At 68.9% G+C, this 165,503-nt stretch carries 103 protein-coding genes and 3 pseudogenes (1 of these 106 cut by a window edge); 55 read left to right on the top strand and 51 right to left on the bottom strand.

Annotation, left to right across the window (positions count from 1 at the left end; translation table 11 throughout):
* From CAP_RS07315 to CAP_RS07350, 8 genes are all read left to right on the top strand, one after another.
* Nucleotides 1-3,444, top strand: partial view of a tetratricopeptide repeat protein gene (locus CAP_RS07315; RefSeq protein ID WP_044237730.1) — the 3' portion only. The gene continues 366 nt to the left of window position 1, outside the view; 3,444 of the gene's 3,810 nt are visible here — the last part of the coding sequence; its start codon lies beyond the left edge, outside the window; it ends in the stop codon at nt 3,442-3,444.
* Nucleotides 3,445-3,448: 4 nt separating this feature from the next.
* Nucleotides 3,449-4,894, top strand: a complete 1,446-nt coding sequence (locus CAP_RS07320) for a tetratricopeptide repeat protein (protein WP_044237732.1) — start codon at nt 3,449-3,451, stop codon at nt 4,892-4,894.
* A gap of 99 nt (nt 4,895-4,993) precedes the next feature.
* Entirely contained in the window at nt 4,994-5,254 is a 261-nt protein-coding gene (locus CAP_RS07325; RefSeq protein ID WP_044237734.1) for a hypothetical protein, read from the top strand.
* A gap of 1,138 nt (nt 5,255-6,392) precedes the next feature.
* Nucleotides 6,393-7,310, top strand: a complete 918-nt coding sequence (locus CAP_RS07330) for a tetratricopeptide repeat protein (protein ID WP_231511193.1) — start codon at nt 6,393-6,395, stop codon at nt 7,308-7,310.
* A 219-nt stretch (nt 7,311-7,529) separates the two neighbouring features.
* Complete coding sequence (locus tag CAP_RS07335) at nt 7,530-18,827, top strand: tetratricopeptide repeat protein (RefSeq protein WP_197041054.1); 11,298 nt, start codon at nt 7,530-7,532, stop codon at nt 18,825-18,827.
* A 205-nt stretch (nt 18,828-19,032) separates the two neighbouring features.
* Nucleotides 19,033-20,844 carry a serine/threonine protein kinase gene (locus tag CAP_RS07340; protein ID WP_081864653.1) on the top strand — a complete coding sequence of 604 codons (1,812 nt, stop codon included), beginning with the start codon at nt 19,033-19,035 and terminating at the stop codon, nt 20,842-20,844.
* Nucleotides 20,841-21,863, top strand: a complete 1,023-nt coding sequence (locus tag CAP_RS07345) for a PEGA domain-containing protein (RefSeq protein ID WP_044237737.1) — start codon at nt 20,841-20,843, stop codon at nt 21,861-21,863. The genes CAP_RS07340 and CAP_RS07345 overlap by 4 nt, the downstream gene beginning before the upstream one ends.
* 89 nt (nt 21,864-21,952) lie before the next feature.
* Nucleotides 21,953-23,407, top strand: coding sequence for a BMP family ABC transporter substrate-binding protein (locus CAP_RS07350; RefSeq protein ID WP_197041055.1), 1,455 nt, complete (start codon nt 21,953-21,955; stop codon nt 23,405-23,407).
* A 76-nt stretch (nt 23,408-23,483) separates the two neighbouring features.
* On the opposite strand, the gene CAP_RS07355 is transcribed toward CAP_RS07350, so the two are convergent.
* Nucleotides 23,484-27,461: a serine/threonine-protein kinase gene (locus tag CAP_RS07355; protein ID WP_044237742.1), complete on the bottom strand. Its 3,978-nt coding sequence runs from the start codon at nt 27,459-27,461 to the stop codon at nt 23,484-23,486.
* Between the two features lie 183 nt (nt 27,462-27,644).
* Between CAP_RS07355 and CAP_RS07360 the strand changes: the two genes are divergently transcribed.
* The gene (locus CAP_RS07360) at nt 27,645-29,186 is read left to right on the top strand and encodes a hypothetical protein (protein ID WP_044237744.1); all 1,542 of its coding nucleotides are present in this window, start codon (nt 27,645-27,647) and stop codon (nt 29,184-29,186) included.
* 24 nt (nt 29,187-29,210) lie between these two features.
* Here the strand turns inward: CAP_RS07360 and CAP_RS47695 are convergent, their stop codons facing one another.
* The 9 genes from CAP_RS47695 to CAP_RS07400 all read right to left on the bottom strand — a co-directional run bounded on the left by CAP_RS47695 (nt 29,211) and on the right by CAP_RS07400 (nt 39,407).
* Nucleotides 29,211-29,594: a hypothetical protein gene (locus CAP_RS47695; RefSeq protein ID WP_052374400.1), complete on the bottom strand. Its 384-nt coding sequence runs from the start codon at nt 29,592-29,594 to the stop codon at nt 29,211-29,213.
* 150 nt (nt 29,595-29,744) lie between these two features.
* Entirely contained in the window at nt 29,745-30,011 is a 267-nt protein-coding gene (locus tag CAP_RS47700) for an HNH endonuclease family protein (protein WP_052374401.1), read from the bottom strand.
* On the bottom strand, nt 30,008-31,585 hold the full coding sequence (locus tag CAP_RS07370) for an ATP-binding protein (protein ID WP_231511194.1): 1,578 nt from the start codon (nt 31,583-31,585) through the stop codon (nt 30,008-30,010). Before CAP_RS07370 ends, CAP_RS47700 begins: the two co-directional genes overlap by 4 nt.
* 40 nt (nt 31,586-31,625) lie before the next feature.
* Nucleotides 31,626-34,271 (bottom strand): TIM-barrel domain-containing protein, encoded by a 2,646-nt coding sequence (locus CAP_RS07375; protein ID WP_197041056.1) that lies wholly within the window; start codon nt 34,269-34,271, stop codon nt 31,626-31,628.
* A gap of 94 nt (nt 34,272-34,365) precedes the next feature.
* On the bottom strand, nt 34,366-35,346 hold the full coding sequence (locus CAP_RS07380) for a hypothetical protein (protein WP_052374405.1): 981 nt from the start codon (nt 35,344-35,346) through the stop codon (nt 34,366-34,368).
* Nucleotides 35,347-35,411: 65 nt separating this feature from the next.
* Entirely contained in the window at nt 35,412-36,413 is a 1,002-nt protein-coding gene (locus CAP_RS07385) for a hypothetical protein (protein WP_044237749.1), read from the bottom strand.
* A 206-nt stretch (nt 36,414-36,619) separates the two neighbouring features.
* Nucleotides 36,620-37,606 (bottom strand): hypothetical protein, encoded by a 987-nt coding sequence (locus CAP_RS07390; protein WP_044237751.1) that lies wholly within the window; start codon nt 37,604-37,606, stop codon nt 36,620-36,622.
* A 431-nt stretch (nt 37,607-38,037) separates the two neighbouring features.
* On the bottom strand, nt 38,038-38,244 hold the full coding sequence (locus CAP_RS07395) for a hypothetical protein (protein ID WP_044237753.1): 207 nt from the start codon (nt 38,242-38,244) through the stop codon (nt 38,038-38,040).
* Nucleotides 38,245-38,285: 41 nt separating this feature from the next.
* Nucleotides 38,286-39,407 (bottom strand): AAA family ATPase, encoded by a 1,122-nt coding sequence (locus CAP_RS07400; RefSeq protein ID WP_044237756.1) that lies wholly within the window; start codon nt 39,405-39,407, stop codon nt 38,286-38,288.
* Nucleotides 39,408-39,591: 184 nt separating this feature from the next.
* Here CAP_RS07400 and CAP_RS07405 point away from each other — a divergent pair, with 184 nt between their 5' ends.
* The 4 genes from CAP_RS07405 (at nt 39,592) to CAP_RS54875 (ending at nt 43,952) form a co-directional block, all read left to right on the top strand.
* Nucleotides 39,592-40,815, top strand: coding sequence for an acetyltransferase domain-containing protein (locus CAP_RS07405; protein ID WP_081864655.1), 1,224 nt, complete (start codon nt 39,592-39,594; stop codon nt 40,813-40,815).
* A gap of 141 nt (nt 40,816-40,956) precedes the next feature.
* Nucleotides 40,957-41,868, top strand: coding sequence for a hypothetical protein (locus CAP_RS07410; protein ID WP_044237758.1), 912 nt, complete (start codon nt 40,957-40,959; stop codon nt 41,866-41,868).
* Between the two features lie 188 nt (nt 41,869-42,056).
* A complete protein-coding gene (locus tag CAP_RS07415; RefSeq protein ID WP_044237761.1) occupies nt 42,057-42,410 on the top strand; it encodes a YciI family protein in 354 nt (117 codons plus the stop codon).
* A gap of 153 nt (nt 42,411-42,563) precedes the next feature.
* Nucleotides 42,564-43,952, top strand: a complete 1,389-nt coding sequence (locus CAP_RS54875) for an RNA polymerase sigma factor (RefSeq protein WP_044237968.1) — start codon at nt 42,564-42,566, stop codon at nt 43,950-43,952.
* A gap of 36 nt (nt 43,953-43,988) precedes the next feature.
* On the opposite strand, the gene CAP_RS07425 is transcribed toward CAP_RS54875, so the two are convergent.
* Both CAP_RS07425 and CAP_RS43935 read right to left on the bottom strand, forming a co-directional pair.
* Nucleotides 43,989-45,407, bottom strand: a complete 1,419-nt coding sequence (locus CAP_RS07425; protein ID WP_044237763.1) for a flavin monoamine oxidase family protein — start codon at nt 45,405-45,407, stop codon at nt 43,989-43,991.
* Between the two features lie 70 nt (nt 45,408-45,477).
* Nucleotides 45,478-46,308, bottom strand: a complete 831-nt coding sequence (locus CAP_RS43935; RefSeq protein ID WP_052374410.1) for a phosphate/phosphite/phosphonate ABC transporter substrate-binding protein — start codon at nt 46,306-46,308, stop codon at nt 45,478-45,480.
* Nucleotides 46,309-47,070: 762 nt separating this feature from the next.
* Here CAP_RS43935 and CAP_RS07435 point away from each other — a divergent pair.
* The 3 genes from CAP_RS07435 to CAP_RS07445 are packed head-to-tail and all read left to right on the top strand — an operon-like array spanning nt 47,071 to nt 52,942.
* Nucleotides 47,071-48,351 (top strand): TolC family protein, encoded by a 1,281-nt coding sequence (locus CAP_RS07435; RefSeq protein ID WP_269324147.1) that lies wholly within the window; start codon nt 47,071-47,073, stop codon nt 48,349-48,351.
* The gene (locus CAP_RS07440; protein ID WP_052374412.1) at nt 48,348-49,670 is read left to right on the top strand and encodes an efflux RND transporter periplasmic adaptor subunit; all 1,323 of its coding nucleotides are present in this window, start codon (nt 48,348-48,350) and stop codon (nt 49,668-49,670) included. Before CAP_RS07435 ends, CAP_RS07440 begins: the two co-directional genes overlap by 4 nt.
* A 20-nt stretch (nt 49,671-49,690) precedes the next feature.
* Nucleotides 49,691-52,942 carry an efflux RND transporter permease subunit gene (locus CAP_RS07445; protein WP_156040583.1) on the top strand — a complete coding sequence of 1,084 codons (3,252 nt, stop codon included), beginning with the start codon at nt 49,691-49,693 and terminating at the stop codon, nt 52,940-52,942.
* Here the strand turns inward: CAP_RS07445 and CAP_RS07450 are convergent, their stop codons facing one another.
* A complete protein-coding gene (locus tag CAP_RS07450; protein ID WP_044237768.1) occupies nt 52,943-55,390 on the bottom strand; it encodes an AAA-type ATPase lid domain-containing protein in 2,448 nt (815 codons plus the stop codon). It abuts the gene before it with no gap.
* Nucleotides 55,391-55,575: 185 nt separating this feature from the next.
* On the opposite strand from CAP_RS07450, the gene CAP_RS07455 reads away from it, so the two are divergent.
* The gene (locus CAP_RS07455) at nt 55,576-55,905 is read left to right on the top strand and encodes an SPW repeat domain-containing protein (RefSeq protein ID WP_044237770.1); all 330 of its coding nucleotides are present in this window, start codon (nt 55,576-55,578) and stop codon (nt 55,903-55,905) included.
* 84 nt (nt 55,906-55,989) lie between these two features.
* On the opposite strand, the gene CAP_RS49985 is transcribed toward CAP_RS07455, so the two are convergent.
* Both CAP_RS49985 and CAP_RS07465 read right to left on the bottom strand, forming a co-directional pair.
* Nucleotides 55,990-56,289, bottom strand: coding sequence for a hypothetical protein (locus CAP_RS49985; RefSeq protein WP_156040571.1), 300 nt, complete (start codon nt 56,287-56,289; stop codon nt 55,990-55,992).
* 62 nt (nt 56,290-56,351) lie between these two features.
* Nucleotides 56,352-57,707: a hypothetical protein gene (locus CAP_RS07465; RefSeq protein ID WP_044237775.1), complete on the bottom strand. Its 1,356-nt coding sequence runs from the start codon at nt 57,705-57,707 to the stop codon at nt 56,352-56,354.
* A 369-nt stretch (nt 57,708-58,076) separates the two neighbouring features.
* On the opposite strand from CAP_RS07465, the gene CAP_RS07470 reads away from it, so the two are divergent.
* Genes CAP_RS07470 through CAP_RS43940 form a run of 3 tightly spaced genes read left to right on the top strand, consistent with a single transcriptional unit; the run spans nt 58,077 to nt 61,653 of the window.
* Nucleotides 58,077-59,741, top strand: coding sequence for a DUF1592 domain-containing protein (locus tag CAP_RS07470; RefSeq protein ID WP_081864659.1), 1,665 nt, complete (start codon nt 58,077-58,079; stop codon nt 59,739-59,741).
* Nucleotides 59,738-61,084, top strand: coding sequence for a DUF1552 domain-containing protein (locus tag CAP_RS07475; RefSeq protein ID WP_044237777.1), 1,347 nt, complete (start codon nt 59,738-59,740; stop codon nt 61,082-61,084). Before CAP_RS07470 ends, CAP_RS07475 begins: the two co-directional genes overlap by 4 nt.
* A gap of 35 nt (nt 61,085-61,119) precedes the next feature.
* A complete protein-coding gene (locus CAP_RS43940) occupies nt 61,120-61,653 on the top strand; it encodes a FixH family protein (RefSeq protein WP_081864660.1) in 534 nt (177 codons plus the stop codon).
* Between the two features lie 9 nt (nt 61,654-61,662).
* Here CAP_RS43940 and CAP_RS07485 read toward each other — a convergent pair whose 3' ends face one another.
* The gene (locus CAP_RS07485; protein ID WP_044237781.1) at nt 61,663-62,991 is read right to left on the bottom strand and encodes a multiheme c-type cytochrome; all 1,329 of its coding nucleotides are present in this window, start codon (nt 62,989-62,991) and stop codon (nt 61,663-61,665) included.
* Nucleotides 62,992-63,822: 831 nt separating this feature from the next.
* Here CAP_RS07485 and CAP_RS43945 point away from each other — a divergent pair.
* The 7 genes from CAP_RS43945 (at nt 63,823) to CAP_RS43950 (ending at nt 74,432) form a co-directional block, all read left to right on the top strand.
* Nucleotides 63,823-64,419, top strand: a complete 597-nt coding sequence (locus CAP_RS43945; RefSeq protein ID WP_052374423.1) for a globin family protein — start codon at nt 63,823-63,825, stop codon at nt 64,417-64,419.
* 7 nt (nt 64,420-64,426) lie between these two features.
* Nucleotides 64,427-65,176, top strand: coding sequence for a hypothetical protein (locus CAP_RS07495; protein ID WP_044237784.1), 750 nt, complete (start codon nt 64,427-64,429; stop codon nt 65,174-65,176).
* Between the two features lie 210 nt (nt 65,177-65,386).
* Nucleotides 65,387-67,225 carry a L,D-transpeptidase family protein gene (locus tag CAP_RS07500; RefSeq protein ID WP_370865969.1) on the top strand — a complete coding sequence of 613 codons (1,839 nt, stop codon included), beginning with the start codon at nt 65,387-65,389 and terminating at the stop codon, nt 67,223-67,225.
* 25 nt (nt 67,226-67,250) lie between these two features.
* Nucleotides 67,251-67,976 carry a protein-L-isoaspartate(D-aspartate) O-methyltransferase gene (locus CAP_RS07505; protein WP_044237787.1) on the top strand — a complete coding sequence of 242 codons (726 nt, stop codon included), beginning with the start codon at nt 67,251-67,253 and terminating at the stop codon, nt 67,974-67,976.
* Between the two features lie 126 nt (nt 67,977-68,102).
* Nucleotides 68,103-68,894, top strand: coding sequence for a class I SAM-dependent methyltransferase (locus tag CAP_RS07510; protein WP_156040572.1), 792 nt, complete (start codon nt 68,103-68,105; stop codon nt 68,892-68,894).
* An 87-nt stretch (nt 68,895-68,981) separates the two neighbouring features.
* On the top strand, nt 68,982-72,956 hold the full coding sequence (locus CAP_RS07515; protein WP_063748654.1) for a serine/threonine-protein kinase: 3,975 nt from the start codon (nt 68,982-68,984) through the stop codon (nt 72,954-72,956).
* 111 nt (nt 72,957-73,067) lie between these two features.
* Nucleotides 73,068-74,432, top strand: coding sequence for a CapA family protein (locus tag CAP_RS43950; RefSeq protein ID WP_231511195.1), 1,365 nt, complete (start codon nt 73,068-73,070; stop codon nt 74,430-74,432).
* A 39-nt stretch (nt 74,433-74,471) separates the two neighbouring features.
* Here the strand turns inward: CAP_RS43950 and CAP_RS07525 are convergent, their stop codons facing one another.
* Nucleotides 74,472-76,010: an ATP-binding protein gene (locus CAP_RS07525; RefSeq protein WP_044237793.1), complete on the bottom strand. Its 1,539-nt coding sequence runs from the start codon at nt 76,008-76,010 to the stop codon at nt 74,472-74,474.
* 173 nt (nt 76,011-76,183) lie between these two features.
* Here CAP_RS07525 and CAP_RS07530 point away from each other — a divergent pair, with 173 nt between their 5' ends.
* The 3 genes from CAP_RS07530 to CAP_RS07540 all read left to right on the top strand — a co-directional run bounded on the left by CAP_RS07530 (nt 76,184) and on the right by CAP_RS07540 (nt 80,393).
* Nucleotides 76,184-77,050, top strand: coding sequence for a hypothetical protein (locus CAP_RS07530; RefSeq protein ID WP_044237796.1), 867 nt, complete (start codon nt 76,184-76,186; stop codon nt 77,048-77,050).
* A gap of 115 nt (nt 77,051-77,165) precedes the next feature.
* Nucleotides 77,166-78,779, top strand: coding sequence for an SDR family NAD(P)-dependent oxidoreductase (locus CAP_RS07535; RefSeq protein ID WP_044237992.1), 1,614 nt, complete (start codon nt 77,166-77,168; stop codon nt 78,777-78,779).
* A 75-nt stretch (nt 78,780-78,854) separates the two neighbouring features.
* Nucleotides 78,855-80,393 (top strand): S28 family serine protease, encoded by a 1,539-nt coding sequence (locus tag CAP_RS07540; protein WP_052374430.1) that lies wholly within the window; start codon nt 78,855-78,857, stop codon nt 80,391-80,393.
* Nucleotide 80,394: 1 nt separating this feature from the next.
* Here CAP_RS07540 and CAP_RS07545 read toward each other — a convergent pair whose 3' ends face one another.
* Nucleotides 80,395-81,684, bottom strand: coding sequence for a serine hydrolase domain-containing protein (locus CAP_RS07545; protein WP_052374433.1), 1,290 nt, complete (start codon nt 81,682-81,684; stop codon nt 80,395-80,397).
* A gap of 232 nt (nt 81,685-81,916) precedes the next feature.
* On the bottom strand, nt 81,917-82,555 hold the full coding sequence (locus tag CAP_RS07550) for a hypothetical protein (protein ID WP_231511196.1): 639 nt from the start codon (nt 82,553-82,555) through the stop codon (nt 81,917-81,919).
* A gap of 386 nt (nt 82,556-82,941) precedes the next feature.
* On the opposite strand from CAP_RS07550, the gene CAP_RS07555 reads away from it, so the two are divergent.
* Both CAP_RS07555 and CAP_RS07560 read left to right on the top strand, forming a co-directional pair.
* Nucleotides 82,942-85,704, top strand: a complete 2,763-nt coding sequence (locus CAP_RS07555; RefSeq protein WP_044237800.1) for a YncE family protein — start codon at nt 82,942-82,944, stop codon at nt 85,702-85,704.
* A gap of 187 nt (nt 85,705-85,891) precedes the next feature.
* The gene (locus tag CAP_RS07560; RefSeq protein WP_052374436.1) at nt 85,892-90,577 is read left to right on the top strand and encodes an AAA family ATPase; all 4,686 of its coding nucleotides are present in this window, start codon (nt 85,892-85,894) and stop codon (nt 90,575-90,577) included.
* Nucleotides 90,578-90,657: 80 nt separating this feature from the next.
* Here the strand turns inward: CAP_RS07560 and CAP_RS52040 are convergent, their stop codons facing one another.
* Entirely contained in the window at nt 90,658-92,274 is a 1,617-nt protein-coding gene (locus tag CAP_RS52040; protein WP_044237803.1) for a right-handed parallel beta-helix repeat-containing protein, read from the bottom strand.
* Between the two features lie 119 nt (nt 92,275-92,393).
* Between CAP_RS52040 and ypfJ the strand changes: the two genes are divergently transcribed.
* The gene (ypfJ, locus tag CAP_RS07570) at nt 92,394-93,275 is read left to right on the top strand and encodes a KPN_02809 family neutral zinc metallopeptidase (RefSeq protein ID WP_044237805.1); all 882 of its coding nucleotides are present in this window, start codon (nt 92,394-92,396) and stop codon (nt 93,273-93,275) included.
* A gap of 76 nt (nt 93,276-93,351) precedes the next feature.
* On the opposite strand, the gene speE is transcribed toward ypfJ, so the two are convergent.
* The 6 genes from speE to CAP_RS07600 form a co-directional block, all read right to left on the bottom strand.
* Entirely contained in the window at nt 93,352-94,713 is a 1,362-nt protein-coding gene (gene speE, locus CAP_RS07575) for a polyamine aminopropyltransferase (RefSeq protein WP_044237807.1), read from the bottom strand.
* A gap of 71 nt (nt 94,714-94,784) precedes the next feature.
* Nucleotides 94,785-95,483, bottom strand: a complete 699-nt coding sequence (locus CAP_RS07580; protein WP_044237809.1) for a response regulator transcription factor — start codon at nt 95,481-95,483, stop codon at nt 94,785-94,787.
* Between the two features lie 188 nt (nt 95,484-95,671).
* The gene (locus tag CAP_RS52045) at nt 95,672-96,166 is read right to left on the bottom strand and encodes a chitin-binding domain-containing protein (RefSeq protein WP_197041057.1); all 495 of its coding nucleotides are present in this window, start codon (nt 96,164-96,166) and stop codon (nt 95,672-95,674) included.
* Between the two features lie 377 nt (nt 96,167-96,543).
* Nucleotides 96,544-97,386 (bottom strand): hypothetical protein, encoded by an 843-nt coding sequence (locus CAP_RS07590; protein ID WP_044237813.1) that lies wholly within the window; start codon nt 97,384-97,386, stop codon nt 96,544-96,546.
* The gene (locus CAP_RS07595; protein WP_052374439.1) at nt 97,383-98,318 is read right to left on the bottom strand and encodes a hypothetical protein; all 936 of its coding nucleotides are present in this window, start codon (nt 98,316-98,318) and stop codon (nt 97,383-97,385) included. The genes CAP_RS07590 and CAP_RS07595 overlap by 4 nt, the downstream gene beginning before the upstream one ends.
* The gene (locus CAP_RS07600) at nt 98,315-98,905 is read right to left on the bottom strand and encodes a hypothetical protein (RefSeq protein WP_044237816.1); all 591 of its coding nucleotides are present in this window, start codon (nt 98,903-98,905) and stop codon (nt 98,315-98,317) included. The genes CAP_RS07595 and CAP_RS07600 overlap by 4 nt, the downstream gene beginning before the upstream one ends.
* A 580-nt stretch (nt 98,906-99,485) precedes the next feature.
* Here CAP_RS07600 and CAP_RS07605 point away from each other — a divergent pair.
* Both CAP_RS07605 and CAP_RS07610 read left to right on the top strand, forming a co-directional pair.
* Nucleotides 99,486-99,896, top strand: coding sequence for a hypothetical protein (locus tag CAP_RS07605; protein WP_044237819.1), 411 nt, complete (start codon nt 99,486-99,488; stop codon nt 99,894-99,896).
* Nucleotides 99,897-99,905: 9 nt separating this feature from the next.
* Nucleotides 99,906-101,168, top strand: a complete 1,263-nt coding sequence (locus tag CAP_RS07610; protein WP_044237820.1) for an outer membrane protein assembly factor BamB family protein — start codon at nt 99,906-99,908, stop codon at nt 101,166-101,168.
* 240 nt (nt 101,169-101,408) lie between these two features.
* Here the strand turns inward: CAP_RS07610 and CAP_RS07615 are convergent, their stop codons facing one another.
* Entirely contained in the window at nt 101,409-101,852 is a 444-nt protein-coding gene (locus CAP_RS07615) for a hypothetical protein (protein WP_156040574.1), read from the bottom strand.
* A gap of 880 nt (nt 101,853-102,732) precedes the next feature.
* Here CAP_RS07615 and CAP_RS07620 point away from each other — a divergent pair.
* Nucleotides 102,733-103,713, top strand: a complete 981-nt coding sequence (locus CAP_RS07620) for an IS1 family transposase (RefSeq protein ID WP_044237826.1) — start codon at nt 102,733-102,735, stop codon at nt 103,711-103,713.
* Nucleotides 103,714-103,957: 244 nt separating this feature from the next.
* On the opposite strand, the gene CAP_RS47715 is transcribed toward CAP_RS07620, so the two are convergent.
* From CAP_RS47715 to CAP_RS07635, 4 genes are all read right to left on the bottom strand, one after another.
* Nucleotides 103,958-105,715 carry an ImmA/IrrE family metallo-endopeptidase gene (locus tag CAP_RS47715; protein WP_197041058.1) on the bottom strand — a complete coding sequence of 586 codons (1,758 nt, stop codon included), beginning with the start codon at nt 105,713-105,715 and terminating at the stop codon, nt 103,958-103,960.
* 1,279 nt (nt 105,716-106,994) lie between these two features.
* Complete coding sequence (locus CAP_RS07625) at nt 106,995-107,579, bottom strand: RNA polymerase sigma factor (RefSeq protein ID WP_052374443.1); 585 nt, start codon at nt 107,577-107,579, stop codon at nt 106,995-106,997.
* Nucleotides 107,576-107,923 (bottom strand): hypothetical protein, encoded by a 348-nt coding sequence (locus CAP_RS07630; protein WP_044237828.1) that lies wholly within the window; start codon nt 107,921-107,923, stop codon nt 107,576-107,578. The genes CAP_RS07625 and CAP_RS07630 overlap by 4 nt, the downstream gene beginning before the upstream one ends.
* Before the next feature lie 1,121 nt (nt 107,924-109,044).
* Complete coding sequence (locus CAP_RS07635) at nt 109,045-109,689, bottom strand: Uma2 family endonuclease (protein ID WP_081864666.1); 645 nt, start codon at nt 109,687-109,689, stop codon at nt 109,045-109,047.
* Between the two features lie 754 nt (nt 109,690-110,443).
* On the opposite strand from CAP_RS07635, the pseudogene CAP_RS55655 reads away from it, so the two are divergent.
* Nucleotides 110,444-110,881 (top strand): annotated as a pseudogene (locus CAP_RS55655) (CRISPR-associated endonuclease Cas3''); the annotation flags it as partial.
* A gap of 596 nt (nt 110,882-111,477) precedes the next feature.
* Here the strand turns inward: CAP_RS55655 and CAP_RS55660 are convergent.
* Nucleotides 111,478-111,597 (bottom strand): annotated as a pseudogene (locus CAP_RS55660) (LysR family transcriptional regulator); the annotation flags it as partial.
* Between the two features lie 107 nt (nt 111,598-111,704).
* Here CAP_RS55660 and drmD point away from each other — a divergent pair.
* From drmD to CAP_RS07695, 11 genes are all read left to right on the top strand, one after another.
* Entirely contained in the window at nt 111,705-114,992 is a 3,288-nt protein-coding gene (gene drmD, locus CAP_RS07645) for a DISARM system SNF2-like helicase DrmD (RefSeq protein WP_044237830.1), read from the top strand.
* Nucleotides 114,993-114,995: 3 nt separating this feature from the next.
* Nucleotides 114,996-118,862, top strand: coding sequence for an Eco57I restriction-modification methylase domain-containing protein (locus CAP_RS07650; protein WP_052374448.1), 3,867 nt, complete (start codon nt 114,996-114,998; stop codon nt 118,860-118,862).
* 254 nt (nt 118,863-119,116) lie between these two features.
* On the top strand, nt 119,117-119,692 hold the full coding sequence (locus CAP_RS07655; protein ID WP_231511198.1) for a TetR/AcrR family transcriptional regulator: 576 nt from the start codon (nt 119,117-119,119) through the stop codon (nt 119,690-119,692).
* 338 nt (nt 119,693-120,030) lie between these two features.
* Complete coding sequence (locus CAP_RS07660; RefSeq protein ID WP_197041059.1) at nt 120,031-121,206, top strand: acyl-CoA dehydrogenase family protein; 1,176 nt, start codon at nt 120,031-120,033, stop codon at nt 121,204-121,206.
* A 139-nt stretch (nt 121,207-121,345) separates the two neighbouring features.
* Nucleotides 121,346-123,379 carry a rubber dioxygenase RoxA gene (gene roxA, locus CAP_RS07665; protein WP_044237835.1) on the top strand — a complete coding sequence of 678 codons (2,034 nt, stop codon included), beginning with the start codon at nt 121,346-121,348 and terminating at the stop codon, nt 123,377-123,379.
* A 63-nt stretch (nt 123,380-123,442) separates the two neighbouring features.
* Nucleotides 123,443-124,681: an acyl-CoA dehydrogenase family protein gene (locus CAP_RS07670; protein WP_044237837.1), complete on the top strand. Its 1,239-nt coding sequence runs from the start codon at nt 123,443-123,445 to the stop codon at nt 124,679-124,681.
* Nucleotides 124,682-124,694: 13 nt separating this feature from the next.
* Nucleotides 124,695-125,879 (top strand): acyl-CoA dehydrogenase family protein, encoded by a 1,185-nt coding sequence (locus tag CAP_RS07675; RefSeq protein WP_044237839.1) that lies wholly within the window; start codon nt 124,695-124,697, stop codon nt 125,877-125,879.
* Between the two features lie 22 nt (nt 125,880-125,901).
* Nucleotides 125,902-126,999: an NAD(P)-dependent alcohol dehydrogenase gene (locus CAP_RS07680; RefSeq protein WP_044237841.1), complete on the top strand. Its 1,098-nt coding sequence runs from the start codon at nt 125,902-125,904 to the stop codon at nt 126,997-126,999.
* A gap of 20 nt (nt 127,000-127,019) precedes the next feature.
* Nucleotides 127,020-128,597: a long-chain-fatty-acid--CoA ligase gene (locus CAP_RS07685; RefSeq protein WP_044237843.1), complete on the top strand. Its 1,578-nt coding sequence runs from the start codon at nt 127,020-127,022 to the stop codon at nt 128,595-128,597.
* A gap of 35 nt (nt 128,598-128,632) precedes the next feature.
* Nucleotides 128,633-129,880, top strand: a complete 1,248-nt coding sequence (locus tag CAP_RS07690; protein WP_197041060.1) for a lipid-transfer protein — start codon at nt 128,633-128,635, stop codon at nt 129,878-129,880.
* A gap of 7 nt (nt 129,881-129,887) precedes the next feature.
* Nucleotides 129,888-130,337, top strand: a complete 450-nt coding sequence (locus tag CAP_RS07695; protein WP_044237845.1) for a DUF4334 domain-containing protein — start codon at nt 129,888-129,890, stop codon at nt 130,335-130,337.
* A gap of 48 nt (nt 130,338-130,385) precedes the next feature.
* On the opposite strand, the gene CAP_RS07700 is transcribed toward CAP_RS07695, so the two are convergent.
* Both CAP_RS07700 and CAP_RS07705 read right to left on the bottom strand, forming a co-directional pair.
* Nucleotides 130,386-130,877, bottom strand: coding sequence for a CHAP domain-containing protein (locus CAP_RS07700; RefSeq protein ID WP_052374450.1), 492 nt, complete (start codon nt 130,875-130,877; stop codon nt 130,386-130,388).
* A gap of 581 nt (nt 130,878-131,458) precedes the next feature.
* Complete coding sequence (locus CAP_RS07705) at nt 131,459-131,965, bottom strand: hypothetical protein (RefSeq protein ID WP_044237847.1); 507 nt, start codon at nt 131,963-131,965, stop codon at nt 131,459-131,461.
* Between the two features lie 201 nt (nt 131,966-132,166).
* Here CAP_RS07705 and CAP_RS07710 point away from each other — a divergent pair, with 201 nt between their 5' ends.
* From CAP_RS07710 to CAP_RS07720, 3 genes are all read left to right on the top strand, one after another.
* Complete coding sequence (locus CAP_RS07710) at nt 132,167-134,434, top strand: PilZ domain-containing protein (RefSeq protein WP_044237849.1); 2,268 nt, start codon at nt 132,167-132,169, stop codon at nt 134,432-134,434.
* Between the two features lie 146 nt (nt 134,435-134,580).
* Complete coding sequence (locus CAP_RS07715) at nt 134,581-135,630, top strand: glycosyltransferase family 2 protein (protein WP_044237851.1); 1,050 nt, start codon at nt 134,581-134,583, stop codon at nt 135,628-135,630.
* A gap of 10 nt (nt 135,631-135,640) precedes the next feature.
* The gene (locus tag CAP_RS07720) at nt 135,641-136,240 is read left to right on the top strand and encodes an alpha-ketoglutarate-dependent dioxygenase AlkB family protein (protein ID WP_052374452.1); all 600 of its coding nucleotides are present in this window, start codon (nt 135,641-135,643) and stop codon (nt 136,238-136,240) included.
* 51 nt (nt 136,241-136,291) lie between these two features.
* On the opposite strand, the gene CAP_RS07725 is transcribed toward CAP_RS07720, so the two are convergent.
* The 5 genes from CAP_RS07725 to CAP_RS43965 all read right to left on the bottom strand — a co-directional run bounded on the left by CAP_RS07725 (nt 136,292) and on the right by CAP_RS43965 (nt 146,463).
* On the bottom strand, nt 136,292-137,905 hold the full coding sequence (locus CAP_RS07725; RefSeq protein ID WP_044237853.1) for a hypothetical protein: 1,614 nt from the start codon (nt 137,903-137,905) through the stop codon (nt 136,292-136,294).
* A complete protein-coding gene (locus tag CAP_RS07730; RefSeq protein ID WP_044237855.1) occupies nt 137,905-138,879 on the bottom strand; it encodes a peptidase associated/transthyretin-like domain-containing protein in 975 nt (324 codons plus the stop codon). Before CAP_RS07730 ends, CAP_RS07725 begins: the two co-directional genes overlap by 1 nt.
* Nucleotides 138,880-138,994: 115 nt before the next feature.
* A complete protein-coding gene (locus CAP_RS43960) occupies nt 138,995-140,572 on the bottom strand; it encodes a serine/threonine-protein kinase (protein WP_052374454.1) in 1,578 nt (525 codons plus the stop codon).
* Between the two features lie 66 nt (nt 140,573-140,638).
* Nucleotides 140,639-141,919: a patatin-like phospholipase family protein gene (locus CAP_RS07740; protein WP_044237858.1), complete on the bottom strand. Its 1,281-nt coding sequence runs from the start codon at nt 141,917-141,919 to the stop codon at nt 140,639-140,641.
* Nucleotides 141,916-146,463, bottom strand: coding sequence for a serine/threonine-protein kinase (locus CAP_RS43965; RefSeq protein ID WP_052374457.1), 4,548 nt, complete (start codon nt 146,461-146,463; stop codon nt 141,916-141,918). Before CAP_RS43965 ends, CAP_RS07740 begins: the two co-directional genes overlap by 4 nt.
* Before the next feature lie 577 nt (nt 146,464-147,040).
* Between CAP_RS43965 and ftsH the strand changes: the two genes are divergently transcribed.
* The gene (gene ftsH, locus CAP_RS07750; protein WP_370865970.1) at nt 147,041-148,804 is read left to right on the top strand and encodes an ATP-dependent zinc metalloprotease FtsH; all 1,764 of its coding nucleotides are present in this window, start codon (nt 147,041-147,043) and stop codon (nt 148,802-148,804) included.
* A gap of 60 nt (nt 148,805-148,864) precedes the next feature.
* Here the strand turns inward: ftsH and CAP_RS52050 are convergent, their stop codons facing one another.
* The 5 genes from CAP_RS52050 to CAP_RS50005 form a co-directional block, all read right to left on the bottom strand.
* A complete protein-coding gene (locus CAP_RS52050; RefSeq protein ID WP_044237860.1) occupies nt 148,865-149,815 on the bottom strand; it encodes a hypothetical protein in 951 nt (316 codons plus the stop codon).
* Entirely contained in the window at nt 149,815-150,621 is an 807-nt protein-coding gene (locus tag CAP_RS07760) for a hypothetical protein (protein ID WP_197041061.1), read from the bottom strand. Before CAP_RS07760 ends, CAP_RS52050 begins: the two co-directional genes overlap by 1 nt.
* An 8-nt stretch (nt 150,622-150,629) precedes the next feature.
* The gene (locus CAP_RS07765) at nt 150,630-152,288 is read right to left on the bottom strand and encodes an amidase (RefSeq protein ID WP_231511199.1); all 1,659 of its coding nucleotides are present in this window, start codon (nt 152,286-152,288) and stop codon (nt 150,630-150,632) included.
* A gap of 126 nt (nt 152,289-152,414) precedes the next feature.
* Nucleotides 152,415-153,455: a flavin monoamine oxidase family protein gene (locus CAP_RS07770; RefSeq protein ID WP_044237868.1), complete on the bottom strand. Its 1,041-nt coding sequence runs from the start codon at nt 153,453-153,455 to the stop codon at nt 152,415-152,417.
* A 102-nt stretch (nt 153,456-153,557) separates the two neighbouring features.
* Entirely contained in the window at nt 153,558-153,881 is a 324-nt protein-coding gene (locus CAP_RS50005) for a hypothetical protein (RefSeq protein ID WP_044237869.1), read from the bottom strand.
* A 732-nt stretch (nt 153,882-154,613) separates the two neighbouring features.
* Between CAP_RS50005 and CAP_RS07780 the strand changes: the two genes are divergently transcribed.
* Complete coding sequence (locus tag CAP_RS07780; protein ID WP_044237871.1) at nt 154,614-155,711, top strand: isopenicillin N synthase family dioxygenase; 1,098 nt, start codon at nt 154,614-154,616, stop codon at nt 155,709-155,711.
* A gap of 16 nt (nt 155,712-155,727) precedes the next feature.
* Here the strand turns inward: CAP_RS07780 and CAP_RS07785 are convergent, their stop codons facing one another.
* The 3 genes from CAP_RS07785 to CAP_RS07795 all read right to left on the bottom strand — a co-directional run bounded on the left by CAP_RS07785 (nt 155,728) and on the right by CAP_RS07795 (nt 158,217).
* Nucleotides 155,728-156,345, bottom strand: a complete 618-nt coding sequence (locus CAP_RS07785) for an RraA family protein (RefSeq protein ID WP_044238030.1) — start codon at nt 156,343-156,345, stop codon at nt 155,728-155,730.
* A gap of 41 nt (nt 156,346-156,386) precedes the next feature.
* Complete coding sequence (locus CAP_RS07790; RefSeq protein ID WP_052374459.1) at nt 156,387-157,373, bottom strand: hypothetical protein; 987 nt, start codon at nt 157,371-157,373, stop codon at nt 156,387-156,389.
* Nucleotides 157,374-157,497: 124 nt separating this feature from the next.
* A complete protein-coding gene (locus tag CAP_RS07795; RefSeq protein ID WP_044237873.1) occupies nt 157,498-158,217 on the bottom strand; it encodes a histidine phosphatase family protein in 720 nt (239 codons plus the stop codon).
* 194 nt (nt 158,218-158,411) lie between these two features.
* Between CAP_RS07795 and CAP_RS50010 the strand changes: the two genes are divergently transcribed.
* Nucleotides 158,412-158,549: a hypothetical protein gene (locus CAP_RS50010; RefSeq protein WP_156040576.1), complete on the top strand. Its 138-nt coding sequence runs from the start codon at nt 158,412-158,414 to the stop codon at nt 158,547-158,549.
* A 374-nt stretch (nt 158,550-158,923) separates the two neighbouring features.
* Nucleotides 158,924-159,631, top strand: a complete 708-nt coding sequence (locus tag CAP_RS07800) for a pirin family protein (RefSeq protein ID WP_044237875.1) — start codon at nt 158,924-158,926, stop codon at nt 159,629-159,631.
* 70 nt (nt 159,632-159,701) lie between these two features.
* Here the strand turns inward: CAP_RS07800 and CAP_RS07805 are convergent, their stop codons facing one another.
* From CAP_RS07805 to CAP_RS54880, 4 genes and pseudogenes are all read right to left on the bottom strand, one after another.
* Entirely contained in the window at nt 159,702-160,832 is a 1,131-nt protein-coding gene (locus CAP_RS07805) for a hypothetical protein (RefSeq protein WP_044237878.1), read from the bottom strand.
* 133 nt (nt 160,833-160,965) lie between these two features.
* Nucleotides 160,966-161,793 carry an SDR family oxidoreductase gene (locus tag CAP_RS07810; protein WP_044237880.1) on the bottom strand — a complete coding sequence of 276 codons (828 nt, stop codon included), beginning with the start codon at nt 161,791-161,793 and terminating at the stop codon, nt 160,966-160,968.
* A 224-nt stretch (nt 161,794-162,017) separates the two neighbouring features.
* Nucleotides 162,018-163,466 carry a hypothetical protein gene (locus CAP_RS07815; RefSeq protein ID WP_156040577.1) on the bottom strand — a complete coding sequence of 483 codons (1,449 nt, stop codon included), beginning with the start codon at nt 163,464-163,466 and terminating at the stop codon, nt 162,018-162,020.
* A gap of 791 nt (nt 163,467-164,257) precedes the next feature.
* Nucleotides 164,258-165,503 (bottom strand): annotated as a pseudogene (locus CAP_RS54880) (hypothetical protein); the annotation flags it as partial.

Genomic DNA, 165,503 nt, shown 5'->3' on the forward strand with positions numbered 1-165,503 from the left:
TTCGGATCCACGCCGAAGAACGCGGCAGACCGGCCCAAGCTCATGCGCCGCCTGGCTGAGGGCTACGTCGAGCTGGAATCGGCAGCGTTCCGCGACAAGACCGAGAACGCCATCAAGGCCGACGAGGCGAAGCGGAAGAACCCCAAGGGCGCCGCTGCGTTCAAGAACGAGTCGGCGAAGGCCGACAAGATCCTGGTCGCTGCCCGGCAGGCGGCCATCAAGTACTACACCCTGTTGAAGTCGCAGTACCCGAAGTGGTGCCAGGCGACGAACGCCGCCGATCCTGCCAAGAGCACGGGTTGTACGGACGAGGTCCTCTACTACCTCGCCTACGAGTATGAGCAGGCCCAGCAGCTCGATCAGGCGCGCAAGGTTTACTTCGAGCTGATCCAGAACTGGCCGCAGTCGAAGTACATCCCGAACGCCTACCTCGCCTTCGGTGAGTTGTTCTTCAACGAAGCCCAGGGCGATCCGTCGAAATGGGCACTTGCGGAGAAGTCATACCTCGAGGTGACGAAGTACCCGGCCCCCGACAACAAGGTCTGGGGATATGCCCATTACAAGCTGGGCTACGTCTACTGGAACCAGGGTGACTTCCCGCGCTCGATCAGCGAGTTCAAGAAGACCATCGAATACGGTCAGCAATACGCTCAGCTACCGAACGCGGCCCAGCTCGCGATCGCGGCGCGCCGTGACATCATCCCTGTCTACGCGCTTGCGGGCGATCCGAAGCGCTCCCACGACTTCTTCCGCCCGCTCAGCGGAGACAGCGGCACCAGCTCCGACAAGACCTTCAAGATGATGGACGACCTGGGCCAGAACTACCTGGACACGGGTCATTATCGCGAGGGCATCGATCTCTATCAGGACCTGATGAAGCGCGACCGGGGGCCCAAGTACTGCGTGTACCAGGGGCACATCACGGAAGCGACGCTCGCCATGAAGTCCGGCAACAAGGACAACATCATGTCCGAGCTGAATCGTCAGCTTGAGGTCTATCAGCAGTTCGAGAAGGAAGGCCACCCTGCCGACAACAAGCTGAAGTGCGCCAACATCACCGCAGGGGTCATCACCGAGACCGCCATGGCCTGGCATCTCGAGGCTGTGGGCTCCGGCGGGGTGCGCGGGACGGGTGACAAGAAGACGATGCAGCTGGCGGCTCAGCTGTACGACAAGGTCGTCACCAACTTCAAGCAGGACCAGTTTGCACGATTCGAGTTCCCGCGAATCATCAAGGAAGACTGGCCGAACATCTTCAAGATCAAGTACGCAATGGCCGATCTGCTCTACTTCCAGAAGGACTGGGAGAAGTGCGGACCCGCGTTCGACTCCGTGGTGGCCGAGGATCCCAACGGGACCCAGGCAGCGGAAGCCGCCTATGCGTCGGTGCTCTGCTACCAGAACATCTACACCGAGAAGCACAAGGACGGCTCGGACCGCAAGGGCGGCGGCAATCTCCCCACCTCGGCGAACGGCAAGACCGACAAGAAGGCCGCCGACAAGGCGAAGTACCAGAAGAAGGAGTTCACCGATTCGCAGAAGGGGATGATTACCGCCTTCAATCGGTACATCTGCTACATCAAGCCCCCCGAGACCGACAAGGAGGCTCAGGAGCAGTATGTGGAGGTCAAGTACGCGCGTGGCCGCACGTACTTCGAATCCCAGCACTGGGAGGAAGCCGCGCTTGCCTTCCGCGACGTGGCTATCAACCACTCCGACAAGGACGTCGGCATCTATGCGGCGCAGCTCTATCTCGAATCTCTGAACGTCTTGGGTCAGAACTCCGACCCGCCCCGCCCATCCTGCTACGAGGACATGGCGAAGGACGTCCCGACCTTCATCGAGAAGTACTGCACTGGCGGCAAGGAGAAGAACAATGCCGAGCAGTGCGGCATCCTGACACGCATCCAGCGTGACATCGAGCGTCTTGGTGCGGAGCAGCTCGTCGCGAAGGGTGACAAGACCGGCGGCGTGGAGGCCCTGAAGGACTACGAGAAGGCTGCCACGGCCTACATGGACCTGTGGAAGAAATACAGCGAGAAGGCCTGCGAGGCGAAGGAGCCTTCCTGCGAGCGCGCCGAGGAGGTGCTCTACAACGCAGCCAGGTCCTTCCAGGCAGCGCGCCTCATCGCGAAGTCCATCGCTGCGCGTCGGATCCTCATCGATCCGAAGTACAACCTGAACAACACCGAGCTCGCCAAGAAGGCCATCTACGAGATCGGCGGTAACTACCAGGCAATCGCCGTCTACGACGAGGCGGCCAACTGGTACGAGCGCTTCGCGCGTGAAAACCCCAAGATGGACAAGGCCGCGGAGGCCCTTCAGGACTCCGTCGTTCTCCGCCTGGGTCTCGGTCAGGAATCCGAGGCGATCAAGGACGCGGAGCTCTTCAACAGGAACTACGGAAGCGCGAAGCCCGCGCAGGCTGCGCAGATCGCCTTCGCGATTGGTGCGCACTACATCGACAAGGAAGACTGGGACAACGCGCGGAAGCGCTTGCAGTCCGCAATGTCCCAGATCGACCGCAATGCCACCTTCGACGTGCAGGTTCAAGCGCACGCGATGCTGGGACGGGTCTACATCCAGATCAAGAACCCGTCGGGGGCCCAGACCGAGTACAACAAGGTCCGCGGTTACTGGAAGAGCCCCGACGACGCGCGGAAGAAGCTCGATACGATCGGTGGCGATGAGATGGAGCGGGCCCGCCGCCTGGGCAAGGTGCTGGGCGCAGTCGGTGAATCCTACTTCTTCTTCGCCGAGCAGAAGCGCAAGGACGTCGAGAAGCTCAAGTTCCCCGAGTACAAGGGCTCCGGCACCAAGGAAGACGTGAACAAGCACGTCAACACGAAGGTCCTGGAGTGGGTCAAGAAGAAGCGCGCCGCCATCGAGGAGACGGAGAAGGAGTACCTCAAGGTAGTCAATCTCCAGCCCGAGCCTCCTCCGGTGTGGGTTATCGCTTCCGGTTCGCGTGTGGGTCAGATGTGGAGCAAGTTCGTCGCCGAGTTCCGCGCTGCGCCCATTCCCAAGGAGTGGAAGCAGAGCGGTCCGATCCCGGGCCTCGCTGATCTCACCTGGGACGAGCTGCGGTTGACCTATTACAACAGCCTGGACGAGGCGAGCGAGCCGCAGAAGCAGATGGCGAAGGCAGCCTACAAGACCTGCCTCAACTACTCGGTCAAGTATCAGTACTTCGACGAGTATTCGCGAACCTGCGAGGTGTGGCTCTCGAAGACCTACCCGTCCGAGTTCCACCTCATCGACGAGTTCAGGGGCTCGCCCTCTCGGATGAGTTCGGGTCTGAGTGAGCGTTCGGCGCCTCTGAATCTGGATGGCACGCCCTACCGCGAGGTCGCGGCGAGCGCTCCGGAGGACGCGGCCAAGGACAAGGCTGCGCCCGCGTCCAAGGAGACGACGGACAGCGCTCCGGCGTCAGGAAAGAAGTGAGGGGATGAACATGAGAAAGCTCGTAGCGTTCGCAGCCATCCTCGCTGGTTCCCTTGCCGTCGGTTGCGGCGGAAGCAGTGCTGTCACCAATCCTGCAAAGGATGCGTCAGGCAAGGGAATCACCGATAGCAAGGGGAATACTGTCTCCGTCGAGGCCGCAAACAAGTTCAAGTCTGGCCTGCAGGCGATTGCGCAGCACGACAAGGCCAATGACTGGACGGAGGCGACCTGTCAGTCGACGGCTGACATCTTCCTGACCGCAGCCAAGGAGCAGGGAGACAAGACCTTCTCGGAGGCCCTCTACAACGTGGGCCTCGCCTACCAGCGCTGCAAGAAGGACGCGGATGCCAAGAAGGCCTTCGAAGAGGTCCTTCAGAAGGATCCGAAGTTCCACCCGGCGCGCGTGCAGGTGGCGCTGTACAACTTCGCGGCTTCTGGCGAGAAGGACATCGACCGAGCCATTTCGGAGATGAGGCAGGCGGCTGTCGTCGACGCGCAGTACAAGAACGTGGAGGCGCTGGTTCATCTGGCGCTCCTCTACATGCGGCGTGGCAACAGCGTCGCCGACAACGACGGTCCGAACGATTTCCAGCGGGCGAAGCGCTACATTCAGAGCGCCCTCGCGGTGGATGACGCGTTCATGCCGGCCTTCAATCAGCTGGCGATCTACTACCTGGAGACGGCGAAGCAGAAGGCAGGTCGTTCAGCCGGTAAGCGCACTGCCTCACTCTCGGGCGCGAAGGAGAAGAAGGTCGAGACTCAGGCGCTCGAACTCGCTCACCTCGTGTGCTCCCAGGCCATTCGAAAGAACCCGAAGTATGCACCGATCTTCAACACCTTCGGCATGATCTACGTCGAGCTCGGGAACCTGAACAATGCAGTGAACTCGTTCAACGCTGCACGCAATCTGGACCCGTCGTTCTTCGAAGCTCAGATGAACTACGCCGCCGTGAACATGCAGTTCCGCGGCTTCAAGCAGGCCGAGGATGCCTATCGAGGTGCGCTGAAGATCAGGCCCAACGATTACGACGCCCACCTGGGCCTGGCACTCTCACTGCGTGGCCAGATCGACGACAGCAACTTCGACAAGATGGTCTCTGCCGCCGGGTCGGAGCTGGAAGCGGCAAAGAAGATCGCTCCCGAGCGCGCCGAGACCTACTACAATGAAGCGATTTTGACCCAGGAGTACAAGGCCAAGGCAGGAGGTAAGGAGGCTGAGCCTTTCCTTCTCCAGGCAAAGACGCTCTTCGGTCAGTTCGTGCAGAAGGCGGGCAGTGCTGCGGAGTTCAGCGATGCGGCCAAGCGTGCCAAGGAACGCATCGAGGAGATCGATCAGATCATCGCGTTCAACCGTCAGACGGCCGAGGAGCAGAAGAAAGCCGAGGCTGAAGCCAAGCAGCTTGCCGCCGAGCAGGAAGCGGCTGCGGCAGCGACCGGCGAACCGCAGTAGTCTCTGCTTCAGAGTCGTCGGGTGGGACGAAGTCGCGTGACATCTCGACGTAGTGGCGTAGTTTCTCAGTGAGAGTCTGATTTCTGTAGGAGAGCCTCCATGATCACCTTGCCCCGCCTGATCGGTTCATTGGTTGCAGTAGGCCTGATGGTCACGGTAACGGCTGAGGCTTACGCGCAGACCCCGCCGAAGAAGGATGAAGGATACGGATACGAGTTCTCGGACGATCCTCTCAGCGCAGGAGGATTCGGGCCGAACGACGCCACCATCCGCGTTCGACCGGGGCCGGTTCGGACCACCCTGATCCGTCCCCGAATCTCCTTCATCCCCGAGATGCTCAAGTCCGTCGAGAACCTCTGATCTCGACGTGACCCATTCCTCGTCCCAGTCCGGACGAGGTCTGTAGGCGAAACAGAAGCAGTCCGTTCGCCAGGGCTCGTCATCTTAAGGCGTGCCCTGGCGAGTCTTCGCGCCGGCAGGCGAGAGCCATTGGCGCATTACCTTCCCCACCGATACTTTCACTGCGAGCGCAGGCCTGGACCCGTCCGAGGGCCTTCCCGTTGGTCTGGGTGGCCTCCGGGGTCGTGTCATTCCTTCTGCTGCTCAGCAGGCGTTCTTCTCAGCTCCGTCAGCCCTCGGTGCATTCCTGCTCCGACGGAGCGTGCGCGCCGTCGCCCAGAGTGCGGTGAGAGCCGCGAACCTCGCCCGCGACGCGTCGAATTCACCGACCGGGTGCTCTTCCACCTCTCAATGACCTGAATGAGAAGTGTTCACGCAATGGCTCGGCACATGCGGATCATTCACGGATCCATTGTCATGCTGAAAGAGGGAGTGGGGAGTCGCAAGTCATAGCGATGGATGATCTCCCCAGGAGGTCGAAGCCGTCGGGCTTGCTGCTGCATGCTATGGCTGCGGCCCCCTCCTTCGGCGGTTCACCTGGCTGGTCCCGCGTCCGCATCGTCCTCGTCCGGTCTCTGCCCCGCAGCCCTTCATCGTTGCTGGAGATCTCTCAACCTCTCGGATCTGGGCAACTGCGGTGGGAACGCGCGCTTGCTGATGATGGCGAGAGACCCCCAGAGCGAGCCTCCCCGAGGGCGGCTCGGTTCGGTTGGATCTGACCCTAGACTTCTGCGCATGGCTCCGCCTATCCTCGCTGCCCCGTATAAGTTCTTCGACCCGTGCCTTCACTGCTTCGAGGGCCTCTTGCGACGAGGACACATGTGAGAGGAAAGCGTCACGGCACCCCCCAGACTGCGCTCAGAAGGTCGACGAAAGGTGCGTGCCGGGACCTGTCCATCGATCAGAGGCCTCCAAGCCATGAGGCAAGAGCATCATGAAGGCTCTTGCCCTTGGTAAGAAGATTCACATGGGGCGAAATTTCACGGTATGTGCGAACGCGCATCCTCGTGGCCTACCTGAGACCACGCTGCGAGAGAATATCGGCGGACGCCAGAGAGGCGCGGCGACCGCCCTTGCGAGTCTGAGAAGGAGAGAGTTGATGAAGCTGCGAGCAGTCATGATGGCCGGGCTGATGACAGCAGTGGGCCTGGGAGCGACCGGGTGCAGCCGGCACAGGCAAGAGGCAGTGATTCTTGCGAACCAAGCCGACAAGGAGGTCTCGATCAACCCCGAAGGCGCGGCGAACAAGTATGACCAGGCCACCAAGCTCGATCCGAGCAACCATCGCATCTTCTACAAGCTGGCCATGGCTTACAAGAAGCGCGAGGAATGGGACAAGACCGCCTCCACATTGAGTCGCGCCACGCAGCTCGCTCCCAAATTCGCGAACTACTGGTTCGAAAGAGGCTGGGCCCTGGAGCAGCAGGCGAAGAAGAAGACGATCTCCTACGACGAGGCCAAGGAGCCTTATCAGAAGTGCATCGAGAACGACCCGAACTTCGCGGATTGCTATTCACAGCTCGGGAATGCCCACCTGTGGACGGATGACGAGCAGAAGGCGCTCGAGAACTTCACGAAGGCAATCGAGCACAACCCCTCGGAGATTCGGTACTACTCACAGCTCGCCGATCTCTACATCCGGCTTGGTTATCTGCAGGAGGCCGAGCAGGTGCTCAAGGAAGCCAAGGCGATGGCGAAGCAAGGTGACAAGTACCTCTTCGGGATTCACAACCTCCTCGCGCAGGTCCTGCAAGAGAGGAACGATCTCGCGGGAATGGTGGCCGAGCTCGAGTCTGCGAAGGCGGTAGCGCCTGCCGAGGGACCCGAGTCCGTACTCATTCTGTGGAGCCTTGGGAGCACGTACGCAAAGCTGGAGCCGCCTCGCAAGCAGGAGGCCATCCAGATGCTGAAGGGCTTCTCTAACCGAGCTTGCAAAGGCTCCAAGGCAGCCATCTACAAGACCGAGTGCGATACGTCGAATTCGCTCCTCGCGAAGCTCGGCGGTCAGGGTAGTTGAGATTCAGGCTGGTTGTAACAGAGCTTGTAAACCGCGTTGGTGGATCGGGGCCGAGGTCGATATTCAATGGATCTTGAGCAGCGTCTAGTTCATCTCGAGTCGATTCATGACTGGCACGGGCTCGTTGAAGAGCTCGAGAAGGGGATCGCATCCGAAACGGATGCGACCAAGAAGGCGTCATTTCATCTGCAACTCGGGCAGGTGCTCGAAGGGAAGTTCTTGCAGTCCGTCAAGGCACTCAAGCACTTCCAAGACGCTTACAAGATGAATCCAGCACTGATTGGCGCCCTGGCACATGCGCGCGCCATCTACTGGGACCTCGGCAAGGTCAACATGGTCCAGAAGCTCCTCGAACTGGAGCTCAGGAACGCTGCCGAAGGTGAGCCCTCTTCGCTGCTGCTGATCGAGCTCGGCGATGTCCTCTGTGATGCCGGTGATGTCGAGCGCGCAACGTCGAGCTACGCAAAGGCGCTCGCAGCGACCGGTGGAGCCAGTGAGCGCGCTCGTGCCCGCCTGGAGGACATGCAGGTCGACGAGTCTTCCTGGTCCGAGCGCGTGGATACGCTCGTCGTGATGGCAGAGGAAGCTGCAACGCCGGAGGAGAAGCGAGAGCTGTACCTCCGCGCGGCACGCCTGGCGAAGCGGTTCGACAAGTCGCGGCTCGAGAGCCTGCTCGCCAGCGCCTATGGCGCAGATCCAGCCGACAAACAGGTCGCCTCCATGTTCGAGGGGATGCTGACGGAAGAAGAGCGCTATCAGAGCTTGCTCGATTTCCAGAGGAAGATCCTCGACAACAAGAGCGGTCCAGCGCGCGCCGGCGCTGCCTTCAAGTTCGGTGTCCGCTGGGCTACCCGGCACCAGAACGTGGAGGCGGGAGCGAAGCTCCTCGCAGAATCGCTCACCCACGACCCCCAGAATGAAGCAGCATTCGCCTACCTGCGAGAGGTCTGGGGCACCAAGGAAGGCAACTGGGAACGGGTGCTGCGCCTGGCGGAGGAGACGCAGGGCGAGAAGAGCGCTTCCCCCTTCGTCGTCGCGCAAGCTGGTGCGGTCGCGTGGCGCCAGCTCGGCAACCTCATTCGCGCCCGCAAGTGGTTCGAGCAGCTCGCTGAGCTCACCCCGGACCATCCGACGCTGAAGGCCTTCGAGGCGCAGATCGGGGAAAAGATCACTGGCACTTCCGCGACGCCTGCGCCCCAGGAGCCGTCCCAGGCAGCTCCGGCGCCGGTCGCCGAGGTCGCCGCGCCCACGCCCGCGCCCATCTCGGCAGCAGCTCCCGAGCCGCCCTCGGCAGCGGCTCCCGAGCCCCCCTCGGCAGCGGCTCCCGAGCCCCCCTCGGCAGCGGCTCCCGAGCCCCCCTCGGCGCCGGCTCTGCGCGCTGAACCAGAGGAGGCGCCGAGCGCGGCGGTCGTCAGTGCGCCGAGCAGTCCTTCACCAGACGCTCCGCCCAGCGCGAGCGAAAGCATTGCCGAGGACCCGGGCGATACCGCTGCCGCGACTGCTGCGAAGCTGGACGAGCTTCGCTCGAAAGCTCAGAAGCAAGAGCAGGCGAAGCGATACAATGAGTACGTCAAGACGCTCATTGAGATCGCCGAGACCGCAGACGATCGTGACGAGAAGATCAGCAGCTACGAGAAAGCCGCTGAGCTGTACACGACGAAGTTCTCGAACGCCGCTGAAGCCGTCAAGTGCTACGAGGCCATCCTGGCCATTGATGGCGAGCACGCGCAAGCCCTCGAGTTCCTCCGGCAGAGCTACGAGAAGCGGCGCGACTGGGAGAAGCTCATCGGGTTGATGCGCCGGGAAGCCGCTCAACTCCCCGAGGGGCTGGACCGTGCATCCAAGTATCTCGAAATCGCCAAGCTGGCCACGGAGCGGGTCAAGAAGCCCGAGGTCTGCATTGAGCTCTGGGACGAGGTCATCCAGAACGACCCCGAGAACACCGAGGCGCTCAACGCCCTCGCCGTCCTGCATGAGCGGGCCAAGGACTGGGAGGCGCTGGCGCGGACCTTGCGGCAGCAGGTCGACATCACCTTCGACAGCGCAGCGAAGCAGCAGCTCCTGGGCAAGCTCGGGGCTCTGTACGGAGAGCGCCTGAACAACGACGAAGCGGCCGTGGAGGCTTGGAGGCAGCTCATTGCCCTCAACCCTCAGGATCGCAAGGCCCAGGAGGCTCTCAAGAAGCTCTACCTCAAGCTGGGTCGCTGGGACGACATCGAGGTCTTCTACGCCGAGAGCGGGAAGTGGGACGAGTTCATTCGCGTCCTCGAAGCTCAGGAAGCGAAAGAGACCGACGACCGCGCCAAGATCGGGATGCTCATCAAGATCGCTGAGCTCTACCTGGTCCAGAAGCAGAAGCCCGACCGCGCTGCGCGTGCTTACGAGAAGGTCCTCTCGATCGAACCGACGCACCTCGGCGCAGCCGAAGCGCTCATCCCCATTTACAGCCAAGCGAACAACCCGAAGGGCCTCGCGAGCGCGATTGAAGTCAAGCTGCTGCACGATCAGGACGACGCTACCCGGCTTGCCCTGTATCGCGAAGTCGCAGCGCTCTACGAGCAGAAGCTCAAGGAGCCTCAGCGCGCATTCGAGCGATACCTGTCGTCGTTCAAGATCGCTCCTGACGATGCGCGGTCAATCGAGGACGTGGAGCGCGCGTCTCGCATCACGACCGGGTGGGACGAGCTGATCTCTGCCTATTCTGCCGTCGTCGCCGATGCAGAAGCGGATGGGAACACCTCGCTGAGCATCGATTTGCGGCTTCGACTCGGCCGCGTCCTCCTGGAGGAGGTGAAGCGCGTCGATGATGCGCTCGCGCAGTTCAGGGCCGTCTACGATGTCGACAGCGAGAACGCCGCAGCGATCGCGGCTCTGGAACGTCTCTACCGGGAGACGAACCGGTTCCAGGAACTCCTCGGCATCTACCAGAGGCGGCTCGAGCTCAGCGACGACATGCTGGATCGCAAGCAGATCCTCTATGGCATCGCCGAGCTTTATGTGGGCGAGCTGAAGGATCCTGCCCAGGCCATCGCCACCTATCGCCAGGTGATTGACGATGAGCCCATGGACGCGCAATCGCTCGCTGCGCTCGATAAGCTCTACGGTGAGCAACAGCAGTGGGAGGATTACGTCGAGGTCCTGCGAAAGCGCATCGAGCTGGAGCAGTCGGAAGCTGCCCTCGTCGATCTCAAGCTTCGGCTCGGGACCACCCTCGAGAAGCACCTCGGTGATCCCTCCGGGGCTCTCGAGAACTACCGGGAGATCCTGTTCCTCGATCCGGCCAACGACGCGGCACGCCTGGCGCTGGAAGCCCTCCTCGAGAACGAGAACCTGAGGGCTGAGGCTGCAGCCATCCTCCAGGACATCTACGAGAGCAGGAGCGACTGGGAACGCCTGATTCAGGCACTCGAGATCCTCGCCGTGGCGGAAGCAGATTCCTCGGCGCGCGTCTCTCTGTTGCGGAAGGTCGCCCAGACTGCGGCAGAGAACCTCGGGGACCTGAACCGAGCCTTCGACGCCCAGGCCCGTGCTCTGCGTGACGATCCCTCGCACGCGGACACGCGCGCGGAGCTGGAGGACCTCGCAGGCCGCGCGAATGCGTGGGATCGCCTCGACGGAATCTTCGGTGACATCGCGGAGTCGCTGAGTGATGCGCGCCTGAGCCGCGAGTACTGGATGCGCCTGGCCAGCATTCACGAGCGGCTCGGCAAGGTGGACGACGCCGCGAATGGCTACCTCAGGGTGCTGTCCATCGATCCGGCTGACGCCGAGGCGCTCGCTGCAATGGACGCGCTCTATCGTCGCACGGAACGGTGGAACGACCTGATTGGAGTCTACCGACGCCGCATCGAACTGGCGCAGGAGGCGACCGAGCGAGAGTCCCTCTACGCGCAGATGGCGGAAGTCTATGACCACAGGCTCGGTCAGCCGGAGGAAGCCATCTCCGCCTACCGAGAGGTCCTGACACAGGATCCGGCCAGCCTGTCTGCGCTCACCGCCCTCGACAGCCTCTTCCAGAGGCAAGAGATGTGGGAAGAGCTCGCCGACAACCTGGAAGCTCAGCTCAATCTTTCGACAGATGACGCGCAGCAGATCAGCCTCATGCTCCGGCTTGCGGCGCTGCGTGAATCGAAGATGAACATGGTCGATTCGGCCATCGACATCTACAGCCAGGTACTCGATCGGCAGCCGTCGAATGCCGACGCCCTCGCCGAACTCGAAAGGCTGGCGAAGCTGCCAGCGCACGAGCTGGCGATCTCCGAGGTTCTCGAGCCTCTCTACCGCCAGTCGGGCGACTACATGAAGCTCATTGGCGTGCACGAGATCCAGGTGCGCCGGAGCGACGATGTCACCCGGCGAGTGGACCTCCTGCACCAGATTGCCACCCTCTACGAAGAGGCGGGTGGTGACCTCAACTCCGCGTTCGACACCTACGCGAGGGCGCTCAAGGAGGATTCCGGTTCCGAGTCCACCCAGCGCTCCATCGACAGGCTCGCGCGCGCCACGGGTCGCTTCGCGGATCTGGCGGCGGTCTACGAGACGCTCGCAGCGTCCGAGGCCGAAGCGGATCTGGCCAGCGCACTCTACACGATGAGCGCTCAGGTCTATGAGCAAGACCTGGGCGACATGGACAGCGCCATCCGGCATTACCGGCGCGTCCTGGAGATCGACCCGTCGAACCTCCACGCTGCGGAGTCGCTGGAGAGGATCTTCCGGAGCGCCGAACGTTATCGCGAGCTCTCGGAGACCCTCCAGCTGAAGGCGGAGATCCTCGACGACATCAACGAGAAGAAGGCCGCGTTCTTCGCTGCAGCGTCCATCGAGGAGGATGTCCTCGAGCGCCATGAGGCAGCGATTGCCGTCTACGGCAAGGTGCTCCAGCTCGACAGCGAAGACCTGCGCGCCGTCGACGCATTGATCAAGCTCTACCTGGGGCTCAGCCGCTGGCCGGATCTGCTCGCCGTCTATCAGAGCAAGGCCGACCTGGTCGTGGATTCGGAAGACAAGAAGCGAATCTACTACCAGATTGGCGCAGTCTACGAGCGCGAGCTCAACGACGTCCAGAATGCCATCGATACATACCAGCGCGTCCTGGAGATCGATCCTGACGACATGCAGGCCCTCGGTCGCCTGGACGTGCTCTATCAGATGTCGCGCAACTGGCCCGAGCTGCTGAGCGTGCTGCAGCACGAGGCCGAGATCGCGACCGATCCTGCCGAGAGCATCAGCTATCAGTATCGAATCGCCGAGCTGTACGAGAAGCACCTCGACGACGTCAGCAGGGCGATCGATCTGTATCGCGACCTCCTGCAGCAGATGCCTGATCATGAGCCAGCGCTCAAAGCACTGGAAGTGATCAAGGACGGAACGAAGGAGCCGCTGGGCGCCGCCCTCGTCCTCGAACCGATCTACGACGCCTCTGGCGAGTGGCAAAAGCTGATCAGCGTCCTGGAGGTCCAGGTTCGTGCCGCCGAGGACCCCTATGCAAAGGTGGACCTGCTCCACCGCATCGGGCGCCTCGCGGAGGAGATGCTCAGCGACCACGTCACCGCGTTCGAGACCTATGCGCGCGCAGTGGCCGTCGACGTATCCAATGAAGAGTCCCTCTCGAATCTGGAGAGACTCGCGATGATCGTGAACCGCTGGCAGGACGTTGCCGCGCTTTACGATGCAGAGCTGAACAGGCTCGCGGACGACTCTGCGAGGTTCGTCGAGCTGGGCATCCGGCTGGCTCAGATCTTCGAGACCCAGCTGGACGACGTCGACAATGCCGTCGCGCGCTACCGCCGCGTTCTGGAGGTAGAGCCCGAGAACAAGACGGCGGTGTCGGCACTCGATCGCCTCTTCACGACCACGGAGCGGTGGCGTGATCTGGTGGAGATCCTGGTGCGCGAGGCCGAGCTGGGCGACTCGCCAGAAGAAATCCTCGAGTACAAGTACCGCCTCGGCGTGGTTCACCAGACCCGGCTCAACGATCTGGGGGAAGCGATCGCCGCTTACCGTGAGGTGCTCCTCGCCGCGCCGGAGCACACTCCCACGCTGGAAGCGCTCGAGGGGCTCTTCGCCTCGGGCATCAAGCAGATGGAGATCGGCGAGATCCTCGAGCCGCTCTATCAGTCGGCAGGCGAATGGGAAAAGCTCGCCAGCGTGTACGAAGCGGAGCTTGCTCATCAGAAAGAGCAGAGCGACCGCTTGGCCATGTACTATCGCCAGGCCGAGCTGCACGAGGAGCGGCTCCTCTCCATGGATGGCGCTCTCGGCGTCTACGTACGCGCCTTGAAGGAGTACCCGAAGGACGAAAAGACCCTCGAGGAAGTGGAGAGGCTGGCAGGCTCGGTCGACGGTGGCTGGGAGCTGGCGGCCAATGCATACGCCGACGTGCTCGGGGTGCATACCGCTGACAAGGAAGTGCAGACCAGTATTGGTAAGCGCTTGGCGAGAGTCTTCGAGCACGAGCTGGGCGACGTCGCGAAGGCAGAAGAGACGTACCGCTACGTGCTCGGTGTGGAGCCGCTGGAGGCGGAGGCCCTCGCCAACCTCGATCGCATCTACACCACCATGGAGCAGTACCCCGAGCTCGCGAGCGTTCTCGAGCAGCGGGTCCGGGCGACGCAGGACGAGCCGGAGCTGGTCGAGCTCTATCTGCGGCTCGGTCAGACCTATGAAGAGCGGCTGGTTCAGAACGACGAGGCCATCCGTGCCTTCCGTCAGGTCTTCGATGAGCTGGACAAGACCAATGACCAGGCCATCCAGGCCCTCGAGCGTATCTACTCCAGCACCGGGGCTTGGACGAACCTGAGGGTCGTGCTCCAGCGTGAGCTGGAGAATGCCCTCGGAGACACGGAACAGGCCGACATCCTCGCCAAGACCGCGCATCTCCTCGCAGACCGGTTGAACGACATCGCCGGCGCCGTGGAGACCTGGAAGCGTGTGCTCGAGCTTCGTGGAGAGGACCCCGAGGCGCTCGGCGCCCTGGCCAATCTGTACGAACGCATGGGTCAATGGGCCGAGCTCTGTGACGTGCTCGAGCGCCATTACGACAATGCCATCGATGACGAGACCAGGGTCGCGGTCCTGCTCAGGCGCGCCAAGCTGTTCACCGAGCAGCTCGGCCGCGATGATTCGGCGCTCGAGGACTACAGCCGGGTCCTCGACATCGACTACAGCAACCTCGAGGCGCTGTACGCGATCGCCGCCATCTGGCGCAAGCGAGGCGATGCCAACGAGATCGTGGGAGCGCTGCACCAGACGGTGGATCGCGCCCGCGACGCCCTGCCCGCGGAGAACCTGGTAGCCCTCTTCCGCGAGCTCGGCACCCTCTATCAGCACACCCTCCAGCAGCCCTACGATGCGATCGACGCCTGGAGGAAGCTGCTCGAAGTCGACCCCCGCGACTTCGAGGCGATGGCGGCGCTCGAGAACCTCCTCAGAGCGGAAGAGCGCTGGGAGGAGGTCATCGAGGTCAAGATGGGTCGCGCAGCCGCCTACGAGGCGCCTGCCGATCGGGTCCGCGAGTACCTCGAGATCGCCTCGCTCTGGGAGCACCAGGTCGGAGAGAAGGACAAGGGAGCGCTCGCCTACGAGAAGATCCTCGAGATCGAGCCTACCCACGATCAGGCGTACTTCGCGCTGGAGGGCCTGCATGCGGCCGCCGGCAGAGCGGAGCCTTTGATCGAGCTGTATCTCGCGCGGCTCGAAACGCGCGACGAGATCCCCGAGAAGACGGACATCCTCCGCAAGGTCGCGCGCGTCTTCGAGGAGCAGCTCGATGACAAGCCTCAGGCGTTCGATGCGCTGCTGACTGGCTTCGAGATGGATTTCGAGGACATGGACACGGTCCGTTACCTCGAGAGAATGGCTGCCGCGACGAATCGCTGGCCCGAGCTCGTGCAGACCGTCAACGGCTGGCTCCAGCAGCAGCAGGACGCGCGCCAGATCATCACCCTCTGCCTGCGACTCGCGAAATGGTACGCGGAGGACCTGGGCCACCCCGAGTATGCCCAGCCGTACTACCAGAAGGTCCTTGAGAAGGACCCGAACAACGTCGCCGTCCTGCGGCTGATGGCCAACTTCTTCAAGAAGACCGGCCAGTGGCAGACGCAAGGGCAGACGCTCACGAGCGCGTTGAACGTCGCCGTGCTCGACACCGATCGCAAAGAGATCCTGACGGAGCTCGGCGAGGTTCTTGAGAAGCAGATGAACGACGTCGATCAGGGGATGGGCTTCTACAAGCGCGCCCTCGACGTCGATTCACTGCACCTCCCTGCGCTCGAAGCCCTCGAGCGCATCTACACGGATCGGGATCAGCCGACGGATCTCGTCGACATCCTGCTCCGCAAGGCGAAGTCGCTCACGGATCCTCAGGCCGTCGCGGCGGTCAAGCTCCGCACCGGAGGCCTCTACGAGACCACGCTCGGCCAGACGGATCGTGCGGGCGCCGTTTACCGAGAGGTGCTCGACATCGATGGCAGCAACCTCCTCGCGATGCGCGGTCTGGAGCGCGTCTATGGCGCGCTCCAGCAGTGGCCCGAGCTGGTGCGCGTGCTCGAGATGCAGCTCGATGTCGTCGCGACGGAGCGCGAGCGCATCGAGGTCCTGATGAAGATCGCCAGGATCCAGGAGGAGCAGTTCCTCAAGCCCGACCTCGCGGCAGCGCGGCTCGAGCAGGTCGTGGAGATCGATCCGAACAACGAGATCGCGCTCGAGTCACTGGAGCGCTGCTACCGCCGCCTCCGTCAGTGGCTCGATCTCGTCAACACCTACGATCGTCACATCCAGGCCACCCTCGATCGGGCGAAGAAGATCGAGCTCTGGGGTCATACGGCGAAGGTCTATGCCGAGGAGGTTCAGGACCTCGATCGGGCGATCGATGCCTACCTGAACATCGTCGACCTGGATGAGGCGAACATCCCTGCGCTCGAGGCGCTCGCGAAGCTCTACGAGAAGCAGAACGAAGCCTCGAAGGCCATCGACTACATGTCGCGCGTGGCCGACCTGACTCCGGACGGCAAGCAGCGCGTCGAGATGTACTACCGCATCGGTAAGCAGCTCGATGGGCTCGGAGACCGGGTGCAGGCGCAGGAGCGGTTCGAGATGGCCCTCGATCTCGATCCTCGCCACCTTCCGACGCTCGCCTCCCTGCGGGCGATCGCGAACGACTCGGCGGACTGGGATCGCGCGACGCGGTATCTCGAGCAGGAGCAGATGTACACCGAGGCGCCGCGCGCCCGGGCCAAGCTGCTCGTCGAGCTCGGCAAGCTGCGCGAGGAGATGCTCAACGAGCACGACCTCGCGGTGCAGGCCTACGAGATGGCGCTGCAGTCGGACGCCGACAACGAGGAGGCGGCGATGCCCCTCTTCAAGGAGTACATCGCCACCGAGCGCTGGGCGCAGGCGGAGCCCCTCGGAGAGATGCTGGTCCGGAAGTCCGGAAAGCGGGACCGGACCGAGCAACTGGATCTCCAGAAGGCCTTCGGTTCGGTGCTCGAAAAGAGCGGCAAGAACGAGCAGGCGCTCAAGGCTTACCAGGCAGCGCACACGCTCAACGTGACGGACATGGAGGCCATCCGCGGCCTCGCGGACGTCACGTTCAAGCTGCAAGACTGGCCCACGGCGCTGACGAACTACCAGAAGGTGCTCGCCGCGACGGAGGAGTCGGAGACCGAGACGCGGACGACCATCTACTACAAGCTGGGCGCCATCAAGCAGGCCCAGGGCCAGGCCAAGCAGGCGATCAACAACTTCGAGAAGGCGCTCGGCATCGATCCTTCTCACGTGCCCACGCTTCAGGCGATGGTCGCGGTCTACGAGAGCCTCAAGGACTGGAAGCAGGTCGCCCATTACAACCGTCAGCTCCTCGACGGCATCATGGATGGCGCAGAGCGCTTCAAGATGCTCAACGAGATCGCCGACGTCTGGATCGACAAGGAGAACAACATCCCGAAGGGCGTCGAGGCCCTGGAGGAAGCCCTCGATCTGGAGCCGCAGAACCACGTGCTGCTGCACAAGCTGTTGCAGCAGTACCAGAAGACGGGTCAGTGGCTGCAGATGGTCGAGACCTTGCAAAGGATCGCCGACATCGAGCCGCAGCCGGACAGGCGCAGTCGGTACCTGTTCACGATGGCGCAGATCTATCGCGACAAGCTCGAAGACCAGATGCGCGCCGTCGAGCTGTTCAACGAAGCGCTGGATCTGAACCCCGGCTTCCTCGAGGCCTTCGAGCGGATCAACAAGATCCTCACCTCGATGAAGGAGTGGAAGCAGCTCGAGCGCGCCTACCGCAAGATGCTCCACCGCGTGGCGGGCAAGGGGAACACGGACCTCGAGTTCAACCTCTGGCACGCCCTCGGTCTCATCTACCGCGATCGCCTCAACGATCGCACGGCATCGGGTGAAGCCTTCAAGATGGCCTCTCGGCTGAAGCCGGAGGACATGACGGAGCACCTGATCCTCGCGGAGATCTACGAGCAGTCGGAGCAGCTCGACGCAGCCATCGCCGAGTACCAGGCCATGGTGAAGCTGGATCCGATGCGCGTGGATCCCTACAAGCGCCTCTACCGGCTCTACGCGGACAGCAAGCAGTACGATCCTGCCTGGTGCATCGCGGGAGCGCTGGCCTTCCTGCGCAAGGCCGATCCGGAGGAGCAGCAGTACTACGAGGATTACCGACCCCAGGGCCTGATCCAGGCGAAGAGCCGGCTCGACAACGAGCAGTGGATCCGGAACCTCTTCCACGAGGAAGAGAACCTCTACGTCGGCAAGATCTTCGAGATGCTGGCCGGAGCGGCGCTGCAAGCGAAGATCAAGACGCTCGAAGCGCAGAAGCAGCTCCCTGTCCTCGACGCGCGGTTCCGTCAGGATCCGGCGACGTCGACGGTCACCTTCGCGCGCACCTTCGGCTGGGCAGCGAACGTCCTCGGTCTACCCGCTCCGCTGCTCTATGTACGGAGCGACGTCCCGGGGGCCCTGGTCGCCGTTCCGAACCCGCAACCGGCGTCCGTGGCTGGGCAGACGGTCCTCACCGGCTTCTCGCCCCAGGAGCTCACCTTCATCTGCGGCAAGCACCTGGCGATGTACCGCGGGGAGCACTACATCAAGACGCTCTTCCCGACGGTCACCGAGCTGACGGTGCTCCTGTTCGCCGGCATGAAGCTGGTCGCTCCGGAGACCCCCGTGCCTCCGGACATCGAGAAGCAGATCATCGCCACGGCGCAGCAGGTCCGGCAGTTCATGCAGCCCATGCAGCTCGAAGGATTGCGCATGGTGGTGAAGAAGTTCCTCGCGGAAGGCGCGAAGGCGAACATCAAGCGCTGGGTCCAGTGCGTGGACATCACGGCCGCTCGTGCAGGTCTCCTGCTCTGCGCGGACATGGAGATCGCGCGGAAGATCCTCGCTGCGGAGCCGCAGCAGCCGGGAGACCTTCCGCCTCAGGACAAGCTGAAGGAGCTGCTCGTGTTTGCCACGAGCGAGCAGTACTTCGCCCTGCGCCACACGCTGGGCATCTCCATCGGCGAGTGATCCCTCCTGGCGGAGGTCGTCCAACCGGGCGCCTCCGCTGCGCTTCCCCCAGAAACCCACAGATCCCTCGGGGCGCCCGCGCGGTGCCGCGGCAGCAACCCCGAGGCTCATGCCCCCGCGCCGTGATGGCCGTCCCCTCGGGTCTCGTGCGCCTTGACGATGCGCGAGAGGTCATCGACGATCGCTCCCGGAGGCGCTTCCCTCCTTGATCGTCCGCCTACCTGCATCTGCTGCTGCTGCATTCGGCAAGTATCGCCTGCTCGCCAAGCTGGGTCAGGGCGGCATGGCCGACGTCTACCTGGCGACCCTCCAGGCATCCCTGGGGTTCGAGAAGCTCGTGGTCATCAAGCGTCTGAAGGCAGCGGTCGCTGCCGACCCCGACGGCGTGACCATGTTCCTCGACGAGGCACGCATCGCCGCACGCCTGAACCATCCCAACCTCGTCCAGACCTACGAACTCGGGAGCACCGACGAAGAGCCCTACCTCACCATGGAGTATCTCGAAGGCCAGCCGCTGGATCGCATCGTCCAGCGGCTCGGCTACGAGCAACACCTGCCGCTGTACCTTGCCATCCTCTCGGATGCCCTCGCCGGGCTTCATCACGCGCACGAGCTGTGCGATTTCGACGGCCGACCCCTGGAGGTCGTGCACCGTGACGTCAGCCCTCACAACATCCTCGTGACCTACGAAGGACAGGTGAAGGTGGTCGACTTCGGCATCGCCAAGTGGCAGACGCGCACCGCGGAGGCCACCAGCACCGGCGTGGTCAAAGGCAAGGTCTCCTACATGGCCCCGGAGCAAGCCTTGTGCGCGCCCGTCGACCGCCGTGCCGACCTCTTCGCAGCGGGCGTCATCCTCTCGGAGTTCGGAGCCTGTGGCCGGTTCTGGGGCCCCCTCTCCGACATGCAGATCCTCCAGCGCATGGCTGTCGGTGACCTGCCCCGCCTGCGAGAGCGCCGCCCTGACGTGCCGGAGCCGCTCATCGCGATCTCCGAGCGCGCCCTCGCGCTCGATCCTGCGCAGCGGCAAGCAACCGCCGCGGAGATGCGCGACGCCATCGAGGCACTGCTCGGCAGCCTCGGACGAAGGCCCACCCCAGCCGAGATGGGCCAGCTCATCTCCGACGCCTTCGCCGACCGTCGCGCGGAAGCCCGCGCCCTCATCGGTGAGCAACTCGGACGCGCGAGGGAACGCGAAGCGGACACCGCGGAAGCCCTGCCGATGCTCGATGACCGCGCAGGTCCCGCCTCGGGGCGCGCCCGTTCGGCTTCCCAGCGCCGCGAACCCCCTCAGACGTCTCTGATCTCCGTCAGCCCAGCTCCAGCTCCCGATCCCGACCCCCCCTCGGCCGACACCTCTGCGGCCACGTCTCCTGTCGCCAGCTCGGCAGCCCCGACGGCCGTTGCGAGCGCCCCCGCCCGCGCGTTCTGGTTCGGCCGCGGTGGTGCCGCAGCGGCCGTATTGCTCGGCGGCATCGCCGTGGGCGCCGTCCTCGCGGGCGCGATGCAATCCCTGCGCTCCTCCTCCTCGTCCCTCGCGGCTCCCGGCAGCAATCCCTCGGTCGCAGTCCCCGGGCACACGTCTGACCTCTCACCGGCTCTCGTCGAGCTGCGCATCGACGTCACCCCCGCCAGCGCCAGCATCCTTCTCGACGGCGTTCCCGTGCCGGCCAACCCCTTCGTCGCCCGCTTCCCCCGTGACCGCACCGGCCATCGCATTCAGGCCACGGCCGAAGGCCATGCACCCGCGGCTCAGCTCGTGGTCTTCGACCGTGACATCGCCGTCTCTCTGACCCTGCATCCCGCGACCAGCCCTGGCGCCGCGTCCTCCTCCGCGCCCCTTCCCACCACCCCAGCCTCCTCCTCGACGCGCGATCCACGCCCACCTCTGCCCCCGAACCAGCCCTCCTCGCACACGCCCTCCGGCGTGTCTCCCGCGCCGTCCTCCTCTCAGCCCCAGGCGGGACCCAAGGTCGACGCCACCGACCCCTGGTCCACCTCGCAGAAACCCCGATGACCTCCGCGAGACGACCAGCCGTCCTGCTGGCAGCCACCGCGCTCGCGTTGCTCCCCGCGCGCGCCGCTGCCCAGCCCACCCCTGCGCCGACGCGCGCGACATCCCCGTCCACCAGCGAACCCGCCACCGTGGACTCCCCGCTGGACCAGGCCCGCATGCAGTTCCGCAAAGGCCTCGACCTCACCACCGCCGGCCGCTTCGACGACGCCCTCACCGCCTTCCAGCGCGCCTACGATCTCAGCCCCACGTACCGCATCCTCTACAACATCGGCCAGGTCAGCCGTCACGTCGGCGACCCTGCCCGGAGCCTCCGCGCCTTCGAGCGCTACCTCCAGGAGGGCGGCTCCGACATCGACCCTGCCCGCCACGCCGAGGTCACCACCGAGATCGCCTCCCTCCGCGCCCAGGTCGCCTCGGCGCGCATCCACGCCCCTCCCGGTGCATCCCTGTCCCTCGATGGCCTCCCTGCCGGCACGGCCCCCCTCCGCGACCCTCTCTACCTCAACCCCGGCGCGCACCGCCTCCGCGCCGAGCAGCCGGGCCACGTCCCCACCGAGCGTTCCATGGACGCGACCGCAGGCCAGTCCCTCGATCTCACCCTGACCCTCCCCCTGGCGCCTTCCCGTCCCGTACCCCCGACCTCTCCTCCGCGGCCCACCGGCCCCCCCGAGCGTCGCGCTTCCCTCTGGATCGGCTGGCTCACCACGGGCGCCCTCGCCACCGCCGCCACGGTCACGGGCGTCCTCGCCGCGGTGACGGCCGCCCGGTTCGAGGATGCCTCCTACGCCGGCCCCAACCGCCTCCCGCCTCCCGACTCCGAGGTGAGCGCGCTCGGTGCGCGCGTCGACGCCCTGTCCATCACCACCGACATCCTCCTCGCGGCCACCGCGGCCAGCTTCGGGGTCACCCTCGCCCTGCACCTCACCAGCCCCTCTCCCGACGCCAGCCGCCCGCCCCGCGCTGCCCGCCTCTCCCTCGGTGCTGGCCCTGCTGGCGCATGGCTCACGGGCGCCTTCTGACCGTCGCTCCCGTGCGCAGGCCCAGGGCTTCTCCCGTGTCCCCTCCGAACATGACGCCACCCCCCCACTCCCCGACGGCATGCCCCCCCGTGCCTCGTCCGACGGCGCCCTCATTGCGCCCTCCGCCGACCTCCCCTCGCCCGACACCCGAGCGCGCGCCGAAGGCCTCTCTCTCTCGCTGGCGCGCCCCGCTTCTCCTCCTCGCCGCTGCCCTCGCCCTTGGCCCCACGACGGCCTGTCATCTCCTCCTCGACGGCGACCCGGCCGCTGGCATTGGCGCCCCTTGCGAAGAGGACACCGACTGCCAGGCCTCTCGCTGCATCGACGAAGTCTGCGCCTCTCCCTGCACCACCTCCGACGACTGCCCCGCGCCGGCCACCTGCACCTCCGCCGCCCTCTGCCAGCTCCCGCTCCGCGTCGGCTTCGTGCACGCTGGCGAGCCAGCCTCCGAGCAGTGGACCCAGGCCCACGAAACCGGCCGAGAGGACGCGCTCCTCGACCTCCCGTACCTCGTCACCGAAGCGGCTTACGGCAAGCTCCTCGCTGCCGATGCGGCGAGCGCCATCGACGACCTCATCGCCCGCGGCTTCCACCTCATCGTCGCCACCTCGCCGACCCTCCGCGACGTCGCCGCCCTCAAGGCGCTCGAGCACCCCGAGACGAAGTTCCTCACCTGCGACGCCGCGCCGCCCACCACCGGGAACCACGTCGCCTACCACGGCCGCATGTACCAGGCGGCTTACCTGGCCGGCTACGCCGCCGCCCGTCGCTCCACCACGCACCGCCTCGGCATGCTCGGCTCGCTCCCCACCCCCGCCGTCGTCCGCTACATCAACGCCTTCACCACCGGCGCGCGGCGCGCCTCCCCGGATACCACCGTCGAGATCCGCTGGCTCGGCTTCTGGCACGACACCTTGCCCCCCGATCCCCAGGGCAGGACCCAGGAGCGCGTCCTCACCGAAGCCCTCCTCGCCAGCGGGTGCGACGTCATCGCCCACCAGACGGACAACGGCATCCCCGTGACCACCGTCGCCAATGCCGGCACCACTGCCAAGGCCATCGGCAACAACACCGAGGACGCCTGCCCTCCAGACGCCCCTTCTTGCCTCGGCACCACCTTCTGGCGCTGGGGCCCCCTCTACACCCGCCTCCTCGACGGCGTGCACCGCTCCCGCTGGCCCTCTGCCTCCCTCGTCGAGCCCGGCATGCTCCTCAACCCCCAGAGCAGCACCGTCAACTTCGCCCTCGGCCCCGCCTTCGACGCTGGCGAACTCGCCCTGGAGATCAGCGCCCTCCTGGAGGAGCTCTCTGCCGAGAACGGCGAAGCCACCCCCTTCATCGGCCCACTCTGCTCCACGGGCCAGCGCGACCCCGGCAAGGACGGCACCCCCGACTGTCTCGCCGCGGGCGAAGCTCCCTCCGCCGGGGAGCTTCAGACCATGTGCTGGTTCGTGGAAGGCCTCGTCGAGAGGGAAGACCCCGACGACCCTTCCTCTCCCGACCGCCCCGCGCTCGTCCCTTCGCGGGGCGACTGCGGCCCCTGACGACCGCCTCTCTCAATCATCCCGCACGGATCCCGCACGCACCCTGCGCGAGGTCCACCCCCGCAGCCCCCGCGGCTCACCCCTCGCGCGCCACCATCGCCTCGATCTCGGCCGGCATGCACCCGTAGGTCTCCGCCGACATCAGCAGCGCTGCGTTCTGCGGCAAACTGAGCAGGAACGACCGCGCATACGGCGTCCCCTCCAGCCCCTTCAACCGCCGCCGCAGCGGTTGCATCGCCCGTTCCACGGCCTCTCGTGCCCCCTGCAGATCCCCGAGGTCCACGCAGGCATCGTGGAGCGCCAGGTAGATCGGTGCCTCGTTCAGCAAGCTCGGCGCCCCCGCGTCCACCAGGCTCGCCGCCTCGCGCGCCAGCTCTGCCGACAGCTCCGCCTTCCCGAACCGCCGCTCCGCCTCTGCCCAGAACCCCAGCGCCACCGGGAGCACGTCCCGGTTGTCGGTCGACCGGTATGCCTCCGTCGTCAGCTTCAGCAGCGACCGCGCCCGCGAAAGCCCCGTGTCGTCGCCCCGGAGCAGCTCCACCCCGCGGTAGAACAGGATCCCGAGCGTCGTTCGATCCCGCACCACCCACATCCCCCCGGCCGCCTCGTCGGCCGTGGCCCGCGGCTCCGCGAGCAGCACGTCGAGCGACGCCTCGGGCCCGAACGTCGACGTCCAGCAGAGCAGGATCATCTGCCCCGTCCGCACCGCCCCCGCGCTCCCGATGGCCTGCGCCCGCGCGATCCCGCTCTCCACCTCCTGCAGCGCCTCGCGCCGGGCCCCCATCGTGGTCAGCGCGAACCCCACGTTCATGGTCAGCACGGCCTCGCGCTCCTGCAGCCCTGCCGCCCGCGCCGCCCGCGCCGCGTTCCTCCGCGCCTCCAGCGCTGCCGCCACCTCGCCCCGCGTCTGGTGCACCACGGCCCGCGTCTGCCAGGCGTCCACCGCGGCCCACTCCAGCTCCCGCTGCTCGGACAGCTCCAGCAAGCGCGCCGCCTCCTGCTCCGCGAGCTGGAGCTGCCCCGCGAAGGCCCGGCTGTGCGCCAGCGACGCCGTGCACTGCGCCTCCTCGTCGAGCAGCCCGAGCGCCCGCGACCTGTCCCGCACCGAGGTGAGCCGCGCCTCCAGGTCTCCTCCGACGCCGCACGCCTGGTCGTAGCGCGCCCGCGCCCCCAGCGTGAGCAGCTCGCTCGCCTCGTCGTACACGTTCTCGCTCATCGCGCGGATGCCCGCCTCACGCTCGCTCGACCGCGCGTCGAGCCGGCTGTGCGCCTGCTCCAGCAGCACCGCGCGCCCGAAGGCCGACACCTTGTCGGTCGCGAACACGTACGCCCGCTCCGCCATCATCGCCGCGTCCCGGAGCGCGTTCGTGGTCAGCGCCCGCCGCGCCGCCGACTCCCAGTGCACCGACGCCTCCTCGTGCTCCCCGCCGAGGTCCAGGTGCTGCGCCACCGTCGCGCTGTCCTCGCCCATCGCGAACAGCCAGCGCGCCGCCCGCGCGTGCAGCTCTCGCCGCAGCTCGTCCCCGAGCGACGCGTACGCCACGTCCCGCACGAGCGCGTGCTTGAACAGGTACTCCCGCGTCCCCGGGAACCGCGAGCTGCCCTGCTCCACCAGCAGCTCCGCCGACACCGAGCGCCGCAGCCCCGCCTCGGGCTCCCGCACCCCCACCGCGTTCAGCCCCCGGTCCCAGACCGAGAGCCCGAACACGCTCATCCGGATCACCGCCTCCCGCGTCGTGTCGTCGAGCGCGTCGAGGCTCACCTGGATCGCCGCCTCGATCGTCGGCGCCGTCGCCGCGTCCTTCCCGACCGCGATGACCCGCGCCAGCTCCTCCGCGAAGAGCGGCGATCCCGCCGCCTGCTGCGCGATCTTGTCGAGCAGCGCCTCGTCCTGCGGCGAGAGCGGCTCTCTCCCGATCGCGGCCATCGCCGACGCTGGCGACTGGCTCGACCGCGACGCCGCCCCGATCACCGCCCGCGCGATCTCCCGCATGGCCCGCTTCGCCATCGGCCGCAGCTCGACCCGCACGTGGTCCCGCCCCACGAACCGCTGCCCCTCTTCCCGCCAGAACGCCGGCCGCACCATCAGCATCAGGAACAGCGGGAGCCCTGCGGCCCGCCCGAGCAGGTGGTCGAGCCACGCCACGCTCTCCGGATCGGCCCACTGCGCGTCCTCGACGAGCAGCACGCACGGCCTCTCCGCCTCCACCAGCGTCAGCTCGGTCATCGACAGGTAGAGCGCCTCGCGCGCCCCCCGCACGTCCACCTCCTCGGGGAAAGGCTGGTTCGCGAGCAGGAGCGACAGCACCCCCTGATCGTCGTTGCGCAGCTTGCGCTTCCGCACCGCCGCCTCCACCGCCTCGACCGACGCCCCCTTCGGCAGCCCCATCAGCGCGCGCAGCAGATCGGCGGCCACCCCGAGCACCTGCGCCCTGCCGAACGCCTCGCACCGGAGCTGCACCACCCGCGGCCGCTCCTGCCGCTCCACCACCCGCATCACCAGCTCGCGCGCGAGCCGGCTCTTGCCGATCCCCGGCGGCCCCGACACGCTCACCACCACCGGCGTCCGGTCCTCCACGCACCGCTCGAAGGACGACAACGTGGTGATGATCTCCGCCTCGCGCCCCACGAAAGGCGTCTGCCCCTCCCGCGGCCGCGAGCTGTGCCCCACCACCACCATCGCCCCGCGCGGCATGGGCTGCAGCGCCTCCGGCAGCCGCGACGCGCCCCCGAGCTGCGGCACCCGCGGCTCGAACAGGAAGTGCCCTCGCGCCAGCTCCACCGTCGTCGCGTCGGCCACCGTGCGCCCCTCCGCCGCGCCGCGCGCGAGCGCCACGGCCCGGTCCACCACCTCGCCCGCCGACCGCGTCCGCTCCACCCGCATCCGCCCCGACGCCACCCCCACGCGCCCCCCGCGCGCCGCCAGCGCCAGCGCCAGATCCAGCGCCTGTGCCGCCTCCTGCCCGTATGCCTTGCGCACCCCGAGGTGGGCCACCACCGAGTCCACCCCGAGCGGCAGCGCGTCGGCGCCCACCACCCGCAGCGCCTCGATCTCCGCCTGACGCGCTTCTCCCTTCGCCACGTGCAGCGCCACAATGGTGGTGACGAGCCGCGTCCCCACCACCGTCCCCGGCGGGTCCGTGGTGTGCGCGGGCGCCAGGCTCCTCAGGTTCGGATCCCTGCCGATCTCCTCGAGCCTCCGCATCACCTCCCGCGCCGACGCCGGCCGCATCTCCCGGTCTGCCAGGAGCAGCGCGTAGATCAGCTCGTCGAGCTCCGCCGGCACGTCGAGGAGCAGCTCCGACAGCCGCGGCGCAGGCGTCGTCGCCAGCCGCACCAGGGTCGCGATCGACGTCGGCCCCATGTGCGGCGGCCTCCCCGCGATCAGCTCGAACAGCGTCGCCCCGAGCGAGTACAGATCGCTGCGCACGTCAACCGTCGCGTCCCCCCGCGCCTGCTCCGGGGCCATGTACGCCGGCGTCCCCACCACGCCGTTGTCGGAGGTGCGCAGCACGTCGGTCGACCCCACCGCCACCCCGAAGTCCACGAGCTTCGCCCGCGGTGGCTCTCCCGGGGCCCCGTTCAGCACGATGATGTTCGACGGCTTGATGTCCCGGTGGACGACCCCCGCCTCGTGCGCCGCTGCCAGCGCGCCGGCCACCTGCCACCCTACCTTGAGGGCTTCCTGCAGGCTCATGTGGCCTTCCCGCAGCCGCGCCTGCAGGTCCTCCCCGTCCAGCCACTCCATGGCCACGAACGCTGCCCCCTCCTCCAGCGCCCGCCCCTCTGGATCCCGTGCGCTCACCTCCAGCGCCCCGAACGCCACCACCCGCACGATGCTCGGGTGGTCCAGCTCCGACAGGAGCTGCCCCTCGCGCGACAGCCTGAGCTGCTCCCCCTCGTCCACCCCGGTCGCGTTGATGACCTTGAACGCCACGCACCGCTGCGTGATCTCGTCGAACGCCCGGTACACGGTCCCCACGCTGCCGCGCCCGACCTCGCGCTCCAGCCGGAACCTGCCTGCGACGAGCTTCCCGGCGTCCTCCATCGACATCACGGTGCTGCGCAGAACTTCGACCGAACCAGGCCCATCGGTGCCGAGAGAGTACGCCGGTTCCCGCGCCTCACGCCAGGATTTGCCGCTCTCAGAAAGAGCAGGTCACGACCCCGGACCCTGTACTAGGATGCCGCTGCCCGGGCCTGCTCACGCCCCCCGGCTCGACGACCTGCCCTCCTGATGCTCGACCGCGTCGCAGTCCACCAGACCCGGCTCCGCACCCCCGGCCTCGGCCTCGACGCCAAGGGCGTCGCCCTCGGCGCCAAGGGTCTCGTGCTCCTGCCGTCCCTCGACCGGCTCGTCGCCTTCCTCGCCCTCTACACCCGCCAGAGCTCCCTCTCCGACATCCTCCGCTCGCTCGTCGTGGAGGTCGTCCGATCCAAGCTCGGCGCCCGCGAGGTCGCCTTCACCTGCGCCGCCGAGAGCAGCGACCGCCTCGACCGCGTCGCCGAGGTCGCGCGCCTCGCCGGCGGCTACACCTTCACCGGCACCAGCCGCCACTACGTCCAGTACCGCGACGCGGGCGCCCCCTTCGGCTACGACATCCCCCAGATCGTCCCTGGCGACGCCGCCCTCGCCCTCTACCACACGACCTTCTCCCAGACCTACGAGGTCGAGCGCAAAGTCGACCTCCGCGCGCTCCTCCTGCGCCTCCAGCCCCACCTCGATCCCACCGCCGGCCGCGAGCCTGGACCGCGCTGGATCCTCGCCGAGTACGGCCTCGGCCCGGCCCTCATCCACTACTTCGTCCGCAGCGCCGTCGACGCCGAGGTCGGCCTCGTCGAGTGGCCCCCCCAGTCGAGCTTCGACGACGCCCCCGTCCGCCGCTACCTCTTCCGCCTCAACACCGTCCCCGAGCGCATGGTGCCGCTCCTCTCCAGCACCCCCGGCCTTGGCTACTTCGTCCCCGCCGCGCCTGGCGCCGCCGTCGAGATGGGCCACCGCCACCCTGTCAACCTCCGCGCCTGCCCTGTCTTCAGCGACGCCGGCCTCGTCCTCTTCCGCGGCCGCGCCGAGCCCCTCGACATCGCGCGCCTCCCTGCCTTCGGCGACGTCGCCGCCTTCGCCCGCGTCGAGCTGCGCAAGGACGACGCCCGCCTCGCCCCCTCCAGCGCCGACGCCGTGCAGCCCGACGCCGTCTCCCTCGCGCTCCGCCTCCTCCCCAGCACCGAGCCCTGGCGCGCCATCACCGCCTCCTGGATCCGCACCGAGCACATGCCCTTGCTCCGGCGCATCGCCTACGCCCTCGGCCCCGACACCCTGCGCAAGGTCCGCGTCGCCTTCACCGCCGAGGGCGCCTTCCTCCGCAACCCTACCGGCATCGAAGACATCCCTGTCGGCGAGTTCTTCCGCGAGATCCACCCCGGCCTGTACATCCCTGCCGGCTACGACGCCGTCCCTGCCGTCGCCCCTGCCGTCCTCCACCGCGCCCTCGGCTCCCCCTCGGGCCAGGTCCTCTTCATCGCCCGCACCGGCCGCGCCGTCGGCGTCCCCCAGGAAGCCTTCGTCTCCCTCGAAAACGCCCTCCTCGAAGCCCAGGCGTGGACCCCCATCGCTGCCCACTCCACCGGCCTCACCACCGCCCTCGCCACCGACCTCCCCGAGGTCGTCCTCACCTCCGTCGGCATCCGCCCCCTCCGCGACCTCGCCGGCGACCCCGACCCCCCCGCCTTGCCCTCCCCGAACGCCGACGCCGACGACCCGGGCCGCCTCACCCGCTGAGCCGCGCCGCCGGGGTTCTTCGGGTCACCAGGAGAGCGCCTCTGGAGCGCGCTCGAACAGCGCACGTAGCTCGGCAATCTGGCCCTGCTGCCGCTGCATCTCGTGCCACACCGTGCGCTGGTTCATCCTCTGGAAGGCATCAACAAGCTGCTGGAGGTGATCGGTTGCAGCTCGTTTATCACGGGCTTCAAGGTACTCCGTCAGATGCGCACGGTAGCTTCTGTAAGCAGATTCTCGTGCGTTCAGGAGGGTATCGCGATGGTTCAGCTTGAGCACCTCGATGGTATAGGCGGCCCGCGCGAACGCGAGGCAGTTTCGTTGTGCTCTTGGGTGGAACCAGAACGGCCAGACCAGATCGAGCTGCAGAAACCGCAGCGGGTCCTCACGGCGAGGATCGATCAGCAGCATCCGCCCTGCTTCCGGTGGCACGACAGCCGCTCGGCGGCCGCGGGTCACATCCACGAACTGCCGTCTCGTTGCGGAGAGCACTCCGAATTGATCTTTCTTCGCCCCGTTGCACCGACCGCACGCGAACAGATAGTTTTCCCAGACGAAAGTCTACTCTGGGTAGAGGCTCTTCGGCCGCACATGTTCGATCTCGTCCGCGGCTGAGTCCTCGCAGTACATGCACCGACTATTTCCGGCGCACATGTTCCGAAGAACCTCACGGACAGGCGCGAAGCGATCGTGGTCCCGGTTTTTCCATGCCGTCTTCGCCTTCGTGACCCGCTGCTCGTAAACCGTGATCTCATCGAGGGCGGCCTGCTTCGTTTTGAGCATATCTGCCACCTGGCGCGGCAGGTCACTCTCGCCAATGCGGATCACGACGCCTCGTGGGCGGCCGGGAAGATCCCGCGCAGACGTGTCTGCTCGGCAAGCTCCTCGCCGTTGAGCCCCTCCTCGATCTCCTTCCGGTTCAGGTTTGCAAGCCGGCGCAGCAGGTCGAAAGCCTTCTCAGACCGGCCGATGCTGCCCATGGCTTCCGTGTCGTAGGCCTCGACCAGATCGCCGTACAGCAACCGATCCAGCTCCACGCCTCGGACCATCCGGCCTTCTTCATCCGTTCCGGGCTGTGGTAGCCGGAAGATGGATCCCTTCTCCGCTGCTTGGCAGACGAGGACGCTGTGGGTGGTGACGATGAACTGGATCCAGGGAAAGTGCTCGCGGAGCCAGAACCCGATGCGTCGCTGCCAGCTCGGGTGCAGGTGAGCGTCGACCTCGTCGATGAGCACAAGTCCAGGGCACACGATGGTCTCGGCCTTGGCATCAAAGACCTTACCTGCCCCGAAGTGGGACGCGAGCTGGCGGATCAACTCCAAGGTCAAGCTGAGGACGGAACGGTAACCATCACTCAGCTCGCTAATGGGGATCTCTGCACCGCTTGCATCGACAAACGACACTCCGTCCTCAGTGATCTTCGAGAGCTGGACATCATTGGGGAGGAAGCCCTCCTGGTTGACGAACGTGATCAGCTGGTCGAGGAGTTTAGCGATGTCAGGCTGTTTTTGAGACTTACGTTGAAGCTCTTTCAGCCAGACGAGGCTCTCCGTCATCGACACCCGCTCATCGAAGAGAGAGCTGTGGCGAGCGACAAGCGGGTAGGCGTTATACGAACGCTCAAACTCTGGATCTCCTCCAGTGAATCGCCGGAAAGGCCCGAAGCCGGCACTGAAAACGCCGCTGAGCATTCGACTCCGTCCTGTGGATCTGGAAGGCAGGTTGCCCGAGAGAACCAAAGAGGACTCCTCTTCGCTCCAATCTTCTTCCGCCGCCTCCGTTGGAAGTAGACCGTTTTTACGCGGTAGAGCGACTGCTACCGAAACACGAAGCGCCATCCGGTCCGCTTCCCAGCGCATCCAGCTTTTCATGTCAATCCGGAGAGCAGAACGTTCGTCCGGTATTAGGAGGAGCAGCGCGATACAGCGTAGGAACGAACTCTTGCCGGCGCCGTTGTCGCCGAGGATCACATGCCATCCTGGACCTCTGGTTGCGGTCCAGCGGAGGGAGACAATGGAGCGGAGATTCTCGATTTCGACCTCAGAAAGATATCCAAGCACCGACTTCGGCGGCGACGAGGACATGTCATCGGGTGAAGGCGGAAGCAAAGCCTTGATCTCGTCCTCGTCAGGGATCGTGGCGTCAGCTCTGACCGTCAAGACTACGATCATGTTGACGTCCCAAGGCTGGCTGAGGAGCACGCGGTGTCGCCCGACCTTGCCCTGATACACCGGCGTACCAGGATGAGGCACACGGTGTAGTTCTCTCCGCCTCGGACTGCGCGAGAACGCGTCGAGCCATTCGCGGACCTTGGACGCTTCCGCCGGTGCAAGCTCTGCGAGTTCCTTGCTCGCGCCCTCAGTGAACAAAACCGGACATCGCGCCTCTTCGTTCTCTGTCACGCCCACTCCTTTACCCCATGTGCCCGCCGCCGCATCTCGCTCACATCCCCTCGATCTCCACCACGCTCTCCGCCGCCACCTTCACCACCACCGTCCCCCCCATCCGGTCCACGTAGGTCCACCCCTCCGCCACCCCCTCCAGCGCTGCCTCGTTGGCCACCTCGTCCAGCGCCACCCCCTCCCGCGTCACCGCGCCTGGCGCTGCGCCCACCGCCACCACCTCCAGCACCGCGCCTTCCTTCAGCTCTGCCCCTGGCTTCCACGCCACCGACATCCCTCCCTCGCCCCGCGCCCGCCCGATCTCCCCTCCATCGAACAGCGTGAACGTCTCCAGCCTCCGCTCCTCCTCCGTCGCGTCCTTCGCCACCGCCCCGACCCGCGCGTACAGCAAGCCCGCCGTCGTCGCGTAGCTGTCCACCCGCGCCGGATCGCTGGTCGGCGCCAGCGTATCGATCGTCGGCCGCAGCATCGGCACCATCCCCCCCTCGCGCAGGAACAGCGGCAGCACCCCGAGCGGCGCGTCCACCGTGATCCTCTTCCCGCCCTCGTGCACCGCGCCGTCCCACCACCCGATCCAGCGCCCTGCGGGCAGCAGCACCTCCCGCTCCCGGGCGCCCCGCGTCACCACCGGCGCCACGAGCAGCGCGTCGCCGAGCAGGTACGTATCGCTCGGGTGCTCCCCCAGCTCCGGGTGCGCCAGACCCAGCGCCCGCTGGATGGGGCGCCCGTCCTCCGCGAGCCGCGTCGCATACGACCACAGGTACGGGAACAGCCGCAGGTGCAGCCGCGTGTACTCCCGGTACCAGCCGAGCATCTCCGCGTCGAAGCCCGTCTCGGCGCTGAACTCCCAGGCCACGTTGTTCGTGCTCGTCCCCACCTGCATCACCGTCGACAGCGCCGTCTGCTCGAACCAGCGCGTGAACGTCTCCTTGTCGGGCGGCGAGTGCCGGTAGCCACCCGTGTCGGCCCCGTAGAACGGGAACCCCGACGGACCGAGCGACAGCCCCGCCACCACCGACGCCGGCAGCCCTCCCACCGCCCCGTCGCCGTCCTCCCCGATCGGCTCCCCGTGCAGGCTGAACGTCGCGTCCAGATCGCCGGGCCAGAGGATCGGCCCGTTCACCTGATCCCCGTACATCCCCGACCGGCACAGCAGAAACCCCCCGTCCTCCGGCAGCGTCTCCGCGTACGCCTGGTGGTAGAGCCGCTGGTACAGGTTCTTCATCGTCCGCTCGTCGCTCCCGTCGGCGAACTCCCACCGGTTCCGCGCCGTGTTCAGCCCCGGCACGATGTCCTCCGCGTAGTCGAGCTTGAACCCCTCGATCCCCATCTCCGTGTAGCGCCGGATCAGCGCCTGCCACCACGCCATCGCCTCCGGCTTCGACAGGTCGATGGGCCGCCCCCAGTCGTTCAGCCAGATCCCCACCACCTCCGGCCAGAACCCGCCTGCCTCCGCCTCCGCCTGCAGCGCCGCCGTGGCCGGGCTCTCCTCGTCCAGGTAGGGCACGTGCCACAGCGCCATCCGCATCCCCAGCGCGTGCGCGTGCGCGATCATCGCCTCCGGGTCCGGGAACCGCGCCGCCTCGAAGTCGAACGTCCCCTCCGCCGTCGCGTAGGGCCTGTCGATCCAGTACCCCGTCGTCGCCAGATCCAGGTCCCGGATCGTCTCCAGGTCGGACACCACCTGCGCCTGATCGTCGTGCTCATCCCGCCAGATCCACGGCCCGAGCGCCCACCGCGCCGGCAGCTTCGGGTACCCAGTCACCTCGTAGTAGTGGCGCGTCACATCGAGCGGGTGTGCCTCGCCGAACAGATGAAACGTCAGCCCTTCGCCCGAGAACATCCCCGTCCCGAAGGCCGCCTCCACCACCTCGTCCGCCTCCGTCGCCACCGCGAACGCGCCGGGCAGCGCCGACTCCACGAACAGCCCCCACCCCCGCGTCCCGATCAGCAGCGGCACCGGCACGTGCGCCTCGTTGTAGCTGCTCTCCAGATCCGCCTGCAGCTCGAGCTGCATCGCCCGAACCTTGCCCCGGTGGCTCACCGCGTCGAAGTACTCCCCGAGCCCGTAGAACCCCTCGGTCGCGTCGGCGTGCGCCCGCAGCCGGTAGTACGCCACCTGCGGCCCGCCCTGCGGCTGCGCCTCTCCCGCGAGCGACCACCGCGCCTTCACCGCCCCCGCATGCGACGCCTCCACCACCAGCGTGGCCTCGATCCCCTCGCCGTACGAGAGCCCCAGCGTGAGCGACCCCTCCTCCTCGCCCTTCACCGCCATCGCCTGCACCTGCCGCCAGGTGATCTCCTGCGGCGTGTAGAGCGCGTTGGGCACGTAGATCCGGTACGGATCGTAGTTCGTCTCGTCGTCGACGGTGGCCATGGTCCCCAGCTCCAGCCCGTCGGCCTCGAACCGGAGCAGCGTGGCGTCCCCCCGCGAGAGCGTCACCGTGCGCCCCCCCGTCTCCACCCGCACCGTGATCTCCCCCGACCGGAGCTCCGCCGTCTCCCCGAGCGGCGCCACCTTCTCCTCGCCCGCGCAGCCCGCGAGCCCTGCGAGCCCCGCGAGCCCCGCGAGCCCTGCGAGCCCCGTGAGCGCCGCACCTCCAGCGCCCACAGCAACCGCGACCCGCAGCGACGCAGCCAAGAACCCCCCCCGGCGGATGCCCCTCACCCAGCAGCCATGGCGCATCCCGCGACGATACCCGCCCCCGCGCCTGCTCAGGAACCGCTTCTTCCGGGGACGCTTGCTCCTGTTCCGGGCGCGCTCGCCCGTGCCTGAGGACTCAGGGCGCGCAGCAGAAGGTCGACGGGAGCGCGGGCGTGATCTTGCCCGTCGGCTGGCCCCCGCCGGGCTCGCAGGTGCCTTCCGTCTCGACCTCCCACGTCACCGCGATTCCCCCGAGCGCGTCGGGGGCCACGTTCTCGGCGCAGGCGACCTCCGTGAGGCTGGCCGAAGCATTCGCGAGCTCGTCGGTGCATGCCTCGTCGGAGAAGGCGGTCAACCGCGCATCGCACACCCCACCCTCGGGAGGCCCGCACGTGCACGCCGTGCAGCCCAGCTCCCCGTCCACGTCGCCGAAGAACACCCGCCGCTCCGGGTAGCCCGCGGGGCATACCGGCTCGTCACGATCCTTGAAGACGCAGTGCCGGAAGCCCTCGGCTTCTGGCGCGCACTGCTGGCCTCCATCTTCGCAAGCCACCGCCTCCCCCACGCGGGTGCACGCGCGCGCGAAGAACGCCCATGCGAACGGGCCGGAGGCGGGCACCGGGCCCACCTGGGGCGTGCACGCGCCGACGCTCGTGCTCGTCGTGACCAGCGAGCCCGTCGCACCAGGGATGGACGTTGCCGGCGCGCACGCGCCATTCCAGCCCTGCGGCAGCGCGAGCGCGTGATCGTCCGGGCCCGGCTCTTCTCCCGTGCACGCCGCGTCCTCGCGCACCACCACGGTGCTCGGCACCTGACACGCTGCCCCCGTGCACAGGCAGGGAGGGCACCCACCCGTGTGCCTGAAGCCGTCGTGACCTTCGTACACCATCGCCGGCGCCTGCTCCGGGCACGCTGGCGCCACCGCGTCTGCGGTCCCCGTCCACAGCAGCACGGGCCCTTGCCAGCCGAGGGCAGGCACCGGCACGCACGTCCCACCGTTGCACCCCTCGCAGGGACGCTCGCAGGTCAAGCAGGGATCACTGCACGTGTAGAGATCGATGCGTCCAGTGCTGCACGAGACCACGAACAGCGCTGCGAGGAGCGCGCCGGAGCCCATGATTCGCCACGTTCTGGAGGACGGGGAGAGCATCGACGGGGGGCAGCTTACCAGATCTCGTCGCCCTACCTGGCTGGCGCACAGCAGAAGGTCATGGGATCGCGCCCCGAAAGCTCCCCCGTGGGTTGACCTCCCGTGGCCGTACAGATGCCTGGCTCGTTGTTCTTCCACGTCCCCCGCAGGCTGGTGAAGTCCACCCAGCTCGGCCCGGACCAGCCGAGGCAAGGCTCGTGATCCAGGCCGGTTGTCATCAGCATTCCCTGGTCCGCGCACTCCGGCTCCGAGTGCCAGTAGATGCGCGCCCGACAGTTCGCGCCGAGCGGCTCCCCGCAGGCGCAAGGCGCGCATCCGAGTGCGCCCTCGGTTCCCGTGAAGAACGCGCGCCGCTCCGGGTAGGCCGCTGGACACTCGGGAGCCTCCGCTTCCGGGCGCGACACGCACTTCTCGAACCCCTCCGGTACGGGCATCCCTCTCCCGGGGCGCCCCGAGGTCCCGGGTGCCGCAGGCGCATGGCAGGCCCGCGCCTGCATCTCCCAGGCGTGCTCCGCGACCACCGCCTCCGGGCCCGCGATGGGCGCGCAGGGGGTCGCCACGGTGCGCGAGAAGTGGATCGACATGTACGTCCCCGCCTCGATCGGCGGGTGCGTCACGCACGTCCCGTCCCAGTCCTCTGGCACCGGGAAGGAGAAGATCTCCGGATCGGGCACCTCGTACACGTTGCACATGTTCTCGTTGTAGACCTCGACCCGAGGCATCTCGCACGCTGACGGGCCGCACGCGCACGAGGGACAGCTCTGCCTCGTGGAGAGCCCACTGAAGCCCTCGAAGAACACCTGCGGTGCCTCCACCGGGCATGCTGGCGCCTCTTCCGCGCTGCTACCCCACCAGAGGAGCACAGGTGGTTCCCAGCCGAGCGCGAGGTCGTCGTCGTCGCACGCGCCGTTCGCGCACGGATCACAGGCCTCGTCGCAGCAGGGGCCCTCGCACGCGTCGGTGTGCCCTTCCCCCTGAGAGCAGCCTGCCGTGACGAGGAGCCCCGCGAACGTGAGCAGGAGCTTGATGGTCATCACAGGTGCAGATCGTTTTCAGTGATTCACCGATCAAGTCAAGGCACTGGAGGGTGTGTATGCACCGATGTTCTGCTGCATTGGTGCCATCTCGGATTTGTTCTCGGATTTGTTCTCCGTGAGGAAAAGAGCGTGACGGGTTCACAATGCAAAATGGCCCAGCCCTCACCTGGGCAAGGCTGTCCATCCTCTCAGCCCTCACGGACCTACCCTGGCCGTGCACAGCAGAAGGTCATGGCTTCGCGCTCGGACAGCGCGCCCACCGCCTGGCCCCCGGTGGCCGTGCAGGTACCCGGCTCGTTGACCTGCCATGTTGCTCTCAAGCTCCCGAGCGTGATGGGGCTCGGCCCGGACCAGCCCGTGCACTGTGGGTGCTCCAGGGTTGTCAGCATGCCTGGCGCATCGCCCGCGCAGCCCTGCGCGATGTGCACCCTCACGAGGGCCTGGCACTTCGCGCCGAGCGGCTCACCGCAGGCGCAGGGCGTGCAGCCGAGCGCGCCCTCGACCCCCCCGGAGAACGCATGCCGCTCCGGATACGCCTCCGGGCACGCTGGAGCATCCTCTTCCGGGCGCCAGACGCACGCCGCGAACCCTTCGGCCACCGGCCCTCCGTGGCGGGCGTCTCCCGGCGCATGACAGGCGCGCCCGCGGGTCTCCCAGGAGTGCTCCGCGATCATCGGCTCTGGACCGGTGATCGCAGCGCATGGCGTGGCAACGGTACGCGAGAAGTGAACGGACATGTACGTGCCCGCCGCGATGACCGGATCGGCCGTCGCGCACGTCCCGTCCCAGTGCTCCGGTAGCGGAAAGGGGATGATCTCCGGATCGGGCACCTCGTACACGTTGCACATGTTCTCGTTGTACGCCTCGACCCGAGGCATCTCGCACGCCGACGGGCCGCACGCGCACGACGGACAGCTCTGCCTCGTGGAGAGCCCGCTGAAGCCCTCGAAGAACACCTGCGGTGCCTCCACCGGGCATGCTGGCGCCTCCTCCGCGCTGCTGCCCCACCAGAGGAGCACAGGTGGTTCCCAGCCGAGCGCGAGGTCGTCGTCGCACGCGCCGTTCGCGCACGGATCACAGGCCTCGTCGCAGCAGGGCCCCTCGCACGCGTCGGTGTGCCCTTCCCCCTGGGAACAGCCTGCCGTGACGAGGAGCCCCGCAGACGTGAGCAGGAGCTTGATGGTCCTCACAGATGCAGATCGTTCTCAGTGATTCACCGATCAAGTCAAGGCACTGGAGGGAGCGTATGGGTTAAGGGCTTACTGCATTGGTGCCATCTCAGATCTGTTCTCGAATTCAACGGATGAAGAGGAATCGACCGAGATGAGCGGATCCGCCCCCAGGTCCCCCCAGAGCTACACGCGACGCTTCGGGGGGAATCCGGGGGAGGTATGTCTCGCGCCACCAGGAAAGCGCATCTCAGGGACGGCGGGGGCGCCTCAGCAAGCTGGCCCTGGCGGAGGAGGGCAAGGGCGAGGTCGTGCTGGCCTTGCGTCTGCGCGGGGTCGCGGGCGAGCAGTCGTCGGGAGAGGTCCAACGTTCTCGTCAACGAGGGACCGGGTGCGGTCGAGGCCGCCTCGGCCAAGGCAGAGGCGATTGCGGGTGACAAAATCCATGGTCTTCAGGGGGAGAGGCGGCGCATCTCCAGCCGCGCGTCGTGCAGAGAGGGGATATGCACCCCTTCATCAGCACGCGGCTTCTCGAACCAGCTCCTGGCAGCCTCGCTCGGGGTGATGGCCCCCGCGCGTTGCTTGTAGGAGGCTGTCTCGTCCACGTCACCGGATCCGCTGAACCAGGCGAACCACGTCTCGATGCTCCAGGTGGGCACACAGAGCGCAATTCGCTCGTCGTCCTCGCGTGGGTGCTGCGTCAGGTCTGCCCCTCATCCCATCCGCGGGCGATCGCTTCGGAAGCCTTCAACCCAGCGTCGAGATCGATCTGCAGCGGCCTCACTCGGGCCACGTCTCCGCTGGGCCGCTCGAACTTGAAGGCGTCTCCGGGCGCGAGGTAGTCGATCACCTCGGGGTGATGCGAAATGATGAGGAGCTGGCTCCGGGTCTCCTCGACGACCTCCGAGAGCTTGCCGAGCCAGGGCTGAACCTCACGGAGCGAGATGAAGTTGTCGGGCTCGTCGAAACACAGAACGCTTGCCCGGCGTGCCGCGAGGCGGAGGATGGCATAGAGGGCGAAGATCTCGCGCTGACCGCTGGAGAGCTCATCGAAGGACAGGTTGTAGGATTTGCCCTGCTGACCCTGACCTGAGGCGAAGGTCGCGACGAGCTCCTTGGCAGAGCCGGCGGTGGGTACGAACCTGAAGGACTGGAGGTCCTCGAAGATCTCACGCATGTCCTGGTTGAGCGTGCCGATGGCTTCGGGATCTTCGGACGAGGCGTTGCGATACCAGTAGGCCAGGTTGCTGCCGTCGCGCTCCAGCCAGTGAGCCTCCTTCTTGCTGACGGCGGTCATACGTGCCGGGTTCAGACGGAACACCCAGAAGCTGGCGATGATGTTCTTGAACCGCATGAGCCGCTGGTTCTCAGGCCGCTCATCGAGAATGCCCAGGAAGGAGCGCCTGGGATCCGCAGGGAAGCTCGTGCCGAGCTTGCCCTGGTCATTGTAGAGATGGACCTGGCGCGCCTCGTACTTGAACAGTGTCGTCCCGTTGAAGTCGACATGCTCGCGCTGAATCGACGCCGTGCTGATCTTTCTGTTCTGCTCCACCTCCAGCACGTACCTGTACATCCCCTCGTCGATCTCGACGTCGATCTCGAAGCGCTGGGTGTCGCGTGAATCCCACCTCGTCAGGCTGGCAGCAGGGATCCTTTCCTCGACGGCCTCACCGAACACCACGATGTCCTGAACCGCTTCGAGCACCTGGAAGACGCAGCTCTTGCCTGAGCCGTTGCCGCCGACCAGCAGGTTGACGCTCCGGGGGTGGAACTCGAAGTTGACGAGACACTTGTAGTTGTCGGCGTAGATGCGCTTCAGCATGGGAGGGCCCAGGAGGATGTGGCCACGACCTTAGAAGAGTGGAAGCGCCGTGGCCATCCCTCAGGTTCGGGGGCCGAAGCTGCATGGAAGGCGCGCTGAGCCGGCAGGGGCGGGTGCAAAAGGCCAGCTCGTCGTGCAGCGGCGGCATGACACTCCGGTGGATGCGCCTGTAGCGTGGCGCTCCATGGGTGCTGCCTCCCCTGTGTCCTCGTCACCGCTGCCCGAGGGGTCTCCGCCCCAGGTGTCGGTCGTGCCTCCGTCGGCCAGCGTCGCCGCCCGCGTCGCCAGCATGTCGCGCCTTGTCCCCCTCGACTGGATGCGCGGCCTGGTGATGGTGCTGATGACCGTCGACCACGCCTCGGGCGCCTTCAACGCGGGAAAGATCTCCTCGGACTCGGTGGCGTCCTGGAAGGTGGGGGCGGCGCTCCCGCTCGACCAGTTCCTCACCCGCTGGGTGACCCACCTCTGCGCCCCGACCTTCATCTTCCTCGCGGGCGCGGTGCTCGCGCTCAGCGTCGAGCGCCGGCTCGCGAAGGGAGAGGCCCCGGGGAAGGTCGACCGCTTCATCGTCTCTCGCGGCCTCTTCATCGCCCTCCTCGACGTGGTGTGGATGTCGTGGATCTTCGCCCGGCCCGGCGTGGTCCTCTTCCAGGTGCTCTACGCCATCGGCGCGGGCCTGGTGTGCATGGCCGCGCTGCGCAGGCTGACCACGCCGTGGCTCGTGGGCCTCTCGGCGGCGCTGATGCTGGGCGGCGAGGCGCTGGCCGGCCTCTCGCTGCTGCTGGGCGGTGGGCAGCCGACGTTGCCGGGAGCGCTGCTGATCACCGGAGGGAGGTTCCCGCCCCTGGTCATCGCCTACGCGCTGCTGCCGTGGCTGTCGGTGATGATGCTGGGGTGGGCGTTCGGCCGGGTGCTGGGCAAGAAGGAAGAGGCGGGGAGGGGAGTACGGCCGGCGCGGTTGCTCGCGGTAGCCGGCACCCTGGCGCTCGCGGGGTTCGCGGTGGTGCGGGGGCTGAACGGCTACGGCAACATGCGGCTCCTGCGCGACGATGGCTCGCTCGCGCACTGGCTCCATGTGAGCAAGTACCCGCCGAGCCTCTCGTACCTCCTCCTGGAGCTCGGGGTGATGGCGCTCGCGCTCTCGGGCTTCTTCGTGCTGGCGCGGCGCGTGGGCGAGCCGCGGTGGATGCGGCCGCTCGCGGTGCTGGGGCAGACGGCGCTCTTCTTCTACGTGCTCCACGTGCATGCGCTGCACCTCGCGGCGTGGGCGCTGGGGATGTCGCGCAAGGCGGGGCTCGGGGCGACGTACCTGTCGACCTTGCTGTTCGTGGTGGCGGTGTACCCGGCGTGCGTCGCCTACGGCCGGTACAAAGCGGCCCATCCGGAGGGATGGACGCGCTACCTGTGAAGCGGCGCCAGCCTCTCTCCGGCCTCCGATGCGCTTCGCAGCTTCGTCCCTGGTCCTCGGCGCTGTACTCTGCAAGAAAGAGGGTAGCGACCAAAGGGAGCGTAGGGGCCGCGAGGCCCCTGATTGAGGGTACGCAGTACCATGGCCAGTCTGGCGTATGTGTCCGAGAGGTTCGAGGAGCTGACGGCCGGGGTGCTGGCGCCGCTGGTGCTGGGGGGAACGATCCGGCCGGTGAGGCCGCTCGGGGTGGAGCTGGGGCTCAGCGTGGGGGCTGGGCGGACCATCGTGGACTCGGATCTTCGCTCGCAGGTGGACGTGGCGCGGGTGCGGATTGCCCGGCTCATCGCCCCGGTGGACACCCTGCCAGAGCTCTCCTCGTATGACTGGGCGCTGTGTGCGGCGCTGAACGACCTCTTCCAGGTCACCAACCATGAGCTGGGGGGCATGCTCACCCGCGGACGTTACCGCCGGCTCCTCGGCAGCGTGGTCGCGCTGTGCGAGCGGATTCCCCCGCCGCGCACGGTGGAGGCGGCGCTCTCGCGGCATGCCACGTTTGCGCGGGTCCTGGAGTGCGTGCGGACCGACACCACGGTCTCGTGGTGGACGGGGCGGGCGAGCTTCCGGGGGCAACCGCCGCCGTCGCGGCTCATGGCGTGGCCGCAGGTACGGAACGTCCATCTCGACGCGCGTCGGGTCACGCTCACGGACATGCTGGGTGGGGTGCAGGGCGTCAGCGAGGGGGAGTACCTGGATGCGGTGCGGCTCTGGCTCACGCGCACTCCGTTGACTGACCTCGCCACGATGGGGCGACGGAGCCCTGGGTTTGCGTGGTCGGCCCCGACGGTGAGCGTGATCGGCACGGCGCCTGGGCGCGCGCTCGCGTACCGGCTCCTGGCGCGGTACGGCAGGGAGCAGGCCTTGGAGGTGATGACGCGGGCGACGGCGGAGGTGCCGGCGCACTGCGAGGAGGCGCGGACCCTGTGCGAGGCGTTCTTGCGCGAAGTGACCGAGGGGCTCGGCCCGAAGAGCGAGGTGGTGCAGGCGGCGCGGTGAGGCGGCGCGGGCACCGCGGCGCAGTGACGGATGGTAACCGAGGCACGGATACCGCAAGGGTCGTCAAGGACACAGGTCTCGCCGGCAGCAGAAAAAAAGGATCGAGGGTGTGTCGATCCGGGGTCTTCTCGTTTGTCGTGAAGGGGACGGCGCCAGTGGGGCGCTGGGAACCAGGAGACGATGCACCGATGCAGTACATGATCCTCATCTATGACGACGAGTCCGTGTGGGCGAGCATGCCGGAGGCGCAGTCGCAGCAGCTCTTCGGGGAGTACAGGGCGTACACGGAGGAGATGACGAAGGCAGGCGTGCTTCGCGGAGGGGACGCGTTGAAGCCGGTCTCCACGGCGACCACGGTGCGCGTCCGGGAGGGAAAAACGCTGACGACCGATGGACCGTTCGCCGAGACGAAGGAGCAGCTCGGCGGCTACTACATCGTCGAGGTTCCCGACCTGGAGGCGGCGCTGAAGTGGGCGGCGAAGTGCCCGAGCGCGGCGATCGGATCCATCGAGGTGCGGCCGGTGATGGACTTCTCGGGCTGAGCGAGGGCGCAGCGGGATCGTCGCGCTGTGGCGCGGCGGTCCCGTGAACGACGCAGGGGTCTGGGTCGTCGCGCCGTGGCGCGGCAGCCCGGGCCTCTCGCGTGGTAGGGTCGCGGGCGATGCGCGCCGGGGGGCGTGCGCTCCGTGGGTGACGTGCGACCCAAAGCAACGATCGAGCGGGTGTTCCGGCAGGAGGGGGGGCGGGTCCTCGCGAGCCTGATCCGGCGGTGCGGGGGGGACTTCGACCTCGCGCAGGACGCGCTGCAGGATGCGTTCGCGCAGGCGCTCGCGGTGTGGCCCACGGAGGGCGTGCCGGAGCGCCCAGCCGCCTGGCTCACCACCACGGCGCAGAACCGGCTGCACAACCTGGTGCGGCGGGAGGGGGCCGGGCCGCTCGTCGCCCAGGAGCTGCCGGAGGTGGCGGCGCCGGAGGCGCAAGGCATCGAGGAGCTTCTCGATGCGCTGCACCTGCCCGACGATCGGCTGCGGTTGATCTTCACGTGCTGCCACCCGGCGCTGTCGCGGGAGGCGCAGGTGACGCTCGCGCTGCGGACGCTGTCGGGGCTGTCGACGGGGGAGATCGCGCGGGCGTTTCTGGAGAGCGAAGCGACGACGGCGCAGCGGCTCGTGCGTGCGAAGCGCAAGATCCGGGAGGCGCGGATCCCGTACGCGGTGCCTGCACCGGAGGCGCTGCCAGGGAGGATCGAGGGGGTCCTCGCGGTGGTGTACCTGGTGTTCAACGAGGGGTACGTGGCGACGTCCGGGGAGGGGCTGGTGCGCGGGGATCTCGCGGCGGAGGCGGTGTCGCTCGGGCGGCTCCTCGTGGAGCTGCTCCCGGAGGAGCCAGAGGTGCTGGGGCTCGCGGCGTTGATGCTCCTGCACGACGGGCGGCGCGAGGCGCGGACAGGGCCGGACGGGGGGCTGGTGACGCTGGAGGAGCAGGATCGGAAGCGGTGGGATCGGGCGGCCATCGCGGAGGGGCTCGCGCTCCTCGATCGGGCGATGGAGCTGCGGAGGGGCGCTGCGCGGGCAGCATCGGCGGGACAGGCTGTGTCGGCGGGGCAGGCAGCGTCGGCGGGGCAGGCAGCGTCGGCGGGGCAGGTCATGTCAGCAACGCGGGCGGCGTCGCGGGGAGGCGTGGTGCCGGCCTTGGCGGCGGCGCCTTACCAGATCCAGGCGGCGATCGCGGCGCTGCACGCGCAGGCCGCGACGCCGGAGGCGACGGACTGGCGGCAGATCGCGGCGCTCTACTGCGCGCTCCTGCGGGTGCAGCGCTCGCCGGTGGTGGAGCTCAACGCGGCGGTGGCCGTGGCGATGGCGGACGGGGTGGAGCGAGGGCTGGTCTGGCTCGACAGGCTCGCGCTCCGCCCGGAGCTCGCGCGCTACCACCTCTTGCCGGCGGCGCGCGCGGATCTGTTCCGCCGCGTCGGACGCTGGGACGAGGCGAGGGACGCTTACGCCGCGGCGCTCGCGCTGGCGACGAATGCGCAGGAGCGGGCGTACCTCGCGCGTCGGTTGCAGGAGCTGCCCTCGGCGGGTTGAGGTCCCTGCTCGGAGGGGCGAGGGGACGCGCGTCCCCTAAAGCCCCGCGGTGAGGGCCTGATCGGCGGCGGCGTAGCCGGCGCTCACGGCGCCGTCGAGGTAGCCCACCCAGGCGGTGGCGGCCTCGGCGCCTGCCCAGTGGATGCGGTTGAAGGGGCGGCGGAGGGCGCGGCCGAAGGCGGTGAGGGCGCCGGGGGGAGCGACGCCGGTGGGGCCGCCCCAGGACCAGGGGTCGGCGCTCCAGTTCTTGTAGAGGAAGTGGCGCGGGGTGCGGAAGCGCTCGTCCTGGAAGGTGTCGACGAGGGCGGCGCAGACGGCGCGCTGCACCTCGGCGTCGCTCTGGCCGCCGAGGGCGTCGGCGTGATCGCCGACGACGAAGGCCATGAGGGAGGCAGGGTGAGGGGGCACCGTGCAGTCCATGGTCCAGATGAGCGGGGTGGTGTTGCCGATGGAGAGGCCGGAGTAGCGGGGGTACCAGAAGGGCTCGTCGTAGACCGCGTAGCACTTGATGGTGCGTCCGAGCGGGGAGCGCTGGGCGAGGTGGATGCGGTCGGGGGGGAGCGGGGGGTCGTAGTCGATACGGGAGGAGACCGCGGGGCTCGTGGCGACGATGGCGCGGCGGGCCTGGAACTCGGCGCCGGCGCGGGTGGTGACGGTGACGCCGGTGTCGTGCTGGGCGATGCGCATCACCGGGTGGTCGAGGCGCACGACGGGGCCGAGCTGCGCGGCGAGGCGCTGGCAGACGTCGTGCACGCCGTACCGGAAGAAGAAGCCCTGCGCCGCGTCCTTGCCCTGGTTGTCGAGGAGGGTGTCGAGGCTGCCGGCGGTGGCGGCGTACCAGAGGAAGTAGAGGAACGACATCTCGGCGGGCTCGACGGACCAGACGGCGCGCACCCCGACGCGGAGCATGTCCTCGTCGAGGCGGGTGAAGAACACGTCGCTCTTCAGGAAGTCCTCGACCGACCAGTCGTCCCAGCGCTCGGCGTTGGGGGCGTTCCACGGGTCGTGGACGTGGTTCCTCATCACCTGGATGAAGCGCTCCAGGCGGAACTGCATGCGCCAGATGCCGAAGAGGGAGAGGGGGTTGAAGGCGGACCAGGGGAGGGCCGCCTCGGTGGACGCGAGGGTGCGCTCGCCGTTGAGGTAGTAGACGGCGCTGCCCTCGGCGCGCACGGGGATGACGTCGGAGGTGGGGTCGTCGAAGTCGATGCGGAGGCCGAGCTCGCGGCAGAGCTGGATGAGGGCGAGCTGGTTCGTGCCGAGGTAGGCGGCGCCGAGATCGAAGGTGTGCTCGCCGCTGTCGAGCGCGACGACCTCGTGGCGCGCCCTGCCGCCCGTGCGCGACTGCGCTTCAAGGACGATGACGCTGCGGCCTTGCTGGGTGAGCTTGCGCGCGGCGCACATGCCGGAGAGGCCGGCGCCGATGACGATCACATCGCACTGCTCTGCGGGCATGGTGCGCTCCTTGGTCCAACCAACCTGGGGAACGACACTCTAGGGGGAAACCGAGGCCCCTCGTGGAGATTCAGAGCGAGAACGCGGAGGGAGACGGGTCGCGGCCGAGGTCGACGAGGGTGCGCAGGGCGCGGGCGTCGGCGGCGGCGAAGGGGGCGAAGCGCTCCACGCCGAAGAGAGAGCGGAGGGGCTCGCTGGCGGAGGAGTGATCGGCGATGCGCTGCAGGGCGACGGTGAGCGCGGAGCGGGCGAAGATGGGCACCGTGGAGAGACCGGCGATGAGATCGGCGGGGATGGGGCCGGCGGTGTCGAGGACGCGGGCCTTGCGGCCGGGGGCGACGCCCAGGAAGCCGGCGCTGACCAGCGGACGGAGCGGGTCCGACGCCTCGTAGACCGCGTAGGTCGCGCCCACGTCGGCCCGGCCGTGCAGCACCGCTTCGGCGACGCGGCCGTGGGTGTCGTGGAAGACCTCGGAGGAGAAGAGCCGGCGCGGGTCGAGGCCGCGGCGGCGCAGCGCGGCGCGCGTGAAGAGGTAGCCGCTGGCGCTGCTCGGGGCGACCCAGGCGGCGCGCGTCCCCGCGAGCTGCTCGAGGGAGGTGTAGGGCGACGCCTCGTCGACGAAGAGGGAGGCGTGGTAGAGCGACGCGCCGGCGCGGACCGAGCTGACGAGGGGCACGACCGAGGCCAGGCCGGGGTTCGTGACCATCAGGGTCGGCGAGAGCCAGGCGAGGTGCACCCTGCCCGCGGCGACGGCCGAGGCGAGGGCGCTCGGCGAAGGCGCGCGGTGAGGCGCGATCACCGTGCCGACGAGGTCTCCGAGCAGCGTGCAAAAGTCGGCGAGGTGCAGCCGGGTGCGGGCGTCGTCGGTGGCGGGTACGAGGCCGAACGTGAGCCGCGGCATGGGATGCGGCGGCGTGTGCCTGCGTGGTGGTGTCATCGTTTCCAGCGTACCGGACGGCGGTGACAGCGGGGTGACTGTTTGGAGCCGCTGACACCGCAGCCCGCAGGCTTTCGAGTGCCTCCAAAACGCTCGACGTGCGTGCTGGGAGGTGAGGCAGCTCGCTCAGGGATCGTTTGAGCACCGGGGAACTGCGCGTGACGAAGGCGGTGCCCGACGAGGAAAGAGCAGCACGCGGCCACGAGGGTGTACGTGGGGCGAAGAGGTCGCGACGGACGCCTCCGCCAGCGTCGCTACCTCCTCTTCCCTACATGTGTCTGCCTCCATGAACGGCGCTCAGGGCCTCGGCGTCGTGTCCTCGGGGACGCGAGGTCTCGTCCTTGGGAGGCGACCGATCTGTGTGCTGCCTCTCCTTTGAACAGAGCCGCTCTGCCTCGGGGCTCATGGGGAGGGGGCGCGAGGTCTACAAAAGGTGGAGCGGAGACGGAGGGATGGGACGTGCGGATCAGGGGATAGGGGCGTGCGGGCTGCTGTGGACACCTGCCGGCGAACGATGTAACAGTTGTGAAAGTGTTGTAGTAACCAAGGGTGCCCGCGCGGAAGCTGGGCATGCTCGGCTCCGGTGTTGCTGTGGGGCTGTGTATGTCTGCTCCCGGGTGTGCCTGGTCCTCGGGTTTCGTCGGGTGCCGGTCTCCGGTGCGGGTGGAGCTTGCCGGGACCGGCGGGGCACCGGCAGGCAGGCGCTGGCAGGCAGGCGAGGGACAGGTGCACAGAGCACGCAAGGGAGCTGTGGGGTCGTCCGGGGGGATCGGGCTCACCAGCCGCTGGGCCGCGTGGGTGCGGGCGGCGCTGGTCGCGTGGGTGCTGCTCGTGCCGGAGGCGGTCGCCGCGGCGGAGGTGCTGACGCGGGCGCGGGTGGTCGCGCTGTCGCGCCTCGCGCCCACGGTGCGGACGGCGAGCGCGGAGGTGGGCGTGGCGCGGGCGGAGCGGGAGGCGGCGGGGGTGTTCTCGCTGAGCAACCCGGTGCTGTCCGCGGCGGGAGGGCTGCGGGTGAACGCGGATGGACGGGTGCCCGTCGCAGCCGCGGCGAGCCTGTCGTTCCCGTTCGATCTGGGCGGGCAGCGCGCGGCACGGGTGGATGCGGCCGGAGGTGCGCTCAAGGCGGCGGAGGCGCTCGGGGCCGATACGGGGCGGAAGATGCTCCTGGCGGTGCTCCTGCAGCACGCGCAGGTGCTGCGGGACGAGCGGGAACTCGGCCTCGCGCGCATGCGTCGGGAGCTGGCGCAGGGGCTGCTCACCACGGTGGAGCGGCGGCGCGCTGCCGGTGAGATCCGGGAGACGGACGCGGCGCTGGCGACGCTGCAAGCGTCACGAGAGGCGGCGGCCGCCGTGACGGCGGAAGGAGCGCGGGACGCGGATCTGGCGGTGCTGGTGGCGCTGCTCGGCATCGCGGACGAGGCGCCCACGGTGTCGGGGCAGCTCCTGCCGGAGAACGATCCCCCGGCACTCGCGGTGCTGCTGCGGGAGGCGGAGGCGCGCACGGACGTGCGGGCAGCACAGGCGCAGGCGGTGTCGGCGCGGGCGCGGGTGGGGCGGGAGGAGGCCGCGAAGTGGTCGTCGCTCAGCGTCTCGGCGCAGTACGAGCTGGACGAGGGGGCGCACATCGGGATGGTGGGGGTGTCGGCGCCGCTGCCGCTCCTGAACGCGAACCGGGCGGCGGTGGCGGCGGCGCGGGCCGAGGTGGAGGTGGCCGACGCACGGCTCGCGGTGGCGCGGACAGGGGCAGCGGGGCAGATCCGGCAGCTCCACGCGCGGTACACCTCGACGCGGGCGGCGCTCGAGGCGCTGGGGGCGACGGCGGAGCTGGCGAAGCGGGCGTCGGCGCTGGCGCAGCGCTCCTTCGAGCTCGGGGAGAGCGACACCTACAGCGCGCTGCTGGTGCGGCGGGAAGCGCTCGATGCGCAGCTCGCGCTGCTCGCGGCGGAGCATGCGCACGCGAACGCGAAGATCGAGCTCCTGGTGCTGTCGGGGAGGGTGCCGCGATGAGCAGCGCGCCGAGGGTGGAACTGACGCGGGGGAAGATCGCGCTGCTGGTTCTGGGGGTGCTGGGGATCGCGGCGGTGACGGCCGGGGTGACGGTGCTGGTGGAGCACGCGGTGCACGGGGAGCCAGCGCACGGAGGGCACAGCGAGGACGAGCACGGGCACGAGCACGGGAAAGACGAGCACGGGAAAGACGAGCACGGGAAAGATGAGCACGGGCACGGGAAAGACGAGCACGGGCACGGCGAGGAGGAGCACGGGGAGGGGAGGGTGGTGCTCAAGCCGGCGATGGTGGCGAACGCGGGGGTCGAGGTGGTCGCTGCAGGGCCAGGGCGGGTCGCGGTGACGGTGACCTTGCCCGGCGAGGTGGCGCTGAACGCGGACAGGGTGGCGCACGTGACGCCGCGGGTGGCAGGGGTGGTGCGCGAGGTGAAGCGGAACCTCGGCGACGTGGTGAAGAAGGGGGAGGTCCTGGCGGTGCTCGACAGCCGGGAGCTGGCCGATCTACAGCGGGAGGCGCTGACGGCGCGGGAGCGGCTGGAACTGGCGGAGACGAGCTTCAAGCGGCAGGAGGCGCTCTGGCAGGAGAAGGTGACGAGCGAGAAGGAGTTCCTCGCGGCGAAGCAGGCCCTCGCAGAGGCGCGGATCGAGCACCGGAGCGCGCTGCAGAAGCTCTCGGTGGGATCGGGGGGGCGCTCGAAGGACGGGGGATACGCGCTGATGGCGCCGCTCGACGGGGCGATCATCGAGCGGCACGCGACGGTGGGCGAGGTGCTGACGGGCGACACGCGGGCGTTCACGGTCGCGGATCTGTCGACGATCTGGGTGAACGTGACGGTGTACGCGAAGGACCTGGCGCAGGTGCGGGTGGGGCAGGTGGCGCGGGTGCGCGCGGAGGGGATCGCGGAGGCGGCGGAGGGGACGATCACCTACCTGAGCCAGGTGGCCGATGAGCAGACGCGCTCGTCGACCGCGCGGGTGGTGCTGCTGAACCCGGGGCCGGCGTGGAGGCCAGGGCTCTTCGCGACGGCGGACATCGGCGTGAACGAGATCGAGGCGCGGGTGACGGTGCTGGACGAGGCGGTGCAGCGGCTCGACGGCAAGGACGTGGTGTTCGTGCAGGAGGGGGACGCGCCGGAGGGCGGGGCGGTGTTCGAGGCGCGGCCGGTGCGGATTGGGCGGCGGGGGACGTCGGCCGACGGCACCGGCGGCAAGACGGTCGAGGTGCTCGCCGGCATCGAGGCAGGAGACCGGTACGCCGGGAAGAACAGCTTCGTTCTCAAGGCGGAGCTGGGCAAATCCGGGGCCGCGCACGAGCACTGACGGAGGCGCTGGTGTTCACGCTGCTCGGGAAGCTTCTGTCGTTCTCGGTGCGCCACCGCTGGGCGGTGGTGCTGGTGACGCTCGCGGTGGCGGCGCTCGGGGTGCACAACTTCCGGCGCCTGCCCATCGACGCGGTGCCAGACATCACCAGCGTGCAGGTGCAGATCAACACGCCGGTGGAGGCGCTCTCGCCCGTGGAGGTGGAGCGGCGGATCAGCTTCCCCATCGAGTGGGCGATGGGGGGGCTGCCGCGCGTCACGCAGGTGCGGTCGCTGTCGCGGTACGGGCTGTCGCAGGTGACGGTGGTCTTCGAGGACGGGACCGACATCTACTGGGCGCGCCAGCTCGTGAGCGAGCGGCTCGCGGCGGCGAAGTCGGCGATGCCGCCCGGGAAGGTGGAGCCGCAGATCGGGCCGATCGCGACGGGGCTCGGCGAGATCTACATGTGGTCGGTGGAGGCGAAGGAGGGGGCGCTCCGGCCCGACGGGCAGCCGTACACGCTGACGGATCTGCGCACGCTGCAGGACTGGGTGGTGAGGCCGCAGCTCCGCACCGTGAAGGGGGTCACGGAGGTGAACTCCATCGGCGGCTACCAGCGCCTGTTCCAGGTGGCGCCCGATCCGGCGAGGCTCCTCTCGTACGGGCTGTCGTTCCGGGACGTGCTCGGGGCGCTCGCGGCGAACAACGCCAACGCGGGCGGGGGGTACATCGAGCACAAGGGGGAGCAGTACCTGATCCGGGCGACGGGGCTGGTGGAGGGCGAGGACGACATCCGGGAGATCGTGGTCGGGCAGCACGATGGGATCCCGATCCGGATCCAGGACGTGGCCGAGGTGGGGGTGGGGCAGGATCTCCGCACGGGGGCCGCGACGGAGGGCGGGCGCGAGGCGGTGATCGGCACGGCGATCATGCTGCTCGGGGAGAACAGCCGGGTGGTGTCGCAGCGGGTGGACGCGCGCATCGCGGAGGTGAACCGGTCGCTGCCGGAGGGGGTCTCGGTGCGGACCCTGTACGACCGGACGTACCTGGTCGAGGCGACGCTGCGCACGGTGACGCGGAGCCTGCTGGAAGGCGCCGGCCTGGTGATCCTGGTGCTGGTGCTCCTGCTCGGGAACGTGCGGGCGGCCTTGATCGCGGCGGCGGTGATCCCGCTGTCGATGCTCATCGCGGTGAGCGGGATGCGGGTGTGGGGGATCAGCGGCAACCTGATGAGCCTCGGGGCGCTCGACTTCGGGCTGATCGTGGACGGGTCGGTGATCATCGTGGAGAACTGCGTGCGCAGGTTCGCCGCGGAGCAGCACCGGCTCGGCAGGGTGCTCACCGGCGAGGAGCGGCGGACGCTGGCCTACGAGGCGTCGCAGGAGGTGCGGAAGGCGACGCTGTTCGGGGAGATCATCATCGCCATCGTGTACGTGCCGATCCTGACGCTCACCGGGATCGAGGGGAAGATGTTCCGGCCCATGGCCGCGACGGTGGTGCTGGCGCTCGCGGGGGCGACGGTCCTGTCGATGACGCTGATCCCGGCGCTGGTGGCGCTGGTGCTGCGCGGCAAGATCACCGAGCGGGAGAACCGGGGGCTGCGCTGGGCGCGGCGGGGCTACGAGCGGGCGCTCGACTGGGTGCTCGCGCGGCGTGGTCTGGTGCTCGGGGGAGCCACGGCGATCGTGGCGCTGTCGGGGGTGCTGGCCACGCGCCTCGGGAGCGAGTTCGCGCCGAAGCTGAGCGAGGGGGCGCTGGCCATCCAGCCGGCGCGCATCCCGTCGATCAGCCTGACGCAGAGCCTGGTCATGCAGGGGCAACTGGAGCGCACGCTGCGCGAGCGGTTCCCCGACGAGGTGGCGGAGATCTTCGCGCGCACGGGGACGGCCGAGGTGGCGACGGATCCGATGGGGCCCAACGTCTCGGATACGTACGTGATGCTGAAGCCGCGCGAGGGGTGGACGCGGGCGACGACGCAGGAGGAGCTGGCAGAGGCGATGGCCGAGGTGCTCGAAGCGCTGCCTGGCCAGAGCTACGAGATCAGCCAGCCCATCGAGCTGCGGTTCAACGAGCTGACCAGCGGGGTGCGCAGCGACGTGGCCGTGAAGGTGTTCGGCGACGATCTGGAGGTGATGATCCGGGAGGCGCAGCGGGTGAGCGCGGTGCTGGCGACCATCCCCGGCGTCGCCGATCTCAAGGTGGAGCAGGTGACGGGGCTGCCGGTGCTGACCATCGACATCAACCGGCGGGCGGTGGCGCGCTACGGGATCAACGTCGCGGATGTGCAGTCGATCGTGGAAGCCGCGGTGGGCGGGGTGAGCGCGGGCGAGGTGTTCGAGGGGGACCGGCGGTTCGACCTGGTGCTGCGGTTGCCGGACGCGATCCGGCGGGACGTGGGGGCGCTGGAGAACCTGCCGGTGCCGCTCCCGGCGGCACGCGAGGGGGGGCACGCGCACGCGGAGGCCGGGGGGGAGCTGGGGGCGGGGCGCGTCAGCCGGCCGGGGTTCGTGCCGCTCGGGGCGCTGGCGACGATCAAGCTGGAGGAGGGGCCCAACCAGGTGAGCCACGAGGACGGCAAGCGGCGGGTGGTGGTGCAGTGCAACGTGCGGGGGCGCGATCTCGGGGGGTTCGTGGACGAGGCGCAGGAGCGGCTCGACGCCGAGGTGAAGCTGCCGGCGGGGTACTGGATCGCGTGGGGCGGGCAGTTCGAGAACTTGCTCACGGCCCGAGCGCGGCTCGCGCTGGTGGTGCCGGTGGCGCTCGGGCTGATCTTCACGCTGCTCTACGCAACCTTCGGGACGGTGAAGAACGCGCTGCTGATCTTCACGGGGGTACCGCTCGCGCTCACGGGCGGGGTGATGGCGCTGTGGATCCGGGGGCTGCCGATCTCGATCGCGGCGGCCGTGGGGTTCATCGCGCTCTCCGGGGTGGCGGTGCTCAACGGGCTGGTGATGGTGACGTTCATCGAGAACTGCCGTCGCGAGGGGGTGCCGCTCGACGAGGCGGTGCACCAGGGGTCGGCGGCGCGGCTGCGGGCGGTGCTGATGACGGCGCTGGTGGCCGCGCTCGGGTTCGTGCCGATGGCCCTGGCGACGGGCACGGGATCGGAGGTGCAGCGGCCCCTGGCGACAGTGGTGATCGGGGGGATCCTCTCCTCGACGACGCTGACCTTGCTGGTGCTGCCGGTGCTGTACCGGCTGTTCCACCAGCACGAGCGGACGCGGAAGGGCGGGGCGAGCGGGGGCGAGGGCGAGGGCGGCGAGGGCGAAGGGGTCAGGGGCGAAGTGGCCTGATCAGGCGCGCTTGCTGGAGCGGCGGCGGCGCGGGGCGGGCGGAGCGAGGTCGCTCGTGTCGAAGGTGAGGGGAGCCGTGGTGGCTGCCTGGAAGCCAATGGCGGTCAGCTCGCGGACGCCGACCACGTCTCCTTCGGTGACGAGGACGGCGCGCAGGAGCACGGCGGCGAGCTCGGCGTCGTTGCCGGGCCAGGGGTACTCGAGGATGAGCGAGAGGGCATGGAGGTCGAGGCCGAGGGGGCGGCCGCGTAGCCGGGTGCCGAGGCGCGCGAGCTGCTCCAGGGAGAGGGCGCGGAGGTCCTCGCCACGATCGGCCAGGGTGGGGAGGGCGACGGCGCGGTCGCCGAGGCGATCGGCGAGGCGCTCACCCATCTGGCCGGCAGCGACGAGGACGTCGGGGGTCTGAGGGACGGAGACCACGAGGCCCACGTCGTCGGGGAGGGAGGCGCCGATCTCGTCCTGCACGTCGGCGGGGAGGACGTGGGCGTCGAGGACGACGAGGGTGCCGCCGCGCGCGGTCTCCACGGGAGAGGTGTCGGGGTCGCGCCACCGGGCGAGGGTGTGCTCGGCGCCGCCGGTGCCGTCGACGAGGGTGAAGGGGCCGCCGGAGCGGGGGGAGGCGAGGTGGGCGAGCGAGGCCCAGGCGACGGCGTCGATGCCCGGCCCCGAGAGCAGGGTGACGGGGCGGCCGCCGACGCTGAGCCGCTCGATGTGCTCGACGGCGGCGCGCGCGGCGGGGCTGTAGGCGCCCACGCGCGCGGGGCGGGCGAGGCGCTCGGCGATGCCGCGGCGGCGCGCTTCGCCGTGGGCGAGTTCGCGGGCGAGGCGGTCGGATTCGGTCTCCGCGTGGGTGAGCTTGCGCTGCATGTCCATCTCGCGCTCGCGGGATCGGGCGAGCATGCCCGCGGCGCTGAGCACGGCGCCGAGCCGGTCGGCGAGCATGCGCAGTCCCTCGACCTCTTCGAGGGTCATGGGGGCGCGCCGGCCCGCGCGCGGCAAGGCCAGGGCGCCCGCAGGGCCGATGGCGTCGCGTACCGCGGCGACCGTGCCGATGCCGCGCTCTTCGAGCCACGCGAGGAGGGGGCGCACCTCCGCGCGGCGCACCTGGGCGGCTTCGAGGACCTCGATCCGGAGCACGCCCTCGGGTTCGTCGTCGGCGAGCGTGACGAGGCGCTGGGGGATCTCCGTGCGCTCGCGGTGGGCGTAGCCGGCGAGATCGACGGTGACGCGCTCCGGCGGCGCGAGGCGGTAGAGCGCTGGGCCGACGGGGGACGGGGGGCGATCCGCGAGGCCGGGCCGCGGGAGGGGGCGCGCGGGGCCTCGGCCGTCCCAGAGGTCACGGAGGGCGAGGAGCGCGGCCTCCATGGCGGTGTCGGGATCGGGGTGGAGGGCGGCGCGGGCGGCAGCGTCGAGGCCGCGCAGCCAGCGCGCTCCTTCAGGGGCGAAGCGGCGGCTGAGCCGGGGCGCGAAGAGTCCGGCGATCGCGCAGGCGGCGCAGGCCACGAACACGGCCGCGCCGAGGGGGGTGCGGGGCAGGCCGACGAGGGTGCGCTCGGCGGCGTCGAGGCGCAAGGGGCTGTCGTGCACGATGTACACAGCCAGCAGGGCGACGGGGGTGGCGAGCGCGGCGAGGGCGAGGGTCACCCGGAGGGCGCGGGAGAGGGCCGCGGGGTTTCCGGAGACGACGCTGATCGCCACGCAGAGCGAGGCGATGGTGCTCGTCAGAGGCAGCAGGGACTCGGGCCGCGCCACGCCGGCGAGCGCGGCGAGCACGCCGATGGAGAGGGCGGTGAGGGTGAACAGGAGCGCGGCTTCGGTGCGGTCGGCGACGCCGAGTTCCAGGCGGCGATCGATGCGGACGCGGACGAGGGCGACCACGATGATGGCGAGCGCGCCGAGCGCAGCGGTGGTGGTGGCGTAGGCGATCGCGGAGGGGTCGAGGCCGATGGCGCGCTCCGGGATGACCGCGTCGGCCGCGGGGAGGGCGACGGCGATGGTCCAGAAGAGCGAGGCGAACGCGGCGGCGTCGAGGCGGCGCGCGGTGGGAGGAGGCTGGAGGAGCCCGCCGAGACCCGCCATGCGTGACAGGGACCAGAGGGCCGCGATGGAGGCGATGGCCGCGCCGAGGTTGCCGAGCGCGAGGAGCGAGGAGGAGGCGGGGCCGGTGCGGGTGGCGAGGAGGAGGGCAGCGCCGGTCACGGCGGCGCGGGCGGCGCTGCGCGCGGAAGGGTCGATGCGGTCCTCGGCTCCGCCCGCGTGGCCGGCCTGGCCTGCACGGCCCCGGTCGACGAGGGGTGCCGTGAGGCGGAATGCCAGCGCGAGCAGCAGGGGCAGGCCGGTGAGCGCGAACCAGGCGGGGCCCCGTCCGCCCGAGGCGCGAAGGGCCGCAAAGGCGGCGTACGCGACGGCCGCCGCAGCGATCCAGAACGAGCGCGCCCGCCACGGCATGGGCGCAGCCTACTCCGCGACCGCCAGCGGGCCACGTTTCCCGGCCCCGGGGGGGAGCAGGCGTGTGAGGTGGCACCGGGTTCGCAAGGCCTTGCGCGTGACGTCAGCCGTGAGGTCCGGCCGCCGCCGCGACGCTCCTCGGGCAGACATGCCACCAGAAAAGAGAGGGGGTCATGAGAGAACAGATGACAGTGGCTCGTGGCGTGAACATCGCGCTGGGGCTGTGGCTCTTCGCCTCCGCGTTCCTGTGGCAACACACCGAGGCGCAGTTCACCAATGCCTGGGTGATCGGCGTGCTCTCCACGACCTTCGCCGTGCTGGTGCTGTGGGCACCCTCTGCACGGCACCTGAACACCGCGCTCGGCGTCTGGACGGTGCTGAGCGCCTGGGTGCTGCCGTCGATCTCGACGATGACGGTGTGGAACAACGTCATCGTCGGCATCGGGATCTTCGCGACGTCGCTGCTGCCTGCGGTGGACATGCAGACCACCCCGACCAACGCGTCGCGGGGGTAGCGGGCTGTTCTACGCGCTCGCTACGTGCACCTCACCCGCCCGGTCATCAAGGCGGGCCACCAGCCCCGCCTGGTCATCAAGCCATCAAGGCGCGCCGCCAGCCCCGCCAGCCCCGCCGGCTCCTCCAGCCCCGCCGGCTGCATCTGCCCCGCCACCCGCACCGCCGCCGCCGCCCGTGCCGGCGAGGCCGCCAGCGCCTCCCATGCCCGCCGCGCCACCCGAGCCGCCTTCACCCGCCGGTGAGCCTCCCGCCCCGCCACCACCGCTGGCCTGGTAGGAGCCCTCATCCATGGGCAGGGTCCCCGCGCAGCCTCCCAGGGAGGCCATGCCTGCACCGAGAGCGAGCACCGCCATGATCCACTGCCACCCCGTCCGATGAATCATCGCACTGACCTCCGGGTCTTCGAGCCTCCCGCGTCGGCGACGCGCGTGAGGCGTCATGGCCGCTAGTAGGCGTATGCCGCGCCGAGCCGGATGCCGAGGTACTGATCCAGGGCGCCACCAGCGACGGAAGTGTCGCCGGGGACCGGTGTGAAGGAGGAGAAGAACCGCGCGTAGTCGAGCTGAACGCGCGCCTCGACGCCGCTTGCGATGGGGATGGCCACGCCTCCGCCGAGCGCGAAGCCGAGGACGCTCGCGTCGGTGAAGGCGTCGTAGACTGCGCCGGAAGACAGAGGGATGAAGAAGTCGAACCCGGCGAGGATCGCCACCGGGCCCACGGGGGCGCGCAGATCGAGGCCGAGGCGGAAGGCGCTGTAGGAGACGTCCGGGAGCAGACCGTCGACCTCGGAGCCGTCGAACGTGAACGACTGCAGGCGCAGCCCGACCCCGACCCCCAGGATGGCGGAGGAGGGGGTCTTGCCGAGGTGAATGCGCTCGCGGAGGCCGACGTGGAAGCGCTGGTAGGTCGTGCTGACCGACTCCTCGGCGCCTTCTTCGGCCGAGCTGAGACCGAGCGCGCGGGCGTAGCCCAGCGTGATCCCGAGGTCCTTGAGGAAGGGGACACTGGTCCCTGCCAGCGGGTAGACCTCGGCACCCACCACGATCATCGGTGCCCCGAAGACGCTGTAGGGCCGCAGGTTGTCCGTGACTGGCTGGGAGTAGTCGAACCAGCGGCCACCGAACTCCAGGCCGAGGTCGGCGATGAAGATGGCGCTACCCACCTGGTTCTTCGGTCTCGGCCCGGAGGGGCCGGCGTCCTCTTCTTCCTCCTCCTTCTTCTTGTCTTCAGGCTCGGGCTCGGGCTCGGGCTTCTCGATCTTCTCGGGGGCGCTCGAGGGCGGCGGAGCGAGGTCGCGCAACACCGGACCCAGGGCCGCGTCGATGGATCGGAGGTAGTCGGCCTCGTTGCCACGCAGCGCGATCGGCTCGTCGACCGGGAGATCGTCGGACTGCTGATCGACGTAGACGAGGTAGAGTTCCTTGCGCGATCCCGCCTGGCGCATGAGCCCGAGCACCGCTGCCTGGATGCCCGCCGCCTTGAGGGCTTTGCGGATCTTCGGCAGCACGCGTGCGCGGGGTTTCGCGTCCGCGATGGCCTTGCCGAGCGGCAGACGGACCCCTGCCTTCTTGAGCGCCTTCGCGAAGACTTCCGGATCGGCGACCTGCAAGGTCTCGGGGACGATGGCCTGGATGGCCGCTCCCATGGAGTCGGCCTCTTCACCCTCGATGAGGATGGCGATGGACTTGGCCTCCTCGGACTGCGCCGCAGCGGGGGCCGCAGTGGTGAAGATCGTCGCGGCGCCCGCGGCTCCGAGCAGCAGGTGTGCGCACAGCCGCACGGCGAGGAAGCGGCTGCGCACATGAGATCCTGGCGCGTGGGCCGCGAGGGGCCGCCGCGATGCCTGCGCGGCATCGTGCGCGGCAAGGGGGGAGGCGAGGTCGTCCGGCTGTAGCACTGGCGTGAGCCTACAGGCCCTGGCTGCATAGAATCCAGCGTCTTGATGGTCTTGATGGACGGACAAATGGGGCTCGCGGGAGACGCTGGCAGTGCGGTGTTGCGGCGTTGTGGTGTTGCGGTGTTGCGGTGTTCCTGCAGCGCGAGATGCGGCTGCGAGCCGGAACGAGGAGAGCCGACTCCTGACGCGGTGGCGAGAAGGATGACCCCTGCGGGGGCTTCCTGGTAGGCTCGCGGCCGACAGGAGCACGCCAGAGGGAGGAGGACGAGGCGGATGGAGGGTTCGCAGAGGCGCGCGCAGGACCGCGGTGGTCGACGATTCCCGGCGACCGCGTTTGCTGCGCTGCTCGTCGCGGGGGTGTGCGGGGGAGCCTGCGAGGATGCGCCCGCCCCGGTGGACTCGGCCTGCGGCGCGCTCTCGCCTGGGGGGGCGCCCATCCGTCGGATGACGCGCTTCGAGTACAACAACACGGTCCGCGATCTCCTCGGCGATGACACCCAGCCTGCCCGGGCGTTCGTGCCCGAGGAAGAGGTGCTCGGGTACAACAACCAGGCCGCCGCCCTGGGGGTGACGCAGAGCCTGGCCGAGCAGTACATGAAGGCCGCGGAGCGCCTCGCGGAGCAGGCGGTCGTCGATCTCGACACGCTCATGCCGGGCTGCGATGCGGAGGGCGAGGACGCGTTGTCGTGCGTCGATGGGTTCGTGCGGGGCTTCGGGCGTCGCGCGTTTCGGCGCCCCCTCGACGCGGGCGAGGTCGCGCGCTTCACGGAACTCTTCGGGTGGGGACGCGAGGCGTACGACGCCCCGACGGGGATCGCGCTGGTCATCCAGGGCATGCTCCAGTCGCCTCACTTCCTCTACCGGGTAGAGCTGGGCATGCCCGATCCGGTGGAGAAGGACGTGGTGCAGCTCTCGCACTACGAGATCGCGTCGCGGCTCTCGTACCTGCTCTGGTCCTCGATGCCCGACGAGGCGCTGTTCGACGCGGCCGAAGCGGGGCAGCTCGGCACGCCGGGGGAGATCCGCGCCATGGCCGAGCGCATGCTGGAGGACCCGCGGGCGCGCCCGGCAGTGCTCGAGTTCCACCGTCAGTGGCTGGAGCTGAAGCACGTGGACCTGATGACCAAGGATCCCGGGACGTATCCTGCGTACGAGGAGGGCTTGCGGCCGCTGTGGCTCGCGGAGACCGAGGCCTTCGTGGAGCACGTGGTCTTCGACGATCCCGCGGGCGATCTGACCACCCTGCTCACGGCGCCCTACAGCTTCCTGAACGAGGATCTCGCTGCCTTCTACGGTGTCCCGGGTCCGGAGGGGGAGGCGTTCACGCGCGTGGATCTCGATCCGGCGCAGCGCGCCGGGGTGCTGACGCATGCGAGCGTGCTCGCGACGCAGGCCAAGCCCAACCAGTCCTCTCCCATCCACCGCGGCAAGTTCGTGCGCGAGCGGCTCCTCTGCGATCTCGTCCCGCCTCCGCCTGCCAACCTCCCCATCGTCGTCCCCGAGGTGCAGCCGGGGGTCTCGACGCGAGAGCGGTTCGCCCAGCACCGCGAGAGCTTGACCTGCGCTGGGTGCCACGAGCTGATGGATCCCATCGGGTACACGTTCGAGCACTACGACGGCATCGGCCAGTGGCGGGACATGGACCAGGGCCAGCCGGTGGACGCGACGGGGGAGGTGAAGCGCACGCACGCCAACGGGAGCTTCGACGGCGCCATCGAGCTCGCGCACCACCTGGCCGAGAACGAGCAGGTCCGCCAGTGCGTGGTGAGCCAGTGGTTCAGGTACGGCTACGGTAGGGCGGAGAAGGAGGAGGACCACTGCAGCATGGTGTCGCTCCAGCAAGCGTTCGCGGAGTCGGGGTACAACATCAAGGCGTTGCTCGTGGAGCTGACGCAGACCGACGCCTTCCGTTACCGCCGGCAAGGGGGGACGCCATGAGCGCTTCTCGCCGCCTGTTGAGCCGTCGGGCGCTGCTCCGGGGAGCCGGTGGGGTGGCGCTGGGTCTCCCGTTCCTCGACGCGATGTCCCGGTCCGCTTCGGCGACCACCTTTCCGAAGCGCTTCATCGTGTTCTTCACCGGCCTGGGCACGGTGAAGGATGCCTGGGTTCCTCAAGGGACCGAGCTCGATTTCACGCTGAGCGAGGTGCTCGCTCCTCTCGCGCCGTTCAAGGAGAAGCTCCTCGTCCTCGAGGGGATCGACATGGAGTCGGCCTACCACGGGCCCGGAGACCCCCATCAACAGGGCATCGGGCACGCCTTGACGGGCACGGAGCTGCAGGAGGGAGACCTCTTCCCGTATGCCTGCAATCCCAACGCGAAGGTGGGCTGGGGAGGCGGGATCTCGGTGGACCAGTTCCTGGCGAGCCACCTCGGGGCCTCGACGAAGCTCGGTTCGCTCGAACTCGGAATACAGGTGCAGAACGCCAACGTGTCCTCCCGGATCTCGTACCTCGGTCCGGGGCAGCCGGTGCCGCCCGAGGACGATCCGCGGAACACGTGGAACCGCCTCTTCTCGGAGATCGCTTCCGATCCCGACAGCGCGGCGCGGCGCCGGGCGCATCGTCGCCGCGTCCTCGATCAGGTGATGGGCGACTACCACAACCTCCAGGGCAAGCTGGGGGCGGGTGACCGCGAGAAGCTCGAACATCACCTCGAAGCAGTGTCCGAGATCGAGAGGCGCCTCGATGCCCCGGGGACCATCGGGGGGAGCTGCGCGATTCCCACGCTGGGAGATCCGCCGGAGCCCTTCGTCAACGACAACTACCCCGAGCTCGGGCGGCTCCAGATCGACCAGCTCGTGATGGCGCTGGCCTGCGATCTGACCCGCGTGGCGAGCCTGCAGTGGGCCTCGACGCAGGCCGGCAAGGTGTTCACCTGGCTCGGCCAGAACGAGACGCACCATCAACTCTCCCACTCCAGCCCGACGGACGAGACGCGGAGACAGCAGATCGTGGACATCGGGAGGTGGCACGCCGAGCAGCTCGCATACCTGCTCGACAAGCTCGCCGCCGTGCCCGAGGGGACGGGGACGCTGCTCGACAGCACGCTCATCCTGTGGTGCACCGACATCGCCGTGGGGCAGACGCACGCTCGCCGTGACATGCCGTATGTGCTCGCTGGCGGCGCCGGCGGCGCGCTGGAGATGGGGCGCTACCTGCGCTACCAGGGCAACTCCCACAACGACCTCCTGGTCGCGCTCTGCAACGCGATGGATGTCGATGTGACGACGTTTGGAAACCCGGCGTACTGCACCGGCAAGCTGCCTGGGCTCGGCGTCTGATCCCCCCCATCCGGAGGGTGCGCTATGCTGCACGGATGGAGCAGCTTGGCAGGTGCAGGGGCTGGGTGCGGCGAGGCGCTTTCGCGGTGCTCACGGCGTTCCTCGCGGCGTTCCTCGTGGCCGGCGTAGGGTGTGACGGCGGCGATGACGATGGCGAGCCCACCACCTCCACCACGACCGTCACCGGCGGGGTCTGCGAGGGGGAGACGCGGAGCGATGTCTACAGTGCTGGGATGGAGGTGCCATCCGAGGGGGGCTCCTTCTCCGTGCGCCTTGTCGAGGCCACGCCCGGGCCACCCGCGAAGGGCGAGAACTCCTGGACGCTCCTGGTTCTGGATGGCGCAGGCCAGGCCGTGGAAGGGGTCACCCTCACGGTCACCCCCTGGATGCCGGACCACAACCACGGCAGTCCGGCCCCGCCCACGGTGAGGGCCACGGTGACGCCCGGCGAGTACGAGGTGTCGGCCATCGACCTGATCATGGCCGGCTTCTGGGAGGTGACGGTCGACATCGCTCCCGAGGGCGGCGAGCCTGACAGCGCGGTGTTCGGGTTCTGCGTCGAGGGCTGAGCTGTCTGCTCAAGGGACGCAGGTGAACCCGCGATCCGGGGTCCACTCCACGCTGGTGTTGCCCAGGGTGAAGGTGACGAGCTCACCCCGGAAGGCGGGGTCGAGGTCGCCGCTGTCCACGAGGGTGTCGATGAGGTCGAAGTCCATCGGCCGGAGGTGCACGCGTAGCGTGATCCGGTCGGGGATCACGTTGGGGATGCGGTAGGTGCGCTCGACCTGGTGGTAGAACGCCGGGTCGCTCGGATCGTTGGTGACCGAGGGCGGCAAGAGCGACGGCGTGCTCGTTGCGATGTCCCAGAACATGTACGTCTTGTTGCCCTGAGCATCGACGGCATCCTCCTGGATCCGCCACAGGTCCGGGTCCGTGCTCGTGGAGAGGGCCTGATCGGCGGGGATCACGCCGCTCTCGTAGATGACCTGTCCGCCAGCGTAAGCGACCACCTCGGGCCAGGCGCGCCTGTTGTGGGCGGCGCCGCTCGTGAAGGCGTGCCCGGCGAAGGCATTGTCGAGCGACACTACCGCCTCGACGCCCCCGGCCAGAGGCCGGACGCACAGCTTCGCGACGAGGGCCCTGTCGAGTTCCTCCTGCACCAACGCCCGCTGGGCTTCACGCTCGGGGAAGGGGATGAGGGCCACGTCCACGGCAGGCGCGGCGTGATCGTGGAGCAGTCGGACAGGGGAGTTCGGAAGCGTGGACGCGGGTCCGTCGCGCCCTTCCATGTGACACTGCCCGCAGGTGAGCTGCGTGGTGCGTCCTGGCTTGGCGAACAGAGAGTTCTTCCACTCGGAGTAGGTCCGTTCGAGGAACACGCCCTGGGGCGTCACCACGTCATGGCAGCTTCCGCACAGACCGGCAGATTCCATGCTCCGGCGGTCGTGCAGCGGCGAGTAGCCGGAGCGGTGGGGCGCATCGGGTGAAGGATCGGCGATGCCGCCGCGCATCACCCCGTCGCTCGCGAGGCGAAGAGGGTTGTTGTGCTCACCCTGCACCGCGTCAACGCTGTGGCAGAAATAGCAGGTGACTCCTCGCAGGTGCTGCGGCACGTCACGCAGGTTGAGGCCATCGGTGGTGGCGCCGGCGCGCACGGCCATGGGCGCGTGGCACTGCACGCAGAAGGGCCCGAGGGCACCTTCGGTTTCACGCTGGCCACGCTCGTTCAGCGCCAGGAACACCGGATCGTCGCTGGCGTAGGCGTGCATGCTGCCGGACCACTCCCGGAAGTGGTCGGGGTGGCACGAGGCACATGCCTGCGGATCCATGAGCGCCTCGGCGTTGAGGTACTCCGGATCTGGCGTCTCGTTTCCGTCACACGCGGCGCACGCCAGTGCGAGCGCCACAGACCATCTCCTCACCATTGAGCTCCCGGTGTCGTCTGCGGCAGCGTAGTTCAAGTTGGACACACCGCCCAGCGGCGCTGCCACCGCGAGCAGGGAGCCAGCGATCGCCCAGCAGCGCGGCCACCTCCGGCCATGACGCCAGCAAAGAGGCAGGGGCGGACGATGGCTGTGCTCCGGGGTGATGGCGAAGGAGGATGCGAGGCCCAGGGGAGCAGCTCAGGCGCGGGGAGCGAGGTGATGCGTGGGGGGTGGGCACGGGAACCCAAAGCGAAAGTGCGCAAGGATTGCGTCGACCCTCGGACGTTCTGAGAGGTCGAGGAACCCTGCGCTTATCGATAATCGAATTCGATATTCCGTGCCGAATCTGCACACCATGTGACGGAGAGGGGATTGGGTTGGCCGTATGCACGGAAGATGACGCGGTGGCCGTTCCGAGAGCGCGAAAGCTCATGAGAAGTTGATAACCTGTTTCTACATGGCGATGCGTCCATCCCTTCCACGGGATGATGCGGCTGGCATGTCGCATTGAGCTGACGCGTTGCGCGTAAGGCAAATCCCGTCCGGAAAACAGGCGCGCTGCGCGGTCTGCCACGGGGCGCAAAGGTGCGCATTTCCAGATGATTTTACGGTTCTCGCTCACCAATCCGGTGCAGGACGATTGCGCCAAATTCCATCGGGAGTGCAGGTGAAGGCCATGAGCCGATTTCGAGGAAGATCAGGGCGAGCGCATCTACCGAAGCATTGATGATTGCTCTATAGCTTCGTGCGCCTGGCCTTTTTTTCAGGCGTTTTCCTTGATTCATCAAGCATCGAAGCTGGAGGATCTCTCAAATGACGCGTAATCACCTTGCAACCCTCGCGGGTGTCCTCTCGTTGACCTTCGTCTGCGCCGTGGCACCCGGATGCGGCGGGGACGACGATGGAAGCGACGGCAATACGAGCACGGACACGGACACGGGGACGGGCACGGGGACCGGCACTGGCACGGGGACGGGCACGGGGACCGGCACTGGCACGGGGACGGGCACGGGGACCGGCACCGGGGTCACCTGTGACGTGTGTGGCGACTACGGCGCGGCCGTTCCGGCCGTGACCAGCCAGATCGTGGACGAGGCAGCCGCGGACCCGATGTTCGAGGCCGACTTCGCGCCCCTCGTCACGGCGGGGCCGACTGCCGTCCAGAATTTCAAGGACAGCCTGACGGCCTTCATCTCCGATGCCTACGGATGCTCGACGGGTACTTACATGGGCCCGTCGATGGAAGAGGCCCACATGGGCATGAACATCACGCAGGACGAGTACAACGCGTTCGTCGGCCTGATCGCCGGGGTGCTCATGGATAACGGCGTGAGCGAGGAGTACGTCACCGAGTGCTTCGCGCCCGCGCTGACGGATCCGGCCTTCTCCAGCACCATCGTCGGGCAGTGATCAGGCGATGAGCACCAGGGGTCGCGTCGGGTCGTGGGGCCGGTGGGTCAAGCGTGGGCTCGTCGGCGTGGTCGGTTTCACGCTGCTGGCTGTCGCCGTCATCGGCTTCGCGCACACGAAGCACGGTCGCTCGTTGCTGGCGCTGATGCGCGGGGCGCCGGGCTGTCCAGTCGGGATGGATGCGAAGCTCTCGCCCGAGGAGCTGGAGCAGGTGCGGGGGAAGGTGCTGGCCTCCGTTCGCGGAGACGAGCGCGCCCTGGTACGCCCGGCGCTGGGTTTCGTGCTCGATGCGACCACGCGTGCCGATGTCGAGCGCTGGGCGCAGGAGAAAGGCGTGCGATGCGAGCCCGCCAAGCGCGGCGCCGCGCTGCGCTGCCTGGACGTTCCGGTGTCGGCGCTGGCTGCTGTGGACGCAGGGGTCGAGAAGGCGGAGACCCGTGTGCCTTCGCACCCGGTCGACGGGTTGTTCTTCGGCTTCGATGGCCACGGGAGGCTCGTCTCCCTCGATGCCTCGCGTGATCACCTCTCCGCAGCGGAAGCTGCGCAGCTCGTCGAGGAGGTGCGCGAAGACCTCGCTGCGCAAGCGGGCCCCCCGGCCCTGGAGCGCGGCGTTCCTGGCGCTGAGTACCTGCAGGGTGGAGCGCTTCGGCAGATCGCGTCGGAGTTCCGCTTCTCCGATTACCGCGCGCAGGTGAGCGCGACCAACCTCGGCCAGAAGGTCGTGGTTCGCGAACAGTACCAGTCCATCCCCAACTAGCGGTTTTCTTTCGCTCCTGCCTACCCGGTCGGCGCAAGACTCTTTGCGCCGGCAACTATTTTTGGCAAGAACGCAGCGATGGGCGCCCTGAACCCCAAGCTGCGGCACATCCTTCCGCGGCAGCGATCCGTGCGCGCGGCGGCGCTTCTCGCCTGTCTCCTCCTGGCGTCCGTGCCTGCCTGTCGTCGCGATGCTGGCCCTGCAGAGAGCGTGGATGCGGGTACCGACGCCGAGGTGACGCCCGTCGCTACCCAGGGGCTCAACGCGCTGCCTGTGCCCCCCCCACCCCCTGACAAGCCCATGCTGGGCGTCACGGCGTTCGTCACCAACGTCTACGCCGAGCCGCGAGACACCTCGAAGAAGCTCGGATACCTGCGTGTTGGCACCAAGGTCGCCCGCTCCGACGAGCCAGCCGGCAAAGCTGGCTGCCCGGGCGGCTGGTACCAGATTCATCCCCGGGGATACGTGTGCGTTGGCAAGGATGCGACGCTGGACCTCGAGGATCCCCTCCTCAAGGCAGCGAGCAGGGGGCCCAATCTTCGCAAGGCGCTTCCCTACCACTACGCTTTCGTTCGCGCCGTCCTCCCGCTGTACCTGCGGGTCCCCACCGCTGACGAGCAGCAAAAGTCCGAGTTCAAGCTCAAGGACCACCTGGACTGGTTTGAGCAGAACAAGGGGATGGTCCAGAAGGTCACGCTCGGAGCCACGGACGTCGCCATCGACGAGCGGGGCGTCCCCCTCCCAGGCAAGAAGGTCGGGGAGCTCGGCCTCGGCAAGAACTCGCTGGAGCTCGGCGAGGGGGTCCTGCTCGGGGGCGAGACCGAGAACGATCCCATCCCGTTCTGGCTCGAGGGAGGCAAGCGCGCGATCCCCAACATCAGCGAGTTCGCGGTCCCCGACTACGCCGTCTTTGCCGATCGCGCGCGCCGCTTCACGGGCCTGTCTCTCGTCGGCTCGTTCCCGACCGGCCCGGAGTCACTCGGGCGGCGCTTCGCGATCACCGCTGACATGCGGCTCGCGCCGAACACCAAGATCAAGCCCGATACCGGATCGACCTGGCACGGTGTGGAGCTGACCGAAGACTTCACGCTCCCGCTCGCGTTCGTGCGCAACCGGGGCGTGCGCACCTACCAGATCTCGGGCAACAAGGCGACGCCGGGCGAGGAGCTGGAGCTCCGCAGCATCCACCAGCTCACCGGGCGGCTGCGCAAGGCGGAGGGCGTGAAGTACTACCGCACCAAGGACAAGCAGTTCCTGAGCGAGCTCGACGTGGGCCTCGCCATCGCCCCCGACACCTGGCCGGAAGCCGCCGAGAAGGGCGAGAAGTGGATCGAGGTGTCGATCAAGAACCAGACCCTCGTCCTCTGGGAAGGCAAGCGCCCCATCTACGCCACGCTGGTCTCCACCGGTCAGGCTGGCATGGGGGACCCGAAGACCACGACGGCGACGGTGCGCGGTGTCTTTCGCATCCGCAACAAGCACATCTCCGCGACCATGGACTCCAACGAGTCCACCTCCGAGGGAGGGCAACCGGATCGCGTCATCAACGCCAGTGTCTCCCAGAGCGGACCCCCCAAGGAGAGTCCTGCGAAGGACAAGGACAGCAGCCCTGCGGCGAAGAAGGCTGGAAAGGGTACGAAGGACGCCAAGGGGGCGAAGAACGCGAAGGCGGGCGGCAAGGACAAGCCGACCGCGCCGGTCGCGCCCGCTGCGAAGGACGCAGGCAAGAACGCCACCGCAGCTCCAGCCGACGCGAAGGTTCCTCGCAGGGGCGACGGCGAGTACGGCGTCACGCGCCGCCGCGGCGAGGGGACCTACAAGCTGCGTGACGTGCCTTATATCCAGTACTTCGCCAGCGGCTACGCGCTTCACACCGCGTACTGGCACGACGTCTTCGGCACGCCGCGCAGCCATGGCTGCATCAACATGTCGCCCGTCGACGGGCACCGCGTCTTTCTCTGGACGGAGCCCGCCGTGCCCGAAGGGTGGCACGCGGCGGTCACCGGCGAGGAGATGGGCGAGGGGACGGTGGTGATCGTCCACGAGTGACCGAGATCCAGGGTATGGTCAGCGAATGACCGACATCGCTCCGCGCGCGCCGCGCGCGTCTGCTGCCGACGCTGGCGATCTCGACCCTCCGGAAGCCCAGGAGCGCCGGCAGCGCCTCGTCGACGAGCTCATCGCCATCGGTGATGCGCGGAGCAAACCGGTCATCGAGGCGCTCCGGCGTGTGCCGCGCCATCTCTTCGTCCCCCCGACCGAAGCTCGGTACGCCTACGACAACAGACCGCTCGTCATCGGCCACGAGCAGACCATCTCCCAGCCCACCGTGGTGGCGATGATGACTGAAGCCCTCGATCTCGACGCGTCCTCGCGCGTGCTCGAGATCGGCACCGGCTCCGCTTACCAGACAGCCATCCTCTCGCTCCTCGCCGCGGAAGTATGGTCGATCGAACGCATCCCCTGGCTCGCCGCTCAGGCAGAAGATCGTCTCCAGCGGCTTGGCTGCGCCAACGTGCACGTGCGCTTCGGGGACGGGTACGAGGGCTGGGCCGAGCGAGCGCCCTTCGATCGCATCGTGATCACCGCTGCGCCCCCCGCGATCCCCGGGGCGCTCCTCGATCAGCTCGCAGACGGGGGCATCCTCATCGCCCCCATCGGGAGTGGGCAGAACCAGGATCTCGTCCGCATCCACAAAGCCGAGGGGCGACTTCACCAGGAGAGCCTCGGCGCCGTGCGCTTCGTCCCCATGCTGCCCGGGCGCTCCGGCAGCACACCGGGGAGTGCCGGCCTTCCCTGAGCGCCCCCACAGGAACCGCGCGCGAACGCCAGGGCACGCGCGCGTGCGGCACGTGTTACAGAGGGCGCGTTGCAGCGTGTCGCCACGTCGCCTTGGTCAGCCGTCTTTCTTCAGCTCGGGAGACCCATGTCACTTCCTCGTGTGCACCTGTTCGAGTGGAACGATCTCGAGGCCGCCCCCGAGGTTCTGCGTGAGACGGTGGTCGAATCTCTGAGCCGGACCCTGCGCTGGGGTGGGATCCTCCGCGGACTGGTCGCACCCTTTCGTGAGTTCCTGGCGGAAGCCGGCGTGGACGAGGTCCTCGATCTCGGCGCAGGCGCCGCCGGTCCAGCCCGGGTGCTGGCGGACGAGATACAGCGTGCCGGTGCAGTCCCGCCCCGCTTCATCCTCACGGATCTCCATCCGCGCCTCGAGCCCTGGGAGGAGGCGCGCGCGGCGCACCCAGGCATCATCGACTTCGAGCCCACACCCGTCGACGCGACCGCCATCCCTGCGGCGCTGAGCCAGGGTCGCGCCCGGATGATCATCAACGCGCTCCATCACCTCGAGCCGCACCTCGCGCGCGCGCTTCTCGCCGACGCCGTGCGCTCGGGGGCCGGCATCTTCGTCGCGGAAGGCTTCGGCCGGGAACCTCTCCGCTTTCCGACCATGTGGCCTGCGGGCCTTCCTTCACTGCTGCTCAACCCCTTCCTCAGCCACCGTCATCGCGTGCAGAAAGCGCTGCTCACTTACCTGACACCCTTCGTCTTCGCGGCGAGCGCATGGGACGGCTTCGTCAGCACCTTGCGCGTCTACACGGAGGAAGAGCTGCGCGCGATGGTCGCGCCGCTGGGCGAAGGATTCCGCTGGCGTTATGGTGTCTTCCGCTACGCGCCTCTCGGAAAGGGATATTATTTCTACGGCGTGCCTCGCCGTTGACGGCTGCGAGAACCCGCGGCGCGCGGCGTGTCCCTCGTTTGCCAGGCGCCTTGCTAACGCTTGGCGGCAGACGGTACCCTCTCTACCGTGCACACAGGCGACCCGTTTGGCTGGGTGGGGTCGACCATCGACGGCCAGTTCGTGGTCGAGGCGCCAGCGGGTGAAGGGGCGTTCGGCATCGTCTACCGCGGGACGCACCTCGGCTTCGACGTCCCCGTCGCCATCAAGTGCCTGAAGATCCCGGCGGACCTCGGCTCGGAGCAACGCGACGAGTTTCTCAACCGCTTCCGGGACGAAGCCCGCCTGCTCCACCGCCTGTCGCGCCGCACCATGGGCATCGTCCAGGCGCTCGACATCGGCGCGGCAGCAGCGCCGAGCGGGCAGTGGGCGCCTTACATCGTCATGGAGTGGCTGGAGGGCGGGACGCTCGAACAGGACCTCAAGCGCCGCCGCAGCGAGGGCCGCCCGGCGCGCTCTGTCGACGAGGCGATCCAGCTCCTCGCGCCGGTCGCCGCGGCGCTCGCCATCGCCCACGAAGAGAACGTCACGCACCGGGACGTCAAGCCAGCGAACCTCTTCCTCGCCACCGGCCGCGATGGCGTCCTCATCAAGGTCCTGGACTTCGGCCTGGCCAAGGTGTTCGCCGAGACGCCCACGGTGACCGAGGCGCTCGCGCAGACGGGCCGCACCTTCCGGGCCTTCACGCCCCAGTACGGCGCTCCCGAGCAGTTCAGCCCGCGTTACGGGGCGACCGGTCCATGGACCGACGTGTACGCCCTCGCGCTCATCCTCGTGGAGCTCGCTGCCGGTCGCCCAGCGCTTGCCGGGAGTGACGTGATTCAGCTCTTCGTCGCCTCCAGCGACGAGGCCCACCGGCCCACCTTGCGCGCCCTGGGCGTGGAAGCGAGCGCCCCGATCGAGGCGGTCCTCACCCGCGCGCTCGCGGTCAACCCGGCCACCCGGTACGCGAACCTCGGTGAGATGTGGGCCGCCCTGGAGGCCGCGCGCCGCGCCTCCTCCCGACCTTCCTGGGATGGCGCCCAGCACGCGCCTCTTGCGGGCGTGCGGCGCGACACCCTGCGCGTTCCCGCGCCGTTGCCCTCCATGAGCGCGCGACCGCCAGGGCCGCGCGAGGTGATCTCCTCGGGGCGCGGGACTGCCCCAGCCATCCCTTCACCGCCGCCGATCCCGGGCGGCGCGCTCTCCGCGCGCAGCAGCAGCGGATCTCTCAGGCCAGTCACCGAGAGCCCCCTGGTCGGACCGGAGGCCGGCGAGAACCGCGTCTGCACGGTGATGTTCGTCGATCTCTCCGACGCCAGCGGCCCCTCCGCGCGCACCGACCCAGAGGAGGTCAAAGAGCTCTTCGACCGAGGCTTTCGCCTCCTCTCGGAGCACGTCGAGCGCATGAGCGGCGTGGTCGAGAAGCCCGTCGGGGGCCGCGCCATGGCGGTGTTCGGCATCCCCCGCTCGACCGAGCACGATGCCGAGCGCGCCGTGGCGGCAGCCCTGGGTTTCCAGGCCGCCCTCTCTCACCTGCGCGGCGCGGGCATGACCCCCGCCCCCCTCGGCGGACCAGCCCCCCGCTGGCACGAGCTGCGGACGATGCGCGGCAGCAGGCTGACGGCACGGCTCGGCATCGCCTCGGGCCGCGTCTTCGTGGGGCCGAGCGGCTCTGCGGCCGCGGATGCGGGCGCTGGCGTGCGCTCACCAGGTGCATCCAGTGCGGGCCGACCCGAGCTGGCGGTCATCGGCGAGGCCGTATCTCACGCGGCGCGCATGCAGCAGATCGCCCCGCGTGGTGCCATCGTGACCGACCGCGACACCCAGCGGCTCGTGCGCCACCGCTTCGAGCTCGAAGCCATCCCCTCGGAGCGGGGCGTCGGCGCGTACCGCGTGCTCGGCGAGAACGCCTTCCTTCCCGGCATCGCGCGGGCCGACTTCCACGGTCTCGAGACCCGCTTCATCGGCCGCGGCAGGGAGCTCGAACGGCTGCTCAACACCGTCGATGACGCCCTCGGACGGCGCGCCCCGCGGCTCATCACCGTCTCGGGCCCGTCGGGGGTGGGCCGCACCCGCCTCCTCGCCGAGCTGTCGGCGGCGCTCGTTGCTCGGGGTGGCATCTGCATGCTCGAAGCGCAGTGCTCTCCGCTCGGCCGGGAGACCAGCTACGCCCTCACCGCCTCGCTGCTCCGGATGCGCTTCGCGATCCACCACACCGATCCAGCGGACGCGGTGCGGCGCAAGCTCAAGCGCGGTGTCCGCTGGCTCAGGGCGCACGCCGCGCGCGCCGCGCGCGATCTCGCCCCCCGCACAGCCTCGCCCCTGGACCTGCGCGCCACCGTGCGCGCCACCTCGTTCGCCGAGCTGGCACCTCCCCTCGAGGCCAGCGCCGGACCTCCGAGCGTGGCCCTCGGCCTCCGCGAGGTCAGCGACGTCCTCGGTCGGGTCGCGGCGGTCCTCGGCGTCGCTCCTGCGCCCGCGGAGGACGCTGCGGCGCGCACCATGGCCACCTCCGATGCCAAGCGACGCATCCTCGAAGCGATGTTTCGCCTCTCCGCCTTCGCCCTGGACCGGACGCCGATCGTGGTCCTCTGCGACGACGTGCAGTGGGCCGACGACGCCAGCCTCGACCTGCTCGAAGAGCTCGCGGCGCGCGCCGACGGCCTCCCCCTCGCGGTGGTGTGCACGGCGAGGCCCGAGCTGTTCGAGCGTCGCGCGCGCTGGCGGGAGACCCGCGCGCCCCACAGCCCCCTGGCGCTCGGCCCCCTCGCTCCTCACCACGTCGAGGAGATGATCCTCGACCGCCTGCAGCGTGTCCGCGCACCCTCTCCGGCGCTCGTGTCCCTCCTCTCTGCGCGCGCCGAAGGGAACCCGCGCACCCTCGAGGAGACCCTCGAGCTGCTCATCGACGCCGGCGCCATCGACACCTCGGGCGAGACGTGGGCCATCCGCGAGGCCGAGCTTGGAGCGCTGAGCCTGCCGCCCACGGTGCAGGGCCTCGTGCAGGCGCGCCTCGATCGGCTCGATCCCGAGACCCGGGGCCTCGTCGCCCTGGCAGCCGTCGTGGGGCGGACCTTCTGGGAGGGCGCGATCGACCGGTTGCGTCAGTCGACGCCAGCGGGGCGCTCCCCCCGCTCGGCCGAGCGCGCGGTGCAGCTCGACGACCTGGACCCGCCCTTCTCCGCGCTCCCTGGCGACCTCTCCGCGCGGAGCACCGAGCAAGGCCCCACGCCCACTGCGGAGCTGATCGCGCGCCTCTCCGAGCGGAGCCTGGTGCGCGCGCGCCCCTCCACCACCTTCCCCGGAGAGCGCGAGTACACCTTCACCGAAGGGCTGATCTGCGACGTCGCGTACGAGATGCTCAGCGTGAAGGTGCGCCGCCGCATCCATCTCCTCGTCGCGGAGTGGCTCGAGCAGCAGATCATCGGCGACGCGGGCGCGGCGCTGCTCGCCTTGCACCATGATCGCGGCGGCTCACTCCGTGACGCGGCTTCCGCCTACGCCCGCGCCGCCACGCATGCCCTCGCCCTCGGCGAGATCGCCGAGGCGCGAACCCTGCTCACGCGTGTGCGCGAGATCCACGACGAGTCGACCGACGGCGACGAGCCTTCGCACGCTGGTCGCCGCATCTCTTCACCTCCCGGCGGCGCCCCGGCACAGCTCCAGGGGACCCAGCGCTCCCCCTCGTGGGAAGGCGTCGACCGCCGCGTCGCCCCCTGGCGTGACCGCGTGCGCCTCCGGCTGGAGCTCGGCGATCTCCTCCGCCAGACCGGCGATCTCGAAGGGGCGTCCCATGCCTACGAGGAGGCGCGCTCTCGCATCCTCCGCGTCGAGCGCAGGTTCGCTCCTCCCACCGACCCGCGCGAGCCCCAGCGCTGGGAGTCGCGCATCGATCTGCGCCTGGCCCTCGTGTGGCAGGCCCGGGGCGCCGTGCGCGAGTCCCTGGATCTCGCCCTGCGTGCGCGGGAGCGCGCCAGCCAGAGCGGCTCGGGCGGCGAGGCCGAAGCCGCGCGCGCGCTCATCGAGTACCTGGAGACCAACGGACCTGCTGCCCCGGGGTGAGCCCCTCACCGCGCTCCCCCGCGGGTGGACACCGGGGCGACCTGACGGACCTGCAGGAAATTCTCCCTCGCGCACCTCCCGGGAGATACTGGGGGTCCCAAGGAGCGTGTCATGAGAACAGGTGGGGCCAGCCTCGTGCTCGTAGCGGCAGTCATGCTGTCCGGCTGCGGACGTGACGGGGGTCGATCAGACCACGCCGCCGCCGCCGCTTCGCCCGGTGCACCGGTCGATGTCGCGGCGGTGCCCGGCGCCAGCGATGAACCTGCGCCCGCGCAGAAGCCCGCATCACCGCCGAGCACCTCCCTGACCACCCACAGCCCTGCGGCCCCCGCTGCCGCCAGGAAGGCCGGCTCCCCCGGCACGCTCACCCTCCTCGCGGGCGGCGACGTCTGCCTCGCCAAGGCCCTCGGACAGGCGTTGATCCAGGACCCCACCTTCGAGCCCTTCGCGCCCGTGGCCGGGCTCCTCGCCTCGGCCGACCTGCGCTTCGCCAACCTCGAAAGCCAGATCAGCGACCAGCGCGGCGAGACCCAGCACCCCCGGAACCCCCTCGTGTTCGTCACCCCTCCCGTCGGCGCCGACGTGCTCGCGCGTGCCGGGATCGACATCGTCTCGCTCGCCAACAACCACATGTGGGATTACGGCGAGCCGGCGTTCCTGGACACCCTCACGCATCTGGAGCGCGTCGGGGTGGACTATGCGGGCGCCGGGCGCGGCTACAACCGCGCTTACGGACCGCGCATCGTGGAGCGCAACGGCTTCCGCGTCGCCTTCCTCGCGGTGACCGACATCTGGAACCAGGGCCTGCTCTGGACCCACCCTGCGAAGGACCGGGTAGCCGCCGCCGATCTCAACGCCATCGCCGTGACGGTGCGCAAGCTGAAGCAGCAGCGGGACATCGACGCGGTGGTGGTGAGCCACCACGGCGGCGTGGAGTACCTCGACGAGCCCATCCCGTTCACCCGCAAGATCGCGCGCGCCGCGATCGACGCCGGCGCGGACGCCTTTCTGGGCCACCACCCCCACATCTTCCACGGCATCGAGCTGCGGCGCGGAAGGCCCATCTTCTACAACCTGGGCAGCTTCCTGATGAAGGTGAGCAACGAGCACCCCGATGCGGCCCTCGGCATGCTCGCCCGCCTCACCCTGCGGCGCGGAGAGGCACCCCTCGCGGAGGTGTGCCCGGTGCGCAACGAGGGCCTCACCACCCTGCCGCTCACCGCCGACCCGCAGCGTGCGGCCACCGAAGCTGCATTCGGCGAGCGCCTCCGGCGCGTCTCTGGCAGCACGACGCCGGCGGCCGCGCTGGGCTCCTATGGCCCCGACGGCTGCGCGCCGCTGCAGCCCGAAGGTGCTCCTCCCGTGGCCGAACGCGAGGCCCAGCGCGGCGCCCCGAGCGGTGCCGTGCGCTCCTCGACCTCCTCGACCTCCTCGGGCAAGCTCGGGCAGGTGCGTCACCGGGAGCCTGGCCGGTAACGACGCGGCCCATCGCCCCCCTGCCTCCCCGGTGCTCTCTCAGCGCCGGGCCGGGAGCTCCAGCACGAAGGTGGCTCCGGTGGGCTCCCCGGGTGGCGCATCGCCCGACCAGCGGTTCTCCACCAGCACCCGCCCTCCGTGCGCCTGAGCCACGCTGTGCACGATCGCCAGACCCAGGCCGGTCCCGTCGCGGGCTTCATCGGTGGTGAAGAACCTGTCGAAGATGCGCGGCAGGTTGGCAGGTGGAATCCCCGGCCCGCGATCGGCCACCGCGATCTGGATCCTCGGCGGATCCTTCTCGTCGCGCGCCGTGACCGTCACTGCCTCCCCCGGGGGGGAGAACCGCAGGGCGTTCTCCACGAGGTTGAGGAGCGCTGCCTCCAGATCCGTCGCGCGTCCCACGACGCACCGCTCGCCCCGCGCGTCCTGCAGCACGATGGGCTGGTCCGGCGTGCTGGCGCGCTCGATCACCCGGGCCAGCAAGGCCGGGAGATCCACCTCCGTCATCGGCTCCCGGGAGGCCTCGATGCGGCTCAGCTCCAGCAGCCGCGACACGAGGCGGTCGAGCCGCTCGACGTCGAGGGTGATGTTCCTCAGGAACCGTCGCCTGGCCTCGGGATCGTCGTCGGCGCCTTCTTCGAGCAGCTCTGCCGCCCCGCGCAGCGAGGTGAGCGGAGACTTGAATTCGTGGGCGACATCGGCCGCGAAGTCCTGGATGTAGCGGAGCCTCGCATCGAGCTGCTCCTTCATGCGCGCGAAGGCCGCCCCGAGCTCCGCGATCTCCCCCCCACCCGACACGGGGATGGTGACGCCTGGCTCTCCCTCGGACACGCGGCGAGCGGCGCGCGCGAGGCGCGCGAGAGGGCGGGAGATGGACCACGCGAGCAGCAGCGTCACCGTGGCCGTGATCAGCAGCGCGACGGTGAGCATCCGGACCAGGCCCTCGCGGATGCGGTGAAGCTCGACGAGCACGGGCTGGGTGGAGCGCACCAGGTACGCGGCGCCGACCACCCGCCCCTGGTGCCGGATGGGTTCCGTGATGAACAGCAGGACATCGGGGTGGCGATCCCGGACGCGGGTCATCGACGCCGGCCGACCCTCGAGTGCCGCCCGCACCTCGGGACGCTCCGGCACCTCGGGCCAGGTCTTCAGCCCCGACCAGGCACGCTCCTCGGTGCTGCTCTCGCGGAGCGCGCGGGGGACCAGCAGCGAGGGGGCCGGCGGCTCGGGCCCCTCGGGCGGCCCATGCTCGTGGGAGTCGGCCAGCACGGTGCCCGTCGCGTCGAGGAGGCGCACCCGGGTGCGGGTTCGCTGCGCTGCTGCGGTGAGAATCGCGCTGTGCCGGAGGTCACCCAGATCGTGGTGCTCGGCCATGTCCTGCTCGCAGAGCGCGCGAACCAGGACTGCCTGGTTGCGCATGTCGCGCTCCAGGGCTTCGAGGAGCTGCCGCTCGTGGATGCGCGCGAACTCCAGCCCGGCCACCGGGACCAGCAGCACCACCACGTTGACGATCAGCAGACGCGCGCGGATGCGACCGAACTCGCGGAGCAACCTGCGCCATGCACCACTCTCGAACAAATGCGCCTTCGTTGGTCGTGGATAATCGCCCTGGGGCCGCGGTTGCCCAGGTGAGGTCTCCGGCGTCCATGTTCTGGCCGAACACCCCTGGGAAACTGCCGCTTCCGCAGGGTATCTTGGCTCCCCGATGGTTGGCTTCTTCTTTGCTAACCACCCATCCCGAGGTTCTACCCATGACCAAGCGCCGCTTCCTCCCCACGTCTCTCTCTGTGCGGCTCATCGCCGCTGTCTCTTTCGGCGCGCTGCTCGCCGCATGCGCCGGTGATCTCCCGGCGGGTTTCGGCGATGAGGAGCCCGGTGAGGGCGGTAGCGGCCCGGGGACGACGACCTCCTCCTCCACCACGGGTGGCGGCGGCGAGGGCGGCACCGGCAGCGGCGGCGAGGGTGGCGGCGCGGTTCAGCAGGCGACCTACGCGATCGCGGTGAACGTGCCCACGCCCGACATGGAGCTGCGCACCGAGCAGGACGTCGACGTCACCATCACCCCCAACGGCTTCGTGGGGCCGGTGACCCTGGCCGTCTCCGGGCTCTCCCCGGACGACATGACGGGCACCTTCGACACCACGACCGTGAACCTCGACGGCTCCACGACGGTCATGGCGACGCTGACGCTCAAGACCCTCAGCATCTCCACGGCGGGTCCGCAGTCCGGCATGGTCACCGCGACCTCCGAGGCGGGCGTGAAGGAAGCGCCGGTCAGCATCACCATCATCCCCCAGATCACCATCACCATCCCCCCGAACGTGGCCACGAAGCTGAACACCACCGACTCGTTCGGCGCTTTCCCCACGGTGATCAAGGCCCTGCCGAACCTCTCGGCCCAGAACCCGATCCGGGTCCGCTTCTACAACTCCGACGGGGTGCCCCGAGAGATCCACGCCGACAACCCGAACCAGGGCTTCGCGCACACCGGCGCGGCCATCCAGCCCGGGCAGTTCGATGCCCAGGAGCGGAACGTGAACGCGGCGGGCACCTACAGCTTCTACATGCACGGCGTCAACCAGGGCACGACGATCCAGGGGCAGATCAAGGTCGAGTAACCTCGTCCCCACCTCGGCGGGGGAGCCGGCACCGTGGCTCACCCGCCAGCGCCTTGCCAGGCTCCCAGGAGCCGTCCCTCCCGCCGCCCTCGTGCACCATGCTATGGGAGCGGCGATGAACGACCCCGCTTCCCTGGAGCCCGAGGATATCGGCACCTGCCTGCAGGTCCTCGAAGCGATCTCCGAGCGGCGTGACCTCCTTGCGGACCTCGATCCCGAGGTCCGTCGCCGCCTCATCGTCGCCGCGGGCCGGCTCTCCAGACCCGAGCGCGCGGAGCAGCGTCAGCTCGCCAAGGCCTTCCGGCGCCGCGACCGCGGCGAGCGCAAGGCGGCAGACGAAGCGCTGCTGGAGGCGACAGGCATCCGAACCGCGCGCCGGGATCCGGTGTTCCTCACCCCCCGGCCCGTCGCGCCACGCCTATCGGAGGTGCTCCACCTCGAACTGCCCACGGAGTCTCCAGAAGACGTCACCGCCGGCATGCCCGCAGAGGCGCCCCCCGCGGCTTCTGCAGAGGGACTCCGCGAAGCGCGCAAGTGCTACGTCTGCAAGGCCGAGTTCAGGACGGTGCACTTCTTCTACGACGCGATGTGCGGCCCCTGCGGCGATCTCAACCACCAGAAGCGCAACCAAGCCACGCCCCTCGACGGCCGCGTCGCCCTGGTCACCGGAGCGCGGGTGAAGATTGGCTACCAGGCGGCGATCAAGCTGCTCCGCGCCGGAGCGCGGGTCATCGTCACCACCCGCTTCCCCCACGACGCCGCGCGCCGTTACGCGGAGGAGACCGATTACGCGGACTGGTCGAAGCGCCTCTCCATCTACGGGCTCGATCTCCGCCACACGCCCAGCGTCGAGCTGTTCGCGCGGCACCTCGACGCCACCCTGGACCGCCTCGACTTCGTGCTCAACAACGCCTGCCAGACGGTGCGCCGTCCCCCCGCCTATTACGAGCACCTCGTGGCCGTGGAGCAGGAGGCCGTGGAAGCCTTGCCCGAGCGCGCGCGCCCTCTGGTCGACGCTTACGAGGCGCTGAGGCAGCGCGGAGCCCTGGGAGGCGGATCTGGTCGGCACGCCGCTCGGCGCGCCGCCGGGTTGCTCGAACCGGCTGCCCTGTCCCAGGTACGCACCGCGGCGGACGGGCCCCTTGCCTGGGCGCTCTCCTCCGACACCGAGGCAGCGCCCCCCGAGGCGCTGTTTCCCCGCGGCCGCTACGACGCCGACCAGCAGCAGATCGACCTGCGCGGCGTGAATAGCTGGCGGCTCACCCTGGGCGAGGTGGAGACCGTGGAGATGCTCGAGGTGCAGCTCGTCAATGCCGTCGCCCCGTTCATCCTCAATGCCCGGCTCAAGCCGCTCATGCTGCGGCACCGCACCTTCGACAAGCACATCGTCAATGTCTCGGCGATGGAGGGCCAGTTCTACCGCTCCTTCAAGACGGACCGGCACCCCCACACCAACATGGCCAAGGCGGCGCTCAACATGATGACCCGCACCTCCGCGGCGGATTACGTGAAGGATGGCATCCACATGAACAGCGTGGATACCGGCTGGGTCACCGACGAAGACCCGGCGGTCGTCGCGGCGCGCAAGGTGGAAGAGCATGGCTTCCACCCGCCGCTCGACATCGTCGATGGCGCCGCCCGCATCTGCGATCCCATCTTCTCGGGATTGCTCACCGGCCGTCACGTCTGGGGGCAGTTCTTGAAAGATTACGCCGCCACCGACTGGTGATCGGCGGAACCCCCGGATCCCACCGTGATCCGCCGGGGGCGCCCCGGAGGATCGGCCTCGGGTATCCTCGCGGCCATGCGAATCCTTGCCCGATCCTGGTTCATGCTCGCCCCCGCGCTCCTCGCGTTGCTCCCGCTTGCGGCCTGCGGTGGTGACGACCCCGACCCCGGCGAAACGGGCGGCTCGGGTGGATGTGGCGCGAACTGCAACGAGGGTGGCTCGGGCGGTGCGGGGGGCGACGGCGCAGGCGCAGGTGGCGCTGGCGGTACGGGCGGGGCGGGGGGCTCGGGTGGTGCCGGCGGCGGGGCCCCGGCCGACATCCGCGCCCAGCTCGAAGCGATCGACGGCCTGGAGCTCATCGAGGAGCCCTCGGGGCACGACGGTTACCGCTACTTCGAGATCACCCTCGACCAGCCCGTCGACCACGCCAACCCCGACGCCCAGCGCTTCCAGCAGCGCATTCACCTGCACCACCGCGACGCGAGCGCGCCGCTCGTGCTCGCCGCGACCGGCTACAACCTCTGGGGTGGTGAATACCTCGAAGAGCCGACGATGCTCCTCGAAGCCAATCAGCTCGTCGTGGAGCACCGTTACTTCACGCCTTCCCGCCCGGTGCCCACCGACTGGGCCCTGCTCGACATCGCGCAGGCGGCGGCGGATCACCACCGCATCGTCTCCCTGATCCGGCCCCTCTACGAGGGCGCCTGGATCTCCACGGGCGCGAGCAAGGGCGGCATGACCTCCGTGTACCACCGCCGCTTCTACCCGGACGACGTCGACGGCACCGTGGCCTACGTCGCGCCCCTGAGCTTCGGGACCGACGATCCCCGCTACGTCACCTTCCTCGACCAGGTGGGGACCGACGCTGCCTGCCGGCAGAAGCTGCAAGACTTCCAGCGCGAGCTGCTGCTCCGCCGTGACGTCATGCTCGACCGCATGAACGACCTCGTGGCCCAGGGCGCCACGTTCGACCTGATGGGGATCGAGGCGACCCTGGAGACCGCCGTCATCGATCTCGAATTCACCTTCTGGCAATACGGCGGGGAAGGCTTCTGCGGAGCCATTCCCACGTCGACGTCATCCGACGACGAGGTCTGGGAGTTCTTCAATGCGCTCGCCGGTGTCATCGGGTACTCCGATACCTCGGTGCTCCAGTTCGAACCCTATTACTGGCAAGCGCTGACCCAGCTCGGTGCCCCCGGCATCGACACCAGCCACCTCGACGACCTCCTCCAGATCGATCAGGACGCGCTCGACATCATGCCGAGCATCCCCGAGGACCCCGTCTTCGAGCCGGAGGCCATGCAGGACATTCACGAATGGGTCACCACCGAGGCCGAGCGCATTCTGTTCATCTATGGTGAGACCGACCCGTGGACTGCCGGTGCTTTCGAGGTCGGCGCGGCGGTGGATTCGTACCTCTACGTCGCGCCCGGGGCGAACCATGGCGCGGGCATCCTCTCCCTCGACGATGCCGACCAGGAGGCCGCGCTCGGGCACCTCGCAGCCTGGACCGGGGTTCCGGTAACCCAGCCTCTCGTGCACGCGTCGCTCCGCCAGAGGATGCCGACCCCCCCCGCCTTGAGGCTCGTGCGCCGCGCGCTCTCCCGCTGATTCAGGGATGTTCCACGGCGGCGATCACGCCGTCGTAGAACTCCGTGCACCCCACCGCATCGAGCAGCAGGTTCCAGTTCCTACCGTCGAAGGGGAACGGCAGGCCGTGGTTCGTCAGGAGCACGCCGATCAGATCCCGCGAGGGATCCACCCACATGAACGTCCCGGCACCGCCCACCTTGCCATAGGACTTCGGCGAGAGGCGCATCCCGCCCGTCGAGAACCGGGGAGACCAGATCTCCCATCCATAGCCTTTGGGCCCCACCAGCAGGTCATTGAGGGGCGAGAGCTTCGCCTGGGCCTCGTCCACCTCTGGCGTCTGGTTCCTGACCATGGCGCGCGCCAGCGGCCGGGAGAGGATGCGCGTGTTGCCATAGCGGCCCCGGTTCAGGAGCATCTGACAGAAGACGGCCATGTCGCGCGCCGTGCTGAACACGCCGTCACAACCGACGACCCCACCGAGCGCGAAGTCCTGGTCGTCCTGCACCTCTCCACGCACCATGTAGCTGCGGCGGTCCGTGGGGCCCGTCGCGGCGATCCGGTGCTGCAGCGCGGGTGCCGGCTTGAACATGGTGCTGCTCATCCCGAGTGGCCCCCACACCATCATGCGTACGAATGCATCGAGGGGCATCCCGGCCGCTGCCTCGATCACCCGACCGAGCAGACGATAGGCCAGGTCGCTGTAGAGAATCTGCGTCCCGGGGGGATACGCCAGCGACGTCTCCGCCATGTGCTGCCACACCGCCGCGCGGTCTGGCTCGTCGAGGAGCTGGTTGTCGACAGGAAGACCCGACGCATAGCGCAGCATGTCGTGGATGGTGATGTCCCCCTTGCCATTCACCGCCATCTCCGGGAGCCACGTCGACGCCGGCTCGTGCAGGGCCATCTCTCCCTCGTCGACGAGCACCAGCGCCGCGATCGCCGTGGCGACCACCTTGGTCATCGAGAGCACGTCGAACATGGTATCGAGCGTGACCGGCTCATTCGTCTGACCGTGGACCTTATGGCCGAATGCGCGGTGTCCCACGATGACGCCGTGACGGGCGATCAGCGCCGTGGCCCCGGGATACAGCCCGTCCTCCACGCGGCGCGCGATGCGCGCGAACACGTCTTCGAGGCGTTCGGACGACATCCCCACGTGCTCTGGCGGCCCCGGCTCCAGTGTCGGTGATTCATTGCCGCCCTGCTGCCCGGGAAGCGCCAGGATGGCGGGAGTGACCGCCAATGCTGCTGTCGCCGGCCCTGCCCAGCGAAGCACATCCCTTCGCTTCACGGTGCGCTCGGTTCTCATGGTGTTGCTCCTTTCCCAGTCTCAACTGGTAACCAATTACACTACCACAGCAGTCCCGTCTGGCCCGCGGACCGCGACATCATTGTCGTGTCGATGCGTCCACAGCCCCCTGAACGTTCGCGCTCGTGAAGGCGTGCGCGCATGGGGATTGCAGTCATGTCCGGCGCGAAGGAAACGTAGCGGTAGACGCTGTAGACCCGGCGACACCGGGACCGATGCACCGGCGCTCACATCACCCCACGCTCCGGGGCCAGGCGTTCACCCGACCTGCCACGAGCTGACAGAGCGCCGCCACACCGCGACGGGGCACGGTGACCAGCTTGTCACGGAACTCACGGCTGTCCGTGTAGAGCTTCGAGACCTTGTGCGGGAGTATCGTGGAGCTCCAGACAGCGACGACGCTCGCCCACCGCAGCTCTGCTTCGGCCTGCGCGGCATTGCGGTGACTCTCGCCGTCCACGATGCGGATCTCGAGGTGATCGGCGAGCAGCGCGCGCAGCTCCTCGGCGGTGCCCGGACCTCCCCCGATCACCAGGAGGCGACAGAGCCCGTGCGCGTGGAAGGCAGCGACCATGGCCAGGGCGGCGCGTCGGTTCACGGAGCCGTTGCAGACGGCGCAGGCGTGCGTCGCGTCTGCGGGCACGAGCCTGACCCCCCCGGCTGCAGGGTGACCCATGCAATCGGCGCAGCGAGGTTCCGAGGGCTCCGCTGCGCGCGGCGCTGGAGGCCCGAGCTGCTCCCTCGCGCGCCTCGCCGTCTCGGCCGGGACGAAGCTCGCAGGGTGCCACCCCACCTTGGCGGGGGCGTGCTCCTCCAGCCACAGGAGCAGATCGTCCTCGTGTATCCCCAGGACGCGAGCCAGGCTGCGCACACGGACCGATCTCACCATCGCTGCTCATTTTGACACAGGCCCGCCGCCGCTGCTGGAGCCTGCCAGGTGACCCCCGGAGGGTGCCGTGAAATCGCCCGGGCCAGAGCGGTGGCTGGGCGTCGCGGGCGGCCCCGCATTGCGAGGCGCGAAGAAGCGCGCTGGTCGTATTCTGCTCCCGGAGCGCGTGTGCCTGGGCCGATCCAGCCCCACGATAGCGGCGGGACGTGAAATTCGGGCAATGGACGGCGATCGGCGGACACCATCGCTTCACGATTGCATGCGCGATCGTTCTTTTTCCCTGGTGGCGCGCGCTGCGCTGGGTTTCAATCGCTTCTGCGGGGGGAGGTCGTTCGCGCATTCACCCCAACGCAACAGGAGGTAGTCCGATGTTAACGTCGAATCTGGCGTTCCGCTCCGGTGTGATCGCCGCCATGACCCTTGCCAGCCTCGCCTCGGCGAGCGAGTCGCAGGCTTCGTACACGCTCTTCGAGAGCGGTCAGGTGCGCCCGCTGGTGCTCTCGCCCGACGGCAAGCGCCTCTTCGCCGCGAACACGCCCGACAACCGGATCGAGGTCTTCCACGTGGGGCCCGCGGGGCTGCTCCACCTCTCCTCGATCCCCGTGGGCATGGAGCCCGTGGCCCTCGCCGCGCGGAGCGACAACGAGCTGTGGGTCGTCAACCACCTCTCGGACAGCGTGAGCATCGTCAAGCTCAACCAGTCCCGCCTCGGGGGGCGCGTCATCCGCACCTTGCTCGTCGGCGACGAGCCGCGCGACATCGTGTTCGCCGGCCCCGGTCGCAGCCGCGCGTTCATCACCACGGCCCACCGCGGGCAGAACAGCCCGATCGACCCGCAGCTCACCACCGCCGGGGTGGGCCGCGCCGACGTCTGGGTCTTCAATGCCGAGAGCCTCGGCGCGTCCCTCGGCGGCAATGCGCTCACCATCCTCACCCTCTTCAGCGACACCCCGCGCGCGCTGGCCGTCACTCCCGACGGCTCGAAGGTCTACGCCGCCGGCTTCCACTCGGGCAACCGCTCGACGACCATCTTCGAGCCGCTCATCCCCGATGGGTTCGGGCTCGATGGCGTCCCGGGCCCTGCGACCAACGTCGACGGGGTACCGGCGCCCGAGGTGGGGCTCATCGTCAAGTACGACGGGGCTCACTGGAGGGACACCCTTGGCAGGAGCTGGGACGAGATGATCCGGTTCAACCTGCCCGACAAGGACGTGTTCGTGATCGACGCCATGGCGAACCCTCCGGCGCAGCTCGCGGGCTCCGCGGGCTTCTTCACCGGCGTCGGCTCCATCCTGTACAACATGGCCGTCAACCCGGTCAGCGGGAAGGTCTACGTCTCCAACACCGAGGCCCTGAACCTCGACCGCTTCGAGGGATCCGGGACCTACGCCGGGGAGACGCTCCGGGGCCACCTGCACGAGAGCCGCATCACCGTGCTCACACCGGGTGGCGGCGTCGCGCCGCGGCACCTGAACAAGCACATCAACTATGCGAGCTGCTGCGCACCGGCGCCGAACACCGAGAACGGCAAGAGCCTCGGCCTGCCGCAGGCCATGGAGGTCACTCCGGACGGCACGAAGCTCTACGTCGCGGCCCTCGGATCGAGCAAGGTCGGCATCTTCGACACCGCCCAGCTCGCGAACGACACCTTCGTCCCGAGCGCCGCGGACCACATCCCCGTGAGCGGCGGCGGCCCCACCGGGATCGCCCTGGACCATGCCCGCCAGCGGCTCTACGTCCTCACCCGCTTCGACAACTCCATCTCCGTCCTCAATACCGCGACGAAGACCGAGATCGCACATCTCCCCATGCACAGCCCGGAGCCACCGAGCGTCACCACCGGGCGCCGCTTCATGTACGACACCTCGTTCTCGTCGAGCCACGGCGACTCCTCGTGCGCGAGCTGCCACGTCTACGGGGACTTCGACAGCCTCGCCTGGGATCTCGGCAACCCCGACGCCCCGGTGCTCAACCACCCGGGCCCCTTCATCGGTGACACCACCAATGTCTTCACCGGTCTGCCCATGCTGGAGGAGTTCCACCCCATGAAGGGCCCCATGGCGACCCAGAGCCTGCGCGGCATGGCGAACCACGGCGCCATGCACTGGCGCGGCGACAAGACGGGCGGCAATGACGCTCCCTCCGTCCAGCCGGATGGCGGCACCTTCAACGAGCAAGAGGCGTTCATGCACTTCAGGGACGCCTACGCCGATCTCCTGGGGCGCTCCTCTGCCATCTCCGTCGGAGACATGGAGGACTTTGCCGACTTCGTCCTCCAGATCAAGTACCCCCCGAACCCTCTCCGGCCCCTGAACAACACGCTGACCCTGCCTCAGCAAGCCGGGCGCGATCTCTTCGACATCCGGGAGTGCTCCGTCGCCGGCTGCGAGACCTGCCACACCCTCGATCCGGGCGCGGGCATCTTCGGGGGCACGGGAGCCGCCGTGTTCGACTTCCAGACCCAGCTCTTCAAGGTCCCCCACCTGCGCAATGCCTACCAGAAGGTGGGCATGTTCGGAATGCCGGAGGTCGCCGGCCTCATTTCCCAGGACAATGGCCACAAGGGCGACCAGGTGCGCGGCATCGGGTTCCTCCACGACGGCGCCATCGACACGGTCTACCGCTTCATGCTGGGGGCCGGCTTCTCCGTGGACTTCCCCTTCGCGCCCACCCCCAATGGCTTCGCGAGCACCCCTGCTGGCGACGTGGAGCGCCGCGAAGTCGAGCAGTTCATGCTGGCCTTCGATACCGACCTGGCCCCCATCGTCGGCCAGCAGATCACCCTCACCGACGACAATGCGGCGACGGTCGGGCCGCGCATCGACCTGCTCAAGGCGCGCGCCGATCAGGGCGAGTGCGACCTCGTGGTGAAGAGCCAGTTCCTGCTGCGGGAACTCGGCTTCCTCTACCTGGGCGGAGGGCAGTTCGCCACGAGCCGCGCCTCGGCCCCACACCTCAGCGACACGGCATTGCGGCTCCTCGCGAACCTGGCCTCGCGCGAGCTCACCTATACCTGTGCGCCCCCGGGTTCGGGCGTACGGATGGCCCTGGATCGTGACGGGGATGGCCACCTGGATGGCGATGAATACGACGCTTTCAGCGATCCCGCCGACCCGTCCAGCACGCCCTGAAGTGCCCACCGCAGCACTCTCTGCGCCTGAAACAACCGGACGCGTTTGAATTTGCTCCATGCATGAGCCACTCTCCAGGCGGGGAGGGGGTCCAGCGCGCTGGACACCGAGAGGAACGTGCGCCCGCCGGGATCTTGCGGTCTGCCCCGCTGTTCCCCCCCCCGCCGTTCTCTATCAGGAGTCCGCCATGCTACCGCTCAAGCAACTCATCGGGTCTCCCATGGACCCGGCGCGGTTCCTCAGGATTGCGATTGCGCTCTCGGGCGCGCTCTCGTCGGCCCACCGCACGGGCGCGGACGGGGGAGTTCGCGCTGATACCCTCCTCATCGACGAAGGCAGCCGGAGGGCGACGCTCCAGCGCTCGTCGGATTTCCTCGTCGGCGTGGGGCGGCACGGGACGCGTGGCGTGGTCCCCACCGAGGCGCTCCCGTACCTCGCCCCCGAGCAGACCGGGCGCATCAGCCGCGCCTCGGACCAGCGCAGCGACCTCTATGCGCTCGGCGTGGTGCTCTACGAGCTGCTCACCGGCGCGCCGCCCTTCGACGCTGACGGCGTCATCGAGTGGGTCCATTGCCACATCGCGCGGCGCCCCCGCCCCCTCGCCGAGTCCACCTCCCAGCTCCCTGCGCCCATCGAGGGCGTGGTCATGAAGCTGCTCGCCAAGATGCCCGAGGACCGTTACCAGACCTCGGCGGCGCTCGGGCGCGACCTCGCCCAGTGCCTCGACATGGTCGAGGCAGGCGACGACGTCCAGCCCTTCGACCTCGGTGAAGGCGACATCTCCGAGGACCTCCACATCCCCCACAAGCTCTACGGCCGCGACGCGGAGGTCGCGGCCTTGCTCATGGCCTTCGAGCGCGTCTGCGAGGTGGGCAAGCCCGAGATGGTGCTCGTCACCGGCCACCCCGGCATTGGCAAGTCGGTGCTGGTCGACGAGCTGTACCGGCCCGTGGTCCGCCGGCGCGGCATGCTCATCTCCAGCAAGGCCGACCAGTACGAGCGCGGCATCCCCTACGCGGGCATCGTCCAGGCCCTCGACCGCGTGGTCCAGCGCCTGCTCATGGAGAGCAAGGCCCGCCTCGCCCAGTGGAGGCAGCAGATCCTCGACGCCGTGGGCGCGAACGGCCAGGTCGTGCTCGACATCCTCCCCCGCATGGAGCTGGTCCTCGGCCCCCAGCCGCCGGTCCAGCCCCTGCCCGGCAACGAGGCGCGCCACCGCTTCGAGCGCGTCTTCCGCCAGCTCTTCGGCGTCCTCGCCAGCCGCGAGCACCCCGTGGTCCTCTTCCTCGACGACCTCCAGTGGTCCGACCCCGCGAGCCTCTCGCTCCTCGTCAGCCTGATGACCCACGGCGAGATCGGCCACCTCCTCGTCATCGGCGCCTACCGCGACAACGAGGTCGGCGCTGGCCACGCCCTCACCGCGGCCCTCGACGAGATCCAGAAGGCCCAGATCCGCACCATGCGCATCCTCCTCGGGCCGCTCTCGCGCGACGACGTGCGGAGCCTCGTCGGCGACACCTTCCGTTGCCTGCCCGAGCAGGGCGCCCCGCTCGGCGCGCTGATCCACGAGAAGACCGACGGCAACCCCTTCTTCACGACCCAGTTCCTCTCCACCCTCGTCCAGGATGGCCTCGTCACCTTCGACAAGGACCGCCTCTCCTGGCGCTGGGACCTCGGCAAGATCCAGGCGGCCCGGCTCACGGACGACGTCATCGAGATGATGATCCACAAGCTCCGGCGCCTCTCCGAGGAGACCGCGAGCGCGCTGCGCTACGCCGCCTGCATCGGCAGCGAGTTCGAGGTCGACACCCTCACCGCCGCCTGCGAGGCCCCCCGCGCCGGCCTCCACGAGCGCCTCAAGCCTGCGGTGCAGAGCGGGCTCCTCCTCCGCTTCGGCGAGAGCTACGGCTTCCTGCACGACCGGGTGCAGCAGGCCGCCTACCTCCTCATCCCCGAGGCGCAGCGCGGCGAGGTCCACCTCCGCATCGCCCGCTCCCTCCGGGCCCGCACGCCCTCCGAGCACCTCGGCGACAAGGTGTTCTCCATCGTCAACCAGTACAACCTCGGCGTCTCTGGCATCACCACCGTCGAGGAGCGCAGGACCGTCGCCGAGCTGGGTTTGCTCGCCGGCAAGAAGGCCAAGTCGTCCGCCGCGTACACGGTCGCTGCTGGCTACCTCGCCGCCAGCATCGCCCTGGTCGACGAGCCCACCTGGAAGACCAGCTACGACCTCCTGTACGCCCTCCACAGCGAGTGCGCCGAGTGCGAGCACCTCTCCGGGAACGCCGAGGAGACGCGCCGCCTCTGCGACCTCATCCTGCAGCACGGCAGGACCAAGCTCGACAAGCAGCTCGCTTACCGCCTCCTCATCGAGCGGCACATGGCGGAGATGCGGAGCGACAAGGCCGTGGAGGCCTGCCTCGACTGCCTCAAGCTCCTCGGCGTCGAGATCTCCAGCGCGGTCACCGACGCCGACGTCGACGAGGAGTTCCGCAAGGTGTGGGAGGCCCTCGGAGATCGCTCTGTCGAGGCCCTGCGCGATCTGCCGCCCATGACCGACCCCGAGATGCAGGCGGCCGTCGCGGTCCTCACCATCACCTTCGTGCCTGCCTGGTACGTCAACCAGACGCTCTCGCACATGATGATGGCGCGCACGCTTCGCCTCAGCGTCGTCCACGGCAACGCCGGCCCCTCGGCGATGAACTACGTCACGGCGGGCATGGTCCTCATCCCCAGGTTCGGCGATTACCGCCGCTCCTACGAGCTCGCCAAGGTGGGCTACGCGCTGGCCCAGCGCGACGGCGCCCTCTACTGGCTGAGCATGATCTGCTCCACCTTCGGCGCGTTCGCCGCGGTGTGGTTCGAGCCCATCGGGCGCTGCGTCGAGTACCCCAGGGAAGGCCTCGACGCCGCCCAGCGCTCCGGCAACGTCACCTGGATCACCCTGGGATCCATGCACTTCCTGTCGATGATGATGAGCTCCGGCCGTCGCCTCGACGAGGTGCACCGCGAGAGCGAGCGCCTCCTCGAGATCGTCCGCAGCGTCGACCGTGACATGGGCGCGCCGATCCTGCTCGCCATGCAGCGCTCGGTGCAGTGCCTGCGCGGCCTCACCAGCAACATCTCCACGCTGAACGGCGGCGGCTTCGACGAGGAGGCCTTCGAGGAGGCCAACCCTCCGAGCACCCTGCTCGCGTACTACTACTACCACGCGCGTCGCCTGCAGGCGCGGCTCTTCGCGGGCGAGATCGCCGACGCCGTGCGCTCTGCGCGGTGCCTCAAGCCCGTCCTCTGGCACGCGGCCTGCCAGTTCTTCGTCGCCGAGGGCACCCTCTACATGGCCCTCGCCCTCCTCGCCCACATGGACGAGGTCGACGCCGAGACCCGCGCCATCTACCGCGCCGAGATCGCCGAGCACCAGGCCCTCCTCGCCGTGTGGGCCGACAACTGCCCCGTGAACTTCCTCGCCATGCAGCACCTCGCCGCTGCCGAGGTGGCGCGCGTCGACGGCCGGGTCGAGGACGCGCTCCGCCTTTACGACCACGCCGCCGAGGCAGCGCGCCAGAACGACCTCGTGCACCTCGAAGCCCTCGCCAAGGAGCTCGCCGGCCGCTTCTGCCTCGACCGCGGCTTCTCCACCCTCGCTGGCGCGCTGCTCCGCGAGGCGCGCGCCTGCTACGTCCGCTGGGGCGCGGACGGCAAGGTCAGCCAGCTCGATCGCCGCTACGCGCGCCTCTTCGACCTGGCCACGGCCTCTGCCGGGACGATGACCAGCACCAAGCTCGAGCAGATCGACGTGCTCACCGTGGTGAAGACCTGCCAGGCCATCTCCTCCGAGATCGACCAGAGCAAGCTCCTCTCCACCCTCCTCGGGATCATCGTCGAGCACGCGGGCGCCGAGACGTGCCACCTCCTCGTCCCCAGGGCCGACGAGATGGTCGTCACCGGCTCCGTCTCCATCGGCGACGCGGGCATCGACGTCACGGTCCACGCCGCGCCCTTGCCGCTCGCCTGCGTCCCCTTGCCGGAGTCGATGGTCCACTACGTCAAGCGCACCCGCGAGCAGGTCATCCTCGACGATCCGGCGTCCCAGTCGCTCTTCTCCAGCGACCCCTACATCGAGCGGGTCAGGCCCAAGAGCGTCCTCTGCTGCCCCATCGTCCGCCAGGGCACCCTGATGGGTGTCCTCTACCTGGAGAACAACCTCACCCTCGGCGCCTTCAGCGGCAGGAAGATCGCCCTCCTCGAGTTCATCACCTCCCAGGCCTCCATCTCCATGGAGAATGCCGCCCTCTACCAGGCCCTCCAGCAGGAGAACGCCGAGCGCGGCCAGACCGAGAGCTCCCTGCGCGAGAGCGAGGACCACCTCCGCCGCCTCGTCGAGGAGCGCGCCGCCTCCGAGGCCACCCTGCGCGACAAGCTGGACATCATCGAGCAGCAGCAGCAGGCCATCACCGCCCTCTCCACCCCCATCATCGAGGTCTGGGATGGCGTGCTCACCATGCCTGTCCTCGGCGCTGTCGACAGCCGCACTGCCGCCCACATGATGCAGGTCATGCTCGACGCCGTGGTCCGGCAGCAGGCCCGCCACGTCATCGTCGACCTCACCGCCGTGCACTCCCTCGACAGCCACATGGCCGACCACCTGATCCGCATGGTGCGCGCCGTGCACCTGCTCGGCTCCGAGGGCATCATCGTCGGCCTCCGCCCCGAGGTCGCCCAGACCATGGTCCTCATGGGCATCGACCTCGCCTCCATGACCACCCTCGCCAACCTCCGCCAGGCGCTGGTCCGCTGCATGAACCGCAGCGACAAGAATCCCCCCCCGGCGCGCGCCCGTGGCCCTGTGGCCAGCCTCTCCAGCCGGCGCTGAACGCGGCACCATCGGCGTCAGCGCCCCCGTCGGTCAGCGCTCTTGGCGATCAGCGTCCCTGGCGGCCAGCGTCCCGGCAGTCAGCGCCCTCTGCGGTGCCGCCGCGTGCGCTGGAGGAGCACCGCCCCCACCGCCAGCCCGAGGAGCCGGAGCGGCGCGCCCTCTCCCGCGCCTCCTGCCGTGCGGCAACCGCAGCCTCCCTCGTCGCCTGACCGACCTCCCTCGTCGCCGTCTCCGCCCCCTGCCGACGTCCCCGCGCTCCCACCCCCGCCGGAGCCCCCGGGACCGCCCGCGCCTGTCCCGCCGGAGCCCCCACCGCCGCCGGTGCCGCCCGTGGGCGAGTCCGCGGCCAGCTCGTAGGCGCCCACCGACGGCGGGCTCGCGCGCAGGAGCCCGTCGAGGTCCACGGTGAACCCGTCCTCCGCGTGATCCACGCCCGCGCCCCGCGCCGGGGAGCCCTCCGTGAGGTGGTAGTCGTCGGCGCTCGCGTCGACGAACCCAGCCTCGGCCGCCGTGGCCACGAACAGGTTCCCCTCTGCGCTCCACCCCACGTCGTTCGACGCCGCGATGGACTCCGGCGGACCCACCACCAGGTTGTTCCACGCAAACGAATTCTCCAGCGCGTCCCCGAACACCTGCACCGCGCCCTCCCCGAGTCCCGTGAAGGTGTTGTGCGCGATGCGGTATGCCACGGGCCCCGGCGTCAGGTTCAGGTTGGCGTAGATCGACCGCTGCGCGAACCGCGCGATCACGTTGTCCGCCAGCGTCGTGTCGTACGCGCCGAGCACGATCACCCCCATCTGCGGCCCGTCCGAGAGCACGTTCCTCCGGACATCGCACCGCGAGAACGACCCGATCTGCAGCCCTTGCTGCTGGTACTGCACCCCCGCCGACCCCACCCGCCGGATCACGTTGTCGTGCACGCTGCACCCCTCGTGCGCCATGCCGACCTGCATCCCGTCCCACTCCGTGTCCTCCACGAGGAGGTGATCGACCTCGATCCCTTCGAGGAAGTGGGGCTGGTGCACCTCCTGCTGGTTGTTGCAGGTGATGGTGTGCCCCGCTGCCTGGGTGCTCCCGATGTAGAGCCCCTCGCCTCCCGTGTCGTGCACCCAGAGGTGGTGCAGGTGCACGTTCTTCTGCGCGAACGTCCCCTGATCCGCGCTCCCGTCGCAGAGCGGATCGGTCTTCGACATCACCCCTGCGAACCCCGTCTCGTACACCTCGATGTGGTCCGCCTCGTAATCCGTGCTCTTGTCGAGGAACCACAGCCCCACGCCCGGGTACGGATCCCGATCCGGCGCGCTCACCCGGAAGCCGTAGTCGACGCCGCTCTCCCCGGTACCGGTGATCCGGAAGTGGTGCGAGCTGCCCTGGAAATCCACGGCATAGGCCCGATCGGTGTTCCGCACCTGGACCACGCCGCCGCAGTTCTTGATCACCACCGGCGCCTCTGGCGTCCCCCGGATCTCGCGGAAGCGGATGAACTGGTAGTCACCCGCCATCACGCAGACCACGTCCCCGGGCGCGACGCCGAGCTCCGTCCCGTTCACCGCCTGGGTCCCCGGCGCGATCTCGTGATCGCAGCCGCAGTCACCTGCCCACGCGGGCGAGGCACCGACCATCGCCAGGAGCCATGCACTTCCGGCACAGACGCCGAGGCCTGCCCGGCGGAGGATCGCGCGCGTCGTCGTCATGCAGCCGAGACTAGGGGAGCCCCCGATGCCGGTCACCTCCAGGAAATTTCCGCGCGACCTCGCCCTGCACACCTGAGCTGGCAGAGCCGTTGCATGCCGCGTTCGGGGCGGAGCCAACCATGCGATGGGATGAAAATCACGAGAGTCCTGATGTCATCGATCGGCGGGGCGAAGGTGGCGGCGGCGGCCCTGCGCTCGGGGGCATGTTCGCGTTCCTCCCCCTCCTGATGCGCTCCAGGTTCGGCTGGGTGGGGCTGCTCGTGATCATCGCCGTCGCCATGTTCGGCGGCCTCCGCGGCCTGTTCGGCGGCGGAGAGCAGCGCGTGCACGGTGAGACCCGCGGCGTGGCCGGAGCCCAGGGCGACGAGAAGATGGTGCACTTCGTCTCCTTCGTGCTGGACGACGCCCAGACCACCTGGAGAGAGCTCTTCTCGGAGCGCGGCCGCTCCTACCGCAACGCCAAGATGGTGCTGTTCACCGGCGCCACCCAGACCGCCTGCGGGCGTGGCCGCGCCGCCACTGGACCCTTCTACTGCCCGCCCGATGAGCGGGTCTACATCGACCTCAGCTTCTACCAGGAGCTGTCGAACCGCCTGGGCGCCCGCGGCGACTTCGCCCAGGCCTACGTCATCGCCCACGAGATCGGCCACCACGTCCAGCACCAGCTCGGCACCGACAAGCGCGTCCAGAGCGCCTCGCGCGCCGAGCAGGAAGGGGCAGGGGGCGCCTCGGTCCGCCTGGAGCTGCAGGCAGATTGCTACGCCGGCGTCTGGGCCCACGCCACCAAGCGCCGCGACCTCCTGGAGGCCGGTGACCTCGACGAGGCGCTCAACGCTGCTGCCGCCATCGGCGACGATCGCCTGCAGCGCGACAGCGGCGGCGCCGTCCAGCCCGAGACCTGGACCCACGGCTCGTCTGCCCAGCGCTCCCGCTGGTTCAAGCGCGGCTACGAGTCCGGCGACCCCTCGTCCTGCGACACCTTCGCCGAAGGTACGCTTTGAGTCTCCACGAGGGGACGCGCGCCGACCGCCACGTAGCGCCCCTTGGCGCGACGTCCCGCCGTGTGTGTCCTCTGCGTCACCTACCTGGAGCGCTCCGGTCCTCGCGGAGGAGCTGCTTCACGTAGCCGGGCAGTGCGAACGCCGCCGCGTGCACCTCCTCGGTGTAGTAGCGGAGCCCCTGCGCCTCGGTGAAGCGCCGCGCCTGCTCCCGATCCAGATCCCTCACCGGCCCCCGATCCCCCAGCGCGCAGTAGGCGAGGCTCCAGGTCCCGGAGGGATAGGTCGGCACGCTGATCAGGTACGGGTGCACGCCCGCCGCGCCGAACAGCCCGCGCAGGCAGGCGTGGATCTCCTGGAACACCGGCACCTCGAACCGCGGCGACGCGCTCTGGGTCACCAGCACCCCGCCCGGGCGCAGGATGCGCGCCGCGTTCCGGTAGAAGTCGGCGTCGAAGGGCCCCCGCCGCGGCCCCAGCGGATCCATGACGTCGATGCAGATCACGTCGAACGTCGCCGCCGCGCACTCCCGCACGTACGCGATGCCGTCGCCCACCTGGAGCGCGAGCCGCGGGTGACCGAGCGCGCTCGCGGCATCGCCGAGGTAGCGGCGGCTGGCGTCGAGGACCGCGGCGTCGATCTCCACGAGGTCCACCCGGTCGAGCGCCTCGTGCCGCAGCAGCTCGCGCGCCACCCCCCCGTCACCCCCGCCCAGGATCAGCGCCCGCCGCGCCTCCGCGTGGCTGAGCAGCGGCACGTGCGCCATCATCTCGTTGAACACGTACTCGTCGCCCTCGGTGGTCATCACCCTGCCGTCGAGCGCCAGCATCCGGCCGTAGGCGTGCGTGTCGTAGACCTCGATCTTCTGGTACGCGGAGCGCGCCCGGTGCACCACATCGCCCGAGTGCCGCAGGGAGAGCGCGATCTCCGGGTCCCGCTCCGTGAACCACACGTTGCGCACCGGCAGCCGGGGCCTCGGGGGCGGCCCATGGCGCGCGCCTTCTGGCCACGCCGCGCCCTCCGGCCACGCCGCGGCCTCCGAGACCCCGGCCTCCGGCGCACCGGGTGACGACGCTGGCGGCGGCGCGAGCAGGCTCCGCAGCCCGCGCCCCTGCTCGATGGCCGACCCGTGCCTGGCCTGGAGCGACGCGTGCAGGTGCTTGTAGCAGACCCACGGGTCCACCTCCTGCCCGCAGGTGAACACGTCGACCGCCGCGTAGCCGTACTCCGGCCAGGTGTGGATCGCGAGGTGGCTCTCCTGGATCACCACCACCCCGGACACCCCGAAGGGCGAGAAGTGGTGGAAGGTCGACCCGATCACGGTCGCGTTGGCGGCTTCCGCCGCCTCCAGCATCCGCGCCTCGATCAGGCTCACGTCGTTGAGCAGCTCCGCGGGACAGCCGAAAAGCTCGGCGACGATGTTGCGACCGAGGACGTCCAAAGCTCGCCTCCGGGGGGCGCGTACGTTTCCGCGTGCGCGTCAGATACCCGCCCACGCGCGTGCGCGCCACATCACTCCTCGGCGGCCTTGTAGCCCACGCCGTGCACGGTGGCGATCGGATCGATGCCCGCCTCTCGGAACTTGGCCCGGATGCGGCGCACGTGGGTGTCGATGGTCCGCTCGGTGATGAGGTTGTCGTAGCGGTAGGCCCGCTGCATGAGCTGCGCCCGGCTCAGCACCACCCCGGGCCGTTCGAGGAGCGCGCTGAGCACCCCGAGTTCTGTAGGCGTCAGCGGCACCACCTGCCCTGCGCACCGCACCTCGTGCCGCTCCGGGGTGATCTCGATGCCCCGGAAACGCAGCACCGCCGCCCGCTCCACCGGCTCCCGCTCCGGGTCGTCGACGCGCCGGAAGATGGCCCGCGCCCGCGCCACCAGCTCCCGCGGCGAGAAGGGCTTGGTCAGGTAGTCGTCGCCGCCCAGCTCCAGCCCGAGCACCCGATCGATCTCCTCGCTCCGCGCCGACAGGAACAGGATCGGCACCCGCGACTTCGCCCGGATGCGCCGGCACACCTCCAGCCCATCGATCTCGGGGAGCATCACGTCGAGCACCACCAGGTCGACGCCCCTCTTGTCGAGCTTGTCGAGGATCTCCAGCGCTGCGCGCCCGTCGCCGGCTGCGGTGACCCGGTAGCCTTCCTTCTGGAGGGCGTAGCTCACCACGTCGCGGATGCGCGCCTCGTCGTCGACGATCAGGACATGCTTGCTCACGGCCGGGAGCTCCTCGGGAGGGAGCGCTGGGCAGCGCTCTCCCGGGAGCCTAGCCGGGCTCGCGCCAGGCTGCGCGGAACTCTCGACACGGAGGCCACCCGCGCCCGTCTCGGGGCCGGTCGGCAGGTCAGCGGGTGCAGGCGCGGCAGCGGATCGGGGGGGGAACATGGATGCCTCGGGAGCCCTGCTCAGGGTGAGGGCGCCCCGACCGGCGTGCACTGCGCAGCATCCGGCGTGTCGCACTGGGTGAGCGCCGCGTTCCAGTGGAGCCCCGCGGGGCACCCCCGCAGGTCGGCCGTGCCGCCGGCGCAGGTGTAGAAGGTCGCGCAGTCGGCGGGGTTCGCGTACACACCGTTCTGCTCCGGGCAGGAGAACGCCCCGCCCGCGTCGCCCGGCAGATCCACCGGAGGCTCTTCCCCGGGGGGCTCCTCGCCCGGGGGCTCTTCGCCCGGGGGCTCTTCGCCCGGGGGCTCCTCGCCCGGCGGCATGCACATCGTCCCGTCATCCTGCACGCAGAGGTGCCCAGGGCCGTCGAATGCCATTCCCTCGGGGCACTCCAGCGGTACTGCGTTGCCCATCATGCAGAAGTAGAACGAGGTGCAGCTCTCCGGGTGGGCAAAGAAGCCGAAATTCTCGGGGCACGTGAATTCGTCGGCCCTGGCTTCCCGGGTCACGCTGAGCATCCCGAAGAGCATTGCACCGAAAGTGGCAACTGAAAGCAACGAGTGACGGTTGGTGTACATGACGGTCCCCCCTGTTCGAGCGTGGTGATGTCCAGGGCTCCTGCCTCGCAGTACCCTCGTTCGAATGGAGACTGTAATGCCCACTGCCCGGTGCTGCAAGGCGTGCAGCCCCGGCTTCGGCAGAGAACCGCGCCCGCCCGGGGTTTTCCGCGGTGTCCTTCGCTGCGTTCTTTGCCCGGACGCATCCCTCCCTGCGTCGCGCCCAAACGCATAGATCGGTGTAGTCATTGGTATCGCCTCGCTGAGAATGGATCGCACATCAACGTGGCAATGGACGCGCACCATGATCCGCAATGGGCGGGCGCCTCCCGCCCCACCTACCCGAAGGGCGCCGCCGCCGTATCGGCCCCGTCCTCGGGCGACATCACGGCGCCCAGCCCTTCCACCCGCGCCCACACCTCCGCCACGATCCCGCTCGTCCCCGCCAGCGACTCGCCCCCTGGTGACCCTTCCCGGGCGCTCAGGCCGCCGCCGGCATACCGCGCCACGTGGAGCTGTGCCCGGAGCGCCTGCACCAGATCGGACAGCTCTTCCAGTGCCGCCGCGTCCCTGTCGCGCAGGCTCACCAGGCGCCGGACGTTCTCCAGGTGGAGTTTCGCCGTGGTCACCACCCGCGGCGCCGCCCCGGCGCGCTCCAGCGAGGCGAGGCGCTCTTCCGCGCCCGCGATGTCGAACCCCTCGCGGCGGATCAGCGCCGAGAGCTCCGCGTGCCGCCGCGCCGCCCGTCCGACCTCGCCGCCGATCCGCGCCGCCGCGCTGGGCGGGAGCAGCGCTTCCAGCGGCGTGCCGGCAGAGGCGCTCACGCACTCGGCGAGGGCGTCCTCGATCCGCGCCGCCGTGGCCGCTGCGGGCGAGGAGAACCCCGACCCTGCCGCCCCCGAGTCCCGGGAGGCCCCTTGATCCCCCGCCTCCCTGGGCACGCCTCCTGCGGCGTGTGCCGGAGAGGTGGGGGCCTGTCGACCGAGAGCGACAGGCGCCCAGAGCGGCCACAGAGGGATGGCCAGCGCCGCCGTCCCGAGCGCCCCGAGCCGCTTTCCCCCGCCTGCACCGCCGACGGCGCCCCTCTCCGAGGCCTCCGCCGCGCGCTCGGCCCGGTAGATGGCCACCGCGCAAGCCACGCCCACCAGCACGTAGAGCGCGGCGATATCGAGGAGGCTCACAGCCCACCCTCCTGCCGCTCGGGCGCCGCGGGCACTGCGCGCACTGCGGGTGCTGCGGGTGCTGCGGGTGCTGCGGGCACTGCGCCCTCTGCGCCCTCTGCGCCCTCTGCGGGCACTGCGGCCTCGGGAACTGCGCGCACCGCCGGCCACGTGCGCGGCTCCGGAGACCGCGGCGCTGCCGGCGCGTGCTCGTAGGAATCCTCCTCCCAGCTATGCTCGTGCGTCGTGAGATCCTCGTCGAAGATCCCCATCGACGAGCGCCCGCTCTTCAGCACAGCATCGCCGAACCCTCCCTCCCTCGCGCGCAGGAAGGGCGGGCTCTCCGTGCGCGGCCGGACCAGGTAAGGCCGCAGGATCCACGAGGTCTGCCCTGCCACGGCGAAGAACAGCGCCACGAACCCGAGGGCCGTCAGCACCCGCCCCTTGCCGGCCCCGAGCCCGCGCAGGAGCACCCCGAGCGCCGCGAGCCCGGCGAGCCCGTAGGCGAAGGCCGCCGCCAGCGCCGCCTGGTGGTAATCGAGCCCGAGATCGAACATCAGCCACAGCACCGGCGCGCTCGCCAGCAGCACCAGGGCCGCCCGCGCCGCCGCCGCCAGCGACAGCGACACCACCGATCGCAGCGGGAACGCGCGCCCCAGCGTCGCCGAGAACGCATGGAACCCCGGGGTGCACAGCGCCAGCGTCGCCAGCAGCGCCAGCGGGATCTTGATCGCCGCGTAGCCGATCTGCACCCCGCCCCTGAAGCTGCCGATCACCCCCCCGAACACCGCCGCGCCGAGGGTGATGGCCACGAGCGCCGTGGCCGTGATCTGCCCGAGGTTGTCCTCCTCGCGGCACCGTTGCGCGACGCCTGCCGGATCGCGCAGGAGCCTGGAGAGCACGTCGAGCGAGGGCGCCGTCGCGGCGCGTGCGGCGTGGACCTGCGCGCTCATGACACACCTCCGAAGATCGGCAGGGTTGCCCACCAGACCCGCGCCGCCAGCGCCGTGGCGAACAGCGCGAACCCCGCGAACACCACCCCTGTCGCCAGACGCCGGACCTCGCTCTGCCCCGCGAGCCCGGCCCCCAGCTCCCGGAGGAGCCGGCTCACCCCGGCGACCCCGCCGAGCACGAGCCCCAGCCCCCCCGCGACGATGGCCGCGCCTTCCCCGTTGCTGGACACCACGTAGAGCGCCGCCGCGGGCGCCACGCCTGCCAGGATCAGCCCCGCGCTGGCTGCCGCCCGCGCCGAGGCGGCGACGACCCGCGGCGGATCGAGCGGCGCATCGAACAGCGCGAGCGCAATGAACAGCGCCGGCACCGCCAGCCCCGCCACCGCGACCAGCGCCGCCGGCACCCCGACCGCGTGCCGCAGCAGCGACACCCCACCCTCCCGGGTCCCGAGCGCGAGCCCGTAGAGCGCCGCGAGCCCGGCCCCCGTGCAGAACCTGGCAGCTTCCGCCCGCAGATCGACGGGCGCGGCAGGATCCGGCGTGAGGAACGCCGCCGTCCACCCGGCGCGCACCGCGCTTCCTGCCACCGCCTCCCCGGGAGCCTCTCCCCCCCGAGGAGCGCCCGCGTTCGACGCTGTCACCGGCCACGCTGTCGCCGCCGCCCTCCCGGCCCTTTCCGAGGACGTGGTCTCGCGCGTGTGCGGCGCGTGCGGCGCGTGCGGCGTGGGCGGCGTGGGTGCCTGGGCAACGCGCGTGCTGGCGGCAGGGCCTGGAGCCGTGGCGGGCTCCGGGGACGGGGGTACGGCTGGGAAAAGGGCTGGGTCCAGCGAAGCCTGGGCGTGCATGATTCCTCCGAGCAATGGCGGCGCCGTGGAGGCGACGCAGGTCATGAAGTACCCCCCCGGAAAGGCAGGGCAGGGGACAGGTCTCGGAGGAAGCGCGGAGAAGTTGTGACGGAAGTGTGGCAGCGGTCCCAGGCCACGCTGGAGGGCCCAGCGCCTCGCGCGCCGCGGGCCCGCCGCGGGCCAGCAAACCGCGCTCCCCGGGCCACGCTCCCCGCGGACTCCGGGCCCCTGGACCCCTTGAAAACACGCGTCCTGCGCGGTGTATGCGTGCAGCCGCGTCCGCCCCCTTGACGGAGGCTGGCGAATCCAGGATGCAGCGCGAATGACATTCCGAACGGCTTTCTCGCCCCCGTCGCTCGTCGCCGGGTTCCTCCTCCTCGCGCTCTCGGCCTGCGGCAAATCGGGCACCGAGACCTCCTCGGCCACGGCGCCCTCCGGCACGTCCGCCGCCAGCGCCTCCGGGACCACCTGTGATCTCGCGTCCTTCGAGAAGGCGCAGAGCGACGAGGGGCCCAACGCCACCCTGCATTCGGAGCGGAAGTTCACCGGCTGCAAGTTCGATAGCTGGACCAAGGGCACCAAGACCGCCACGTTCGTCGGCGGCGACAAGAAGGTCTACTGCACGAACATGGCCGACCCGGGCCTCCAGCCCGGCGATACCGTCGACATCGCGGGCAAGGCCGACGGCGGCGGCTACATGCGCCTCTACGGCTGTACCGCCACGAAGAAGTAATCACCCGCCATGAGGTACGCCTTCCTGCTCATCCTCCTCCAGGCGTGCGCAGCAGGCGTACCTTCCCCCGCCACGCCGAACACCGACCTCTTCCCCCCCGGGGCGCGCCTCGTCGCGCGCCGTCCTCCACCCCCGCAGCTCGGCGAAGCGCGCCACCTCGGCGACTTCTGGGTAGGCACCCTGGTGCGCGACGACGGACGCTTCGACGCGATCGCCGTCCTCGACGCCGAGCGCCACACCCCCCGGTGGCGCCACACCCTGGAAGGCCCCGCGACGAGCCTCACCTGGGCCGTCGCCTCCCGGGACGTGCTGGTGGTGCAGATCCGGACCGCCGCCGCGTCGTACCTGCTCGGACTCGACGCCCGATCCGGAGCCGTGCGCTGGCGCGAGGACGACGACACCTCCGCGGCGCTGATGGTGGAGGGCATCCTCGTCACCGACGGCAATGGCAAGCTCCTCGGCCGCCGCGCCACCGACGGCGCCGTGATGTGGATGCAGGAGACCTTCGTCACCACCATGGCCGCAGGCGGCCCCTGGCTGGTCACGGGCCACGACGAGGACATCGCGGTGATCGACCCCCGCCGTGGCGAGACGCGCCACCGTCTCCCGATCGCCGCGCCCAACCACCAGGCCCAGCTCGCCATCGAGGACAGCACCCTCTACGTCTCCCTCTGGGGAGAGGGCATCCGCATGGTCGCCGCCTCTCTCTCCACCGGCGCCATCCTGTGGCAATCGCCGGTGCTCGACACCCCCCTCTACGTCGGCGAGCCCGCGCCCGGCCACCGCCACGTCTTCGCGTGCACCCTGTCGAACGTGATCCTCGGCTGGGACAAGCGCACCGGCGCCCGCACGTACACCCGCGGCGTGCCGAGCTGCAACGACCTCGCCGCCCACCCGGGCCCCCCCGAGGAACTCTCCATGAGCGCCCCCTCCGACACGCAACGCCTGCACTTCCCCGTGGCTCTGGGCGCCTCGGGCGCCTCGGGCGCCTCGCGCGTCTCGGTGACGAGGCCCGTGCTCATCGAGGGCACCGTGACCAACACCCGCGGTCAGCGCGTGGCCGACGTCGACGTGGCCATCGGCATCTCCACCGTGCGCAGCGACGCCCGCGGCCACTACCGCGCCACCCTCGACTTCCCGGGCACCGTGTGCGCCCAGGCGCAATCGAGCAAGGCGTACTCGCGCCTGACCTGCATCGAGCCCACCCCGGAGCGCCCCAGCACCCTGGACCTGCTCCTCGAACGCCCACCCCCCAGCATCGACCCCGAGTGACCGCGCGCTTCGGTCGGGGACGCCGGTGTCCGACCAGGCCCCCTCCGAGACGCCGGTGTCCGACCAGGCCCCCTCGGAGACGCCGGTGTCCAACCAGGCCCCCTGGCACGCTCTCGACGCCACTCCTGGAAAGCAAAGGGGCACCCCCCGTGAGGTGCCCCTTTCATCTTCAGACGCGAGACTCAGCAGACGCGAGGCTCAGCGCGGGGGGTCACCCCCCCGGCCGCGCGAGCCTCCCCATCAAGCCGCGGGAGGCGTGGCTTGCGTGTTGTTCTTGTCCTCCTCCTCGGCGGCCGCGGCCTCCTCCGCGTTCCGTCGGCGCGTGCGGACCCCCTTCTGCGCGGCCTGGCTCGGGTACCGGAGCGTCCGCTCGAAGGGCAGGAGCAGCGCCGGCTCCTTCCGGCGTTGCGCCCGCGACTGGAGGGCATCGACGATCAGGCTGATGTCGTTGTTGCGCGCATCCACATAGAACGCCCGGCTCTCCTCCAGGACCTCCACCAGCTTCCTGGCGACCCCGAGCTGCTGATCGATCATGTCGATCGTCTCGTTGCACATCACGAAATGGTCGTGCACATCGTCCGGCACCCCGACCGCAGCGCCCGAGACGGGCAGCGCATGCTCCAGCTCCACCCGCACCTCGGTGATTCCCTCCTGGTCTGGCCGGAGGCCACGACAGTCATCCATATCGACCAGCCTGCCCTGAAGAGGGGCGAGGAGGAGAGAATGGGGACCATCGTAGGTTCGGTATTTGTTCGACATGACAATCAAGCTCCTATCCTGGGGTAACCCTCCGACGCAGGACACGCACCATCGCGTGACGTTCTGCGCAGAAGCACGGCTGAAGATAGGAGCGCATTCGAATGGCGCAAGGCCATTTGGAAAATAATTTTGCGACCCGGGCCGGTGACGTGATGGACCATTCACGTGAACGCGAATGAGATTCACGTGAACGCGAATGAGATTCACGTGAACGCGAAAGGGATTCACGTGACGTCGAACGAGGTTCGCGTGAACGTGAAGGGGGCATCACGTGGACGCGAAGATCGTTCACGTGAACGGGTACTGGGCTAACTAGCCCAACCAGGGTCTGAAACGGACCCATCGATGAGGGGGGCTCGTAATTACGAGCAACCCGCCTCGCTCCTCTCCCGTTCTCACTCCCGCCCTCATCCTTACACCGCTCCGGCGACCAACCAGTCTAGGTCCATCGTCCTGGGGGTGGTCAGAGGTCGGACAGCGCTTCGAGCCTCCCAAACCGTCTCACTACGAAAGTCACACGGAGGCCACTCCCCGGCCCTCCTCCTCAACAGACCCGCTGCCGCCTCAGCGAACCTCAACGCGCGCGCAAAACCCTTTGATCGTAGCCTTCCGCGCGCTTGGAGGTAGGACATTGCCTAGCACGTCCGCTCGCTTTGATCGCGACTGGGTCTTGCTGTCGGGCTACTGTTGGGGTGACAAAAGCAAACCGCCCCGCTTGCAGTTGGTAGCTGCAAGCGGGGCGACCACACCAACACAGGGCTAGCCCGGTCAGCGTCTTGGCAGATCGATCGTGGCTTGCCCTCCTATGGAAGGCAAGGACGCTGTGGCGAACGTGTTGCCGCTGGCCAGACGTGTCGATGTGATCGCACATCTGGTCGAAGGAGCTGGAGTCCGCACGACGACGCGACTGACCGGAGTCCACAAGGGAACGATCCTCCGATTGCTCCTTAATGTGGGTAACGGATGCATGCGACTCCATGACCGTCTCGTCCGTGATGTGGATGTTCGAGAGATCGAATCGGACGAGATCTGGTCCTATATCCACAAGAAGCAGGCGCGAGTTAAGGAAGGGGATCCGAGTGAGTGGGGGAATGCGTTCACCTACGTCGCGATGGCACGCACCTCGAAGCTTGTGATCGCGTTCCGGACCGGGAAGCGTAACGATGAAACCACCGAAGAGTTCATCGCTGACATGAGATCAAGGCTCGTCACGGTGCCGCTGCTTGCGACGGATGGCTACCCCGCGTACCCGGCAGCCATCGCGGAGCATTTCGGTGGCTCAGTCGACTATGGGATCGTTCAGAAGAATTACAGTCGGAAGCGGCAATATGACGGGCCGCCGACTGATCATAGATACGCGACACGTCGCGTTAAATTCGTGACGAAGAAGATCAAGTTTGGTGCACCAGACATGGCGAAGATCTCGACGTCGCACATCGAGAGGCAGAACCTGACGATGCGGATGCAGATCCGTAGGCTTACTCGTCTGTGCAATGGGTTCTCGAAGAAGCTGGAGAACCATCGGGCCGCGATTGCGCTGCACTTCGCGTACTACAACTTCTGCCGGGTTCACGAGACGCTCAAGGTGACGCCTGCGATGGAGGCGGGGGTTGCGGATCACGTGTGGAGCTTGGAGGAACTGATCCTCATGGCGTTGGAGGAGCCTGAGGGGAAGAGGCCGGAGCCGAAGAGGCTGAAGCTGCCCACGCAGGGAGAGGGGAAAGAGGCTGTTGGTTCTGCCGCGAGGGAGTTGCCGAATGGGCGGGGGTGGCTCCGGCTCGTTTAATAAGTGTAGGCGTACCCTCGAAGAGGCCGCTGCGGGAGGTCGACGCGGCGGCTCCAAAGAGGGGCGGGAAGCCCAAGGCCACGTAGGAGCCCCCCCCCTCCCGCTCGCGTTGTCGTCTCGAACGTCGTGCGAGTAGGCTTGCTGCGCCCTCAAGTAGCAGAATGTCACGATGGCCGAGACAAGGTGAATACGACTCCCCTACGCTTTTGAGCAGCGCTCGCTCACAATGGCGACCACCGTGTGCTTACCCTGAGCTAGCGTACCAATCCTCAAGTTCCCCTACTTGAACACCGAGGAGAACTGCTGCCTCATGAGTCGCGAGCATGCCAGCATTGTTCCAATCACGAACAAGATACGCAAAGTGTCCACGACGCACCCGCGATGTACCTGTCGGACCGACATTATCGGCGTCGAAATCGTCATCTTGCGAAAATTCCTCCACCGGATTTTGAGAGGCGGCTTTGCGGAGTTCACTCCTAAGCTGGGGTGATGTCTTTTCCCTGCCAGTGTGCCCAGCACCTTCTTCCTGAAAACAATTGATGAGATGCTCAGCAGCGGTAATCGCCGTAAGGCCAAAGTGGGCGCGAACTTTCAAGACTGCGCTAATAAATTCCGGACTCGCCAACTGGGGCAGATCTGGCACCAACTTTCGCACGCTCTCGCGTGGTGCTAGGAAATATGCAGCGAAAGCATTCGCGCGACTCTCCATTTCATACATTAGAGTGCGATCTGTGTCGACGAAATCTGTACGACAGATCCATGAATCACTATGGCGGTGACGCCGGTCCATGAGTAGATGACATATCTCGTGCGCGATCGAAAATCTGCTGAGCATACGTTTGGGCCCGCTTTTTCGATCGTTCAAGAATACGCAAGGAGCAACATTGCGCGTGCATATGGCAGCGGCGTCAATGGCGTCGGCTGCGAGCGAAGCGACGCCAACAAACATGCCATTTTTTTGTGCAAAAGAGCGCATTGACTGAATCGGGTCGCCATTCAGTGAGAGTTGTCTGCGAACTTCGATTGCGGCTAGCTCCCCTTGGCGCCATGGCCTCGATTCTCGCCATTGATGAACGCCTTGCAACTCATGGATGAACCAGCGCCAAGAATCAAGTCTTCGCGCATTTCCTTCGAGCTGCTCAAGTCGTTGTAGAGTCCGCGCAAAACGAGTGAGGTCAGAGATCTTTGAGTGCGCAATCGCAATATTCACATCCCTGTCTGGCAAATCTATAGCTGTCACCTTGCCGTGCGGCATGCTATCAGCGACTTTCTTGAAGAGTTCGTTCCAACGCGCGTTCTGCATAAGCTCGGAACGAGTCGCCCGCACCGCTTCGGGATCTCCCGTGAGCAGTTTGGTGAGCACTGTGTGGGACAGGTTCAGAGGATCACGCACGGACTGTCGACACAATGCGGTGGCAATCGCAGCCGCTTGCTCATCAGTTCCTATGGGTGGCTCAAGTTCCGTGTTAGGGGCAAGAAAATCATCAAGTGAACGCCTTGCACGACGAAACAGAGACTCCTTCAATTCCTCATGAGGGAGATTCTTCCACATGTAGTGATCCCGCAGATTCTCTAGTCGACAACCAACTTCTGTCGCTTTATTGAGGTCATCGATACACTCCCTGTGCCAAGAGGGTTCTTGTTTTCGGTACGTCGCCGCGACTCCTGCTCGCAACAATGCAGGGACTTGTTCATAGATGTCTACGAGAATAGCACCGTCAAATGCCTCTTGAATTTTCTCAAATTCGGAGCCGTCCGCAAACGCCTGAAGCGCAGTACGAAGTCGCCTGTCGACCTCCTCGTTGCGCGAACGGATGATGCTCTCTTTTGAGACCATCAGGTAGTCGCCATCGAACGAGCGAACTAGTTCTTCTTTCGCAGCGGCTGAAAATGGCGCATTAAGAGGGATGGCTTTCCCCTCGCTGATGGCTGACTCAAGGCTTGATTTGGGATCTTCGTAGCCAATGACAATTTCGCCATGTACGCCTATTGGCCAGATCACGGTGTCATCACGATCTATTCTTGAGAACACGCACGTCAATGGTCGCCAGGGTGCGCAGGGCGGGTCAGTGTCCCACACGGCCACGACGCGCAAGTCGACTAGCAAATAGCGATTCATTCGTGTCCCCTGGAACGCAGAAAGTCTCTTACATAACTAGCGGCGGCCATGTAGCCCTTCTCGCCTTTTTTGCACTTCACCCATTCCACCTCAGATTCGGCGAAGCTACGCTTTAGCCTACCTAGCAGCCTGACTCTTTCCCCGTCCGCAAACCACGTCGAATCTTCCACAATGGCAACAAGTTGGCACGCAATGTCTACCGGACCACTTCGCCTGACCTCAAACGTTTGCGAAGGAAGGTCAGCCTCACGAATAGGTGCTGTGGTCCGTCCTGGGTACCATCTAGGAGGTTTCCCGCCATGATCTATGTAGTCTGTAGGCGACTCGAAGCACGATTCGAGTACCATGGAAAGATAGGTGCGGTACTCGCTTATCGGGATTGAGTACTTGTTAATTGTACTAATAGCTTCGTCGAGATCCACGTTGCGCCCCACAGTCCCCTTTGTCATCATTCCGGCCGTATCCCAAGGGGCACCATAGCCATTGGGCGGGACACGCTCAGCTTCGGGGGCCCAAATGAGTATCAAAGGAGCAGGATCGTACGCGCAGCGGCCTGTCCAAAAAAACGTATTGCCGTCTCCAACGCCGAGGGCCGTACGACTTGCAGCTCCTGAGTTGGCAATCAACAGCTTACTATCTTCAAGCCGTGCCGGAGAGTTGCAGCGATGCAACAGTGGCAAGTCGAACGCAAGCCGATCAAACTTCCCCGTTGGTTGAATATTGGTCATGTAGAGGAGTTCGAGACGTAGGTTCTCTATCGAACAGCATTCGTCATTAACGCCATTCGGCATGTTCTTTCTCCTTATCCTTACACCTCGATATGCAGCGCTTAACTACGGCGGAGCGGGCATGAGACTAGCCGAAAAAGGGGTGACTCGCTTCAAGCGGAAGGGGTGGCATCTGCTCTCACTTCTGCACCAGGCGTCCTGCGTCCTGTCTGTAAAGTTTTAAGTTAAATGCTCAAGGACTAGAATTTCAAGTGCTTAGGAAGCTTGAAGACGGGGTTGTTGTGTTGGGCTAGAGGCCCGCCATCTCAGCGCTCTCACGAGGTTGAGTGGTCGGGTGAGGAGTCAGGATCGGAGCCCGCACCACTGCTGCGCAGCAGTAGTGAAGCGTCGCACCCCGTACCTGATCCGGGCGCTCACGGTGCTGACGGGGATGTCTACGACCGGACGCGCTGCCAGTTCTCCGCCGCCGCGATGAAGCGCAGCCGCGCGGCGCGGAGGCGGGCGCGGGCGGTCTCGTACTTCACGTCGAGCGCCTCGGCGATCTCGGTGACGTCGAGGCGCTCCCCGTAGCGCATGAGCAGGATCTCCGCCTGGGCCTCGGTGATCAGGTCCAGCGCGCGGAGGATGTCCCGGGCCTCGACGATGCCCGCGGTGGCGGGCAGGTGGGGGAGCCAGTCATCCGCGCCGCGCACGCCCCAGGGCGCAGCGTCAGGCACCTCACGCCGCCGATGCGCCTTCTCGCGGTAGTGCGAGACCTGCCGCCACGTAATGCCCGCCAGCCAGAGCTTGAGGGCGTCGCCCAGCGGCTGCCCGGGCAAGGGCCTAAAACGGCCCTGGGTCATTGCCAACCACGCCCCAGCCGTGACTTCTTGGACGAGATCTTCCCAGTCTTGCGGAGGCACATTCATGGCGCGCAGGAGCGCGCGCACGAAGGGCGCCATCCGGACGATGGGCATCTCGTCGATGTAGAAGCTGGCAGGAGCGTGGGCGGCGCTATCATCGCGCCGCCCGCGGGTCACGCCTTCGCCTCCGGCGGAGCGTCGGGCGAGGGCGTAGTGAAGGGATCGGGCCGCGGGCGCTTGCAGTGGACGCAGCGCCCATTACGGTTGCCGATCAGCACGTCATCGAGCGTGAGGTTCGTGCACTTGGAGATGCGGTAGGCGATCTCCGCGGTGGCATCGTAGGTGCCATTCCAGATCTTCTCCGCGTCTCCTTTGCCGAGCACGAGGAGCGTGTCGACGGCGCTCCAGGAGCCGCCGCACAGGCCCTTGATGGTGACGAGGACTTCGCGCAGGCTCTCGGTCTCCTGGTCGTTGAGCGCGACTTCCATGTGCGATTGGTCGAGGGGACCTTTGGCTGTCATGATGACCGCACCTCGCCTGGGATGGCCGCTCCACAGTGCGGGCAGGAAGCAGCGACCCTCAGAATCACCAAGGATCGCCTCCACAGTAGTGCCGGCAGCCTTGGCGGCTCGAACAGCCATGCCGGGCGACGTGGGACGTCCACTGACGATGCTGGCGATGCTGTTGGGATGAACTCCCATCACCTCAGCGAGCGCTCCGTAACTCCCGTAGAGGGCTCGGAGATTCCGGAGGGCGGCTCGGAGCCGCATCTGTTCGGTGTCGGTGAGAGTTACAGATGATCTTCGGGGACCGGGCAGACCAGTCCCTTTGCCCTCTCGGGGGCGTAGGGGTACTACTGACATCGTCGGACCTCGTTAGCGCGGGGTTCGGCCACGCAGCCCGGATGGTTAGCGCCATCGCGGGCTGCACTTCGTTCGGCGAACCTACGCCCCCAGATCTCCGCCCGCCACGCTCATCCTCCAAAAGGACCCACTGGAGGGCAAAACAGCCCAGTGCCCGTGAACGTGAAGGGAGCATCGCGTGAACGTGAACTACAGTTCACGAAGGTGTAGTCGATGGTTCACGCGACGCTCCCTCGGGCGTTCTGGACACCTGCTCCCCCGGTTGAACCAGGCCGATATGTGAGATTGGACACGTGGTGCTCAGGGTCGATCGACCCTGTCCGATGGATCGAAGGACCCCGTGCGATGGATCGATCGACCCTGCCCGATGGGTCGATCGATCCTGCCCGATGGATCGGAGGACCTCGTGCGATAGGTCGACCGACCCTGCCCGATAGGTCGGAGGACCCCGCGCGATAGGTCGATCGATCCTGCCCGATAGGTCGGAGGACCCCGCGCGATGGGTCGAGCGACCCCGCCCGATTGGTCAGAGGACCCTGTGTGATGGGTCGAGCGACCCCGCCCGATAGGTCAGAGGACTCTATGCGATGGGTCGAGCGACCCCGCCCGATAGGTCAGAGGACCCTGTATGATGGGTCGAGCGATCCTGAATGCCAGGTCGGAGGATGCCGTGCGATGAGGTGAGCCCGCGTGACGGGTTAGACGGAACCTGTCGGAGGGCTGGAAGCGCCACCGCCGGGGTGGCTCAGGGGATCCTGTTCGTCGGGTGACTGCAGCCTCTAGGTGCCGCCCTTCGGGCGACGCGACGTTCGAAGACGGATGCTCGGGTCGCGCCTTACTCGGTTGATCTTGCGCTTTACCCAGAGCGCGCCGAGCGGTAGCTCGATGGCATCGAAGGGAGGGATACGCACGGCGATGTCTCCACGATGTACCTCGATCATCGTGTAGCGACCATCGGGCCCGAGGCGATGCACTTCAAGCGCGAACTCGCGCGGGTCCACGAGCCACACGTCCTTCACGCCCTCTCGAGCATAGACGGGCAGCTTGTCATATCGGTCGTTCGGACCCGTACGTGGTGACAAGACCTCGCAAACCCAGTCCGGCGCGAGGGGGAAGTACGCGGTTTCCGGGAGCTCGGGGAGGCGCTCGATGCGCCATGCCGCCACGTCTGGCACCAAGGCTTCGCTCTCCAGATGGAGTTCCGGTTCGTCGATGACGCGCCAACCACCCGGCCCACCCTGGGCGAGTTGGAATGGCAGCACGAGCAGCGCGCCGAGGATCGATGACGCGTGTGCATGCTTCGGAGCAGGTCGAGGGGACACGTAGAGCCTGCCCCCGATGATCTCAGCGACCATGTGCTCCGGTACAGCCTCAAGATCGGCATACGTCGCGGGGCGCTGCTGTTTCTCGGCCGGCTGTCCCATTCTTGATACGCAGCGTAGCGCGAGCGTGGATTGGCCGCGACGGGGCTTCTTTGCTCCAATATTTTGCGATCGAGGTGAGAAATCTGATCAGACTCCTGCAAAATGTGCCGACAGATACATTCTGGCGTCATCCCCGAAGAAGTGGGACTGTCGCATACCTGTTCGTCTGGGCAGACGAATCTGACGGACTCCGGAGTGGACACGGAACCGGGGCGCTGGTTCATCGTATCACGTACGATACGTGAGACGGCTTACTTGAGCTGAGACATCGAGGGAGGAGCCGCCTCGTCGCCGACGACTCTCCCTCCGCGTCACCGTGACCGGAACTTGGCGTCGGCGGCACCTCACGACGGACCGCCAGGTATCGTGAGGCTTGGGCGGCAGTTCCTCAGCCTCCAGCTTGCGTGAGAACAGCGTGCATACGTCGCCAGGATGCTGAGCGCAGCGACCATGGGCCATGCAACTGCTGCGTTGAAGCACATCATGACGACAGCAACAGCTACGACGCACACGGCGCGCTGCGCTGATTCTCGCGCTTGGTCATCTCCTCGGCAGGCACCCCGTTCATCAACCGTGCGATCTCGCTGGCGGCTTTGGCCAGGGGGAAATCCTGCGAGTGGCTGTGTTTCTCGTCTGTCGACTCTGATGGTTGGGCGACACGAACCACCGAAGGCTTACGGCTCCTACCCCGCAACCGCAAGGAGGCGGCGCTGCGGGTGCTGCACGCGGGGGTGGGGGGGCGGCAACGCATGGGGTGCGGGGTGTTCCGGCCGCTGCGGGCGAGGGGGCGTTGACGCACCTGCTCGCGAAGTCGACGCCGGATCCGGAGAAGCCGGGGCGCCAGACGACGCTGCCCAGCCACACGGCGCTGGTGGTGCTCGCGGCCGAGACGATGCTCGACAGGGCGGCGGCGAAGACGCTGGCGCGGGCCGGGCTCCAGGGGGAGGGGCACCTGCAGGGGTTCCGGACGCTGGCGCGTTTCGGCGCGCTCCTGCACGACTGGGGCAAGGTCAGCGGGCACTTCCAGGCCATGGTGCGCCGAGGTCCGCGGGAGCAGCTCGTGCGGCACGAGGCGCTGAGCGCGCTGCTGGCCTGGAGGCACCCGGCCTTGCGGCGCTGGCTGGAGGGCGCGGCGGTGTTTCAGGGGGCGGGGGATGGGTGGCTGCTGCTCGGGGCGGTGCTGGCGGGCGCGGGGCACCACCTCAAGTTCGAGGGCGCGCGTGGTCCAGGGAGGCGGGGCCAGTACGGCTCGAAGGGGCAGGGGACCGGGGCGCCCTGCTCCTCGGGCACGCGGACTTCAAGCGCACCCTCGCGGTGGGGAAGAAGCTCGGTCTGGGCGAGCCGCCGGCGCTCAAGGATGTGGTGTGGCGCAGCGATGACCCGGACGACGACCCACGCAGGCGCCCGGCTGGCCCTCGCCATGCTCGGCGAGCCGGCGGTGAGCACGGTGCTGCGTACCGCCTGGCGCGTGAAGAACCTGGACCTCGATCCCGGGGTCGGTGAGAACCGCCGCATGGACTACCAGGAGCTGCTCACCGAGCTGAGGGTGGCCATCTGGGTCGACTCCTCGCAGGAACCAGGCGACGGAGAGCCGCTCGCGGCGCGGGTGACGCAGGCCCTGCGCGCGCCGGACAGCGTCACCCGGTTCGGCGGGCTGTCGCTGGGGGAGAGCCGCGATCTCGTGGACAGCGTGGCGCCCCTGCGGGTGCGGGAGGGGGAGGAAGGGGACTGGCTGCTCCCCGATGCTGCCGGGGAGATGACGCTCCCCGTGTGGCCGGATCACGTGGCCTGGGCCATCACCCGGTCGGTCGCCCCGAGGAAGCCGCCTCCCTCGGGCGAGATGACGACGTGTTCGAGCGCCCCGAACTGCGCGACGGAGGGGCGGCGCTTGAGGCGCGGGTGCCCGGCACAATCGCCTCGGCGCCGTTGGCTCCTGCGGTGATTCCAGGCGATCTGCTGCAATCCCACGCCCTTCGGTTCTTGTAGGTACAGTCGCCCTGGGACATGCTGCCCGCGTGTCCAGGAACCGTCCATGCCGCGCGGAGCGGAGCCCGCCCGAGACGGGGGAAATCGTTCGCGTGCGCCAGCGCCAGTACCTCGTCGACGAGGTGCGGCCGCCGTCAGCGCCCGATGAGGCGACGCTCGTCTGGATGTCGTGCCTGGACGACGATGCGCAGGGCGAGCCCCTCGAAGTCCTGTGGGAGCACGAGCTCGACACGGAGATCGTCCGCGCGTCGTGGGAGAAGCTGGGAGGTCGCGACTTCGACGCGCCTTCTCGCTTCGCGGCCTACCTCCACGCGCTCCGCTGGAACTGCGTGACGGCGACGACGCCGAGGCTGTTTCAGGCGCCATGGCGGGCGGGGATCGAGGTGATGGCCTACCAGCTCGAGCCACTCCGCAAGGCGTTGCGGCTGCCGCGCGTCAACCTCTTCATCGCAGATGACGTGGGCCTGGGAAAAACGATCGAGGCAGGTCTCGTGCTGCGCGAGATGTTGATGCGCCAGCGCGTGCGTCGCGTGGTGGTCGTCGCTCCGCCGTCGGTGGTGCTCCAGTGGCGCGACGAACTCGAGCAGCGGTTCGGTCTTTCGTTCGTCATTTACGACCGCGCCTACGTCGCGCGCATGCGGCGTGAACGCGGGTATGCGGTCAACCCGTGGACGACCCACGCGCGGTTCATCCTCTCGCATGCGCTGCTGCGGGAGGAGGACTATGCGGGGCCCCTGCGGGACCTCCTGAGCACCGACGAGAATGGCAAGCCCCGCGAGGGGGCCCACCCTGGTTCGCTGCTCATCCTCGACGAAGCGCACCACGCGGCCCCTGCCTCAAGCTCGAAATACGCGATCGACTCGCAGTTCACGCGCGCAGTTCGTGATCTCGCCGAGCGGTTCGAGCACCGGCTGTTCCTCTCGGCGACGCCCCACAACGGTCTCTCCAACAGCTTCTCCGCCCTGCTGGAGATCCTCGATCCGCAGCGCTTCGTGCGCGGCACGCCGGTCGAACCGAAGCTCCGCGACGAGGTCATGGTGCGGCGGCTGAAGTCCGACATGCGCGAGGTCTCTGGCGGGTTTCCCGTGCGCCGTGTCGTCCCGGTCGTGCTCCAGGACCTGCCGCGAGATGCCCCGGAGCTTGAGCTGGCGCGGCTCCTCGACGCGTACTGGGAGCTGCTGGAGGAACGCCTGAAGACGCTGCCACCCAGGCAACGCGCGGCGCACCACCTGGTGCTGGTGAACCTGCAGAAGCGCCTCTTCTCCTCGATCGAGGCGTTCCACCGCACGCTGTCGGCGCACCGCCGCGCCCTCGAGCGCGCGGCCGCGAACACCTCGGACACGGAAGGGTCACCCGCGCCAGCGACTCCGGGGCTTTTTTCGAGCGCGCTCGGTGCCGAGGAGGATGACGCAGATCTCGATGAACCGGAGGTCGACGCCGCCGAAGAGCGGGCTGTCGAGGGTGCCACCCGTGCCTCGGGCGGGAAGCCGTCGGCAAAGGAACGCGAGCTGGTCGCAGCAATGGCGGCGCTCGCGGAGCGTACGCGCCGGCTCCCGGACGCGCGGGTTCGCTACCTCGTCGACTGGATCCGCAAGGAACTCTGCCCGGACCTCCCCGCGCTCGGCGCTGTGGCATCGCAGCCGGCGCACTGGCTCGCCAGGCGCGTGGTCATCTTCACGGAGTACGCCGACACGAAGCGCTATCTCGAGCAGTCCCTGCGCGCCGCCATCGGTGCGACCGACCAGGGCGAGGAGAGGCTCGCGACATTTCACGGGGGTATGCCGGACGAGCTGCGCGAGGGGATCAAGCGGGCCTTCAACTCCAGCCCCGAGAAGCATCCGCTTCGCATCCTGGTGGCCACCGACGCGGCGCGTGAGGGCGTGAACCTCCAGAATCATTGCGCCGACCTTTTCCACATGGACCTTCCGTGGAACCCGTCGCGCCTCGAGCAGCGTAACGGGCGCATCGATCGGAAGCTGCAGCGGGCGCCCGAGGTGCGTTGCCACTACTTCGTCCACGCCCAGCGCGAGGCGGACAGCGTGCTCAAGGTCCTCGCCGAGCGCACGGAGGTCATCCGCGACGAGCTCGGGAGCATGCCGCCCGTCCTCGAAGAGAGCCTGACCCGTAGGCTCGCGGCCGGTATCGGGCCGCGTGGGCGAAAGGAGCTGGCCGAGGCGCTGTGGAGGGATACCGCCGACGGGAAGGCCGAGGGGGTGCCGGAGGAGCTCGAAGGGGTCCGGAAGCGGAAGGAAGCGCTGTCGGACCAGCTCGACGAGCTGCGCAACATCCTCGACCAGTCGCGGCGCTCCCTCGATTTGAATGCGTCGCAGCTTCGCAGCGTCCTCTGTGAGTCGCTCGAGATGCTGGGCGCGGAGCCGCTTTCGCCCGATGCCGACGCCGAGGACGCCTTCGTCGTGCCGGCGCTCGACAGGCGCGCCGGCGCTGACCCGACGTGGGCCGAGACCCTCGACACGCTGCGCAGCCCACGGCCGCGCGGGCCGCGCGGTATGGGTGTCTGGGAGTGGCGTCGCACGGCGCCCATCCGGCCTGTGGTGTTCCAGGATCGGGGTCACCTCGACGAGGACGTTGTCCACCTGCACCTCGAGCACCGGCTCGTACAGCGCCTGCTCGGGCGGTTTCTGGCGCAGGGATTCGTGCTCGACGACCTCGCGCGCGCCTGCGTCGGTCTGACCCGGGATGCCGTACCTCGCGTGCTGCTCCTCGGTCGCATCTCGCTCTACGGTGACCGCGCCGCGCGCCTTCATGAAGAGATCGTCTCGGTCGCGGCGCGATGGCTCGATCCGGTGACCCGCTCCAGGATCCTGAAGCCCTACGCGGAGGACGCCCAGGAGAAGTCGTGGGACCTCCTCCTCGCGTCGCTCACTCAGGCGAAAGACGCCGGCGTCCCGGAGGAGGTGCAAGGGAAGCTGCTCCGCACCGCTCCGGACGACGTTGCGCAGCTCTTGCCCCACCTGACGAAGCGCTGCGAGCTGCTGGCCGAGAAGGCGTGCGCCAGGCTCTCCGAGCGCGGCGAGCGGGAGGCCAGGGACATGGTCGAGATCCTCGAGGCGCAGCGCCAGCGCATCGCGCGTGAGCTGGCGAAGGTCGAGGGCCCCCAGCTCGCCTTCGCGTTCCAGGGCTGGAGCGACGACGAACGGCGCCAGCTCCAGGACAATGCCAGGTTCTGGCGCCGCCGTCTCGACGCGATCCCTCGCGAGATCGTGCGCGAACCCGCCCGTATTCGCGCGAGCTACACGGTGCAGGCCACGCGCATCGAGCCCGTGGGGATCGCCTACCTCTGGCCAGTGACGGGGTAACGGATGGCACCTGGACACCCGCAGCTCCGCGTCCATCAAGACTGGATCGGCCTGCTGAAGCCGGTGGGGCTTGTTGTCTCGCCACCCGCGCTGCTCGCGGCGCAGGCGTTCCCGGACAGGAACGTGGTCAGGGAACAGCAGGTGCTGCTGTCGCTCCTCACGCCGCCTTCGCAGGAGGGCAAGACCTCGGACGCGCCGCTCTCGCCGCTCGGCTTCGCGCGCCTCGCGGCGCAGGTGCTGGGGTGGAAGCCGGACAAGCTCGTACCCGCCGAGCTGCTTCCCGACGCGGTGACGCTCGTTCTCCCCGAGTTCGGCGAGACGCTCCGGCCGACGTACGCCGTCCCGGCGCCGCGTGAGGTGGGTCAGGAAGGCGCGAGCCCATGGTTGATGCTCGTCGAGGAGCTTCCAGACGGTACGTCGTTCGACGAGCCTTCCCCCGAGGAGGGGCGCCGCTGGCACGCCAGCCCCCAGATGCGCCTCGAGCGGCTCCTCCGCGAGACGGGCATCGGTATCGGCATTCTCGCCAATCGCCGGCAGCTCAGGCTCGTCTACGCGCCTCGTGGCGAGTCGTCGGGGCACGTGACCTGGCCCTTGCACCGGCTCATCACCGCGCTCGATCGGGACATGCTCTCGGCGCTGTGCATGCTCCTGGGATCGGCGCGTCTCTTCAGCCTGCCGCGTGAACAACGGCTGCCGCACATCCTCAGGGAGAGCCGCAAGTACCAGAACGTCGTCTCGACCAAGCTCGCAGGCCAGGTGCTCGAGGCGCTCAACGAGCTGCTGCGCGGGTTCCAGGCTGCCAACGAAGTGAGCCGTGGAGCCCTGCTCGACGCCGCGGTGCTCAAGGACCCCGATCATGTCTATGGCGGCCTGCTCGCGGTCCTGCTCCGGCTGGTGTTCATCCTCTACGCCGAGGAGCGCGGGCTGCTCTCGTCGTCGCCCATCTATGTTCGCAATTACTCGCTCACCGCCCTCTTCGAGAAGCTGCGCAGCGACGCCGGCCGCTTCCCCGACACCATGGACCAGCGCTACGGCGCCTGGTCACGCCTGCTCGTGCTCTTCCGCATGGTGCACGACGGGGCTCTGTGCGGCGACCTGCGCCTGCCGCCGCGCCACGGCCACCTGTTCGACCCCGACGCATGGGGGTTCCTCGAAGGGCGCCCCTACGGCCTGGGCCGGGTGAGGGGCGCCCCCGTCCCGGTGCCGAAGGTCAACGACGGCGTGCTCCTGCGCGTGCTCGAGCGGCTGTTGCTCCTCGACGGTGACCGCCTCGCCTACCGCGCGCTCGACGTGGAGCAGATCGGCTCCGTCTACGAGAACATGATGGGCTTCCGCCTGGAGCGAGCGGCAGAGACCTCGATCGGGGTCGGCAAGCAGCATGTCGTGGTTGGCCTTGAGACATTGCTCGCCAGGAAGGGCACCGAGCGCGAGAAGTGCCTCAAGAACGAGGCGGACGTCGCGCTCTCGGGCAAGGCCGCGGAGGCGCTCAAGGCAGCCACCTCGGTGGACGACCTGATCGCCGCTCTCAGCCGGCGCATCTCGCCGCTGACGCCGCGGCCGGTGCCCGTGGGGGGGCTCTACCTTCAGCCAACCGATGAGCGTCGCCGGTCCGGGTCGCACTACACGCCGCGCGAGCTCACCGAGCCCGTCGTACGGGCGACGCTGCTTCCGGTACTCAAGGATCTCGGTCCGACGCCGGAGCCCGAGCAGATCCTGTCGCTGAAGGTCTGCGACCCCGCCATGGGCTCGGGCGCGTTCCTCGTCGAGACCTGTCGTCAGCTCGCCGAGGCGCTCGTGAAGGCGTACGATGTTCACGGCCGCCCGGCCGATGTGCCTCCTGGCGAAGACATCCTGCTCTACGCGCAGCGGCAGGTGGCGCAGCGGTCCCTCTACGGCGTCGACAAGAACCCCTTCGCGGTCGATCTCGGCAAGCTCTCCCTGTGGCTCGCGACGCTGGCGCGCGACCACGCCTTCACCTTCCTCGATCACGCGATCCGGCACGGCGACTCGCTGGTGGGTCTGTCGCGCGAGCAGATCGCGAGCTTCCACTGGGCGCCGGAGCAGCAGGTGCCGGTGATCCGTGGCTTCATCGACAGGGCGATCACCGAGGCGCTGGAGCTGCGCGCGAAGATCCCGGGGCTGGCGACTTCGGATGACGTGCAGGAGAAGCAGCGGCTGCTCCAGGAGGCGGATGGCGCGCTCGCCAAGGTGCGGCTGGTGGGCGATGCGATCGTCGCGGCTTTCTTCTCGGAAGAGAAGCCAGCGGCGCGAGACGCCGCAAGGGAGCGCTTCGAGAGGGCCGTGACGGGCTGGGTCTCGACCAGCCCTCCGGCCGGTGCGGGCGCGATGACCGGGTTGTACTCCAGCGAAACGCCGCGCCCATGCTTCCACTGGGAGGTCGAGTTCCCTGAAGTGTTCTCTCGGGGGCGCCCAGGCTTCGATGCCATTCTCGGCAACCCACCGTTCCTCGCCGGGATGCGAATCTCGACGAACTTCAATCGCCGCTACCTCGACTGGATCTATGTGCAGACACCGGGAGCCGGGAGTCGGGCGGACCTCGTTTCGTACTTCATGCGCAGGTCGTGGGCGCTGGTCCGAAGCAAAGGCTGCGTGGGCATGGTGACGACACACACGATTGCCTACGGAGACACCAGGCGTGCGACGCTTCTGCCCATCCGGCAGCAAGGTGGAACGATCCTGTTCGCCACGCGCCCGGAGACCTGGCCTGGTGGGGCCGCCGTGGTGTACCGGCTGCTTGCGCTCCGGAAGGGCGACGCACCTGGTCCGGTGATGCTCAACGGCCGTCAGGTGGACAGGATCACGGCCTTCCTCGCCGCCACCGGGCCTGACGAGGACCCGGTCCCGCTGCTTGCCAGCAAGGCACTCGGTTTCTCTGGCCCCTACGTCTATGGCGACGGCCTCCTGTTCGCCGACAAGAACCCGGATGCGACGCCGCTCGAACACGCACGCGATCTCCTGCGTATGCACCCCGAGTATCGCGAGGTCATCAAGGACTACTTCGGCGGTAAAGAGATCCTGACGAGCCCGACGCAGTCACCGAACCGGATGGTGATCGATCTCGGACAGCTCTCGTTGCCCGAGGCGGAGGCGCGCTGGCCGCTGGTGGTCGACATTGCACACCGGAAGAGCCGGCCGCTCAGGGCCCTGGTGAAGCGGGCGTCATACCGCGAGAGGTGGTGGCAATTCGCGGAGCCCCAACCGGCCCTCCGGGCAGCCATGGTCGGCAAAGCTCGCGTGCTCATGCATGCATTCACCTCGAAGTTTCTCGCGTTCGTCTTCGTGCCCTCGACGGCCGTCGTGGGACAGCCACACGCCGTGCTGGCCATGGATGACTTCGCGAGCTTTGCGGTGCTGCAATCCCGTGTTCACGAGCACTGGGTTCAGTACTTCGGCTCCTCCATGGCCAGCACCATGCGGTACCCAGTCTCGGACGTCTTCGTCACGTTCCCATTTCCGGATGACGCGACCGGCTGGCGCGCCTCGCTTCGGCAGGTCGGCGCGTCCTACTATGAGCTTCGCAGCAGAACCTGTGTGCATTTCGGAGAAGGCCTCACGTCGATCTACAACAGGTTTCATGACCCCGCCGAGACGCGCGAGGAGATCATGAAGCTTCGGGCGGCGCATCAGGCTCTGGATGAGGCCACGCTGGCAGCCTACGGGTGGAACTGCCTCACCCCTCGTCCCGAGTTTCTCTCCGAGGTTCCCGGTGACCCGGACGAGGAGGGTAGCGCCCTCGATGGGCTGGAGGCTGGAGACACCGTTCGCCTTCGCTGGCCGGACGAGGTGCGCACCGAGGTGCTGGCGCGCCTCCTCGACCTGAATATGCAACGGAGGCACCGGACGTCTTGAGGGAGGGACTGTGGGGGGCCTGCGCGTACGACGCAATGCGTCTGTCCTGGCGTGCGGCGTCATGGGCTCGTGACGCGGCGCGGAAGCGGAAAGTGCCGGGAAATGCGGGGCGGATTGGCTTGACTGAGCTGGAGGCGCGAGATAGGTTCCGAAAGTTGCTTGTCGCTAGCAAGTAAAGAGGCTGTATGGAACCATGCATGACAGCCGCACCCAGACGTCGACAGGAGGACCGCACGGCTCTCTCTGACAAGCTCATGATTGAAGCGGCCGTGAGCTTGCTGGTGGAGCAGGGCATCGCGGGCACCACGCTGGCGAGCATCGGGGAGCGCTCCGGCTACTCGCGTGGGCTCGTCACCCACCGCTTCGGGTCGAAGGCTGGGCTGCTCACGCACGTGCACGACAGCGTGGCCGCCGAGTGGCTGCGTCGCGTGGAGGCGCTGGTCGGTGACGCCACGGGGATCGCGGCGCTCCAGCGGGTCACGGATGCGCTCTACGAGTTCATCCGGGATCAGCCCGAGGAGCTGCGCGCGATGTACCTCTTGCGCTATGCGAGCATCGATCCCAGCGCGGAGTACCGCGCCAACGTGGCGAAGGTGAACAAGGCACACATCCGCGCGCTGAAGCGCTGGATCGAGCAGGGGAAAGCGGCGGGGAGCGTCGCGGCCGAGGTGGATGCCCGGCTGGCGGCGGAGCTGTTTGCGAGCGTGGTCGACGGCCTGCTGTACCGCTGGCTGGTGAACCCGGACATCCCCATCAAGGAGCTGCACGAGCTGCTGCGTCAGCACCTCGCGCGCTCGCTGAAGGCAGCCGAAGGCAAGGGTGGTGCATAGACGTCGATGGCCACAGTGATGCGCTGACATCCGCAAGGATTCACCCCCACGGCGTGGCGGGGACCTCTCTCCGGGAGGCCCGCACACGGATTTCGCTGCAGATCATCCTCCCTGACGCCCAGGAGCCCGAGGCCCCGCTTCGGTGACTCCGTGAGGGGTTCCTTCTCCATTTCAAAGCTCGCTAGCGCCTCGCTGCTGCCCTGAGGGGCGTTCGGCGGTGGGGTGGCGGTGGTGGTGCGCGCTCTCGGGAGCCTTCGGCGGATTCGCCGGGGGTCCTTTCCGGGAGGGCGCGCCGCGAGGGCAGCCGTGCGTCAACAGGTCAGGTCGAGGAGACCTCGATGATCCCGCGAACGAACTTCGATTCTGAGCACGAGATATTCAGGGCGTCCGTGCGCCAGTTCTTCCAGGCCGAGGTCGCGCCCAGGGTGATGCGCTGGCGCGAGCAGGGCGTCGTGGATCGGGACATCTTCACCAGGGCCGGAGAGCAGGGATACCTGCTGATGTGGGCGCCCGAGGAATACGGGGGCGTGGGGATCGATGACATGCGCTACGAGCAGATCCTCCAGGAGGAGAACTACCTCCATGGCGATCCAGGGTTGTGCCTGACGCTGCATTCGCGGGTGGTGGCGCCGTACATTGGCAAGCGCGGCTCGGAGGCGCAGAAGCAGCGCTGGCTGCCGCCGGCGATCCGCGGGGAAAAGATCCTGGCCGTGGCGATGAGCGAGCCCTCGGCCGGCTCGGATCTGGCCGGGATGAAGACCCGGGCCGAGGATCGCGGCGACCACTGGGTGCTGAGCGGCTCGAAGACGTACATCTCCAATGGGTTGCTGGCCGATCTGGTCATCGTCGCGGCGCGTACCTCGGGTCCGTCGAAGCATTCGATGGGGCTGTTCGTGGTCGAGGCGGCGATGGAGGGGTTCAGGCGCGGTCGCAAGCTGCACAAGCTCGGGCTGGATGCGCAGGACACCGCCGAGATGTTCTTCGATGAGGTCAAGGTGCCCAAGGAGAACGCGCTGGGAGACCCCACGGAGGGGTTCCGGTACCTCGCCGAGGCGCTCGCGGTGGAGCGGCTGCAGATCGCCATCGGTTCGATCGCCCATGCGCAGGTCGCTTTCGATCTCACCCTGGAGTACGTGAAGGAGCGGAAGGCCTTCGGGAGGCCGGTGGGGACGTTCCAGGATCCGCGGTTTCGCCTGGCGCGCATGCGGGCCGAGCTCGATGCGCTGCAATGCTACATCGACCACTGCGTGATGCTCTCCAATGCCGGTCGGCTGACCGCCGAGGTGGCGAGCGGCGCGAAGATGCTCGCGACGGAGCTGGAAGGGCGGGTGATCGACGATTGCCTCCAGCTCCACGGGGGGGCGGGCTACATGGAGGAGTACCGGATCTGCCGCATGTTTCGCGACGCGCGCGTCACGCGAATCTTCGGTGGAGCCAACGAAATCATGGCCGAGATCATCGGTCGGGGACTGGGGCTCGACGAGCGCAAGCTGATGAAGCCGCAGCCGGTCTGAGCGCACCCTTCTCGCCTGGTAGATCGAAGCATGCGGGCAGCAGCCCAGGTGAACGCCGAAGGAGGTGATTCAGCGTTGATCGTGGACCACGATTGAATCGGAAAACCTCAGGACGTCTACGGGATAGGGGGTATCTGTCATGGCTACTCGATCTGCATTCCTCGTCACCCTCGGGGCAGCCGCCACCACGGCGCTGCTCACGGGGGCCTCCGGCGATGCCGCCGCAACGCCTCCACTGCCGCTGCTCGACCAGTCGGCCATTCGTTCTCCCTGGGCAGCCGCCTGCGCAGGTCAGCCCGACAGCACGCCGCTGCCGGTCGATCCCCGCACGCTGGTCGTCCCGGGGATCAACACTCCGGGCACGGCCTTGCAGTTCAACGCCTTCTGGGTCGATCTGCACAATCCTCCGCCGCCGTTCGAGACGACGCTGGCGCCGAACCCCACGACCTGTGGCGAGTTCCGCGCGAGCGCCGAGCGCGGGCGGCGCAACATGGTGGAGAAGGTCTACTTCCAGCCCTTCAGCACTGCCCTCGGCTATTTCAACCTCTACAAGGTGTGGGGTTACCTGGTGCGGCCTGCCGACTTCGATCAGCAGGTGATCAAGCGCTATGGCTACACCGAGGCGCCGTTCCGGAACCCCTATCCCTTCCCCTGGGAGGATCCGAACCAGACCGATGGCGGCAGCGGGCAGCTCCCGCTGGGCTTCGTCCAGGAGAAGGACGAGGACGGCGACTACACCGGCCTCATCGCGGTGAGCTGTTCGGCGTGTCACGACTCGCGGCTGGGGACGTCGAACGAGACGCCCTTCACGTGGGGCCGTTCGAACGACGCGAACGACGCGGGCCTGACCCAGTCGGACATCTTCCGCGCCAACGTGGTGACGCTGCCTCTGCAGCTCGCGCCGATCCCCTGGAGCGTGGGGCGTGGGACCACGGACGCCATCGGCATCGTCGACCTGCTGCCGGCGCTCTTCGACATGGACACGCTGCAGCTCGTGCCGAGCCTGCTGGAGTATTTCCCGTCCCACGCGGGCGGCATGTCGAAGGCGCCCAACTGGTGGTACCGCGCGTTCAAGACGCGGCAGTTCTGGGACGGCGCGTTGACCTCGGACAACGTGCGCTCGGAGATGGCCTTCGGGGTCGCCAACCTGTTCCTCGACGGCCCGGAGCGGCGGTCGCTGACGCCGGAGTTCGAGGACAACGACAACTTCTTCATCTCGATGTCGCCGCCGGTCTACGCGCAGCCCATCAACACGGCGCTCGCCGAGCAGGGCGCGGTGCTGTTCCACGAGCGCGATCTCTGGGCGAACGGCGCGAACGCCGCCATCCCCAAGCAGGCCGGCAACGGCTCCTGCGCGAGCTGCCACGGCGTCTACTCCCCTCGCCACGCCGCCAACCCGGCCTACCTGCCGGATCCGCGCCTGAAGGGCATCGCCGGGGTGATCACGCCCATCGAGACCATCGGCACCGACCCCGCGCGCGTCGGGTTGATGGAGGACGAGCGCAAGCGCCGCGCCTGGAACACCTCGTTCCTGGCCTACAACGAGATGAGCCCGGATCATCACGGGTACCAGGACGATCTCGTGAGCAGTGTGCTGCGCCGGGTGCCGCGCGCCGCGTACGACACCGGGATGGGGCCGATCTTCTCGCCGGAGGGGCCCAATGCGTGGATCGAGCCGTTCGGCTACATCGCGCCGCCGCTCTACGGCGCCTGGGCCAGCGCGCCGTTCTTCCACAACGGGAGCGTCCCCGACCTGTGGGGGGTGCTCAAGCCCTCCGACCGGCCGTCGGTCTGGAAGCGTCGCTACACCGCGGCGAACATCCTGGGGACGAACGCCGGCTACGACGCGAGCCTGTCCTCCTACGATTTCCAGAAGCTCGGGTGGAAGTACACGGCGATGCAATGCCGCGACACGCCGCTCAGCAACCCGTTCCTGCCCTGCAGCAACGAGATGGCGACGGTCGATGTGCTGTTCGCGAACCTGGCCAACAAGGCCGCCGAGTTCAACTCGCTGGCGTACCAGTCGCCGCCGCCCATCACCGACAAGCAGATCAAGTCGCGGATGATCTTCAACAGCCACCTGTACGGGAACGGCAACGAGGGGCACGAGTTCACCCAGTCGCTGACGGACGCGGAGCGCTGGGCCATTCTCGAATACATGAAGACGCTGTGAGCGCGCGAGGTTAGCGGCCAGCCGCCAGCGGCCAGCGGTGAGCGGAGAAAGAGGCGAGACGAGATGACGGAAGAAGCCAGGAGAGAGACCGCCGAGCAAGCCGCCTTCCGGGCGCATTGCAAGGCGTGGTTGAAGGACAACCTGCCGCCGAGAGCCGCCTTTCGCTTGCCGCTGAGCCCCATCGAGATCGCCACCACGGAGCAGCTCGCGTACCTGTGCGCCTGGCAGCGCTCCGCCCACCGCGCCGGCCTGGTGGGGTGCGACTACCCGAAGGAGTACGGGGGCGGTGGGCGGCGCGGCTGCCAGGTCGTCGCGAACGAGGAGATGCAGGCGGCAGGGGCGCCCTTCTTGCCGAACATGGTGGGCCTGGGGATGGCGGGGCCGACCCTCTTTCACCACGGGTCCGAGGAGCAGAAGCGGCGGCTCTTGCCCGCGTTGCTCTCGGGGGAGGAGATCTGGTGCCAGGGGTTCAGCGAGCCCGGCGCGGGCTCGGATCTGGCCAGCGTGCAGACCTTCGCCAGGCGCGAGCGCGGGCGGTGGATCATCAATGGCCACAAGACCTGGACGTCGCTCGCTCACTTCGCCACCTGGATGATCCTCCTCTGCCGCACCGACAAGGCGGACAAGTACAGGGGGCTCTCGTACTTCGTCGTCCCCATCAAGGAGGCGCTCGGCCGGGGAGTCACGGTGCGGCCGCTGGTGAAGATGACCGGAGAGACGGGGTTCAACGAGGTGCTGCTGGAGGATCTCGTGGTCGACGATGGCCTGCGCCTCGACGAGATCGGCAGCGGGTGGAACGTGGCCATGACCACGCTGCTCCACGAGCGGGGGGCGGGGTCGCTGGTGACGCCTGCCTCGGGGGGAAAGCGCGCCGACGATCCCTCCAGCGTGGGGGGGGCCGCGGGGCTCGTCGACCTCGCGAAGCGGAGCTACCGGGCCGGAAAGCGGGTGGCGGACGATCCGGTGTTCCGGGATGCGATCGTGAGGATCCTCATCCGGCAGCAGGCGCTCGACGAGGCGTCTCGGCGGACCCAGGTTCCGGGGCTGACCGATCACCCGATGCGCCTTCCGTTGCAGCACAAGCTGGTCAGCTCGGAGCTGCTCCAGGACACGGCGCGGCTGGCCTGCGAGATGGAGGGCATGGCGAGCTCGCTTTACCTGGGGGACGACCATGCTCCCGCCCGTGGCCAGTGGCCGCTCGCGTACATGAACTCTTACGGATTCACCATCGCCGCCGGGTCGAACGAGATCCAGCGCAACATCCTGGGCGAGCGCGTGCTCGGCCTGGCGAAGTCCAAGTAGGCGGAGAAGGTCGATGGCTCAACCGAGGAACTTCGGCTTCGGCGAGGAAGAGCAGGCGCTGAAGCAGAACGCGCGGCGCTTCTTTCAGGAGCGCTTGCCCGTGGACGTGCTGCACCGGCGGGTGGCGCACGATCCGGATCCGATGCGGCGCCCGGAGTGCCTCTGGGACGAGGCGCTCTGGGGGCAGGTGGTGGAGCTGGGGTGGACCCTCCTCGCGGTCCCCGAGAGGGTCGGCGGCCTGGGGATGAGCGCCGCTGCGGTGGCGGGCCTCGTCGAGGAGGTGGGGCGGGCTGCGTTCCCGTCGCCCCTGATCGCGACCCTCCAGGCGACCTACGTGCTCGCCGCGTGTGACGCCGAGGCTTCCAGCGCGGCCAGCGGCTTGCTCCGCCGCATCGCCGAGGGCACGCCGGTCAGCCTGGCGATCACCGACCGGCGAGGCTCCTGGGAGGCGTCGGACACCGACGTGACGGCGAGCGGGTCGGGCAGCGTGACCTTGAACGGGACGGCGTGGTTCGTTCAGGATGCGCGGAAGGCCGAGGTGTTCGTGGTGAAAGCCAGATCTGCCGCGGGCATCGGGCTGTACCTCGTCGAGGCCACGGCCAGGGGAGTGACCATCGTCCCGGATGCCATCGTGGATCTGACCCGCGATCAGGCGCACGTGGTGCTCCGCGATGTGGTCGTGTCTGCCGACCGCGTCGCGGCGGTGGGGGGCAAGGGCGAGGCGGCGCTGCAGGCCGCGGAGCCAGCGATGCTGGTGGTGGTGACGGCCGACATGGTCGGCGCTGCCGAGTGGCAGCTCCAGACGACCGCGGAGTACGCGAGGACGCGGGTCCAGTTCGATCACCCCATCGGCTTCTTCCAGGCCGTGAAGCACCCGCTGGTGGAGATGATGGTGAGGATCGACGAGGCGCGCACCCTGCTCTACAGCGCGGCCTGCGCCATCGACCACGAGCCCGAGAAGGCAGAGATCCTGGCGCGCATGGCCAAGGCTGCCGCCAGCGACGCGGCGTCGTATTGCTCGGGGCGGTCCGTGCAGCTCCACGGAGGGACGGGGTTCACCTGGGAGTGCTTCGTGCACCTCTACTTCAAGCGCCAGAAGCACAACGAGGTGCTGCTCGGCGACGGGGCGTACCAGCGCATGAAGCTGGCCGACAAGCTGATAGGACCGATCGGGATCGGGGGCGGCGCTTCGTGGTGACGCCAGGGGGATGAGGATGCCCATGGAGATTCGCGCAGCGATTGCCCGGGCGAGAGAGCCCTTCACCGTCGAGACCTGTGAGCTCGCCCCTCCCGCGGCGGGTGAGGTGCTGGTGAAGGTCGAGGCCTGCGGCATCTGCCACACCGATCTCACGGCGAAGGACAAGGGGATGGGCACGCCGCTCCCGGCGGTGCTGGGGCACGAAGGGGTGGGGCGCATCCAGGCCCTCGGCGAGGGTGTGCGCGGGTTCGAGATGGGTGAGCGGGTGGTGATGAGCTTCGGCGCGTGTGGACAGTGTCCGAGCTGCATCGAGGGGGGGCCTGCGTATTGCCAGCATGCCCTCGATTTCAACCTGTTCGGGCGTCGCGTCGATGGCACGTCTCCCATCTCCCTGGGGGGGGCATCCATCACCGGGCACTACTTCGGGCAGTCCTCCTTTGCCACCCACGCCGTGGCGGCGTCGGCGAACCTCGTGAGGCTGGGCGAGGACCTGCCCGTCGCCCTGATGGCTTCCCTGGCGTGCGGGGTGCAGACCGGCATGGGCTCCATCCTGAACGTCCTCGACGCGGGCCCCGAGGACACGCTCGCCATCCTCGGTTGTGGCACGGTGGGGCTCGCCGCCGTGATGGCGGCGCGGATCGCGGCGTGCCGGCGCGTCATCGCCGTGGATCTGAACGACAGCCGTCTGGAGCTGGCCGCGACGCTGGGGGCCACCGACGTGGTGAACAGCGCGCGGGAGGATGTCGGGAGCGCGCTCGGCAAGCTCGGGGGCTTGACCCTGGCGTTCGACAACACCGGCGTGCCGTCGGTGATCGAGGCGGCCTACGGGGCGCTCCGTCCGCGAGGCCAGATCGCGCTGGCAGGGGTGGCGGCCCGCGAGGCGCGCATCCAGCTCGATCCGAACAGGCTGATGGCCACGGGCCGGGTGCTGCGCGGCACGGTGGAGGGGGACGCCACCCCGCGCGTCTTCATTCCCAGGATGGTCGAATGGTACCGGAGCGGGAAGCTGCCCCTTCACAAGCTGGTGACCACCTATCCCTTCGAGCGCATCAACGAGGCGGTGTCCGACATGCTCTCGGGCCGCGTCGTCAAACCCGTGCTGCTCATGCCGTCGCTCTGATTCTTCCCGGAGGTTTCCCCATGCAATCGGACGCCCACACGACGAGTACCCTTGCCTCCGTCATTCGCACGCACGCCGCCGAGCGGCCCGGCGCGGTGGCCCTCATCCAGGACGACGAGGCCGTCACGTACAAGGAGCTTCACGCGCGGTCGAACCGGGTCGCGCAGGCCCTTCAGGCATGCGGGATCGGGCCGGCGGACCGGGTGGCCTTCCTGGACAAGAACGGCATTGCGTACTTCGAGCTGCTCTTCGGCGCCGCCAAGCTCAATGCCGTCCTCGTCGCCATCAACTGGCGTCTGACGCCGCGGGAGGTGGAGTACATCGTCAACGACGCGGAGGCGACCGTCTTCGTGTTCGGGGCCGAGTACGCGGACATGGCGGCCGCGCTCGCGAGGGAGCTGAAGCGGGTCAAGAAGTTCGTGGTCATCGGCGCCAATGACCGGTTCGAGCCCTATGCGAGGTGGCGCGACGCGGCCGGGAGCACCGATCCGGGCATCGAGGCTGCCGGATCGGACATCGCGTTCCACGTCTACTCCTCGGGCACCACGGGGCATCCGAAGGGGGTGATGCTGAGCCACGACAACCTCTTTTCGCTCCTCCCGGCCTCGTCGGCAAACTGGAAGGTCGATGCCAGCTCGGTGAACATGGTGGCCTTGCCCGTGTTCCACATCGGCGGCTGTGGCTGGGCCATGGTGGGGATGTTCAATGGCTGCACCTCGGTGATCGTGCGGGATGTCCAGCCCGCCGCGCTCATCGATCTGATCGGCAAGCACCGGATCACCCACGCCTTCCTGGTGCCAGTCCTGCTCCACGTCATGCAGCTCGCGCCCAACGCGGCGCGCGGTGACTATTCCAGCCTGAAGCTCGTCGTCTATGGCGCGGCGCCCATCAGCGAGGAGGTGCTCGGCGGGGCGGTGAAGCTCCTCGGGTGTGGGTTCGCGCAGGCCTACGGGCTGACCGAGACCACCGGAGCGATCGTCACGCTGCCGCCCGAGGACCACGATCTGGAGGGGCTGCACCGCCACCGGCTGCGCGCGGCCGGCAAGCCGCACGCGGGCGTGGAGGTGAAGATCGTGGCGCCGCAGACGGGCGAGGAGCTGCCCGTCGGGACACCGGGGGAGATCTGGACGCGCTCCCGTCAGAACATGGTCGGCTACTGGCGCCTGGAAGGCGACAGCGCGACCAGCATGACCGGGGACGGCTGGCTCAAGACGGGCGACATCGGGTACTTCGACGGCGACGGCTACCTCTACATCCACGATCGGCTGAAGGACATGATCATCACCGGCGGGGAGAACGTGTACCCGGCCGAGGTGGAGAACGTGCTGATGAAGCACGAGACGGTGGCGGACGTGGCGGTGATCGGCATTCCCTCGGAGAAATGGGGGGAGTCGCCCCTCGCCGTGGTGGTGCCGGTGAAGGGCGCCGTGGTCAACGAGAAGGACCTGCTCGCCTTCGCCAGGAAGTACCTCGCGGGGTTCAAGGTCCCCGTGGGCATCGAGCTGCGCGCCGAGCTGCCGAGGACACCCTCCGGGAAGGTGCTGAAGAAGGACCTGCGCGCCCATTACTGGGAAGGCTGCACGCGCGCGATCAACTGATGACGGTTGAGCGCTGACGGTAGAGACGATTCACCATGGTTGGAGACAAGGAGCAGGTGATGATGGGGCAAAAGGGCAAGCCGGTGTTCGTGGTCGGAGTGGGGATGATCCCGTTCCGCAAACCGGGGGCGTCGGAGGCTTACGACGAGATGGGCGGCGAGGCGATCCGGCTCGCCCTCCAGGATTCCGGCGTCGATTACGAGGACATCCAGCAAGCCTATGCCGGCTATGTCTATGGTGACTCGACGGCCGGGCAGAAGACCGTCTACAAGGTCGGCAAGACCGGGATCCCGGTCGTGAACGTGAACAACAACTGCGCCACGGGCTCGACGGCGCTCTACCTGGCGCGCCAGGCCATCGAGCACGGGATCGTGGACTGCGCGCTCGCGGTGGGCTTCGAGCAGATGAACCCGGGGGCGATCGGGGTGATGTTCACCGACAGGCCGAGCCCGCTCCAGGACTTCGAGATCGCGTGCGACGTGCTGGTGGGCAACGCAGAGGTGCCCATGGCGCTGCGCTTCTTCGGGGGCGCGGGCCTCAGCCACATGAAGAAGTACGGGTCGACGCTGGAGGACCTGGCGAAGATCCGGGCCAAGGCGAGCCGTCACGCCAGGAACAACCCGCTCGCGGTCTTCCGCAACGAGGTGACGCCCGAGGATGTCCTGAGGTCGCCGGCGGTGTGGCCGGGCGTGATGACCAGGCTGATGGCGTGCCCCCCCACGTGCGGGGCGGCTGCGGCGATCCTGGTCTCGGAGGACTTCGCCCGGAGGAAGGGGCTGCGCCGCGACGTGGTGATCGCCGCCCAGGCGATGACCACCGACAGGCCAGACACCTTCGAGGCGCACGACATGATGAACCTCGTCGGGTACACCATGACCAAGCGGGCCGGCCAGATGGTGTACGAGGCCGCGGGCGTCGGCCCCGAGGAGGTCGACGTGGTCGAGCTCCACGACTGCTTCGCCCACGCGGAGCTGATCACCTACGAGGGGCTCGGCCTGTGCCCGGAGGGTGGGGCCCAGAAGTTCATTGCCGACGGCGACAACACCTACGGGGGCAAGGTCGTGGTGAATCCTTCGGGTGGTCTCCTCTCGAAGGGTCATCCCCTCGGGGCCACCGGGCTCGCGCAGTGCTACGAGCTGGTGCACCAGCTCCGCGGGACGGCAGCGGCACGCCAGGTCGAGGGCGCGCGCATTGCGCTTCAGCACAACCTCGGGCTCGGCGGCGCCAGCGTCGTCACCCTCTACCAGTCGGTGCAGTCAGGGCAGCCGGCACAGGCGCTGTGAGGAGGGGATGCAAGTGAAGGCAGAGGCACGGTTCCAGGAGCTTCTCGGGAGCACCCGCAAGGTCGCCATCGAGGCTCTTTACGAGCTGTTCGACGGCCTGGAGGCGATCGACACGCCCTTCATGCTGGGGGAATGGGAAGGCGGCGTGTTCAACACGGGGCACCCGGGAGAGCAGCAACTCGAAGGTCTGCGCTGGGTCGGCAAGACCTTCCACGGTGAGAACGACGTGGATCCCATCGTCAGCCGCACCGCGGACGGCGGGCGCGAAGCGAACCCGGTGCTGGGCAAGGCGACGCTGCGCTTCGTGCGCTACCGCGGCGTGTCCACCGCCACCATGGTGTACGACCAGCACCCGGTGTACGACCATTTCCGGAAGATCACCAGCGGCCTCGTGCTCGGCGTGATGGACCGCAAGGGCGAGACGCTGCCGCTGTTCTTCTACCTGCGGAAGGTCTGAGCAGGCGTGAGGCGGGGGGGGCGGGGGCAGGAGCCCCTGCCGGGTGCGTCAAGGCTTGAAGAAGCCCTTGATGTTGAGGGCGGCCTTGGTGCCGGAGCGGGTGCCGCACTGGCCGTTGGGCCAGTTGCCCTCGGCGATGAAGATCTTCGAGCCCTCCACCTTGGTCACGTAGGCGACGTGGCCGTAGCTGCTGCTGGTCTGGATGATCGCCACGTAGCCGGCCTTCGCGGTCTGGGTGTTGACGATGTTCATCTTGTCCTGGAACGACGTCAGGCCATAGGGGAGGGCGGGCTGGCGGCAACGCGCGTAGTAGACGCAGTTGTCACACTGGTTGCACGCGGGGGCGACCAGCGAGGATTCCTCGGCGCTCAGCTCCTGGTCCGCCTCGCCGACGCTCTCGATCTCGTCACCGTCGCTGAGATCCTCGTCGGCGGCCTCGATGTCGTCGCCGGGCTCCATCTCCACGGTGCAGCCCATCAGGGGGAAGGAGCAGGCCGCCAGCATGAATGCCACTGCACCGAACTTCGAAAACATGCTCATGTCGATTCTCCGCGAATACGCAACAGGATGGTTGTTCCCTTGCGGCAGCACGCGGCAATGCCGGAGCGATCGCAATGGATCGCAGGACGGAGCGCGTGACGGTGCAGGGGTCGCGTTTTCCAGGGGCGTGGGAGTATCAGGGTCTGTGATCCCCGGTGGGCCACATCCGTGGAAAGACGACGAAAGGACGCCCATGGTATACGGTCCGCGCGCGCATAACGTCAAACCAATTCCGCGCGACCTTGCGCCGCACGAGGGCATTCGTGGGCTGGTTCCTCCATACGCGTAACATTCCTCGATGAATGGTGGCGCGTCATGCGTCAATCGATGCGACCTTGTAGGTGAGAGGGTTCAATCATCACTCTTCACCGGAGAGCGCATTGCCTGGAGTGAATTCATTTAGCGCTAGGAGCACATTCCAGGCTTGGACCCGCGGATGCAGAGGTGAGCACGTGAAGGAGGGCACGTGAAGGTGAGCACGCACAGGCGAGCACCTGGCGCTCGGAGCACCGCCGAACTCCGAGGGACGCGGGGGGAGGGGCGCCGTCGACGCCCTTCCGGTCAACGCTTCGGTGGGTGCTTCAGTTGAGGGCGCTGCCGGAGCCGCCGGGGCTGGGCTTGGCAGCGGGGGGGCCGAAGATGGCGTCCCAGTTGGACCGGTAGGCGTCCGTGGCGACCTGGGCGGGGCCGGAGCGCGCGTGGGCGGCGGGGGCAGTGTGGGCGGCGTCGAGCATCACCTCGACATCGAACAGGCGCTCGTGTTCCTCGCGCTGGTGGAGCTGGACGACCTCGCCGTGCAGGGGGCGGCCCTCTTCGAGGGCGCGGAGCTCGCCGAACTCGATGCGGTTCTCGCGCTTGCGGATCACGCGGAGTCCCTGGCCGTCGTCGCTCGGGCTGTGCACGAAGAGGAGGTCTCCGCGCGCATCTCCACGTCCAGGCGAGGCCTCGCGCGCATCTCCGCGTCCGAGCGAGGTCTCGCTGGAGGTGGTGGTCGGGGCCGTGGGGGAGGTTCCCCCGGTGATCGCCGTGGAGTGCGACGGCGCGTCGGCCGTCGTGGCGCTTGCCTTGGGGTCTGCGGCCTTGCCCATCTGGACAGCTTCCCACGTTCCACCGGGGCCACGCCAGATGCCGTCCTGCAAAACTTGGCCCCCGAGACCGGCTCGCCGTACGTCGGGCCATGGCTCCCCCGGCGCCCGAGCGCTCTGCGCCCGCGTGTCGGCCCCGGTTCTGCCGGGAGCAGAGCCCCCGTATCGCGGTTGCGGGCTGTCGCGCCGCGGGAGGAAAAGATCATGACCGGTCGAAGCGAAGGTAACGGAGATGCAGGCGAGCGGCGCAGTGGCGCCGGGCGTCGGGTCCATTTCGAGGCGCTCGTCGCGGTGGGCGAGGCGGCGGGGGGCTCGGGCTTCGAGGCGGAGTCGGTCGATGTGTCGCCCGATGGGATGCGGCTGCGCGCGGCCTACCTGCCCGAGGTGGGGGATCGTCTCCTCTGCCGTTTCGACGGGCCAGGCGGGGAGATCGCCGTGGAAGGCGAGGTGTGCTGGCGCCGCGACGAGTCACGCGGGGGAGAGTTCGGGCTGCGCTTTGCCGGGCTGGACCCGGCGTCGAGCGAGGCAGTCCGGGCTCTGGTCTCCGGCCTGGGCGGGACGAGCAAGCCGATGGGTGGGGGCCGCAGCGTGGCCCCGGGAACACCCGCGGCGGCTCCGTCCGACGGCCCAGGCCGCGGGGCGCGGGTTCGGTTGCACATCGAGGGGCTCGGCTCGCCGATGAAGGCGCGCGTGCGCGCAGGCGAGGACGGGGCGCTGGAGGTGGGGTCGAACCTGGAGTTCCTCAAGGTGGGGCGGTCGCTCGCCCTGGAGGACGTGGAGCGCGGCGCGCGCCGCGAGGCGTTCGTCGACGCGGTGCGGGTCGAGGTGGATCCGGGGAGCAGCATTCCCCAGCTCGTGGTGACGCTGAGCTACGAGCCGACGACGTCCGAGGCGGCGCGTGCTGCGGGATCGCCGCGGGCAGCGACGCCGCGCGGGAGCCGGGGCAGCTCGGCGACGGCTTCAGGGGCGGCGCTCCCCGCAGCCGCCGCCGTGTCCGGAGCTTCGGTGGCTTTGGCATCTGCAGCGGCGGCTTCGGCGGCTCCGGCAGCGGGTGGGGCCGGGGCAGCAGGGACTTCTCCCGCGCGAACGCGGAGCACGCCTGCACCTGCACCTGCCCCGGCGCTCGACGAGTCTCCGGCGGCGCGGGCCACCGAGCCGACGCTGAGCAGCGCGCGCCATCCGCAAGAGGTGCGCCGTGACCTGGAGGCCGCTCAGGAGTCCGACGCTTCGCCGTCGGCGGAGGCGTCCGAGCAGGATCGCGGTGAGGCCGAGGACGTGGTGGCCGGGCAGGACGGCGAGGCCGAGGCCGGGCCCTCCAGCGAGGCGGCCGCAGAGGAGCCGGGGAGCGGTCGGGGCGCGCGGCTGCGCGACGTCGGCGAGAAGGCTGCCGCCGTGGGGCGCGCGGTCGCAGGCCGGGTGGGACCGGCGCTGTCGGGCGCGACCGATCGGGCGCGGGGCGCGATGGGCGGCCTGCTGGCGCGGATCCGCGAGAAGCGCGCCGAGCGCGGCGGCGTGAGCGAGGTGAGCGAGGTGAAGAAGGGGAGCGAGCCCCGGCGGATGACGGCGCCGCCGCCCACGGGCGCGCTGCGCACAGAGGGTCGGCGTCTGGTGCGTGACGATGGGGCTGCCTCCGACGAGGCGGCCGCCGCAGAGGAGGCAACGGCGCGGCCGCGGGTGAACAAGAAGGCCGCGGCGCTCGGCAGCTTCCTGGGCCTGGCGGCGGTCCTCGTGGTGTTCGGGGCGGCGCGCCTGGCAGGGCTGGGCAAGGGCCCCGAGGGGACACAGGCGACGGCGGCGCTGCCTGCTGGCGCGAGGAGTGCCGAGGCGCTCGCGGCGCTGCCCGCGCCGGGCGCGATGCCGGTCCCCACGGCCGAGGGGACGCTCACGGCGAACGTGCCGCTGTTCGGGGCGACGCCGCTGTCGACGACCGAGCCGGTGCTCCCGTCGGCACCTCCGGTGGCCGATCTCGGGTCGGGCGCCCTGGACCCGCTCGCCGAGGCCGCCGCCAACGCTGCGGGGAACGCCGAACTCGAAGCCGGTGACGAAGGGGGCGAGGAGCCCACGGCGACCGGCGACGGCAAGGCGTGGGGGCAAGGCGAGGTGAAGAACCCGATCGTCCTCAAGCTGAAGATGGACGGCGACATCGAGCGGTTGACCGGCGCGGCAGGGCCGATGGGCTTCACGGTGTCGCTGCCGGATCGTCGGGCCCTGTCGTCGGGGAGCGGGCTCGCCCGGAAGGACAAGCGCATCGCCTCCATCCGGGTGGTGAACACCCCCCAGGGCGCGGAGGTGTCGCTGCAGTTCAAGGACGGCGTCCCGGCCTACGTGGCGAAGAGCAACGGCGATCGGCTGGAGATCGCGCTCGGCAACGACTCGGCGCCGAAGAAGGTGGCCTCGAAGTCCAAGGCCAAGAAGGGGAAGAAGGGCAAGGACGACGCGAAGAAGAAGGGCGGCAAGGGCAAGTCGCACTGAGCCGCCTGCCTCCCGGCTTTGCCCCGGTCCCTGCCGCGACGACACGCGCGGGGACCGCGGCCGCCCCGCGCTGATCCACACGGTCGGGCTTCCGAGCCAGGGTACGCAGTACGCAGGTGGCCCCGCATGCGTATACTGCCCGCCTGATGAGCGCCGTTCCCTTCGTCACCATCGCCATGCCCTGCCTCAACGAGGAGGGCTACATCGAGGCGTGTCTCGAGAGTGTGGCCGCCCAGGACTATCCCCGGGATCGGATGGAGATCCTGGTGGCGGACGGGGGGAGCACGGACCGCACCCGGGAGATCCTGGGGCGCCTCTCCGCGGAGGATCCGCGCATCCGGATGATCGACAACCCGGACCGGATCCAGGCGGCGGGGATGAACCAGATCATCCGTCAGGCGCGCGGGGACGTGGTGATCCGGATGGACGTGCACTGCGAGTACGCCGGGGATTACGTGCGGCGCTGCATCGAGGTGCTGGAGCGGACCGGGGCCGACAATGTCGGCGGGGCGCAGCGCCCGCGGGCGAAGACGTGGTTCCAGAAGGCGCTCTGCGCGGCGCTCACCAGCCCCCTCGGGGTGGGGGGGGCGAGCTACCGCTCGGCCGAGAACGAGGGGTTCGTGGACACGGTGTTCCTCGGCGCGTTCCGGAGGCGGGTGTTCGAGACCGCGGGGATGTACGACCCGAAGGCGGTGACGAACGAGGACGCGGAGCTGAACCAGCGCATCCACGAGGCGGGCGGGAAGGTGTTCCTGAGCCGCGACATCGTGGTGCACTACTACCCGCGCGCGTCGTACGCGGCGCTCGCCAAGCAGTATTACAAGTACGGTCAGGGCAGGGCCCGGACGCTGCTCAAGCGGGGAACGTTCCCGTCGCCGCGGCCGGCGATTCCGTTCCTGATGGTGGTGTCGGGGGCGACGCTCCTGGCGACGTCGCGATGGCACCCGCTGACGCTGCCGGCCTTCGGGCTCTACGCGGTGGCCACGGGGATCGAGGCGATCCGTGTGGGGCGCCGGGAAGGGGCGCCGGCGATCCCCATCGTGTGGGGGATCTTCCCGGTGCTGCACGCGTCCCACGGGGTGGGGTTTGCGTCGGGGCTCCTGCGGTACGGGCTCGATCCGGACTGGGCGCCGGAGCCGGAGCGGCTCGATCCCATCCCGGTGGCGGTGGGGACCGGCGAGCCGCTGGAGGCGTGAGCGCTCGCGCATGGTGCGCGTGGAGCACCTCGCGGGGGGCGGCCTGCTGACGCTGCACGATCCGTGGCTCGCGGCCGCCGAGGCGGAGGCGCTGTTCGCAGCGCTGCGGGACGGGATCGCCTGGAAGCAGGAGACCATCCGGGTGTTCGGGCGTGAGCACCAGCAACCTCGGCTCACCGCCTGGTACGGGGACCCGGGGACGACGTACAGGTACTCGGGGCTCACGCTGGAGCCGCTGGTCTGGACACCGGCGCTCTCGGCGCTGCGCCGGCAGGTGGAAGAGGCGAGCGGGGCGCCCTTCAACAGCGTGCTCCTGAACCACTACCGGGGCGGGAACGACGCGATGGGGTTCCACGCGGACGCCGAGCGGGAGCTGGGAGAGAACCCGGTGATCGCGTCGGTGTCGCTGGGAGCCCCGCGGCGGTTCGTGCTCAAGCCGGTGCGCGCGCTCGCGGGTGAGGCGCCCGTGGAGCTGTCGCTCGGCGGGGGGAGCTTGCTGGTGATGGGGGGGACGACGCAGCACTTCTGGCGGCACGGGGTGCCCCGTCAGGCAGGGGCGGGGCCGCGGATCAACCTGACGTTCCGGCGCATCCTGCCGGTCGCTGCCTGAAGAGACGACGAGCGCGCGTGCGGGGAGGGGCGGGGCGCGCAGTGCACGGGATCAGTGCTGCTCGCGGAAGGGCTCCTCGTAGACGACGACGAAGCCGTCATTGACGGGGGAGCTCGGGCTCTCGCTCTCGAAGGGCTGTTCGCCGCCGTAGTCGACGGCGCCGATGAAGGCGCCGGTCACCGCGACGCGGCCCGTCGTGCTCGGCACGACGAGGATGTCGCCCTGCGAGGTGGTGTCCGAGGCGCTCGGGATGTGCCGGTGCGTGAGGTAGGCGCCCGCCGGATCGAGCCTGGCGATGAAGGCGTCGCGTGCGCCGAGGGCCGTGAGGGAGGCGCCGTCGAGGTCGAGGGTGCCTCCGAAGGCGCCTCCGAGGAGGAGGTTGCCGCTCGGCTCCACGACGAGGGATGTCCCACCCTGCTGCAGCCTCTGGTCGTCGCCGTCCCCGTAACGGCGGCTCCAGACGTGCGCGCCGTCGATCCCGAACTTGACGAGGTAGGCGTCGGAGGTCGCAGGCGTCTGGCCCGTGGCCTGGAGGGCTCCGCCGCCGAAATCGACGGTGCCGAAGAAGTCTCCGGTCATGAGGACCCCGTCCGAGGCGGCGGAGAGGTGGGGCGTGGAGCCCCCCCACCCCCGCTCGAAGACATGGGACCAGAGGACATCCCCGTCGTCGTCGTCGAGTCGGGCGACGAAGATCGGTCGCTGGCTGAACGGGATGTCGTGGGTAGCCCCATCGATCCGGAACCTGTCCTCGAAGACGCCCGCGATCACCACGCCGCCCATGCCGTCGGAGACGACGTCGGTGACGACAGAGTAGCCGTCCTGGATTCCGAAGTTGCGGATCCACGCCGGGTTGCCGTTGCTGTTGTACCGCATCACGAAGGCGTCGACGCCCCCCTGGGACTGCACGCCGCTGTTGGGGTTGATGAGGTAGATGCCGGAGAAGCTGCCTCCGACGAACACGTTGCCCTGCAGGTCGGTGGCCACGGCCATGGGGCCTTCGGCGCCTCCTTCCTCGCAGGTGCCGCAGAGCACCTTCTCGTCGGTCTGCGCGCCGGCAGCATCGAGCGTGACGAGCTTGAAGGCCGTGAGGCCATAGGAGAAGTAGCCACCCGCCATCGAGGGCTGCATGGGGTAGTTGGCAGCCACGCAGGAGTTGAGTGAGGTGCCGCTGCCGACGAGGGCGATCACCCTGTCCGAGGGGAGGAGGTCCATGTCGCGCAGGCAGTCCTGGAGGGAGCCGTCGTCGATGGAATGGATGTAGAGGGGCGCACCGGCGGGACTCAGACGGGCGATGAAGGCGTCGTTCTGGAAGCCCGTGGTCTCGGCGGTCATGCCGCCGAGATCGAGGAGCCCGCTGAAGCTGCCGCCGAGCAGGAGGTCACCGGTGGACGTGTAGGTGAGCGCGGTCGGGTAGTCCTCCCCCTCGTTGCCGAACCGCTGTCCCCACACCAGATCGGGGTCCGGGCCGTTCACGGTCCCTCCTTCTCCGCCCGTGCCGCCAGCGCTGCTGGTGCTGCCGCCGGCGCTGCTGGTGCTGCCGCCCGTGCCCGTCGCGTCGCGGTTGAACTCCAGATCGCCGAGGCCGGTGACGCCGTTGCAGGCGACGAGGGACACCACGCTGAAGGCGGTGCCGAGGGCGAGGTGAGAGATGCCGTGTGTGCTCATCAGAACCTCCCGTGCAGCAGGATGGATCCTGGCCCGATGCCTACCTGAACCTCAGGGATGCGGATCGCCGTGCTCGGCTCCGCCTCCGTGTCGTCCTCGCCATCGCTGCCGCCGCCGCTCGCGCGGACGATGAGGAGCACGGCGCCCGTGGCGACGCCGAGGCCGCCGAGGATGAAGCCCGCCGTGGAGAGGTTGCCGAGGGTGCCCGCGCGGGCCGCGGCGTCCTCGTCGCTCTTCAGGCAGTCGTTGCCGTTGCAGCGGCTCTTGATGTCGCTGACGGCGCTGGAGGACATGACGCCCGTGACCACGCCGAGGCCGAGGCCGAGGGCGCCCACGCTGAAGGCAGCGATGGTGGGGGCGAGGGACGACGAGGTGCTCTCGGGCGGTGGTGGCGCGGTGGTCTCCTGAGGCTGGAGCACGATCTCGAGCCGCTCCACCCGGGACTCGCGCAGGATCAGGCGGCGCTCCGTGGGCGCGACGCCCGGCGCCTCGACGCGCACGGTGTACTTGCCAGGGTCGACGTCGAGGCCTTGCTGCAGGGTCTCCAGCGAGGTCTCCTCGCCGTTCACGGTGGCGCGGGCGACGTCCGTGGAGGTGCCGCTGAGGGTCACCTGGATGACCGGGATGCGGGGTTTGAGGGCGTCGAGTTCCTTGCGGGCCTCGGTCTGGGCCTCGCGGAAGGAGGGCGGAGAGCGCGGGGTGAGCGGTTCGCTGGCGGCTTGCTGGAGGAGGTCGCGGGCGCGCAGAAGCTCGCCGAGGCCCATGTGGGCACGGGCGATGAACACGAGCAGGCGCGGGGAGTGGCACTTCTCCTCGGCCTGGCCGAAGGAGTCGATGGCGGCCCGGTAGTCGGCGGCCTCGAACTGCTCGAAGGCCTTGTCCGCGAGCGCTCCCGCGTCCTTGCGCTCCTTCGCGGAGCACTGGCCTGGCGCCGCGAGTGCCGGGGCGGGGGCGAGCAGGAGCGCCGTGAGCACCGCTACTCCCTGGAGCGTGAGCCATCCTCGACGCTGACGCCCCCTGCCAGGGCCGAGGGGCGCCGGGGGGCGGAGACTCAGGGGGTGCGCCAGAGGTCGCGTGCGCATGGACCGGTCAATACCATGTTGGCTTGCGCTTCGGGGGCTGCGGCCGTGCCGGCTGGGTGACGGGCGCCGTGGATGCTGCGGCTGGACGCGGTTCTGCCGTGGTGGCGGCAGCGCTCGCGGTGGCGGTGGTCGTCCCCGCAGCGCTGGCCGTGGGGTCCGGGGCGGCCTTGTCGGGCGATGCCGGCGTGGGCTGGTCGGGCGTGGCGGACGTGGCAGACGTGCCGCCGTTCGCGCCGGGCTGCGCCGTGGGTACGCCAGAGAGGGCAGGGGCGTGCTGGGGGGGAGGGGAGGCGACCGCGCTCGTGCCGCTGGTCGCCGGGTCAGACGGATCCGAGAAGGCGACGCGCGCGACGAGGACGAGGCCCGTGACCGTGAGGGCGGTGCCGGCGCCCGCGGCTGCCCAGAGCGCACGCCGGACGCTGGGCGACCAGGGCATCTGGGTGAGCGTGCCCGAATGACCGAGCGCGAGCCCCTGGTCGGCCGAGGGGCGGTCGATGGGTACCGGCCTGGGGGTCAGGGGGGCGGTGATGGACATCGCGGCCGGGGGGGCGGGAACGCTCGGGAGGCTGACGCCGGACACGCCGGAGATGGAGAGCGAGATGGGGGTGCCCATGGTCACGCTCTGGAGCGACTCAGAGCTTCCGGAGCCCCACCGCTCGACGGGGGCCACCCCGGCGATGGCGCCGAAGGCCTGCGTCATCTCGCTCGCGCTCTGGAAGCGGAAGTTGCGATCTCGGGCGAAGGCGCGCTCGAAGAAGCGATCCAGGGACTGGGGCAGATCGGCCGCGAAGTGGGTGGGCATGGGGATGGGCTCCCTCAGGATCTGGACCATGACCGCGCCGAGGGAGTCGCCGCTGAAGGCCTTCTCGCCCGTGAGCATGCGGAACAGGATCACCGCCAGGCTCCAGAGGTCGCTGCGGCCATCGAGGGGCCTGACGCCGCGGGCCTGCTCGGGGCTCATGTAGAAGGGCGAGCCGACGAGGCGCCCGGTGGCCGTCTGCTGCCCGTCGAGGGCCATGGTGTTCGCCTGGGCCACGCCGAAGTCGAGGATCTTCACGACCTCGTCGCTGTCCTCCCGGGCGAGGAAGATGTTCGCGGGCTTGAGGTCGCGGTGGACGATGCCTGCGTTGTGGGCGAGTTCCAGGGCACGCGCGGTCTGGTCGAGGATCCGCGCGCACTGGGCGGGCGTGAAGCGCCCGACCCGGTCGAGACGCTGCGAGAGGGTCTCGCCCGCGAGCATCTCCATGACGATGTAGGGCGTGTCCTCGTGGAAGCCGTACTCATAGATCTGCACCACGTGGCGGGTGCGGAGCTGCGCTGCGGCGCGGGCTTCGCGCTCGAAGCGCATGCGCGCCTCGGAGGCCGCGCCCTCATCGAGATCTTGCGCCAGCCGGATGAACTTGATGGCGACCTGGCGGCCGAGCATGAGGTCCTGGGCGCGCCACACCGACCCCATGCCGCCGCGGCCGAGGAGGTCGAGGATCTGGAACTTGCCAGCGACGACGGCCCCCGGTTGCTCCACGTCCGAGTACCCGATGGACGGGTCCGGGGTGGGGGCGCGCGGGGCGCGCGGCGGGGGCATCATCGGCGCGATGATAGCACAGGCATCCCGCCTCCCTGGTGCGGCGATCTTGGCCTGGTACGCAGACTTTCAGGTCAGGCGGCCCGGGCCCACCGGGGGTGGAATCGACCATTCCTCGCGCTCGGAGGCCAGGGGTTCGGGGTCTTCCTGGGCGCTGCCGAAGAACTCCAGGAGTTCGCGTCGCCGGGCCTCGGCGTCGGCACGGCCGAGCGCGATGAGCTTCTGGGTGAAGGGCCCGTCGAAGAGCAGGTAGCTGGCCAGGTCGGCCTCGGTGTCCTCTCCGACATCCATGAGCGAGAGGAGCTGCCGGGTGACGAGCGGGCCGCTGCGGAGCTTGCTGGTGCGGATGTGGGAAGCGGCCATGCGGCCGAGATCGACCGAGGGGCGCACCACCAGGCTCTTTACCCGCCGGTAGGGCAACACGCCGCGGCGGGTGGCGACGGCGTTGAGGGAGGGGAGGAAGCTCGGCCCGAAGGCCTTCTCGCCGTCGTCGATCATGCTGTTCACCCGTGACAGCACCTCGAAGTCGGACTGGACGTGGTCGAGGAGGAAGGCGTTGAGCACCTTGCCCAGCACCAGGCTCGCCCGCGGCACGTTCTTCCTCTCGACGCTGTGCAGATCGCGCAGCTCGCGGGAGAGGCCGATGGCGAGCACGTGCGTCGCGCCGAGCCACAGCGCCGGGGCGATGGGCGTGTTCTGCCGGATGCCGCCGTCCATGTAGAGTTCGTTGCCGATGCGGACCGGGGGGAAGAGCAGCGGGATCGACGCCGAGGCGAGCGCGTGCAGCGGTCCGATGTGGGCCCCGCGGATCACGGTGCGCGGAGGAGCCTGCGAGGGGAGTGCGCCGTCGGGTCCGGTCTGCATGAAGATCACGGTGCGGCCGGTGGCGATCTCGGTGGCGGAGACGCTGAGGGCCGACAGGTGGCCGTGGCGCAGGGTGCGGGCGATGGCGCGCCAGGGGATCTCTTTCTCGATGATCTTGGCCATGGGGGCGACGTCGAAGATGCCGGCGCCCGACTGCCCTCCGCCCAGCATGAGCCGCGGGAGCGAGAGCGCCTGCTTCATGCCGAAGCCGAGGACGGCTTCGAGCTGCAGCTCGTTCCAGAGGTCGATGAGGCGACGGATGCCCAGGGTTGGATCGTTCAGGTGCGCGGCGAGGAAGCAGGCGTTGATGGCGCCCACCGAGGTGCCGCACAGCACGTCGATGCGCGGCGGACGGCCCCGGACGCGGGCGAAGGCGTCGAGGATGTAGGAGAGGACGCCTACCTCGTAGGCACCCCGGGCTCCGCCGCCCGAGAGGATGACCGCCACCTTGCGGCGGGGCGGCGCGTCGTGCGTGGGAGGGCTCACTCGATCGCTCCTCGACCCGGGCTGCTCAGCAAGGCGTCACGGTTTTCGGGGCTCTGGGCATGGGCAGAGAGGTTGCTCGCCCCGCTCGGGGCGGCGGACGGGATCCATTCCCGTCCCGAGCCGGTGATCATGCTGCGGTCATCCATGGGCAGGGGGGAAGCGAAGCGGTTCATCTCGGCGATGGTCTGCTCGGCAGAGAGGATCCGCTGTACCACGGGGCGGGCCGCGAACAGCTCGCGGTGACGCGGATCGCGCACGTAGCTCGCCACCTTGCGCACGTGCAGCGCGGCCCGGTGGTAAGCGTCGGGCGCGCTCGCCGGGGCACCCCGGGAGAGCACGCTGCAGGCGAGATCGCGGATCTCGATGCCGTACTCCGAGCTGCCTGCCTCGACGGCGCCGAGGGCGGTGCGGGCGAGCAGCACCGCGGAGTGGAGCTCGTCGACGTCGGCGCGGGTGGCGGCCTCGATCGCGGTGGCGTAGGCGTGGTAGCTCATCAAGCCCTGGGCTTCGGCGAGCTTCCTGGCCTCGGTGGCGCCGGCGAGGGCCGCCCGGAGGTCGCCGCGGGCACGCGCCAGCAGCGCGCGCAGGATGCGCTGGTGCACCATGTCGTAGACGCTGCCGGTCACCGCGATGAGGGCACCAGCGTCGGCGACGAGGGTGTGCGCGGCGTCGAGATCGCCGCCTTCGAGCAGCACCCAGGCGGAGCAGAGGAGGGTGTCGGCGCGCGCATCCTGGTCGTCGTAGCGCTCGTGCGCCTCGCGCGCGCGGCGGAGGTAGCTCAGCGCCCGGTCCATGTCGCCGAGCCGCAGGTAGGACTGGCCGATGTTGCTCAGGGTCTTGGCGATCTGGAAGCGGCCACCGATGGCGAGATCGATGGAGATGGACGCGAGGCCGACGGCGATGGAGTCCTCGAAGCGCTCGAGGACCATCATCGCCACGGCGAGCGCGTTCTTGGCGCGCGCCTCGCTCCTCCGCGCGGCGACGGCGCGGAAGACGGCGATCGCCTCGGCGTAGGCCTCGACGGCCTCGTGCACCCGGCCCACGCGCCGGAGGAGGACCCCCTTGGCGCGCAGGACCTCGGCGCGGGCCCGCGGGGTGAGTTCGCCGGCCTGGGCTACCCGGATGGCGCGGTCGCTGGCGCTGAGGGCGCCAGGGATGTCGCCGAGTTCCCGGAGGATCTCCGAGAGGATGGTGAGGGCCTCGACCTCCAGCGCCGGCCTGCGGGCGAGCCGCGCGATCTCGGCGGCGCGCTGCGCGACGGGCATCCCGCGCGAGAGGTGTCCGTCGTCCAGGTCGAGGCGCGCCGTGCGGACCATGGCCAGCGCTACCCAGCGGGCCTGGCCGCTCTCCCGCGCCAGCTTGCGCAGGGCGGTGAGGTGGGTCTTGCGCTCGCGGCGCTTGCCGAGGTGGCGGAAGATGGCCTCCAGCGCTTCGTGCGCCACCATCCGGCGGCTATCGCCGGTGGGCAGGAGCCTGAGGGCGCGCTGGTAGTAGCGGAGCGCGAGCTGCGCCTGGTGGCCCATGCGCGCGCCGGAGGCCGCCTCCAGGTAGAGCTGCGCCGCCGGCCCGGGAGACTCGCCGCGGGCGAGGTGCTGGGCCACGATCGCCGCCGAGAGGCCCTGGGCGAGGGGCGTGGTCGCGAGGTGCTCGCCGAGGCGGCGGTGCATCCGGGCGCGCGTCGCCCCGTCCAGCGAGAGGTAGGCCACGTCCCGGGTGAGCGGGTGCCGGAAGTCCACCGTCCCCGCGCGCCGATCACACAGGCCCCGCGCGCACAGGCGCACGACGGCCTCGTCGCTGGCGAGGCGCATCAGGTTGAGCAGATCCTCCGCGAGCAGGGGCCCGCCCGCCACCGCGAGCCACCGGACCACCTCCTGCTCCTCGGGCGGCAGCTCCCGAAGCCGGTCGCCGATGAGCTGCTCCAGCGTCGAGGGGAGCTTCTCCGTCCGATCGCCCGCCCGCTCGTGGCGTCTGAGTTCCTGCACCCCGCCTTCGCGCTCGACGATCTCCAGCGTGCCGCGCTCGAGCAGGGCGTCGACCATCTCCAGGAGGAAGAACGGGTTGCCCGAGGCGCGGGGCACGAGTTCCCCGCACACGGCGGCCACGCCCTCGCGCACGCCGAGCCTGGCCTCGACGAGGCGGGTCTGCTCCTCCGGGGAGAGCCCGCGCAACTCGATGCGCACCAGGCCCTCGATGAAGGGGTTCACCCGGTCCTCGGGGCGGGTGAGCAGCAAGGCGAGGATGGGCAGCGCGTCGGTGCGCCGGAGCAGCTCCTGGATCAGCTCCAGGCTCGGGCGATCGCCCCACTGCAGGCCGTCGATCACGATCACCAGGGGCTGGTGGCGCGCCAGGGCGCCGAGCAGGTAGCGCACGCCGCGCAGCAGCAGATCGCGGCCGTAGCTCGGGACGTCCTCGTCGGGGTGGTCGATCTGCTTGCCGGTCACCAGCTCCGCCAGCCGCGACACGATGCGCGTGCCCACGGGGGTGCGCGCCGCCGGGCCGAGCAGCCCCCGGAGCACGCTGCAGGCGTCCTCGATGCTGTGCTCGATGCCCATGCCGGTGATGTCGCGCAGCACGTCGGAGAGCGTGGCGAGCGGCAGCTCCTGCTTCACCGGCGAGCACTCCACGTGCAGGATGCGCGCGTCGCTGGGCAGCTCGGCGAGGAAGGCCGCCGTGAGCGCGGTCTTGCCGATGCCCATCTCACCCACGATGGTCCGGGCCACCAGCTCCCCCCGCAGCGCCGAGCCGGGCGGGGGGAGCGTGCGCCGGTCCTCGCTCTCGAAGTACTGCGCGGCCAGCTCGGCGGGGGAGAGGGCAGGGGGCGACACCGCGCGGTGGTAGGCGGCGTGCAGATCGGCGCGCTCGGCGTCGCGCCCCACCAGATCCGTGGGGGCGAGCGCGATCTCCGCGATGCGCTCCTCGCGGGTGAGCGGCCGCTCCAGCCCGTAGAGGCGCATCTGGTGGGGCACCTGCACGTCGCGCGCGTCTTCCAGGTCGAGCGATGGGGCCTCGCTCCAGCGGAAATCGCGGCGCACCAGCCGGTAGACGCCACCTGCGACCCAGGTGCGGCCGAAGGGCGTGCGGTCGCCGAGCCTCTCGGCCAGGAAGTTCGCCGGCTCCTGCAGGGTGTGGTGGATGAGGCGCCCCTCCTTGTCGCGCTCTCCCGCGGCGATCCCCCGCACGATCCCCATGGCGGCGCGCAGCTCTGCGGGCAGGTCCTCCGACGCCCCGGCGAGCGCCTCGTGCACGTCGACCGCCAGCGACGAGGCCTCGAACGCGGCGCGCGAGGGGTTGTCCATGAGGCCCACGATCGCCCGCGCGGAGGCCGCGCCCTGCCAGGACCACACCGCGCCGCGCCGGAAGCCGATGTCGTCGAGCAGGCTGCGGATGGACTGCTCGGTGCGCTGCGCCGCGGCCGGACCCAGCGCCGCCTCCAGTGATCCCAGGCCGTCCAGGCGGAGCGTGACCACCGCCACGTGCCGCACCTCGCGCACGACGCGCTGCGCGCCAGTGCCTCCGGAACCCGTGGGGCGCGCCGCCGGCACCGCGGCCATGGTGCGCGGCTGATCGGGCGGGCCCTCGGCGTGGGTGAGAGCCCCGCGCATGAGCATGCCCTCGGGCAGATCGCGCCCGAGCAGGTGGGCGACGGTCTGCTCCACGGCGGCGTTGTCCACCAGCTCCTGCTTGGCGAGCAGCACCCTCGCCACGGCGCCAGCCAGATCGCGGGCCGTCTGGAACCTGCCCTCCTTGCCGTGCGACATCGCCTTGGTCACGATCGCCGCAAGCTCGGGCGGGATGTCGGGCGCGTGCGCCTGGGGAGGGTCGAAGCGGCCCTCCTTGACGGCCTCGAGCAGCGCCTCGTCGTCGAGCTTCCCGTAGGGCGAGCGCAGCGTGAGCAGCTCGTAGAGGACCACCCCGAGCGCGTAGATGTCGCTCCTGCGGTCCACCTTGTCGCCGCGGGCCTGCTCCGGGGACATGTAGCCGAACTTTCCCTTGAGGACCCCGGTCTCCTCGCGGAAGAGGTTGGCGCTGGCGATGCCGAAGTCGGCGATCTTCACCACCCCCTCGAACGAGAGCAGGATGTTCTGCGGGGACACGTCGCGGTGCACGATCGCCAGGGGGACGCCGCCCTCGTCCTTCCGCTCGTGCGCGTAGTGCAGGCCCTTGGCGGCCTCCGCCATGATGAAGGCCGAGACGTAGGGGGGGATCCTGGTGCCCTTCTGCTTGGCAGCGGACATCAGCTTGCCGAGATCGAACCCCTCCACGTACTCCATGAGGAGCAAGAGGCCGTCATCCCCGTGGTCGGAGAACTCGTAGACCTGGACGATGTTCGGGTGGTTGAGGCGCGTCGCCAGGTGCGCCTCCTCCACGAACATCGCCCGGAAGCGCCGCGAGGCCCCGTGAACCGGCAGGATGCGCTTGGCGACGAGCAGCTTGTACGTGCCCTCGGCGCCGCGCTTCTTGGAGAGGAATACCTCGGCCATGCCACCGGCGCCGAGGCGTCGGATGATCTCGAGATCAGCGAGCTGCGAGGGGTGCTTTGCCATCAGGCCGGTTCACACGGACAGTCCGAGCCAGCGTGTCACGGCACGGCAGGACGGACGGACGAGCGGCGCATGGTAGCGTCCTGCCGTCGCCTTGGGGGAGGGCTGGATGGCGAAATCTGCCGTTTTTTTCTGCCTTCATGCGTGACGTGCGCAGACGCTTACGCGCGCCGGGTCGCTTCTGCGTGCCCGCACGTGCATCCTGCGCGCCTCGTACTGCGATGCTCTGGACGGGCACGACGGCTCTCGGGCGACCGCGTGCGACCGCGCGAGGGATTGCTGGAGCGCGCCTGCCTCGGCAGGTGTGCATCTGCTGCGCACGCCTGTTCCCCTGAGCATTCCAGGATCTTCTCGCGATGCACGATTGAATCCCCAGGAACTTCGCGCATTCCAATTCACGTGTGAACAATATGCCCCGAAGGCGTAAAAAATGTGCGCTGAGGAGCTACCTGATTGGTTCCTGCGCGCTACCCTGATGCCTGCTTCGGTTGTGACCGGAGCAGAGAGCGGGGTGAAACAGAGCATGAATAGCTGGCTGTCGAGATTCGGTAAGCGCGTCACGAGTCGAGCGGGTCTGCGCGTGCTGGTTGGCTCCCTGGCCGTCCTTCTCGTCGCGGCGGTGGCCCTGGTCGTCCAGGGAAGTGGCGAGCGGACCGTGACCTACACGGAGATCCTGCAGATCGCTGGTGGGTCGCAGGTGGCCCGGGTGGAGATCCAGGGCGAGCGCTTCCTGATCCAGCAGGCTGGTGGGCAGCGTTCCGTGGGGCTCGTCGCCGACGAAGCGCTGCGGAAGGATCTCGCCACCCGCTTTGCAGAGGCCGGTGTGCCCGTCGAGTTCGCGCCGGGGGTGAGCTCAGGCGAGCGCGCCGCGGGCATGCTCGGGCCCTTCGCGGTGCTCGCGGTGGTCGGCGCAGGTCTCTTCGTGGCCCAGCGCAAGCGCCAGAAGGGGCACTTCACGGAGCTCGGGAGCGGCATGCAAGGCATCCAGGTGCGCTTCGCCGACGTGGCCGGCATGGACGAGGTGAAGGAGTCGCTCAACGAGACCGTCGAGTTCCTCAAGGACCCCAAGCAGTTCGCGCGGCTCGGCGGGCGTGCCCCGCGCGGCGTGCTGATGACGGGTGAGCCGGGCACGGGCAAGACCCTGCTGGCGCGTGCGGTGGCCACCGAGGCTGGCGTGCCCTTCCTCTCCGCGTCCGGATCGAGCTTCCAGGAGATGTTCGTCGGCGTCGGCGCCTCGCGTGTGCGGACGCTCTTCGCCGAGGCGCGCAAGGTCGCTCCCTGCATCATCTTCATCGACGAGATCGACGCCGTGGGCCGTGCCCGCGGGCGCAACGGTGACTCCGCCGCAGCCGACCACGATCAGACCCTGAACCAGCTCCTCGTCGAGATGGACGGCTTCGATCACACCGCCGGTATCGTGGTCATCGCCTCGACAAACCGCGTGGACGTCCTCGACCCCGCCCTCCTGCGGCCTGGTCGCTTCGACCGCCAGGTGGTGGTGCCCCTGCCCGACGTGCGCGGCCGCGAGGAGATCCTCCACGTCCATGCCCGCCCGCTGGCGCTCGCCCAGGAGGTGGATCTCGGCCGCATCGCCAAGTGCACGCCCGGCTTCTCGGGCGCGGAGCTTGCGAACCTCCTCAACGAGGCGGCCATCATGGCCACCCGCGAGGGCGCCGATGCGGTGGCACACGACCACATCGATCGCGCCCGCGACCGGGTGCTGATGGGTCTGGAGCGCAAGAACGTACTCGTGGACGAGGAGGAGCGTTACACGACCGCCGTGCACGAGGCCGGCCACGTCACGGTCGCCCTGCTCGCGACGGGGACCGACCCGATCCACAAGGTCTCCATCCTCCCCCGCGGACGCGCGCTGGGCGTGACCCAGGCCCTGCCCGAGAAGGACCGGCTCATGGTCCGCAAGGATTACCTGGAGGACCAGATCTGCCTGCTCATGGGCGGACGCGCGGCAGAGATCGTGGTGCTCGGGACCATGACCGCCGGTGCGTCCGACGACATCCAGCGCGCCGCGGGCCTCGCACGGCGGATGGTCGCGGAGTTCGGGATGAGCGATCTCGGGTGCATCGGCCTCGGCGCCGACACCCATGGGCGTAGCCAGGCCCTCCTCGACAAGGTGGAGGAGACGGCGCGCACCCTCGTCGAGACGCAGCTCGCCCGCGCCATCAAGATGGTCGAGTCGCGGCGCGCCGAGATCGACCTCCTCGTCCAGGGCCTGCTGGAGCGGGAGACGCTCGACGCCGACGAGATCTACGAGTGCTTCCCGGCCGATCGCCGCTCCGTGCCCATGGCGACGGTGACGAAGCTGGCGCGCTTCAAGGCTGCCTGAGCCTCGCCTCTCGGGGTGGGGTACACGCCCCCGCTGCCCGCCCCACCCGCCCCGCCCCCTTCAGAACCCAGCCATCACTACGTTCAAGCGCACCTCTGCGCCGAGCCTGAATCCCGAGACGGCGGTGACGGTGGCGTTGTCTTCACCCCCCAGACCGCCACGCACGAGGAGCCGCGTCTCGGCACCGGTCTGGAAACAGCCGTACGCCACGTGCGCGCCCACGCCGAGGTGACCTCCGACCAGCATCGCCGGCGTCTCCCGGGGATCGCTGACCGGTGTCCACATGTCGAGCCCGGCCCGCGCGAACGCATGCGAGCCTGTGAGCTGCAGCTTGCCGGTGGCGAACGAGAAGGTCGCGGCGGGGTGGAAGCCGAGCGTCGTGAAGACCAGATCCCCGTGCTCCATCCGCAGCACCGAGGGATCCAGCGCGATCCCCCACTCTCTGTTGATGCGCACCCGCCAGCTCGGACAGTACCCGAGGTGGGTCGGCCTTCCTGGACCGCTCCAGACTCCGAGACAGGCGGCGAGGATGCCCAGCTCGACCCGGGGGAAGCGCACCGGTCGCGGCGGAACCCAGGCGGTCACCGGGGACGGCACGCCGAGGTAAGGATTGACTCTGGCGCGCTCCTCCGCGCGGAACCGCGCCTCCAGCTCCAGCCTCACCCGCACCTCCGCTTCCAGACGGAGCCGCGCTTCCCACTCGTAGTAAGCCTCCCAGGCCAGCCGCGCGTCGGCCTCGGCGCGTGCGCGTGCCTCGGCCTCGGCGCGTGCGCGCGCTTCGGCTTCGGCGCGAGCGCGTGCTTCCCAGTCCACCTGGGGGGTGGGCACGTTGACGGGCGGCGTCTGCACCGGAGGGGGCTTCCAGTCGATGCCTCCCTTGAGGCACCAGGGCGGAATGCAGGGCTGTGACTGGGCCTGCGCGGTGCGCGACCAGCACACGAGCACCACCAGCGTGGCGAGGAACGCGGCGCTGCCGGTAACGCTGCAGGGGTTCAGTCGTCTCGGCACCATCAGAACCCCATGCTCGGTCCGAACAGGTACTCGATGGCGCCATGCGGTGTCGGCAGCCTCCGCAGGTCACCTCCCACGTCAGTCCGGAAGAGCAAGCGCGCCTCGATGAACCACCCCATGAACCCCCTGCGCCCGATGCGCACCGCGCGGAACTGGAAGCCGCCCCCGAGGTGCGCCCCGAGCACCGCGTCCGGCGCCTGAGGCGCATCTTTGAGCGGCAGCGTCACCTCGAGCCCCGAGCGGACATAGACATCCATCGCGCTCGGTTCCTGGCTCATGAGGAGCACCGAGGGTTCCAGGGTCACGCCCGGGAAACGCTCGTCGACCAGGTGAAGCACGCCGTAGGAGCCCGCGACCTCGAACCCCAGGTACTTCTTCAGACGCAGGCGCGCGCCGAGCCCCACCCCCTGGCTCCAGAGGCCGAGATCGTCGCTGACGAACCCGACGGAGATCCTCCCGGGTGTGAAGATCTCGAACATCGGCAGCCGGATCGGCAGGGGGTTCGGTTCAGGCTGCACCCCGCGCTGGATCCAGGCGCGGCGGCGCTCCTCGTGCACGTCGCGCGCTGCCCGCTGCCGCTCTTCGGCCTCCATCTTCGCGCGCGCCTCGGCCTCGAACCTGGCGCGCAGTGCCGCCTCCGTCTGCGGCGTCTGGGGTGGGGGCGTCGCCGGGGCGAGCGGGGCCGCTGGGTGACAGAAAGGCGGGATGCACGGGAGCTGCGCGGACGCTTCGCCTGCACCGAGGAGGCTCACCGCGAGGGAGGCCAAGAACGCAGCGGTGATCGTCGAGAAGCGGCGAAGGTGCATCGCGCGCGTCACCCCAGCAGATCCACGGCACCCGGCGCTCGGAGGGGCGTCGCGATCCCGGCGCGACTGAGGTACTCCATCACGCCCAGCACCCCGGCCTCGTCCCACGCATCGCCCATGAACTGCAGCCCCACGGGTACGCCCTCACCGTCCACACCCACCGGCGCGGTCCCGGCGGGGAGCCCCGTCAGGTTGCCCAGGAACGCGAACCTGCACAGCGCATCGATCGCCGCAGGGTCGCCGAAGCCCTCGCGCACGTCCGCGTCCGTGTACCGCGGCGCGCCGCCGCCCATCGTGGGCAGCGCCAGCACGTCCACCTCGCGGAGCGCCGCCGCCACTTGCTCTCGCAGCCGCGTGCGCAGCCGCTGGCCATCGAGGTACTCCAGCGCCGTCAACCCGGAGCCCACGGCGAGCGTCAGCCGCAGATCGTCCGTGAGCACCTCGCGCCGCTCCAGCCAGTCCTCCTGCCGCTCTGCCAGCACCTCGGGCACCACCGTCACGTAGCCGATCGCCGGCGCCGAGCGCGACAGGGGCACCAGCACCCGCACGATCTCCGCACCTTCCCGCTCCAGTGCGTGGAGGGCCTGCCAGCACACGGACGCCACCTCGGAGCTCGCGTCTCGCCACTCGGCGTCGATCACCCCGATGCGCAGCCCTCGCACGCCAGCCCGGAGCCTCGCCGAGAACCCTCCTCGGGGCGGCGGAGGCGCCCAGCGCGTCGTCGGGTCCTCGGGGTCCACCGTGGAGGCGACGGCGTCAAGAAAGGCAGCCAGGTCCGCGACGCTGGCTCCGATGGGTCCGGCATGTGTCACCGACCCCCCGATCAAGCTGCCCTTGCTGCTGACGCGCCCGTAGGTGGGCTTGATCCCGAAGACACCGCAGAGCGATGCGGGCAGACGGATCGAACCCCCCGCGTCGGTCCCCACGGCCAGCGGAGCGACGCCGAGGGCCACGCCCACCGCCGACCCGGTGGACGAGCCTCCTGCGGCGCGCTCCGGGTGGTGGGGGTTGCGTGGCATGACCAGGTTCACGTTGGCGCCGATGGGCGACATGCCCCACTCGGTCATCACCGTCTTGCCGAGGATCACCGCGCCCGCCCCGCGCAGCCGGGCGGCCACCGTGCCGTCGCGCTCCTTGGGAGCCTCCGGCGTGCACCGGGAGCCTTGCCGCGTCGGCAGGCCAGCCACGTCGAGTTCGTCCTTGATGAGCACGGGCACTCCGTCGAGCGCACCCCGCGCCGCGCCGGCGGCATACCTCGCGGCAGACGCCGCGGCCTGGGCGCGGACATCGTCGACGTCGCTCGCAGCGAGCACGTTCATCGAGGGGCGGCGCCCGCGCAGAGCCTCCAGGGCCGCGAGCGCGCGCTCCGTCACCTCCACGGGCGACACCCGCCCCTCGCGCAGCGCCTGCTGGATGTCCGCCGCGGTTCGGAGGGGACCCCCTGCTGCGGGCGGGGCGAACTCTTCGTTCTCGGGCGCGCGTGAGGCCCTGGCCTGCAAGGGGCGGTGATCGCTCGGCAGCGGCGCTGCGCGGGCCCCCAGGGGTAGGCGCTGAAGGGCGGTGATCCCCAGGCCACCCTTCAGTGCTGCCCGGACGGCGCCCGCGGTGACGGGGGACTCGGCGGCCACACGCGCTGCGGTGAGCGCGCGGCCTGAAATGCGGGGCATGGGTCTGGGCATGGCGGGGTAGGGGAGGGGGAGGAGAGAGAATTCAGGGGTGCAGGGCGAGTCGTTGCTGGAGCGTGGGGCGTCGGGTGGGCATGGAGCGCGTGGAACCCGTGAACCGTGCGGCGATCACTTGCATGGCGCTCCTCCGTCCTCACGCTTCAGACAGCGCAGCAGAGTGTAGCTCGCCTGGATCGCCGAGTTGTAGGCAGCGGCGAAGCTGCCATTGTAGGTCGCGTTGTAACAGGCCTCCCCCGCGAAATACACCTGGTGCGCGACGGGCTTGGCGAGCACTCCTCGCATCGCCGATTTGCCTGGTAGCGCTGCGGAGTAAGCCCCGTGAGTCCAGCTCTCGGAGCCCCACGCCGTGGTCCGCGACTTCACGAGCGCTTTGCCCGCGTCGCACTTGCACATCGCGCTCATGGCGGTGACGGCGAGCTTGGTCATCGCGTCCTTGCCGCGCCCCGGCTGCTTCTCCAGCTCCCAGGCCCGATCGCCGCCGAAGAAGCCGATCGCGGTGTTGGTGTCCATCGGCCTGAACACGAAGGCCATGTCGTCCTCACGGCTCCCGAGGTCCCCACCGTAGAGCACCCAGGTGTTGTCGAGCGCAGCGCCGTCGTCCTCGGGGAAGACGTCGGCCGTGCTGAACTCCAGGATGACTTTGTTGAGGAGGCCCATGGGCAGCCCCGCGATCGCCTCGCGCTTGTCCGCGGGGAGCGCGGGCTCGAAGGCGATCTTCCCCGACGCGAGCACGCCGGTGGACACGGTGACGAGCACCTTGCGCCCCTTGAAGCGCTCCTTCGTCGCAGTCTCCACGGACACCCCGCTGGCCCCGTAGCTGATCTTCGTCACCGGCGCGTTCAGGCGCACGTGGGGCATCACCTCCTGCCCGAAGGCCTCCACGAACGTGCCGTACCCCTCCTTGACGAGCACGTCCGCGCCTGCCGCGAACTTGGCCGACTCCAGCGACGAGCTCCGGTCGAGCTCCACGGCGCTCTCCAGGGGCCCGCTGTTCATCGCGACGAGCTGCAGCAGGTCCTTGAACGATGGCTCCTCCACGCCCTTCGCGGGCCGCTGCGAAGCGGCGCCACCCGGAGCGCGCACGGCGTCGTCGTTTAGCGGCTCCTTTCCCTCCAGCCATCCGGAGCGGCGTGTGGCGTCGGTGCGCATCGATGGAGGCGTAAATGGGATGCCGTCCAGTCGTCAAGGCATCACGCCAGACCCTGCCACGACGGCACCCATGCTCGGGCCAGGCGTCAAGGCCGCACGCCTTCAGCGCGGCGAGGCTACCCAGAGCGGGATGCCCACCACGACGCTGACACCTCCGAGCGCCATGCCCCCGACGCCGACCATGGTGAGGGCCTCTCCGTACGCTCTCACGTCCCCCCCTCCACGCTGCATCCCCGCCGCCCCGACCGCCGCCATCAATCCACTCAACGCCGCGATACCGAGCCCCACGCCGACCAGAATTTTCCCCGCCTTTCCCGTGTTCACCCTGCGCTCCGCCGGCGCGAACTCACCCGTGTCCTCCGGTGGGATCTCGGCTGCGCTGTCGAAGCGGAGCGGCGGGGCAACCTTCTCGTACGGCGCACCCACCCAGGCTCCCTGGCCCGGAGGCGGAGGATACGCCCACGGGGGCACCCCGTACCCATGAGGAACCCAGTACCCCGGAGGAGGTGGCGCTCCCGCGGGAGCCGCTCCTGCCTGGCCTGTTGACGCCTCCGGAGGGCGCGTGACAGGCGCAGGCACCGCCACGTCGGGCCCTGACGGTGGCGATGCCGTGGGTGCAGGTGAAGACGCGGCGGCTGGCGCTACCTGCGCCACGGTCGTGGGCTCCGCGCTCGATGCGCGGGGCGCGAATACCACCGCGCTCATCAACGTGGCGCCAGCCAGCAACGCAGGAATCCGCAGGGCAGGCGTCTGCAGGGCAGGGGAGTGCTTGTACGGGGACATTGCCGAGACCTCTCTCGGCGTTGACCGGAGCAATCCGAACGCCACTGGACCGTCGAATCTTTCGACACTGCGTAGGGCGGTAGCGCCACCCGTGGATCCTGCTGGATACGCTCGATCAGCCGGGAGGGGAGCTGACGGTGAGCAGTGTCCTCACCATCCTCGGCGGCGTGTGGCGCGAACACCCCTGCGCGGGACGACGTTCGCACAGGTCGCGAACGCGCATTCGCCCCCTGCATCTCTCTGCACACCACCCCGATGTCCACCCAGCTCTGCCGGAGTCCGCGTGGGCAAGATCACGCCCCCACGGGATCGCCTCCCTGACGCATTGCGACGCAGGGGCGAGGCAGCTACAGGGGCCGCCACCGCGAACAGCCCATGAACATTCCCACCGTCGACCTTACTGATCTCTCCTCCAACGACCCGGCCCGCCTCGCCCGGAGCGCCGAGGCCATCCGTCACGCCTTCGGCACCTTCGGCCTCGTCTACCTGAAGAACCATGGCGTCGACGCCGACGCCCTCACCCGCTTCTACGACGCCTTCCGCGCCTTCGTCGCCCGCCCCCTCGATGCGAAGCGCCCCTACGGCCGCGCCGACCTCTGGTACCAGCGCGGCTGGACCCCGCCCAACACCGAGGTCGCCGTCGCCGGCAATGGCCAGCCGGACTTCAAGGAGTGCTACTTCGCGGCGCCTTTGCCCACCGACGAGGACTCGCGCGTCGAGTTCCCGCAGATCTACCCCGACAACATCTGGCCCGACGACGCCCCGCCCTATTTTCAAGAAGGCCTCCTCACCCTGGGCCGCTCCCTTCACGACGCGGGCCTGAGCCTCCTGCGCGGCGCCGCCGTGGCCCTCGGCCTCCCCCCCACCGCCTTCACCGCGCTTTGCGACCGGGCCCCGCACGTCACCCGCGCCCTGCAGTACCTGCCCCTCGGCCCCTCCCAGGTGAACACTGGCATCCTCTGGGGCGAGGAGCACACCGACTTCAACCTCCTCACCCTCCTCCCCGGCGGCCGCTTCCTCGACCCCGAAGGCCGCCCTGCGCCACAGCCCGATGCCAGGAGCGGTCTCTACCTCCGCACGCGCGCGACTCCCTCCGAGCCCAGCGGAAAGCTGGTGCAGGGGGCCGCGCCCCCCGGGTGCATCGTGGCCCAGGTGGGGCAGCAGCTCGAGATTCTCACGGGCGGCACCTTCCTCGCGACGCCCCACGTCATCACCGCGCCCGGCGTCCCCGGCTGGCAGCGCCAGTCGGCCGCGCACTTCATGCACGTGCACACGAGCACGCTGCTCTTCCCGCTCCCGCCCCTGCGCACGCCCGCCGCCATCCGTAGCTACGCCCCGCCCGTGCTCGCCGGCACCTACGACATCAAGACCCTGGTCGACATCGGCCTCGCCCCCCCGAGTGCCCTCGACCAGCTCGGCTACCGCCACTACGACCGCCTCAACCGGATGCGCGCCGAGGCCGCCAGCGCCTGACGCGCGCCTCGCAACCTCAGGGGAGGACGAGCTTCTTCAGCGCCTCCTCGACCCTGGCCTTGTGGGCCGTCACCCAGGCGTCGAGCGTCTGCGCGGCATCCTTCTCGGCTCTCGCCTCGGCGTTCCGTAGCACTTCTTGCGCCTGACCGTGGGGCACCACCACGATGCCCTCCTCGTCGGCCACCACGATGTCTCCCGGCTCCACGTTCACGCCGCCGCACACCACCGGCGCATTCTGGATGCCGGGCTTGCTGCGGGGCGCCGGGATCGGGATCACCCCGCGCGCGAACACCGGGAACCCGAGCGCCCGCACCTCGGCGAGGTCACGGATCACCCCGTCGACCACGAAGCCCGCGATGCCGCGCTGCTTGGCGTAGGCGCACACGTTGCCGCCCGCCATGGCGAAGTCGCAGTCCCCCGCCTTCACCACCACCACGCTCCCTGGCGGCGCGCGGTGCAGCGCGACGTGGAGCATCAGGTTGTCGCCAGCCGGGCACGCCACCGGATATGCGGGCCCCGCCAGGCGCGGCATGGGCTGCCAGAGCGGCCGGAGCCCGTGATCCATCACCCGATCGCGCGTGAGCACGTCTCCGAAGGTCGTCGGACTCAGCCTGATGAAAGCATCCACATCCATCGAGGTCTCCTCTCCAATCCGATGGATGCCGTGACACGCCATCAGCGCGCCGACCACCCACCCAGCTCGAACCCCTGCCGCTGCGCCACGAACCTGGCCACACCCGTGGGCCGGGACGACCATGCCGTGAAGCGCGCCGAGGACCATCCACTCGGCACCACCGCGGAGCGCGAGTACGAGGACCACATCCCGTCGCTGCAGGCGTAGCACGCGGCTCGCGTGAGCTGCGCGTCGAAGCGCAGCCGTCCTTCGGGGCTGTACGCGGGCGTGATCTGGACGAGCTCGGGGAGCTCGGTCTCCCCATTCTCCATCGGGAAGTCGGTGCTCTCCTCGTCGAGCGCGGCGCGGCCCTCTTGCTGGAGGCGCTGCACCTCGGACAACTCCTCCAGCAGATCGACGGGAGCTGCGCGCTCGATGTTCCAGACCAGGAACGCTGCCGCCGTGGACCCGTGCGCTCCACATGCATACATGTAAGTTCGCTCCTGGATGAACAGGTACGGCCCCACGCTCGCCAGCAGGCTCACCGAGTGGTCGATCTCGTTGGCTCCATCGAAATCTCCCCGCGGAGCCACCACCAGTGCGCGCATCTCCCCGCCGCGCAGGGCAACCTCGGCGCGGGTGGCGCTGCCCTGGCCTCGCTCCTTGTCGACGATGTCGGGATCGCAGGACCCGGTGTCCAGCGCGACCGCCTCCATCTCCCAGCGCCACTCGCCTTGCGGCGTGGCGATGGTCACCCCCTCTTCCTCCCCGAGCGCCTCACCGGCCGCGTTGACCCGGTAGGTCTTCACCGCGCCATCTGCCCCGCGACCCCAGACCAGGAAGACGCGGGCGTCGGGCTCCTCGGCCAGCGGCGGCGCCGCGATGGGGGTCGCCAGGACCACGGTGGTCGCCGCCACCGGAGGAAGCGGCCGCGGGCTCGCCGTGCAACCGGCGACCAGCGCCGACGCGGCGAAGACGAGATGGAACGCGCAGAGGTCCGGGCGGAGGGCGGCGAGGGAGGAGCGCAGCATGGCCTCGTTGCACAGCATGCCCCATGCCCCGGCGCAGGAGCGGCTTTTCTCCGTCCTTCCTGCGTGGGCACCTGTGGCCGGGAAGCCACCGGGCGTGTCCCGATGAGCGCACCCCCCGAGCCACCCCGCAGGGACGCCCTCGTCAGCCGCTCGTCTCCCCGCCCGTTCCCTGGTTCGACCCCCCTCCCGGCGGATCCCACCACTTCGACAGCCGCCCCGAGGGAAGTGCCGGGATCTCTGACGCCGCGCGCGCGTAATGCGACGTGTCGTTGAACAGCGTCAGCCGTCCGCGGGTCGGCCCCTTGAAGTCGAGGATGTTCAGCGCCGCCGGGCCTTGATCCAGCCGGTCCCGGTAGGAGCGCGGCTCGATCCCCAGCACCGCGCTGATCAGCAGCCGGATGGTGGCCTTGTGCGACACCACCAGCACGTGCTCCCCCGGGTGGGCGTCCACGATGGCGAGCAGCGCCGGCAACGCGCGCGCCGTCACGCATAGCCCTGTCTCGCCGCCCTCGGGCGCGAACGTGTACGGGTCCTGCTCCCACTTCGCGTATTCCTCGGGGTAGCGCTCCTCCACCTCGCGCCGGGTCTGCTGCTCCCACCGCCCGTGGGAGATCTCCCGCAGCTCCGCCCGCACCTGCACATGCAGCCGGTGCTCCGCTGCCACGAGCCGCGCCGTCTCCATGCAGCGCCCCATCGGGCTCGCGTACGCCGCCCGAAGCGGTTCACCCGCGAGCCGCTCTCCCAGCTTCCGCGCCTGCGATAGCCCCTCCTCGGACAGCGCCACCTCGGTCTCTCCGGCAAACCTGTCCTCTGCCGTGAGCACCGTCGCCCCGTGTCGCACCAGGAACACCCGCGTCGTCATCGCTGCACCTCGTTCGGCCCCCTGAGCGCCGACATGCTCACCGGCTCCTGGCGGCGCACTGTCCGCGCCAGGGTGCCACCCTGTCCGGGAGACTATCTTCGCCTTGGCCCAAGGAAGTCCATCGCGACGGTACTTCGGGTGCTACGGTCGAGAGACGCGCGGCGCTTCGTCGCGCAAACCAAAGGCGGTGTCCCATGGGTGACAAGTCTCCCAAGTCCAAAGACAAACAGAAGAAGCAGGACAAGGCGAGCAAGGACCAGAAGAAGGCCACCACTGTCGCGCGTACGCCGACCACGGGCGCCGCGACCGCACCCGCCAAGAAGGGCAAGTAGCCCCTCCGTCCGCGCCATCGCAGGCGCCGAGCGGGTGGATGCCCCTGCAATCAGGCTGACCGAGACCTCGGCATGAGGTGACGGCGGCCAAGCGCAACGCGCGGCTCACCCCTCCCGCCAGCCCTCTTCACGCTCTCGTCAGCTCTCGTCAGCCCTCTTCACGCTCTCGTCAGCCCCCGCTTCCGCCAGCCTCCTGCGCGGGGTCTGCGCGGCGTGTACACGGCCCACCTCGTGTGGCGTGGCGCCTGGCCACCCATCTCCCCCGGCGATGATCATCGTCAACGCAATGCCCATTCTCGAAACGCAGCGCGCGACGCATCCTTCATCGTGTCGGAAGCGACCGACGGAACCCGAAGAAACTCACGGAGTGAACCATGATCACGATGCGCGCTGCAGAGGAACGGGGCCACGCAAACCACGGCTGGCTCGACTCGTACCACACCTTCTCTTTCGCGGGTTACCAGGACCCGAAGCACATGGGCTTCCGTTCGCTCCGGGTCATCAACGAGGACCGGGTGCGCGAAGGCCAGGGCTTCGGCACCCACCCGCACCGGAACATGGAGATCATCTCGTACGTCATCGAGGGCGCGCTCCAGCACCGCGACTCCATGGGTACCGGCTCGGTGATCCGCCCCGGCGAGGTGCAGCTCATGAGCGCCGGCAACGGCGTGACGCACAGCGAGTTCAACGCCTCGAAGAGCGAGCTCGTGCACTTCCTGCAGATCTGGCTCATCCCCTCCGAGCAGGGGACGCCGCCCCGGTACGAGCAGAAGGCCTTTTCGCGGGAGGAAAAGCAGGGGCGCCTGCGCGTCGTGGCCTCCCCAGATGGCCGTGACGGCAGCGTCTCCGTGCGGACCGACGCCGTTGTCTACGCCGGCCTTTTCGACGCCGGCGAGGCGGCAGAGCTCCGCCTGAACAAGGGCCGAAACGCCTGGGTCCACGTGGTGCGCGGCAAGGTCCGCGTGAACGGCCGCGACCTCGTGGCTGGCGACGGCGCCGCGATCACCGAGGAGGCGGCCGTCCGCGTGGAAGGCGTCGAGGGCGGTGAGAGCGGTGAGGTGCTGGTGTTCGACCTTGCCTGAGGCGCCTGCCCTCACCGCGGCCCGAGGGCCTGGGGGGCCGATGCGCGATCGAGGGCCCCCAGGCCCTCGCCTACCTGTCCCGGCCCCCGGCCCTCCCCTGGGCTTCTTCAGCCGGCTCTTTCCCAGCCTGACCCTTCTCGGCCCCGCCCTCTCTGGCCTGACCGCTCTCAGCCGCCCCTTCCGCAGCTTGAGCCTGAGCCGGGACCCTCTCCACGGGTCCCAGGCCATCGTCCACCACGCTGACGCGGCAGCCATAGAGCTCGGCCATGGCGCGGATCGGACCTGTGCCTCCGTAGGGAAAGGCGAGTGGCGTGAAGCGGAGTTGACCGCTGCTCGCCGAGAGCTGCACGGCTTTCTCGAGACGGTATTCGCCCTGGTAGAGCTGGTAACCCAGGGACCCGAGCGACTCCTCACGGGGTCTCAGGGCGAGCCTCGCCCAGAACTGCGCCTCCGGGTGGAGCTTGCCCCGCGACTTGCGGTGCCCCACGTCATTCCAGGTCCGCGCGAGGAGAGCCCACGCCGCGGCGTCCGTGAACGTCACCTCCACGTAGCAGGGAGGCGGCGGCGCGGACTGCTGCGCGGGCAGCGTGGGCGGCGGCTCCCAGGGCGCGAGGGTGCTGCGCACGGCGTCGCAACCAGCACGGTCGAAGGCCGCGAGGTCGACACCGGCATCTTCGACCGCATGCCTGGCGAGGTAGCCCGCAGTGGGCCAGGTGAATGCACCGATCGCGCTGAATTCTCCGAGCCCATCCTCCACCGCCCGCGCAACGCAGCGCACCCCGGCGCTGAGGCGGCGCCGTCGGGCCCTCTCCGGGTTCGGCGGATCTCCCTGGCGACCGGCGAGACCAGACGCGAGCGCGTTCACCTGCGCGAACGTCTTGCGCGCCTCCACCTCGGAGACCATCCCGCCCGCCCAGGCGCTCAGGACGCGGTGCGCGATCCGGACCTCCTCCGGGATCTCGGCGAGTCGCTTCAGGACCTCCTCGGCGCAGCGGAGCCCCGCGGCCATGTACGCGCGCTTGTCGACCTTGCAGGCCGCGGCCATCCACATCAGCCACCCTGCCCGAGGCGCGTCCTGCCACGCCGCCCGGAGGTCGGTGCCGAAGGCGTGGGCCCACAACGCCGCCTCCGGATCGCTGGAGGCGCCCTGGAAGAGGCTCTCCACCGACCGCGGCGCTGGCGCATCGTCGGCCGTCGACATCGGGAGACGAGGCTACCACCCTTCTGGTCCCCGCAGACGACCCCCTTCCGGAGCCCTGCGTCCGCTTCCTACACGATCGCGGGCCCCAGGCGGCGGCTGGCACGGCTGCGGGGCCGGGCGGTTCAGCCCGCGCTCACGGCGTCGGGAAGTGCGACTGCATGAACGCCATGTACGCCTCCTCGGACGTCTCCCGCCGCGCCTTGACGAGCGGCTGGATGTCCTCCGTCGCCACGTAGCGGAGCTGATCCGTGCCATCGGTCGCCGCGCGGAAGATGACCTCTGCCACGTCCTCCGACGTCGCCAGCCGCTTCGCCCGCAGCCCTGCGAACGCCTCGTTCGCCCGGGCAACGAACGCCTCGTAATCCGCCAGCGAGGTATTGTGCGCCGCCTCCGCGCCGCTGCGCGCCCCGAAGCTCGTGGCGAGGGCCCCTCCCGGCTCGACGATCTTCACCGCGATATTCTGCGAGGCCAGCTCGTACCGCAGCGCCTCCGAGAACCCCTCCAGCGCAAACTTGCTCCCGCAGTACGCCGACAGCATCGGCAACGTGAACACGCCTGCCCCCGAGCTGATGTTGAGGATCATCCCCAGCTTCTGCTGCCTGAAGTGCGGCAGGATGGCCCGGGTCACATCCATCACCCCGAACACGTTCACATCGAACTGCTCCTGCATCTTCTCCCGCGAGATCGACTCGAAGACCCCGAACAGGCTGAACCCGGCATTGTTGACCAGCACGTCAATCTTGCCGAACCGAGCAATGCCTGCCGCAATGGCCTCGTCGATGCTGCCGCGGTCCTGCACGTCGAGCCGCGTGACCAGCACGTCCTTCATCCCCACGAGATCGGTCTCCGCCGCGGGCGCTCGCATCGTCGCCACCACGTTCCACCCCTCTCGCGCGAAGTGCTTCACGGCCGCCTTGCCGAAGCCCGAGGAGGTGCCGGTGATCAGGACAGTGTTCTTCATCGCTCGCTCCCTTGTCTTCCACGGGTCGCCGTGGCCAGAGCGAACCTAGCCAGCACCCTCGGAGCCAACAATCAGCCCACCGTGGGATGCCCTGGTGCACGTCTTCGAACAATGCCCTGCCGTCGGCAGGCAGGCAGGCAGGCAGGCAGGCAGGCAGCGCTCGCACGTCAGCGCACACGAGGATCGTCCTGTCTTATCAGGGAACCGGATACCTGACCGGAAACTCACAACGCCTTCGTTTCTCCGTGCGGTTCGCGCAGCTTGAAGAGCAGAGATCGGCCCTTCAGCGATAGTGACGCCTCGTTGAGGAGGCGCACCAGTTCCTGCTGAAGGAGTCGTTCGGAGGCGCAGGGGACAGGCTCGATCCACAGCGTTGTCTGCCGCTCCTCCAGACATGCGAGGAAACTGCGTCCGAGCAGCAGTTCATGCAGTCGCCCCAGGCTCATGGTCCGTACTTGGTGGAGCCGACTACGCAGCAGCAGCAAGGCGATGGCATTGTGCATCAGCAGCATCAGGTTCTTGCACAGCCCCTCGGCGCCTGTGGGCATCCGCGCTCCCTTGTCCTGCGGAGCTTTGAGGCGGCGCGCCTGCTGTTCATCGCATCCGCGTTTCTTGCGAGCGAAGCGTCGAATCGCCTGCATCGTCTGTGGCAGGGTGGTCGGCACGAAGGCCTCGATTTCGTCGCTGAGTGCTTGCTCGCGCGCTTGCAGGCGTGTCCGCGCGCCATCGATGCCGCGACTGGTGGTCGTCACAAGCCCCCGATCGAGGTTGCGATCAAAGCCGACGGCGACCAGCGCCTTGAGCGCATTCTCGTTCGAGGGCCAGCGTGTCTTGTACAGGCGGTCGAGCTTGCGCAGCGCCGCTTTGGTCAGTGGCCTGCCCGTGCGGTAGCGCAAGGCCTTGGTGGACCCGCGCCCCTTGTCAGGGTGGGCGGGAAAGATCACCTCTTCGGGCCCTTCCTCGCCCACCTTGCTCTGCATCGCCTTACCGTGGTGCGGTTTGCCACGGGCCACCTTGCGATCGCGCCGCACGAAGACGGGTAGCCGCGACCGCGTGTGCACCTTGGGCGCGCGCCGGTAGCGTGTCCAGTGTGTCGAGCCTCGGCTGACCGTCAGGGAGGGGATGGCGCGGGCGGCCGCCCAGCGCAACGTCGCGACCCCACTGCCACCGCGAGCCCAGATGTGGTGCCGCGACTGCGACCTCAACCATCCAGCGCGCGGCTTGTCTGCGTACAAGACCTCAAGTGCATCCTGCAATGGGCTCGCAGGCTTGTGCCAGGAGACGTGGTAGGCCAGCGCCGGACCGCCACGGGGTCGCACAACCGTCAGGCCGAAGTAGGTCGCCGCGAGCAGGCGGTTGCCACGGCTGCCAATCGGAGCGGCGTATGCAGGCTTCTTGGTCCAGTAGACCTGACCAAACATGTCGGTGTAGGCGATGACCTTCCCCCCACACGCCACTGCAGCCTGGTGTACTTGCGCTTCTACCGCGCGGGCCACGAGCGCAGCCCCCCCGCTTCGCGCCAGGTAGCGGGCGTGCTTGCGCAGCGTGCTCTCGTCATAGGGTCGAGCACGACCCGTCCAGATCGGTTCGGCTCCGGCACGACGTTCGCCCCCGACCCAGCCCCCAGAGTTCATCAATCGCCCTACAAGCGCCCCCAGGTGCTCCTCGATCACACTCGCCTTCGACGGCGACCGCGAGGACACGGGCGACGCTTCAAGGCACGTCGCTCCCGACGGCGCTGAGACGAGCGTCGTCGGAGACGACGCTGAAGGGGACGTCGCTTCTGACGGCGGTGCCCTCGGCGCGCTCATCTCGTTCGCGAGCTGGGCGAGCGGCTCGGCAAGCAGTGCCGGCCACAGCACCGTCCCTACCGCGGCAGCCGGTTGGAAGCTGCCACGCGCGCCTGAAGAGAAAAAGGGGGTGGAGTGAGCGAACCCGCCGCGCTGCCTTTGCGAGGTCGTCCAGGGAGCCGGTGTGGCACCCCGGCCTGCTTCAGGGTCAACTGGATCAACGCAGCACTCGGCCTCGACTCTTCGGGTTCGTGCTCCTTTATCCACGCCGCAATCTGGCGCGTGCCGATGTCTCTCGGCAACCTCGCGCGCCGGAGGGCGTAGTAGCCCTGCAGGATCAACGCGCGCATTGCGTTCAGCCCATCGGTTTTATCAAGGCGTTCATTCGCCACAGCAGTTCCTCTCATCACCTCCTTTGATGCTGCGTCGCACCAAAGCTCGCTCTCCTTCGTCACGTGCCGAGACGGCCTCGCTTCCACGCCAACTCTGGGCCCTCAGAACCTCTCGCCGTCTCGCTCGTTCAGCGTTTCGGAGGCAGCTTTTTCCCATCGAACGCGAGGCGTCCCGGTTCCCTGGTTAGAGACGCTGGCAGTAGTTATCGATGCTGTGAATACATAAAGTTTTGTGCTTGATAGGAAGTCGGAAAGAGAGCGAGTCGAGGAGCGGATTTCATCTCATGAGAGCAGTCTCGCTATAGCCATGGCGCGAACTACCACTCTCGGGTCTGCCGACTCTCCTTGGCTCCGGATTTCGCCAAGAAGACGCACGCCCATCCTCCTGAACCTCGGCAGCTCCTTCTCCAGCGTCTCCGGCAGGTACACCGCCGCCTTCCTTGCCGTTCCACCCAGCCGCCCTCCGCTGAGCAGCCCGCGTAGCCTCGGCTGCCCGAAGGCCATTCGCTTCTGGTAGTGGCGGCCGTCCAGCAGGGTGCGCTCCACCATCGCATCCAGGTAGCCCGCTCCAGCCGTCTTCACCGTCTGGGTGAAGGTGTCGCGCACCTGGGTGGTCAGCTCTTCCAGGACGCCGTTGGCGTGCTGCATCCAGGGGGTCTTGAAGGCTTCCTGGATGCGGTCCATCAGCTCCTTCAAGCGCGTGTTGCCCGGGAGGTGGGGGGTGACGGCGGCGAGGGTGGCTTTGAGGGTCTCCAGCTCGTCGAATTGCATTTCCAGCTCGCCTTCGGCGAGGACGAGGGGGGGGATGAAGCCGTCGGGGTCTTCGAGGGCGCGGTGGAGGGCGGCTTCGAGGCCGTCGATGTCGAGGGGTTCGCCGCGGGTGAGGATGGCGAGGGCGTCGCGGCGGTCCTTGGGGGGGAGGCGGCGGGCTGGGGGGAGGTCGTCGTCGAGGTCTTCGTCGTCGGGGCGGGGTTTGACGGTGGCGAGGAGCTCCTTCCACTGGGGTTGCTTGCGGATGCGGGGGAGGGAGGCGGGGTTGAGCCAGAGGAGTTCGATGGCGGGGCGGTGGAGGGCCGTGGGCTTGGGGGCGCCGGGCTGGGCGGCGGCGGCGTGGGCGGCTTCGTTGGAGGAGGGGCCGGCGCCGAGCTGGACGCTCCAGGCGGCGGCGTCGGAGGCGCCCGCGAGGCCGGCGCTGGCGCCTTGGGGCCGGGCAGGGACGAGGGCGGGGGCGCTGGCGGCGTCGGCGGCTTGCTGGCCGATGGTGTGGGCAATGCCGGGGCCGCCGGAGGTCCAGGGGCTGTCGGCGCTGGCGGGGGCGATGGGGCCGACGGCGGGGGGGCGGCTGACGAGGGGAGGCGGGGCGATGGGCGGGAGATTCGCGAGGGGGAGCGCTCCGGGAACTGCCGGAACTGCCGAGGGGAGGGCTGCGTCGGGGCGCGGCAGGGAGGAGGGGGCGAGGTCCGGCTGGGGGGCGAAGGGGAGGCCGCCGCGGGCGGGGTCGGAGGTGGGGGCGGGAGAGGCGTGGGGG

It is taken from the genome of Chondromyces apiculatus DSM 436, assembly GCF_000601485.1.
Lineage (GTDB): Bacteria > Myxococcota_A > Polyangia > Polyangiales > Polyangiaceae > Chondromyces > Chondromyces apiculatus.

Coding starts and splice junctions, on each gene's coding strand:
- CAP_RS07320 (WP_044237732.1), top strand. CDS start 3,449: ATGAACATGAGAAAGCTCGTAGCGTTCGCAGCCATCCTCGCTGGTTCC.
- CAP_RS07325 (WP_044237734.1), top strand. CDS start 4,994: ATGATCACCTTGCCCCGCCTGATCGGTTCATTGGTTGCAGTAGGCCTG.
- CAP_RS07330 (WP_231511193.1), top strand. CDS start 6,393: ATGAAGCTGCGAGCAGTCATGATGGCCGGGCTGATGACAGCAGTGGGC.
- CAP_RS07345 (WP_044237737.1), top strand. CDS start 20,841: ATGACCTCCGCGAGACGACCAGCCGTCCTGCTGGCAGCCACCGCGCTC.
- CAP_RS07355 (WP_044237742.1), bottom strand. CDS start 27,461: ATGTCGATGGAGGACGCCGGGAAGCTCGTCGCAGGCAGGTTCCGGCTG.
- CAP_RS07360 (WP_044237744.1), top strand. CDS start 27,645: ATGCTCGACCGCGTCGCAGTCCACCAGACCCGGCTCCGCACCCCCGGC.
- CAP_RS47695 (WP_052374400.1), bottom strand. CDS start 29,594: ATGCTGCTGATCGATCCTCGCCGTGAGGACCCGCTGCGGTTTCTGCAG.
- CAP_RS07375 (WP_197041056.1), bottom strand. CDS start 34,271: ATGCGCCATGGCTGCTGGGTGAGGGGCATCCGCCGGGGGGGGTTCTTG.
- CAP_RS07380 (WP_052374405.1), bottom strand. CDS start 35,346: ATGGGCTCCGGCGCGCTCCTCGCAGCGCTGTTCGTGGTCTCGTGCAGC.
- CAP_RS07385 (WP_044237749.1), bottom strand. CDS start 36,413: ATGACCATCAAGCTCCTGCTCACGTTCGCGGGGCTCCTCGTCACGGCA.
- CAP_RS07400 (WP_044237756.1), bottom strand. CDS start 39,407: ATGCTGAAGCGCATCTACGCCGACAACTACAAGTGTCTCGTCAACTTC.
- CAP_RS07405 (WP_081864655.1), top strand. CDS start 39,592: ATGGGTGCTGCCTCCCCTGTGTCCTCGTCACCGCTGCCCGAGGGGTCT.
- CAP_RS07410 (WP_044237758.1), top strand. CDS start 40,957: ATGGCCAGTCTGGCGTATGTGTCCGAGAGGTTCGAGGAGCTGACGGCC.
- CAP_RS07415 (WP_044237761.1), top strand. CDS start 42,057: ATGCAGTACATGATCCTCATCTATGACGACGAGTCCGTGTGGGCGAGC.
- CAP_RS07425 (WP_044237763.1), bottom strand. CDS start 45,407: ATGCCCGCAGAGCAGTGCGATGTGATCGTCATCGGCGCCGGCCTCTCC.
- CAP_RS43935 (WP_052374410.1), bottom strand. CDS start 46,308: ATGCCGCGGCTCACGTTCGGCCTCGTACCCGCCACCGACGACGCCCGC.
- CAP_RS07440 (WP_052374412.1), top strand. CDS start 48,348: ATGAGCAGCGCGCCGAGGGTGGAACTGACGCGGGGGAAGATCGCGCTG.
- CAP_RS07450 (WP_044237768.1), bottom strand. CDS start 55,390: ATGCCGTGGCGGGCGCGCTCGTTCTGGATCGCTGCGGCGGCCGTCGCG.
- CAP_RS07455 (WP_044237770.1), top strand. CDS start 55,576: ATGACAGTGGCTCGTGGCGTGAACATCGCGCTGGGGCTGTGGCTCTTC.
- CAP_RS49985 (WP_156040571.1), bottom strand. CDS start 56,289: ATGATTCATCGGACGGGGTGGCAGTGGATCATGGCGGTGCTCGCTCTC.
- CAP_RS07470 (WP_081864659.1), top strand. CDS start 58,077: ATGGAGGGTTCGCAGAGGCGCGCGCAGGACCGCGGTGGTCGACGATTC.
- CAP_RS07475 (WP_044237777.1), top strand. CDS start 59,738: ATGAGCGCTTCTCGCCGCCTGTTGAGCCGTCGGGCGCTGCTCCGGGGA.
- CAP_RS43940 (WP_081864660.1), top strand. CDS start 61,120: ATGGAGCAGCTTGGCAGGTGCAGGGGCTGGGTGCGGCGAGGCGCTTTC.
- CAP_RS43945 (WP_052374423.1), top strand. CDS start 63,823: ATGACGCGTAATCACCTTGCAACCCTCGCGGGTGTCCTCTCGTTGACC.
- CAP_RS07495 (WP_044237784.1), top strand. CDS start 64,427: ATGAGCACCAGGGGTCGCGTCGGGTCGTGGGGCCGGTGGGTCAAGCGT.
- CAP_RS07505 (WP_044237787.1), top strand. CDS start 67,251: ATGACCGACATCGCTCCGCGCGCGCCGCGCGCGTCTGCTGCCGACGCT.
- CAP_RS07510 (WP_156040572.1), top strand. CDS start 68,103: ATGTCACTTCCTCGTGTGCACCTGTTCGAGTGGAACGATCTCGAGGCC.
- CAP_RS43950 (WP_231511195.1), top strand. CDS start 73,068: ATGAGAACAGGTGGGGCCAGCCTCGTGCTCGTAGCGGCAGTCATGCTG.
- CAP_RS07530 (WP_044237796.1), top strand. CDS start 76,184: ATGACCAAGCGCCGCTTCCTCCCCACGTCTCTCTCTGTGCGGCTCATC.
- CAP_RS07535 (WP_044237992.1), top strand. CDS start 77,166: ATGAACGACCCCGCTTCCCTGGAGCCCGAGGATATCGGCACCTGCCTG.
- CAP_RS07540 (WP_052374430.1), top strand. CDS start 78,855: ATGCGAATCCTTGCCCGATCCTGGTTCATGCTCGCCCCCGCGCTCCTC.
- CAP_RS07545 (WP_052374433.1), bottom strand. CDS start 81,684: ATGAGAACCGAGCGCACCGTGAAGCGAAGGGATGTGCTTCGCTGGGCA.
- CAP_RS07555 (WP_044237800.1), top strand. CDS start 82,942: ATGTTAACGTCGAATCTGGCGTTCCGCTCCGGTGTGATCGCCGCCATG.
- CAP_RS07560 (WP_052374436.1), top strand. CDS start 85,892: ATGCTACCGCTCAAGCAACTCATCGGGTCTCCCATGGACCCGGCGCGG.
- CAP_RS52040 (WP_044237803.1), bottom strand. CDS start 92,274: ATGACGACGACGCGCGCGATCCTCCGCCGGGCAGGCCTCGGCGTCTGT.
- ypfJ (WP_044237805.1), top strand. CDS start 92,394: ATGCGATGGGATGAAAATCACGAGAGTCCTGATGTCATCGATCGGCGG.
- CAP_RS52045 (WP_197041057.1), bottom strand. CDS start 96,166: ATGCTCAGCGTGACCCGGGAAGCCAGGGCCGACGAATTCACGTGCCCC.
- CAP_RS07595 (WP_052374439.1), bottom strand. CDS start 98,318: ATGAGCGCGCAGGTCCACGCCGCACGCGCCGCGACGGCGCCCTCGCTC.
- CAP_RS07605 (WP_044237819.1), top strand. CDS start 99,486: ATGACATTCCGAACGGCTTTCTCGCCCCCGTCGCTCGTCGCCGGGTTC.
- CAP_RS07610 (WP_044237820.1), top strand. CDS start 99,906: ATGAGGTACGCCTTCCTGCTCATCCTCCTCCAGGCGTGCGCAGCAGGC.
- CAP_RS07615 (WP_156040574.1), bottom strand. CDS start 101,852: ATGGATGACTGTCGTGGCCTCCGGCCAGACCAGGAGGGAATCACCGAG.
- CAP_RS07620 (WP_044237826.1), top strand. CDS start 102,733: ATGGAAGGCAAGGACGCTGTGGCGAACGTGTTGCCGCTGGCCAGACGT.
- CAP_RS07630 (WP_044237828.1), bottom strand. CDS start 107,923: ATGACAGCCAAAGGTCCCCTCGACCAATCGCACATGGAAGTCGCGCTC.
- CAP_RS07635 (WP_081864666.1), bottom strand. CDS start 109,689: ATGGGACAGCCGGCCGAGAAACAGCAGCGCCCCGCGACGTATGCCGAT.
- CAP_RS07650 (WP_052374448.1), top strand. CDS start 114,996: ATGGCACCTGGACACCCGCAGCTCCGCGTCCATCAAGACTGGATCGGC.
- CAP_RS07655 (WP_231511198.1), top strand. CDS start 119,117: ATGATTGAAGCGGCCGTGAGCTTGCTGGTGGAGCAGGGCATCGCGGGC.
- CAP_RS07660 (WP_197041059.1), top strand. CDS start 120,031: ATGATCCCGCGAACGAACTTCGATTCTGAGCACGAGATATTCAGGGCG.
- roxA (WP_044237835.1), top strand. CDS start 121,346: ATGGCTACTCGATCTGCATTCCTCGTCACCCTCGGGGCAGCCGCCACC.
- CAP_RS07670 (WP_044237837.1), top strand. CDS start 123,443: ATGACGGAAGAAGCCAGGAGAGAGACCGCCGAGCAAGCCGCCTTCCGG.
- CAP_RS07675 (WP_044237839.1), top strand. CDS start 124,695: ATGGCTCAACCGAGGAACTTCGGCTTCGGCGAGGAAGAGCAGGCGCTG.
- CAP_RS07680 (WP_044237841.1), top strand. CDS start 125,902: ATGGAGATTCGCGCAGCGATTGCCCGGGCGAGAGAGCCCTTCACCGTC.
- CAP_RS07685 (WP_044237843.1), top strand. CDS start 127,020: ATGCAATCGGACGCCCACACGACGAGTACCCTTGCCTCCGTCATTCGC.
- CAP_RS07690 (WP_197041060.1), top strand. CDS start 128,633: ATGGTTGGAGACAAGGAGCAGGTGATGATGGGGCAAAAGGGCAAGCCG.
- CAP_RS07695 (WP_044237845.1), top strand. CDS start 129,888: ATGCAAGTGAAGGCAGAGGCACGGTTCCAGGAGCTTCTCGGGAGCACC.
- CAP_RS07700 (WP_052374450.1), bottom strand. CDS start 130,877: ATGAGCATGTTTTCGAAGTTCGGTGCAGTGGCATTCATGCTGGCGGCC.
- CAP_RS07705 (WP_044237847.1), bottom strand. CDS start 131,965: ATGGGCAAGGCCGCAGACCCCAAGGCAAGCGCCACGACGGCCGACGCG.
- CAP_RS07710 (WP_044237849.1), top strand. CDS start 132,167: ATGACCGGTCGAAGCGAAGGTAACGGAGATGCAGGCGAGCGGCGCAGT.
- CAP_RS07715 (WP_044237851.1), top strand. CDS start 134,581: ATGAGCGCCGTTCCCTTCGTCACCATCGCCATGCCCTGCCTCAACGAG.
- CAP_RS07720 (WP_052374452.1), top strand. CDS start 135,641: ATGGTGCGCGTGGAGCACCTCGCGGGGGGCGGCCTGCTGACGCTGCAC.
- CAP_RS07725 (WP_044237853.1), bottom strand. CDS start 137,905: ATGAGCACACACGGCATCTCTCACCTCGCCCTCGGCACCGCCTTCAGC.
- CAP_RS43960 (WP_052374454.1), bottom strand. CDS start 140,572: ATGATGCCCCCGCCGCGCGCCCCGCGCGCCCCCACCCCGGACCCGTCC.
- CAP_RS43965 (WP_052374457.1), bottom strand. CDS start 146,463: ATGGCAAAGCACCCCTCGCAGCTCGCTGATCTCGAGATCATCCGACGC.
- CAP_RS52050 (WP_044237860.1), bottom strand. CDS start 149,815: ATGGTGCCGAGACGACTGAACCCCTGCAGCGTTACCGGCAGCGCCGCG.
- CAP_RS07760 (WP_197041061.1), bottom strand. CDS start 150,621: ATGCACCTTCGCCGCTTCTCGACGATCACCGCTGCGTTCTTGGCCTCC.
- CAP_RS07765 (WP_231511199.1), bottom strand. CDS start 152,288: ATGCCCCGCATTTCAGGCCGCGCGCTCACCGCAGCGCGTGTGGCCGCC.
- CAP_RS07770 (WP_044237868.1), bottom strand. CDS start 153,455: ATGCGCACCGACGCCACACGCCGCTCCGGATGGCTGGAGGGAAAGGAG.
- CAP_RS07780 (WP_044237871.1), top strand. CDS start 154,614: ATGAACATTCCCACCGTCGACCTTACTGATCTCTCCTCCAACGACCCG.
- CAP_RS07785 (WP_044238030.1), bottom strand. CDS start 156,345: ATGGATGTGGATGCTTTCATCAGGCTGAGTCCGACGACCTTCGGAGAC.
- CAP_RS07790 (WP_052374459.1), bottom strand. CDS start 157,373: ATGCTGTGCAACGAGGCCATGCTGCGCTCCTCCCTCGCCGCCCTCCGC.
- CAP_RS07795 (WP_044237873.1), bottom strand. CDS start 158,217: ATGACGACGCGGGTGTTCCTGGTGCGACACGGGGCGACGGTGCTCACG.
- CAP_RS50010 (WP_156040576.1), top strand. CDS start 158,412: ATGGGTGACAAGTCTCCCAAGTCCAAAGACAAACAGAAGAAGCAGGAC.
- CAP_RS07800 (WP_044237875.1), top strand. CDS start 158,924: ATGATCACGATGCGCGCTGCAGAGGAACGGGGCCACGCAAACCACGGC.
- CAP_RS07805 (WP_044237878.1), bottom strand. CDS start 160,832: ATGTCGACGGCCGACGATGCGCCAGCGCCGCGGTCGGTGGAGAGCCTC.
- CAP_RS07810 (WP_044237880.1), bottom strand. CDS start 161,793: ATGAAGAACACTGTCCTGATCACCGGCACCTCCTCGGGCTTCGGCAAG.